Genomic DNA, 222,670 nt, shown 5'->3' on the forward strand with positions numbered 1-222,670 from the left:
CCTCGATCGGCGTGTCCGGGTCGACGCGGTGCTGGTAGTACAGGTCGATGTGGTCGACGCCGAGCCGGCGCAGCGACTCGTCACAGCTCTGCTTCACGTAGGAAGCGTCGCCGCGGGCGCCCATCGCACCGTCGGTCCACACGATGCCGAACTTCGTCGCGAGCACGACCTCGTCGCGGCGGCCGGCGATCGCGCGGCCGACGAGCTCCTCGTTGACGCCGCCGCCGTAGACGTTCGCGGTGTCGAGCAGCGTGACGCCGAGGTCGAGGGCCCGGTGGATCGTCGCGATCGACTCGTCGTCGTTGTCGCGGACGCCGTAGGCCTGGCTCATCCCCATGCAGCCGAGCCCCTGAGCGCTGACCTCCAGACCGCCGAGCTTCCTGGTCTTCACGCGGAAATCTCCTCCATGCCGGGTTCGATGCCGAGCACCTTCTGCTCGACCCGTTCGTAGTTCTCGATCTTGTAGTCCAGGACGTCGAGGCAGCCCTGCAGCTCGGCGATCCGTTCGGCGACCGACCGCCGCTGCTCCACCAGCAGGGCCTTGCGGCGGCCCGCGCTCGCGACGCCGTGACGACGCAGCGACGCGTACTCGCGCATGCTCTTGATGGGCATCCCCGTGGTCCGCAGCTTGGTCAGGAACCCGAGCCAGTTGAGGTCGTCGTCGGAGTACGCCCGGCGGCCCGCGGTGTCCCGCGCGGGCGGGTCGAGCAGTTTGATGCGCTCGTAGTACCGGAGAGTGTCGATCGACAGTCCGCTACGTCGCGCGGCTTCCGCTATCGAGTAGCTCATGAGCTCGACACTACGACCTGGAGTGCACTCCAGGTCAACTCTTCGGTCTGGCTAAACATAACACTGTTGCACTACGCTGAGTAGATGGCTCGACCACGCACGCACGACGAAGCGCTCCGGCTGAAGCTCCTCGACCGCGCCGGAGAGCTCATCGCCGCCGACGGGCCGAAGGCACTCTCCCTGCGGAAGCTGGCCGCCGACGCCGGGACGTCGACCACCGCCGTGTACTCCCTCTTCGGCAGCAAGCCCGATCTGGTGAACGCCCTCTACACCGAAGGCTTCCGCCGCTTCGGCGCCCGCATGGCCGGCACCGTGCTGACCGGCGACCCGGTCGGCGACCTCGTCGCGCTCGGCAGCGCATACCGCGCGAGCGCGCTGGCCGACCCGAACCTCTACGGGATCATGTTCACCAGGTCGGTGCCCGGGTTCGAGCCCAACGAAGACGCCGAAAAGCTGGCGAGGAAGACGCTGGAGCCCCTGGAGGCGGTCATCCGCCGCGCCATCGCCGACGGCGTCTTCCTCGACGTCCCGCCGGAGACGGTCGCGGTCGGCTGCTGGGCCTTCGTGCACGGGCTCGTCTCCCTCGAGCTGACCGGCAACCTGCCGGAGGAGTTCGACGTCACGGGCTCGTACGAGACGGCCCTGCGCGCGAACGCCTCCGGCTGGCTGCGGCCTCAGAGCGGCCACAACGACCCGTCGTAGCCGACTACTTGGTCCCGTCCTGAGGGAACCGCGCGTCGGCCAGGTCGAGTTCCGCGTGCTCGCCGCCGTCGAAGTCCGCGCCCCCTTCGAAATGCGTGTGGGCACACTGGAAGAGGCCACCCGAGCGGATCCGGGTGAAGCGGACGTCGCGGGCGAAGTGCGCCCAGGAGAAGAACGCGCCCTCCTCGAAGACCGACCGGTCGAAGTTCGCGATGTCGGTGAACTGCGTGCCGTAGAACCCGGCCCGGCGGGTGAAGGTCGTGCCGCGGATGTGGACCGCGCCGACGAAGCGGGCCCGGCTGAAGTCCGCGGCGGCCAGGGTGCAGCCGCTCAACCGGAAGTCGACCAGCACCGCCCGTTGCAGATCGACCGACATCCCCGGCCAGTAGCCCGGTTCGTCGTGGCTCAGGTGCGTCTTGAGCAGCTCCTGCGCGGCCAGCCGGACCAGCAGCTCGGGATCCGTCTGGTCGCCGAGTTCCGCGCCGGTCCGGCCGCGCAGGCCCGTTTCCGGTGCCTCGAACGGCATCCGCAGGTACGCGCACAGCACGTTCACGATCGTCTGGCGCTGCTTCGGGTTGTCCTGCCCGAGCCGTTCCAGGGCGTAGAACCCACCGAGCCGCACCGGCGCCTTGTCGCTGCCGAGCTGCTCGACGGCCTTCGTGTACAGCTCGGTGACGCGGCGCTCTTCGAGGTCCCGCTCGGTCACGCCCGCGACGCGGGTCGTCTCGGCGAGCTGCAGCTCCATCGTGCGCTGGCGGCGTGTCGCCAGCCACAGCGCGAAGACGCCACCCGCGCCGGCGCCGACGCCGAACGCCGTCTTGACCGCGTCGATGCGCACGGGCGCGTCCGGTTCCCCGGACCAGGCCAGGAACAGCCAGAGCAGGCCGCCGGTGACGACCGCGACCGCGACGGCGGTCACGGCGATCCACCGCCACTTCAGGACCGGCAAGGCTTAGACGGCGCCGTACTGGCGGTCACCGGCGTCGCCGAGGCCCGGGACGATGAAGCCCGAGTCGTTGAGGCGCTCGTCGATGCTCGCGGTGACGACGCGGACCGGCAGGCCGGTCTTCTCCAGGTGCGCCAGGCCTTCCGGCGCGGCCAGGGCGCAGATGGCCGTGACGTCGTCGGCGCCGCGGTCGGTGAGCAGCCGGATCGTGTACTCCATCGAGCCGCCGGTGGCGAGCATCGGGTCGAGCACCAGCACCGGCCGTGCGGTCAGCGACTCCGGCAGCGATTCGAGGTACGGCGTCGGCTTCAGCGTCTCCTCGTCGCGCGCGAGGCCGACGAAGCCCATCTGCGCGTCCGGGATCAGCTTGTGCGCCTGGTCGGCCATGCCCAGCCCGGCGCGCAGCACCGGGACCAGCAGCGGCGGGCTGGCCAGCTTGTAGCCCTCGGTGCGCGCGACCGGCGTGTGGATCCGCTCGGTCTTCACCGGCACGTCGCGGGTGGCTTCGTAGACCAGCATGACGGTCAGCTCGTGCAGCGCGGCCCGGAACGCGGCGCTGTCGGTACGCGCGTCGCGCATCGTGGAGAGCCGGGCCTTCGCGAGGGGGTGGTCGACGACGTGCACATCCATGCGGGTCAACTTAGCCGGTGGAGCTGTTCGGCGTCCCGCCCCAGTTCGTAGTGGTTGACGGCCTCGAAGAAGTGCCCGACGACCGGGGCCAGCTTCTCGCCCGGCCACTCGGGCACGCCGAGGGCGTACTCGCCGGGCTCGATCGCGACGGTCAGCTTCCAGTTCGCGTACGCTCCGCTGAGCGTCCAGGTCTGGCGCATGCGCTTCCTCCTCCTGAGCATGCCCAACCCTGGTTTCTTGCCACGGCGGCACGCAACCAACCGAGTGGGTGAGCGACCTTCCTTGCCCCGGTGGCAAGCCGCGAGGGTGTCCGCATGGCCAAGAACAAGCGGGTGTCGGTGCGGCAGCGGAGGGTCTCCGCCGAGCTGCGGACCCTGCGCGTCGCGGCGGGCCTGACGTGCCTGGATGTGGCGAAGGCGCTCGACTGCTCGGAGAGCAAGATCAGCCGGATGGAGACCGGGGACCGCGGTCTCTTCGCGGACGACGTGTCGGCGATCCTGGGCTTCCTCCGCGCGCCGGCCGCGTTGAGGAGCGAGCTGCTGGCGCTGGTCAGGGAGGGCGAGGAACGCAACTGGCACGAGATCCACGGCAAGCTGCCACCGAACTGGAAGGACTTGATTCGCTTCGAAACCGAGGCGACAGCCATCCGGAATTACGAACCGACGCTCTTCCCCGGATTGGCGCAGGTCGCCGACTACTCCCGCGCGATCATCAACGGCGCGAACCCCAAGCTGACCAGCAGCGAGATTGATACTCTGGTCGCCACCCGCATGACACGGCAGGTGATCTTCAGCCGCCATCCCGCACCACTCATCCACCTGATCGTGGACGAGACCGTGCTGACCAGGCCCGCGTGCTCGCCCGAGATCATGCGCGCGCAACTGCGGCACCTGCTCAATCTCACCGAGCGCAGCAACGTGACCATCCAGGTGGTGCCGTTTCGTACGAGAGCACATCCCGGCCTGACCGGCCCGTTCGTGCTGCTCGACTTCGACTCCGACCCGTCGGTCGCGTACATGGACAGCTGCGGAACGAGCAGTTTCCTCGAGGAGGATCAGCAGATCGACCGTGTTAAGCTTGCGTGGCAAGGCATTCGCGCCGTCGCGCTGTCACCTGAAGAGTCGATGAGGCTCGTTGCCAGCGCTCTCGGCGAGCTGACCCGCCAGGAGGAAGTTCCATGATCGCCCAGGGCGCCTGGCGCAAGAGCAGCTACAGCAGCGACCAAGCCAACTGCGTCGAGGTCACCGCCTGGCGCAAGAGCAGCTACAGCACCAACGATTCCAACTGCGTCGAGGTGGCCGCCATCTCCGCCGCCGTGAGCATCCGCGACACGAAGGACCGCGAAGGCGGCCACCTCACCGTCCCCGCTCCCGCGTGGGCCGCGTTCGTCAGCTCTGCTTCGCGAACCAGCTGACCCAGCGCCGCTGCCAGGGCGTTTCGACCGCCCGTTCGTTGTAGTGCTCGCGGACCCAGGCCACCGCCTCGTCCGCGGGGACGCCGGACAAAGTCGCCAGGCAGGCCATCACCGTGCCGGTCCGCCCGGCGCCGCCGTAGCAGGCGACCTCGACGGTCTCGGTCTTCGCGCGTTCGTGCAGAGCCATGATCTGGCGCCGCGCGATCAGGGGTTGCGTCGGCAGCAGGAAGTCCGGCCAGGTGACCCATTCGTGCGGCCAGGTGATGCCCCCGCCGTGCTTGCGCCGCAGCCGGCTCGTCCCCAGGTAGAGCCCGAAGTCCGGCTCGGGTTCGTCGGGCCGTGGACGCCCCAGCCCACGGCCTCGGACCTGGACCCCGTCAGGGAATTCGACCATCAGCCCAGTGTCCTCCGGAAGAGGGACACGCAGGGTGGTTTTCGCCGCTAAGCTCCGCCGGGTGAGCGAACTGACGCCCGACCAGATGCGGGCTTCCGACGCGGACCGCGAGCGCGTCGCGCAGGTGCTGCACAACGCCCTCTCGGAAGGGCGGATCACGGTGAACGAGCTGGAAGAGCGGCTCTCGACCGTGTATGCGGCGAAGACGCTGGGCGAGCTCAAGCCGGTGACGGCGGACCTGCCGTCCTCGTCGGCGATGGTCGAACCGGCGGCCACGCGCGCCCTCGGCTTCCCCGACCAGCGCATCGGCGGCCACCCGGGCAGCCCGGTGTCGATCGGCGTGCTGTCGGGAGCGGTCCGCAAGGGCAGCTGGGTGCTGCCCCCGCAGCACAACAGCTTCGCGTTCTGGGGCGGCGCGGAGATCGACCTGCGCCAGGCCCGTTTCGCGGACAAGAACTGCACGATCACCGCGGTCGCCATCATGGGCGGCATCCAGATCACCGTCCCGGACGACATCAACGTCGACGTGACGGGCATCGGCTTGATGGGCGGCTTCGTGCTGGAGGACAAGTCCGGCGCGCCCCCGGCCCCGGCGACGGCCCCGACGGTGAAGATCAACGGGCTGGCGTTCTGGGGCGGCGTCGTCGTCTACCGGAAGCCGGCTCGACGGACCGAGCCGCCGCAGATCGAAGGCGCCTGACCTCGGCGTTGTGACGTGTCACGCACGCAGCGTCACACCTGATGGGGGCTCGCACTGTCGGACCCGCCGCCTAGACTCAGGCCCATGACAGCCACGACCAGCACACCAGCGGCGCCGGCCACCCCGGCACCGCTGGTGGACGCGACTCGCGACGACGCGAGCCTGCGCCGCTTCCTGCTCGGGCTGCCCGGTGTCGACCAGGTCGGCGTCGAGCAGCGCGCGGCGGGCCTCGGCACGCGCAGCATCAAGAAGGACGCCAAGCGGTGGGCGATCGACACCGCCATCTCCATGGTCGACCTGACCACGCTGGAGGGCGCCGACACCCGCGGCAAGGTCCGGGCGCTCGCCGCGAAGGCCGTCCGACCCGATCCCGAACGGCAGGACACCCCGCGCGTCGCCGCCGTCTGCGTGTACCCGGACATGGTCGCCACCGCCGTCGAGGCGCTCAAGGGCAGCGGGGTGCACGTCGCGAGCGTCGCCACCGGCTTCCCCGCGGGCCGCACTTCGCGGGAGATCAAGCTGGCCGACACCAGGATCGCCGTCGACGCGGGCGCGCACGAAGTCGACATGGTGATCGACCGCGGCGCCTTCCTCGAGGGCCGCTACATGGCCGTCTTCGAGGAGATCCAGGCGATCAAGGCCGCCTGCGGCGACGCCCACCTCAAGGTCATCCTCGAGACCGGCGAGCTGGCGACCTACGACAACGTGCGGCGCGCGTCGTGGCTGGCGCTGCTGGCCGGCGGCGACTTCATCAAGACGTCCACCGGCAAGGTCTCCCCCGCTGCGACGCTGCCGGTCACCCACATCATGCTGCAGGCCGTCCACGACTGGCACGCGCAGACCGGCGAGCTGCGCGGCGTCAAGCCCGCGGGCGGCATCCGGACCACGAAGGACGCGATCAAGTACCTGGTCGCCGTGCACGAGGTCGCCGGCGAGCAGTGGCTGGTCCCGGACCTGTTCCGCTTCGGCGCGTCCAGCCTGCTCAACGACCTGCTGCTGCAGCGCCGCACCCAGGTGGACGGCCACTACAGCGGCCCCGACTACGTGACGGTGGACTGATGCCTGTTTTCGAGTACGCACCGGCGCCCGAGTCACGCGCCATCGCGAACCTCAAGGACCACTACAAGCCGTTCGTCAACGGCGAGTTCGTCGACGGCTCGGGTGAGCCGCTCAAGACGATCAACCCGGCCACCGAAGAGGTCCTGGCCGAGGTCGGCACGGCGTCGAAGTCCGATGTGGACACCGCGGTCAAGGCCGCGCGCAAGGCGTACGGCTCCGTGTGGTCGAAGATGCCGGGCACCGAGCGCGCGAAGTACCTCTTCCGCATCGCGCGGCTGATCCAGGAGCGTTCGCGCGAGCTGGCGGTGCTGGAGAGCCTCGACAACGGCAAGCCGATCAAGGAGTCGCGCGACTCCGACGTCCCGACGGCGGCGGCGCACTTCTTCTACCACGCCGGCTGGGCCGACAAACTGGAGTACGCGGGGTACGGCCCGAACCCGCGGCCGCTGGGCGTCGCGGGCCAGATCATCCCGTGGAACTTCCCGCTGCTGATGCTGGCCTGGAAGATCGCGCCCGCGCTGGCGACCGGCAACACGGTGGTGCTGAAGCCGGCCGAGACGACGCCGTTGACCGCGCTGGTGTTCGCCGAGATCTGCCAGCAGGCGGAGTTGCCGCCGGGCGTGGTGAACATCCTGCCGGGCGCCGGCGACATCGGCGCGTCCCTTGTGGAGCACGGCGACATCGACAAGATCGCCTTCACCGGTTCGACCGAGGTCGGCAAGGCGATCCAGCGCCAGGTCGCGGGCACGCCGAAGAAACTCACGCTGGAACTGGGCGGCAAGGCGGCGAACATCGTGTTCGACGACGCGCCGCTCGACCAGGCCATCGAAGGCATCGTCAACGGCATCTTCTTCAACCAGGGCCACGTCTGCTGCGCAGGCTCGCGGCTGCTGGTGCAGGAGTCCATCGCCGAAGAGGTGCTCGAGAAGCTGCGCTACCGCGTCTCGACGCTGCGGATCGGCGATCCGCTGGACAAGAACACCGACATCGGCGCGATCAACTCGGCCGAGCAGCTGGCGAAGATCCGCGGGCTCGTCGAGTCGGGTGACGCCGAGGGCGCGCAGCGCTGGACCAGCCCGTGCCCGGTGCCGGACCGCGGCTTCTTCTTCGCCCCGACGGTGTTCGCGAACGTCCACCAGTCGATGCGGATCGCGCGCGAGGAGATCTTCGGGCCGGTGCTGTCGGTGCTGACGTTCCGCACGCCGGACGAAGCTGTCGCGAAGGCCAACAACACGCCGTACGGGCTTTCGGCCGGTATCTGGACCGAAAAGGGCTCCCGGATCCTGTGGATGGCGAACCAGCTGCGCGCGGGCGTGGTCTGGGCCAACACGTTCAACCGCTTCGACCCCGCCGCACCGTTCGGCGGCTACCAGGAATCCGGCTTCGGGCGCGAAGGCGGCCGCACCGGGCTGGAGGGTTACCTGAATGTCTGACCGAATCTCCGTCGCGAAGACGTACAAGCTCTACGTCGGCGGCAAGTTCCCGCGCTCGGAGTCCGGCCGGGTGTACCCGGTGACGGACGCGAAGGGCAAGTTCCTGGCGAACGCGGCACACGCGTCCCGCAAGGACGTCCGTGACGCGGTGGTGGCGGCCCGCAAGGCGTTCCCGGGCTGGTCGGCGGCGACGGCGTACAACCGTGGCCAGGTGCTGTACCGGGTGGCCGAGGTCCTGGAAGGCCGTCGCGACCAGTTCGTCGCGGAAGTGTCCTCTTCGGAGGGTCTGGCCGCGAAGAAGGCCGAGTCCATTGTGGATGCGGCGATCGACCGCTGGGTCTGGTACGCGGGCTGGACGGACAAGATCGCGTCGGTCCTGGGTTCGGCAAACCCCGTGGCGGGGCCGTACTTCTCGTTCACGGTCCCGGAGCCGACGGGCGTGGTGGGCGTTCTGGCGCCGCAGGCGTCGTCGTTGCTGGGCCTGGTCGAGGTGCTGGCTCCGGTCCTGGCCACGGGCTCGACGGCGGTGGTGGTCTCGAGCGCGGAGCGTCCCCTCCCGGCGATCACGCTGTCGGAAGTGCTGGCGACGTCCGACGTCCCGGGCGGAGTGGCGAACATCCTGACGGGCCGCGCCTCGGAGCTGGGCCCGTGGCTGGCCTCGCACGGCGACGTCAACGCGCTGGACCCCACGGGAGCGGCTCCATCGGATCGTCCGGAGCTGGCACGTGAAGCGGCGAACACGGTGAAGCGGGTCCTGACGGTCCCGGAGGCGGAGCCGGACTGGACTGCGGCGCCGGACTTGACCCGGCTGCGGCGGTACCTGGAGGCGAAGACGGTCTGGCACCCGCTGGGCGTCTGAGTTCTCCATGAGGGGCACCTTCATGGCTCTCGAGGCCAGGAAGGTGCCCCTCATGGCAGTCAGCTCATCGTCACCGAGAAGTCCGTCAGCGTGAACCTCGCCTTGCCCCCACCGGTCGAACAGAACTCGATGCCGTAGCCGATCTGGTTCACCGTGGGGTTCGGGGGGATCAGGCCCTTGCCGATCGCCCAGGCGATCATCGCCTTCAGGTCCAGGCTGCCCGAGTACTGCGTCGACCGCGAAACGAACGCCAGGTACCCGTCGTTGTCCGCCCAGACGTCGTAACTCTGGCCCGCCGCCGTGTACGTCGCCAGCTTGTCGCCCGAGGGCTGCTGCTTCAGGTTCTCCGTCCACACCATCAGCTCGCTGACGCCCTTGCCGTCGCCGACTCCGTTGAGCCACAGGTCGTACGCCACGTCGTAGACGCCCACGCCCGGGCCGCGGCCGGCGAACGTCGTCTTGATCACCGAATAGTCGTTGAACGGTTTCCCATTCTGGTCATTGATGTCCTTGTGCACATTCGGATAGGTTTTCACCGACGTCGAGTCGGGTTGGGTGGATTCGACGTACCAGTTGTCGTACGCGCACGCTTTGAGCGTTTCCGGACCCGCTTCGGCGGAGTTCCACATGTTGTTGTGGACGTAGTAGCCGCCGTCCGACCAGCCGCCGTCGGCGTCGGACGTCGAGAACTCCGGGCTGCGGCAGCCGCGCACCGGTGTCGTCGACGGTGGCGTCGGAGTCGGTACCACAGCACGGGAAGACGGTGTCGGCGACACCGAAGTCGAAGGCTCCGCGGACACGCTCGGCGCCGTCGTCGTCGCGGCCACCGGGGCGGGCGCCGCGACGCCGCCGACCGGGCCGTCACCGCAGGCGGCGACCGCCAGGAAGGGAATCGTCAACACCACGGCCAGCATTCTTCGTCGCATTTTCCCGCCCGCAACCCGAATTCGGCAGAACGAAGCGGAACACTAACACGGAAACCAAAGAATCAGCTGTGGTCTTCGGCGGGGTCCAGATCGTGCGACGTGATCGGGCGACCGGGAAGCTCGGTGCCCGGGAGCGCGCTGAGCCCGTCGATCATGATCCCGACGCAGCGGCGCGCCGCCATCTCGGCCACCTCCGGCGCCTTCGCCCGCACCTGCCGCAGCAGCGTCGCGAACAGGATCGCGATGTCACCCGCGCCGACGTCCCGGCGGAGTTTGCCCTCGGCCTGCGCGCCACGGACGAAGCCGTCCAGGACCTCGAGGATCTCGTCGCGCAGGCGGCGGACCTCCGGGTCGCCCTTCAGGATCACCAGTGCCCGGTGCGACACCATCGCCAGCTGGACGACCAGTTGCAGCTCGACCGACTGCCGCAGCAGCCGCTCGAGCGCGCGCCACGGCGACGTCTCCTCCGCGGCGATCGCGCGGGCGTCGATCAGCACGCGCTCGAAGTTGTCCATCGCGACCGCGCGGACCAGCGCGTCCCGGTCCGGGAACCGGCGGTAGAGCGTGCCGACGCCGACGCCGGCCGCGCGGGCGATCTCCTCCATCGGCACTTCGGGACCGGAGACGGCGAAAATGGCCTTCGCGGCGGCCAGGATCTGGTCGCGGTTGCGGCGTGCGTCCGCCCGCAGGGTGGTCTCGGGGTCTGCCGTCATGCCGTTCGCCTCTCGCTGGATCGCGCGGGGTGATTCTCGCATGGTCAGGCGGCCACACACTCGGACTGCACCGCGTCACCCGTTAGCTAGTGGACGACTTCCTTCCGCTTCGGTACGTTGGATCGCAGAACCGGAATGTAATCCTCCGCATACGTTACGTCTGTTTTAGGGGGTCCCCAATGACCGAAGTCGCCGAACCCGCCACGCAGGGCGAGGTGTTCCCGCTGGCGCGGAGCTGCCCGTTCGCGCCGCCGCCGGCCTACGAAAAGCTCCGCGAAGCAGGCCCGGTCCAGCGGGTCGGCCTGCCCGACGGCTCGGAAGCCTGGGCCATCACGCGGCTGGAAGAAGTCCGGCAGGTGCTGACCGACCCGCGGTTCAGCTCCAACCGGTTCAACCCGGGCTTCCCGGTGCTGACGAAGGCGGGGCGTCCGCAGCGCCGCCGCTTCACCGCGTCGCTGATCAACATGGATCCCCCGGAGCACGGCGCCGCCCGCCGCGAGGTCGTCGGCGAGTTCACCGTCAAGCGCATGAAGGCGCTGCAGCCGCGGATCCAGCAGATCGTCGACGAGCACATCGACGCGATCCTGGCCGGCCCGAAGCCCGCCGACCTGGTCTCGGCGCTCTCGCTGCCGGTGCCGTCGCTGGTCATCTGCGAGCAGCTCGGTGTCCCGTACGCCGACCACGACTTCTTCCAATCGCGCAGCTCCACCCTGCTGAACCGGGAGGTGACGCAGGAGGCGCGGATGCAGGCCGTCGAAGAGATGCAGGGCTACCTCGACGAGCTGGTCGCCGCCAAGGAGGCCGACCCCACCGACGACCTCCTCGGCCGCCAGATCCTCAAGCAGCGCGAGGAACACGGCGACGTCGACCACGACTCGCTGGTCTCGCTGGCGTTCCTCCTGCTCCTCGCCGGGCACGAGACGACGGCGAACATGATCTCGCTCGGCACCGTCGCACTCCTGGAGAACCCGGACCAGCTCGCGATCATCAAGAACGACCCCGGCAAGACGCTCGACGCCGTCGAGGAGCTGCTCCGGTACTTCACGATCGCGGAGTTCGCGACCTCGCGCGTCGCCACCGAGGACGTCGAGATCGGCGGCCAGCTGATCCGCGAAGGCGAGGGCGTCCTCGGCCTCAGCTACTCCGGCAACCGCGACGAGGCCGCGTTCGAGAACGCCGACGAGCTCGACCTGGAGCGCGGCGCGCGCCACCACGTCGCGTTCGGCTTCGGCCCGCACCAGTGCCTGGGGCAGAACCTGGCCCGGATGGAGCTGCAGATCGTCTTCGACACGCTCTTCCGCCGCATCCCGGAGCTGAAGCTGGCCGCGCCGGTCGACCAACTGCCGTTCAAGCACGACGCGTCGATCTTCGGCCTGTACTGCCTGCCCGTGACCTGGTGAAGGGGGAAGTCATGACCACCGTCGAACAGCACCAGTTCCCGATGACCCGCACGTGCCCGTTCGCGCCGCCGCCGGCGTACGAGGAGATCCGCGAAGAGGATCCGGTGTCGAAGGTGGGGCTGCCCGACGGCGGCTGGGCCTGGGTGGTCAGCAGGCACGAGGACGTCCGGACCGTGCTGAACGACCGGCGGTTCAGCGCCGACCGGCAGCACGCGGACTTCCCGCAGCTGGTCAAGGGCGGGTTCCGCCGGCAGGGCGACGAGCGCACCATGATCACCATGGACGCGCCCGAGCACGGGCCGGCCCGCAAGGCCGTGCTCGGCGAGTTCACTGTGCGCCGGATGGAGGCACTGCGGCCGCGGATCCAGGAGATCGTGGACGGGCAGATCGACGCGCTGCTGGCCGGGCCGAAGCCCGGTGACCTGGTCGAGGCGCTGTCGCTGCCGGTGCCGTCGCTGGTGATCTGCGAGATGCTCGGCGTCCCGTACGCCGACCACGGCTTCTTCCAGACCCACACGGCGAAGCTGATCAAGCGCTCGACCACGCCGGAGGAGCGGCGGGCGGCGTTCGACACCGTCCGCGGGTACATGGCCGACCTCATCGCGGAGAAGGAGGCGAGCCCGCCGGACGACCTGCTCGGGCGGCAGATCGTCAAGCTCCGCGAGGACGGCACCTACCGGCGCGAGTCGCTGGCCGCGACCGGGTTCCTGCTGCTGGTGGCCGGGCACGAGACGACGGCGAACATGATCTCGCTGTCCACCGTGGCGTTCCTGCAGAACCCGGAGCAGCTCGCGGCGATCAAGGCCGACCCGGGCAAGACGCTCGACGCCGTCGAGGAGATGCTGCGCTACTGGACGATCGTCGACGCGGCCACCGCGCGGCTGTGCGTCGAGGACGTCGAGGTCGGCGGGCAGCTGATCAAGGCCGGGGAAGGCGTGCTGGCGCTGGGCTACGCGGCGAACCGCGACCCGCGGGCGTTCGAGAACGCCGACGAGCTGGACATCGAGCGCGGCGCCCGCCACCACGTCGCGTTCGGCTTCGGGCCGCACCAGTGCCTCGGCCAGAACCTGGCCCGGATGGAGCTGCAGATCGTGTTCGACACGCTGTTCCGCCGCATTCCGACGCTGCAGCTGGCCGCCGACGTCGACGATCTGCCGTTCAAGGACGACGCGAACATCTACGGCCTGTACCGGCTGCCGGTGACCTGGTAGAGATCGACCGGACGGCCCTCCCACCACAGGAGAGAAGAACCATGAAGATCATCGCGGACACCGGCAAGTGCGTCGGCGCCGGGCAGTGCGTGCTGACCGAGCCGGCGCTGTTCGACCAGAGCGAAGACGACGGCACGGTCATCGTCCTCGACGACCAGCCGGAGGGCGAGCTGGTCGAGAAGGCTCGCGAAGCGGTGCACGTCTGCCCCAGCCAGGCCCTTTCGCTGCAGGAGTGAGTCTGCCGCAGCTGGTCGTGAGTGAGAAACAGGGTTAGAACACTGTTTCTCACTCACGACCGGTCTGGGCCTACGCGAGCCGCAGGGTGGTCTCCGGGTGGAAGGCGTGGGTTTCGCCTTCGCCGCGCAGGCCGACCCGGACGTTGTCGCCCATCCGGGGCGGCGTGCGGCCGTCGACGCGGACGACGAAGCGGTCGTCGCCCACCTTGCCGTGCAGGTACGCGTCCGCGCCCAGCTCCTCGACCAGCTCTACCACCAGCTCGAAGCCGCCCTCGGAAACCAACTGAAGCGACTCCGGGCGCACGCCGAAGACCACCTCGCGCAGGTCCCCGGCCGAGGTCAGCACCGACCGCGGCAACGGCAGCACGACGTCGCCCAGCTTGACGCCGCCTTCGGTCAGCGGCAGCGTCGCCAGGTTCATCGCCGGAGAGCCGATGAAGCCCGCCACGAACGAGTTCTTCGGGTTCTCGTACAGCTCCCGCGGCGTCGCGCACTGCTGCAGGACGCCGTCCTTGAGGACCGCCACCCGGTCGCCCATCGTCATCGCCTCGACCTGGTCGTGCGTGACGTAGATGGTCGTCGTGCCCAGGCGCTGCTGCAGCTGCGCGATGTTCGCGCGGGTCTCCACGCGCAGCTTCGCGTCCAGGTTGGACAGTGGCTCGTCCATCAGGAACACGCTCGGCTCGCGCACGATCGCCCGGCCCATCGCGACGCGCTGCCGCTGGCCGCCGGACAGTGCCTTCGGCTTGCGCTCCAGGAAGCGAGTCAGGTCCAGCATCTTCGCCGCTTCGGCCACCTTGGCGTCGATGTCCGCTTTGGACAGTCCGCGCAGCTTCAGCGCGAAGCCCATGTTCTCGGCGACGGTCATGTGCGGGTAGAGCGCGTAGGACTGGAACACCATCGCGATGTCCCGGTCCTTCGGCGGCAGGTGCGTGACGTCGCGGTCGCCGATGCGGATCGCGCCCTCGTCGACGTCCTCCAGGCCGGCGAGCATCCGCAGGGCCGTCGACTTGCCGGACCCGGACGGCCCGACCAGCACCAGGAACTCGCCGTCCGGCACCGCGAGGTCGAGCTTGTCGACCGCACGCACCTCGTTCGCGCCCGGGTAGATCCGCGACGCCTGTTCGTAGCTGACAGCTGCCATGACTACTTCACCGCTCCCATCGAGAGGCCCCGGACGAGGTGGTTCTGCGCGATCCAGCCGACGATCATCACCGGCAGCGAGGCCAGCAGCGCGGCGGCGGAAAGCTGGGCCCAGTACAGGCCCTCACTGGTGATGAACCCGACGAGGAACACCGGCACGGTGCCGGCCCGCGCCGCCGTCAGGTTGACCGCGTAGAAGAACTCGGTCCAGGAGAAGATGACGCAGATCAGCGCGGTCGCCGCGATCCCGGGCGCGACCACCGGCATGATGATCTTGCGCAGCAGGGTCGGCAGGTTCGCGCCGTCGATCCGGCCCGCCTCGATCATCTCGTGCGGCACTTCCAGGAAGAACGACCGCATCATCCAGATGGCCAGCGGCAGGTTCATCGACGTGTAGAGGATGACCAGCGCCCACACCGTGTCCAGCAGCTCGGTGTTCTGGGAGATGATGTACAGCGGGATGATCGCCGCGACGATCGGCAGCATCTTCGTCGAGAGGAAGAAGCCGAGCGCGTTCGACGTGCCCTTCACCGGCGCCAGCGACAGCGCGTACGCCGCCGGGACGCCGAAGAGCAGCACCAGGATCGTCGAGAGGATCGTGACGAACGCCGAGTTCGACACGTAGGGCAGAAACCCGCCGTTCAGGACGTTCGCGATCTGGTCGAACGTCGGGGTGAACAGCAGCTTCGGCGGGTCGGTGTAGGCGTCGGCCTCCTGCTTGAACGCCGTGAGGATCATCCACAGCAGCGGGAAGACGAACAGGATCGCCAGGACCCAGGTCGCCAGGGTCAGCGAGCCCTTGCCGTACTGCTTCTTGCGAGGGGCAACGGTAGTCACTTCACGCCTCCGCTCACGGAGAAGGTGCGGAACATCAGGCGCAGCGCGAAGGTCGCGACGATCATCGTCAGGATCACCACGATCACGCCCATCGCCGACGACTGGCCGACGTCGAAGCCCTCGAACGCGCGCTGGTAGATGTAGTACGGCAGGTTCGTGCTGGCCGTGCCCGGGCCGCCCTGCGTCATCAGGAAGATCGCGTCGAAGCTGTTCACGATGTAGATCGCGCCCAGCAGCGTCGCCAGCTGCAGGAACCGGGACAGGTGCGGCAGCGTGATGGAGACGAACGTCCGCCACCGGCTGGCACCGTCCACAGAGGCCGCTTCGAGGATCTCCTTGGACTGGCTCTGCAGCCCGGCCAGGATGAGCAGCATCATGAACGGCGTCCACTGCCACACGATCTGCGCCATCACCGAGGCCAGCGGGAACTTCGAAAGCCAGTCGACGTCGGTGCCGAAGACGAAGTGCAGCAGCCCGTAGGTCGGGTCGAACATCGTCGTCTTCCACAGCAGCGCGCCGGCCGCCGGGAGGATGAGGAACGGCGTGATCAGCAGCGTCCGGACGACGCCGCGGCCGAAGAACTTCCGGTCGAGCAGGATCGCCAGGCCGAGGCCGAGCAGCAGCGCGACCAGCACGCAGACCACGGTCAGCACGACGGTGTTGAGCAGCGCGACCAGGAACGTCGTGTCGCTGAAGACGTCGATGTAGTTGTTCAGGCCGACGAAGTGCCGCGAGCCCGGCCGGACCAGGTTCCACGACTGGAACGAGTAGAACACGGTGAGCAGGAACGGCAGCTGCGTCACCGCGATGACGAAGATGAGCGCCGGCAGCAGCGGCAGCCGCCGCTTCGCCGCGGTGCTCAGGCCGGGTTTCTCCTCGACCTTCGCGTGCGAGGTGGACGTGGGAGTGGATACGGAGAGCGTGGACATCACTGCACCGCCTTGTAGGAGTCGCCCACCGTCTGGGCGTAGTCCTGGGATTGCTTCAGGGCGTCGTCGACCGACTCGCGGCCGGCGATCGCCGCCGACAGCTGCTGGCTCACCCGGGTGCCCAGGTCCTGGAACTCGGGGATGCCGACGAACTGGATGCCGGGGTAGGGCACCGGGTTCGCCATGGCCTTCTGCTGGTTGGCGTCCGCGATGCCGTCCAACGTGGGCTTCGCGTAGGCCGCCGCGGCCTTGGCGTAGTCGGGAATGTCGTAAGTGGACTGACGCACGCCCGGCGGAACGCGGTTCCAACCGTAGGTCTGGCCGACCTTCTGCACATACGCCTTGTCGGTCATCCAGGCCATGAACTTCCAGGCCGCGTCCTTGTCCTTGGCGACCTTCGGGATGCCGAGCGCCCAGGTGTAGAGCCAGCCGCTGGCCTGCGTCTTGACGACCGGCGCGGGCGCGTAACCCGACTTGCCGACGATCTTGCTGCTCGACGGGTCCTCGTTGGTGCCCGCCATGACCGTCGCGTCGTACCACATCGCCGCGTTGCCCTGCGTGTAGCGCGTGCCGCACTCGGAGAACCCGGCACTGGAGGCGCCGACCTCGCCGTGGTCGCGAATCAGGTTGACGTAGAAGTTCGCGGCCGCGGTGAACTCCGGCGACGTCAGCTTGGCGTTCCAGTCCTTGTCGAACCACTGGGCGCCGAAGGTGTTGGCCACGGTCGTGAACGGCGCGAGGCTCTCGCCCCAGCCGGGCTTGCCGCGCAGGCAGATACCGCTGACGCCGGCCGCCTTGTCGTCGAGCTTCGCGGCGAAGTCGGCGATCTGCTGCCACGTCGGCTTGGCCGGCATGGTGATCCCGGCCTTCTCGAAGAGGTCCTTGCGGTAGGCCAGGAACGACGACTCGCCGTAGAACGGCACCGCGTACATCTGGTTCTGGTACGACAGCGACTGCTTGATGCTGGGGATGAAGTCGCCTTCGTCGTAGCCCGGCGTGGCCGCCATGTGCGGTTCGAGGTTCTCGAGCCAGCCGTTGGCCGCCCACTGCGGGGCCTCGTAGTTGCTGATCATGACGACGTCGAACTCGCCGCCCTCGGTGGCGGTCGACGCGGTGATCTTCGCGCGGGCCTGGTTCTCCGGCAGCGAGACGAACTTCAGGTTGATGCCCGTCGCCTTCTCGAACTCGGGCGCGAGGGAGATCGCGTCCTTCATCTGCGGGTTGGACACGATCGCGATGACGAGCGTCGAGTTACCGGTACCGATCGAGCCGGCGCCCGCGCAGCCGGTGGCCAGCAGGGACGTCGCGGCGAGGAGGGTGAGGAGCTTACGCACGGCTGCCTCCGGGAAGGACCTGGACCTTGAGGCCCGAGCCGCTGCGCATCTTGGCCAGCGCGTCGGGGTACTGCTCCAGCGGCAAGGTGTCCGTGAGCAGTGAATCGGTGTCGATCGCACCGCTCGCGACGAGGTCGAGCGCGGTACCGAAACTGTGCAGCACGGCCATCGAGCCGACGATGGTGATCTCGTCGTTGTAGATGCGGAACGGCGAAAGCGCGACGCGGGCTTCGGCCGGTGCGACGCCGAAGACGAGCAGCCGGCCGCCGCGGCGGATCGAGTCGAAGGCGGCTTCGATGGCGGGGGCGGCGCCGGTGGCGTCGACGGCGACGTCGAACTTCTCGCCGTTCAGGTCGCTGACTTCCTTTGCGGTGGCGACGGCACCGAGACTGGCTGCTCGCGGCAGCCGGGCTTCGTTGCGGTCGACCACCGTGACCTGCGCGCCGGAGCGCTGCAGCAGCTGCTGCATGATCAGGCCCATGGTGCCGGCACCGACGACGAGGAAGCGCTCACCGGCTTCGACGCCGACGCGGCGCACGCCGTGCACCGCGCAGGAGACGGGCTCGACCAGCGCGCCCTGCTCCCAGGTCATCGAGTCCGGCATGCGGTAGCAGTTGGCGGACGGCGTGGCGACGTACTCGGCGAAGGCGCCGTTGACGGTGTCGCCGGTGGCGCCCCAGTTCGCGCAGAGGTTGCCGTGGCCGGCGCGGCACGGGCCGCAGTAGCCGCAGAACAGCGACGGGTCGACGGCCACGCGGTCGCCGACCTTCCATTCGCCCGGCACGTCCGCGCCGAGCTCGACGATTTCCCCGGCGAACTCGTGCCCGGGGACGATGGGATACGGCGTGGGCGGGAAGTGCCCGTCGGCGATGTGCAGGTCGGTCCCGCAGATCCCGCACGCTCCGACCTTGACGACGACCTGGCGTTCTCCGGGTTTCGGATCGGGCACCTCGCCGACCCTGATCTCACCGGGCCGGTCGACGATGGCGGCACGCATGCCTTGCCCCTTCCTCGCGCTCATATGAGCGGCGTTGACCTATGGCGTCGAGAACATGTGAAGGCATTACAGGTCTGACGTCGGTGTTACGTCAACCTTTCGTGAAGATTTCGCGCTATAGTGCTCATATGAGCGCGTCCAAGAAGTCGCCGTCGCTGACCGAGGCGGTCCTGCTGGCCACCCTCGCCCGGCGCTTCTACGTGCAGGGACGGTCCAAGCTGGAGATCGCCGACGAGTTCGGCATCAGCCGGTTCAAGGTGGCTCGCATGCTCGACACGGCCATGGAGTCCGGCCTGGTCAGGGTCGAGTTCGCGCTGCCGGCGCCGGTGGACCTGGCGCTGTCGGACGAGGTCCGCTCGGCGTACGGCCTGAAACAGGCACTCGTGCTCGAACGCTCAACCGAGCGCGAGCCGCGGGAGGTGGTCCGGGCCAAGATCGGGACGCTTTCGGCGCGGCTGCTGGAGGAGATCGCGACCCCGTCGGACGTCATCGGGCTGTCGTGGGCGCGCTCGGTGAACGCGATGACCGAGGCGATCCGGTCGCTGCCGCGGTGCCCGATCGTCCAGCTGTGCGGGGTGCAGGCGGGGATGGACATGCGTGGCCGTTCGGTGGAGACGGTCAGCCGCGTGACCTCGGTGTCCGGCGGCGACGCGTACCCGATCTTCGGCCCGCTGGTGCTGCCGGACCGCCGGACGACGGAGACGCTGCGGCGCCAGCCGGGCATCGCGGAGACGTTCGGCCAGTTCCGCCACCTCACGAAGGCGGTGGTCAGCATCGGCGCGTGGCAGCCGGGCGAGTCGACGGTGTACGACGCGTTGGACGAAGCCGAGCGGGCGGCGATCGCGGCCCGCGGCGCGACGGCGGAGGTGGCGGCGCGGCTGTTCGACGCGTCCGGCCACGCCCTCTCGACCGGCTTGGCTCACCACGTCCTGGCGATCAGCCACGAGGAGCTGATGGCGGTCCCGGAGGTGATCGCGTTGGGCTACAGCCGCCCCAAAGCTTCCGCGGTGGACGCGGTCCTGCGCTCAGGAATGGTCTCGACGCTGGTCACCGACGCCGCGGCCGCGGTCCCGCTGTTGGCCTTGGCCGCCAAGAACCCACCCCACTAACCCGCGAGATGCCCCTCCAATCACGCGAGATGCGCCTCCAATCACGCGAGATGCCCCTCCAATCACGCGAGATGCCCCTCCAATCACGCGAGATGCCCCTCCAATCACGCGAGATGCGCCTCCAATCACGCGAGTTACGCGCTCGATCACGCGAGTTCGTCCCGGCGTTGTCGCTGGTCACGCTGGTCGTGCTCGGGTCTGAGCGGCGACGACGTCGTCGCCGTGCTCCGCGGCCCACCGCCCGAAGCCCTCGATCGGCTCCAGGAAGCTTGAACCCAACGCCGTGAGCGCGTACGCGCCTTCGCGTCGCTCGACGAGACCGTCGGACTCCAGGCGCCGCACGGTTTCCGTGAGCACCTTCGCGCTGATCCCGCCGATCGCGCGCCGCAGGTCGACGTGCCGGCGCGGGCCGTCGCGCAACGCCCAGAGCACCACCGGGTTCCACGTGTTGGCGACCAGGTCGAACGCGAGCCGCGTCCGGCAGTCGGCGAGGAAATCCATGGTTACCGTTCGGTTCCTTCCCGGGTTCCTACCGTCGTGCTGGTACAGCCAAGCACAAGGAGGCGGCATGCGGATCGGGATCTTCGGCACGGGCGGGATGGCGGACGCGCTGGGCACGCAGTGGGCGCGCGCCGGCCACGAACTGAGGGTGGCCGGCCGCTCCCCCGGCGAGCTCGCGAAACGGCTCGGCGCGCGCACCGGAACCTGGCGCGAGGTGGCTGCTTTCGCCGACGTGCTCCTCCTGGCCGTCCCCGCGGCGGCCATCGGCGAGGTGCTCGCGCAGGCGGGCCCGCTGCCCGGGAAGGTCCTGGTGGACTGCACCAACGACCCGGCTCTGACCGGCGCGCCGGTGGCTTCGCGGATCGTCACGGAGGCTCACGTGGTCAAGGCGTTCAACCTGGCCCACGTCGACGTCTGGCGGATGACTCCGCCGGTGTTCGGCGGCCGCCCGCTGTCGGTCCCCCTGTGCGGCGACGACCCGGCGGCGCTGGAAGCGGTGAGCACGCTCGTCCGCGACATCGGTGCCAAGCCGGTGCTCGCGGGTGGCTTGGACCGCGCGGCCCTGCTGGAAGCCACGGCGGCGTTCGTCATCGGGTTGTGGTTCGCGGGCGAAGACGCCCAGGCGATCCTGACCCCGGCGGGGTGAGAATGGCCCGATGGTTCGGCACGACCCGGATCTCCTCCTCCCCGGTTCGGTCGTCGCCCAAGCTAGCCGTGCCGGGACGGGCCGGGGACGCTTTGCCCGGATTCGCTTCCGGTCACGGCCGCCACGTTCCCCGCGGCCAGGTCCAGCGCGTGGGCGCGCAATGGCGCGCCGCCTCGCGGCACCAATGTCACCTCGCCCGCGTCGAGGTCCGTCACCAGCGTGCTCAGCGTCATCAGGTCGTCGCCGTCGGCAGCGTTGCGGTGGACGCCGGTCGTCAGCGCCGAAACCAGCCATCGGGCGTCCGGCGACGTCGCCGTCAGGTGCGCGCACACCTCGGCCCTCGCCAAGCTCTCCTCGGACGCCGTGTCCAAAGTGGGCGGCAGCTGGCGGAAGTGGTTGGTGTGCCAGGACAGTCCACTCGCGACAGTCAGCACGGCCGTTTCGTGGCCTGCCTTCTCCACCACCGTCACGGCCGGCGAGCCGACCTGGCCCATCGTGTACGCGAACCCGCCCGCGGACGAAAACCGCCGCAACACCGACACCGCCTCGGCAAGGCTAGACGCGCGCTGGGCCGTCCGCGCCACGAAATGGCGGCCCGCGCACGGCGAAGGCGTCACCACGCTCACGCTGTCGATCCCCCACACCAGACCGTGCGTGGTCAGCGTGAACGTGTTCGACGGCAGGAACCCCGGGTACCACCAGACGCACACGCCCGGCTCGCCGTCGATCAGCAGCGTCAGCAGGCGGCCGATCCCGTCGAACGCCGGAGCGCCGTCCTCGTTGTGGCCGAGCAGCGAAGGCGCGCCGGCCCACGCGAGGTCCGTGCAGCCGGTGCCGTCGTCCGCGCCGAGGTCGCCGCGCAGGTTGGCCAGCAGGAGGTCGTCGAACGGCACGCCCGCCCCCGCGGCCAGCGCCGTCAGCTCGGCGTACGCGTCCGGGTGCTCGACCTGGGACGCCGACTCGATCGCCCGGAACAGCACCGGCGACCGGCCGGCGCGGGCGGACACCGGCCACGACGGCAGTCCCGCCAGGACAGTCCGGATGTCGGCAGCGGCGTACGAGCCCAGCGCCCGGAAAGCGGCTTCCCGGGGCCCGCGGACGACTGTCCAGCGCACGTCGCCGATCCGGTGCTCCCGCACTGTCGCCACCATGTGATCACGATGACTGAGCAGTCAGGAAAAGGCAACGGCTAGTGCGCGCCCACCTCGGTCACCCGCACGACGGCCATCCCGGCCTCGTCGGACGCCGCCAGGTCGACCTCCGCGCTGATGCCCCAGTCGTGGTCGCCGGCGGGGTCGTCGAAGATCTGGCGGACCTTCCAGACGTCCGGCTGCTGCTCGATCATGATCAGCGCCGGGCCGCGCGCGTCCGCGCCGGTGCCGAGTGTCTCGTACTCCTCGAAGTAGTCGGCGATCGCGTCTTCCCACGCCTCGGCGTCCCAGCCGGACGCCGCGTCCAGCTCGCCCAGCACGTTCCACGCCCGCCGCCCGAACAGCTCGACCCGGCGGAACAGCTCGTTGCGCACCAGGACGCGGAACGCGCGCTCGTTGCGCGTGACGCCCGGCGGCAGCTCCGGCGGCCGGTGCGACACCGGCCCTTCCTCCGCAGGGTGGCGCAGGGCCTCCCACTCGTCCAGGAGGCTGGAGTCGACCTGCCGGACCAGCTCGCCGAGCCACTCGATGAGGTCCTGCAGCGGCTCGGTCTTCGCCTCGTCCGGCACCGTGTGGCGCAGTGAGTCGTAGACGTCCGTGAGGTAGCGCAGCACCAGCCCTTCCGACCGGGCGAGCTGGTAGAAGCCGATGTACTCGACGAAGTTCATCGCGCGCTCGTACATGTCGCGCACGACGGACTTGGGCGACAGCTCGTAGTCGTCGACCCACGGGTGGCCCTGCCGGTAGCTGTGGAACGCGCCCTGCAGCAGCTCCTCCAGCGGCTTCGGGTACGTGATGTTCTCGAGCAGCTCCATCCGCTCGTCGTACTCGATGCCTTCGGCCTTCATCGCGTTCACGGCCTCGCCGCGCGCCTTGAACTGCTGCTGCGACAGCACCGGCCGCGGGTTGTCCACAGTGGATTCCACAGTGGACACGACGTCGAGCGGGTAGCTCGGCGACTCCAGGTCGAACAGGTCGATCGCGGCCAGCGCGAACGGTGAAAGCGGCTGGTTGAGCGCGAAGTCGAACTGCAGGTCGACGGTGAGCCGGATGATCCGGCCCTGTTCGTCCGGTTCGGCCAGTCGCTCGACGACGCCGGCGGCGAGCAGCGCGCGGTAGATCGCGATGGCGCGCAGGATGAGCTTGCGCTGCGACGCCCGATCTTCGTGGTTGTCCTCCAGGAGGTGCCTCATCGACTCGAACGCGTTGCCGGGCCGAGAAATCACGTTCAGCAGCATCGAGTGCGTGACCTTGAAGCTGGACGTCAGCGGCTCGGGCTCGGCCGCGATCAGTCGGTCGAACGTGCTCTCGGTCCAGTTGACGAAGCCCTCCGGCGCCTTCTTCCGGACGATCTTCTTTTTCTTCTTCGGGTCGTCGCCCGCCTTCTCGAGCGCCTTGGCGTTCTCGACGACGTGGTCGGGCGCCTGCACGACGACGTAGCCGTCGGTGTCGTAGCCCGCGCGCCCGGCGCGGCCGGCGATCTGGTGGAACTCGCGCGCCTTGAGGTGGCGCTGGCGGACGCCGTCGTACTTCGTCAGCGCGGAGAAGACCACTGTCCGAATTGGTACGTTGATGCCAACGCCGAGGGTGTCGGTCCCGCAGATCACCTTGAGCAGCCCGGACTGGGCCAAGGTCTCGACCAGTCGGCGGTACTTCGGCAGCATGCCGGCGTGGTGGACGCCGATGCCGTGGCGGACCAGCCGCGAGAGCGTCTTGCCGAACCCGGCGGCGAACCGGAAGTCGCCGATCAGCTCGGCGATGGCCTCCTTCTCCGCCTTGGTCGTGACGTTGATGCTCATCAGCGTCTGCGCGCGCTCGATGGCCGCGGCCTGCGAGAAGTGCACGACGTAGACCGGCGCCTGGCCGCCGTTGAGCAGCTCGGACATCGTCTCGTGCAGCGGCGTGAGCGCGTACCGGAAGGTCAGCGGCACCGGGCGCTGCGCCGACGTGACGACGGCGGTCGGCCTGCCGGTGCGGCGGGTGAGGTCCTTTTCGAAGAAGGACACGTCGCCCAAGGTCGCCGACATCAGGACGAACTGGGCCTTCGGCAGCTCCAGCAGCGGCACCTGCCACGCCCAGCCGCGGTCGGGCTCGGAGTAGAAGTGGAACTCGTCGGCGACGACCTGGCCGACCGGCGCGTCCGCCCCGAACCGTAACGCGATGTTCGCCAGGATTTCGGCCGTGCAGCAGATGATCGGCGCGTCCGGGTTGACGCTGGAGTCGCCGGTCATCATCCCGACGCTGTCGGCGCCGAAGATCTCGATGAGCTGGAAGAACTTCTCCGACACCAGCGCCTTGATGGGCGCGGTGTAGTAGCTGCGGCGGCCCTGGGCCAGCGCGGTGAAGTGCGCGCCGACGGCGACGAGGCTCTTCCCGGAGCCGGTCGGCGTCGAGAGGATGACGTTCGATCCGGAGACGACCTCCATCACCGCCTCCTCCTGCGCCGGGTACAGCTCGATGCCCCGTTCGGCCGTCCAGGTCGTGAACGCTTCGAAGAGGGCGTCGGGGTCGGGATCCGCAGGCAGGAGGTCTGTGAGTGTCATCAGGCGTCCATCGTGCCATCCGCTCGCCGCAAAGTCGGCAGGGGCGATCGCATCGCGCGTGGTAAACCCGTAGGCTTCGCGTTACCGCGCACCGACCGGGGGATACATTCGGTCTCGCGCGCACACGGGCGGTACTCCGGAGGGCTTAGGAATGGCACAGGACATCATCCCGATCGAACTCGGGCTGCCGCAGGGCGACGTCGTCACCCTGTGGGCCCCGCGCTGGCGGGAGGACGGCGAGGAGTGGGAAGCGTTCCTCGGCGACGAGGACGACCTGTACGCCTTCCCGGACGCCGCCCACCTGGCCGCCTTCGTCCGCACGTCCGAGCGGCACGACCTGATCGACCACCCGGCCTGGGACGCGGTGCCGTCGCTGAACGTGCCGGAGCTGATCCCGGACGAGGACCACACCTACGACCTCGTCGGCGTGCCGGAGCTCGTCGCCGAGGAGCCGGACATCTGGCACATCGCGGAGCTGGCCGAGATCGTCGGCATCGTGCGGTCGCTCGCCGACGTCTGCGACCTCGAAGAGGTGCACGAGATCCTCGACTCGACCGAGGGCTTCTCGCTGCTCGACCAGGGCACCCTCCCGTTCACCGGGAGCGTCGGCGTGCAGGTCTGGAACGACCTGTCCGAGACCGTGTCGCAGAAGTGGGACACCGTGCTGGACGCGATCGACGGCCTGGTGACGGTGCCGGACGTCGACGAGAAGGTGCTGGAGCAGACGGCCGAGGAGCTGGCCGCGTTCCACGAGGAGTCCGCGGAGGCCGAGGCCGGCGCCGACGGCGAAGAGGACCTCGAAGCGCTCTCCTCGGAAGACGACGACGAAGAAGAAGAGGACGAGGGTCCGGTCGGCTTCTGGGCCGAGGTCGGCATCGACCCGATCAAGATCATCACGTCCGGCGCGGAGTACTACACGCTGCGCTGCTACCTCGACGACGCGCCGGTGTTCCTCGGCAGCGAGGGCGAGATAGACGTGTTCACGTCGGAGAAGGCCCTGGCCCGCGCGCTGGCCGACGGCAAGGACCTGGCCGACACGGACCTCGCCGAGGTGTCCACGTGGGACGAGGTACTGGCGAAGGCGACGGCGGGCGAGCTCGAGGTCGAGGTCGACCCGGAGAACACGTACGTGCTGACGGGCCTCGACGCGGACATCGCGGAGGGCCCGGAGGCGATCGACCCGACGCAGCTGGAGCTGGCGGTCGAGCTGATCACGGACGCGGCGGACTGGGCGGGCGACGACTCCGCCGAGACGGCCCTGGCGGGCAACGAAAGCCTGGGCTGGCTGGTGTCGTTCGTCCTGCGCCCCGACCCGACGCGCCTGGAGCCGTCAGCGCCGTTCGACGCCGAGCAGAGCGCTTGGCGCAAGCTCGTCGAGGGTTTCGAGAACCGCCTGACGGTGGCTTGATCTCTGGTTTCGCCGAAGGCCGCTTCCCGTGGTTGGGAGGCGGCCTTCGGCGTGTCCGGGGCGGGTGCGTCGGGGTCGGTCCACAGCGCCGGCCGGATGTGGACAACTCGGTCCGCCGGCTCCGCGACGCCCGTTTTCCGTCAGAGGCGGCCGATACGCTGGAGACGGGGGGCGCCCCCGCGCGGGCAGCGGGATCGACCGCACCGGCAGGCGGTTCACGTACCCGGCAAGTCGGCTCGCGGACCTGCACGGTCGGCTCGCGCGCCTGGACGGTCGGCTGGCGTAATCGGGCGGGCATCTCGCGTGCCTGGGCAGGCATCTCATGTGACTGGGCAGGCATCTCACGTGATCAGGCGGGCACCTCGCGTGATCAGGCGCGTAACTCGCGGGACTTAGCAGGCGTCTCGCGTGATCGAACCCGGAACTGGCGTGATCAGGCGCGTAACTGGCGTGATCAGGCGGGCATCTCGCGTGACTGGGCGGGCATCTCGCGTGACTGGGCGGGCATCTCGCGTGATTGGAAGGGCATCACGGGTGATCGGGAGGTCGGCTCGCGTGATTGTGGCGTCGACACGGGGTCAGTCGTGGGGTTCGGCGCGGGTCGGGACCACCAGGACCGCCAGCGCCGGGAACACCGCCGCCACGCAGAACGCCAGGGCGTACCGGCTGTCGCCGATCACCAGGCCCAGCAGGGGTGGGGTCAGCGAGGCCGCGATGTTCTGGCCCGTGTTCTGGGTGCCCATCGCGCGGCCCGACCACGCCAGGCCCGCCAGCTCCGCCGAGGCCGTGAAGCCCAGGCCGTTGTCGGCCACCGTGATCACCCCCGCCAACGCCAGGGCCAGCAGCACCAGCCATGGCCACGAAGCGTCGCCCAAGGCCACCAGCAGCATGACCAGGCAGCTCAACACAGCCAGCTGACGCATCGGGCGCAGCCGGCTGCCGACCCGGTCGGACCACCAGCCCGACCCCAGGCGGCCCGCGGCGCCCAGCACCTGGACCACCGCCAGGTACCAGCCCGCCGCCAGGGGGCTCCAGTGCTGCACCGCGACCAGGTACACCGGCGCGAACGCCGACACCGCGAACTGCGGCACCACCAGCAGCGCGCTCGCGCCGTGGACCCGCCACAGCGTCGCGTGCCGGTACGGCGAGGGTGGCTTCTCCCCGGAAGGCGGCCGCGGCGGGCGGGGTGGGTCCGTCACCAGCCACGCCACCAGCAGCGCGACGACGATCGCCAGCCCGGCCGGCAGCAGGACCGCCGCGCGGAACCCGAACTGCGCGGCCAGCGGCGGCAGCCCGAGCGCCGCGACGCCGACGCCGAGCGGCTGGGCCGTCTGGCGGATCCCCATCGCGACGCCGCGCTCGGACTTCGCGAACCAGCCCATCACGACGCGGCCGCTCGCCGCGTTCACCGAAGCCGTACACGCTCCGGCCGCTAGGAACACACCAAAGAGAAGCCCGACCGGGTGAGTTCCTACCCCGGCGTACACCAGGAGTAACCCCGAGGCACCCAGTCCGAGGGCCATGATCAGGCGCTCTCCGTAACGGTCCGCAGCCGCGCCCCACACGATCAGGGTGAATAGCAGCCCGATGCTCGGCGCCGCGACGACCGTGCCGGCCTGGGCCAGCGTCAGACCCAGGGTGTCCCGCATGGCCGGGACCAGGAACGGGATGCCGTAAAGGAAGGAGCAGCTCGCGGTCTGCGCGGCGAGGCCGAGCGCGAGGATGAGCCACCGCCGTGAACTCGCCTGCAGCTGCTCGACCGAACCGTTCGCGACCTGCGCCATCGTCGTCACCGTCTCAAAATCTGAGAACAACTTCCTATATGGTGAACGATAGTTGGCATGGCTAAGGACCGCAACCGCCCAGCAAGCGTCAGCTCAGCGCGGCGTACCCGGGCTTGATGACGTCGTCGATCAGCGCGAGCCGGGCGTCGAAATCGATGAACGCGGATTTCATCGCGTTGATCGTGAACCAGCGGAAGTCGTCGAGGCCATACCCGAAGGTCTCGTGCAGCGCGGCGAATTCGCTGGTCATCGTGCAGCCGCTCATCAGCCGGTTGTCCGTGTTCACGGTCACCCGGAAGCGCAGCCGCTTGAGCAGCGCGAGCGGGTGCTCGGCGATCGAGCGCACGGTGCCTGTTTGGACGTTCGACGTCGGGCAGATCTCCAGGGGGATCCGGCGGTCGCGGACGTACGCGGCCAACCGTCCAAGGTGGACCGTCCCCCCCGCGTCCGTCTTGATGTCCTCGACGATCCGCACGCCGTGGCCGAGCCGCTCGGCCCCGCAGTGCTGAATCGCCTCCCAAATGGACGGCAAACCGAACGCTTCTCCCGCGTGAATGGTGAAATGCGCATTGTTCTGGCGCAAATACTCGAAAGCGTCGAGATTGCGGGTCGGCGGGAATCCGTCCTCCGGTCCGGCGATGTCGAACCCGGCGACGCCGGCGTCGCGGTAGCGGACGGCGAGGTTCGCGATCTCGAGGGCACGGGCGTGCTGGCGCATCGCGCAGAGCAACGTCCCGATGCGGATGCTGCCGCCGTTCGCGGCCACTCGGCGGGTGCCCTCCGTGAACCCCGCCTGGACGGCCTCGACCACCGCATCGAGTGACAGTCCGCGTTCGACGAACAACTCCGGTGCGTAGCGCACCTCGGCGTAGGCGACGCCGTCGGCGGCCAGGTCCTCCACCGCTTCCGCGGCGACTCTGACCAGCGATTCCTCCGTTTGCATCACGCCGCACGTGTGCGCGAAGGTCTCGAGGTAGGACACGAGTGAGCCGGAATCGGCCGCTCGGCGGAACCAGGTGCCCAGCTCGGCCGGGTCGGTGGTGGGCAGACCGGCATAGCCGGTGGCTTCGGCGAGCTCGGCGACGGTCGCCGGGCGGAGGCCGCCGTCGAGGTGGTCGTGCAGGAGGACCTTCGGCGCGCGGCGGAGTGTCTCGCTGGTCAGAACAGGGCTTTCGTCAGGCATCCCCCAACGGTAACCTCGTTGTCATTCCCCTACATGGCGGTAAGTCTCAGGCTCGGGCTAACCCTCAGCGTTGAGGATCATGTACCGAATCGGCCATCCGGGGGCGGCCTCCGCAATAGGCACTTCACGGGGGCCATACGGACAGCAATTTTTGCAATCGATAAGCTTCGTGGCACGTCCCTCCATTTCCCCGCCGACGAAGGACACACAGCAGTGACCACTGACAACCAGATTGCCGCCCCGTCCTTCGACCGGATGCGCAACATGCTGGTGCGCGCGGCCGAAGTGCGTGAGAGCGAGCAGCAGCAGATCTTCGACGCGCTCGACGACATCTACGCCCGCCTCGCGCCGGTGGACTCGCTGGGCGCGGTCCGCAAGCGGCTGTCCGAGATGCCCGACCGCACCGAGGTCAGCGTCCTCGCCGAGCGCCTCGACGAGACGATGTCCCGCCTCGAGGCCCAGGACAACGCGATCGCCGCGCTGACCCGCGCCGTCGAGAGCATCGTCGACAAGCTCGCCAAGCCCTTCGCGCAGCTCGACGGCCGGCTCGACGGCATGGCCGCCCGCTTCGAGGGCGTCGCGGGCCGGATGGACGGGCTCGAGGACAAGCTCCAGAACATCCACCGCCGGATCGACGAGGTCGGCAGCCACCTCGACAAGCAGGACGCGAAGCTCGACTCGATCCCGCAGTCGGTGCATGCCCCGGTCCGCGAGCGGATCGAGCAGGCCGAGGCGTCGCTGCGCGACCGCGTCGACCACGCCGACCACGAGCTGCGCGGCAAGGTCGACGAGCTGAGCCGCGTGACGCAGGAGCGCATCGGCGAGCTGGACCGCGTCACCGGCGAGCGGATCGGCGCGAACACCGAGGCGCTCAAGACGGCGCTGACCGAGACCGGCGAGATGATCGACGCCTCGGACCGCCTGGAGAACCTGGGCAGCCGCCTCGAGAAGGTCACCACCCGCCTCGACGACCTGGCCGGCCGCCTCGACAAGGTGGAGGACGGCTTCCTCTCCGGCATCGGCGACCTCGACGGCGCGCTCAAGGCCGGGCTGTCCAAGGTCGAGGGCACGCTGTCCAAGCAGCCGGACACCGACTCGGTGGACTCGCTGGTCCGCAAGAGCAACGACGAGAGCGTCCGCCGCATCGGCGGCCAGCTCGACGAGGCGATGGCGACGTTCGCGGAGCTGATGCTCGGCGGCGGCCCGGCCGTCCAGCAGATCGCCCCGCCGCCCCCGGCCCCGCGTCAGCCGCGGCGCAGCTCGCGCAACGGCCGTGCCCCGAAGCCGGCCGACGCGAAGGCCAAGCCGGGCGAAGGCTCGGAAGAAGCCACGGAGTAACCCAGCCCCACGAAGAGGCCCCCGCCGGGATCCGGCGGGGGCCTGCTCACGTGATCGGTGCCGTAACCCGCGTGATCGGGGCCGTAACTCGCGTGATCAGAGACGGAACTCGCGTGATCGGGGCCGTTACGGCCCTGATCACGCGAGTTCCGGGCTCAGTCACGCGAGATCCGTCCTCGGGGGTCACTCAGTCGGGTGATCATCTTCGCGATGATCATCACACGGTTCCGCGGATCGTCTCCCGGACGATCGGGGCCGGGGCCGGGGCTGACGAGCCGATCGAGAAGCCGCCTTCCAACGCGGCCAAGGCCGCGGCCACCGCGTCCGGCGTGTCCGTGTGCAGCTCCAGCAGCGGCTCACCCTCGGTCACGGCGTCACCGGGCTTGGCCAGGCAGAGGATGCCCGCCGCGGCCTGGACCGGGTCCTCCTTGCGGGCCCGGCCCGCGCCCAGCCGCCACGCCGCGACGCCCACCGCGTACGCGTCCAGCGAGGCGAGCACGCCCGAAGCCGGCGCGACCACCGTGTGGACGTGCGACGGCGTCGGCAGCGGCGCCGACGGGTCGCCGCCCTGGGCGGAGATCATCCGGCACCACGTCTCGTACGCCTCACCCGAAGCCAGCACGGCCGCCGGGTCGACGTCGAGACCGGCCAGCGCCAGCATCTCCCTGGCCAAGGCGACCGTCAGCGAAACCACGTCCGCGGGGCCGCCGCCCTGGAGCACCTCGACGGATTCCGCGACCTCCACCGCGTTCCCGACCGCCCGGCCCAGCGGGACGTTCATGTCGGTCAGCAGCGCCGTCGTCGGGACGCCGTGGTCGACGCCGATCGACGTCAACGTCGCCGCCAGCGAACGCGCCTGGTCAAGCGTCTTCATGAACGCGCCGGAGCCGAACTTGACGTCCAGGACCAGCCCGGACGCGCCCTCGGCGATCTTCTTGCTCATGATCGAGCTGGCGATCAGCGGGATCGACTCCACAGTGGACGTCACGTCCCGCAGCGCGTACAGCTTCTTGTCCGCCGGGGCCAGCCCGGACGTCGCCGCGCAGACCACCGCGCCGACGTCCTCGAGCTGCCGGGCGATCTCGGCCGTGGACAGCGAAGCGCGCCAGCCCGGGATCGACTCCAGCTTGTCGAGCGTCCCGCCGGTGTGCCCGAGCCCGCGCCCGGACAGCTGCGGCACCGCCGCACCGCACGCGGCCACCAGCGGCGCCAGCGGCAGCGTGATCTTGTCGCCGACCCCGCCCGTCGAATGCTTGTCGACCGTCGGGCGCGACACGTCCAGCGACAGCCGCTCCCCCGACGCGATCATCGCGCGCGTCCACCGGGAGATCTCGGCCGCGGACATCCCGTTCAGGAAGATCGCCATGGCCAGCGCCGACATCTGCTCTTCCGCGACGTCACCGCGGGTGTACGCGTCGACGACCCAGTCGATCTGCTCGTCGGAAAGCGTGCCGCCGTCCCGTTTGGTCCGGATGACGTCGACCGCCGCGAAGGCGCTCACGGCAGGTCGTCCGGGCCGAAGGCGTCCGGCAGGACGTCGGACATCGGCAGGATGCCGCTGGGCGTGTCCACCAGGCAAGCGGATCCGCCCAGCTCGAACAGGATCTGGCGGCAGCGCCCGCACGGCATCAGCAGGTCACCGGCGCCGCTGCGGCACGCCACGGCCACGAGCCGCCCGCCGCCGGACAGCCGCAGCTGCCCGGCCATCGTGCACTCGGCGCAGAGCCCGAGCCCGTAGGACGCGTTCTCGACGTTGCACCCGGTGACCACGCGGCCGTCGTCGACGATCCCGGCGACCCCGACGTGCAGCCCCGAATAAGGCGCGTACGCATGGGAAGCGGCTTCGATCGCCTGGGAACGCAACGCGTCCCAGTCCAAAGTAGACACTCAGTCCTCACCTCGCCGGTACGGCTGCCCGTCGGCTTTCGGCGGCCGCAGCCGCTGCGAAGCCACGGCCAGCACGATCAGCGTCACGAAGTGCGCGGTGTACGGGATCAGGTCGGACGGCAGCGTGTCGTTCGCCCAGTAGATCGCGTACAGCACGCCCGCGCCGACGACGCCGAGCCCGGCCGCGATCCAGTGCCGCCGGAACAGCTGGACGACGACGATGACGCCGATCAGGATCACCGCGCCGTACAGCAGCGCGAGCACCGCTTCGCCGCCACCGGCGAGCTGCAGGCCGTCCGCGTAGCCGAACAGCGCCGCGCCGCCGAGCAGGCCGCCCGGGCGCCAGTTGCCGAAGATCATCGCCGCGAGGCCGATGTACCCGCGGCCGTTCGTCTGGTTCTCCAGGTAGTCCGCGCCACCACGCAGCAGCACCAGCGACGCGCCACCCATGCCGGCGAACGCGCCGGAGATCACGACGGCGACGTACTTGTGCAGGTACACGTTGACGCCGAGCGACTCGGCCGCCACCGGGTTCTCGCCGCAGGAGCGCAGCCGCAGGCCGAACCGGGTCTTCCAGAGCACCCAGAAGCTCACCGGGACCAGGAGGATCGCGATCATCGTCAGCGGCGCCACCTCGGTGACCAGGCCGCGCAGGATGCCCGCCACGTCGGAGATGCCGACGCGCTGCTGCTTCTCCAGGTCACCGAGCCAGTCCGAGAGGAACGTCGCCGAGTACGTGTCGAACTTCGGCACCACCGGCGACTGCCGCGGGTTGCCGGAGATCGGCGCGAAGACCAGGTTCGCCAGGTACTTCGTGACACCCAGGCCGAGCAGGTTGATCGCGACACCGGAGACGATGTGGTTGACGTTGAACGTCACCGTCGCCACCGCGTGCAGCAGGCCGCCGAGCGCGCCGAACGCGAGCGCGGCGAGCAGGCCGGACCACACGCCGCCGTAGTACGAACCCCAGGCGGCGCCCCAGGTCCCGAGGATCATCATGCCCTCGAGACCGATGTTGACCACGCCCGCGCGTTCGGCCCAGAGGCCGCCGAGCGCGCACAGCAGGATCGGCAGCGCCAGGCGCAACGCCGTCGACGCGGTGTTCGACGACGTCAGCGCGGCGACGCCGGTGGAGTAGGACGCCGTCGAGACGACGGCGATGGCGATCACGGCCCAGATCACGCCGCGCAGCCAGCCCGGGATCCGGTATCGCTTGCGCCGCACCGGCGTCGAGCCGGGGCTGCCCGCGTCGGACCGGGAGAGGTCGGTGACGGCCATCAGACCGCACCCCCTTCGGCGACCGAAGCGCCCTTGCGGCCGTTGCCGCCCAGCGCCCGGCCGACTCTGCGTTGTTCGGCAGCCAGGTCGGCCCGGCGCACGACCTCGTAGGCCACGACGACCGACAGCACGATGATGCCCTGCATGATCGTCGCGATCTCCTTGGACACGTTGATCTGCTCCAGCGACACCGCGGAGGTGTCGAGGAACGCCCACAGCAGCGCGCCGAGCGCGATGCCGCCGGGGTGGTTGCGGCCGAGCAGCGCGACCGCGATGCCGGTGAACCCGTACATCTGCGTCGCGGTGATGCCGTAGGTGTAGTCGCGGCCGAGCAGCTCCGGCATCGCGACCAGGCCGGCCACGCCGCCGGAGAGCAGCATCGCGATGAGCGTCATCTTCTTGGCGTTGACCCCGCCGGCCGCGGCCGCGGTGGTGGACTCGCCGGACGCCTTGAGCTCGAAGCCGAACCGCGTGCGGTTGAGCATGAACCAGTAGGCGCCGCCGACGATCGCGGCGATGAACACGAACCCGAACAGCGTGCCCGAGCCGAGCGGGATGCCGGGGATCCGGCCCGACGGCTCGATCACGCGGGTGCCGATGTTGTTGCCCCGCTGCACGCCGAACTGGTCGGCGTTGATGAGGAACGCGATGATCCCGGCGACGATCGCGTTGAGCATGATCGTCGAGATGACCTCGCTGACCCCGCGGGTGACCTTGAGGATCGCCGGGACCGCCGCGTAGGCCATGCCCGCCACGATCGCGACCACCAGGATCGCGACCACGTGGATGACCGGCGGCAGCTTCATCGCGCCGCCCGCGATGGCGGCGACGACGGCGGCGAACCGGTACTGGCCCTCGACCCCGATGTTGAAGAGGTTCATCTGGAAGCCGATGGCGACGGCGAGCCCGGACAGGTAGTACACGGTCGCGAGGTTCACGGTGTCGACCGCGGTCGAGCCCTTGAACATCTGGCCGATCATCGTGCCGTACGCCTGCAGCGGGTCGGCCCCGGAGATGATCAGCGCGATCGCCGACAGCAGCACCGCGAAGACGATCGCGAGCAGCGGCGGCAGCAGTTTCGTGCGCCAGGAAGTCATTCGTCGTCACCCTCTCCCGCGCCGGTCATCGCCGAGCCCAGTTCCTGCGGCGTCACGGTGGCGGGGTCGGCCTCGGTGACGAGCCGCCCGCGCAGCATGACGCGGATCGTGTCCGACAGGCCGATCAGCTCGTCGAGGTCGGCGGAGATGAGCAGCACGGCGAGGCCGGCGGCCCGGGCCTGGCGGAGGTTCTCCCAGATCAGCGCCTGCGCGCCGACGTCGACGCCGCGCGTCGGGTGCGACGCGATGAGCAGCACCGGGGCGCCCGACAGCTCGCGCCCGACGATCAGCTTCTGCTGGTTGCCACCCGAGAGCGCCGCGGCCGGGACGTCGATGCCGGGCGTGCGGACGTCGTAGTCGCGCACGATCCGCTCGGTGTCGGCGCGGGCGCCCGCGATGTCGAGCAACTGTCCTTTCGAGACCGGTTCGCGGGTCTGGTAGCCGAGGATCCGGTTGACCCACAACGGTTGCGTGAGCAGCAGGCTGTGCCGGGTGCGGTCCTCGGCGATGTAGCCGATGCCGGCCTCGCGCCGCGCCAGCGTCCCCGCCTTGGTGATGTCCCGGGCCTTGCCGTCGGCGTCCACCAACTCGATGGTGCCGCCCGAAGGCTTGCGCATGCCCATGATGGTCTCGACGAGCTCGGTCTGCCCGTTGCCCTCGACCCCGGCGACGCCGAGCACCTCGCCCGCGTGCACGGTGAAGGAAACGTCGTCGAGCGCGTTGCGGTCCGAGCCCTCGGCGCCCAGCGTCAGCCCGGTCAGCCGCAGCACGGCCCGGTCGGTGACCGTGGATTCGCGGGTCTCCGGGCTCGGCAGCTCGGAGCCGACCATCATCTCCGCGAGCTCGTGGGAGGTGATGGTCTTCGGGTCGGCGGTGCCGACGGTGGTGCCGCGCCGGATGACCGTGACGGTGTCGGCGATCGCGCGGACCTCGTCGAGCTTGTGCGAAATGAAGAGGAAGGTGTAGCCGTCGGCCTTCATCTCCCGGACGGTCGCGAACAGCGCGTCGACCTCCTGCGGCACGAGCACGGCGGTCGGCTCGTCCAGGATGATGATCTTCGCCCCGCGGTAGAGCACCTTGACGATCTCGACGCGCTGGCGGTCGGCGACGCCGAGCTCCTCCAGCAGCGTGTCCGGCTTGGCGTGCAGGCCGGTCCGCTCGGCGAGCTCGGCCAGCCGCGCGCGGGCGGCCCGGCCGATGCCGTGCAGCCCCTCGGCGCCGAGGAACACGTTCTCGCCGACGGTGAGGTTGTCGGCCAGCATGAAGTGCTGGTGCACCATGCCGATGCCGGCGCGGATGGCGTCCTGCGGGTTGCGCAGCTTCACCTCTTCGCCGTTGATCGCGATCGTGCCCTCGTCCGGCGGCTGCATGCCGTAGAGGATCTTCATCAGGGTGGACTTGCCGGCGCCGTTCTCGCCACAGATGGCGTGCACCTCGCCGGCGGCGACGGTGAGGTTGACGTCGGAGTTGGCCACCACGCCGGGAAAGCGCTTGGTGATCCCGGTCAGCTGGACGGCGGGCGCGCCCCGGTCGGGGACGGCCTCGGCCGGGGCCTCGGCTGTGCTCATGGGCGGGAGAATTCCATCTCTGTCAAAACACGTGAGGGCTCGGAGGGGACATCCCCTCCGAGCCCTGTCCGCGTTGTCAGCTACTTCTGCGGCTTGTCCGAAACGGTGATCGCGCCCGAGATGATCTGGGCCTTGTAGCCCTCCAGGACGTCCTTGATGTCGTCGACCTTGCCACCGGAGGTGGCGTAGCCGACGCCGTCGACCTTGAGGTCGAACCGCTTCGGCAGGACCGTCAGGTCACCCTTGGCGACGGCCTGGATGTAGTCGAACACCGCGACGTCGACGCGCTTGAGCATGGACGTGATGATGACGTCCTTGTCGGCGGCGACGGTCTTCTGGTTGTACTGGTCGGAGTCGACCCCGATGGCCAGCGCGTTGCCCGCCTTGGCGGCGTCGAAGACGCCCTTGCCCGAGGCGCCGGCGGCGTGGTAGATCACGTCCGCGCCCTTGGCGATCTCGGCCGCGGCCTTGGCGTTGCCCTTCGGCGGGTCCTGGAACCCGGAGAAGTCACCGGCCGGCGTGAGGTACTCGTCCTCGATCTTGACCTTGCTCGAGACGGTCTTCGCGCCCTGCAGGAAGCCGGCCTCGAACTTCTGGATCAGCGGGGTGTTGACACCGCCGACGAAGCCGATGTGGCAGCTCTTGCTCTTGTACGCGGCGGCGACGCCGGCCAGGAACGAGCCCTGCTCCTCGGCGAAGACGAGCGGCGTCACGTTCGGCAGCGTGATCGAATCGTCGTCCACGATCGCGAACTTCGTGTTCGGGTACTTCGTGGCGACGGCCTTGACCGCGTCCGCGTAGGCGAAGCCGACCGCGACGATCGGGTTCATGCCCGAGGCGGCCATCTGGTCGAGGCGCTGCTGCTTGGCCGACTCGGCCTCGCTGGCGCTGGCGGTGCTCTCGTTGACCGTCGTGACGCCCAGGTCGCTCTTCGCCTTGTCGGTGCCCGCGGCGGCGGCGTCGTTGAACGACGCGTCACCCCGGCCGCCGACGTCGAAGGCCAGGCCGATCTTCAGCTTGCTGCCGTCGACCTTGCCACTGGCGGCGGTGCTGCTCGACGCGGCGGCGGGCGCGGCGGGCGGCTTCTGCGCGGTAACGCAGTCGGAGCCGCCCGACGAAGGCGCGGCGCTGTTGTTGCTGCTGCCACCGCTCGAGTCCTTGGCGCACCCGGCCAGGGCGAGCACCCCGGCCATGGCCGCGGCGGCCAGCGCGGTTCCACGCATGCGACGCAACGTGTGTCTCCCTCCCCGCTGATCCAGCGGATGGTCAAGAGCACGACCCGGCCCACTGCCGGGTCGACCGCCAGACCGTACCCAACGGACAGGAATGCGCCATAGGAACGGCACGCTACGTAACACAAACGTTTACTCAGCAGCCCCTCGCGCGACGAACTGGATACCGCCCGTGATCATCCGAACGGCCCAGAGCTTGGCGCGAAAAGGTGGCGGCGAACGCCGCTACCACGGCATTCAGTGCCCTGGTAGCGGCTTACGTCGGCCATTCGGGGTGCTCAGGCACACCCGGTCGCGCCCGGCGGGGCCGGGCAAAGACGGGCGGTGAATCCGCCGTTCGCGGCCACCGGGACGGTGAGCACACTGTCGGCCGTCACGCGCTGTGTCGTGACCTGGAGCTGCCCGTCGGCGCCGTCGCCGTAGACCTCGGCCAGCCAGTCACCCGGCGGGAGGAAGCCCAGTGCTGCGTCGAGCCGCGTGGCCGGACCCGCGTGCAGCGCTCCGACGTACCACTGCGTGCCGCTGCGGCGGGCCAGCACCGCGAGCTTCCCCGGGTCGCCGGCCAGCAGTTTCGTGTCGTCCCACGCCGTCGGGATGCCCTTGAGCAGCCGCTCGGCGGCGGGGTGGGCGTCGTAGCTCGCGACGCTGTCGGCGAAGTGCTGGACGCCGGACTCGAACAGCACGGAGAGAGCCAGCTCGCCGCCGTCGCTGGTCGGGCGGACGCCGGTGAAGGTGACCGGCGTGAAGTCCATCGAGCCGGACAGGTTCCGCGTGAACGGCAGCGTCAGGTAGTGCTCGATCGGGAACGGCTCGCGCCCGGGCTTCGGCTTCGTGCCCTCGGCGCCCTTCACCGCTTCGACGCTCATCACGTTCGGCCAGGTCCGCTGGATGCCGCGCGGGATCGGCGCGCCGTGGAAGTTCACCATCAGGTGGTACTTCGCGGCGGCGGCGAGCACGGCGTCGTACCAGCGCGTGCGGTCCTGGCGTTCGGACTCGACGAAGTCGATCTTCAGCCCGGCGACGCCCCAGTCGGCGTACTGCTTGAAGTTCTTCTCGCGCTCGCTGTCGGTGTCGGTGATCTTCGCGTCCGCCCAGAGCCAGATGCCGACGTGGCGCGCTTTCGCGTACGCGACCAGATCGGGCACCCACGCGGCGTTCCAGCCGGCGTCGACCAGGTTGTACGCCCAGCCCTCCTTCGCCGCCAGGTCGACGTACTTCTCCTGCAGCGCCAGGTCGCCGGTGCCTTCCGACCACCACGACCACGCGCCCGCGCCCGGCTTGATCCACGACGTGTCGGCGATCTTCGCCGGGCTCGCGAGGTCGGTGCTGAGGTCGGACTGCGTCACCGTCGCCAGGTCGCCGACGATCATCGCGCGCCACGGCGTGGACAGGGGTCCTTTCGCGACTTCCGCCGGGTCGCCGAGGGTCAGCTGGAAGCGGTGCTGCGGGGTGAGCGTCAGCCGGGAGCCCGCGTAGCTGCCGTTCAGGTCGGACTCGAGCACGGACAGCCAGGTGTCGCCGACGTGGAACAGCGCCGGGTAGCCGTACTCGACCGGGTCCTGCTGCGCGACCGGCTGGTGGACGTGGATGCTCTCGTAGTCGCTGCGGCCGTTGTCGAACGGCAGCAGGAAGGAGTCGGCGGTCTGCGGGACGGCGTACTCCGACGCCTCGCGCACGATCGTCACCCACTTCGGGGTGTCGAAGACGTACCGGTAGGCGACGCCGTCGCGCGACACCCGGAAGACGACGTCGAAGGTGCCGCCGGGGCCCTTGACGGTCAGCGTGGTCTCGGCGGCGTCGTAGGTGTGCCGCAGGCGTTTGCCGGTGGTGGTCGTGTACTCCTCGTGGACGGGCCGCTGGCTGAAGCCGGTGACCTTCAGGCCGCGGGTCAGGTCGCCGTTCTCCGTCTCGACGCCGAGCGCGGACGGCTCCAGCACCGTCGTCGCGCCGCGGGTGACCGCCAGCGTGAGCTTTCCCTGATCCAGTGCGACGTGCGCTTCCGGCGTGGGCGCGAGGGACGCGCCCGGCGCGGTGAGCGTCCAGGAGGTCACGGGCGCGGGCTGCCCGGCGGCCGGCAGCCCGACCAGCGCCACCCCGACGGCCAAGGCGGCCGCGGTCGAGAGCGTTTTCATGCGAAGTCCCTTCAGGCGCAGGTGAGCCGGGCGCCGGCCCAGTCGCTGCGGTCGTAGGAGTTGCCGTCGCCGCCGTCGGTGATCGCCAGGCGCAGGTACTGGGCGCCGTGCAGGTCGGCGGTCAGCGGGAGCGCCGGGTCCTGCCACGTCCGGACGCCGGTGGCGGCGACGCGGGTGCCGTCCGCGTAGATCTCGAACGTCGCCGAGCCCTGCTTGTTCGTCGCCTCGCGTTCGTCGTCGACGCCGACGTCCGCGGTGAACGCCGTGCAGCGGCCGCCGAGGTAGAAGACGACTTCGCTGGGTGCGTGGGCCCCGAGTCCCTTCGGGTAGACGACGCCGTTGATGGTCAGCGGCTTGCCGTCGCCCGCCGGGATGCCGCCGTTGGACATGTCGCGCTCGACCGGGCCGTAGCCGTTCTTCTCCGCCGCCCAGCGCAGGTCGCTGGCCCAGGCCGGCGCCGTCGGCGGGGCGGCGGGCACGGTCAGCCGCTGCGCACCGGTCCAGCTCACCTGGCCGAACCCGAGCGTGCGGTAGGTGACGCCGCCGCTCAGGACCGCCGTGGTGCCTTCGGTTCCCGGCGGCGGAGTGACCCGCCAGCGTCCTACCGCCACGTCGCCGGTTCCGAGCACGAACGCGCGCGGCCGGGCCACCTGCTCGACGCGCCAGCCCGCGGGCGCGGTCAGCGTGACGCGCGGGTCGAAGACCGGGACGCGCGCTTCGTCGGTCGCGGACACCGTGACCTCGAACGGCTTCCCGGCCGGGGTGATCTCCCCGGGCACGCCCGGCACCGGCGCGGCCAGCTCGACGCCGGTGCTCACCAGCGGCGCGTCCTTCAGCCAGGCGCCGCCCGTGTGAACCCGGTAGACGACCGTCGCGTGGGGCGGGACGACCGCGGAGACGCGGCCGGCGGTCTGGAGATCGCGGTGGGTCCAGAGGTCGCGGGCGGAGTACCCGGCGGCCTTCGGCAGGCCCACGGCGGCCGCGGTGGTGCCGATGTCCGCGCTCGAGGTCGTCTCGTTGAAGAGCGCGACCGCGACGTCGCCGTTCGCGAGCGGCTTGGCGAAAACCCAGTGACCGTCCTGGTTGGACAGCACGCGCGCCTGGACGCCGCGGCGGTCCTGGTCGAGCGCGATGACCTCGGCGTTGCGCAGCACGTCGAAGTTCTCCGGCGAGACCTTCCGGAGGTCGGCGCCGATGAGCAGCGGCGCGGCCATCATGGCCCACAGCGAGAAGTGCGACCGGTACTCCTCGGTCGTCATGCCGCCGTTGCCGACCTCCAGCATGTCGGGGTCGTTCCAGTGGCCCGGCCCGGCGTACGGCGCGAGCGGCGCGTTCGCCTTCAGGATCTGGACCATCTTCGCCCAGTTGTCCTTGATGTCGCCGGTCGTGCGCCACAGGTGCCCGACGTCGGCACCCCACTCCCACGGCTTGTTCTCGCCCCATTCGCACAGCGAGTACACGATCGGGCGACCCGTCTTCGCCAGCGCGTCGCGCATCTTCGGGTAGCGCTCGAGCGCGGGGCGGCCGTCGTTGTTGCAGTTGTCGTACTTGAGGTAGTCGACACCCCAGTCCGCGAACGTCTGCGCGTCGACGTCTTCGTGGTCGAGCGCGCCCGGCTGGGTCTTCGCGCAGGTCAGCGTGCCCGCGCTGGTGTAGATGCCGAACTTGAGGCCCTTGGCGTGGACGTAGTCGGCGAGTGCCTTCATCCCGCTCGGGAAGCGCGCCTTGTTCGCCTGCATCCGGCCGTCGGCGTCGCGGACCGGCTCGGCCCAGCAGTCGTCGACGTTGACGTACTGGTAGCCGGCGGCTTTCAGGCCCTGGGCGACGAAGATGTCGGCGGTGTCGCGGATGATCCGCTCGTCGACCGCGCAGCCGGTGGTGTTCCAGTTGTTGAAGCCCATCGGCGGCGTGAGAGCCAGTCCGTCGGGCAGTGCCTGTGCGGGCGTGACCACCGCCACGGGAAGCAGGGCCGCGACGGCCATCACCAAGCCGAGTCGTCTCACCAGAACGTCACCCCATCGTGAGAGATCCGATGTATGCGTGAGCGACAGTAGGAATGGCCGGGCGGTTGGTCAACAACAAACCGTCTGTACCAGTCTTTCGGCCTAGTGCATCAGATATCAGATGTCGCAGAGGTCGGACCTCAGGGGATCGTCGTCGACAGCGCGACCGCACGGCCGAGTGCGCTGCGCCACACCGCCGGGTGGCGGCGCGGGAGTACCGGTGTCTGGTCCATCACAGAGGGGAACCCGGAGGTGAGCCGCGTGCCGGGTGCGGGTCTAGCATCCGATTCATCCAGGCTCGATGACGTTGATCTCGGCACTGCCGCCGTCCCACGGCGACTGCGGACCTCACGGCCACCGGGCACATAGTCAGACGTTGGAGGCCGTTCACCGATGTCCACCACGGCGAGCACTGCCCCTGCGGCAGGGGCGAGCGATCGGGCGGGTGCCTCACGCCGGCAGGGGACCTTCTACCGGGGTGACCCCGGCATGTGGTCCTGGGTGCTGCACCGCATCACCGGCGTGCTCACATTCTTCTTCCTGTTCGTGCACGTGCTCGACACCGCGCTGGTGCGCGTGTCGCCGAACACCTACGACCAGGTCATCGAGACCTACAAGACCCCGATCGTCAACCTCCTCGAGGTCGGCCTGGTCGGTGCGGTCCTGTTCCACGCGCTCAACGGCATCCGCGTCATGCTGGTCGACTTCTGGTCGAAGGGCCCGAAGGTCCAGAAGGCGATGCTGTGGGTCATCGGCGTCGTCTGGGTGGTCGTGATGGTCCCCGGTGCGTTCTTCATGCTGAAGCGCACCGTCGAAACGCTCTTCGGGGGTAACTGACATGGCCGACCTCGCCCTCGCGAACCCCCGCGCGCCGAAGCGTCCCGCCGCCCGCCGGAGCAACTTCGAGCTCTACAGCTGGCTGTTCATGCGGATCTCCGGTCTCGCGCTGATCATCCTGGTGCTCGGCCACCTGCTGATCATGAACATCCTCGACGGCGGTGTGCACCGGATCAACTGGGGCTTCGTCGCCGGCCGCTGGGCCTCGCCGTTCTGGCAGTTCTGGGACCTCGCCATGCTCTGGCTGGCCGAGATCCACGGCGGCAACGGGCTGCGCACCATCATCGACGACTACGCGCGCAAGGACAGCACGCGGTTCTGGCTGAAGATCCTGCTGTACACGTCCATGGCGCTGATCCTGGCCGTCGGCACGATGGTGATCTTCACGTTCGACCCGAACATGCCCGCGAACTGACCCCGGAGACTTCCCACCATGCAGGTCCACAAGTACGACGTGGTGATCGTCGGCGCCGGCGGCGCCGGGATGCGCGCGGCCATCGAGTCCGGCCAGCGCGCCCGCACCGCGGTCCTCACCAAGCTCTACCCGACCCGGTCCCACACCGGCGCGGCCCAGGGCGGCATGTGCGCCGCGCTGGCGAACGTCGAAGAGGACAACTGGGAGTGGCACACCTTCGACACGATCAAGGGCGGCGACTACCTCGTCGACCAGGACGCGGCCGAGATCATGGCGAAGGAGGCCATCGACGCGGTCCTCGACCTCGAGAAGATGGGCCTGCCGTTCAACCGCACGCCCGAGGGCAAGATCGACCAGCGCCGCTTCGGCGGGCACACCCGTGACCACGGCAAGGCCGCGGTCCGCCGCGCCTGCTACGCCGCGGACCGCACCGGCCACATGATCCTCCAGACGCTGTACCAAAACTGCGTCAAGTACGGCACGGAGTTCTTCAACGAGTTCTACGTGCTCGACCTCGTCACCACCCCGGACGAGGACGGCAACCCGGTCGCGTCCGGCGTCGTCGCCTACGAGCTGGCCACCGGCGAGCTGCACGTCTTCCAGGCGAAGTCGATCGTGTTCGCCACCGGCGGCGCCGGCAAGATCTTCAAGACGACGTCGAACGCGCACACCCTGACCGGTGACGGCCTCGGCATCATCTTCCGCAAGGGCCTCCCGCTGGAGGACATGGAGTTCTTCCAGTTCCACCCGACCGGCCTCGCGGGCCTGGGGATCCTGATTTCCGAGGCCGTCCGCGGCGAGGGCGGGATCCTGCGCAACGCGTCCGGCGAGCGGTTCATGGAGCGCTACGCCCCCACCATCAAGGACCTCGCCCCGCGCGACATCGTGGCGCGGTCGATGGTGCAGGAAGTGCTGCAGGGCCGGGGGTGCGGGCCGAACAAGGACTACGTCGTCCTGGACGTCACGCACATCCCCGAGGAAACGCTGAACGCGAAGCTCCCGGACATCATGGAGTTCTCCCGGACCTACCTGGGCGTCGACCCGGTGAAGGAGCCGGTGCCGGTGTTCCCGACCTGCCACTACGTGATGGGCGGCATCCCGACCAACATCCACGGCGAAGCGCTGCGGGACAACGAGAACGTCATCCCCGGCCTGTACGCCGCGGGCGAGGTCGCGTGCGTGTCGGTGCACGGCTCGAACCGCCTGGGCACGAACTCGCTGCTGGACATCAACGTGTTCGGCCGCCGCGCCGGCATCGCCGCCGCGGAGTACGCGCTGGCGCACGAGCACGTCGAGCTGCCGGAGAACCCGACCACGCTGGTCGAGGAGCAGCTGGCGGGCCTCCTGTCGGAGCACGGCGACGAGCGCGTCGCCGACATCCGCAAGGAAATGCAGCAGACGATGGACTCGCACGCGTCGGTGTACCGGACCGAGGACACGCTGAAGCAGGCGCTGACCGACGTCCAGGCGCTGAAGGCGCGTTACCAGCGGATCACCGTGGCGGACAAGGGCAAGCGGTACAACACCGACCTCCTGGAAGCCGTCGAGCTGGGCTTCCTGCTGGAGCTGGCCGAGGTGCTCGTGGTGGGCGCGCTGGCGCGCAAGGAGTCCCGCGGCGGCCACGCCCGCGAGGACTACCCGAACCGCGACGACACGAACTTCATGCGGCACACCATGGCCTACAAGCAGGGCTCCGGTTTGTCGTCCGACATCCGGCTGGACTACAAGCCGGTCACCTTCACCCGCTACGAGCCGATGGAGCGGAAGTACTGATGACTGCGGCAACCACTGAAGACGCTCCGGCCGCTTCGGACGAACACACCCCGATCACGGTCACCCTGAAGATCCTCCGGTTCAACCCGGAGGTGGATTCGGAGCCGCACTGGGAGTCCTACGACGTCCCGGCCCAGCGCACCGACCGGCTGCTGAACCTGCTGTTCTACGTCAAGGACTACATCGACGGCACGTTCTCGTTCCGCCGGTCGTGCGCCCACGGCGTGTGCGGGTCCGACGCGATGCAGATCAACGGCATCAACCGGCTGGCGTGCAAGGTGCTGATGAAGGACCTGCTGGAAAAGAACGGCAAGCCGACGGTGATCACGATCGCGCCGATCAAGGGCCTGACGACGTTGAAGGACCTGTACGTCGACATGGACCCGTTCTTCGAGGCGTACCGCGCGATCAAGCCGTACCTGATCACGTACGGCAACGAGCCGACGCGCGAGCGGATCCAGTCCCAGGCGGACCGCGACCGCTTCGACGACACGACGAAGTGCATCCTCTGCGCCTGCTGCACATCTTCGTGCCCGGTGTACTGGAACGACGGCTCGTACTTCGGCCCGGCGGCGATCGTGAACGCCCACCGGTTCATCTTCGACTCCCGCGACGAGGGAGCCGAGGAGCGCCTGGACATCCTCAACGACGGCGAGGGCGTCTGGCGCTGCCGGACGACGTTCAACTGCACGGACGCCTGCCCGCGCGGGATCCAGGTGACCAAGGCGATCCAGGAAGTGAAGCGCGCCCTGCTCTTCAAGCGCGTCTGAGTTTTCCGCAACACCGAAGGGCCCTCCGGCGACTATCCCGGAGGGCCCTTTGCCGTTCTTTTGTCCTGGGCAACGATCTGGGGCTCGGCTAACCTGAAGGGTCGACGCCGATTACAGGATGCGAGCGCATGGGTGCAGGTTCGGATATCCGCAGGATTGTTTCCCGCAGACTGACACCCCTCGTCGCAGAACTCGAAGAACACGTCTTCCGCTATGGCTATTTCCGGTCTCTCACCGGGGCACTCGCCTCACTCGGCACCGTCGGCCTGCTCGGCCAGGTCCTCGGCCTGACCTGGCTGCGCGTCACGTTCGCGACACTGGCCGCCGGCATGTTCGTGCTGGTGAGCGCCCTTTCCTTCGCGGGCACCCAACGCCTTCGCGGCAAAGTCGACCACATCGAACAACTCCTCCACACCTACGCCGACCACATGCGGTCCAGCTCTCCGCTGTCGGTGCGCGAATGGCGGCAGGAAGTCGTCATCGAAGAAAACGGCGACGCACACTGCCGCCGGGACCTGGTGCTCGACGCCGCGTCCAACGGGACGCTCAGGTACGTGTCGGTCAACCTGGTCTACTACGGCACCACTCGCCTGACCAACCGCGACCGGCGCAAGGTCCGGTGCCGCGCCTACCACGCCGGTGAAGACAACGCCGACGAGCGGACCCGGGCCAACGCCACGTCGGTCTGGACGTTCAGCCAAGGCGGGAAGCCGAAGCTGGAGATCTACATCCACCTGGGCACGGTGGTCCAGGCCGGTGACCTGATCACCGTCGAATGGGACTGGCCCGGCTATTCGGCCGACCTGATGAACGGCACCGCCCCGGAAGGCTTCGACGTGCTGTTCAACAAGGAGATCGGCAAGTTCGAGCACCGGGTGGTCTTCCGGAACATCCGGGTGCCCGCCGCCTTCAAGGTGCGCAACCAGAACGCGCAGAACCTGCAACGCCACCGGATCGGGCAGGACATCGTGGTCGAGTTCTCGGCGGAAACACCCGAGATGGACACCAGGATGGGATTCATCGCCGACTACTCGCAGAGCTGAGAAAAAAACGCCCGGACCCCCTGTGGCGGTCCGGGCGAAGGGCTGGCCTGATCGAAGGGATCAGTTGCCGCCCGTCTCGGAGCCGCCTGACATGGAAATCCATTCCTGAACCACTGCGGGGACAATGACTCATTGCTCGGGCCGTTGGTCCGGTCAGGTTACACCGACTCCGGGGTGAAGTCTTCTTCGATGTACACCCGGTCAAGTGATCCTTACCGAAGGTACGCCAACCCAGTGAAAAGCCTCCCCGCTCGGCTGGGCGGGGAGGCTTTTCCGATGTGCTTACCGGACCGCGTCCAGTGCGTCGACCAGGCCGTGGCCGTAATACGTGTTGTCGCGCTTCGGCCCCGTGCACTCCGTGTCGCCGACCGGGCACGCCACCGCGTCGGCCTCACCGGTCAGCAGCCGCGCCAGCAGCCAAGGCGGTGTCCCCCGGAACCGCGAAGCCAGCAAAGCCGCCACCCCAGCCGCGTGCGGGGACGCCATCGACGTTCCGCACTTCGAGCCGTACAGCCCACCGAACACCGTCGACGACAGCGGGCAGGCCGGGCCGGAGCCGTCAGGCGGGGTCTGCGCGAAGTCCCCGCCTGGCGCCGTGACGTCGATCGACCCGTAGTTGCTGAACGACGACTTCGTGCCCGCGTAGCCCACCGATGACACCGTCACGACCCCGTCGATCGCCTTCGGGAGGATGCCGCACGACGCGTCCACCGGGTGGGGCCGGTTCGGGTCCGTCGTCTGCGTGCGTGTGTCGAAGCCCGAGTTGCCCGCCGCCGAGATGTTCAGGACTCCGTGGCGCGTCGAGAACTCGATCGCGCGACGCACTGCCTCGAAAGCCGCCGCGTCGCCCGGCTCGTGCGAGCAGAAGAACATGCCCGGGTCGATGTAGTAGCTGTTGTTCGTCACCGGGAAGCCGTGCTCAGCGGCCCAGACGAAGCCGCAGACCGCCGACTCCGGGAAGATGTAGCCGTCGTCGTTCACGACCTTCACCGAGGCCAGGCGCACGCCCGGCGCGATGCCCGTGAAGCCGGCCGCCGGGTCCTTGCCCGCGATCGTGCCCGCCACGTGCGTTCCGTGGTCGGACGTCGTCGGGGCCCACGAGGCCGGCGTGCGGTCCGGAGCACCCGTCACGCACCCCGCCGAAGCGGCAGGCGAGACGGCCGCGCGCAGGGCCGGGTGCGTCGCGTCGATGCCCGAGTCGAGCACACCGACGGTCACCGAAGAGCTGCCTTGGTACTTCTTGTTCGCCTCGGGCGCGTGGATCGCCTTCATGTCCCACTGCTGCGCCGACAGGTCACCCGCGGCGGCCGTGGTCCGCGTGTCCTCCAAGGTCCGCACCGCGCCCAGGGAGCGAGCCGCGGCACCCGAAGAAGAGGCCACGTCCTTGCCGCCCGAATACGCCCGGTAGACGCCGATCTTCTGCTGGAAGTCCGCGTTGCGCGAGCTGGCGATCGCGACGCCGATCTCGCCGTAGTACGCCACCTTCGTGCCGCACTTGGCCGCCAGCTCCTTGTCGACGGCCGAAGCGCGCGTGCCCGGCTGGTAGGTCACCACGTACGTGTACGGCGTGCTCGTCGTGTCACACGCGGCCGGTGCGGCCTCGGCGGCCGGTGCCGCGGCGAACAGGCCGCCCGCGACGACCAGCACGAGCGGGGCTGCCATTCGGCGTAAACGGGACATTCCACCTCCAGAGTCGGTGTCAACCTAAACCGGCCCCGGAGACCGCGCCACCGACCAAAGTCAGGAGGAGGCCCGCGACGAAGCACGCACCCCGCGCCAGCCCAGCACGCCGATGATCGTGCCGAGCACGAACGACACGACCGTCAGCACCGCGTGCACCACGAAGTACGCCGTGGGCGAATGGTCAGGGGTCCAGGACTGGTCGCTGGCCCACAGGTTCTTGGCGAACGTGATCCAGATGATCCAGGACCACACGCCGAAGGCCAGCAGGAACAATGAGGTGCCTCGCGAAATGCGCATGCCCCTGAGTATGCGACCCGCGCCTCGGCGCTAGATTGCGTGGGTGCACTCCGCTGTCTCCCGGTCGCTCAAGGTCCTCACGACGACGCTCGCCGCCGCCCTCCTGGCCCTGAGCACCCCGGCCTTCGCGGCCCCGGCGCCGCAGCAGGGCCAGTGCGCGAACCGCCAGGCCCCGCCGGCCCCGGTCGACACGTCCGAGAAGCCCGCGCCCGGCAAGCCGGTCCCGCCCCCGCTGGCCGTGCCCGCCGTCCCGGTCGGCGGCCCGCGGATGGCCGAGTGCGGCCTGGTCACCCCGGAGGGCGCGCTCAATCCGCCGGACGGCAACACCGCGGCGTCGTGGGTGGTGCAGGACCTCGACACCGGCGCGGTCGTCGCGGCGAAGGACCCGCACGCCCGCGAACGGCCCGCGTCGCTGATCAAGACGCTGTTCGCGCTCGTCGTCGTCACCCAGCTGAACCCGCAGCAGGTGCTCGTCGCGACGAAGGAAGACGCCGAGCAGGAGTGCACGTGCGTCGGCCTGGTCGCCGGCGGCCAGTACACGGTCGACCAGCTGCTGCACGGCCTGCTGATGCACTCGGGCAACGACGTCGCGCACGCGTTCGCCACGGCGCTCGGCGGGGTCGACTCCGCGGTCGCCAAGATGAACGCGCTGGCGGCCCGCATCGGCGCGCAAGACACGCGCACCGCGACGCCGTCGGGGCTCGACGGGCCGGGCATGTCGACCTCGGCCTACGACCTGAGCCTGATCTTCCACTACGCGATGAAGCAGCCGGAGTTCGCGAAGGTCGTCTCGACGAAGAACTTCGAGATCCCGGCGACCGGCGGCAAGCCGGCCATCCCGATCTTCAACGACAACAAGCTGCTCGGCGTCTACCCCGGCTTCCTCGGCGGCAAGACCGGCTTCACCGACGACGCCCGCCACACCTACGTCGGCGCGGCGCAGCAGAAGGGCAAGCGGCTCGCGGTCGTCATGATGCGCGCCGAGCAGAAGCCGACGAAGGTGGTCGACCAGGCCGCGAAGCTGCTCGACTACGGCTTCGCGCTGGAGGCCGACCGCGCCGTGCCGGTCGGCCAGATCAGCTACCAGGCCCCGGTGACGACGCCGGCGAGCGGCGACTCGTCCGTGCTCGCCGACGGCGGGACCGGCAACAGCGGGACGTCCTCGGCCGCGGCCGCCGCCAAGGAGGACCCGTTCGGCACCACCGGCTGGATCATCACGCTGGTGGTGTTCCTGATCATCGTCGGCGGGTTCGTGGTCGGGCACCAGCGCAGGAAGGCCGCCGGCTAGCGGAAGCCGGGGCCGGCCTCGGGGGTTACCCGGTCCGTGGTGATCGCGCCGCCGCAGTGTCCACAAGCGACATACGTTTCGGCGACCTCGCCACAGTCCTTGTGCCGCAACAGGATCGGCGGTCCCTCCGGACCGGCCAGGTGCTTGTCGCCCCACTGCATGAGCGTGACGACGGCGCCGAAGAGGTCCCGCCCGGCCCGCGTCAGCTGGTACTCGGGCCGGTCGGGGGCCACTTCGACGCGGTCGAGCACGCCCGCGTCGACGAGGGTCTTGAGCCGGGCGGACAACGTCGGGCGCGGGATCGAGAGGTTGCGCGCGAACTCGCCGTAGCGGCGCACACCGAAGAACGTCTCGCGCAGGATGAGCAGGCTCCACCGCTCGCCGACCAGGTCGAGGGCCCGTCCGACCGAGTCCGCCGTGAACCGGTGGCCGAGGTCGTTCACAGCTGCTCCGTGCGGGCCGGGACGCCGAGCAGCAGCTTGCCGGACAGCTCGTAGCTGGCCGGGTTGACCTGGAAGTGGGCGGTCGCCGTGTGGGCGTCGCGGAAGCGGCGCTGCAACGGCGAAGTCTCGTAGATCGCCGCGCCGCCGCCCAGGTCGTACATGGTTTCCGCGACCTTCGCGGCGGTGCGCGTGACGTGCGTGGCGGCCAGCCGCAGGCCCAGCTTGAGCGCGTCCGGCACCGGTTCGGTGCCCCGCGCGGCCTGCCAGGCGTCGTCGATACTGGTGTAGAACAACAGCCGCGCCGCGCGCAGGGCGGCTTCGGCCTCCGCGACGGCGGCCTGGGTCTGTGACCGCTCGGCCAGCGACCGGCTGGAGCCGAGGGGCTTGCGCGTCGAGGCGAGCTCGACGAGGTCGTCGATCGCCCCGCGCGCGTTGCCGAGTGCGGCCGCCGCGACCGACAGCGCGAAGAAGCCGAAGAGCGGGAAGCGGTGGAGCGCGACAGCGCCCGCGGGCGGCCCGCCCATGACCGAGAAGACGCGGTGCCCGGGCACGAAGAGCGCGTCGGCCACGCAGTCGTGACTGCCGGTGCCGCGCAGGCCGTTCGTGTGCCAGGTGTCGAGCACCTCGATCTCGGCCTTCGGCAACGCGGCGACGTACAAGGCGCTCTCGTGCACGAAGCCGGCGAAGAGCCAGTCGCAGTGCGGGATGCCGCTGCAGAACGCCCAGCGGCCGGAGACGACGTAACCGCCGTCGACCTTCTCGCCGATGCCGCGCGGCGCCCAGACGCCCGCGGCGACCGTGCGCGGGTCGCCGAAGACCTCCTCGGCGCACTTCGGCGGGGCGTAGGCCGAGAGCAGGCTGCTCGTCACGGCGATCGAGACGCACCAGCCGGCCGAGGCGTCGCCGCGCGCGACCGTCTCCGCTGTCTCGAGGCTGAGGGCGGGTGGCGCTTCGGGGCCGCCCAGGTAGCCGGGGACGCCGCTGCGCAGGAGCTGGGCGTCGGTCAGCTTGGCGACCAGTTCGGCAGGCAGCGCCCGCTGCCGTTCGGTCACGGGCGCGAGCGACCGAGCGAGAGCGGCGCACTCGCGGGCGGCGTCCAGCATGAAACCTCCGGTTCAGATTTCTTACCGGTTCAGTTTCTTTACCGTGCAGCCCGCTGTCAAGACTTGCGCCGGCCCCCGAGCCACGCGAGCAGCGCTCCGGCGCTGAACGCCCCCGCGACGGCGCCGAGGCCGGGCCCGCGCTGCACGGTGACGCTCTGCTCGAGCCGCACCGGCGGCGGAGGTGCGACGACCGTGCGCTGGTTCTCCTTGGCCGTCGCGGTCCAGGCCGTGATGAGCAGCAGGAAGCGCGAGACGAGGTTCGCGAACACGAGCAGGCCGATGACCGGCCCGAACAGCGCCGCCGACGGCGACTTCGTGACGCTGGCCAGGTAGATCGAGCCGACCTGCTGCAGGATGACGAACCCGATGGCGGCGACCACGGCGCCCTTGACGGCACTGCGCAGCGCGACCTGCTCCCGCGGCAGCCGCGCGATCACCCACAGGAAGACGAGGGTGTTGGCGAGCAGGCCTAGCACGATCGTCGCCACGCGGAGCAGGAAGTTCGCCCAGGCGGCCTGGTCGAGCCCGACCAGCTTGAGCAGGAAGTGCCCCACGCCGCCCCCGACCGCGGTGAGCGCGAACGACACGATGAGCGCGACGCCGAGGCCGATGAGCGCGACGAGGTCCTTGAGCGTCTGCTTGACGACCGGCTGCGGCTGCTTCTCCTGGCCCCACTGCGCGGTGAGCGCGTCGCGGAGGTTCGACATCCAGCCGATGCCGGAGTAGAGGGCGATGAGCAGGCCGAAGATCCCGATCCCGCTGCCGGAGTCGAGCGCCCCGTTGACGATGCTCTCGACGAGCTTCTGCAGGCCTGCCGGCACGGAGTTGTTGATCCCGTTGGTGATCTTGTCGATGATCGTCTTGTCGTGGTTGACGACCAGCCCGACCACGGCGAAGGCGACCATGAACAGCGGGAAGACGGACAGCACGCTGAAGTAGGTGATGGCGGCGGCGTAGTGGTTGCCGTACCGCTCGCCGAAGGCCTCGTTCGCCCGGATCAGGTGATCGAGCCACGGGTACTTCCGCCGCAGCCGCGGCAGGAGCTTTTCCTTCGTTTCTTCGTTCGCCACTGTGAAACGCTAACCACGCCCGGTGACTCCCGCAACGCGAGCGGCTCACGTGAGGGAGGCGAGGAAGGCCTGGTAAGTGGTCTCCCCGCCGAGAATCGACGCCCGTGGCCGCGTCGACGCGTACTCGACCACGCGCTCGTAAGCCGCCGCGAGGGCTTCCTCGGTGAGCGGCTCGACCGTCTCGATCTCCGACGAACGCCGTCCCGCGAACCGTCGGCGAGTCTCTTCGAGTCCCGGCAGCAGCACGATCTCGTGGAAGCTCGCCCCGGTCTCGCCGGCCAGCGCTTCGAGCCGCTCGGCGAACCCCGGCCGGGCCAGCAGCTGCGGCACCACGACGTCGTGCCCCGCCGACAGGTGCGTACGCGCCGCCGCGAGCGTGATCTCTCGCGCCAGCAGCCCCGCCTCGCCCGGCGATGATCGCCAGCCGCCGATCATCGCTCGGACCCGGTCCACGTCCAGGGCCAGCGCCGGCGGGTGGTCGCCGGCGTAGCGGCGGGCCACGGTCGACTTGCCGCTGCCCGGCGGGCCGTTCAGCAGGATCAGCTTCACCGCACCGGCGGCAGGAAACCGATCCGCTGGTACGTCTTGGCCAGCGTCTTCGAGGCCACGTCGCGAGCCCGCTCCGCACCGGCGGCGAGGACCTTGTCCAGCTCCGCGACATCGTCCAAATAGGACTTCGCGCGCTCCTGGATCGGGGTCACCCACTCGACGAAGACCTCGCCGAGGTCCTTCTTCAGGTCGCCGTAGCCCTTGCCGTCGTAGGCCGCTTCGAGGTCGGCGATCGTCCGGTCGGTCAGGGCCGAGTAGATGGTCAGCAGGTTGGAGACGCCCGCTTTGTGCTCGGTGTCGAACTTGACCTCGCGGCCGGTGTCCGTGACGGCCGAGCGGATCTTCTTCGCCGAGCGCTTCGGGTCTTCGAGCAGCTCGATGAGGCCGTTGGCGCTGGAGGCCGACTTGCTCATCTTGGCCGTCGGGTCCTGGAGGTCGTAGATCTTCGCCGTGTCCTTGATGATGTACGGCTCCGGCACGACGAACGTCTTGCCCAGCCGGTTGTTGAAGCGCTGCGCGAGGTCGCGCGTGAGCTCCAGGTGCTGGCGCTGGTCCTCGCCAACCGGGACGGCGTCCGCGCGGTAGAGCAGGATGTCCGCGGCCTGCAGGACCGGGTAGGTGAAGAGGCCGACGCTGGAGCGGTCGGAGCCCTGCTTCGCGGACTTGTCCTTGAACTGCGTCATCCGGCCGGCCTCGCCGAAGCCGGTCTGGCATTCGAGGACCCAGCTCAGCTGGGCGTGCTCCGGGACGTGGCTCTGCACGAAGAGCGCGGTGCGCTGCGGGTCGATGCCGATGGCCAGCAGCTGGGCGGCCGAGACGCGGGTGCGCTGCCGCAGCACCTTCGGCTCCTGCTCGACGGTGATCGCGTGCAGGTCGACCACGCTGTAGAAGCACTCGTGCGTGTCCTGCAGCCGCACCCACTGGCGCAGCGCGCCGAGGTAGTTGCCGAGGTGGAACGAGTCGGCGGTGGGCTGGATCCCCGACAGGACCCGCGGACGGCGTTCAGCGGCGACGGTCTGCTCTTCGGACACGGGAGGATTCTTCCAGGCCGGGCGGCGCGGCGGGCGCGGAGGGGGCGCAAGCTGGGAATTCTCCCAAGCCGCGACGCGCGCATGCGCCGACTCGCATGATCAGGAAGTCGACACCAGTGCTTGGAGGGTCGACACGCGTGATTGGAAGGTCGACACGCGTGGCTCAAGGGTCGACACGCGTGGCTCAAGGAGTCGGCGCGCGTGGCTCAAGGAGTCGGCGCGGCGCTGACCCAGGCCCAGCGCGGACCCCCAGCCTGGCGCGGCGAAGCGGCAGGCGCCGAGAGGTCAGGCGTGCGGGCGCTGGGTGAGGAACGGGCGGGTCGGCGTGGCGTCGGGCTCGCCGAGGACGGCTTCGGCCATGGCCGTGACAGGGCCGGGTGGTTCGGGGACGGCCGGGGCGGCCTCGGCGACCCGGGTCTTGCGGCGCTGACGCAGCACCCCCAGCGTCATGCCGACGATGCCGAGCGCAACCGCGACCAGCCCGACCGGGCCGAGCACGCCGAAGCTCTCCGCGTTGGCGTCGGCCTGCGCGGTCGTGACGTCGGCGAACGCGGTCCCGCCGCCGGCCAGCACCACCGCCGCCGGGACGAGCGCGAGCACCGCGCCCGCGCGGAATCCGCGCAGCGTGGACCGCATCAGGAGTTGACCTGGGTTGCGCACCGGAGTGCCTCCCGCGAGTGACGAGCGCTGTGACTCACCTAAGTGCTCACCCATTCGAGTGAGACGCTGCGTGCTACTGGTCAAAAAACTACCGAGCGTGTCAAGACCTGTCGGTAGTGATCGACTCGGGGGCCGAGAGTAGCGCCCAACCAGGACTACGGTCCGGGCGCCCCCAGGGTTCACTCCGATCGCCCAAGCGGGTGTTGCGGAGGACGGAACGCTCATACTCCGAGTAGAGCCTGGCCGATCCCTGTCCGGCCAGCCTTCACCCGTTCGTCGTAAAAACGCTTCACGCTGTGCCATTCGCCGCAGTGAGGACTGCTCCGATCGCGGCGTCTTACTCGGAAAACTTTTCACTCGATAGTGATTGGTCTATACCTCTTGGAGTAGCCCATTCGGCTCGGTCGGACCGCGCACGACCGGCGTGATCAAGAGGAGTTCCGAATGTCGATTACCCGGTTCCTGAAGCGCGCCGGAGTGGCGGTGAGCGCGCTCGCCGCGGCGAGCGCCGCCGTCGTACTGCCGGCCACCACCGCGTCCGCCGCGCCGGACGCCTCCTTCGTCGTCAGCGAGGCCCAGTTCAACCAGATCTTCCCCAACCGCAACAGCTTCTACACCTACAGCGGCCTCACCGACGCGCTGTCGGCCTACCCCGGCTTCGCCACCACCGGCGACGCCACCGTGCAGAAGCAGGAAGCGGCCGCGTTCCTGGCGAACGTCGACCACGAAACCGGCGGCCTCGTCTACATCGTCGAACAGAACACCGCCAACTACCCGCACTACTGCGACACCAGCCAGCCCTACGGCTGCCCCGCAGGCCAAGCCGCCTACTACGGCCGCGGCCCGATCCAGCTCAGCTGGAACTTCAACTACAAAGCCGCCGGCGACGCCCTCGGCATCGACCTGCTCGACAACCCCTACCAAGTCGAACAAAACGCCGCCGTCGCCTGGAAGACCGGCCTCTGGTACTGGAACACCCAGACCGGCCCAGGCACGATGACCCCGCACAACGCGATGGTCAACGGCAGCGGCTTCGGCGAAACGATCCGCAGCATCAACGGGTCCATCGAGTGCAACGGCGGCAACCCGGCGCAGGTGCAGAGCCGGATCGACAAGTACACGCAGATCACCGGGATCCTCGGGGTCCCGACGGGGGACAACCTCTCCTGCTGAGCCGGGCGCGGCGAAAGGGTCTTCCCGGCACACCGCCGGGGAGGCCCTTTTCGGTGTCAGGACTGGGGATCGAGGTGGTCCAGGAGCTTGCGCAGGACGTCGTCGAGCAGGCTTAAGTCCTTTCCGGACAGTCCGGACAGGAGTTCGGAGACGTTCGCGGTGTGCTCGGTCATCGCGGCGTCGACGGCGTCGAAACCCTGGTCCGTCAAGCGGATGCGGAAGCTGCGGCGGTCGTTCGGGTCCAGCGCGCGCTCGACGAACCCGGCCTTCTCCAGCCGGTCGAGGCGGCTCGTCATGCCGGCGCGGGACATCATCAGCGTCGCGGACAGCTCGGACGGGATCAGCGTGTAGGGCGGCCCGGACCGGCGCAGCGCCGCCAGGACGTCGAACTCGCCGCGCTGCAGGCCGAACTTGCCGAACACGCGCTCCTGCGCCGGGCCGAGCACGAGCGCCAGCCTGCCCATCCGGCCGGCCACGCCGATGGCGGTCAGGTCGAGGTCGGGGCGTTCGCGGTGCCAGGCCGACACGACGGCGTCGACGGCGTCTTCGTCACTCACGCCGACCACTCTATTCGACGTCAGCACTATTCGTCGCCTGATAGTTTGACAGCAAACTATCAGGCGTGGAACCATCCTGGGCATGACGACATTGCTGGTACGCCACGACGAAGCCGAGCAGCTCGGCTCGACCCCCGACACGATGACCCTGCTCGCGGACGTCTCCCAGACCGGCGGGCACCTGAGCACCAACCGCGCGTCCCTGGGCCGCGGGCGCGATGGCGCGACACCGCACTTCCACACCTCGTCGGCCGAGATGTTCTTCATGCTGGACGGGGAGCTGGAGGTCCTGAACGGCGAAGACGTCGTGACGATCCGGACCGGCGACCTGCTGTTCGTGCCGCCGCACACGAACCACGCGTTCGGCGCGACGTCGCGCTCGGGCGCGGACGTGCTGATCGTGTTCACGCCCGGCGTCGAGCGCTTCGAGTACTTCCGGATGATCGACCGGATCCGGCGGGGCGAGGCGTCGCCGGCGGAGATCCTGGCGTCGCAGGACCGATTCGACAACCACTTCGTGGACAGCGCGACCTGGCGCGCGGCCCGCGCGGCCTAGATGTCGTAGGTGGCGGTGACCGGCGCGTGATCCGACCAGCGCTGGTCGTAGGCGGTGGCGCGCTCGACGACGACGTCGACGACCTTCTCGGCGAGGCCGGGCGTCGCGAGCTGGCAGTCGATGCGCCAGCCGGAGTCGTTGTCGAAGGCCTGGCCGCGGTAGGACCACCACGTGTACGGGCCGGGGCCTTCGGGGTCGAGGCGGCGCTGGACGTCGGTGAAGCCGGCCTCGGTGTAGACGCGGCCGAGCCACTCGCGCTCTTCGGGCAGGAAGCCGGAGTTCTTGCGGTTGCCGCGCCAGTTCTTGAGGTCGACGGTGTCGTAGGCGATGTTCCAGTCCCCCACGACGACGACCTCGCGCCCGGCCGCGGCGGCCTTGGCGCGGAGTTCGACGAGGTAGGGCAGAAACGCGGCCATGAAGCGTTCCTTTTCGTCCTGGCGCTCGGTGCCGACGTCCCCGCTGGGGAGGTAGAGGCTCGCGACCACGACGTTCGGCAGGTGCACTTCGAGGTAGCGCCCGCTGTCTTCGAATTCGGGTTCCCCGAAGCCGATCCGGACCTCTTCGGGCTCGAAGCGGCTGTAGACGGCGACGCCGTTGCGCCCCTTGACGGCGGAGGGAGCGTGGACCGAGAACCACCCTTCGGGCTCGACGACGTCCGCGGGAAGCTGCTCCGCCGTGGCGCGCACCTCCTGGCAGCACACGACGTCCGCCTTCGTGGCGGCGAGCCACTCGACGAAGCCCTTCTTGGCGGCGGCGCGGAGGCCGTTGACGTTCACGGTGGAGACGGTCAGCACGAACAGCACGCTACCGGCCGGCGGCTCTGCCAGACTGCCGGGCATGGGCGACAGTCGGCTGACGGTGCTGGGGAGTTGCGGGGCGTGGCCGGAGCCCGGGCGGGCGTGTGCCGGATTCCTGCTGGTGCACAACGGGTTCCGCGTCGTGCTCGACCTCGGGTACGGCGCGGCCTCGCGGCTGTTCACGCACTGCGGCGACGGGCTGCCCGATGCGGTCGTGGTGACGCACGAGCACCCCGACCACTGCGCCGACGTGAGCGCGCTCGGACGGGCCTGGCACTACACGGTTCAGGAGCCGCACGGGTCCTCGGCGCGGTTGCCGCTGTACTGCACACCCGGCACGCTTCGCCGGCTCGAGGCGATGGAGCCGCGGCCGCACCCGACGGAGCTGTTCGAGGTGCACGACCTCGACGCGCCGGCCGACGTGGGCCCCTTTCGCCTCACGGCTTTCCCGCTGCCGCACCACGTGCCGAACTTCGGCGTGCGCCTCACGGCGCCCGGGCTCACCGTGGCGTACACCGGGGACACGGGACCGTCGCCCGTGCTGGCGGACCTCGGGCGAGACGCGGACCTGGTCATCTGCGACGCCACCCACCGCACTCCGCCCGACGGACCCCGGTACTTGCTGACGGCGACGGAGGCGGGCCACTGGGCAGCCGAGGCGGGAGCGCGCCGCCTCTTGCTGACCCACTTCTGGCCCGGCACCGACCGCGCGACAGCCGCCGCCGAGGCCCGCACCGAGTTCGGCGGCGAGGTGCTGGTCGCGGAAGAGAACCTGACAGTCACGTTGTGAAACCCGGCCCACTGTGAAGGCCGACCCAAGCTGAACCCGACCCACCCGCCCTCGAGATCGTCGACGAGTCCGGCCCGGACGCGCTGACCCTCGGCAAGTCGCCGAACGCGCCGGAGTCGCCGCACCTCGCTTTACAAGCACGTCAGGAACCACGCCGACCTGCGCAGGCCGACCTGGCGGGCCTCTGAAGCTCAGCAGGCGGAACCGGCGACCGGTGCGGTGAACGCGGCGGCCACCCACTTGTCGTCGGCCACCTTCCGGAAGCCGTTCTGCACGCCGGGCAGCGCGTCGAACTGGGCGTCGCGCAGGTACTTGCCGACGATCTTGGCGTTGCCGTCCGCGGTCTCGCGGGCGTTGAGGACGTCCGCCGTCACCGTCACCTTGCAGCCGGTGGCCGACGCTCCCGACGCCTGCTTGCCCGTGTTGACCACGTAGACGACGATGACCAGGACGATGGCGCCCAAGATGATCAGAGTCTTCTTCGACATGCCTTCCTCCAACCGCGAGCCCCGTCCTCTGCCAAGGGTAGGCAATCCTTTACCCACACCGACAGCGCCGGACGCAGCAACCACCCGGAGGCGCCAGTCCGCCTCCCCCGCCGGTGACGCGCTGTGCACGAAGAGAAGCCCTCGTCCCGGCAAACCGGGACGAGGGCTCTTCAGAAAACCGGCTCAGCCCTGGGCGATCTTCTTCGCCAGGTTGTCGTCCAGCGTGGCGAGGAACTCCTCGGTCGTCTGGAACGGCTGGTCCTTGCTGATCAGCAGCGCCAGGTCCTTCGTCATCTGACCGCTCTCGACGGTCTCGACGACGACCTCTTCGAGCTTGTTCGCGAAGCCGATCAGCTCCTGGTTGCCGTCCAGCTTGCCGCGGTGCTCGAGGCCGCGGGTCCAGGCGTAGATCGACGCGATCGGGTTCGTCGAGGTCGGCTTGCCCTGCTGGTGCTGGCGGTAGTGCCGGGTGACCGTGCCGTGCGCGGCCTCGGCCTCGACGGTCTTGCCGTCCGGCGTGCGCAGCACCGACGTCATCAGGCCGAGCGAGCCGAAGCCCTGCGCGACGGTGTCGGACTGGACGTCACCGTCGTAGTTCTTGCACGCCCAGACGTAGCCGCCCTCCCACTTCATCGCCGCGGCGACCATGTCGTCGATCAGGCGGTGCTCGTAGGAGATGCCCTTGGCTTCGAAGTCGGCCTTGAACTCGTTCTGGAAGATCTCCTCGAACACGTCCTTGAACTGGCCGTCGTAGGCCTTGAGGATGGTGTTCTTGGTGGAGAGGTAGACCGGCAGGCCGCGGTCGAGGCCGTACTGCAGCGAGGCGCGCGCGAAGTCCTCGATGGACTTCTTGAAGTTGTACATCCCCATCGCGACGCCGCCGCCCTCGGGGAACTTCGCGACCTCGAACTCCATCGGCTCGGAGCCGTCGTCCGGGGTGTAGCTGATGGTCAGCGTGCCCGGGCCGGGGACCTTGAAGTTGGTCGCCTTGTACTGGTCGCCGTGGGCGTGACGGCCGATGATGATCGGCTTCGTCCAGGTCGGCACCAGGCGCGGGATGTTCTGGATGACGATCGGCTCGCGGAAGATCACGCCGCCGAGGATGTTGCGGATCGTCCCGTTCGGGGACAGCCACATCTTCTTGAGGCCGAACTCCTCGACGCGCGCCTCGTCCGGGGTGATCGTGGCGCACTTGACGCCGACGCCGTGCTTCTTGATCGCGTTCGCCGAGTCGACCGTGACCTGGTCGTCGGTGCGGTCCCGCTCCTCGATGCCCAGGTCGTAGTAGTCCAGGTTCACGTCCAGGTACGGGTGGATCAGCTTGTCCTTGATGAACTGCCAGATGATGCGGGTCATCTCATCGCCGTCGAGTTCGACGACGGTGCCCTGGACCTTGATCTTGGCCATGAGCAGCGGTGCTCCTTCCGCGGATCTTCGCGTTCTTCGATAAGTCTCGCCGGTAGCGGTACAAGCGTACTGCTTGACGGAGCTGGATGGTTCAAGTAGTGGTCGGTATCAAGTCTCCCCCCGCCGATTGTGCCCGGGATCACGGGGCACGACCTGCCGGTCACCTGATCCGACCGCTCGCCGAGCGAGCGTCGCGCCGACGGGTGAACCAAGGCACGATGCCATCCGTGAACTCATCACGCGGGAGGTGACGGCCATGTCGACCCATCGGTACGCCGAGTACGAAGACGAGTACGAAGACTACGAAGACACCACTGACGTGCTCGACGAGCGGCCGCGCCGTGGCGTCGCCCACCTGGTCAGCGCGCTGGGCGGGCTCCTGCTCACGCCGGTCGCGCTCGGCCTGCTGAGCTGGGGCGGGCTGCGCCAGCAGCAGCTGATCCAGGCGACGCTGAGCACCAACCGCGACCCGCTGGGCATCGCGCTGCTGGCCGGCGGGGCGATCCTGCTGCTCGTCGTCGCGTCGCTCGGCGCGCTGTCGGCGGTCGGCCCGATCCTCGGCGGCCTGATCTACGGCGTGCTGCCCGGCGTCGCCGCGATGGCCGTGCCCCAATGGGGCTTCAAGCTGGTGAACCTGATGCCGAAGAGCGACATCGCGTACGGCGTCATGGACTTCCTCTTCATCGGCGGCCTGCTCGGCGTGGGCTTCCTGCTGGTCGGCAGCGGACTGGCCAACGCGCTGGTGCGGCGGCGCCGGGAGGCCTGAACCGCGCCGGTGGGATCATCGGCCGATGGGGTTGTTCACCATCGCGGAGGCCCGCGGCGAACTGGCGCGGCTGCGGCCGGTCCTCGACGAACTGGTGCGCGTCCGGGCCGACGCCGCCGAGCTGGCGGCGTCGCTGCGCCCGGGTGGGCGGGCCACCGAGCTGGGCGGCCTGCCCGAATGGAAGGCCGCGCAGGCCCGGCTCGACGACCTGATGACGACGGTCCAGCGCTCCGGCGCCGAGCTGAAGGGGTTCGCGCCACTGCTGATCGACTTCCCGGCCGAGCTCGACGGCACCGACGTGCTGCTGTGCTGGCTCGAGGGTGATCCCGAGCTGGGCTGGTACCACCGCACCGACCTGGGGTTCGCGGGCCGTCGTCCGCTGAAAACCGCTGGTCGCCCCGGCTAGGTTGGGTCCGTGAACCAGGAATCGAGAGCGGCCTTCTTCGACGGCACGGCCGAGCACTACGACGAAGACACCTTTCACGCCCAGGTGGCGGACGCGCTGGTCGCTCCGCTGCCGCCCGAGCCGGGGCTGGTGCTGGACGTCGCCACCGGAACGGGCTTCGCGGCGTACGCGGCGCTGCGGCTGAAGCCGGCGCGCGTGCTGGCCGTCGACTTGTCACCCGCGATGCTCGCCCGGGCTTCGGCGAAAGCTGCTTCGCTGGACCCGACCGGCGTGATCACCTGGCAGGTCGGGCCGGCGGTGCCGATGCCGTCGCCGGACGGGACGGCCGACGTGGTGCTGTGCGCGTCCTCGCTGCACTTCCTGGGCGCGGTGGCGTTCGCCGACTGGCTCCGAGTGCTCCGGCCGGGTGGACGGCTGGCGTTTTCGGTGGTGTCGGGGGCGCGGTTCAAGCCGTCGGGGCCGTTCGCGGACTTCGTGCCGGCGGACCTGACGTTTCCGCTCGACGAGGCCGGCGCCGCCGCGCTGGCGAAGGACTTCGTGGACGTTTCGGCACAGACGTTCACCGTCGACGACGGCGAGCGCGTCCGAAGCGTCTTCGTGGTGCACGCGACGGCCCCGTGAACCTGGACCGGTTCGCGGACGGCCACCTGACGTCCGTAGCCGCGGACGGAAGCCGGGTGGTCCTGCGGCTCAAGGCGTATGCCGAGTACCGGCGGGTCACCGCCGGGCTGCCGCAGTGCTGGACGAACGTCACGTCCGCACCGGTCGCGTCGCCACCGCACGTCTAACGGTGCAGGGAAGCACCTTTGAGGATCTTGTCCACCGCGTTCTTCGGGCCGTGCACCGCCAGCCCGGCCAGTGCCAGCTTCTCCCCCGGCACCGCGCGGACCGCCGCCCGGTTGTCGATGTCGTTGCCCGTGTGGAACAGCTCGTCGGTGAAGATCGAAATGCGCAGGCCGCGGGTCAGCGCTCGGGTGTGGGCCGCCGTCAGGACGTCCGCCGTGCCCGAAAAGACCATGACCGGCTGGCCGAACATCGGCAGGTACTCCGTGTCGTCGGCGTCGAAGTACGGCGCGCCCATCAGCTCCGGGGTCACGTGGGCGATTCCGCTCACCAGGAACGCGGTGACGTTGAGCCGCTGCCAGGACGCCAGGTCGTCGCGGAGCAGGACGGCGATCTTCGTGTCGAAGGAACTCATGCGGCCAGACTCGCCCGCCGGCCACCCGCGCGTCTTGTACGTTCTTGACATGGCGCACGTCGAAGCTTGGCGGCCGGCGGTCCCGGGGATCGCCGAGGTCTTCCACGCGCGCTTCACCACCCACGCCTACCCGCTCCACACGCACGACACGTGGACGCTGCTGATCGTCGACGACGGCGTCATCCGCTACGACCTCGACCGCCACCACCACGGCGCGCTTGGCCCGGCCGTGACGCTCCTGCCGCCGAACGTCGCGCACGACGGGCGCGCCGCGACCAGCCACGGCTTCCGCAAGCGCGTGCTCTACCTGGAGACGTCGGTGCTGGGCGAGGACCTCGTCGGCGCGGCCGTCGACCGGCCGAGCGTCGCCGACGGGCTGCTGCGCACCCGGATCCACCAGCTGCACGCGTCCCTGGCCGAGCCGGGCGACGCGCTCGAGGCCGAAAGCCGGCTCGCGCTCGTCGCCGAACGGCTGCAGACCCACCTCGGCCGGACGGCGGCCCACGAACCGAAGCGCGGCCTGGCGGACGACCTGCGGGACCTGCTCGACGCGAAGCTGCCCGAAGCGCTGACGCTCGCCGAAGCAGGCGAGACGCTCGGCGCGCATCCTGCCTACCTCGTCCGCTGTTTCGGGGCGCGGTTCGGCCTGCCGCCACACCGCTACCTGACGGGCCGCCGCGTCGACCGCGCGCGCCGGCTGCTGCTCGACGGCTCCCCGGCCGCGGAGGTCGCCGCGGCCGCCGGGTTCACCGACCAGGCCCACCTGACGCGGCACTTCAAGCGGTACCTGGGGACGACGCCGTCGCGGTACCCGAAAACCCGGTGACAGCGCCGTTACGATCCGTGCATGGGGTTTCTCGCCAGGATCGGCGGCCTGCGGTTCGCGGTCACCGTCCTCACTGCCATGACCGCGCTCCAGATGACGCTCATCGCGCTCGGCAACATCACCGACTTCGGCACGAACCAGGCGTTCGTCCAGCACGTGCTCGCGATGGACACGACGTTCCGCTCGCCGAACATGATGTGGCGCGCGATCACCAGCCCCGGCCTGCAGGACACGGCCTACGTCGTGATCATCGCGTGGGAGGTGCTGACCGCGCTGGTGCTGGTCGCGGCGTTGGTGGCGTGGCTGCGCGGCCGCACCGACACGGGCCGCCGGCTCTCCACGCTCGGCTGGGTGATGTGGGTGCTGCTGTTCGGCGCCGGGTTCATCGCCATCGGGGGCGAGTGGTTCCAGATGTGGCAGTCGGGCAAGTGGAACGGCCTGCAGCCCGCCCTGCAGAACTTCCTGATCGCGACGGTGGCGCTGGTCGTCGCCCACCTGCCGGGGCGGGAAGGTGTGTCAAGATGACCGCATGCTGCGCGAACTGCACCTGACCGGCGATCCGGCCGCCGACAAGCTGCTCAACGACGACCCGTTCGCCCTGCTCGTCGGCATGCTGCTCGACCAGCAGTACCCGATGGAGCACGCGTTCGCCGGCCCGCGGAAGATCGCCGACCGGATGGACGGCTTCTCCCTGGCGAAGATCGCCGCGACCGACGTCGAGAAGTTCGTCGAGATGTGCGTGGTCCCGCCGGCCATCCACCGCTACGGCGGTTCGATGGCCCGCCGCGTCCACGCGCTCGCGCAGCACATCATCGAGAACTACGACGGCCGGACCGAGGGCATCTGGCTCGACGGCCGCCCCAAGCCCGACGGCCCGGAAGTCCTGAAGCGGCTGCGGGCGCTGCCGGGGTTCGGCGAGCAGAAGGCCAAGATCTTCCTGGCGCTGCTGGGCAAGCAGCGCGGCGTCCAGCCGAAGGGCTGGCGCGAAGCGGCCGGCGCGTACGGGGACCGCGGCTCGCGCCGGTCGATCGCCGACGTCACGAGCGCCGAGACGCTCGCCCAGGTCCGGGCGTTCAAGAAGGCCGCCAAGGCCGCAGCCGCGTCGAGCTAGTCGGGTGACCAGAAAGGTTCACCGGGTCCCGGCGCTGGTTCCGCGCGAACCACAGCACGTCCGGCTCACCTCTGGGAACCTCGACCGCCACCTCGCGCACCGAAGCGAAGTGCGCACGCAGCCGCGAAGCGAACGCCGGGGCCGCGCCCGCACTCCACACCGCGAGCACCCCTCCCGAGTTCAGCAGCGAGGCCAGCCGCGTCAGGCCGGCGTCCGAATACAGCTGGGCATTGCCTTCCGTGACCGTCCACTCGGGACCGTTGTCGATGTCGAGGCAGAGTGCGTCGAAGCGGTCGGACGTCGTCTCGAGCCACGACACGAGGTCCGCCGGTACCACCCGCACGCGCGGATCGGCGAGCGCGTCGCCGTGCACTGTCCGAAGTGGACCTGAGCGGTTCCAGACGATCACCGCCGGCTCGCGTTCCACCACGACGACCGACGACGCGCCCGCGTCGAGCGCCGCGCGGAGCGAAAACCCGACGCCGAGGCCGCCGATCAGGACAGCGGCTCCCGGCGTCAGCGCGCCGGTCACCAGGAGGCGCTCGGACTCGCCGTTGCGGGTGTCCATCAGGAACACGCCGTTCTCGATCACTTCGTACGCTTCGCCGTCGCGCCGCAGGACCAGCTCGCCGCCCCGGCCCGGGACCGTCTCCACCACCTCGACCACCGTTCGACCTTCTCACAGCAGGCCAGCGAGTTTGTACAGGACCAGGCTCCCCGCCACCGCGACGTTGAGGCTCGCGCCGGTGCCCACCATCGGGATTTCGACGACGGTGTCGAGAAAGTCGAGCGCGTCCGGCGGGATCCCGGTCTGCTCGTGGCCGAGCACGGCGATCGTGCGGCCACGGGCGGCGGGCAGGTCCGCCAGCCGCACCGCGCCCTCGGCCAGCTCGACGCCGACCACGCGCGTGCCGGCCGTCCGTTCGCGGGCCAGCCAGCCCGGCGGGTCGTGCACCCAGTGGACGCATGCCGGGCGTCGCAACGTGTTCCCACGCCGCAGCGCCTCGGGCACCCAGGGGAACCGCGGCACCGCGAGGCACGCGCCGACCGCGTCGCAGGTCCGCAGGAGCGTGCCCAGGTTCGCGCCGTGCAACGGCCAGAGCGGGGCGGCCACCAGGTGGCCCCAACAGGGATGCGCCTTGCTCCGCCGGGACTTCCGCAGCTCATGGGGCGTGCGGACCCGGACCGCGGGGCTCACCGGCGCCGAGGCGCGGCGCCTCCGATTTCGCTGATCATGCCCGGATTCTAACCCGTTCGCCGGGACCGCGGGACGGTGCGCGCTCCTACTCTGGACACGGAGGTGAAGGCCATGCACGCAGGAGTAGGAGACGAAATCCAGGTACACGGCCGTACCGTCGGGTCGGCCGAGCAGCGCGGCGAGATCCTCGAAGTCCGGGGGCCCGACGGCGCCCCGCCCTACCTGGTGCGGTTCGCCGACGGGCACGAGGGACTCGTCTATCCCGGCCCGGACTGCGAAGTCCAGGCCCACGAGGCCTAACCGACGGCGACCTCTTCCCGCGGGGCGCGGACCCGGCCCCACGCGGTGCCGACGAGCACCAGCGCCGCCAGGGTCAGCGCCGCCGCGACCTCGGGCAGCACCAGCGGCCCGCCGGACGTCAGCACCGCGCCCCCGACCACGCCGGACAGGCCGACGCCGAGGTAGATCGCCGACGCGTTGAGCGAGAGCACCAGGCCGGCGTGGCCCGGGGCCAGCTCGATCAGCCGGTGCTGCACCGGCGGGCTGAACGACCACGTCGCCATGCCCCACACGAACAGCGCGACGCCGGCCGCGATCGGCGTCGCCGTCGCGATCGGCAGCAGCGCCATGACGACGGTGATCGTGGCCGTCACGACGAGCAGCGGCGCGCGCGAACCCCAGCGGTCGGCCGCCCGGCCGCCGGCGAAGTTGCCGACCGCGCCGCCGACGCCGTAGCAGAAGAGCAGCACCGTGACCGCCGTGCCGTGGACGCCCGCGGTCGCGGCCAGCAGCGGGGACACGAACGTGTAGACCATGAACGCGGCGAGGCACCCGAGGACCGTCACGGCCAGCATGACGAGCACGCGCGGGTCGCGGCCGGCGGCGAACCGTTCGGCCAGGGTGACCCGCGGCGGCGCGGCGACCAACGGCAGCGCCATCCGCACGGCCAGCGCGCTCGCCAGCGAGAACGCGGCGACCAGCGCGAACGCCGTCCGGTAGCCGAGGTGCTGCGAAATGAGGCTGCCCAGCGGCACGCCGAAGATGAGCGCGACGGTCAGGCCACCGAACACGAGCGCGATCGCGCGGCCCCGGCGTTCCGGGCTGGTCAGCTGGGCCGCGACGGCGCTCGCCGCGGGGGTGAACACCGCGGCGCCGACCGCGGTCACCACCCGGGCCAGCAGGAGCGTGCCGTAGCCGGGCGCGAGCGCGGCGAACAGGTTGCCGGCCGCGGTGACGGCGAGCGCGGCGACCAGCAGCGTCCGGCGCTCCCACGTGCCCGTGACGGCGGCGAAGAGCGGCGAGCCGACCGCGTACGCGATGGCGAAGGCCGTGACGAGCTGCGCGGCCGCAGTGGCCGAGACGTGCAGCTCGCCGGTCAGCGCCGGCAGCAGCCCGGCGACGATGTAGCCGCTGGTCCCGACGCCGAACGCGCCGAAGGCCAGCACCGAGAGCCTCGAGGACGAGGGTGTGGACATGGGTGGGTCCCCCAAGCGGAGCGAGCGATTGGTTCGATGAACGTCGTAGTTCGACCATCACCGTACTACGCGGCTCCGACAATTTCGATCCACGTCGTACGATGGACCCATGGCCAAGACCGTCGCGCTGCCGCCGCTCGTCTACCCCGAGCGGGACGAGATCACCGTCGAAGGGGTGCTCCGCGCCCTCGCCGACCCGGTGCGCCTGGCGATCGTCCGGCAACTGGCCGCCGCCGACCACGAACTCTCGTGCGGCGCGCTGACCGTGTCGGTGACCAAGTCCACAATCACCCACCACCTGAGCATCCTGCGCCAGGCGGGCGTCGTCGCCGGCCGCCAGGAGGGGACGACCCGGTTCAACTCGTTGCGCCGCAACGACCTCGACGCCCTGTTCCCGGGCCTGCTCGACGGCGTGCTGGCCGCTCGGCGCTGAGCACGGCGTTACGGTGTGGATCGTCACCCGATATCGGGATGACAACGACCCCCCTCGCTTGTTGGACTGGGCGTAGGCAGCTCACGGCGCTGGGGCCGATTGGCTGCCTTTATTTCTGCCCCCGGACTGAACCGATCCAGTAACGGGGCGGGGATTGACCAAGTAATCGTTTACCCACCCTGGAAGGAGTGCCGTGCCCGTCGCGCTGCTCGCGCTCGCCATCGGAGCCTTCGGCATCGGGACCACCGAGTTCGTCATGATGGGCGTGCTGCCCCAGGCGGCCGCCGACTTCGGCGTCGACATCCCGACCGCCGGCTACCTCATCTCCGCATACGCCCTGGGCGTCGTCGTCGGCGCCCCGCTGCTCACCGCGGTCGCCGTCCGGCTGCCGCGCAAGACCATGCTGCTGGCCATGATGGGCCTGTTCACGCTGGGCAACGGCCTGTTCGCGCTGTCCCCCAACCAGGGGTTCGGCGTCGCGTTCCGGTTCCTCGCCGGCCTGCCCCACGGCGCGTTCTTCGGGGCCGGCGCCGTCGTCGCGTCCAGCCTCGTCGGCCCGGGCGAGCGCGCCAAGGCCGTGTCCCTGATGTTCCTCGGCCTGACCCTGGCGAACGTCATCGGCGTGCCGCTGGGCACGCTGCTGGGCCAGCAGGTCGGCTGGCGCGCCACCTTCGGCGTCGTCGCCGTGATCGGCTTGGTCGCCGCCGCGGCCATCGCGAAGCTGGTGCCGAACCAGGGCCGTCCCGCCGAGGCGTCGCTGCGGACCGAGCTCGGCGCGTTCAAGCGGCCGCAGGTGCACCTGGCGCTGGCGATCGTCACGTTCGGACTCGGCGGCGTGTTCGCCTGCCTGTCCTACATCACGCCGATGCTGACCGACGTCGCCGGCTACTCGCCGTCGAACGTCACCCTGCTGCTGTCGCTGGCCGGGGTCGGCATGACGATCGGCAACCTGCTCGGCGGCCGGCTGGCCGACCGCGCGCTGATGCCGGGCCTGTACGCCGCGCTGCTGTCGCTGGCCTGCGTGCTGGGCATCTTCACGATCACCGCCGAGGGCAAGGTCGGCGCCGCGATCACGATCTTCTTCGTCGGCGTCGCCGGGTTCATGATCGGCCCCATGATGCAGGCGCGGATCATGGAGAAGGCGGGCGGCACTCCGTCCCTGGTGTCGGCCGCCGTCCAGTCCGCGTTCAACATCGCGAACTCGATCGGCGCCTACCTCGGCGGCCTGGTGATCGCGGGCGGGCTCGGGCTGGTCGCCCCCAACTGGGTCGGCGCACTCCTGGCCGTCTTCGGCCTGTCGCTGGCGATCGTCTCCGGCACCCTGGACCGCCGCGAAGCCCGCGCCGAACGACGCGAACTCGCCATGGCGTCCTGACCCTGCCGCAGCTGGTCGTGAGTGAGAAACCGCGTTAGAACACTGTTTCTCACTCACGACCCTCAGGACGAGGCGAACGGGCCGCCGGTGATCGTCAGGGCGACGTAGAGGACCGCCGCCGCCAGCCCGGCGTAGGTCACGATGTCGACGACCTTGCCGCGGATCGCCAGCAGCCCGGCCCTGGCGGCCGGCAGCACCGCCCGCAGCACCCCGGCGAGGAGGAGCGCGGCGCCGATCAGCGCCGCGCCCTCCCGCCAGTGGTACTGGAAGATCCGCAGCGCGGCCACGGCCACCACCAGCAGCACCACCGCGAACGGGAGCTGCGTGAACCGCGACGGCCGGTTCCGGCGGTCCGACAGGTCCCGCCGGTCTTCGGTCATCGTCATCGGCCCTGGACCGAGCGTTCCGCCGCTTCGACGACGTTGCTCACCAGCATCGCCCGGGTCATCGGCCCGACGCCGCCGGGGTTCGGCGAGATCCAGCCGGCCACCTCGGCCACGTCCGGGTGAACATCGCCGGTGAGCTTGCCGTCCACGTGGGACACGCCGACGTCGAGCACCGCGGCGCCCGGGGCGACCATGTCCGGCGTGATGATCCCGGGCACGCCGGCCGCGGCGACCACGATGTCCGCCCGGCGGACCTCGGCGGCGAGGTCGCGGGTGCCGGTGTGGCACAGCGTCACGGTGGCGTTCTCGCTGCGGCGGGTCAGCAGCAGGCCCAGTGTCCGGCCAACCGTGATGCCGCGGCCGACCACGGTCACGCGGGCGCCGTTCAGCTCGACGCCGTGGCGCTTGAGCAGCTCGATGATCCCGTACGGCGTGCAGGGCAGCGCCCCCTGCTGGCCCAGCACGAGCCGCCCGAGGCTCACCGGGGCGAGGCCGTCGGCGTCCTTCTCCGGGTCGATGCGCTCGAGCACGCGGTTCGCGTCGAGGTGCTTCGGCAGCGGCAGCTGGACGATGTAGCCGTGGCACGCCGGGTCGGCGTTCAGCTCGTCGATGACGGCTTCGAGCTTCTCCTGGGTGATGTCGGCCGGCAGGTCGCGCCGGATCGAGTTGACGCCGATCTTGCCGCTGTCGGCGTGCTTCATCCGCACGTACGAGTGCGACCCCGGGTCGTCGCCGACCAGGACGGTGCCCAGGCCCGGCGTCACCCCCTTCGCGGCCAGCGCCGCGACACGCGGCTCGAGCTCCGCGAAAATGGCGTTCTTGGTGGCCTTGCCGTCGAGAATCTTCGCCGTCACGAGGCCCATTCTGGCAAAGCGACCCCCGCGCGTCGCTTCCAGGCGCGGGTGGTGGCAGCCCGTACAGTGATCGTCACCCCCACACGGTCCACTCGCGACAGGCCCGCGATGAAGCTGTGATCTACCGCACGTCGCATCACCCGAGGTCAGACGGTGTGCCACCGGGTCGCCGAGCGGCAAAACCCACATGCGGGGTGCACTCGCGCGCGCGAACAGTCAAAATGTCCCCGTGGCACAACCGACGACGCAGCTGAACGCGACCGAGCAGGACACCCTGGTCAAGCAGATCGGACTTGCCCTGCTCCGTGCCGCCCCGCGCGACTGGCGCAAGGTCACCGCGGAGTACCGAGCCGTCGGGAGGTACCACGAGCTGACCGGCGAGATCGTCACCGAGGACGGCACGGTGCACGAGTGGCTCGCCACCCACGACATCGCGACCCTCTTCGGCAGGCTGCGCGGCGGCATGTACCGGGACGGCCGCGGAACGTGGTTCAACGCGCGCTACCAGCTCGACCACCCGTCCAGCTACAACCTCGAGTACAACCGCGACGAGCCGGTGTGGAACCTCGCGCCGCCACCACAGGCCTATTCGGACGAGCTGCGGATGTTCCCGCGCACCGAGGAGAACGTCCCCGAGTGGCTGATCCGGCGGATGTCCGGGCTCGGCCCGGAGCAGCCGGGGCCGCACTTCCGGATCGCCCGGATCTTCGACACGATCGGCCCTGCCGGTCGCCCGGTGATCAACCGCCCCGACCTCGAGGTCGAGGAGCAGGACCGGCTGCTGGAGTACCTCGACCACGCGCCGCTGGTCGTCACCGAGCGCGGCTACGACATCGACCGGCTGGCCGCGACGCCCGAGGCCACCGTCCCGGTCGCCTTCCACAGCGACGGCCAGTGGATCTGGCCCGCCGCCGTCAACTTCTACCTGCGCAAGTACGGCGTTTCGCCGGAGCCGGACCTGGTCGAGCACGTCCGCGCGGTCGGCTTCGCGCTGCCGCCGGTCGACGAGCCGACGCTGCAGGCCGCCGGCGCGTACCTGACCCGGGGCAACCAGCCGCCGCAGCAACGCCCGGCCGGGCCGCCGCCCCAGGGCCCCCCGCCGGGTCCGCCACAGGGTCCGCCGCCCCAGCAGCAACCGCCCGCCGGCCCGCCGCCGACCATGGTCGCGCCGGCGCCGCCCGTCGTGCCGCCGCAGCAGCACCAGGAGTCGCCCGCGCCGGCTGAACCGGCCGCGGCCCCGGCTGACGAGCACGACTACCCCGCCGAGGCGGAGTTCGCCGAAGAGGGCTACGACGACCAGGAGTTCGACGACCGCTTCGCCGAAGAGGACGCGTACGGCGAGGAGGAGTACGAGCACCCCGAGCACGCCGCGGGCTCGAACGGCACGTCGCCGGAGCCGGGCCGGGTGCCCGACCTCGAGGAGACCGCGGAGTACGTCCCCGACCAGCCGATCGGGCACGAGGACGAGCCGCGCGACGGCCGGCCGGTGCACGCGGACGAGAGCGGGTTCGCCGAGGAGCAGGCGCCGGAGCCGGTCACCCACCACGAGGACGACGAGCACCCCGCGTTCGACCCCGGTCCCCGGCACGACGACGAGCCGGCGCACGCGGCCTTCCAGCCGGATCAGCAGCCGGCCGACGAGCCTGCCCACGCGGCGTTCCAGCCGGCCGAGCCCGCGCACGCGGCGTTCCAGCCGGGCCAGGACGAGCACGCCGCGTTCCAGCAGGAGCCCGCGGCCTTCGCGCCGGGTCACGACGAGCCGTTCCCGCCGCGGCGCGAGGAGCGGCCGGCGTTCGACCCCGGTCCGCCGACCATGATCACCCAGCCCGAGGTGCCCGGCGTGCTGCCGGTGCCGGAGCCGCCGGCGCCCGAGCCCGCGGAACCGCCCGCCGCGCCCCGCTCGGGACGTCGCGCGCTGCGCCGGGAGACCCCGGACCACCCGGTGCTGGCCGGCCTGCAGACCAAGCTGGACGAGCTCGAGGTCCCCGAGAGCGGCTACAAGCTGGGCGAACCCGCCGAGCACGGCTGGAGCGTCGAGCAGGTCGACGACGGCTGGCGCGTCGGGTGGTACGACGGCAAGCTCAGCAACCCCGCGGTGTTCGGCGACGCCGAGGACGCGGCCGCGTTCATGCTCGGCAAGCTGCTGCTCAACCCGGAGGGCCACGTGCCCGAGCCGGAACCCGAGCCCGAACCGGAACCCGAGCCGGAGCCGGAGCCGGCACCGCAGCGGGTCGTCGCGACGCTGTCGCCGGAGGTCGCGACCGGGTCGTACCCGGTCCGCAAGCCGGAGCCGGTGCCCGCCCAGGAGCAGACGGCGTTCACGAGCGCCGAGGAGCTGTTCGGCGACCTCGGGGACGACGAGCCGCCGGCCCCGCCGCGCCAGCCCGCCCCGCCCGCGCCGGTCCCGGCCGGGCCGCCGCCCGCGGCCCCCGCGCCGCTCCGGCGTGAGCCGCCGCCGGCCCCGACCGTCCTGGCGGCGCCGGTGCCGCCGCAGGGTGCCCCGATGATCCCGCCGGGCACCTCGCCCGCGCCGCAGCGCCGTGAGGAGCCGGCCCGCCCGGCCGTCAACGGTGGTGGCGGCGGTGGCCAGCAGCAGTGGCCGATCGGGCCGATGGCGGGTGAGCCGCCGCTGACGCTGTTCCGCGGCAAGGAGCTGCGCGAGCTGCCCGCGGGCAGTGAGCTGGACCGCTTCGGCGGCCCGAACGGCAACCTGACGTACGCGGCGGGCACGCCGTTCGCCGAGCGGTCGCTGGTGCCCGAGTGGGTGAACCGGCCGTACCACGTCTACCGCGTCCAGCGGCCGCTGGAGGCGCTGGCCGGCGTCGCGATCCCGTGGTTCAACCAGCCGGGCGGCGGGTCGGCGTACCTGCTCCCGGCGTCGATCGAAGAGCTGGTCGCCGAGGGCGACCTGATCGAGCTCGACCCGGGCGAACCCCCGATCGACTGAGTTCCGCGAAGGCCCCGGCAGCGCGCTGCCGGGGCCTTCGTCGTTTCAGCGGACGACGAGCCCGTGAGCGGCGGCGAAGGCGATGGCCGTCTCGACGTCGACCTCGGCGCCCCGCAGATCGGCCTGGACCAGGGCGTTCGCGTCGAGGCGCGCGCCCCGCAGGTCGGCGCCGTCGAGCTTCGCGGCCTGCAGGCGGGCGCCGGTCAAGTCGCTGCCGCGCAGGTCGGCGCCGGCGAGGTCGGCCTCGGTCAGGTTGGCTTCACGCAGCCGGAGCCCGGACAGACCGAGCTTGCGCAGCCGCGCCTTCGCGAGCGACGCCATCGAGAGGTCGCACTCGGTCACGGCGATGCCGCCGAACCCGCACTCGGCGAACGACGAGCCGAGCAGCGAGCACGACGTCCACCGGCTTTCGACGAGCACCGAGCGGTCGAAGGTGCACGAGCGGAACGCCGAGGCGTCGTGACGCGAGCGGGAGAGGTCGGCCCGGCTGAACACGCAGTCGTCGAAGGTGCACCCGCGCGTCCGCAGCCCGCTCAGGTCCGCCCCGGTGAAGTCGCACCCGGTGAACCGGCGCTTTTCCCACCACTGCCCGGACAACACCGCTTCGCGGTAGTCCTCCCCGGTCTCCAGCACGGCCCCAGGGTGCCACACCGGCGCCGGCCACCCGCAACAGTCCACTGTGGACGGCCATTGACCAGGGGCGCCGCGCGCCGTCCGTGCATACTGGGCGCATGGGAGTTCCGCTGCGGCCACTGGCGATCGCCGGGGCGCGGTCGGTGTACCGCGAAGTCCCGCCGCCGCCCGGGCTCGTGGACGTGCTGGCCTGCGGCTGGCACGGGCGCACCGGCTGGGCGCGGCCGCTGCGTGTCCTCCCCGACGGCTGCGCCGACCTCGTCTGGGACGGCGAGGCACTGACCGTCGTCGTCACCGTCGGCGCTCCGCTGCGGCTGTGGGTGCCCGCCGATGCGTCACGCGTCGGCGTGCGGCTGCGGTGCGGGGCCGCGGCCGCCGTGCTCGGGACGGCCATGCCGGAGCTGCCCGCGGGCGCGACCCCGCTGAGTGACCTCTGGGGCGCGGCCGCCCGCCGCGCCGAAGAAATCCTTGACGGTACGACTGATCCCGAGGTCCAGCGCGGAATCCTTGAAACGCTCGTCGCTCGCCGGAGTGCGACGCCGGACCGGCGGGTGCTGGCGGCCGTTCAGGCCCTCGGCGGGATCACGCGGACGTCCGATGTCGCGGTGGGAATCAGCGAACGCGCGCTGCGGCGGCACTTCGTCCATGCCGTCGGCGCCGGGCCGAAGCAGCTGCACCGCGTCCAGCGGTTCCATCGGTTCCTGCGCCTCCTGGAACCCCTCGTCGCCGGGCGGACGTCGCTGGCCGGCGTCGCCGCCGGGCTCGGGTACGCCGACCAGTCCCACCTCGGCCGCGAATGCCGCCGCCTGTCCGGCTCCTCCCCCGCCGCGCTCGTGCGGGTGGCCGAAAAGTTCCAGACGGCGGCCCCGTCCGCGCGCCACGATCTTCCCCATGTTCCGAGTCACCATCGCGGTGCGCGCTGACGACCTCGACGTCAACGGCCACGTCCGCGGCCCGGCCTACCTCGCCTACGCCGACCACGCCCGCTGGGTGTGCGTCCAGGCCGCCGGGATCGACCTGACCGAGCTGGCCGCGCGCCGGATCGGCCCGGTGAACCTGGAGACGACCGTGCGCTTCCACCGGGAACTCGTTCCCGGCAGCGAGGTTTCGGTCGGCTGCGAATTCCACTGGGGCACGGGCAAGACATCCCGGGTGACGCAGGAGTTCCACGCACCGGACGGGACGCTCGTCGCCGACGTCTCGAGCGTCTCCGGCCTGCTGGACCTGGACCGGCGGCGGCTGCTGCCCGACCCCGGCGCGCATTGGCGGGAGCTGGCCGCGCACCCCGAACTGCTCGGCCTGGCACCGAAAATGACGTGATCTTTCCCGGCCCGCTCACTACGGTGACGCCGTGCCCGACCACGACTACGTCGACCCCTACCTCGCCTCGCTGTACGACGCGATGAACCCGCGGGAAAGCAGCGGCGACTTCGCGTTCTACCTGCCGAAGATCATGGCGGCGGAGTCAGTGCTCGACGTCGGCTGCGGCACCGGGTCGCTGCTGCACTGGGCCCGCGAGTCCGGTCACGGAGGACGGCTCGTCGGCCTCGACCCCGCCGAGGGCATGCTCATCCAGGCCCGCCGCCGCGACGACGTCGAGTGGGTGCACGGCGATTTGTCGACCGCCGGCTGGGACGGCGAGTTCGACTTCGCGGTGATGACCGGGCACGCGTTCCAGGTGCTGCTCACCGACGACGAACTGCGGACGGCGTTCTCGGCGGTCCGGCGAGCCCTGAAGCCCGGCGGCCGGTTCGGCTTCGACACCCGCAATCCCGCCGCCCGCGGCTGGGAGCGCTGGACGCCGTCGAACGTCTGGGAAGCCGGCGAAGTGCGGTCGTGGAACGACGCTGGGCCGTTCGAGAACGGGTACGTCAGCTTCACGACGACGTACGAAAGCCCTCAGTGGGACGCGCCGCAGTACAGCGAAAGCACGTTGCGCTTCCTCGACGTTCCGGCGCTGTCGACGTTCATCGAGGAAGCCGGGCTGGTCGTCGACGAGCAGTACGGCTACTGGGACCGCACGCCGGTGACCGACACGAGTCCCGAGATCATCACGATCGTGCGGCGCCCCCTCACCTGAAGTCGCGCGACTTCGCCTTGATCCGCATCGGCAGCGCCTCGACGCGGTCGGCGAGGACGCTGACCACGCCGTCGGCCTTCTCCACCACCCCGCGGATCAGCAGCGCCGGGCTGGCGCGCGCGACGCGGTGGTAGCGCTGCCACAGGCCGAGCGTGCAGATCACGTTGACCATCCCCGTCTCGTCCTCGATGTTGAGGAAGGTGACGCCGCCCGCGGTCGCCGGGCGCTGCCGGTGCGTGACGGCGCCGCCGACCAGCACGCGCGCGCCGTCTTGGAGGTCGGCCAGGCCGTTCGCCGGGACGACGCCGAGCGCGTCGAGGCGGTCGCGGATGAACTCCGTCGGGTAGCTGTCCGGCGAGACGCCGGTGGCCCAGACGTCCGCCGCCGCGAGGTCGAGGCCGTCCATCCCGGGCAGCACCGGCGCCTGCGCGCCGACCAGGCCCGGCAGCTTCTCAGGGCGTTCCCCGGCGACGGCACCCGCGGTCCACAGCGCCTGCCGCCGGTCGCCGCCGAACCCGACGAACGCGCCGGCCGTGGCCAGCGCCTCGATCTGCGGGGTCTTCAGCCGCACGCGGCGCGCGACGTCGGCCATGTCGGTGTAGTCGCCGTTCGTGAGCCGCTCGGCGACGATCCGCTTCGCGACGTCCTCGCCGATCATCCGGACGGTGCTCAACCCGGTGCGCACGTCGTGGAACTTCCCGTCGCCTGGTTCCAGGGTGGCGTGCGGCAGGCTGCGGTTGATGTCCGGTCCGTGCACGGTGACGCCGTGGCGCCGCGCGTCGGCGACCAGCGACTGCGGCGAGTAGAAGCCCATCGGCTGCGCGCGCAGCAGGCCCGCCAGGAACGCGTCCGGGTGGTAGAACTTGAAGTAGGCACTGGAAAACACGAGGTGCGCGAAGCTCAGCGCGTGGCTCTCGGGGAAGCCGAAGTTCGCGAACGCTTTGAGCTTCAAGAAGATCTGCTGCGCCAGCTCGTCTTCGACGCCGTTCGCGGCGGCTCCCTCGAGGAACCGCTCGCGCAGCCGCTCCATCTTCCGGTCCGAGCGCTTCGAGCCCATCGCGTGCCGCAGCTGGTCGGCCTCCGCCGCGGTGAAGTTCGCGACGTCCAGCGCGATCTGCATCATCTGTTCCTGGAACAGCGGCACGCCTTTGGTCTTGTGCAGCGCGTTCTTCAGCAGCGGGTGGTCGTAGTCCCACTGCTCGATCCCCTGCTTGCGGCGGATGTAGGGGTGCACCGAGCCGCCCTGGATCGGGCCGGGCCGGATCAGCGCCACCTCCACCGCGAGGTCGTAGAACTCGGTGGGCCGCAGCCGCGGCAGCGTCGCCAGCTGCGCGCGGCTTTCGACCTGGAACACGCCGATCGCGTCGGCGCGGCAGAGCATGCCGTAGATGTTCTGGTCGGTGAGGTCCAGCTCGGCGAGGTCGATCTGCTCGCCCTTGTACTCCTCGACGAGGTCGAGCATGTAGTGCAGCGCGGAGAGCATCCCGAGGCCGAGCAGGTCGAACTTGACGAGCCCGGCGGCCGCGCAGTCCTCCTTCTCCCACTGGATGACGCTGCGGTTCTCCATCCGCGCCCACTCGACCGGCACGACCTGGCTCACCGGCTCGTGGCACATGACCATCCCGCCGGAGTGGATGCCCAGGTGCCGCGGGAAGTCCTCGAGCGCGAACGCGAGCTGAATGACCTCGTCCGGGATGTCGTGGTCGTGGTCCTTTTCGGTGCTGCGCAGGGAACCCCAGCGGTCGATCTGCTTGCTCCAGGCGTCCTGCTGGCCCGGCGAGTAGCCCAGCGCGCGTGCGGCGTCGCGGACCGCGGACCGGGCCCGGTAGGTGATCACGTTCGCGACCTGCGCGGTGCGCAGGCGGCCGTGTTTCTCGAAGACGTACTGGATGGCTTCTTCGCGGCGGTCGGACTCGATGTCGAGGTCGATGTCCGGGTAGCCGTCGCGGTCCGGGGCGAGGAAACGCTCGAACAGCAGCTTGTTGGCCACCGAGTCGACCTTCGTGATGCCGAGCGCGTAACAGACGGCCGAGTTCGCGGCCGAGCCGCGGCCCTGGCAGAGGATGTTGTGGTCGTTGCAGAACCGCACGATGTCCCAGACGATCAGGAAGTAGCCGGGAAAGCCGAGCTGCTCGATGATCTCCAGTTCGTGCCGGATCTGTTCGTGTGCCTTTTCCTCGTGCGGCTTGCCCTTGAACCGCTCTTCCGCACCTTTCCACGTCAATTCTTGGAGGTAGGCCGCTTCGGTACCGCCACCGGGGACGTCGAAGGGCGGCAGCTTCGGGGCGATCAGCTTGAGCGGGAACGCGCATTCCATGCCGAGCAGGGCGGAGCGGCGGACGGCGCCGGGGTAGCGCCGGAACAGGACGTCCATTTCGGCACCGCTGCGGAGGAACGCCGTCCCGGCCGCGGGCAGCCAGCCCTCCAGCTCGTCGATGCCGCGACGCGCGCGGATCGCGGCGAGCGCGTCGGCGAGCGGGGCGCGTTCCGGCCGGGCGTAGTGCGCGGCGGTGGTGGCGACGGTCGGGAGCTTCAGTTCGTCGGCGAGCTTCGTCAGGACGTCGTTGTGGGTGCTGTCGAGCGGCTGGCGGTGGTCGGTGAGCTCGACGTAGACGTTGTCGTGGCCGAAGCGGTCTCTCAGTTCTTTCAGTTTCTCCGCGGCCGCCGCCGGACCGTGCGTGACGAGGGCGGAGCGCACCGCGCCTTTGCGGCAGCCGGTGAGCACGACGCACTGCCCAGTGACCTCCTCGGCGACCGCGCCGAGGTCGTAGATCGGTTTGCCCTTCTCGGCGTTTTCGTGGATCTGGCCGGCGGTGATGGCGCGGCAGAGGGCCCGGTAGCCCTGATCACCGCGGGCGAGCAGCAGGAGGTGTTCGCCTTCGGGGTCGGCGACGCCGTTCTGCGGGTTCCGGAGGCCGAAGCTGAGTTCGGTACCGAAGACGGTGTTGACGCCCAGTTCCCGGGCGGCCTCGGCGAAGCGGACGACACCGTACATGCCGTCGTGGTCGGTGAGGGCGATGGCGTCGAGCTGCAGCCGCGCGGCTTCCTCGACGAGCTCTTCGGGGTGACTGGCACCGTCGAGGAAGCTGAAGTTGGAGTGGCAGTGCAACTCGGCGTAGGGGACGCGGACGGCCTCGCCGCCGTCGTCGTTGCGCCGCGTGGGGAGGCTTTGCGGCCGTTGGTAGGCCTCCCGCTTGCGGCCCCAGGCGGGGCTGTCGCCGTGGTCGCCGGGAGGCATCCCGCCGGCGAGGGTGCGGGCGAGGTCCTTCCAGCGGACGGGAGGGTTGTTCCAGCCCATCTAGCGGCTCCCGGGCTCGTCAGCTTCGGTGCCGGGTCGCTGCTCCGCGGCTCGGCGGCGGTGCCAGTTGCTGGGGTGATTCCAGCGGCTCCGAGCTTCGGCCTCACTCATGCGGCGCGGCTCCGGCGACTCCTGTGGCGATCCTGACGCGTGATCGGGATGGCTCCGCTGGTCGGAGTCGGCTTCGCTCAGCGGCTGCGGCCGCCCGGCTTCCTCGCGCAGCCGCCCCGAGGGGTGATTCCGGCGGCTCCGCGCTTCGGCTTCGCTCATACGGCAACCGTTCTCCCGCGACCAGCGCGGGACCGGCAGCACGATCACCGGGCACACCCACTCGTCGTCGGCGTCCGGCTGCTCGGCAGGCAACTGTCCCCTCACCGTCCAGCGTTCCGGCTCCGGCTGGGGTGCCGAGGTCGCGGGCCGATCGTCGGCCGCCCGTCCGCCGTCGGCCGGGGATGGTACTTCGCGTAGCCACTCGCGTTCCTCCGCCGCGCGGCGGGGTGTTGCCTCCGGTTCGGCGCGCAGCCAGGCCCGCAGCTTCCTTGCGTAGTCCTCGTCCATGCTCAGTCGTACACTCCCTCGAGCGTCCACAGTGGATTTTCCGTGCCCGCGCAGTGCACCAGCACCGCCTCGGGCGGGTCGTCCGGCTCGCCCGCGAGCAGCAGCTGCAACCGCGCCCGGCGCGGGCCCGGTCTTCGGCGGTCGCCCGCCAGCGGCCACGGCCCCGCCCAGCCCACCACCTCCCGCGGTGGGCCGCCGGTGATGCTCAGCCCGTGCGGGACCGCCGTTAGCTGCTCGCGCGGCGTGATGCCCACCGGCCTGCCCTCGGCGTCGAAGACCTGGGCCGGCACCGGGCGGTCGAGGACGGTCGCCGGGGACGGCGCCGGCAGCCGTCCGGGCCAGGTCGCGTCCGACGGCGTCGTCCCCTCGCGCGGGTCGCCCCACGGCACCAGCCGGACGCGCGCCGCCGGGTCACGGCCGCCGTCGAGCAGCGGTGTCACCACACCCTCCGGCCCGAGCACGCCCTGGACCCGCACGAACGCCCGCGCCGCGCGTTCGTCGTCCTCGTCGGAACGGCCGTTCTGCCACAGGTCGAGCTGCAGCGACCGCCCTTCGACGACCTCCTCGGGTTCGAGCCGCAGCCGCACGACGCCGGACGTCGGACGCCGGCCCGGCGCCGCGCGCAGCCAGCCTTCGAACTGCCAGCGCACGCGGTCGGCGACGCCGGCGGGCGTCAGCGGTTCCGCGCACCGCCACGCGCGGCCGAGATGTTCGCCCTCCTCGGTGACCGCGTAGATGCCGAGCCGGGTGCAGGCCAGGCCGTGCCCGGCCAGGCCCGCGCAGAACCGCGTTGCGAGGCCCTTGGCGAGGAACGCCGCGACGTCGACCCGCTCGACGACCGGGTCGAACTCCTCGGCCAGCGTCAGCTCGGGCGGCGGGCGTCGCCGCAGCGGCGGGCGTTCGGACCGGCCCCGCGCGAGCCGGTGCGCGAGCACGCCGGCGGCGCCGAACCGGTTGACGACGTCGCGCTCCGGGAGTTCCGCGAACGCGCCGAGCGTCCGCAACCCGAGCCGCCGCAACAGGTCCACGAGCTCCGCGCGCTCGGCGCCGGGCTGGTCGAGCTCGGTGACGGGCAGCGGCGCGAGGAACTCGGCGACGCGCCCGGGTTCGACGAACTCCCCGCACCGGGCGGCGAGCGTCGCGGCGAACAGCCCTTCGGCCACGCCGACCTGGCATTCCACGCCGGCCGCGGCGGACACTTCGTCGACGAGCCGCTCGACGAGGGCGTGCTCGCCGCCGAAGTACCCGGCGGCCCCGTCGACGGGAACGGCGACGAGCCCGGGCCGCACGACCTCGACCCCGACGACAAGGCCCTCGACCGTCCGCGCGACGGCTTCGAAGAGCCGCGCGTCCCGGCCGTCGTCGGCCGCGAAGACGGCCAGGTCCGGACAGTTCGACTGCGCCTCCCGCCGCCGCATCCCCCGCTTGACGCCGTTGCGCCGCGCGACGGCGTTGCTGGCGACAACCCGGTTCGCACTGAAGACGGCGGCGGGCGAGGTGACGGCCACCCCACCCACGGCCGCAGCGGCAACGACGGGCCAGTCCGGGCACCAGAGGACGAGCATCCGGGTGGGAAGGCCAGAAGACCGCCGTTGCGCGGGGACGGTCATGCGACCTCCCCCCGCAGGCCGCGAACGGCAGCTGAGCTGACGTGACGGAGGGGCCGCCAGGCGTGATCGAGCGGCCGACACGGGTGACGGGACGGTCGGCTCACGCGCTCGGAGAGTCGACTCGCGTGCTTGAAGAGTCGGCTCGCGCACCCGGAGAGTCGACTCGCGTACCTGGACGGTCGGCTCGCGTGCTTGAAGAGTCGGCTCGCGCACCCGGAGAGTCGACTCGCGTACCTGGACGGTCGGCTCGCGTGCTTGAAGAGTCGGCTCGCGCACCCGGAGAGTCGACTCGCGTACCTGGACGGTCGGCTCGCGTGCTTGAAGAGTCGGCTCGCGCACCCGGAGAGTCGACTCGCGTACCTGGACGGTCGGCTCGCGTGCTTGAAGGGTCGGCTCGCGTGAGTAGAGGGTCGACATGCGCACCCAGCTAGACGACGCGTGGACTCAGGTGGACGACACGCGTACCTGGGTGGATGGCACGTGGGCCTGGGTGGACGGCACGTTGGGTGGGGTGGGGCCGCGGCCGCGGCTGGGCGATGTGTCCACTGTGGACGGGTGGCCGTCATGCGGTGGCCTCGCGAGGGGGAACGCCACCGGTGGGGGCAGCTTCCGAATGGAGGGGAAGTGGCGCGCCGGCAGGACCGGGGAGCTGGAGGGTCGCCGAGAGCGGGCGGGCCGCCGCGCCGCGGCCGTGGACTCGCACCTGAGCCTGCCGCGCAGTCAGGTGACCGTAGCCATCCGACAGGCCGGTCCACGCCGAGAACCGGCACGACAGCTCGACGTCGGCCCCCGGCCACGCGCCGAACGCCAGCAGCACTGCCCCGCGGTGCCGGGCCCGGGCCGACAGCCGCCGCGCCACGGCTGCCTGGACCGGGTCCGCGTGGACCGCCACCACGTCCACGCCGTCGAGCAGGGCCGCGACCACCGCCGGGAGCTCCACTCCCGGACGCGGGACCAGCGCCACCCGGGCGAGGTCCACGCCGCACTCGGCCGCCGCCGCCAGCCCCAGCGACGGCATGCCGACCACGGCCGCCCACGACCCGGCGGCGGTGGCCTCGGCGAGCAGCGCGAGCAGCAGCGACGTGCCCCCGTGGACCGCCACCGTGCTCCCCCGCCGGAGCCCGGCGGACGGCAGCAGCCCGGCGAGCGCCGGGACGACCGGGAGCACCCTTCCCGCCGCCCGCGCGCGCTCGGCCTGGGCCGCCACCCGGCTCGCCGTGCTGACCCCGGGCAGGGCCGCCAGCCGGGCCACCGGCGGCTCCACCACAGCGGTCACCGCACGCACCTCCCCACCACGGACTGGGCCTGCGGTCGGGCCTCTCCCAAAACCCGACCGTCGGCACTGGTTCGCCGCGGGGAAGGCGGCGGTTCACGTCGAACACTTGTTCGACGTGAACAAGTCAACCGCGAACCACCCGACGTGTCAAGTCACCCACAGGTGGGACGCGAACCCCGGCGTGACAGCGGTAATGCGGTTGCCCGCGCCGAGCCCCGATCGCTAGACAGATCCGCGTGGAGCTCACCGAAGCCGGGCCCGAAGACTGCCCGGAACTGCTCGTCCTGCAACGCTGCTGCTGGGTCCAGGAGGCCGTCCTCAACGACACCCTCGACATCCCCGCGCTGCACGAAACCCTCGAAGACGTCCGCGACTGGACGAAGACCTGGGCGGTGTGGGTCCTGCGCGACGGGCACCGGCTGGTCGGCGCGGTGCGCGCCCGGCTCGAGGGCGACCGCTGGGAGCTGGGCAGGCTGATGGTCGCGCCGGATCTGGCCGGCCGCGGGCTCGGCCGGCGGCTGCTCGAACACGCCGAAGCGCACGCACCCGCCGAGGCGCGCCGGTTCGCCCTGTTCACCGGCGCGCGCAGCACCCGCAACATCACGCTCTACGAGCGGGCCGGCTACCGGCTCACCGACGCGCCGGTTGCCGCCGGCCACATCGACGACGCAGTGTACCTCGAGAAAGCCGTCACACAGCGCGAAAGTCCCGGTCCGCCCGCCTGACGCTGCGGCGTCGGCTAGATTCCCCGGTGGACTTCTGGGGGTGGGCGATGACCAAACGGCCGGTTCTGTGGATCGCCGGAGCGCTGGTCGCCGCGGGTGCGGTGGTGGCCGTCGTGGTCACCGCGGGCGGCGGGGTGCCCGGCGCCAAGGCCGCGGCGCCCGGGCCGACGACGATGGGCGCGGAGTGGCGCTCGTTCCGCGCCGACGTCACCGGGATCCGCCCGGGCCCGGACGACGTCAGCCTGTTCGTCCAGGTCGCGCTGCCCGGCAAGGACCCGGGCTGCGTGCGTGAGCCGCGCGTCGAGCAGGTCGTGGAGAGCAAGACCGACGTCCGCGCCGACGTCGTCTACTCGACGCGGCCCGCGTCGGGTGGCTGCCAGGACAAGGTGCCCGCGGAGCTGCGGCTGAGCACGAACGCGCCGGTCGCGGACCGCACGGTGATCCTCAACGGCGACAACGGCAACTCCTGGCACAAGCTCGGCGCCGGCTGGGGCCACTGCGCGCCCCAGGGCACCTGCGCCCCGCCCGCCGACCACTGCGACCCGGCGTGGATCGGCGCCGCGGTGTCCGCGACGGGCGCCGAAAGCGCGGGCACCACCCGCGTCTGCGACCCGGACTGGCTGGTCCTCGACCTGCTGGTGCGCCAGACCGACCCGCCGGCCCGCTCCGTCTTCCGCTGGGGTGGTACCGGCTGGACGTCGTTCGCGCAGGTCAAGTCGGCAGGCTGCCAGGAGATCCGGGCGGCCGAGCCGAAGTTCCCGGTCACCCTCTGCAAGACACTGCCCGCACCCGCCTAGCGGAGCTTCTTGACGATCTCGGGGCCGACCGCCTTCACCGCGTCGTCGGACTCCTGTTGCGGCATCGGCGAGTTCGAGAAGAAGCCCTTGTCCCAGCCGGACACCTCGACGATGACGACCGTCGTGCCCTTCAGGACGTGCAGTTCCGCACCGCTGAACGCGCTGTTCGTGGCCAGCCGGACCAGTATCGCTTTGTCGCCGATGCCCTTGACGTCGGTGGGCGGGACCGCCGGCGCGATCGGCCGGTAGAGGTGGTTCGCCGAATCCCGCGCGTTCTCCCCGGAGTACGCCGTGAGCCGGACGGTCAGGGTCGCGTCACGGACGTTCTCGTCGGGGCCGGGCTTCCAGCTGCAGTTGACCTGCTTCAGGCCGGGCACGTCCGCGGTGCCCGGGCCGCCCAGCGCGAAGCTCGGGAAGCCCGCCTTCGCCAGCGTCGGGGCCGGGACCTGGCACTCGGCGGGCACCGGCGACGACGACGGTGCCGCGCCGGTGCTCGCGAAGTAGTCCTTCGCGAAGATCCCGAGCGGGATGCCCGCACCGAGCACCACGACGACGCAGCCGATGCCGATGATCAGCCCGGTCCGCTTCTTCTTCGGCGGCGGCAACGGCGCGCCGTAACCCGGCGGTGCGTACCCGGGCGGCGGAGAGCCCGGCTGCGGCGGGTATCCGGGCGGTGGGTAGCCGGGCTGCTGGGGATATCCAGGCGGCCCTGGCTGGCCCTGTCCGTACGGCGGCGGTTGCTGCATCGAGCCCTCCCTCTCGAAGCGAAGCCAGGATCAGTGCGCGAAGTGACGCGTCCCCGTCAGGTACATCGTGACGCCCGCCTTCTCCGCGGCCGCGATCACCTCGGCGTCGCGAACGGAGCCGCCCGGCTGGACGATCGCGCGCACGCCCGCCTCGACCAGCACCTCCAGGCCGTCCGGGAACGGGAAGAACGCGTCGGACGCACCCACCGAGCCTTTGGCCCGGTCGCCCGCCCGCGAAACCGCGAGCCGCGACGAGTCGACGCGGTTGACCTGGCCCATGCCGACACCGACGGTCGCGCCGTCCGCGGCGAGCAGGATCGCGTTCGACTTGACCGCGCGCAGCGAGCGCCACGCGAACTCGAGGTCGCGCAGGGTCTGATCGTCGGCGGGGGTGCCGGTGGCCAGCGTCCACGACGCCGGGTCGTCGCCCGGTGCGTCGATCGCGTCGACGGTCTGCACGAGCACGCCGCCGGAGATCTGCCGGAACTCGATCGGCGCCGGGTGCGCGATCTCCGGGAGCTTGAGCAGCCGGATGTTCTTCTTGCGCTGCAGGATCTCCAGCGCTTCGGCGTCGAAGTCCGGCGCCAGCACGACCTCGGTGAAGACCTCGGCGATCTGCTCCGCGGCCTCGCGGCTCACCGGCCGGTTCGTCGCGATGACGCCGCCGTAGGCCGAAACCGGGTCGCACGCGTGGGCCTTGCGGTGGGCCTCGGCGATGTCGGTGCCGACCGCGATGCCGCACGGGTTGGCGTGTTTGATGATCGCGACGGCGGGCTCGGCGAAGTCGAACGCGGCACGGCGGGCCGCGTCGGTGTCGACGTAGTTGTTGTAGGACATGGCCTTGCCGTGCAGCTGCTCGGCGTGCGCCAGCCCGGCCCGGTGTCCCTTGTACAGCGCGGCCTTCTGGTGCGGGTTCTCGCCGTAGCGCAGCACCTCGCCGCGTTCCCAGCTGATGCCGGAGAACTCCGGGAAGCCGGAGTCGTCCGCGGGCGCGTAGACGTTGGCGAACCACGAAGCGACCGCGATGTCGTACGCCGCCGTGTGCGCGTACGCCTGGGCCGCGAGGCGCTTGCGGTCTTCGAGGTCGAAGCCGCCGTTGGCGACGCGCTCCAGGACCCAGCCGTAACGGGCCGGGTCGACGACGACCGCGACGCTGCCGTGGTTCTTCGCCGCGCCGCGGACCATGGCCGGGCCGCCGATGTCGATGTTCTCGACGCACTCCTCGGGGCTCGCGCCGGAGGCGACGGTCTGCTCGAACGGGTACAGGTTCACGACCAGCAGGTCGAACGCCGCGATGTCCAGCTTGCGCAGCTGCTCGACGTGGTCGGGGTTGCCCTGGTCGGCCAGCAGGCCGGCGTGCACACGCGGGTGCAGCGTCTTGACGCGGCCGTCGAGCGACTCGGGGAAGCCGGTGACCTCTTCGACCGGCGTGACCGGGACCCCCGCGGCGGCGATGACCTTCGCGGTGCCGCCGGTGGACACGATCTCGACACCGGCCGCGTGCAGGCCGGTGGCGAGGTCCAGCAGGCCCGCCTTGTCCGAGACGCCGATCAGCGCCCGGCGGACCGGGCGCCGTCCCAGGTCAGTGCTCACGAAATGTCACCTTTCGTCCGTCCACGGCGCAGCCGCCGCGGCCGAGTCGCTCGATCGTTTCCACCAGCAGCCTGCGCTCGACGGCCTTGATCCGTTCGTGCAGGACGTCTTCCGTGTCGTCGTGCTCCACGACGACCGCCTCCTGGGCGATGATCGGCCCGGTGTCGACCCCGGCGTCCGCGAAGTGCACGGTCGAACCGGTGACCTTGACGCCGGCCTCGAGCGCGTCGCGGATCGCGTGCATCCCCGGGAACGACGGCAGCAGCGCCGGGTGCGTGTTGACCACGGTGAACCGGCTGAGGAACTGCTCGCCGAGGATCTTCATGAAGCCGGCGGAGACGACGAGGTCGGGCTGGTACGCCGCGACCGCCTCGGTCAGCGCCTTGTCCCAGGCCGCGCGGTCGGGGTGGTCGGCGACGCGGACCGTGAACGACGGGACGCTCACGCGCTCGGCGCGGGTCAGGGCCTCGATGCCGGCGCGGTCGGCGCCGACGGCCACGACCTTGGCCGGGAAGCCGGACCGGCCGGTGGCGTCCAGCACCGCCTGCAGGAGGGTGCCGGAGCCCGACGCGAGCACGACGAGCTTCACCGGAGTGGGCAGGTCCAACCGTTGAGACAGAGCGGGCTCCTTGCCGCGGGCGGTGCGCAGCCGGGCGCACGGCGCTTCACCAGGTCACGTCAACCCTAACGGTCGGTCTCGGCCGGCTCGACGTCGCCGCAGGTCTCGGTGCCCCCGGTCACAGCCTCGGCGTCCTCGGGGACGTCGTCGGCCGGTTCTTCGACGCCCAGTTCGGCGTCGGCCTCGGCTTCGAACTCCGCGTCCGCGTCGAGTTCTGCTTCGGGCTCTTCGGGCTCTTCCGGCTCGTCGGTGTCTTCGGTTTCTTCGTCCTCTTCGGACTCTTCAAGTTCCTGGACGGCTTCGGCGGCTTCGGCGACGTCGACCTCTTCGGCGTCTTCGAAGGCCTGGTTGTCTTCGAGTGCTTCGGGGGGTGCCGGCGGCTCGTGCTCGCCGGCGAAGAACGCGACGAACGAGCCCGGGATGACGATCCAGCAGAACGCGACCACCGACGCGACGCCGACCGGCACGCTCACCGGGTCGAACGGGCCGTCGCCGAGCCGTCCGCCGGAGAGCGAGCCCAGCAGGACGCAGCCGAGCGCGACCACCGCGCCGGCCACCGCGACCGTCCGGATGCGCTGCGCCGGGTCCGCGTCGACCTTGCGCAGCGACCAGCCGACGAGCACGCCGGTCGCCGCGGGCAGCGCCAGCAGCGCCGGCCACCACGCCGCGTGGTGCTCGGGCAGGCCGCCGAGCAGCGGGACGCCGGGGACGGCACCGCCGCGGTAGCCGAACATCCCGACGGTCAGGTCGCCGACCGAGAACCCGGGCCCGGTGACGAACGACAGCGCGGCCGTCACGGCGTTCGGCAGGTACAGCACGGAAAGCAGGAACAGCCCGAAGCTGCTGCCGAACGCGGGCTCGTACATGTCGGCGACCGTCCGCCAGGACAGCGCGGTCGCGACCGTGAACACGGCCGCGCCGCAGGCCACCAGCACCGCGAGGCCCAGCGCGCCGGCCCGGACCCCGCGCAGGGCCAGCGGATCGAGGCGCTCGGCGACGACGTCCGGCAGCCCACAGCACCGGACGATGCCCGCGGCCGAGGCCGCCGCGGCGAGCAGCCCGGGCACGGCGAAGGCGACCAGCGGGTTCGCCGTCACCGGCGAGCCCTGCGCGCAGAACGCGATGACCAGGCCGAACAGCGCGTGCGCGCCGGTGATCGTCGCGAACACCGACAGCGCTTCCCGAGGTGACCGGCAGCCGAGGCGCGCGGCGGCGCCGGACGCCGTCCGCGCGGCCAGGGCGAGCGCACCCAGCGTCGGCAGCAGCGGCAGCACGCCGAGCGGGTGACCGCCGAGGCCGAGCCGCACCTGGTGCGCGGCGAGCCAGCCGGGCCCGGCGGCCAGCAGCACGCCGGTGCCGGAGAAGACGGTGCGCTCGGCGGTGAGCGTCACCAGCGTCAGCACGGTCGCGACGGCGGCGTAGCCGGTGACCAGCGGGCCGAAGGCGGCGGCGAGCAACACCCGCACCCGCGCCGCCCGGGACAGTTCGACGTCGGGTTCGAGGTCACTCACCGGCTCCTCGCGGGAGTCGGTGAGCAGGTCCATGATCGGCACCCTGACATCCGGGCTGGTCCATCCGGGTGAGCCACGCCGCCGCCGGCGGGCGCGGGAAGGCTAACCCACCCGGTCGGGTCACCCCGGAACGCGGAACACCCGCTGTGACACGCGGTGTCACAGCGAGTGTTCCCGAGGGCTACGTCAGTTCGACTTGCCGAAGCCACCGGGCGGCGTGCCCGGGTTGTCCGACGGCGGCGGCTGCTGCTGCTGGAAGAACGAGCCCTGCTGCGGGGCGTACGTCGTGGCCTGCTGCCCCGGTGGCGGCGTGGTCGAGGGCGGGTTCGGCGAGCCGTACTGGCCCGGCTGGAACGGCGCCGACGGCTCCCCGGCCTGCGAACCCGGTCCCGGCCCGTGGCCCGACTGCTGCTGGCCGTACTGCTGCCCGGGCTGGCCGTACTGCTGCTGGCCGGGCTGGCCGTACTGGCCGCCGTAGGACGGCGCGGCGGGCTTCGGCGCCGGCGCCTTGACGATGCCCTGCTCGACGAGCAGCGCGACGACCGCGGCGGCCATCTGCAGGATCCCCAGGATCAGGATGACCGTGACGATGCCGGGCGAAGTCTGCATCCCGATCAGCGTGTCCAGGACGTAGAGCGCGCCCAGGACGCTGAACAGCGCCGCGAACGGCAGCGTCTTCGGCACCTTCGGCAGCGCGGTCATCGCGGCGAGCAGGCCGCCACCCAGCAGGAACACGCCGCCGAGGCCGACGTCGCCGGTGTCGGAGAAGCCGAGGAAGTACTGGACGAGCCCGAGGACCGCGACGCCCAGCGCGAGCATCAGCGGCAAGTTCTGCGTCAGGCCCGCGGCGCCCGAGGGCGCCTGCTGCTGCTGCTGCTGCTGCGCCGGGAAGCCGCTGGACGGCGGTCCGGGCGGTTGCTGGCCGGGGGGCTGCTGGCCGCCACCCTGCTGGGGGTAGCCGGGCCCACCGCTGGGGAAGGTCATCGGATGCACTCCTGTCGGTTCGACCGGCACTCCGGGGTACGAGGACACCCGGGGGAAGACGAGGCGGCTTGCGTGCGCAGAACGCTAGCGCACTCCAAGGCCACCAGCCCATCAGACGCGTGAATACCTCGGGAGGTTTCGTCCCGAAACGCGGAAAGGCCGGGCACCCTGTGGATGCCCGGCCCTACCAGGAGTGATGCGGCAACCTCAGCCGAGGTTGTTGTACAGCTCACGCGCGAGGACGGCGGTCTCGCTCGGGGTCTTGCCGACCTTGACGCCGGCGGCCTCGAGGGCCTCCTTCTTCGCGGCGGCCGTGCCGGAGGAGCCCGACACGATGGCGCCCGCGTGGCCCATGGTCTTGCCCTCGGGCGCGGTGAAGCCCGCGACGTAGCCGACGACCGGCTTCGTCACGTTCTCCTTGATGTAGGCCGCGGCACGCTCTTCGGCGTCGCCACCGATCTCGCCGATCATCACGATGACCTTGGTCTCGGGGTCCGCCTCGAACGCCTCGAGGGCGTCGATGTGCGTGGTGCCGATGATCGGGTCACCGCCGATGCCGACCGCGGTGGAGAAGCCGATGTCCCGCAGCTCGTACATCATCTGGTAGGTCAGCGTGCCGGACTTCGACACGAGGCCGATCCCGCCCGGGCCGGTGATGTCGGCCGGGATGATGCCCGCGTTGGACTTCGACGGGCTGATCACGCCGGGGCAGTTCGGCCCGATGATGCGGGTCTTGTTGCCCTTGGCGACCGCGTGCGCCCAGAAGTAGGCCGAGTCGTGCACCGGGATGCCCTCGGTGATCACCACGGCGAGGCCGATCTCGGCGTCGATCGCCTCGAGGACCGCGTCCTTGGCGAACTTCGGCGGCACGAAGATGACCGACACGTCGGCGCCGGTCTCCTTGATCGCCTCTTCGACGGTGCCGAAGACCTTGAGGTCCTTGCCCTCGATGGTGACGGTCTGGCCGGCCTTGCGGGCGTTGACGCCGCCCACGATGTTCGTGCCGGACTTCAGCATCTTGGTCGCGTGCTTCATGCCCTCGGAGCCGGTGAGCCCCTGCACGATGACCTTGCTGTGCTCGTTCAGGAAGATCGACATCTCACGCACCTGCCGCGGCGAGCTCGGCAGCCTTGTCGGCCGCGTTGTCCATTGTGTCCACCACGGTGACCAGCGGGTGGTTCGCGTCGGCCAGGATCTGGCGACCCTCGACGACGTTGTTGCCGTCCAGGCGGACGACCAGCGGCTTGGCGGCCTCGTCGCCCAGGATCTTCAGGGCCTCGACGATGCCGTTCGCCACCGCGTCGCAGGCGGTGATGCCGCCGAAGACGTTGACGAAGACGCTCTTCACGTCGGTGTCGTTGAGGATGACGTCCAGCCCGGCCGCCATCACCTCGGCCGACGCGCCGCCGCCGATGTCGAGGAAGTTCGCCGGCTTCACGCCGCCGTGCTTCTCGCCCGCGTACGCCACGACGTCCAAAGTGGACATGACGAGGCCGGCGCCGTTGCCGATGATGCCGACCTGGCCGTCGAGCTTGACGTAGTTGAGGTTCTTGGCCTTGGCCTTCGCCTCGAGCGGGTTCTCCGCGTCCTTGTCCACCAGGGCCTCGTGGCCCGGCTGGCGGAAGTCCGCGTTCTCGTCGAGGGTGACCTTGCCGTCGAGGGCGATGATCTTGTCCTGCGGGTCGCGGACCAGCGGGTTGACCTCGACGAGGGTGGCGTCCTCGGAGACGAAGGTCTCCCAGAGCTTCACGACGACGTCGGCGGCCTCGTCGATGATGTCGGCCGGGAAGTTGCCGGCCTTCAGGATCTCGAGCGCCTTCGCCTTGTCCACGCCGGCGATCGCGTCGACCGGGATCTTCGCGAGCGCGTCGGGACGCTCGACCGCGAGCTGCTCGATCTCCATGCCGCCCTCGGAGGACGCCATCGCCAGGAACGTGCGGTTCGCGCGGTCCAGCAGGAAGGAGAAGTAGTACTCGGACGCGATGTCCGAAGCTTCGGCCACGAGCACGCGACGCGTGATGTGGCCCTTGATGTCGAGGCCGAGGATGGCTTCCGCCTTCTCCTTCGCCTCGTCGGGGGTCTGGGCCAGCTTGACGCCGCCCGCCTTCCCACGGCCGCCGACCTTCACCTGCGCCTTGACGACGACCTGGTTGCCGATCTGCTCCGCGGCGGCCTTGGCTTCTTCGGGGGTGCTTGCCACCGAGCCCGGCAGAACCGGTACTCCGTGGGCGGCGAAGAGATCCCTCGCCTGGTACTCGTAGAGGTCCACTACTCCAGTCTCCTGACGACACGCCACTGTGGTGGTCCGTTGCCGGACCGCGCTGTCGGACCAGTCGAGGTTAGCGACCTGCGCAGACGGCGGGGACTCCGCATCTGGTGAAGTCGGTCACCGTGCGCGGTCAGACGGTGTTCCCGCGGTGTGAGACCGCCCACCGCGCAACCATTCGACCGTCTTCCCGGGGTCGCCTGCCGGGAAGACGCGAACGCCGTTCAACGCTTCCGCGAGCCCGGGCGGCGGTGCCTCGCCGAGCACGCCGACGGCGTCCGGGTCCTCCTGCTCGGCGGTGCGGAGGATCTGCTCGACGGTGTCCAGCGGGCCGGCGTGGACGACCTCCATGCCTTCGTCGCGCAGCACGCGGCCCAGTGCGACGGCGGCCGGGTCGGGCTTCTCGAACTCGACGAGGAGCACCCGGAGGCGGTCACGGCTCACGACGTCCACCGGCGGCCGCCATGCCCGCCGCGACGAGCAGCGCGGCCGCGGCGGCGAGAGCGACCCAGAAGCCGGTCGACGGGCTCGCGTCGCCGAGGCCGCCGCCGACGAGCGGCAGCTCCGCGGCGTGCAGCGCGACGAGCACGGCGGCGCCGGCCAGCAGAGCCGCCGCGGGCCGGGGCCGCGACCGCAGCGCCAGCGCGGCGGCGCCGACGACGACCACGGCGGCGATCAGCAGGCCCCACGAAGGGGTGTCGAAGTTCGACCACAACCCGGGCGCGACGTAGCCGGGCACGCTGAAGACGGGCAGCCCGAACGCGGCGACGGCCAGCACCGCACCGGCGACCACGGGCGTGAGCAGGTTCGCGCCCGCCTCGGCGCCGTCGCCGGCATCCTCCCGTTCGACGACACCGGTCCCGACGGCGGCGAGCGCGACCAGGACCGCGAGCACGAGCGCGGCGAACGTCCAGGCGGCGCCGGCGCCGAGGTCGTAGGTGAAGACGGGGGTGGCGCCGGACGTGCCGCCGAGGTCCGCGCCCCCGAACCCGGCGAGGTTACCGGCCTGGGTGGCGGTCAGCGCGGTGTTCAGGACGGCGGTGCCGGCCAGCACGATCCCGGCCCAGGCGAGCCCGAGCACCGGCCGCGCCAGTTGCGCGGTCCGCGGAAACAGCGTGCCAAGGGCGAGAACGCCGACGACGAGCGCGGCGGTGAGCAGGAACCACCGCGCGGGACTTTCGGCGGCGGCGCTGACCGGAGCGGTGGCCCCGGGGTTGAGCGCGGTGACGGCGACCTGCGACGCGAAGGTCCCAATCACGGCGGCGGCCGCGGTGGCGAGGCCGAGCACCCCGGTCGTCAGGCGCCACCAGAAGATGCCGGGGACCTGGACGTCGCGCTCGGTGTCTCTCGGCGTTTCGCTGAGCCGGGTGAAGGCGAGGCCGGCGATGACGGCGGTCGCCGCGAGCACGAGGACGGGCCCCCAGGTGACGTGGAGGTCGTCCCGGAGGAGCCCGGCCAGCACGGGCGGCCCGGCGACCCCGAAGGCGGCGGCGGTGAGGCCGAGCACCATGCCCCTGGCGATGCTTTCGGAAGGAGCGGCGAGCGCGAGCGCGGCGGCCAGCGGCAGCGCGGCGGCGAGCAGCAGGTACCCGCCGAGGGCGGGCCACGGCCCTTCGAAGGCGGCGCGGGCGAGCAGGAAGCCGTTGTCCGAGCCGACGGGCGCGGTGAGCAGCCCGACCGAAGCGGTCACGGCGAGCAGCGGGACGAGCAGCCGCCACCGTCGCCGTTCGGGTTCGCCGTCGCTGTCCCGGTTCGCCCGCCAGGCGGCGACCCCGGCAGCCCCGGTGAGCAGGTGCGCGGCGATGAGCAGCCAGAACCCCGCGCCGACGGCGGAGCCGCTGACGAAGCGATCGGGGAGGTAGAGCTCGGGACGGATGGTGAGAGGCCCGTTGACGGCGAACTGCAGGTCGAGGACGAGCCGGCCGGGGGCAAGGGCGGCGAGACCGAGGACGAGCCCCTTGGCGAGCCCGGGCTTTCGGGCAGCGGCGGCCCAGACAGCGGCGACGGCGGGAGCCAGCGCGAGAACGGCAAGCCACGGCCAGCTGGTGAAACCGGGGGCCGCGGCTGGGGAGACGTGGATGAGGGCCGCGGCGGTGAGGGAGACGGCGCCGAGACCGGTGAGACCGAGGGCGATGGTCAGGGGGCGTGAGGGGCTGGTGTCCTCGGCCCAGGGGGGTGTGGTGTCGGCAGGTTCGATGCGGGTGGTGGTTGTAGGTCCGGGTGCGGCACCGGGCTTCGTCGCTGGGGCGCTCGCCGGTGCATCCCCGGACTTCGACCGATCGTTGGTTTCGAGCCTGAGGGCCGCCGCCGGGCGGGCGCTCGCAGGTCCGGGTGCGGCACCAGGCTTCGCCGCTGGGGCGCTCGCAGGTGCGGCCTCGGACTTCGCCGGATCGTTGGTTTCGGCTTGGGGAGCCGCCGGGCGGGCGGGTGCCGGCTCGGCGCCTGGGTTCGCCGGAGCGGTGGCGGGATCGGTGGCCGCGGGCTCGGCGTCTGGCGGGCCGGTCCTGGGGTCCGCCGGGTTGGTGGTTTCGGCGGACGGGTGGGGGGAAGTCCGTGCGCGAGGAGGCTTCCGCTTGCCGGTGGGACGGGTGGCCGCGGGGTCCTGCGGGAAGTCCGGGGAGCCGGGGGTGCTCCCGGTCGGGGGCTCTGAGCGTGGGGGCATCGGCAGCGACGCTAGCAAGCCCGGCCGGTGCGGGAGGTCCCCGCGGGCCGCGAGTCGCCGAGTGGGTGGGTTGTCGGGCTCGTGTCGTGGGCCGGGCCTGGGGAGCTGCGCGTGCAGCTCGGGCAGGGGCTGGCCGCCTCGGCTTGGTCGAAGGCCTCGCTCCACCCGCGAGCGCGGGGGAAGTCGGACAAATCCGGCGGTCGAGCGCCGGATTCAAACGCGAGTCGGTGAGCGGTGCACGTGCGTCGATAAGCGGTCGGCTCTGCTCGCCGCCGCGCCCCCGCCGACAGAGCCCCAGCTGCGCCGCCAAGGTTCGGCGAGGCGGGCTCGGGCGTCGAAAAGACGTAAACATCCCCTGGCAAACCCTTATTCCGGGCCTTCGAGCCCTACGGCCGATCTGTAGGTCCATGGCTGTCCGCAAGGCCTGTAAGGCAAGTCACAACCAATGCAGTAAACCCTCTCTAACTTTGGGTAATTGACACAGGTGGACGCCAGATCCGCGCCACCCGATCGGCCGACCACGGGGGCAGATCTTGCCTACAGCGGTGCCCCTTCGTTATCGTCCCCCGGTCCCCATTACAGTCAGGTCACGAAGTAGGACGACGAGCGAACCACCCCCGAGGTTGGCTCACCGGGTCCCCCCGCCCACAGTCCTCGACCCGGCTCCCCGACGATGGAAGGCCCTGTCTTGGCTTCACACCGCTCCCCCGGCGGCCAAGCTCCTTCCCCGGCACTGAAGGACGCACTCGAAGGTGCGGTCGTTCGTGTCCGGGGTGCGCACCGCATCGCCCCGCCCTCCTCGGCCCTTCGCGGCCGTGTCGTGGTCGCCGCCGTCGCGGCCGGCGCGTTCGCTGCCGCCGCCGCGGGCTCGACGCTCAAGACAGTCACCGACTCCGACGCCGGCGTGACGCCCCTGGCCAACAGCCAGGACGCCAGCGCCTCCTTCACCTCGGGAGGTGCGGGCTCCGGGGGCGCCCTCGAGCTCCTGCCGACCGGCCACGCCGTCGACGCCTCCGCCGAGGCCGCGAAGCTCTCCGACAGCGCCTCCGTCACCCAGGCCCGTGAACAGCGCGAAGCCGACGCCGCCAAGAAGGCCGCCGAAGAAGCCTCGCGCCCCAAGACCTGCCTGCCGGCCCACGGCACCTTCACCTCGGGCTTCGGCGCCCGGTGGGGCACGAGCCACCTCGGCATCGACATCGCCAACGCGATCGGCACCCCGATCTACTCCGCCTCCGACGGCACCGTGATCGAGGCCGGCCCTGCCAGCGGCTTCGGCCTCTGGGTCCGGATCCAGCTCGACGACGGCACGATCCAGGTCTACGGCCACATGAACAGCTTCTCCGTCAAGGAGGGCCAGAAGGTCAAGTGCGGCGAGCAGATCGCCGAGATCGGCAACCGCGGCCAGACCACCGGCCCGCACCTGCACTTCGAGGTGTGGCAGAACGGCACCAAGAAGATCGACCCCCGCCCGTGGCTGGCCGCGCGCGGCGTCATCGTCTGATCGGCTCGCTCCACACCGGCTGCTCACCAGGACGGCCATCGCACCGGAACCCCCGCTGCAGAGGCGTTCGTCGCCGAGGGCGGACGAAGCCAAACGTCCGCGCCAGCCGACACCGCACGACGGCTCGTTACCCACGAGGGTGGCCGCCGCACCGGGAAACCCCGCCGTAGAGCCATGATCCGCCACTGAGGGCCGACGACGCCCCTCAGGCGAGTGGACATCCGCTCCGGCCGGGACATCGCGGCAGTCCGAGGCCGCAAGCACACGGACCCCCGGCACATCGCGACGAACCCGACTCGCGAGAGCAGCGACTGCCCTGGCCCACACCCGGCACCTCGAGCCCGGGCGCACAGTCCACAAGCGACGGATCCCCGCCCCGGCGCGCGCAACCGGCCACGGACGCACGCGAGCCGGAAGCCCTCCAGGCCGCTCCACGGCTCTCAGGGCACCCGGAGACCACCTTCGACCCCGCCAAGGCCGCCAAAAAGCGCCTCAGGGCCCGCAACCGGCTATCGCTGCCCGCCCGGCAACCGGCGGATGAAGTACGCCAGCGCGACCTGCCACACCGTGCACAGCTCCGCGGAGCGCCGCACCGGCAGCCAGCCCCAGGCCACCCGCTCTCCTGCGCCCCCCGCGGAGCGGACACGCGCGGCACGACGCGTCGTCCAGCGGCGTCCCCGGCCGCAGGTGACACATCGGCCGTCCGCTCCGAGCTCGTGCTGCCTGAGCAGCGCTCGCCAGGCGGCGGCCAGCCGGCACGCCTCCGCTCCCGCACGCGAAGGAATTCCTGAAGCCCCCGAAGGGCCCGGACCCCGATCCGGAACCGCCGACCCCAGGACTCCTCGCAGGTATTTCTGTACCCCTTCGGCCAGCAGGCCAAACAGCACCGCGTCCACACCGGGCTCCCCCTCCGTCGAACTCGTGTTCGATGACGGGGTCAGTTCTACCGGCGGGGTACGACGATTTCGGCGGCGATCTCCGGGATCGCCGCCGGGTTCACTCGGACGGGTGTTACAGCTTCACCATCGGGACGCTGCCGATCAGCATCAGGCGGACCTTGCCCGCCGCGCCGAAGTCGATCGTCGCGGTGGCGCGGGGGCCCACGCCGTCGCACGAGATCACCGTGCCCAGGCCGTACTTGTCGTGGCTGACGCGGTCGCCGACGTCCAGCTTCAACGCCACCGTGTCTTTCCACCCCTTGCCGAACGACGGCGTGCCCGACGAAGTCGACGACGCGGACCGCCTGCCGCCCCACGTGGTCGCCGCCCGCGGAGTACCGCGGGAACCGCCGCCGAAGGAGCCGAACCCACCGCTCGACGGCTCCAGCCGCCGCCAGTCGACGAGGTCGCCCGGCAGCTCGTCGAGGAACCGCGACGCCGGGTTCATCGACGGCTGGCCCCAAGCCGACCGCGTGATCGCGCGCGAGACGTACAGCCGCTGCCGCGCCCGCGTGATCGCGACGTACGCCAGCCGCCGCTCCTCCGCCAGCTCGGTCGGGTCGCCCAGCGCGCGCATGTGCGGGAAGACGCCGTCCTCCCAGCCGGTGCAGAACACCACCGGGTACTCCAGGCCCTTCGCGGTGTGCACGGTCATCAGCGTGACCACGCCCGCGCCGCCGTCGCCTTCCTCGCCGCCGTCGGGCGACGGCACCGAGTCGGCGTCCGCCACCAGCGACACGCGCTCGAGGAACGCGGGCAGCGAGCCCGGCGCCGGCACCCCGGGCTCGACGACCAGCTCGGCGTTCTCGTCCGCGACGACCTCGGCGGTGATCTCGGTGAACTCGCGCGCGACGGTGATGAGCTCGTCCAGGTTCTCCACGCGCGTGTGGTCCTGCGGGTCGTCCGACTCCTCGAGCTCGACGCGGTAGCCGGTCTTCTCCAGCACGGCTTCGAGGACGTCGTGCACCTCGGCGCCGTCGGTGATCAGCACGCCCAGCTCGTCGAGCATCGCCACGAACCCGCCGATCGCCTTGACCGAGCGCGGGTTCAGCAGCGCCACCTTGCCGTCAGCGGCGTCCCGCAGCGCCTGCGCGAACGAGATCCGCTCGCGCTCGGCGTGCGTCGCCACGACGGCTTCGGCGCGGTCGCCGATGCCGCGCTTGGGCACGTTCAGCACGCGCCGCAGGCTGACCGTGTCGTCCGCGTTCGCCAGCACGCGCAGGTACGCGATCATGTCGCGGACTTCGCGCCGCTCGTAGAACCGCACACCGCCGACGACCTTGTACGGCAGGCCGAGCCGGATGAAGATCTCTTCGAAGACGCGGGACTGGTTGTTGGTGCGGTAGAAGACGGCGACGTCGGAGTAGTCGGCTTCGCCCTTCTCCGCCAGCGAGTCGATTTCTCCCGCGACGAACGCGGCTTCGTCGTGGTCGTTGTCCGCGACGTAGCCGACGATCTTCTCGCCGTCGCCCGAATCCGTCCACAGCCGCTTCGCGCGGCGGTTCGGGTTCCGCTCGATGACGGCGTTCGCCGCGGACAGGATCGTCTGCGTGGAGCGGTAGTTCTGCTCCAGCAGGATCGTGTGCGCGTTCGGGAAGTCCCGCTCGAACTCCTCGATGTTGCGGATCGTCGCGCCGCGGAAGGCGTAGATCGACTGGTCCGCGTCACCGACGACGACCAGCTCGGCCGGCTCGACGCCCGACTCGTTCGGCGCGGTCCCGGCCAGCTCGCGGACCAGGGTGTACTGCGCGTGGTTCGTGTCCTGGTACTCGTCGACCAGCACGTGGCGGAACCGCCGCCGGTAGTACTCGGCGACGTCCGGGAACGCCTGCAGCAGCGAGACCGTGCGCATGATGAGGTCGTCGAAGTCGAAGGCGTTGGCCTGGTTCAGCCGCCGCTGGTACTCGACGTAGACCTCGGCGACGCGGCGCTCGAGGTCGTTGGCCGCGTTCGCCGCCGCGGTGTCCGGGTCGGTCAGCTCGTTCTTCAGGTTCGAGATGTGCACGGCGAGCGTGCGCGCGGCGTAGCGCTTGGGGTCGATGTCGAGGTCCCGCGCCACGAGCGTGATGAGCCGCTTCGTGTCGTCGGAGTCGTAGATGGAGAAGTTCGACGACATCTCGAGCGTCTTGGCCTCGCGGCGCAGGATCCGCACGCACATCGAGTGGAACGTCGACACCCACATGGCGTTCGCGCGCCTGCCGACGAGCGCGGCGACGCGCTCGCGCATCTCCGCGGCCGCCTTGTTGGTGAACGTGATCGCCATGACTTCGCCGGGGTGCACGCGGCGTTGCCCGAGCAGGTAGGCGATCCGGCGGGTCAGCACCCGGGTCTTGCCCGATCCGGCGCCCGCCACCACCAGCAGCGGGCCACCGGTGTGGGTGACGGCTTCGCGCTGGGCCGGGTTGAGGTCGTCGAGCAGATCGGCCTGCCCGCCGGAAGCGGGCTTGCGCGCGGGGGTCTCGGCGGGGAGATCGAAGAGGGTGTCCATCGTCTGTCCACGCTACCCCGGGCGGGTGGGCTACCGCGGCAGGCGTAGCGGGAGATGTCGCCTGACGTCCGACGCGCGGCGGGCCGGCCGCGCGGAGCATCGGTTGGCATGGAAGACAACCGCACCACCCGCATCCGGGCCGCCGACGCCGACCGCGAACGCGTCGCCACCGCCGTCCAGACCGCCGGCTCCGAAGGCCGGCTCACCCTCGAAGAGGTCGAAGAGCGCCTCGCCGACGTCTACCGAGCGCGATTCACCGACGAGCTGACCGAGCTCACCGCCGACCTGCCGCGGCCCGCGCCGCCCCGGCCCGGCTTCCCGCTCAGCCGGGCCGCGCTGCGGCGGCACCCGGCGCTGCGCCTGCACTTCGCCGTCGTGGTGGCGATCGCGGTGGTGGCGATCGTCCGCTGGGTGGTGCTGGGCGCCGGGTTCTTCTGGCCCGCGGTCCCGATGTTCTGGCTCGCGGTGAGCCTCTTCGTTCATGCGAGGGTGCGCTCGGTCCGGGAACGCTCCGGCTCCGTTGTGCCATACTGAAGCCATGCGGCACCACGCAGAGCGATTTTTCTACGGGACCCGGACTCCGGCTCCCGTGATCGCGTAGTGCCCGAACCGCCATCACGCCAGCCCCGGAGTCCACGGACCCGGGGCTGTCGCCGTCCCAGGGGCCGGGTCCGGGCACCGAGGGAGAGGTCCCGATGAACGCACAAGCGACGAACGCCGACGGCCAGCCCGCCGAGCACACCCCCGCCGGGGACGACATCGCGTCGCTCCGGCAGGAGATCGACTGGCTGGACAAGGAAATCCTGCGGCTGGTGAAACGCCGGGTCGAGGTGTCCAAGACGATCGGGGCCGCGCGGATGGCCGCCGGCGGCACGCGGATCGTCTACAACCGCGAGATGGACGTGCTCGCGCGCTACCGCGAGCTCGGCCCGGAAGGCCGCCAGCTGGCGATGGCGCTGCTGAACCTCGGCCGGGGCAGGCTCGGCCGGTAACGGTTGCCCGAATTCCGGGTCTTCCCGGAGGCACCGGCGACCCGGCTGCGGGCAGACTGGGGTCATGGACTGGCTCGTGAACCTCATCGCCGTCATCGTCGCGCTCGCGAGCGTGCTGGCCGCGCTGGGCCATGTGGGGTACCTGGCAATGCTGAACAACGCGGCGGGTAAGCGGGCCGGCGGCGCGCCGGTCGCGCAGTACGTGCGCAGCCGATGGGCCGTTGCCGGCGGTACCACCGCCGCGTCGCTGTTCGCCTGGTTGCTCACGGCCGGCGGACCGACGCTCGACGTCGTGGCGATTCTCGTCGCGGCGGGTAGCGGTGTGGTGGCGACGAAGGCGCTTCAGTCCACTCGCGACCGTTACCGCACCGGGGGCTGAAATCTCCTGAGCTGGAGCGATGGCGCTGCGTGAGAATTCGCTGCGTCACCTTCCCCCTTTCGGTCGCGCCCGACCGAGTGAAACCTGTGCAACTTGCAGGTTTGGGGGCGACTTTCTACGCCGGATGCTCCTAGGGTTGACGCCGTGAGGACCCTTGCGTCTGGGTCGGGCGGAGCCCGGAGGACGCGCGGGGGCACCGGCCCCGCGCGCCCAGTCTCGCATGCGCGTGCATCTGCGCAGGATTCCGAACGCGAACCCGCTCGTGAGGATGCTCCGATCGGGTCCTCCTGCCGCCGGACGGCGTCAGGAGCGGACCGCCGGGTGGTCGAGCTCACATGACCCACGGCACGGAGTTCCACGGACGCGGCAGCGCGCCCGCGCATCCCGGGCGGCACCGGCTCGGCGGCACGGGCGGCTGGACGCCCCCGCTGCCCCAGAACCGCGCCGAACGGCGCCACGCGGCCCCGGTCGACCCACCCGTGTCCGGGTCCCTCCCGCTCCCCCAGCCGTCGCTGCCCCAGCCCCGCGACCGGCGGCCCGCGCCGCCGCTGTTCCCCGCGGCGCACGGCAGCCTCCCGCTGGACGACGACGTCGAGCCGATCGCACCCCCCGAGTCCCGCACCGACCAGGCCGCCCGGCGCACCCGCGTCTCGCTGGCCAGCCCGCAGCCGCGCGGCACGGACCCGGAGGACGACGACGTCCGCATCTACGCGGCGCCCCCGATCGACGGGCTCGGCGGCTTCACCATCGGGTCGGTGCCCGCGTCGGTGACCCCGCCCAAGACGTGGAAGAAGGCGGCCTGGTTCGCCACCGGCGCGTCCGGCGCGGTGGTCGTCGGGCTGCTCTTCGCCGGGTCGTACCTGGTCGGGAAGCCGACGACGGACCAGGCCGTGCAGGGCGCGTGGCCGGGCTACCAGGGCGCGCCGACCGTCATCGACCCGACCGGCGGCGAGGAGCCGCCGTCCCGGCAGGGCGGTTCCGCGTCGGGCCCGGACGACAGCACGCCCTCGCGGGACGTCCCGGCCGGGCGGACCGGCGGCGGTGGCGCCGGGCCCGTCGACGGCGTCGCCCCGCCGCCGGCCGTCGGCAGCACCGCCGGGCCCGAAACGTCCGGCACGGCCACGCCCAGCGGGCGGCCGCAGAAGCCCCCGGTGACGCCCGCCGAGCGCGAGACCCCGGTCAAGCCCCCGTGGTGGTACTCCTTCCCGCCCGACGCCCAGACCATGGGCGACAACTCGGAGAAGTTCTTCAACACCGTCACCACCGACCCCGCCGCGGCGTCGGCGGTGACCACCGGCGACCTGCACGACCAGGGCCCGCAGGCCCTCGCCGAGCGGTACGCCGGCATCGCCTACTTCGAGGTCCGGAAGATCAGCATCGACCAGCAGCGCGGCGTCACGGTGAACACCGTCGAGATCACCCACACCGACGGGTCCAAGACGATCGAGGAGCGCACGCTGACGTTCGGGGACGGCGACAAGATCACGGCTGACGGCCAGTAACGAACCCTGCACGTGCGGTTCGCCCGTTCCGATGCACGTGCGGTGCGCCGAGCGGTTACCCCTGGTCCGGGTGGGTGACATACGATGCCGCTCGTCGTATCGCGACGGCATTCCGGCGACAGAGCCTGGTGATGCCCGTCCGCACAGGGTTACCTGACGACAGCGGGTCCGGAACCGGCCACGAGCCGACCATCCGGACCAACGGGAGCCCGGCCGAACGGCCGAGCGACCGTCCCCGGAACCCCAGAGCGAGGACTTTCGTGCTTGATCGGCAGCGCACACGGCGTGAGGTACCCAACGCCGTCCGCGTCGAGGACGTGATCCCGGCCGAGATTCTCGACGGCGTCGGCGACGCCGATCGCGACCATCTCGAGCAGGTCTTCCGCGACCCGCAGAAGTTCCTGCCGCCACGCCCGGAACCCGCCGCCGAGCCGGCGCAGGACGACGACGGCGGCGACCCGGAGAGCCGCTTCTCCCGCCGGGCCAAGCTGGCCGGACTCGTGGCCGCCGGGGCGCTCGTCGCCGGCGCGGTGGTCGCCGCGCCGATGCTGACCAGCGCGCACCGCGCGGCGTCCGACGGCGGCCAGTCCACGCCCGCCGGCTTCAGCGGCGCCGCGGAGCTCGGCGGCCTGGCCGTCCCGCAGCACCAGGCCGGGGGCGGCGCGCCCGAGCAGCCCCCCGCGCCCGAGCCGGGCACCCACTCCGGTGGCGCGCCGTCGGCCGAGGAGTCGACCGGCGGCAGCCCGCGGAGCCAGGTCAACCAGCCCACCGCGCAAGCCGTGCCGGACGCGGCCGCCGACGCGCGCAGCGCGAGCCGGAAGATCCAGGCCGTCAAGGACTTCTACGCCGCCATCGCGCGGAACTCGGCGGGCGCGCTGGCGCTGCTGAGCCCTTCGCTGGCCGACGGCGCGGCGGGCGAACTGGTCCGCACCTGGAGCTCGATGGACGCCATCGACGTCCAGGAGGCCGACACGCAGATCAAGCCGGACGGCTCGATCCTCGCGGTCGCGACGCTCCACCGGCCGGACGGCGCCCTGGTGCGCGTGACCCAGCTGTTCCGGGTCGCCGACACGGGCGGGTTGATCACCGAAGCCGAGCTCGTCTCGGCCCAGTACATGTAGCCCTCGGCGATCACCCCTTCACCCGCGGTTCAAGTGCCTGTACCGGATTCGTGTGCGCAGAGTGAGCGCCTAGCCTTGTCACGGGCCGATCTCGGGAGAGTCGGCACACAGCCCACGACATGTGCATACGCTCCAGCGAAGCGGCGTGCGCGTGGCCGCGTCACCAGGCACCGATCCTCACGCCCTGGTGAAGTCGGAGCCCAAAGGGAGGTCGCGTGAGCGACGAGGGTCGCCTGGTCGCCGATCGATACCGCATCGTCGGCCGGATCGGCACGGGCGCGATGGGGGCCGTCTGGCAGGCGCACGACGAAGTCCTGGGCCGCACGGTGGCCATCAAGCAGCTCCTGCTCCAGCCGCACCTGGACGAGCACGACGCCGAGGACGCCCGGCAGCGCACCATGCGCGAGGGCCGGATCGCCGCCCGGCTGCACCACCCGAACGCGATCTCCGTCTTCGACGTCGTCACCGACGACAACGGGCAGCCGTGCCTGATCATGGAGTACCTCAACTCCACCAGCCTGGCCGCGGTGCTGCAGGAACGCCGCACGCTGCCGCCGACCGAGGTGGCGCGCATCGGCGCCCAGGTCGCCGCGGCGCTGCGCGAGGCGCACGCGGTCGGCATCGTCCACCGCGACATCAAGCCGGGCAACATCCTGCTCGGCGGCAACGGCGTCGTGAAGATCACCGACTTCGGCATCTCCCGTGCCAAGGACGACGTGACGGTCACCAAGACCGGGATGATCGCCGGCACCCCCGCCTACCTGGCCCCCGAGGTCGCCATCGGCGGCGAGCCCGGGCCGGAGTCCGACGTCTTCTCCCTCGGCTCGACGCTGTACGCGGCGTGCGAGGGGCAGCCGCCGTTCGGGCTGTCGGAGAACACGCTCAGCCTGCTGCACGCGGTCGCGGCCGGGCAGATCAACCCGCCGCGCCAGTCCGGCCCGCTGGCCAGCGTGCTGGCCGTGCTGCTGCACCCGGACATCGAGCACCGGCCGACCGCCGAAGAGTGCGAAGAGCTGCTGGCGGCCGTCGCCCGGGGCGAGCTGCCGCTCGGCGGCCCGGCCGACGAGACGATGCTGGCGCCGTCCGCGGGCGTGCTCGGCGCGGCCGCCGTCGCGGACCCGAACGCGACCCAGATGTTCGACGAGGTCCCGGCCGGCCACTCCGGCAGCCTGCTCGACGGTGGCCAGGCCCCGACCCAGGCCGTGCCGTACTACGACGAGGACGACTACCCGGAGGGCACCGGCTACCCGGAAGACGACTACGACGGGTACGACCGCTACCCGGACGAGCGTCGGCAGTACGCCGGCGGCGTCCCTCCCGGCCTCGCCGCGACCCGCGCGGTGCCGGTGCCCCCGCACGAACAGGGCCCGTACGCGGACGACTCGTACGACGACTACGACGACGAGCCGGCCCCGCCGCCCCCGCCGCGACCGCGTCCGCAGACCGCCCCGGAGGACGACGACGACCGGCCCGGCGCGTGGAAGCGCCCGGCGATCATCGGCGGTGTCGTGGTCGTCGGCCTGGTCGCGCTGGCCGTCTGGCTGCTGAGCCCGAACAACCCGCAGGCGCCTGCCGCGCCGGTGTCGAGCAGCAAGCCCGCGCCCGTCGCGACGTCGGAGTCGCTGCCGTCGACGACGGACCAGCCGACCACCACGGTGGATCTGACGACCCCCTCGGAGACGCCGTCAACGGCGAAGCGGACCACGTCGCGGGCCACCGAGCCGGAGAAGACCACGACGCCGAAGACGACACCGAAGTCGAGCGCGCCGGATACGAGCAGCGACACCCCGCCGACGACATCTATTCCGGTGACGACGACGACCCCGTCACAGCAGACCGGATGATCGAGGAATTCGCTTGAGTTCTGAAGGAACCATCGTCGGCGGCCGGTTCCGGCTGGACCAGCCGATCGGCCGTGGCCGCGCGGGCATCGTGTGGCTGGCGTTCGACACGCGGCTGTTCCGCACGGTCGCCATGAAGCGGATGTACCTCCCCGTCGGCGCCGGCGACCGCGCCGAGCAGGCGCGCGCCGCCGCCATGCAGGAGGGCAAGGACGCCGCCCGCATCGAGCACCCGTCCGCCATCAAGGTGTTCGACGTGCTGCCCGACGGCCAGGACGTCTGGCTGGTGATGGAGTACATCCCGTCGCGCAGCATGGCGACGTTCCTCGCCGAGCACGGCAGGCTCACCCCCGACCAGGCGGCGCACCTGGGGATCCAGCTCGGCAACGCCCTGACGGCGATCCACGCGGCCGGGTTCGTGCACCGCACGCTCGAGCCGGGCACGGTCCTGCTGGCCGACGACGGCGGCGTGAAGCTCACCGACATCGGCATCAGCGGCGGCGGGCCCCACGCGGCGTACGTGGCACCTGAGGTCGCGCGCGGGCTGCCGCCGACGCCGGCCGCCGACGTCTTCTCCCTCGGCGCGACGCTGTACACGTCCGTCGAGGGTGTACCGCCGTTCGGGGACGACGGGCAGTCGTCCGAGCGGGCCGCGCAGAACGCGGGCGTGCTGACCGCCGCGCTCCGCAAGATGCTGCGCTCGGACCCGACGACCCGGCCGACGATGGCGGACACCGTCCGTTCGCTGAGCGCGATCACCGAAGGCCGCGAGACGGCGTTCATCCCGCCGACCGCGCCCGGGCTCCCGCCGCGGCCGGCACCGCCCTTCAACCCGGGGCTGGCGCCCGCGGGACCGCCGATGCCGCCGTCGGGACCGCAGTTCCAGCAGCAGATCCCGGTCGCCCCGCCTGGCTACTCCCCGGCCGAGGAGACCCAGCGGATGCAGCCCGTCCCGCAGGCGACGCAGTACGCGCCGCCGCCCGCACCGGGGCCGCGGTCCCCGGCGCAGCAGCAGGCGTGGAACCTGCCGGTGTCGAAGAAGACGCTTATCACGGTGGCCGCGATCCTCGCGGCGGTGCTGGTCGGCATCCTCGTTTCGGAGCTGTTCTTCGTCTAGGCCACCTTGGCGGTCGCCGCGCGCATGGCTTCGAGCAGCGTGCGGACGGCCGGGTGGCCCCACGCCCGGGACGCGACCGCGGCGTGGATCGCGCGGAACGGCTCGGGGTTGCGGATCTTGCGGACGACGACGCCGGGGTGCTGCGCGCCGAGCCCCAGCTCCGGGATGAGTCCGACGCCGATGCCGGCGGCGACGAACCCTTGCGCCGTCTGGTAGTCCTCGGATTCGACCACGACGTTCGGCGCGAACCCGGCGGACGCGCAGGCGCTGTCGAGGATGTCGCGGCAGACGCCCGGCAGGCCGTCGACGCCGACCCACGGCTCCTCGGCGAACTCCGTCAGGTCGAGGACGCGCTTGCGGGCGAGCGGGTGGGTCTTCGGCAGCACGGCCCGGTACGGGTCGTCGAGCAGGTGGACGAGCTCGACGCCCTTGCCGGGCGGCCTCGTGCGCGGGAAGACGGTGATCGCGACGTCGGCGTTGCCCGCTTCGACGTCCATCATCGGGTCGTCGGGCTCGACCAGCTTGAGGTCCAGGCGGACGCCGGGGTGCTCGCGGCGGACCGCGGCGATGGCGGGCGGAACCAGGGACGCGCCGGCCGTCGCGAAGTAGCGGATGGCGACGCGGCCGATGCGGCCCTCCTTGAGCTCGGTGAGCGCGGCCTCAGCCTTCGCGAGCTCGGCGCTCAGCGTCTCGGCGTGCTCGGACAGCAGTGCGCCCGCCGGGGTCGGCCGGACGCCGCGGCCGACGCGTTCGAGCAGTTCGGTGCCGGCTTCGCGTTCCAGCGCCGAGAGCTGCTGGCTGATCGCGGACGGCGTGTAGCCGAGGTTGCGGGCCGCGGCGGTGATCGACCCGCTGGTGATCACGGCGCGGAGTACCTGCATGCGGCGGACGTCGAGCATGCCCCGATCGTACAGCTGAGCTTAACGGTTCCTGCAGTTAATTTCGCTTGTCCTTACGTCTTTCCCGGGCGAAGCTGGCGCATGATCGGCGAAGGAGGACTGGGGTGGGCGAGTCGAAGACCCTGCTGAGGATCGGCGCACTGGCGTTGATGTGGGGGTCCAGTTTCTTCTGGATCAAGCTGGGACTGGGGATGTTCTCGCCGGTGCAGCTGGTGCTGGCACGGCTCGTGCTCGGCGCGGCCATGCTCTTGGTGCTGTGCAAGCTGCAGGGCGCCCGCCTGCCCCGCGACCGGCGGACGTGGGGCCACCTCGCCGTCGCGGCGTTCTTCCACAACGCGCTGCCGTTCCTGCTGTTCGCGATCGGCGAGACGACGGTCGACTCCGGGATCACCGGGGTCCTGAACTCGACGACCCCGCTGTGGGTCCTGCTGGCGGCGCCGCTGATGGGGACGTCGTCCCGGATGACCGGCACCCGGCTGGCCGGGCTTCTGGTGGGCCTCGGCGGGATCCTGCTGATCTTCGCGCCGTGGCAGGCGTCGGGCCTGCTGAGCTGGGGCGCGCTGGCCTGCCTCGCAGCGGCGGCGAGCTACGGCTTCGCGTTCGTCTACGAGGGCAAGTACCTGTCGTCCCCGACGTCTTCGCCGTACGCGATCTCGGCCGGCCAGATGCTGCTGGCCAGCGGGATGCTGGTCCTCGTGCTGCCGGCGGGCGGGCTCACGCCGGTGCACGTGTCGACCGGGCCGCTGCTGGCCGTCCTGGTGCTGGGCATCGGTTCGACGGGCATCGCGTTCGCGCTGAACTACCAGCTCCTGGCGAGCGAGGGCGCGGTCGCGGCGTCGGTGGTCGGGTACCTGCTGCCGGTGGTCTCGGTGCTGCTGGGCGCGGTGTTCCTGGGCGAGCAGCTGAACCTGCGGGTGATCGCGGGCATGGTGGTCGTCCTCGGCGGGGTCGCGCTGACCCGCCTCCATAAGCCGGAGCGAGGGGCCCTGGAGGAGCCCGGTGACCAAGCGGATGGGCTTGGTGACGACACCGCCGGGCGGACGCCCCGGCCTCTCGCTCCTCTGGCGGACTGAAGCCGTCAGACGAGACGGCGGTCGGAAGCCCAGCGGGAAAGCTCGTAGCGGTTCGAGAGCTGGGTCTTCCGCAGGACGCTCGACACGTGCGTCTCGACGGTCTTCACCGAGATGAACAGCTCCGACGCGATCTCCTTGTACGCGTACCCGCGCGCCAGCAACCGCAGGACGTCGCGCTCGCGCGGGGTCAGCAGGTCCAGCTCCGGGTCGTTGATCGGCGCCGAGCCCGGCCGGTCGGCGAACGCGTCCAGCACGAACCCCGCCAGCCGCGGCGAGAACACCGCGTCGCCGTCCGAGACGCGGACCACCGCGCGGACCAGCTCCTTCGACGAGATCGTCTTCGTGACGTACCCGCGGGCGCCCGCGCGGATGACCGCGATGACGTCCTCCGCCGCGTCGGACACCGACAGGGCCAGGAACACCACGTCCGGCAGCTCGGGGCGGACGCGGCGCAGCACCTCGGCGCCGCCGCCGTCGGGCATGTGGACGTCGAGCAGCACCACCTGGGGCTTCGTCCGGGCGATCCCGGCCACCGCTTCGGCGACCGAACCGGCTTCGCCGACCACCCGGACCTCGTCGGTGATCGAATCGAGTTCGGTGCGGACCCCGGCGCGGAACAGCGCGTGGTCGTCGACGAGGAACACCTTCACCGGTTCGCGCTGGGTGTCAGTCACGTCGTCGAGCATAGCCGCCTCACGCTGCCCCCTTGCCCGCTTTCACCGGCATGGCGAGCTGCACCTCGGTGCCCTCCCCCGGCGCGGTGCGCACCTTGCACGTGCCGCCGTGCCGGGTCATCCGGCCGCGGATGGAGTCGGCGAGCCCGTGGCGGTCGTCCGGGACGAGGTCGGGGTCGAAGCCCTTGCCGCGGTCGCGGACGAACACCGTCACCGACGTCGGCTCGACTTCGGCGAAGACGCTGACCTCCTCGACGCCCGCGTGCTTGGCGGCGTTGACGATCGCCTCGCGCGCGGCTTGGACCAGCGCGACCAGTGAGTCGTCCAGCTCGGCGTCGCCGACGACGACCTGGCCGACGGAGATCGCGAACGTGTCCTCGACCTCGCCGCACGCCGTCGCGAGCGCTTCGGACAGCTGGCCCGTCGCTTCTTCGGGGCTCTCGACGGGCTTGCCGTAGCCGTTCGGGCCGTAGAGCCAGCCGCGCAGCTCGCGTTCCTGGCTGCGGGCCAGCCGCGCGACCTCGCGGGGCTGTTCGCTCTGCTTCTGGATCAGCGCGAGCGTCTGCAGGACGGAGTCGTGCAGGTGCGCGGCGATCTCGGCGCGTTCGTCGGTGCGGATGCGGGCCTTGCGCTCGTCGGACAGGTCCCGGACCAGCCGCAGCCAGAACGGCACGGTCAGCACGGCGACCCCGATGAGGGTCGCGACGACGGCGATCAGGGCGAACTGGACCTGGTCGAGCGTGCCGCTGCGCAGCACGACGACGGTGATCCCGGTGATCACCAGCGCGACGCCGGCGACGATCCGGATCGCGGCCGACCAGCCGCCCCCGCCGAGGAACGCCCCGGCGAAGCCGTCCTTCGCACCGACACGCCAGCGGCGGCGCTGCGACTCGTCGGCCTCGCGCCAGACGACGGCGAGACCGATCATCGCGACGGCGAGCGGCACGGCGACCCAGCCGCTGATGAACCCGGTGAGCGTCCCGCTGGCGATGGCGAGGCCCACCCCGAGCGCGATCAGGCCGAACGCCTGCTGGCGCTCCTTCGACGTGGGCGCTTTCGCGGTTTCTTCGGTCTGCTGCTGGACGAAGACCCAGAGGAGCCCGTAGGCGAGCAGGCCCGCGCCGTTCAGGGCGGCGAGCAGCGCGAAGGCCGTCCGCACCCAGACGACGGGCACCCCGAGGTGGTCGGCGAGCCCCCCGGCGACCCCGGCGATCGCCCGACCGGACCGGCGCCGGAACATCTTGGGCTTCTCCGGGACGGTCACCTGGTCGGGCGTTACGTGGTCGAGGGCTTCCTGCACGGGGTCCATGGTCACACGCGGTCGTGCGTGGGTGCATCGGGGAAAATCCCGGAACGCCCGATCAGGGCCGGGGAACCGGCCGGAACCCGCCTCCGGGAAACCTCAGGGACCATCCCGGATGTCCGCCGATCTGCCGTGCCGCATGCTCTTCGGTATGAGTGGTGCGAGTGAGACACGGGCACCGAAGCCGAGTCCGTTGAACGGCTTCGAGGAGACCGTGAAGGACTTCTGGGTGAGCCGGCCGAGGCGGCCGCACGCCGGGCGGAAGGTGGCCGGCGTGGCCGCCGCCATCGGGTACCGGTACGGGATCGATCCGGTCGTCGTGCGGGTGGCCCTCGTGGTCGCGACGATCTTCGGCGGCTTCGGCGTCCCCTTCTACCTGCTGGGGTGGCTGTTCCTGCCCGGCGAGAGCGACGAGGTCTCCGGCTTCGAGTCGCTGATCGGACGCGGCCGGTCGTCCGTGTCGCCCGCGTTCGCCGTCGTGCTCTGCGTCCTCACCGTCGTCAGCGTCGGGGGCAGCTTCAGCGGCTCCTGGTTCGACGGCGGGGCCCTCATCAGCTTCGCGCTCATCGCCATCGCGCTCTACCTGCTGCACCGCAGCCGCGGCCAGGAGAACCGGCCCGCGCCGGTCACGCCGCGGACTCAGGCCTTCACCGGAAACGGAGCCTTCACCATGACCGAGACCGCGACCGCCGACGCGGAGGCGAAGCCGGGGTGGGACCCGCTCGCCGCCGACCCGGCGGGCTGGGACCTGCCCGAGGCGCCGTCCTCGCCGCCGCCTCCGCCCACGCCGCCGACGTACCAGCGGCCCGCGCCGCGCCGGCGGTCGAAGGTGGGCTCGGCGACCTTCGCGCTCGCCGTGGTCACCGCGGGTGGTGGCGTGCTGGCGAACCTCAACGGCGCCCCGTGGTTCTCCGCGCAGCACATCATCGGCCTGGTGCTCGGCGTGGTCGGGATCGGCCTGGTCACCGGCGCGTTCGTCCGCGGCGGGCGCGGCCTGATCGGGCTCGCCGTGCCGCTCGCGATCGCCGGGATGGTCCTGACGACCGTGCCGTTCCAGAACTTCGACTTCCGCGGCGGCGCGGGCGACCTCACGGTGACGCCGCACGCGGTGACCGACCTCAAGCCGCTCTACCAGCACGCGGCGGGCAACATCGACCTCGACCTCACGCAGCTGCCGGCCGGCGCACCGATCACCACCGACGTGGTCAACGGCGCCGGCGACACCACGGTCACCGTGCCGGACACGGCGGACGTCACCTACGACTGCCACACCGGCGCCGGCACGACGTCGTGCTTCGACCGCTCCGCCGACGGCATCAGCCAGGACGCGCTGACCGGGACGGACTACGGCACCGACGGTCCCGGCGGCCAGAAGATCACCCTGCACGTCAAGAACAGCGTGGGCAACGTGGCGGTGCGCCGTGGCTGACCAGAACCCCTACGCCTACGACAACCCGGCCGAGGCCCCGCCCGCGAAGCGCGGCGTGGACGTCTTCACCCTGATCGTCGGCGTCGCGACGCTGCTCGTGTCCGCCTACGTCCTTTCGGACGGCGCGAGCTGGCTGCCGCAGTTCGACTTCCGCTGGGTGATCGCCGGCGGCGCGGTGTTCGTGGGGCTGCTGCTCCTCGGCGCGTCGTTCGGCAAGCGCCGCCGATAGCCGCAACGCCACCACTCTCTCGAGGCCCCGGATCCCACGCCGGGGCCTCGAGACCTGTCTACAGTGGACTCATTCCCACTCGATGGTGCCCGGCGGCTTGGACGTCACGTCCAGCACCACCCGGTTGACCTCCGCGACCTCGTTGGTGATGCGCGTGGAGATCCGCTCCAGGACGTCGTAGGGCAGGCGCGTCCAGTCCGCGGTCATCGCGTCCTCCGACGACACCGGCCGCAGCACCACCGGGTGGCCGTAGGTCCGGCCGTCACCCTGGACGCCGACGCTGCGGACGTCCGCGAGCAGCACCACCGGGCACTGCCAGATGCTGCGGTCCAGCCCGGCGGCCGTCAGCTCCTCGCGGGCGATCAGGTCGGCCGCGCGCAGGGTTTCCAGGCGCTCGGCGTCGACCGCGCCGATGATGCGGATGCCCAGGCCGGGGCCGGGGAACGGCTGGCGCTGGACGATCGTCTCGGGCAGGCCCAGCTCGGTGCCGACCTTGCGGACCTCGTCCTTGAACAGCAGCCGCAGCGGCTCGACCAGCTCGAACTGCAGGTCGTCCGGCAGGCCGCCGACGTTGTGGTGGCTCTTGATGTTGGCCGTGCCCTCGCCGCCGCCGGACTCGACGACGTCCGGGTACAGCGTGCCCTGGACCAGGAACTCGTAGTCGCCCTGGGCCTTCAGGTCGCGCTCGGCCTGCTCGAACACGCGGATGAACTCGCGGCCGATGATCTTGCGCTTCTGCTCGGGGTCGGTGACGCCGGCCAGCGCGTCGAGGAAGCGTTCCCGCGCGTCGATGGTCACGAGGTTGACCCCGGTGGCGGAGACGAAGTCCTGCTCGACCTGGGTCCGCTCGCCCGCGCGCAGCAGGCCGTGGTCGACGAACACACAGGTCAGCCGGTCGCCGATGGCACGCTGGACCAAGGCGGCCGCGACCGCGGAGTCGACGCCGCCGGAGAGGCCGCAGATCGCGCGGCCGTCGCCGATCTGGTCGCTGATCCGCTGGATCTGCTCCTCGACGATCGACGACGTCGTCCACTGCGGCTCGATGCCCGCGATGTCGCGCAGGAACCGGCGCAGCACCTCCTGGCCGTGCGGCGAGTGCGCGACCTCCGGGTGGTACTGGACGCCGGCGAAGCGGCGCTCGACGTCTTCGAAGCCCGCGACCTCGGCGCCGTCCGACGACGCCGTGACGACCGAGCCCTCAGGGGCCTTGGTGACGCTGTCGTTGTGGCTCATCCAGGCGGGCTGGTGCGCGGGCAGGCCGGCGTGCAGGACACCGCCGTCGCCGGTCACGCGGACCTCGGTGCGGCCGAACTCGCGGACGCCGGTCGGCTCGACGACGCCGCCGAGCGCGCTGGCGAGCAGCTGGTGGCCGTAGCAGATGCCGAACATCGGGACGCCGGCTTCGGTGAGCTTCGGGTCCATGCCCGGCGCGCCTTCGGCGTACACGCTCGAGGGGCCGCCGGAGAGGATGATCGCCGCGGGGTTCTTCGCGAGGATCTCTTCGACGGACGCGCTGTGCGGCACGACCTCGGAGTAGATCTGCGCCTCGCGGACGCGCCGGGCGATCAGCTGCGCGTACTGCGCCCCGAAGTCCACGACGAGAACCGGACCGGTGGGGTTGGGCACCTGACGACCTCCTGGCAGCGGCGGGATTGGCCTCCATCGTCCCAGGTGGGCTGGGTCACCCGGGATTCAGGGCCGCTCCTGTCCGCGATCGGGCCTAGCGTGCCCGGCATGGCTGTGAACTGGACGAAGGAACTGACCGACCAGCTCGACTTCCACTGGACCGTGCACACGCGACCGAGGCTCGAAGGCCTCACCGACGACGAGTACCTCTGGGAGCCGGTCGCGGGCTGCTGGACCGTCCGGCCGCGGAAGTCCGACGACGAACCCGGGACGGGCGAGTTCACCATCGACTTCGCCTTCCCGGAGCCGACGCCCCCGCCGGTCACGACGATCGCGTGGCGGCTCAACCACATCCTCGTCGGCGTCCTCGGCATGCGGACGGCGTCGCACTTCGGCGGCCCGCCGATGACCTACGACGACTACCCGTACCCGGGCACGGCCGCCGAGGCGATGTCGCTGCTCGACGAGTACTACGCCCGGTGGATCGCCGGGGTGCAGGCCCTCGACGACGGCGCCCTCGCGCGGCCGTGCGGCCCGGCGGAAGGCCCGTACGCGGAGTACCCGATGGCGACGCTGGTCCTGCACATCCACCGCGAGATGATCCACCACTGCGCCGAAGTCCTCCTGCTGCGCGACCTTCACCGCAGCCGGCCCCTGTAACGCCGAGTCACCACCGGGCCGACTCAACGGGTATCGAGGGCGGCCTCCGACCGGGGCCGGCCACCGCCGAGGGGAACCCGCGCATGCTCTACCGACTCCGCCCACCGGCCCGCCTGACCTGGTGCGATGTGCCCGGTTACCCGGTCTACCAGGTCGACGACCAGCCGCCGCCCGACTGGGAGCGGCTGTCGTGGCTGCCCGCCGGACCACGGGCGTTCAGCAACGACCTCCTGCGCATCGCCGTCCGTTACGGCGTGCGGTCGGGCGGCGGGATCGTCGTCGACGCCCGGCACGCCACGGACCTCGGGCGAGCCGACGAGCTGCGGTGCGACCGGATCGCCGCCGCCGAGGCCCGAACCGAAGCACGCAGCGGCGCGGGCGGACAGCGGGTCGAGGTGCTCGGCTCGGAAGACCGGGAGTGGGACAGCACCGAGGAAGCCGCTCGGGCGGCCGAAGCGGACCTCGCCGAACTCCTCGCGGTACCCGTGCGCATCGACCTGGTCGCGCACTGGCAGCGGCTCGGCGGCCGCTACCCGGACTGAGAGACGGACGGACCGGAGCCACCCCCACCGGGACTCCGGGCCGTCCGCGGTCAGTGGGCCCGTGGCAGCAGCAGGAACCCGAGGGCGCTGCCCAGCAGGCAAGGGAGGCCGTGGTTGTCGTGCACCAGCGTGTCGGCCACGGCCAGCACCGGCGCCGCGAACGCCAGGACGCGGAACTGCACCGGCAGCACCACGCCGTAGCGGCGCGAAGCCACCATGACCACCGCGGCCAGGCCGCCGATCAGGCCGACGACGCACATCGAGTTGCCCGCGCCGACCGGGTTGAGCCAGGCGTAGCTCATGAACTGGCCGAAGAGCCCGCAGCCGAAGTACAGGACGAGCCAGCGAACGCGGCCGAACACGCGCTCGGCGAGCGTGCCGAACACCGCCAGCCAGAGCAGGTTCGAGACCAGGCCGAACGCCCAGCCGTCCTGGAAGAACATCCCGGTGACCAGGCGGTACCACTGGCCGTCATCGATCCGGGCGGCGTCGCGGACGACCGCGTCGTACAGCGGCGGGTGCACCAGCTGGGCGATGCCGCACGCCAGCGTCACCGCGAACACCCCGGCGGTGAGGTACGGGCGGCGCGCCCCGGTGGCGAGGGCCCCGAACGGGCTGCGGGATGCGGCGCGGGTGGTCATGGACGAAAATCTAGGCGCGCCGGAGCCGCCGCACCCCCGCCGTTTGTCACGATCCGCCACGGGAAAGGCCCTTGCATGCGAGCGACAGTCATCTACGGTGCCGGCGACGTCCGGGTGGAAACCGTCCCCGACCCGAAGCTGGTGGAACCGACCGACGTCGTCCTGCGGGTCGTCCGGTCCTGCATCTGCGGCAGCGACCTATGGCCGTACGCCGACATGCCCCCGCGCGAGCACGGCCGCCGGATCGGGCACGAGTTCCTCGGCGTCGTCGAGGAGACCGGCGCGGACGTCCGAGGCGTCAAGAAGGGCGACCTCGCCGTCGCGCCGTTCGTCTGGTCCGACAACACCTGCGAGTTCTGCCGCGAAGGCCTTCAGACGTCCTGCCTGCACGGCGGCGGCTGGGGCGCGAAGGGCGTCGACGGCGGTCAGGGCGAGGCCGTGCGCGTCCCGCAGGCCGACGGCACGCTGGTCAAGCTCCCGCACACCGAGGACGACGACCTGCTCGCGTCCCTGCTGACCCTGTCGGACGTCTTCTCGACCGGGCACCACGCGGCGGTGAAGGCACGCGTGAGCGAGGGCCAGAACGTCACCGTGATCGGCGACGGCGCGGTCGGGCTCTCCGCTGTCCTCGCGGCGAAGCGCCTCGGCGCCGACCGCGTCGTCCTGATGGGCCGCCACCAGGCCCGCACCGACCTCGGGCGCGAGTTCGGCGCGACCGACGTCGTCGCCGAGCGCGGTGAGGAGGGCGTCGAGAAGGTGCGCGAGCTGACGAACGGCCGTGGCACGCACGCCGTCCTCGAGTGCGTCGGCACGAAGGGCGCCTTCGAGATGGGCGTCCGGGTGGTGCGCGCGGGCGGCGCGGTCAGCCGCGTCGGCCTGCCGCAGTACGAAGAAGGCCCGATCGGCGTGGGCGTGTTCCGCCGCAACGTCACGGTCACCGGCGGCGTCGCGCCGGCGCGGCACTACATCCCGGAACTGCTGCCGGACGTCCTCGACGGCAAGTACCAGCCCGGTCGCGTTTTCGACCGTACGATCGGCATCGAGGGCGTGCCGGACGGCTACCGCGCCATGGCCGACCGCGAGGCGCTGAAGGTGCTCATCAAGCCGTGACCCGTCCGGGTGGGCCTCCACCGGCCGGACGCCCACCCGGATTACGTTGGTACACATGGACATGATCACCCCCGAGCCGCGCCCCGCCTGGATCGCCGGCCGCCCGGAGCCGGGCGCCACCACCCTCGTCGTGCACCACCCGTACGACGGCAGCGAGGTCGCCACGGTCGGCGTGCCGGGGCCGGAGCAGGTCGAGCGCGCGGTCACCGCCGCCGTGTCGGTCGCCAAGGAGCTGCGCAGCACTCCCGCGCACGTCCGCGCCGGCGCGCTGGAGCACGTCTCGCGCGTGCTCGCCGCGCGTGCCGAAGAGATCGCCGAGGTGATCACGGCGGAGAACGGCAAGCCGCTCAAGTGGGCCGAAGCCGAGGTCAAGCGCGCGGTGTCGGTGTTCCGCATCGCGGCCGAGGAGGCCCGTCGGTTCACCGGCGACGTCCAGCGCCTCGACACCGACCCGGCGGGCGAGGCGCGGCTGGCGCTGACCCGCCGCGTCCCGCGCGGGCCGGTGCTCGGCATCGCGCCGTTCAACTTCCCGCTGAACCTGGTGGCGCACAAGGTGGCGCCGTCGCTGGCGATCGGCGCGCCGATCATCGTCAAGCCCGCGCCGCGGACGCCGTTGTCGGCGCTGATCCTCGGTGAGATCCTGGCCGAGACCGACCTGCCGGAAGGCGCGTTTTCCGTGCTGCCGCTGGGAAACGAACAGACGCAGGCACTCGTCGCCGACCCGCGGCTGCCGGTGGTGTCGTTCACCGGCTCGGGCCCGGTCGGCTGGTCCCTGAAGGACGCCGCGCCGCGCAAGCACGTCGTGCTCGAACTCGGCGGCAACGCGGCGGCCGTCGTCCTGCGCGACTGGCCCGACCCCGAAGGCGCCGCGCACCGCATTGCCACCTTCGGCAACTACCAGGCCGGGCAGTCCTGCATCGCCGTGCAGCGGGTGATCGTCGACGCCGCCGTGGCCGAGGAGTTCGTCCCGGCGCTGCTGGAGGCCGTCGAAGCGCAGCGGACGGGCGACCCGTACGACCGCGCCACCGACGTCGGCCCGGTCGTCGACGAGGCCGCCGCCGAACGGATCGTCGCGTGGGTCGACGAAGCCGTCGCCGCGGGCGCGAAGCTGCTCACCGGCGGCACCCGCGACGGCGCGACCGTCGCTCCGACGCTGCTCACCGACGTCCCGCCGGACACCAGGGCCTGGGCCGAAGAGATCTTCGGGCCGGTGCTCGCGGTGTCCGTTGTGGACGGTGTGGACGAGGCCTTCCGCTTGGTCAACGAATCCGCGTACGGCCTGCAGGCCGGCGTCTTCACCACCGACGTCCAGCTGGCGTTCCACGCGTCGGCCGAGCTGGAGGTCGGCGGCGTGATCGTCGGCGACGTGCCGTCCTACCGCGCCGACCAGATGCCCTACGGCGGCGTCAAGGGCTCCGGCGTCGGCCGCGAAGGCGTGCTCGCGGCCATGCACGACCTGACCGAGGAGCGCGTCACGGTCTTCACCGGCATCGACCTCTAAGCGACGACGCTCTGCCCGAACCGGAAGACGTTGTAGGGGTCGTACTTCTTCGCGACGTCCTGCAGTCGCTTGGCGTTGTCGCCGTAGTAGGCGGCCTTCCAGTCGGGCAGGGCCGGGTCGATGTAGTTGACGTACCCGCCGCCCGCGCCGGCCGCCGCGAGGCCCGCGACGACGTCGCCCACCGACTGCGTCACCCCTGACCGGGTCTTCGTGGTCGCGGGCGCGTAGATCTGGACGCTCGCCAGCGCGTCGCGGTGCCAGAACGCCGTCGCGTCCTTGGCCGGCTCGCCGACCTTCCCGCCGAGGCCGTCGATGAGCAGGTCCATCCCCGTCCGGCCGTCGGCGAGCGCGACCATCTTCGCCGGGTCGACCGGGCTCGTGATGATCCGCGACGACGCGACGAACGACTGCCGGGCCGAGCTGCCGGAGAAGTAGTTCATGGCGCCGAGGTAGTCGAGGGCCTTCACGGTGCGCTGCGTCGGCCGCGCGCCGGCGTTGGCGGTGAGGTTGTTGAGCAGGGTGTTGAGCCCGGAGGGGGCGCCGACGTAGCAGCCGCCGACGCGGCACTGGACCGGCGAGCCGCCCGAGATCACGATGTTCGCCCACAGCTCCGGCGGCATCGCGGCGATCCACTCCTGCCACGCGCCGAGCACGCCGGCCGCGGAGCCGGCCGGGAAGTGCAGCGAGAACACCGTCAGGTTCGGCGCGGGATCGGTGTCGAAGGTGAACTCGGTGACGATCCCGAAGTTGCCGCCGCCCCCGCCGCGCAGCGCCCAGAACAGGTCCGGTTCGGAGCTCGCCGACGCCGTGACGAGCTTGCCGTCGGCCGTGACGACCTGGGCGGAGCTGAGGTGGTCGCAGGTCAGGCCGTACTTGCGGGCGAGCACGCCGATGCCGCCGCCGAGGGTCAGCCCGGCGATCCCGACGGTCGGGCAGGAGCCCGCGGGCAGCGCGCGCCCGGCCGCCGCCAGTCCGGCGTAGACGTCCTTCAGCTTCGCGCCGGCGCCGATCACGGCCTGCGTGCCCTGGACGTCCACCTGGTTCATCGCGGCCACGTCGACGACGAGCCCGCTCTCGGGGACGGAGTAGCCGGCGTAGCAGTGACCGCCGCTGCGCGCGGCGAGCGTCACGCGCCCGGCGGCGGCCTGGACGCAGGTCTGCACGTCCTGGGCGCTTTTCGCGCTCGCCACGGCGACCGGGTTGTTGCTGTCGAAGAGCGGGTTGAAGGCGCGCTTGGCGGTGTCGTAGCCGTCGCCGCCCGGGCGCAGCAGGCCGCCGGCCAGTTGGCTGCGCAGCTCGTCCCAGTTCGGCGGCCCAGTAGGCGGCCGGCTCGAGGGTGGCACGGACGTCTCCGGGGGCGCCACGCCCGTCGACGCGATGGGCGACGTGGGACTGCCCGACCCGCACGCGGCGGCGACGGCACCGGCCGCTGACACGCCCGCGACCCGGAGGAACGCCCTTCTGTCCATGTGGTCGAAGACGTGCGGCCGTCCGGCGGGTTGCCCGGTCATCGGGCCGGCCTGCTCACGCTGTCCACATCGGACTCCTCGCTGCCGGGGACGCCCAGTTTAGGGCCGGACCCGGGTCTCCGCGCCCCTGATCGGTACACGGAGAACGGTCGCGGTCAGTTCACGACCAGGCGGGCAGCCGCGGGACGTCGCCGTCGAGGGCCCCGCCGTCCGAGCGCCCGCTCAGCCAGGCGAGCAGCTGCCCGCTCGTGCCGGTGACGGTGGCGCCCGGCGTGGCACCCATCGGCCACTCCCCGGTGCCCTCGGCGACCAGGCGGAGCGCGGGCAGGTGCGCGCTCCGGGTGGTGACCGCGTGCTCGACGACGTCCTCGGCGAGCGGGCCGAGCAGGCCCAGCACTCGATCGAGGTCGTAACCGCGGTCGAGGTCGGCGAGGTGGATGGTCAGCTCGGACAGCCGCATCCGCGCGACGACCGTTCCGCTGACGGGCGCGCCCTGGCGATTGCGCGCTTCCCGCGCCCAGGCGTCGTCGGCCAGCCCGGCGGCGTACTCCTCGAACCGCGCCGCGGACGCGACGAAGTCCGCGAGGATGTCGGCGGCCCCGCGCCGGACCCCGGCCTCGATGTCGGCTTCCCTGGCCTCGGCACTGGCGTACATCGGCGTCTCGACCCCGGTGTCCGCCCAGGTCAGCAGGTTCTTGAGGCCGTCGGCGTTCCGGGCGACGTGGGTCAGGACGTGCGCCCGCGACCAGCCCGGCAGCGCACTGGGGGCGCGCAGCTCGGGCTCGCCGAGGCTGCCGATGGCCCGCGCCCATTCGTCGTCGAGCTTGCGTACCCCGTCGAGCAGCGCGTGCGCCTTCTCGGATGCCGTCGTCACGGCCCCGATCCTAGGACCGCCGCAGGGCCGCCGGGGCGTCGGCGGGGACGGCCGGGTTCTTCGGTGCCACCGCCTCCAGCCGGACGTACGCCGCGTCCTGCGAAGGCCGCTGGTCCGCCTCGCCCTTGTTCGGCCAGAACGAGAACGCCCGCTCGGCCTGGGCGGTGATCGTCAGGGACGGGTTGACGCCCAGGTTGGCCGTGATCGCCGCGCCGTCGACCACCGACAGGCCCGGGTAGCCGAACACGCGGTGGTACGGGTCGATGACGCCGTCCTCAGCGGACGCGCCGATCGGGACGCCGCCGATGAAGTGCGCCGTCAGCGGGATGTCGAAGATCTCGCCCCACGTGCCGCCCGCGATGCCGCCGATGCGGTCCGCCGTGCGCTCGTTGGCCTCGTGGCCCGCCGGGATGAAGCTCGGGTTCGGCTCGCCGTGGCCCTGCTTCGACGTGTACTTGCGGCGGCCGAACAGGCCTCGCTTCGTGTACGTCGTGATCGAGTTGTCCAGGCTCTGCATCACCAGCAGGATCACCGTGCGCTCGCTCCAGCGGTAGCCGTTGAGCAGCTTCGCCGTCTGGACCGGGTGCTTGACCATGAAGCTCACCGCCTGCCGCCAGCGCGGCACCGGCGACGCGCCGTCGGTCGCGATCGTCTGCAGCAGGCTCATCGCGTTGCTGCCCTTGCCGTAGCGGACCGGCTCGATGTGGGTGTTCTCGTCCGGGTGGATCGACGACGTGATCGCGACCCCGCGGCTGAAGTTCCGGCTCTCGTCGACCTCGGTGCGCGCCGCGCCGATGATCGCCTCGGAGTTCGTGCGGGTCAGCTCGCCGAGCCGCCGCGAAAGCTTCGGCAGCGTGCCGGTGTCCTTCAGCTTGTGCAGCAGGTTCTGCGTGCCCCAGGTGCCCGCGGCGAAGACGACCTGCTCGGCCGTGATCGTCGTCCGGAAGCGCTTGGACGTCGTCCCCGTCTTCTTCAGGTCGACCTGGTAACCGCCTTCGACCGGCCGCACGGACGTCACCGTCGTCAGCGGGATGACGTGCGCGCCGTCCTGCTCGGCGAGGTAGAGGTAGTTCTTGACCAGCGTGTTCTTCGCACCGACGCGGCAGCCGGTCATGCACGAGCCGCATTCGGTGCAACCGACGCGCTCGGGGCCGGCACCGCCGAAGTACGGGTCCGCCGCCTTGGCGCCGGGCTTGCCGAAGTAGACGCCGACGGGCGTCGGGTGGAAGGAATCGGCGACGCCCATGTCCTTCGCGACGTCGCGCATCACGACGTCCGATGGCGTGATCGTCGGGTTCGTGACCACGCCGAGCATGCGGCTCGCCTGGTCGTAGTGCGGCGCGAGCTCGGACTCCCAGTCCGTGATGTGCGACCACTGCTTGTCGGCGTAGAACGGCTTGAGCGGCCGGTACAGCGTGTTCGCGTAGACGAGCGACCCGCCGCCGACGCCCGCGCCCGCCAGCACCATGACGTCGTTGAGCATGTGGATGCGCTGGATGCCGTAGCAGCCGACCTGCGGCGCCCAGAGGTAGCGCTTGAGGTCCCACGACGTCTTCGCGAACTCGTCGTCGGCGAACCTGCGCCCGGCCTCGACGACGGCTACGCGGTAGCCCTTCTCGGTGAGCCGCAGCGCCGCGACGCTGCCGCCGAACCCCGACCCCACCACGACGACGTCGTAGTCGGGGCCACCCGCACTGGTGGTGGTGTTACTGGCAGTCACACCTTGAGCGTAACCCGGGGTTCGCGTCCTGACCAGAGGTAAGTTACTGGCCAGTCACCCTTCTGGAGGCTTTCAAGAGCGTCATTGTGGGTAACCATCAAAGTGCTCGATGTCCACGTCGGCGATTCACCGCTGAGCGGGACACGATTTCCGGGAGGGACCACCATGGACCCCCAGCAGCTCACCGGTTGGCACAAGTCGAGCCACAGCCACTTCGAAGAGAACGCCTGCGTCGAGGTCGGCACCGGTCCGGGCGTGGTCGGCGTGCGGGACACCAAGCAGGCGGCCCTCGCCGCCCGCCCGGTGCTCGTCTACTCCGCCGGCGCCTTCGCCGCGTTCCTCGCGCACCTCACCGGCGGACGGTGAGCCCCACGCGCTGGAACTCCTTGAGGTCCGAGTAGCCCGTCTTCGCCATTGCCCGGCGCAGCGCCCCGAACAGGTTCACGACGCCTTCCGCGTCGGACGACGGCCCGAACAGCAGGGTCTTCAGGTCGACCGCGTAGTCCGGCCCGGCCGCCACGCGCGAGCGCGGCAGTGACGGGTGGGCGGCCGCGGCCGTCCAGTACAGGCCCTGACCGGGTGCGTCCTGCGCGGCGGCCAGCGGGGAGCCCAGCATGACGGCGTCCGCGCCGCACGCGATGGCCTTCGCGATGTCGCCCGACACCGTCATGCCGCCGTCGGCGAGCACGTGCACGTAGCGGCCGCCGGTCTCGTCGAGGTAGTCGCGGCGGGCGGCCGCGGCGTCGATGATGGCCGTGGCCATCGGGACGCCGATGCCGAGGACGCGGTCGGTGCTCGTGACGCCCGGGGTGTAGCCGTGCCCGACGATGACGCCCGCGGCGCCGGTACGCATCAGGTGCATCGCCGTGCGGTAGTCGCTGACGCCGCCGGCGATCACCGGCACGTCGAGCCGGCCGATGAACTCCTTGAGGTTCAACGGTTCGGCGTCGCGTTGCACGTGCTCGGCGGAGATGATCGTGCCCTGCACGACGAGGATCTCGACGCCGGCCGCGATCAGGTCCGGGGTCAGCTCGGCGGCGTGCTGCGGGCTGACGCGCGCGGCGACCGTGACGCCGGACTCGCGGACGGTCTTGATCGCCTCGGTCAGCAGGTCCAGCCGGATCGGCGCGGCGTGCAGCTCCTGCAGCACGCGGCCGACCGCGGTCGGGTCCTCGAGGTCCTCGGCCGCGCGGACCAGCTGGAAGATGGCGTCCTCGACGTTCGCATGCCGCGCCCAGAGACCCTCGGCGTTGAGCACGCCCAGGCCGCCCAGCTCACCGACGGCGACCGCGGTGCCGGGGGAGACGATCGCGTCGGTCGGGTGCGTGACGAGCGGCAGGTCGAAGCGGTAGGCATCGATCTGCCAGGAGGTGGACACCACCGACGACGACCGGGTCCGCCGCGACGGCACGATCTCGACGTCATCGAGGTCATAAGCTCGCCGCGCGGTGCGGCCCATCCCGATCTCGACCAGGTCCCGCACGTGAAGCCTCCTCCGACGACGACAATCTGCCGTGCCCCATTGTCGCTAGTCCGCGTGGGTGACCCGCGCACGGGGGTCTAGACCCGCACGAACACCACGACCGGGGCCAGCAAGGCTCCCAGGGCCAGGGCCAGCCAGGTCGCCACCGGCGGGTAGACGTTCAGCCGGACCGCGCCGAAGTACATCGCGCCCAGGGCGACCAGGGCCGCGCAGATCAGCAGCACCGGCCGCACCACGCCCGGCCGCAGGTCGACCACGCCGCCACCGGCGCGCAGGTAGGCGATGCTGCCGTCCGCCGTCGAGACGTCGAGCACCACCGGCTGCCCGGCCGGCAGGTCGAGGCCGGGGTCGACGGCGGTGACGCGGTAGAGCCGGTTCCCGGCGTCGACGGCGATGGTGTGGCTGACCGCTTCGTCGTCCCCGCCGACCGGGAGCGCGCCCTGCTCGTGGGACACGACGTGCCCCTCGACGCGGTAGGTGGGCGCGTCCCGGCCGGCCAGCACCTGGCACATCAGGCAGACGATCCCGCCGAGGAACAGGGACACGAGCGCGACGGCCGTGAAGAACACCTTGCGCAGCACGCGCGTGAAGCGGCTGACCGTCATGCCGTTCAGTGCACACCAAAGTGGCCACGCAAGGCGATAGGCCGATTACCGTAAGCACGCTAGGTTACGGAAACTCAGAAGGAGACCTTCTCCACCGAGTCCGAACGCAGTACCGACTCCTGCTGGAACTGCTTTTCGTAGTCGGCGCGCAGGCCTTCGATCTCCCGCTCGGCGTCCCGGTCGGTGAACGGGTAGAGCAGCACCACCAGATGGGTGTGTTCCCGCACGATCACGCCGGACGCGCCGCGCCACTGACCGTTGCCGTCGAGGCGGGTGAAGCCGTCCGGGAAGGCCGGGGTGATCTCGCGGTCGGAGAAGGCGGCGAACTCCTTGTCGGTCACCTCGGTGCCGTCCGGCTTGCCGGTGCCGAAGAACAGCTCGGTGCGCTTCCACAGCTCGCCGGGCGACTGCACCTGGGCCTGCGGGGCGGGAGTGCCGGCCGCCGACGCCGCCGCCCCGCCGCCGAGTCCCAGCAGCGCCGCGGCGACTGCTGTAGTGGCCGCCACCATGGCTTTTCGGGGGCTCCGGGTGGCGGAGCCCCCGGCTCGGGGCGGAGCCCCGGATGTCGCAGTCCGTCGTGAGATCGCAATCCTGGTCATGGGCCGAGTCTCACGGCCCATGACCAGGCGGGGAACGACCGAACGGGCGGACTAGCGGGTGGTGTAGTTGGGAGCCTCGACGGTCATCGTGATGTCGTGCGGGTGGCTCTCCTTGAGCCCGGCCGCCGTGATCCGGACCAGCTGGGCCTCCTGCAGCTCGGCGATCGTGTTCGCGCCCGCGTAGCCCATGCCCGAGCGCAGGCCGCCGACGAGCTGGTGCACGACGTTGGCCAGCGGCCCGCGGAACGGGATCCGGCCTTCGATGCCCTCGGGGACCAGCTTGTCCTCGCTCAGCACGTCGTCCTGGGCGTAGCGGTCCTTCGAGTACGACTTCGCCTGGCCCCGCGACTGCATCGCGCCGAGCGAGCCCATCCCGCGGTAGACCTTGAACTGCTTGCCGTTGACCAGGATCAGGTCACCGGGCGACTCGGCGGTGCCGGCCAGCAGGCTGCCCAGCATCACCGTGGACGCGCCGGACGCGATCGCCTTCGCGATGTCGCCGGAGTACTGGATGCCGCCGTCGCCGATCACCGGCACGCCCGCCGGGCGGCACGCCTGGTCGGCCTCGTAGATCGCGGAGATCTGCGGGACGCCGACGCCCGCGACGATCCGGGTGGTGCAGATCGAGCCCGGGCCGACGCCGACCTTGACGCCGTCCGCGCCCGCGTCGACCAGCGCCTGCGCGCCCGCCCGCGTCGCGACGTTGCCGCCGACGATGTCGACCGAGTCGCCCAGCTCCTTCTTCAGCAGCGAGACCGTGTCGACGACCGCGCGGGAGTGGCCGTGCGCGGTGTCGACCATCAGGACGTCGACGCCCGCGTCGGCCAGCGCCATCGCGCGCTTGTGGCCGTCCGGGCCGACGCCGACCGCGGCGCCGACGATCAGGCGGCCGTCCGGGTCCTTCGTCGCCTTCGGGTACTGCTCGGTCTTCACGAAGTCCTTGACCGTGATCAGGCCGCGCAGCTTGCCCGCGCCGTCGACGATCGGGAGCTTCTCGATCTTGTGGCGGCGCAGCAGGCCGAGCGCGGCGTCCGCGGAGACGCCGACCTGGGCGGTGACCAGCGGCGCCTTCGTCATCACCTCGGACACCGGGCGGCTGTGGTCGACCTCGAACCGCATGTCGCGGTTGGTGATGATGCCCACCAGCGCGCCGGACGCGTCGGTCACCGGCACGCCGGAGATGCGGAACTTCGCGCACAGCGCGTCGACCTCGGCGAGCGTGGCGTCCGGCGCGCAGGTGACCGGGTCGGTGACCATGCCGGCCTCCGAGCGCTTGACGACCTCGACCGCGGCGGCCTGCTCGTCGATCGGCAGGTTGCGCTGGAGGACGCCGATGCCGCCCTGCCGGGCCATGGCGATCGCCATCCGCGCTTCGGTGACGGTGTCCATCGCGGCCGAGACCAGCGGGATGCCGAGGGTGATGTTCCGGGTCAGCCGGGAGCTGGTGTCGACCGCGCTGGGCACGACGTCCGATTCGGCGGGCAGCAGCAGCACGTCGTCGAAGGTCAGGCCGAGCATGGCGAACTTGGCCGGAACGGGGGCGGTGTTGCCGTCGCTGGTCATAGCGGGTGAAGGGCCTTCCTGGCGCGGGATGAGCGTGTCGCTGTGGCGACTCGGAGCCTTCCCCTCATGATATCCACCGCGCGGCCCCGCCCCGGGCGGTGGGCGAGGCGCCGGGACCGCCCGGTACCGTGCAGGCCGTGGCGCATGATGTATTGCCTCCAGACCCGTTCGCGGACGACCCGGACGACCCCGCCCGGGCGTTCGGAGACCACGAGGACCGGCTGGACGAGCCGATCAGCGACCAGGAACGCACCGAGCTGCTGGCCGATCTCTCGGATCTGGCCGTCTACCAGGCACTCCTCGAGCCCCGCGGGGTCCGCGGGATCGTCGTCGACTGCGGTGAGTGCGACGAACCGCACTACCACGACTGGCACCTGCTGCGGGCCAGCCTGGAGCAGCTGCTGGCCGACGGGCGGATGCGTCCGCACGAGCCGGCCTACGACCCGAACCCCGGTGACTACGTGAGCTGGGACTACTGCCGCGGCTTCGCCGACGGCGTGACGGCCAACGAAAGCGCCTACTGATCCCACGAAAAAGCCCTGGTGACGTTGCTCACCAGGGCTTTTCGTTGTCCGGAAGTCCTACTGGCCGCCGCTGACGCCCTGACCGCCGACGGTGGACTCGCTGCGTCCGGTGTTCGTGCCGGGGTCGTTGCCGCTCGCGGCCGTGGTGGACGGCGGCACCTCGGTGGTCGGCGGCGGCGGGGTGGTGGTCGGCGGCGGGGGCGTCGGGGTCGGCGTGCCGGTGCCCGGCAGGCTGGTGGTGCCGCTGCCGCTGCCCGGGATCGACGTCGCCGAGCCGGCCGGCGGCACCTGCGACGACGAAGCGCCGCCGGGCGGCACCCGCGGCGAAGTGGTCTGGATCGGGCCCTGGACCGGCGCTTCCGGGTTCTGCAGCTGCGCGGCGAGCTGCCGGTGCTGCTCCATCAGCTGGTCGCGGTTGTCCTCGGCGCTGACCTGCGACAGCGCGGCCTGCGCGGCGTCGAGGGCTTGGCGGGCGGCGTCGAGGTTGCCGCCGGCGATGGCCACGTTGGCCTTCTCGAGGTCGAGCTTCGCGTTCGCGGCCGCCTCGACCGAGCGGGTGTGATCGGAGTACAGGACCTTGGCGAGGCCCCACAGGGTGTCGCCGGGTTGGGCGGAGCGCGCGGCCAGCCCGGTGCCGGTGAACGCGATCGCCAGCACGGCGGCGGCGACGGCGACCGGGACGAGCAGCCTGCGGCGGCGTCCGCTGGAAGCGTGTTCCTTCGCGAGATTGGCGGTGGCGACGGTCCGCACGGCGGTGTCGACGTCGACCAGCTCGGCCAGCGGCTCACTGTCGATGTCTCTTCGCCACGCCACCAGCAACGCGTTGAGCTCCTGGTCGCCGAGACCGTCGGCGAGCGCCGGGTCGGACCCGCCGAGAGCGTCGAGCAGCGCGTCGTCCGCTTGGACGGCCGACAGGTCGGCGGCGAACTCCGCCTCCGATGCCGACAACCCGCTGCCGAAGACGTCTTCGGGCTCGTAACCCTTCTCGTGACCGGTCACTCAGATCACCTCCTCCGCGGCCAGGACCTTTCTCAGCCTCGCGAGGGCGCGGTGCTGGGCGACGCGGACGGCTCCGGGGGTGGACCCCACGGCGTCCGCGGTCTCCTCCGCCGACAGGCCGACGACCACGCGCAGCACCACGATCTCCCGCTGCTTGTCCGGCAGCACCTGCAACAACTGGGACATCCGCTCGTTCAGCTCACCTTGCAGCGCCCGCTGCTCGGGGCCGACCCCGACTTCGACCTCGTCGGGGATCTCGGCCACCGGTTCGGCACGGTTGCGCGCCGCCGCGCGGTGCGCGTCGGCCACCTTGTGCTGGGCGATCCCGTAGACGAAGGCCAGGAACGGGCGGCCTTGATCGCGGTACGAGGGCAATGCCGTTAGCACCGCGAGACACACCTCCTGCGCAACGTCGTCCGCCGAAGCGAACGATCGCTCCTGCCTGCCAACCCGGGCGCGGCAATACCGCACTACCAGTGGACGGATAGCAGCCAGCAGCCGCTCCACTGCCTGGGGATCTCCCTCGACAGCAGCGGCGACCGGCTCATCCAGTCCATCCCCCACATTGGCCATCGCAGACAACAGTCCCAGTGTTACGTGTAGGTGTGCAAAGAACCCGGCCCGTGGTCGCCTCCACCCCGAACCGGTGACCGCTACCGTACCTGCGGCCCCTTTCGGACCGGCGCGCGCGGTGCTCCCCGGCGCGCCGCACCGCCTGGCGGCGCGGAAATACGGATTATCGTGCAGACCCGCGGTCGGTACCGTCGATTCAACGAACGAACGACGTCACGGGTACGAGATCCGTCGGAGGGACGGGTGCCCGGGCGGGGATCCGCGCCGGGGGCTGCCCAGAAGGGCGCCGGAGTGTGATGGGGACCACACAGGTACGGGCCAGGGCGGTGCGCCCTGGCCCGTCGTCACCTGTATTCCGGCCGTGTCAGGATCGGGGAGAGCGGCAGGTCAGCTGACCAGGCCGCGGCGGAAGCCGTGCGCGACGGCCTGCGCGCGGTCGCGCACGCCGAGCTTGCGGAACAGCCGCCGGGCATGGGTCTTCACCGTGTCCTCGGACAGGTAGAGCTCGCGGCCGATCTGGCCGTTGCTCTTGCCCTGGCTCATCCCGCGGAGCACCTGAAGCTCGCGCTCGGTCAGCTGGACGCCCGGGTCGGACGGCTGACGGGGCGCGGGCACCGAGGTGCTCGCCAGGGTGTGGGCCAGCGCGGCGACCAGCTCCGGCCGGGACGCGTCCCAGCGGAGGTAGCCGCGGGCACCGCCGGCGATCGCGGCGGCGATGCTGCCCGCGTCGTCGGGGGCGCCGAAGACGATGACGTTCGCCTGGGGGTTCGCGGAGACGAGCCGCCGGGTGGCTTCGACACCTGTCGGGACCGCGCGTTGCGTCCCGACCAGCACGACGTCGACGGGCTGACGGGAGTACCGGGCCAGCAGCTCGTCACCGTGCGCTACGCAGTCGATGCGACTGACCCCAGGGACCGCGGACATCACTCGGGTGAGCCCTTCGCGGACACTGCGTCGGTCGTCGCAGATCAAGACCGTCGTCACGGGGTTTCCTTCCTGCAGCCGGGTGACATTCCACTTCCCCTATCGGACGCTTTAGCCCGAACCTTGACACGATCCGGTGGCTTTTTTTGAAGTTTCTTAGCCCGGATGCCGGAACACCCCATTCCGACGGCTCAACCACCCGGGGCGGGGACCCATGGCGATTCCCCCGCGATCCTCCTCCCGCAAGGATCTGCGCTTCGTAACACTGCGTGCAACACCTCTGCCGTTCTGAATCGATACTCCTCGGCGTGTCCTGGGCGCAGATCGGCCATCACGAGGGCAGCCGGCCACAAAAGTGAAAGGAGTTCGCATTCCTCGGCGGTCGCCATCGCATTTCCGACAAGCCCGTCCGAAATCTCCCGGTGATCGGGAGCCCCGGCAGCCCGCAGGGCCACAGCCAGCACAATCCCGGATTTCACGGCGTGCCGCCGCGCACCCCGGGCTCGCGCGGTTTCGAAAGCGCGCTCGGCATGGGGCACGGCGGCGGCGCCCTGACCTGCGGCGAGCTCGATCTCGGCACCGACCCACCCGCCGCGGACGGTCGCCCGCCACCCGGAGTCCTCCTCGGCGGCTCTCGCGGCCAGCCTCCGGGCGGCGGCGAGGCCGCCGAGGGCGAGGTTGTCGGCGGCCAGGCCGAGGAGGGCATCGGCGCGTGCACCGGCCGCGTCGAGGCCGTCCGGGTCGCGGACGGGTGAGGTCGTGTCGTCCGGGCCGCGGACGGGTGATGTGGCGCCGTCCGGGGCGCCGACAGGTGACGTGACGCCCCCCGAGCCGGGGACGGGCGAGGTGACGCAGTCCAGGGCGCGGACGGGTGACGTAGCGCCGTCCGGGCCGCGGACGGGTGAGGTCGTGCCGTCCGGGGCGCGGACGGGTGACATGACGCCGCCCGAGCCGGGCGCGGGCGAGGTGACGCCGTCCGGGACGCCGACCGGTGACGTGACGCCGCCCGGACCGGAGGCAGGTGACGTGACGCCGCCCAAGCCGCGGACGGGTGACCTGCTGCCATCAGGGTCGCGGACGGGTGCGGTGGCGCGGCCCGGGCCGGGGCTGGACTGGGCAGGACCGGCCGGGCGGAGGTCCTGAGCCGAGCCGCCCGCGAGCCCGGCCGCTGTGGCGTACGCCTCGCCGTCGAGCGCGCGGGCCTGGCGGTGGCCGCCCAGCTGCCTCCGGTGGGCAGCGAGCGTGCTGGCGGCCAGCGAAGCCATCAAGGGGTCGCTCCCCCGCCGGAGCGCGTCGAGGAGGGCCGCGGCGGCGGCGTACCGCCCCTGGGCGCCGAGCACGATGGCGGCGAGCAGCCGTTCCCGCGGGCTCCCGGCGCCGCGCGTGACGGCGGGATCGGGCAGCGGATCGCTCCCGAACGCGGCAGCCCTCAGGGCGGGTTCGTGCACCCGTCCTTTCTAGCGGTTACCACCGACAAAAACATGATCGAAATGCCGCCGCCCGCCCGGACCGCATGCCCCACCCGTCCCTGGGGGCTGACCCCGGTCCAGTCTATCGGCGAGGTGCGACAAACCCGGCGCGTCGGCGCTCGGCAGCCGAAGTTGTCCACAACGCGGCCGACCTGTGGACAACGCAGACAAAGGGCGGGGAACGAGGCCGCTACCGGCGCGCGCCCACCAGGACGTGCTCGATCCGGTCCGCCGCGCTCGGCAGGTCCAGCAGCAGCTCGACCTTGTCCGGCAGCCCCGCCGGATCCCAACCCGGTCCGCACGCGAACAACCGGCTTCGCTGCCGGCCTCGCGACACCCGGGCGAACAACCGCGTGTCCGCGACCCCGCGCCGGTGCGCCCACAGGACCACCGCCGCCGGGGCACTTCGCCGGACCGCCACCGCCAGGACCTCCGCCGGCAACGGCACCCCGAACAGCTGCGCCCCGATGCGCCGGCCCGCCAGCGAGGCCGCCAGTGCGTACATCGGCATCGAGTCGCGCTCCTCCGGGACGCAGCCCAGCAGCACCGGGCGCGTGTTGCGGGGCTCGTCCAGCACCGGCGTCGCGCGGACCAGGGCCGCGAACACGCACTCCGCCAGCAGGTACTCGACCTCCGCGCCCGCGCTCGCGCCGCGCCAGCGTGCGCCCAGTGCCGACAGCACCGGCTCGATCACGCCCGCCCACGCCGGGAGCACTCCCAGCTCCGCGATCGTGTCCGCGAGCATGCGCTGGACCGCGCCCATGTCCATCGCGAGCGCCGCCGTGCTCAGGCGGCGGGCCAGGCGGGAACGGACCTCGAGGCCGCCGTCGGCGGCGCCCTCCCCCGGAGGTTCCTCGGGTTCCTCCGGCTGGGGCGGGCCGGTGCGCGGCATCTGCTCGAGGGCGTAGCGCGCGGCCTCGGCCGTCGACGCGCCGCTCAGCAACGCCCGCTGCATCAGTTCGAGGCGGCCGATGTCGGAGCTGCCGTAGCGGCGGTGACGGCCGTCGGTGTGCCTGCTCGGACCGAGCCCGTAGCGGCGGTCCCAGGTTCGGAGGGTGGACGGGGCGACCCCGAGCCGGCGAGCGACCGAGGCCACCGGCAGGGTGGGTTCTTCGGTACCCGACCCAGCTCCCACGAGCCTCAATATCCAGGCACACAACGCAGTCGGCAACCGGAGGCGAAACCCCTGCTCACACATCCGGGGGATGCCTAACGGCTGAATCGACCCGAATCGCTTGAACAACTATTGGCGCGCTTCTAACGTTACCGCCGTTGCACCGAATGGAGTATCGGCACCACAGCAGAGCAGCTAGCGGCATCGACCGATTGACGGAGGCGGTCAGGATGGCAGACACGCGCAGGCTCCCAGGACCCAACGCCGACATGTGGGACTGGCAGCTCGAAGGGTCGTGCCGGGGGATGGACAGCGCGTCCTTCTTTCACCCGGACGGCGAGCGCGGCCCGGCGCGGGCACGGCGGGAGGCCAGGGCTAAGGCGGTCTGCCTGAGCTGCCCCGTCCTGGAGATGTGCCGCAGCCACGCGCTGGCCGTGCACGAGCCCTACGGCATCTGGGGCGGGCTTTCGGAGTCCGAACGAGAGCACCTCATCAAGTCCGACAAACGCGCGCTCAGCATGTCCGGCGGCTGAGCGCCCCACAGACAACGGAGGGCGGCACCGGGTGGGGTGCCGCCCTCCGTGCTTTCCGGACGCGGAACGGGGCGGCACCCCAGCAGGAGTGCCGCCCCGTTCTCCGTGGAAATCAGTGCGAGTGGCCGTGGCCCGCCGCGGCGGACTCTTCCTCGGCCGGCTTCTCGACGATCGACGACTCCGTCGTCAGCACGAGACGCGCGATCGAGGCGGCGTTCGCCACCGCGGACCGGGTCACCTTGACCGGGTCGACGATGCCGGCGGCCAGTAGGTCGGTCAGCTCGCCGGTGGCGGCGTTGAAGCCCTGCCCCCAGCTCTGCTCGCGCACCTTGTTGACGATGACCGCGCCCTCGTGGCCCGCGTTGGTCGCGATCCAGAACAGCGGGGCGGACAGCGCGTCGCGCACGATCTTGACGCCGGTCGCTTCGTCGCCCTCGAGGCCGAGGAAGCCGTCGAGCTCCTTGACCGCGTGCACCAGCGCCGAACCGCCGCCGGGCAGGATGCCCTCCTCGACGGCCGCCTTGGTCGAAGCCACGGCGTCCTCGATGCGGTGCTTGCGCTCGTTCAGCTCGGTCTCGGTGGCCGCGCCGACCTTGATGACGGCGACGCCGCCGCCGAGCTTCGCGAGCCGCTCCTGCAGCTTCTCGCGGTCCCAGTCGGAGTCGGTCGTCTCGATCTCCTTGCGGATCTGCGCGACCCGCCCGGCGATGGCGTCCTTGGTGCCGGCACCGTCGACGATCGTGGTGTCGTCCTTGGTGACGACGATCCGGCGGGCCTTGCCCAGCGCGCCGAGGTCGACGTCGGACAGCTTGCGGCCGATCTCCGCGGAGATGACCTCGCCGCCGGTGACGACCGCGAGGTCGTCCAGGAACGCCTTGCGGCGGTCGCCGAAGAACGGCGCCTTGACCGCGACGGCGGTGATCGTCTTGCGCAGCGAGTTCACCACGAGGGTGGACAGCGCTTCGCCGTCGACGTCCTCGGCGATGATGAGCAGCGGCTTCTTGGCCTCGACGACCTTCTCGAGCACCGGCAGCAGCTCGGCCAGCGACGAGACCTTCTCGCGGACGAGCAGGATGTAGGCGTCCTCGAGGATCGCCTTCTGCTCCTCCGGGTTGGTCGCGAAGTGCGCCGAGAGGAAGCCCTTGTCGAACTGGACGCCCTCGGTGATCACCAGCTCGGTCGCCAGGGTCGACGACTCCTCGATGGTGATGACGCCGTCCTCGCCGACCTTCTCGACGGCTTCGCCGAGCAGGGCGCCGATGTTGGCGTCGCGGGAGGTCACGGTGCCGACCTGGGCGATGTTCTCGCGGCCCTTGACCGGGGTGGCCTTGGCCTTGAGGACCTCGATGACCTTCTCCGCGGCGGCTTCGATGCCGCGGCCGATCGAGGTCGGGTTGGCGCCGGCCGCGACGTTGCGCAGGCCGACCTTCACCAGCGACTGGGCGAGCACGGTCGCGGTCGTGGTGCCGTCGCCGGCGACGTCGTTGGTCTTGGTGGCGACGCTCTTGGCGAGCTGCGCGCCGAGGTTCTCGAACGGGTCGTCGAGCTCGATCTCACGGGCGACGGTCACGCCGTCGAGGGTGATGGTCGGGCCGCCGAACTTCTTGTCGAGCACGACGTGACGACCGCGCGGGCCGAGGGTGACCTTGACCGCGTCGGCGAGCTTGTTCACCCCGCGCTCCAGCGCGCGACGAGCGTCCTCGTCGAAACTGATCTGCTTGGGCATAGCGGTTTCCGCTTACCTTTCGGTGGGTCTGGAACGCAAGAACGCCCCGCTCCCCGGCGTTGTGCGGGGCCCGGGGCGTCATGCGCTGCGAGCGGACGTCAGTTGATGACGGCCAGCACGTCGCGGGCGGACAGGATGAGGTAGTCCTCACCGTTGTACTTGACCTCGGTGCCGCCGTACTTCGAGTAGATGACGACGTCACCGACGTTCACGTCCAGCGGGACGCGGTTGCCCTTGTCGTCGATCCGGCCCGGGCCCACGGCCAGAACCTTGCCCTCCTGGGGCTTCTCCTTGGCGGTGTCGGGGATGACGAGGCCGGAAGCGGTCGTCTCCTCGGCCTCACTCGTCTGGACAACGATCTTGTCCTCGAGCGGCTTGATGTTCACGCTCACCGGGTTGACCTCCACGGTCGTCGAAAGCGTCGGCAGGATGTATTACGGCTCCTACCACCCCCGCCGTCGCGGGTGCCGGGGCTGTCGGGCCGTGCGATTAGCACTCTAGCCACGTGAGTGCCAGCCGTGCAACCAGGGTCCACCCGAAGGTTCACGCCCCTCGCACTTCAGCAGGTCGGACGCGGCTCTTACCCCCGGCGTGAGTTTCTGGTTAGGTTCTCACGTCTGGCACCTGAACCCTGGGGGTTTATGCCCATGTCCGCACATTCCCTCTCCAGAGCGGCGGTCCTCGCCGCCGCTGTTTCGCTTGCAGCCGGGCTGGCCGCCGCGCCCGCTCAAGCGGCCACCGAACAGCGGCAGCGGGACTTCGCCGCGGCCGCCGCCGAGTTCGGTGTCCCGGAGAACGTCCTGCTCGGCGTCTCCTACCTCGAGTCGCGGTGGGACACCAACGCCGGGACGCCCAGCACCGCCGCCGGCTACGGGCCGATGCACCTCACCGACGTGCGGGAAGCCGGGGTGGCGACCAGCCACCACGACGAAGGCACCGAGGACCCGCGTGGCGACGACGCCCGGCCCCCGCTGCACCCGGAGGCCGGGCCCGTCGCGCCACCGCAAGGGCTGCAGACCGTCGACGAGGCCGCGCAGCTCACCGGCCAGAAAGCCGAGACCCTGCGCAGCGACCCCACCCAGAACATCCGCGGCGGCGCCGCCCTGCTCGCGAAGTACCACGCCGGGCAGAACGGCTGGTACGACGCCGTCGCGCGGTACAGCGGGTCCACCGGAGACGCCGCCCAGACCTTCGCCGACGAGGTCTTCGACACCATCAAGACCGGTGTCGCCCGGACCACCGACGACGGCCAGCAGGTCACCCTGGCCGCCACTCCGGACACGACAGTGCCGCAGCACGCCGGGAACCCGGCGGACGTCGAGTGCCCGCGGACCGTCGCCTGCGAGTCCGTCCCCGCTCCCTACCAGGAGCTGCCGAACAACGACTACGGCAACCACGACCTCGCGAACCGGCCGGTCAGCCAGAAGATCGACCACATCGTCATCCACGACACCGAGGGCTACTGGGACAACGTCCTCAAGCTCGCGCAGGACCCGACCTACGTGAGCTGGCACTACACCGTCCGCTCGGCCGACGGCTTGATCGCGCAGCACGTGCCGACCAAGGACGTCGCCTGGCACGCCGGGAACTGGTACGTCAACGCGAAGTCCATCGGCGTCGAGCACGAGGGCTTCGCCGCGAAGGGCACCTGGTACACCGAAGCGATGTACCGCTCGAGCGCGAAGCTCGTCGGCTACCTCGCGCGCAAGTACGGCATCCCGCTGGACCGGGCGCACATCATCGGCCACGACAACGTGCCCGGCACGGTCCCGTCGACCATCGCCGGCATGCACTGGGACCCGGGCCCCTACTGGGACTGGTCGCACTACTTCGACCTGCTGGGCGCGCCGCTCGGCGGGTTCGGGCTGCCCGGCTCGTCGCTGGTCACCATCGACCCGGACTTCGCGACGAACCAGCCCGTGTTCACCGGCTGCGACACGGCCGGAACCCCTTGCCCGGCCAGGGGTTCCGAGGCCGTCGTGCTGCACTCGGAGCCGAATGACGCTTCGCCGCTGCTGAAGGACGTCGGCCTGCACCCGAACGGCACACCGTCCACCATGGGCGTCGCCGACGTCGGCAGCCGCGTCGCCACCGGGCAGCAGTACGCCGTCGCCGACGTCAGCGGCGACTGGACGGCGATCTGGTACCTCGGCCAGAAGGGCTGGTTCCACAACCCGCGTGGCGCCCGCGTCGCGAAGCCCGCGATCGGCTGGGTCGTGACGCCGAAGCCCGGCCTGGCGACGGTGCCCGTCTACGGCCGTGCCTATCCCGAGCCCGAGGCCTACCCGGCGAACGTGCCGGTGCAGGCGATCACGCCGCTGCCGTACACGCTGGCGGCCGGGCAGAAGTACTCCTCGGCCGGGACGGTCGGCTCGGAGTACTACTACGCGGTGACGTTCGACCAGGCCGACCACGTGGTCGTGAAGGGCAAGCTGAAGTACGTCCAGATCCAGTTCGGGCACCGGATCGCGTTCGTCAAGGCGGACGACGTCCGGATCCTCCCGGCCTTCTGATCGAGCGCGGAGGTCGCGCTCACGCGTCGAGCGCGACCTTCGCCCCGGCCGCCGGTTCGGTGTTGCGGCGGGTCTTCGCCCAGCCGTTGCGGCCGCGGATCAGCCGGAACAACGCGCGCCAGGACGTCACGTAGAACGTGTAGATGTAGGCCGCGTACGCGAAGCCAAGGCCGATGCCGCGCAGCACATTGCGGCTGCGCAGGCACTTCAGCTGGTAGATCGGCCCCCAGACGAGGAACGGCAGCAGCCCGAACGAGCCGTAGATGGCGAAGAGGATCCAGGCGCCGCCGGTGAACCACGTCCACATCTGCGCCGGGTCGCCCGCGGTGCTCACCACCAGCAGGACGAACGGGATCGGGTACAGCAGCGAGCCGAGCAGCTGCAGCCACGGCTGGGCCAGGTAGTACATCATCTCCGCCGCGCCGAGCGTGCTGACGTGCGGCGAGTCCCAGATCCGCCGCAGGTACCGCGCGCACTGCATGGTGCCCTGGCCCCACCGCGTGCGCTGCACCAGGAACCGCCGCAGGCTGTACAGACCTTCCTGCGCCACATGGGAGTCCGGCGTGAACCCGGTGCGCCAGCCCTCGGTCAGCAGGTGGACGCCCAGCTCGAAGTCCTCCAGCAGCGAGCCGCGCCACGGCTGTTCGTCCGGGCCCGCGATGGAGTCGAGCGCGGTGAGCCGGGTGAACTGGCCGTTGCCGCCCATGGAGATCGTGCCGGTGAAGCCGCGGGACGTCTGGATCGCCGCGATCGCCGTGCGGAACTCCAGGTCCTGCAGCTGCGCGAGCTTGAGCCCGAACCAGCGCCCCACGGGGTTGCGCGACGGCGGCGGCGTCTCGACGTTGCTCATCCGGACGTCCAGCTGGACCGCGCCGGTCTCCGGGTCGCCGAAGAGGTGGTCCGCCGCGCAGACCTCCAGGCAGTTCGGCGCCGGGCGGCCGTCGGCGTCGACGACCACCACGACGACGTCGTCGCGGCGCGCGTCCGGGCCCATCCAGTCGTTCAGCGCCCGGTAGGCGGCGTTGAGGGCGTCGCCCTTGCCGGTCCGGGCTTCGGGCCGCACGCGCGGCACCAGGTGCAGGTACGGGTCGTAGCCGCCGTGGCGCCGCCACAGCATCCGGACGACGCGGGCGGTGCGGTCCTCGGAGTCGTCGTCGACGACCCAGACGTGCGCCTTGCGGAACGTCGTGCGCAGGTAGCGGATCGTCTCGCGGATGACCGTCTGCTCGTCGCGGCACGGCACGAAGAAGTGCCACGTGAAGTCCGCCGGATCGCCGACCGGGCCGGGCCTGCGGCGCAGGTACGGCACGACGATGACGACGACGTACACCAGGAACGCCACGCTCATCGTGAGTGCGAACGCCTGCGTGATCGCCAGCAGGACCTTGCCGCTCATGCCTGCTTCTTCCGCGTCGACAGCCAGACGAACAGGACGAGCGAGACCGCGCCGCCGAACACGCTGACCATCGAGCCGAGCAGCGTGTGGCCCCAGTAGTAGCCCTCGTCGGTGCCGAAACCGTGGACGAGCCCGACGATCGTCAGAATGCGCAGCTGGTTGACCAGCACGACGACGAGCGCGGAAATGCCGAGGGAAAAGAACAGGCGCCGGGCATTGCCGGGCCGGAAGTACAGCATGATCATCGTCACAACGAGCAGCGGCAGCAAAAGGAACGCCGAAGAACATTCCGGCGTCATTCTCAACCCGAATGGACTAGCACCGCTCAACCCAAAGTAAACGGACTCGCGATCGGGCGCGACATAAACACCCGATGTAGTGACGACGTCGAGGATCGCGCCGGCGAGGCGCACTTCCAGTTCGCGGTAGAACCGCTCTCCCAGCACCACCGCGGCTCCCGCGGCGGCCAGCGCGCCGAGCGCGATGACCAGCGGAAACCTTGCCATGCCTGAGTTCGGAGCGCTCGCTACGGCCACGACGGTCCTCTCGGTGTCGATTCTTCGATCAAGCTGCGGACCCCGAGCGAGCGTAAGTCATGAACGCCCGCGGTTCCACCCGGAGGTGTGGTTTGGCCGGCCATTCGGCAGAATCCGCGGCGAACTTGCTAGGCCGACCGGGTGATGTCGTGACGACCAGCCAAAACAACGTCGGGGAATACCCGATCCGGTGATTCGGAAAATTTCGTGTGCTATTCCGGCCGCTCTTCGCGATAGTCGATTCGCGTGCCGACTCGAGGCAAGCCGGTTCGATCCGCGCCGCCGTCACGCGAACTCCAGGGAAACCCAGCGAATTCGGAGGACCAGTTGATGAAGAGCTCCCTCGTGCGCCGCGGCGGCCTGCTCGCCGCGGTCGTGGCGAGCGTCGTGCTCGCCGGCGCGGCGCCCGCTTCGGCCGCGCCCGGCGACGGGTCCGCGTACGGCGTGCACGTCGACGTGACCCTGCTCGGCCAGCCGGCCGTCAAGGCGGGTCCGCTCGCCGCCGCGAACACCGCGGGCCCGACGAGCAGCAGCCTGGCGAAGGTGAACCTGCCGGGGATCCTGACCACCGGCGTGATCAACACCGAGGCCAAGCGCGACGACGACTCCGGGGCGGTGACGGCGAAGGCGAGCACCGCCGACGTCGGCCTGCCGGTGCTCAAGGCCCTCGGGAACGTCGGGGTCAAGGCCGTCGAGGCGGTTTGCACGGCGACCCAGGAAGGCGTCAAGGGCAGCACCACGCTGGTCGGCGCGGACCTCGGGAGCGTCGGCGCGGTCGACGCCAACCCCGCGCCGAACACCCAGGTCAAGGTCGGGCTCGCCGGCGTCACCATCGCGACGGTCATCCTCAACGAGCAGATCAAGAACAAGGACGGCAGCCTCACGGTCAACGCCCTGCACCTGAAGCTGCTCGGCGGGGTGGTCGGCGGGCTCGGCTCGGGTGACGTCATCGTGTCGTCGGCGACCTGCGGCCCGGCCGCGCCGCCGATGCCGCTGGCGTCCGGGGCCGGGCTGTGGATCGGGCTCGGCCTGCTCGGCGCCGTCGCGGTGCCGGTCGGGACGCGCATCTACCGCCGTCGCTCCGCGCAGGCCTGAGCGAGGCCGGGATGTACAAGATGCCGGGTGCGGGCGTCGGCGTGGCCGGTGGCGGGGTGGGCACCCTCGCCGCCACCGGGGCCGACGTCGGGTGGTGGCTGGCCGTCGGCGTGCTCCTGGTCCTGCTCGGGACCGTCGCGCTGATCGCCATCCACCGCCGCAACCGCCGCCTCTCCCGGGCGCGGGATTGAGAGGAGGGCCGCCGGCGTGTGCCCCTCGCACGCCGGCGGCCCGATGCCGGAGATTTCCTGGACACTGGACCATGTGGAGAAGGAGCACCGCGGCGTGGATGTGATGTTGCTGGCCGGGACCCGGCCGGAAGCGCTGAAGCTCGCGCCGCTCGCGCTGGCACTGGACGCGCACCCGGCCCTGCGGCCGATCCTGGTCCACAGCGGGCAGCACGCGGGCATGGTCGAGCAGGCACTGGCGCCGTTCGGCCTGGTCGGGGACGTGTGGCTGGACGTGCCGCCGCGCGTCACCGGCGGTCAGGCGGAGCTCGTCGCGGGCCTGCTGCCCGCGCTCGACGACGTGCTGCGCCGCTTCGCCCCGGCCGCGCTCGTCGTCCAGGGCGACACCACGACGACGCTCGCCGGCGCGCTGGCCGCGTTCTGGCTGGGCATCCCGGTGGTGCACCTCGAAGCCGGGCTGCGCACGCACGACCTCGCCGCGCCGTTCCCGGAGGAGGGCGCGCGGCAGATGGTGTCCCGGCTGGCGGCGCTGCACCTGGCGCCGACCCTCGGCGCGGCGGCCGAGCTGCGCTCGGAAGGCGTGGCGCGGCAACGGATCGCGGTCACGGGCAACACGATCGTCGACGCCGTGCTGGAGATCGCGGCGCGCGACCTCCCGGCCCGCGACACGGCACTGGCGTTGCTCGAGATGGAGATCGCGGAGGCGGGCGAGCGGCTGGTGCTCGTGACGTCGCACCGGCGCGAGTCGTGGGGCGAGCCGCTGGAGCGGACGCTGGCCGCGGTGCAGCTGATCGTCGCCGAGCACCCGGACGTGCAGGTGCTGTTCCCGGCGCACCCGAACCCCCAGCTCCGCGACCAGGTCGAGGCGGCGCTCGGCGGGCTGCCGCGCGTGACCGTGACGGACCCGCTGGAGTACCCGGACCTGGTCCGCGCGCTGCGGCTGGCGTCGCTGGTGCTGACGGATTCGGGCGGCATCCAGGAGGAGGCGCCGACGTTCGGCACGCCGGTCCTGGTGCTGCGCGACGTCACCGAGCGGGTCGAGGTCGTGGAGGCGGGCTGTGCGTGGCTGGTGGGCACGGACACGTCACGGATCGCCGACACCGCGGCCCGCCTGCTGGGCGGCGAGCTGCGCCCAGCCCAGGTGGGAAACCCTTACGGCGAAGGCAATGCGGCCGTGCTGGCGGTGGCCGCGATCGAGGAACTGCTCGGCGTCGGGTCCCCGGCTCGCCGGCACGCCGCGGCTTCCTAGGCCAAGACTGGTCGTGAGTGAGAAACAGGGTTAGAACACTGTGCCGCAGCTCAGGACATCGCCGACAGTTGATGTCTCAGGACATCGCGGACACTGATCGGCCTGTCGGCGTAGTGACCAGGGCTTTTGTGGTGATCATGCGGCGATGGGCAGAACAGGGTTTTCGATGGATCCTGAGTTCGTCGCCGCGGTCGCGCAGGCCGCTCACGGCGAGAAGATCAACGTGGCGCGGTTCTGCCACGAGCACGGCGTGTCCCGGGACACCTTCTACAAGTATGTAACCCGGTTCCGCACGGAGGGAGCCAGCGGGTTCACCCGCCGCAGCACTGCCCCGCACCACCGCCCCAGCACCCTCAGCGCGGCGGTGGCCGAGGCGGTGCTGCGGGCCCGCAAGGAACTGGCCGAGGCAGGCCTCGACAACGGCCCGATCTCCATCCGCTGGCGGCTGAAGGACGCCGGGGTCACCCCGGTCCCGTCGCGGGCCTCGATCCACCGGATCCTGTGCGCCCACGGCCAGATCGTCCCGCAGCCGCGCAAGAAACCCCGGACCCGGCGCCGGTTCACCTACGCCGACCCCAACGGCTGCTGGCAGATCGACGGCATGGAGCACCACCTCGCCGACGGCACCAAGGTCTGCATCCTCCAGATCCTCGACGACCACTCCCGCCTCGACGTCGGCTCCTACGCCGCCCCCGGCGAAACCACCGCCGACACCTGGACCGCGCTACAACACGCCTTCGCCGGCTACGGCGTACCTGTAAAACTCCTGTCCGACAACGGGCTCGCCTTCACCGGCCGCCACCGCGGCTGGATGGTCGAACTGGAACGCCACCTCGCCGAACTCGGGGTCACCAGCATCGCCTCCACCCCGCACCACCCGCAGACCTGCGGCAAAAACGAACGCCTCCACCAGACCTTGCAGAAATGGCTCGCCGCCCGACCACCCGCCAAGAACCTTGCTGCCCTGCAACAGCTTCTCGACGAATACCGACAGGAGTACAACAACCGCCGCCACCAAAGCCTCGACGGTCAGACACCCCAGCAACGCTACGACGCCCGCCCCAAAGCCACCCCCGCCACCGGGCCCCGCCGGCCCAGCGGCGTCACCACCCGCCCCGTCTCCGCCACCGGCGTGATCGCCTTCTCCGGCTGCTCCATCGTCCTGGGACGCACCTGGGCCGGGCACGCCGCCACCGTCTACTGGCAAGGCGACCGCGTCACCGTCATGGTCGACGACACGGTCGCCCGCCAACTCACGCTAGACCGCTCGGTACGCTACCAACGCCTCACCAACCAGAAACTGTCCGGAAAGTCCTGAGACATATCTGTCCGATATGTCCTGAGACAGCGCACAGCGTTAGAACACTGTTTCTCACTCACGACCGGTACTAGAGCGAGACCACGTTCACCGGGAGCGCCGGGTTCGCGCTGAAGTCGAGCGCCGCCGTCGGGCGCTTGGCCGCCACCACGTGGGCGCCCAGTGCCGCGATCATCGCGCCGTTGTCCGTGCACAGGCGCGGCCGTGGCACCCGCAGCTCGATCCCCGCCGCTTCGCAGCGTTCGGCCGCCAGCGACGACAGCCGCGAGTTCGCCGCCACCCCACCGGAAATCACGATGGTGCCGATCCCCTGCTCCTTGGCCGCGCGGATCGCCTTCATCGTCAGCACGTCCGCGACCGCCTCCTGGAACGACGCCGCGACGTCGTCCACCGGGATCTGCTCGCCGCGCCGCTCGGCGCTTTCCACCCACCGCGCCACCGACGTCTTCAAGCCGGAGAAGGAAAAGTCGTGCTTCGCGTCGCGCGGGCCCGTCATGCCGCGCGGGAATGCGATCGCCGCCGGGTCGCCGTTCTTCGCCGCCTTGTCGATCGGCGGGCCGCCCGGGTACGGCAGGCCGAGCACGCGCGCGACCTTGTCGTACGCCTCGCCGGCCGCGTCGTCCACAGTGGACCCCAGCTCGGTGATCGAGGACGCGATGTCGTCGACGCGCAGCAGCTGCGTGTGCCCGCCCGATACCAGCAGCGCCAGGCACGGCGTGGGCAACGGCCCGTGCTGCAGCGTGTCGACCGCGATGTGCCCGGCCAGGTGGTTGACGCCGTAGAGCGGCACGTCCAGCGCCGTCGCGTACGCCTTCGCCGCGGAGACGCCGACGAGCAGCGCTCCCGCCAGGCCCGGCCCGGCCGTCACCGCGATGGCGTCCACATCGGACAGTGCGAGCCCGGCCTTCTCGAAGGCGCGCGACGTCGTCGGGACCATCGCCTCCAGGTGCGCGCGGCTCGCGACCTCGGGCACCACGCCGCCGAAGCGGGCGTGCTGCTCGACGCTGGAGGCGACCTCGTCGGCGAGCAGCTCGACCGTGCCGTCGTCGTGCAGGCGGACCAGGCCGACGCCGGTCTCGTCGCACGAGCTCTCGATGCCCATGATGATGCGTGACATCAGCCCGCCACCTCGTCTCGCGTCCGCGCGGGGCGGACCATCGTGTACGCGTCGGCGCCGGAGGGCTGGTAGTAGCGCTTCCGGATGCCGAGCCGTTCGAAGCCGTGGCTCTCGTACAGCGCGAGAGCCGAGTCGTTGTCCGTGCGGACCTCGAGGAACACCGGCGCCTCGAACTCGTCGGCCCGCTCGAGCAGCGCCCGCAGCAGCGCCTTGCCGATGCCCTGACGCTGGTGCTCGGGCGCGACGCCGATGGTGTGCACGGTCGCCTCGTACTCGCCGCGGCGCCGGCCGACGACGGCCAGCCCGGCGTACCCGAGCAGCTCGTCGCCCTCGTCCGGGCGCGCGGCGAGGTAGAAGTTGCCCGCGTCCAGCTCCGAGTGGAAGGCGCGGGAGCTCCACGGGTCGTCGCCGGGGAAGAGGATCCGCTCGATCTCGACGCACCGGGCGATGTCCCGGCGGCGCAGGGGCTCGAGTCTCACGGCGTGGTCACCCGTTTCGGCGCCGTCGGCTCGGCGGCGTCGGGACGGCGGAGGTACAACGGCGTCAGCGGCGCGGGTGTTTCCTTCGCCAGCAACGCGCTGCGAGCGGCCTTCGCCAGCCCGGCGGGCGAGGGGAAGCGCGGCTCGATCGGCCGGACGTCGAGCGCGGCGGCGTACAGCACCGCGCCGTCGCCGGCCGCGACCTTGACGTCGGTCTCCAGGTCGGCCGGGCGCTGGACGTGCGGGCCGTCGGTGCGGTGGCCGGTGGCGTCGTAGGCGGCCCAGTAGACCTCGCGGCGGCGGGCGTCGGTGAGGACGAGGAACGCGCTGTCGCCCGAGGCGACGTCGGCGGCGAGCGCGTCGAGGCTGCAGACCGGGTACACCGGGATGCCGAGGGCGTACCCGAACGCGGCGGCCGTCGCCATCCCGGCGCGCAGGCCGGTGAAGGGGCCGGGGCCGACGCCGACGACGATCGCGTCTAGGTCCTTGAGGGTCACCCCGGCGGCTTCGGCGGACGCCAGCGCGTGCGGCGTGATCAGCTCGCCGTGGGCGCGGGGATCGACCGTGATCCGGTCGCCGCGCGTCTCGACGCCGTCGTCGTCCACCGCGACGACGCCCGCGGTCACCGCCGGGGTCGAGGTATCGATCGCCAGTACCAACACGGTGTCCCAGCCTACGACCAGGGCCTTCGGCCGCTTGCTGCAGGGGACGGATCCGCACGGTAACGTGCGGAGCGAGTTTGATACTGGGAGGTCCCCGCGGTGCCCGACCCGATGTTCCCCACCCTCACGTCAGCTTCGGGCAAGGAAGCCCTCCGGTTCGGCGATCAGGCCCTGACCTACGAAGAGCTCGCGGCGGTCGCCGGTGGTCTCGCGGCCGGGCTCCCCCGCGGCCGCGTCGCCGTCTGGGCGACCCCGACGATCTACACCGGCGTCGCCGTCGTCGCCGCGCTGCTCGCCGGCGTCCCGGCCGTGCCGCTCAACCCGAAGATCGGCGAGCGCGAGCTGGCGCACATCCTCGCCGACAGCGAACCCCGGCTGGTGCTGGCCGAACCCGGCGTCGAGCTGCCGCCCGGCTTGGCCGCCCTCCCCCGCCTGGACATCCCCCTGACCGGCGGGAAAGCGCTCCTCGCGGACGAACCGGACGCCGAGACACCCGCCCTGATCGTCTACACCTCGGGCACCACCGGACCGCCGAAGGGCGTCGTCCTCCCTCGCCGGTCGATCGCGACCACACTGGACGCCCTCGAAGACGCCTGGGGCTGGACTGACGAGGACACACTGGTGCACGCGCTCCCGCTGTTCCACGTGCACGGCCTGATCCTCGGCATCCTCGGCCCGCTGCGCCGCGGCGGCTCGGTGCGCCACCTCGGCCGGTTCTCGACCGAGGGCGTCGCGCACGAGCTGGCGTCCGGCGCGACCATGCTCTTCGGCGTGCCGACGATGTACCACCGGATCGCCGCCGAGGTCGGGACGGACACCGCGCTGGCGGAGGCGCTGAAGAGCGCGCGGCTGCTCGTCTCCGGGTCGGCCGCGCTGCCGGTGCACGACCACCAGCGGATCACCGAAGCGACCGGCCAGCAGGTCGTCGAGCGCTACGGCATGACCGAGACGCTGATGAACACCAGCGTCCGCGCGGACGGCGAGCGCAAGCCCGGCACGGTCGGCGTCCCGTTGCGCGGTGTGGAATTCAGGCTGGTCGGCGAAGGCGGCGAAACGATCGACGACGTCGAGAGCGTCGGTGAGATCCAGGTGCGCGGGCCCAACCTGTTCACCGAATACCTCAACCGCCCGGACGCGACCGCGGCCGTGTTCGACGACGGCTGGTTCCGCACCGGCGACATGGCCACACGTGACACCGACGGGTACGTCAAGATCGTCGGGCGCAAGGCGACCGACCTGATCAAGAGCGGCGGCTACAAGATCGGCGCGGGCGAGATCGAGAACGCACTGCTCGAACACCCCGGCGTCGCGGAAGCGGCCGTCACCGGCGAGCCGGACGACGACCTCGGCGAGCGGATCGTCGCGTGGATCGTGCCGTCCGGTGAGCCGCCGGCGGCCGAGGAGCTGGCCGACCACGTCGCCAAGCTGCTCGCGCCGCACAAGCGTCCACGAGTCGTACGGTACCTGGATGCCTTGCCGCGCAACGACATGGGCAAGGTCATGAAGCGGGCCCTCGGTGGCTAGGCAGCCGGCGCGCGAGGTCGTCGGCGCGATCGCGAACGGCTTCGCGGAGTTCCCCACGCCGTTGCGCGACGAGCCGGCCGACGGGCCGATCGGCTGGCCCGGCTACCGCGAAGCCCGCGCGAGCGCGGAAGAGCGCACCGGCGAGAAAGAGTCCGTCGTCTGCGGGACGGCGAAGATCGGCGACGTCGAAGCCGTGCTGATCGCGTTCGAGTTCGGGTTCCTCGGCGGGTCGCTCGGGCAGCGGACCGGCGACCGGATCGAGGCGGCGTTCGCGCACGCCCGTGCCGCGCGGCTGCCGGTGGTGTCGCTGGTTTCCACCGGCGGCAGCCGCATGCAGCAAGGGATGCGGGCGCTGATGCAGCTCCAGCGGGTGGCGCGGGCGTCGGCCCGCACGCGGTCCGAGGGCATCCCACAGCTCTCGGTGCTGCGCGACCCGACGACCGGCGGCGGCTGGGCGACGCTCGGCGCGGGTGCCGACGTCATCCTCGCGCTGCCGGAAGCGCAGGTCGGGTTCGCCGGTTCGCGGGTGCGGCCGGCCGGCTCCCCGGAGGCGTACACGGCCGAGGCGAAGTACGAGTGGGGGCAGGTCGACGCGATCGTCTCCCCCGACGAACTCGGCCCGGTCCTGGAACGGTGGCTGCGGCTGCTGACGGCCCATTCGTCGGCGGCGGCTCCGCCACCTTCGGCCTTGCGGCCGGCCGCGTTGCCGGAAACCGGCTGGGAAGCGGTCCAGGCGGCCCGTTCGCCGCGGCGGGCTCGGGCGCGGGAGTACCTCGACGCGTACTTCGAGTGGCGAGAAGACGTCAGCGGCGACCGCAGCGGCGGCGTCGACCCCGGAGTTTCGTGCGGCTTCGGCTGGCGTGACGGCCGGACGATCGCGTACGCGGCACAGTGCGGCACGCCGACCCTCCCGTCGGGCTTCCGGACGGCCGCGCGACTGGTGCGGCTCGCGTCCCGGCTGGGAATCCCGGTGCTGACCCTCGTCGACACCCCGGGCGCGGCCAACGACGCGGCGGCGGAGCAGGCCGGCGCGGGCGGCGCCATCGCGGAGATGTTCGAGGCCGTCGCGACGGCCTCGGTCCCGGTGACGACGCTGGTGATCGGCGAAGGCGGCTCCGGCGGAGCGCTGGCGTTCGCGGCACCCGAGTCGACGTGGGTGGCGCCGGACGCGTATTTCTCGGTGACGTCCCCCGAAGCCGCGGCGGCGATCCTGAAGCGCCCGGCTTCGGAGGTGCCGGCCATCGCCAACCAACTGCACCTGCGGCCCCAGGACCTGGTGGACCTGGGCGTGGCCCGGGCGGTCGTCAGCCCTGGCGGGCCGGGTTGAGCAGCTCCGCGGTCCGGTCCGCCCAGGTGCCGTGCGGCTCCAGGGTGACCTCGCGAACGTCGTCCTCGCGGCGGTCCAGCCGGACCACCAGGTAGTCGTCCGACAGGCGCTCCGCCGATCCCTCGCCCCACTCGACCACGATCGCCGAGCGCTCCAGGTCCGTGTCCAGGTCGAGGTCGTCCAGCTGGGACAGGTCGCCGCCCAGGCGGTACGCGTCCACGTGCACCAGCGGCACCCCCGCCGGACCCGCCGGGTGGACGCGGGCCAGGACGAACGTCGGAGAGCTGACGCGGCCGCCGACGCCGAGGCCGTCCGCGATGCCGCGGGTCAGCGTCGTCTTGCCCGCGCCGAGTGGCCCGGCCAGGAGCACCAGGTCACCGGCGCGCAGGACGCGGCCAAGCGCCCGCCCGAACGCCATCGTCTCTTCGGGCGTGGGAAAAACCATGCTCAACGCTGCCACCACCAGTTTCGCCGGGACGAAGATTCGCCGTCCACACCGGAACAGCGTTGCAGGAGATCGATCAGATGGCTGTTCACCAGCTCGGGCTGCTCGAGCAGGACCATGTGCCCGGCGCCGCGGACGCGCACCAGCTCCGCGTCGGGCAGCTCGGCCGCGATCCGCTCGGCGTGCGAGAACGGCGTGAACCGGTCCGAGTCGCCGCCGATGACCAGCACTTCCGCGTGCTTCAGCCCGGCCAGCGCGGCGTACCGGTTGTGGCTGCCGAGCGTGTCGACGAAGTTGACGAGCCCGCGGACCGGCGTCACCTCGAGCATTTCGAGCATGAAGTCGACGAGCCGCGGCGCGACGTCGCGGCTGCCGAAAGCCAGGCGCCGCACGGCCTGCCGGGTCAGCTGCCCGCCCGCGGCACGCACGAATTCCACCAGCCCCGGCTGCCAGCCGGCGAGACCGCCCGCGGCGCGCGTCAGCGGGTTGTACTTCGAGAGCAGCGAGCGCGGCAGCCCGCGTGCGCCCACTTCGCCCGCCGCGGTCGCGATGAAGGCGACACCGCACACGCGATCCTCGAACAGCTCGGGGAACTCCGCGGCCAGCTCCATGATCACCATGCCGCCCATCGAGTGCCCCATCAGCACGATGGGCCCCTCCGGCACCACCGACCGGAGCACGCAGTCCAGGTCGCGCGCGAGCTGCTCGATCGTCGAGTTCTCCGCCGAAGCCGCGCCGGACAGGCCGTGGCCGCGGTGGTCGTAGTACACCTGGCGCACGCGAGGCAGCCGTAGCTTCGCCAGGTCGCGGCGCTGGAAGTGCCAGCAGCGCCGCGAAAGCGCGAAGCCGTGCACCCCCACGACAGTCAGTTCCGGCTTGCCGCCGTCTTCCGGGTCGATCTCCTCGACCGAAAGCGGCGTGCCGTCCTCGGCCGCGACCGTGGAGGCACGGTCCGGCTTCAGCTCCCCCAGCGGCTCGTCCACGTACGGATCCTCACTGTGCCGCCGCTGCTGCGCGGCGACGATAGCGGCGGCGGCGGTCCCGGTGGCGATGGCCCCGACCCCGCCGGCGATGGCCAGCAGTCGACGTGAAGGTGTCATGAGCGCTCCCCCAGATACCGGCGCCGGACCCGCGGGCGGTACATCGAGGTGACGATCTCGTAGTCGATGGTGCCCAGCTTGTCGGCCCATTCCCGGGCCGTCGGCTCGCCGTGCGTCCCCTGGCCGAACAGGACGACCTCGTCGCCGACGGCGGGCTCGTGGTCGCCGCAGTCGACGACCAGCTGGTCCATGCAGACGCGCCCGGCCACCGGCCGTCGCTGTCCGCCGAGCCACACGTCCATCCGCCCGGACAGCGACCGCGGGACGCCGTCGGCGTACCCGGCCGGGACCAGCGCGAGGTTCGTGTCGCGCTCGGCCGTCCAGGTGTGCCCGTACGACACCGACTCCCCGGCATCGATGCGCTTGACCAGCGCGACGGCGGACCGGAACGTCATGGCCGGGCGCAGGTCTTCGGATTGCGGCACCGGGTTGAGCCCGTACATCGCGATGCCGGGCCGGACGATGTCGAAGTGCAGGTCCGGCCGGGTGAGCAGGGCCGCGGAGTTCGCCAGGTGCCGCTTCGGATCGAGCCCGGCCGCCCGAGCGACGTCGTAGGCCTCGGCGAACCGCTTGGCCTGGAGGTCGGTCGCCGGGTGGTCCGGCTCGTCCGCGCACGCGAGGTGGGACCAGATCGCGACGACCTCGACCCGCGGTTCGGCGGCCGCCGCTGCCACCAGCTCGGCCCAGCGGGCGGGCGGGCAGCCGTTGCGCGAGAGCCCGGTGTCGATCTTGAGGTGCACACGGGCCCGGGTACCCGGTTTCGCGGCGGCCGCGATGCGGCGTAGCTCACCCAGGGAGCTGGCCGCGAGGTCGACGTCCGCCTCGATGCCCGGCGCGAAGTCGACGTCCGGGGTGTCCAGCCAGCTGAACAGGCGGGTCGTGATTCCGGCTTCGCGCAAGGCGAGGGCTTCGCCGAGCGAGCAGGTGCCGAGCCAGCCGGCCCCGGCCTCGACCGCGGCGCGCGCCACCGGCAGCGCGCCGTGGCCGTAGGCGTCGGCTTTGACCACGGCCATCACTTCGGCGCCGGGCGCGCGGACGCCCAGCAGGGTGAGGTTGTGGCGGATCGCGTCGAGGTCGATGTCGACCTGGGCGCGAAGGAGACTGGAGGTCATGGCGACCTCCAGTCTCCCATGACGCGAGGTCAGGGCAGGCGCAGCCCGGCACCCGTGGCGGAGAACACGTGCAGCGCGTCCGGCCGGATGCGCAGGCGGATGGTGTCGCCCATCGCCGGCGGGGTGCGCGGGTCGACGCGGGCCACGATGTTCGGCTGGGTGTCTTCGGCGTCGGTCTCGGCGAGCTTGCCGTAGACGTACGCGTCCGAGCCCAGCTCCTCGACCAGCTCCACCTTGATCGGCAGGGTGCCGTCCTCGCTGGTCGTCACCTCGAGGGCTTCCGGGCGGAAGCCGAGCTTCACGGTGTCGCCGTCGGCGGCCGCGAGCGTCTCGCGGGTCAGCGGCACGCGCGCGCCACCGAGCTCGGCGCCGTCCGTGGTGACCTTCGCCGTCACGAGGTTCATCGCCGGCGAGCCGATGAAGCCGGCGACGAAAGCGTTTGCGGGCCGGTCGTAGAGCGCCCGCGGGGTGTCGCACTGCTGCAGCAGGCCGTCCGAGAGCACCGCCACGCGGTCGCCCATCGTCATGGCCTCGACCTGGTCGTGCGTGACGTACACGGTCGTGACACCGAGGCGGCGCTGAAGCGCGGCGATCTGCGTACGCGTCGAGACACGCAGCTTCGCGTCGAGGTTCGACAGCGGCTCGTCCATGAGGAAGACCTGCGGCTCGCGCACGATCGCGCGGCCCATCGCGACGCGCTGGCGCTGACCACCGGAGAGCGCCTTCGGCTTGCGGTCGAGGTAGTCCACGATGTCGAGCAGCTTCGCGGCCTCCAGGACCTTCTGCTTGATCTCGGACGCGGGGCGGCCGGCGATCTTCAGCGCGAAGCCCATGTTCTGCGCGACCGTCATGTGCGGGTACAGCGCGTAGTTCTGGAACACCATCGCGATGTCGCGCGACCGCGGGGGCAGCTGCGTGACGTCGCGGTCGCCGATCCAGACGCTGCCGTCGTCGATGTCCTCGAGGCCGGCGAGCATGCGCAGGCTGGTCGACTTGCCGCAGCCGGACGGGCCGACCAGCACCAGGAACTCGCCGTCGGCGATCTCCAGGTCCAGCGCGTCGACCGCGGGCGTGTCCGAACCGGGGTAGCGCCGGGTCGCCTTGTCGTAGGTGATGGAAGCCATCGGTCAGTCCTCTCCGAGATTCCGCCGGACCCCGTACGCCGCTTCGCGGGCTTCGAGGTGGCGCTGCTGGATCCGGTGGCCCTCGGCGCGCTGCGCCTCGGTCGGCTCGTCCAGCTCGAGCCTGGTCTTCTGGGGGTTGTTGCTCTGCCCTTTTTCCTGCCAGGACGGGGGTTCCGCACTGGAAGCCAGGGCCCACGCCGCCTGCCGCGCCGCGCCGATGGCGACGTACTCGGCGACTTCGGGCAACTGCACGGGCACGCCGAACACGAGCGGCGCGACCGCGCGAACGGCGGCCGACTGCGCGCCCCCGCCGATCAGCAGCACGCGGTGGACGTCGATCCCGTGCGCGCGCACGGCGTCGAGCCCGGCGGCCAAGCCGCAGAGCATGCCTTCGACGGCACTGCGCGCGAGGTTCTCCGGGGTCATGTTCGACCTGGTCAGGCCGCTGAGCGAGCCGGTGGCGCCGGGCAGGTTCGGGGTGCGCTCGCCGTCGAGGTAGGGCAGGAAGGTCAGGCCACCGGCACCGGGCCCGGCCCGCAGCGCGAGCCGGTCGAACTCGCTGAGCGTCGCGCCGAGCATGCCGGCCGTCGCGGTGAGGACGCGCGCGGCGTTGAGCGTGCAGGCGAGCGGGAGGAACCGGCCGGTGGCGTCGGCGAACCCGGCGACCTCGCCGGACGCGTCGGCCGCGCCGCTTTCGGCGACGCCGAACACGGTGCCGCTGGTGCCGAGCGAGACGACGACGTCGCCGGCCTGGAGTTCGAGCCCGAGCGCGGCGGCCATGTTGTCGCCCGTGCCCGCCGAGACGAGCACGCCGTCCGGGGTGTGCCCGGCGACGTCGGCCGGGCCGAGCACGGTCGGCAGCTCCGGCGTCCGGCCGCCGAAGGCGTGGCTCAGGACGTCGAGGCGGTAGGCGTTGTCGGACGGCGAGAAGTAGCCGGTGCCGGACGCGTCGCCGCGGTCGGTGACCGGGTCGCCGCCGGTGAGCTTCCAGGTCAGCCAGTCGTGCGGGAGCAACACGCGCGCGACGCGGTCGGCCAGCTCGGGCTCGTGGTCGGCCAGCCAGCGCAGCTTCGTGACGGTGAAGCTGGCGACCGGCACCGAACCGACGGACTTGGCCCAGACGGACGGGCCGCCGAGCTCGTCGATGAGGTCGAGCGCCGACTGCGCGGAGCGGGTGTCGTTCCACAGCAGTGCGGGCCGGACGACGTCGTCGTTCTCGTCGAGGGTGACCATGCCGTGCTGCTGCCCGCCGACGCCGATGGCCTTGACGTCGTCGAGCAGCCCTTTCGTGGCGTCTCGGAAGGCGTCCCACCAGGCGGCGGGGTCGACCTCGGTGCCCTCGGGGTGCGGCGCGCGGCCGGTGCGGACGATCTCACCGGTGCGCGCGTCGCACACGACGACCTTGGTCGACTGCGTGGACGAGTCGATCCCGGCGACCAGCTCAGCTGTCATAGGGCTGCCCCTCTGCGACGTGTTCGACGATCTCGATCGAGGTGCCCGCGTTCAGCGCGGCCTCGATCTCCTCGGTGGGTGTGGCTTGGCCGGTGATCAGCAGGTCGTAGTCGCCGACGTCGCCGTGCGCGTAGGTGGCGGTGCGGCCGAACTTCGAGTGGTCGACGACCAGCACGGTCTGGTTGGCGATCCGGAGGGCCGCCTTCTTCAGCTCGGCGTAGTCGCGGTCGGGGTGGAAGAGCCGCCCGACGGCGACGGCGGTGACCGAGACGAACGAGACGTCCGCGCGGATGGAGTCGAGCAGGTTCAGGACTTCCGGGCCGGCGCAGGAGTCGTACTCGGGGGAGTAGCGGCCGCCCGCCAGTACGACGTCGACCTTCGAGCCGAGCAGCCGGGCGGCGTGCAGCGAGTTCGTCACGACGGTGAGGGCGTCGATCTCGGCCAGGCGCTTGACCAGCGGGAGGAGGGTGGTGGAGTCGTCGACGAAGACGGTCTGCCCGGGCTGGACGTGCTTCGCGGCCGCCTCGCCGAGGGCTTCCTTCTCGCCGTGGTGGAGGGTGTCGCGGAAGCGGGCGGCGGTCTCGATGGTGAGGGCGGGATAGGCCTCGACCTTTCCGCGCAGCTTGCGGAGGAGGCGGCGCTCGGCGAGGTCGTCGAGGTCGCGGTGCATGGTCATGAGGCTGACCCGGAACCTCGTCGTCAGGTCGTCGATGCGGGCTTCGCCCTGCTCGATGACGTGATCGAGGATGTCCTGCCGCCGCTGTTCGACGACGGCATCGGACGGCCGGGTCTTCCGGTCCCCCGAGGATGATCCTACTCCTGTGCCGCCGCTCACACGGCATTCTTACCAGATTTATCGCCCGGAGTTAACAGAGAACTCGATAACTCTTCTCAGGTCGTCAGTGAGCGGATCGCGCGGATGGCCTCCGGGATCGCGTGGACCAGGCCCGATGCCGACGTCGGCGCGTTCTGGGCCGCGATCGCGCCCGCCAGCGAGTGCACGTGGGCCGCCGCCGCGGCGGCCAGCCAGGGGTCCAGGCCCGCGGCCAGCAGCGAGCCGACCAGGCCGGACAGCACGTCGCCCGAGCCCGCCGTCGCCAGCCACGCGCCGCGCGGGGTGTTCACCGCGACGCGGCCGTCCGGGGCCGCCACCACCGTGACGTGCCCCTTCAGCAACACCACCGCCTCGTACTTCTTCGCTGCCTCGCGGGCCGCCGTCACGCGGTCCGCGCCCGGCTTGCGACCCATCAGACGCTCGTACTCGCCCGCGTGCGGGGTCAGCACCAGCGGGGTGTCCGGGTCACGCGCGTCGAGAACGTCGGGAGACTTCGCGATGATCGTCGTCGCGTCGGCGTCCGCGCAGACCGGGACGCCCTGGCCCAGCACGTGCCGCAGCACGTCGCGGCCCTCGGAGCCGGTGCCGATGCCCGGGCCGACCGCCCACGCCTGGACGCGTCCGGCGTCCGCGACCGTGCCGGTCGCGATGATCTCCGGCCACTGCGACCGGACGACGTCGGCCGCGTGGCCCGCGTAGCGCACCATGCCCGCCGTCGCGCGGACCGCCGAGCCCGCCGCCAGCACCGCCGCGCCCGGGTACGTCGCCGAGCCCGCCGCTATGCCGACCACACCCTGGCTGTACTTGTCGTCGTCCGGCCCGGGGATCGGCCAGGCCGCCGCGACGTCCACGAGGTCGAGCCGCAGGAGCGAGGGGTCGGTCAGCTCGAGACCGATGTCGACCAGCACGACCTCGCCGCACCACGACGGCGCCAGCGCGTGGACCGGCTTGAGCGCGCCGAACGTCACCGTGCGGGTCGCCTTCACCGCCGGGCCGTCGACGGCGCCGGTGTCCGGGGCGACGCCGCTGGGCAGGTCGACCGCCACGATCGGCGCCTCGACCAGGTCCACCAGCCGCGCGGCGTCGGGCCGCAGCGATCCGGACGCCGAAATCCCGACGATCCCGTCGACCACGACGTCGGCCCGGGCGATCCACTGTGGACCGTCCTCGGCGGACACCGCGCGGCCCCCGGCTCGCTTCAGCGCCTTGAGACCGGCGGGATGGGCCTTCTCGGGCTTGAGCAGGATCGCCGTGACGGCGACGCCACGTCGCCGGAGAAAGGCTCCCGCCCAGAGCGCGTCGCCGCCGTTGTCGCCGGAACCGACCAGCAGCACTACCCGGCGTCCGGAGACACCGCCGGCGTGGTCTTCGAGCAGGTCGGCGATCTGCACCGACAAGCCGAACGACGCCCGGCGCATCAGCTCGCCTTCGGGCGTGACGGCGAACGCCCGCCCCTCCGCCTCGCGAATCCGTTCCGTGGTCCAGATTCCCTGCACGGCTCGGGCCCCCGCTCTATACGCTGTGTTATTCCACAGTGACGGACTTCGCCAGGTTACGCGGCTTGTCGACGTCGTACCCGCGGGCGCGGGCGATCTCCGCGGCCAGCACCTGCAGCGGCACCGTGGACACCAGCGGCTGCAGCAGCGTCGGCACCGCGGGAACCTCGATGAGCTCGTCCGCGAACGGCCTGACCGTCTCGTCGCCCTCTTCGGCGATCACGATCGTGCGGGCACCGCGCGCCTGGATCTCGCTGATGTTCGACACCAGCTTCGAGTGCAGCACCGCGCGCCCCTTGGGCGACGGCATCACGACGACGACCGGCAGCCCCTCTTCGATCAGCGCGATCGGGCCATGCTTGAGCTCGCCGGCCGCGAAGCCTTCGGCGTGCATGTACGCGAGTTCCTTGAGCTTCAGCGCGCCTTCGAGGGCGACCGGGAACCCGACGTGGCGGCCGAGGAACAGGATTGCCTTCGAGTCGGCGATCCGGCGGCCGAGGTCCCGGACCTGGTCCACTGTGGACAATGCTTTCTGGACGGCCGCGGGCATGGCCTCCAGCTCGGCGAACTCGCGCGCGACCTCGTCCGGGTACTTGGTGCCGCGGGCCTGCGCGAGCGCGAGGCCGACCAGGTAGTTCGCCGCGATCTGGGCGAGGAACGCCTTGGTCGACGCGACGCCGATCTCGGGCCCGGCGTGGGTGTAGAGCACGGCGTCGGACTCGCGCGGGATCTGCGCACCGTTGGTGTTGCAGACGGCCAGGACACGCGCCTTCTGCTCACGCGCGTGCCGGACGGCTTCGAGCGTGTCCGCCGTCTCGCCGGACTGCGACACCGCGACGACGAGCGTGTCGCGGTCGAGGACCGGGTCGCGGTAGCGGAACTCCGACGCCAGCTCGACCTCGACCGGCAGCCGCGTCCAGTGCTCGATGGCGTACTTCGCGACCAGGCCGGAGTGGTAGGCCGACCCGCAGGCGACGACGAAGACCTTGTCGACGTCGCGGAGGTCCTGGTCGGAGATGCGCTGCTCGTCGAGGATGATCCGGCCGGACTCGAAGTGCCCGCGCAGCGTGTTGGCCAGCGCCTCCGGCTGCTCCTCGATCTCCTTGAGCATGAAGTACTCGTGGCCGCCCTTTTCGGCGGCGGACAGGTCCCAGTCGACGGTGAACGGCTTGGCCTGGGCGGCGTCGCCGTGGAAGTCGGTGACCTCGTAGCCCTCGCGGGTGATGACGACGAGCTGGTCCTGGCCCAGTTCGACGGCCTCGCGGGTGTGCTCGATGAACGCGGCGACATCGGAGGCGACGAAGTGCTCGCCCTCCCCCACCCCGACGACCAGCGGCGACGACCGGCGCGCGGCGACGATGGTGTCCGGCTGGTCGGCGTGCGTCACGACCAGGGTGAACGCGCCTTCGAGCCGACGGCAGACAGCGGCGACGCTGGCGGCGAGGTCCCCCTTGGTGTCGCCCTCGGTGTAGGCGCGGGCGACGAGGTGCGCGGCGGTCTCGCTGTCGGTGTCACTGGCCATCTCGACGCCGTCGGCCTCCAGCTCGGCGCGCAGGGTGGCGAAGTTTTCGATGATGCCGTTGTGCACGACGGCGACGCGCTGCGAGGCGTCGCGGTGCGGGTGCGAGTTGCGGTCGATCGGCGCGCCGTGGGTCGCCCAGCGGGTGTGGCCCATGCCGGCGGTACCGGTGATGCTGTCCCGGCCGAGCTTGTCGAGCTCGGCTTCCAGGTTGGCCAGGCGCCCCGCCTTGCGCTCGACGGTCAGCGCCCCGGCGCCGTCGAGGACCGCGACACCGGCCGAGTCGTACCCGCGGTACTCCATCCGCCGGAGCCCGCCGAGGACGACGTCCAGAGCCGGGCGGTGCCCGACATATCCCACGATTCCACACACGCGCACCAGCCTAACGAGGGATGTTCAGCGGGTTGACGGGGTCTGGAAACCGAGCTTGACCTGCGAAGATGCCAACGCCGGTGGTCCGGACCAATGCGGCTTGGGGCGCACGAGGGTGAAAGGGGCGGGTTCGCCCGGCAAGGTCATGCGGCCAGGTGGCCGAACCGACCGTTCAGGTACGCGAGCCGACCCTCCAGGCACGTGAGCCCGACCGGCTGGGCACGCGGGCCGACCGGCGGGGGCACGCGGCGCAACAGCTCCGGCCCCGCCGGGACCACGGCGGACAGCGTGAGTGAAGAGCGGCCATCTCTCGCGCCGCAGTTCACCCAGTGCGACCCCGGCCACCCAGGTCGCCGCCGGGCGCGTCCCCGCGGGTCACCGGAGCGGCGGGCGAGCCACCGTCGCTCCCGCACAGTAGGGTTCCCGCCATGGCCAGCAAGCCCAAGCAGCTGCTCGCGGAGTTGACGCACCCGGGTCCGCACGAGGTCCTGCGGGGCAACCTCGCCCTGGTCGGACTGCCCGGCGTGGTGTTCACGCCGCGCTCCGGTCTCGGGTTGCCCGCCATCGCCTTCGGGCACGGGTGGCTGCAGCCCGCCGATCGGTACCGGCAGCTGCTGCACCACCTCGCCAGCTGGGGCATCGTCGCCGCCGCGCCGGCCACGCAGCGGGGGCCGCTGCCTTCGCACCGGTTGCTCGCCGCCGACCTCCTGACCACCCTCGACGTCGTCACGACCGTGCGGCTCGGGCCGGACGGCATCAGCGTCGACCCGGCCAAGCTCGGCCTCGCCGGGCATTCGACCGGCGGTGGCTCCGCGGTCCTCGCCGCAGCTCAGGACGCGCAGGCTGGGAACCAGCGGATCAAGGCCGTCGCGACCATCGCCGCCGCCCAGACGCTGCCGCCCGCAACCGAGTCGGCGAAGGCCATCACCGTTCCCGGCCTGCACCTCGCCGCCGAAGAGGACCTGGTCGCCCCGAAAGTCGCGCACGCCGAGGCGATCACCGACGCCTGGGGCGGCGAAGACGTCCAGCTGCGCACGCTCGGCAAGTCGACCCACCTGGGCGTCACCGAAGGACGGCACTGGTCGCAGCTGATCATGCACGGCAAGCCGCACCGCAAGACGCAGCAGCTCACGCGCGCCCTGTTCACGGCGTTCTTCCTGACGCACCTGACCGGCACCGACAAGTACCGGCCCCTGCTGGAGGCCGACGTCAAGCGCGCCCCCATCGAGCGCGAGGAAGAACCCGCGCACTGACCGAGGGTCAGACCAGCCAGCTGGTGCTGGAGAAGTCGTCCTCGTCCTCCACCGGACGCGCGTGCCGTCCCCGCTTCGCCGGCTCCGGAGCCGGGGGCGCGGGCGGTTCCGGCGTCGGCTCGGGTCGCGGTGCCGCCGCGGCCGGGATGCCGTAGCTCGGCGTCGGGTACGGCGTGCGCCCGGTGTCCGCTTCCTCGTCCGCGACGCCGAACTCCATCAGCGACTCGCGGCCCTTGTCGGCCAGCGTCTTCTCCGTCGCCCAGCCACCCGCGCTCTGCTTGCGCTTGGTGAGCTCGTCCATGTGCTCGGCGTACTTCTGCGCGGCGGCCAGCTCGTTCTTCAGCCCCTCGCGGGCCTGCGTCTCGGCCTCCGCGACCCGGCGTTCGCGCAACCCGCGCTGCTCGTCCTGCTCCCGCGCCGCGGCGTCCATCGTCGAGATCGCCGCGCGATACCGGTCTTCGGCGCTGCTCATCGGCCCTCCTCAGCCCTCGTCACCGGTCGTACCGGATCGAACGGTCGCCCTCGTCGTCCAGCGAGCCGCTGATCCGGCCCTTGGCGCCGCTGGTTTCGAAGACGCCGCCCTCGATGCGGTACTGGCTGGGCCCGCGCTGCTGGTCGCCGCCGCCACCGCCCCCGCCCGGCGCGCCGCCCATGCCGCCCATCATTCCGCCCATGCCGGACATCCCGCTCATGCTCGACGAGCCGCTCGCCGCGGCCGCGGCGTGCGCGCCCGGGTCGACCGGGGTCGCGCCGAGCCCGCCGCCGTCGGACATCGGCATCGACGCGTCACTGCCCGTGTGCGCACCGGGTTCCAGCGACACGGCGCCGGCGAAGTCCGCCGACCCGCCACCGGTGACGGCGGACCCGAAGTCGCTCGCCCCGGCCGTGGTCGTGGCGTCGCCGCCACCACCACCGGCCACCGCGGTGGCACCGCCGCCGGCCCCCGCGTCGGCCGTGGCCACCGCCGGTTCCGCGCCGACGCTGCCGCCGAGGTCACCGGAGAAGTCCTGGCCGCCCGGCGCGGTGAACCCGCTCGAACCGGCCGCCGCGCCCTGCGTGAAGCCCGGGTCCGGGTTGGCCGGCGCCGGGTCCTTCGTCAGCGGCGGCTCGGCACCCGGGTCGTGCCGGATCGCGGAGCTGCTGCTGTCGGTGGCCGACGCGGGGTCGGCCTTGACGTCGCCGGCCTTCGGGCCGTTCTTCTCGTCGAGCGTGTACGTCGTCGGCTCGCCCTTGCCGTCGTCGACGGTCACGATCGTCGGGCCGCCCGGCCCGTCCGGCCGCTCGGCCGTGATCTTGAGGTTGCCGTCCTGGATGTGGATCTTGCCGTCCGCGCCCGGCTGGTAGCTGCCGTCGGCGGACGGCTGCCCGTCCTTGACCGCGTGCGAGCCCTGCGGGCCGAAGCCGCCGGCGCCGTCCTTGCCGGCTTCGGCCTTCTTGTCGTCGTCACCCCAGTCGAGGTGGTAGTCCTTCTGGTGGCCGTGGCCGTCGTCCACGGAGATGTCCTGCTTGCCCGCCTTGTCGGGCTCGGACATCTCGATCGTGTTGTCGCCCTTCTTGACCGACACCGTCTCGGTCTCGTCGGTGTGCTTGATGGCTTCACCGGTCGTCGGGTCGATCGGGTACGGCTTGCCGGTCGACGGGTCGACCTCGAGGGGCTGGCCGGTGATCGGGTTCTTCCCGTCGTCGTGCTTCGCCGGGTCCTCGGCCTTGGGCGGCTCGGCCGCCGACGGCGTCGTGCTGCCCCCGCCGCCCGTGCTGCCCCCGCCGCCGGTGGATCCGCCGCCGCCGGTCGATCCACCGCCGCCGTTCCCGCCCCCGGTGCCGGTCCCGGTCCCGTTCCCGGTGCCGGTGCCCGTGTCGGCGCCCTTGCCGTCGCTCTTGGCCTCGGTGAGCTGGTTCGTGTACCCGCTCATGTACTGCTCGAGCGCGCCGAACTGCTGGTCGATCGTGTCCTTGGCGGACTTGCACGAGCCGTTGAAGGCGGTGATCAGGCTCTGGTACTCGGTCGTGAACGCGCCGTCGCGCCAGTAGCGGCAGACGTTGCGGCCGTACTCCTTGTTCTCGTCGTTGAAGCCGCAGTCGTCGTTCTGCAGCCGCTCGGCGAGGTTCGTCTGGTTGCCGTTCTTCGCGTTGACCGCGTCGACCCAGCCGGCGACCTTCATGAAGTCGTCGAACTTGTCGGTGTCGCCGTTGGCGATCTTGAGGACGTCCTTGGCCATGTTCAGGTCGGCCTGGGCGATCGTCGTGCGGTGCAGCTGCAGGACCTCGTCGACCTTCTTCTGGACGGCGTTGAAGACGTGCGTCACGGTCTGCGGGATCAGCTTGGCAGCGCCGTCGATCTGCTGCGACAGCTCCTTGGCGTGCGGCTTGATCGCCTCGTCGTACTTGATCTCCGCCGCGTTCGCGCCCTTGCCCTTCCACTCCCCGAAGAGCGTCTTGAGCTCGGTGTCGCTGCTGGTCAGCGTGTCCTCGACGACCTTGTGCGCCTTGGAAAGGTCGTCGGCCTCGGTGAGGAACTTCTGGAACTGGATGCCGCGGTTCTCGTCGAACTTGTCCCTGATGTCCTTCTGCGAGTCGATGTGGCCGGACCCGCCCTTGATCTGGTTCCAGATCTCGTCGGTCCACTGGGCCAGGAAGTCGACCGTGACCTTGCCCTGGTCGAGCAGTTCGTCGGAACTCTTCGCGCCGGCCCCGAGCGTGGGTGTCGCGATTCCGTCGAGGGCCTTCTTCGCCTGGTTCTTGCGGTCGGTCTGGGCCTGTTGTTCCTTGCCCTTCGCCGCCGATTCCTGCTGGGCTTCCTTGAGCGCGTTGTCGACGTCTTCGTCGGATCCGGACGGCGTGAGCGGCGTCGTCAGCCAGTTCCGGTCGGAATACCCGTCGACGTACTCCTTGGCGTACTTCTCTTCTTCGTCGTTGAAGTTCCAGGTGTTCTTGTCGTACGCCTCCATGAGCTTGGACTTCTTGTCCATGGAGACGTTCGGGTCGTCGAGGACCTTCTTGATTTCCGCCCAGTCGGCCATTACTTGCTCCCCGCCGCCTTCGCCTGCGCACCGGCGTTCTGCTCCTGCGTGCTGTACTGGGAGCCGGCCGTCCCGATCCCGGAGCTCAGGTTCATCAGCGCGTTCGAAAGCCCGTTCATGCCCGCGCCGATCTCGTCGATCCCGGACTTGTACTTGCCGTAGCCGTCGCCGTGGACCCGGCCGAAGTCGGCCTGCGCGAGTTCGGTCGGCGCGACCTTCTTGGCCTCGGCGGCCGGGTCGTCCGCGACGTCGTTGAGGCGGACCTGCGCCCGCGTCATCGCCTCAGAACTCGCTTCGTAACCGTCTGGCATGGTCGGCTTGCCCCCTTCGATCCACAGCCCCTGGTGCAGGTGCCGGGACTATGACGTACCCGGACGCTGTTCGGTGCCGTCGCAGATGCACACAGAGTCTAGCGTTCGGCCCAGCGGCCGACCTGGGCTTTGCCCAACCGCGGTCACCCGGTGGGGTGCTGCGCGGCGAGCGCTTCGGAAATGACCTCGGCGACGCCGCGGACGTCCACCAGCCGGTCGAGCTCGTCCAGGTCGACGGAGACGCCGTACCGCACCTCGACCCGGGCGAGCAGCTGGACGCGCTGCCGGGACGTCATGCCGATGTCGTCGAACGGCGTCGTGTCGGTCAGCCGCTCGAGCGGGAGCTGCAGCGCGGTGCAGACGATCGTCCGGATCTCGTCGGCGTGGGCGGCCGGGTCAGTCATGGCGCCCATTCTCGCCCCACCAGCGGTCGCGGGCCGCGGCGCGGGACACCTTGCCGCTGGAGGTTCGCGGCACCTCGCCCGGCGGGACCAGCCACAGGGCGCGCAGCGGCAGGTCGTGGCCCGCGGACACGGCCCGCCGCACGGCCGTCTCGACGTCGTCGTCCGGGGACGCGCAGCCGGCCACCACCGCGACACCCTCACCGCGCTCGTCCTGGACGGCGAACGCGGCCACGCGCCCGGCCCGGATCCCCGGGTGCGCGGCCTCGACGGTGGCCTCGACGTCCTGCGGGTAGTGGTTGCGGCCGTCGACGATGATCAGGTCCTTCAGCCGCCCCGCGACGTACAACTGTCCTTTGTGGATGAACCCGAGGTCGCCGGTGCGGAGCCAGCCGTCCTCGGTGAAGGTGTCGCCGCGGTCCGGCCGGCCCCAATAGCCGTCGGCGAGGTTGGGGCCGGACACCTGGATCTCTTCGTCGACGATCCGGAGGCGCTGACCGTACGGCCGCCCCACGGACACCAGCGGCTCGCCGCCGTCGAACGTCGTCACGGTGGCACCTTCGTCGCCCGCGCTCGTGACGAACACCGTCGCTTCGGCCAGCCCGTAACACGGCTTGTGCGCCGCGCGCGGCAGCCCGAACGGAGCGAAGGCCCGCTCGAACGCCTCGACGGTGGCCGCGCGGACCGGCTCGCTGCCGTTGAGCACCGAGTTGACGTGCGAGAGGTCGACGTCTTCCAGCTCCCCCGCGGCCGCCGCGGCCAGGTCGAACGCGAAGTTCGGCGCCGCCGTGACCGCGCCCGGGAAGTCCGCGAGCAGCCGGATCCAGCGCAGCGGGTCGCGGACGAACGCCATCGGCGTGAAGAACACCGAGCGCGCGCCGAGGAACACGGGCGTGCCGATGAGCAGCACCAGCCCCATGTCGTGGAAGAACGGCACCCAGCCGGCGAGGTGGGTCGACGCGCTCCCGTGGTAGCACCGCGTGGTCTGCCAGCAGGCGGCGACCAGCGCGCGGTGCGAGATCACGGCGCCGGCCGGACGGCGCGTCGAACCCGACGTGTACTGCAGGTACGCCGGGTCGGTCATCGCCACCTCGGCGGGCGGCTCGGCGGCGTCGGGCGCGATGTCCTCGATGGCCAGCACGACGTCCGGCGGCGACGGGATCTTCTCCAGGAGGTCCTTCGAGGTCAGGCACACCGCCGGCGTGGCGTCCGCGAAGGCCGCCTCCAGCCGGGCGCGGTTCGTGCGGCCGGTCGGGACGGACAGCGGCATCGCGACGAGCCCCGCGTAGAGCGTGCCGAGGAAGGCGACGACGTACCCGAGGTCCTGCCGCGCGGCGATCGCCACCCGGTCGCCCGGCCGCGTGTGGCGCCGCAGCTCGCGCGCGACCCCGCGGACGCGCGCGAGCACTTCGGGCCAGGTCAGCGTGTGGTCGGCGGGTCCGGGGAAGGTGCGGCACGTGAACGCGGGCCGGTCGACGGCGGCGTTGCGGAGCAGGTAGTCCGTGAACGGCGTGGTCAGGACCTCGTCCGGGACGTCTGCGGGCGGCACGGCCCCATCCTGCCCTACCGTGGGCAGGCGATGGACGAGTTCGAACGGCACGGGATCGGCGTGGTCTCCGGTCGCGACGCGTGCGCGCACGCCCTGCGTTCCCCCGGCTTGACGTCCGATCCCGGTGGTGGCTCGCCCAGCGTGCTGCTTCGCGACGGCGAAGGCCACGCTCGGGTGCGCGGAGTATTGCGGGAGATCATCGCGGACCTGGAGCCGCTGCCGGCCCCGGTGCTCGCGGCGATCGAAGTCGTGGTGAGCGGCCTGGGGTCGTCGTTCGACCTCGTGCGCGACTTCGCGCGGCCGGTGGCGGGTGCGGTGACGTCGGCGGTGCTGGGCCTGCCCCTCGACGACGTCTTCCTGGACCACTTGGAGAAGACGACCGCGAACCTCGACGTCTTCGGCGGCACCGACCGGGCGGGGCAGGCGTCGGCGTTCCGGCTCGCCGTGCAGCTGAGCCGGGCTCCGGCGGGACCGGGCGGCCTGACGGCGATGCGGGCGGCCCACGCGGCCGGCCGGCTCGACGACGACGAGCTGATGCTCAACCCGGTCGTGCTGGCGCACGCCGCCTACGAGAACTCGCTGAACTTCCTGGCCTGCGCGGGGCTGGAGCTGGCGTCCTCGGCTTCTCCGGTACGGGTCCGCGAGCTGGTGACGTCGATCTGCCCGGCCCGGTACGTCCTGCGCTTCGGGGCCGACGGCCCGGTGGCGGTGTCCCTGACCGACGGGCTCCCGTTCGGCCTGGGCCGCCACGCGTGCCCGGGCTCGGGAGTCGCGCTGGCCGAGGGCGAGATCGCGCTCACGGCGTTGGCGAAGGTCCTCGACGGCGGCTGCGAAGTCGGCGAGGTGGTGTGGAAGACCCACCCGGTGTTCCACGGCCTGGCGAAGGCCGTGGTCACCCGGTCAGGAAACCGCTGAGACGACGCCGGCCAGGCGGTCGGCCGCGGCCTGGGCCGTCGACTGGGCCGGGGCCTCCACCATCACGCGGACCAGTTGCTCGGTGCCGGACGGGCGCAGCAGCACCCGGCCCTCCTCGCCCAGCTCGGCTTCGACCTCGCCGACGGCGTCGCGGACCTCGCTGGAGTCCGCCACCGCCGCCTTGTCGGCGACCGGGACGTTCACCAGGACCTGCGGCAGCCGGTTCATCACGGCGGCCAGGTCCTCCAGGGACTTGCCGGTCTGGGCCATGCGGCTCATCAGGCGCAACGCCGTGAGCAGGCCGTCACCGGTGGTGGCGTGCGCCGGGAGCACGACGTGGCCGGACTGCTCGCCGCCGAGGGCGAAGCCGCTCGCGCGCAGCTCCTCGAGGACGTACCGGTCGCCGACCGCCGTCGTGACGACGGCGATGCCGTGGGCCTTCATCGCCAGGTGCAGGCCGAGGTTGCTCATCACGGTCGCGACCAGCGTGTCCTTCACCAGCTCGCCGGACTCGGAGAACGCCAGCGCCAGCACCGCCATGATCTGGTCGCCGTCCACCAGGTCGCCAGCGGAGTCGACCGCCACGCAGCGGTCGGCGTCGCCGTCGTGGGCGATGCCCAGGTCGGCGCCGTGCGCGACGACCGCCTCGCGCAGCTTGTCGGGGTGGTTCGAGCCGCAGTGCTCGTTGATGTTGACGCCGTCCGGCTCCGCGTACAGCGCGACGACCTCGGCGCCGGCCCGGCGGTAGACCTCGGGCGCGGCGGCCGACGACGCGCCGTTCGCGCAGTCGACGACGACCTTCAGCCCGGCGAGCGAGTGCGGCGTGGCGCTCAGCAGGTGCGTGACGTAGCGGTCCAGGGCGTCTTCGACGTCGTGGACGCGGCCGACGCCGGCGCCGGTCGGGCGGACCTTGCCGGCCGCGAGGCCGGCTTCGATCTCGTCCTCGATGCCGTCGGGGAGCTTGTGCCCACCCGCGGCGAAGAGCTTGATGCCGTTGTCCGGCATCGGGTTGTGCGACGCGGAGATCATCACGCCGAGGTCGGCCTCGAGCGAGCCGACCAGGTAGGCGACGGCCGGGGTCGGGAGGACGCCGACGCGCAGGACGTCGGCCCCGGCGGAGGTCAGGCCCGCCACGACGGCGGCCTCGAGCATCTCGCCACTGGCACGCGGGTCGCGGCCGACGACCGCGACCGGCCGGTGCGAGCGGTCGTGCGCGGCGAGCACGCGAGCGGCGCTGGCGGCCAGCGCCAGCGCCAGCTCCGGCGTCAGCTCGGCGTTGGCCAGGCCACGGACCCCGTCGGTCCCGAACAGGCGTGCCATCGATCGACCTCCTCAGTGCGGCTGCGACAGCGCAACCGGCCACGACAACCTAGCGACCCTCCCGGACCGCACTCCCCTACCCCCGAGTGTCGCTCCAAACCCCGGAAACGACACAGTGCTCGTTCGTCACCAATCCGACCACAGTCACGGCCGGACCGGCCCGTGGCTACGGTTGCGTGCCGCTCGGGGGCCGGCCTGCTGGTGGCCGGATTGGCAACCCCGGTGAAAACGCCGGAGCGCCCATCCGATGGACGGATGGGCGCTCCGGTGGGTTGCGCCAGAGGCGCGATCAGCGCTTGCTGTACTGCGGGGCCTTGCGGGCCTTCTTGAGGCCGTACTTCTTCCGCTCCGTGGCGCGCGCGTCACGGGTCAGGAAGCCGGCCTTCTTGAGGGCCGGGCGGTCGTCGGCGTCGACCTCGATGAGCGCACGGGCGATCGCCAGGCGCAGCGCGCCCGCCTGACCCGAAACGCCGCCACCGTGCAGGTTGGCGAAGATGTCGAACGAGTCCGGCTTCTCGACCAGGACCAGCGGCTCACGGATGAGCTGCTGGTGCACCTTGTTCGGGAAGTACTCCTCGAGGGTGCGGCCGTTGAGCTTGAACTCACCGGTGCCGGGGACGACCCGCACGCGGACGACGGCCTCCTTGCGGCGGCCGACGGTCTGCGCGTTGCCGCCGGCGGCGCGCGACGGGCGCGGCGCGGCAGCGGACTCGCTGGTGGCCGTGATCTCGGCGGGGGTCTCGCTGGTCGCGACGGCGCCGGTCTCGGTCGCCTCGGTCGTGACCTCGGCGGTCTCGGTCTCGGTGCTGGTCACAGACTGTTCCTCACTCACTGCGCGACCTGCGCGATCTTGGTGATCTCGCGCACCTGCGGCTGCTGCGCGGTGTGCGGGTGCTGCGGGCCGGCGTAGACCTTCAGCTTCTTCGCCTGGGCGCGGCCGAGCTTGTTCTTCGGCAGCATGCCCTTGACGACCTTCTCGAGAAGGTGCTCGGGCTTGGTGTCGAGCAGCTCGCCGAACGAGCGCTTCCGCAGGCCGCCCGGGTAACCGCTGTGCCGGTACGCGAACTTCTGCTCGCGCTTGTTTCCGGTGAGCGCGACCTTCTCGGCGTTGACGATGATGACGAAGTCACCGGTGTCCACGTGCGGGGCGTAGGTCGGCTTGTGCTTGCCGCGCAGCAGCGTGGCGACCTCGGTCGCGAGCCGGCCGAGCACGACATCCTCGGCGTCGATCACGTGCCAGGCACGAGTGACGTCGCCGGGCTTGGGGCTGTACGTGGGCAAGGGTCTACCTCGTCGTCAACATTGCGTGTGGGTTCTGTGCGGGCCTAGCGCTGATGCGCCGCAACGCACAACGACATATGAAGATACCCCCACGTCCACCGCCGCTGTGCATCGGGGTGGCTTCGAACGCCCATCGTAGGCTCCGACCGCCCCGGGCGCAGCCGGACTCTACCCGGTTTTCCCGCCGAAGTGCCTGCACGCGCCACCCCGACACGCGAGGATGAGACGATCCGGGCGGCACCATCCGAGCAGGGGACGCGCATGAGCAGACGACCGACGGCGACCTTCGTCCTGGGCGCCATCCTGGCCCTGGTCAGCGCCTGCGGCACGGCGAAGGCCGGCACCGCCCTGCCGAAGGGCGACGACGCGGCGGACTACGTCGGCGGCAAGTTCGAGCAGGTCATCGGCAAGCTCGGGGACGCCATCACCGACACGCGCGACGTCACCAACTCCCTCGACGCCTACTTCAAGTTCGACGACAAGTGGATCCACAGCACCGTGACGTCGGCCCGCACCGGCAACCCGGAGAGCCGCGCGGTGCGGCACCGCTCGCAGAAGAACCCCGACGAGATCATCGACACCTACACACCGGCCGAAGGCCCGGTCGAGTACACCTACCTCGGCCCGATGTACGTCCAGAAGGGCGTCTCGCCGACGGCGTGGGTGTCGATGCCGAAGCCGGAGGCCGGCCTGGTCCAGCCGTGCGTCTGGGGCGGCGTGCTGACGCCGTGCCGGATGGCGGACTCGACCCTGGACGCCTACAAGGCCGACAAGCGCGCGGTCCGCGGCGCCAAGAGCCTCGGCGACGGGAAGACGGCGCTGACGGTCGACGTCCCGTTCGAGATCTTCGTCAAGAACAGGGTCGAGATCCTGCCGCCCAGCATCACCGACCAGGTCGGGCCGGAGCTGAAGAAGGCCATGGTGCCGACCACGATCACGCTGAACCCCGACGGCAGCCTGGTCTCGTTCGTGATGGACGCCAAGTTCTCCGGCGACGGCCACCACCTGGAGCTCAAGTACGACTTCCGGTTCACCGGCAAGGCGAGCCTGCAGGACATGCCGAAGCTGCCGGACGCGTCGCAGATCACGGTACTGCCCGACCGGGCGGCGATGAACGCGTTCTACCAGCGGCTCGGCGAAGCGCAGGGCCAGTGACCACCGCCACGACCCGAGGTGAGCACCGATGACCCAGCCGCCCGACCCGCAGCAGCAGCCGCCGTGGTGGCAGCCGACGGCCAACCCCCAGGGCGCCCCCGCCGGGTCGCGACCGGAGCAGCAGGCGACCGGCCCGCACGCCGGGCAGTGGCAGCCGAACGCGGAACCGGCCAGTGGTTCCTACACCGGCCAGTGGAACCCGGCGCAGCAGCCCGGCGCGAGCGGGTCGTTCTCGGGACCTTGGCAACCGGGACAGCCCCAGCCCGGCCCGTGGCAGCCGGCGTCCCAGCAGCCGGGTACGCCCAGCGGCGGCCGGCCGACGCAGAACCCCCAGCCCCAGCAGTACGGCGGCGGGTTCCAGCCGACGCAGTACGGCGGTCTCGGCGCGTTCGCTCCCACGCCGGAAAAGAAGCCGAAGTCGAAGAAGCCGGTGCTGATCGCCGGAGTCGCGGTCCTCGTGCTCGCCGTCGGCGGCGGTGCCGCGTGGCTGCTGGGCGCGTTCCGCGGGAACACGCTCGAGCAACAGTCCCTTGAGGACGGTGTGGTCAAGGTCCTCAACGAGAACTACGGCGAGCCGGACGTGAAGAACGCGCAGTGCCCGGCGAACGAAGCCGCCGAGAACGGCACGACGTTCGACTGCACGGTGAAGATCGGCGGTCAGGACAAGAAGGTGACCGTGCGGGTGCTCAACGACCGGCCCGAGTACGAGGTCGGCGCACCGCACTGATTTTCCTTGCCTTGCACGAAAACTCCTGCACAAACAGAAAACGGCGGGCCCCGCACCGAAGTGCGGGCCCGCCGTGGTTTCCGGGACTACCGGCTCAGAACAGGCCTTCGACGGCGCTGTCGGTCTGCTGGTAACCGTCGGCGATCTGCGGCAGCGCGGCGGCGATCTGCGCCAGAACCTGCCTCAGGTCGTCGAACTTCTGGTCCCAGGTGCGCTGGGCCTGGTCGTACTGCTCCTTGGCGGAACCGGTCCAGGTGGTGATCAGCGGCTTGAGGTCGTCCTTGAGGCGGTCGAACGCCTGCTGCAGTTCGCCACCCGTCTGCTGGCAGTCGTCCGCGGCCGCGCGGATGGTGGCGTAATTGACCTTGATGCCGGCACCATCAGACATGATGTGCTCCTTCTGTACTGAAAAAGTTTGTGCGTGGAAAGGAAAAGTTCAGGACGAGGATCAGCCGAGCGCGTCGAAGCCGCGGTTGACGGCGCCGAGGATCTCCTGCTGCTGCTGCTCGGACTTCTCGTACTTCGAGCCCGCCTCGCGGAGCAGTTCCGCGATCTTCTGCAGCGCCTGGTTCATCTGGCGGGCGTCGTCGTCGAAGCGGGCCATGACGTGGTCGAACGCCTTCTGCGCGTCGCCCTGCCAGCCGGAGCGGGTGGCCTCGATGCGGTCGCGCAGCGTGGAGAGGTTGCTGTCCATGCCGGCGCGGACCTCGGTCACGCGGCCTTCGGCCTCGGTGAACTGCTGAACTGTCCCTGTAAATCCGGCTCCACCAGACATGCTGGGAGACCCCCTTCTGAAGAGTGGTTGTCGTCCGTACCAAGCTCGTCCGTTTGTACGGCGCTCGTTCGTTGTACGGCCTTACGACGCAGACATTGCCATGCCCGGTTCCCTCTTGTCGTGGTTTGCCCGCAAGTAGTTGCTTGCGTGAACGCTCGCGCCGGGAACCGATCGCCGCGAGTATTCCGCGAGTGCCACGAACCGGCGAAGCGTCACTCGCAAAAGGGTTCTCCACCAGCGGAGTTAGCACACGCACAGCGATCTCCGGTGATCGTCACCGATCGCGTCCCATGATTCGCATCTGGGAAAAGTCTTCGTCCTCGTCACCCGTTCGAGGGGCACGAGCGGCGGATTGCGAACGCGAAGGAACCGAATCGGCCGGATCCGGAACCGCCGCAACCTCCGGGACCGACAGCCCGCGCGCGCGGCGGAACCGTTCGGCGGCCGCGCGCAACGTGCCGGGAGTCGGGTCGCCGGACTTCGCGCCGCGACCGGCGCGCTTCAGCAGTTCGACGTTTTTGCTGCGGTGGCGCAGGCTGCGCGCCTTCGCATTCCCTGAGACGCGCCGGGCGTGCGTCACGGCGTCTTCGCCGGCGCGCCGGAAGGCCGCCGCGGCGCTTTCGAACTCTTCGGACGGCACCGCGTGCCCTGCTCTCTCAGTTGAGGATTTCGACCGTGCGCACGGCCTGCGTGCAGGCGGCGGCGACTCGATCACGCAGTTGCGCGGTGGCGTACTGGCAGCCGATGTGGACCCGGATCCGGCCCTTCGCCACGACGTACCAGTCCACCTGGAGATCCGGCCGGTTCGGCTTGCTCTCGTGGTAGCCGATCACGGTCTTGCCCGCGTACGCCAGGCTCGGGTTGAACGCGCTGTACCGGTCGGGTTCGGCGTCCACGCCGCTCTTGAGGTAGTCCGCCAGCTTCCGCGGGTCCGCCGTCGCGTCGTAGTCCATCACGAACTCCTGGGCGACCAGGAGGTCGTTGCCATCCCGGGACTCCTGCGGGTGGATGACGACCTGCCGGTCGGCGACCCGGTCGTCGGTCTGGACCCAGTCCTCGGGCGCGACGAACTTGAAGTCGTACTGCGAAAGCGTCCGGCCGGTCTCGGCCTGGCCGCCGGAGCCGCGGAACACGAAGACCCCGGTGACGGCGAGCGCGGCCACGACGACCACGGCGACGGCGACGATCCCCCAGAGCTTCCGGCGGCTCTGCTTCTCGGGCGCCGCGGTGGCCCCGCCCGGGCGGTTGCCCGGCGGGCCACCCGGAGCGGCCTGGCCGGCGGGCGGCGTCCACGGCGGCCGGGCCACCGGCTGCCCATGGGGTGGTGACGGCGGCGGGGCCGCGCGGTTCGGGAACCCGTTGGCGGCGGGCGGCCCGGCGGTGCGCGGCGGCGCCGGGCGCTGGCCGGCGTCGCGCGGGGCGACGTCGCCGGGGCGGACGACCTCCGTGCGCTGCGCCGCCGGGTTGAGGGCACCGCCCGGCACCGCGCCCAGCCGGGCCATCGCCTCGCCGGGCAGCGCACCCGTGCGGTCCGGGTCCACCAGCACCGCGCGGAGCGCGCCGCGTGCGACCACCGTCTCGGGCTGGTCGAGGCTCGTCGGGACGACGCCGGTGCGTTCGTGCACCAGCCGGGAGATCATCGGGATCCGGCTCGACCCGCCGACCAGGAAGATCGCGGTGAGCTGCTTCGGCCGCAGGCCCGCGTCGCCGATCGCCGCGACCGTCAGCTCCACCGCGCGGCCCAGCGGCGCCGTGATCAGCCGTTCCAGGTCTTCGCGCGTCACGTGCGCGTCGGCGAACGGCGGTGGCATCGGCACGTCGGTGTAGGCGTGGCGCGAAAGCGTTTCCTTGGCTCCCCGCACGTCCTGGCGCAGCACGCGGCGGCGGCGCCGGTCGACCATCTCGCGCCCCTCGACGAGCTGGCGCCAGGCGTCCTGGTCCGCCCCGGCCACGAGCGAGCCGACGTGCTCCAGCAGCGCCTGGTCGATGTCGGCCCCGCCGAAGGCCGGGTCGCCGCGGGTGGCGAGCACCTGGAAGCCGCCGCGCTGCGAACGGCCGGCGCGGTCGCGCGCGGCGTCCGGCGGCAGCCGCCGGACCACGCTGACGTCGACCGTGCCGCCGCCGAGGTCGAGCACCGCGAGCGCGTCGCCGGGGCGGCCGCTGAACTCGACGGTGCGGTCGTTCGTCACGTCCTGCGGTGCGAACGTCGCGGCGTGGTAGACCGCCGCCGCGACCGGCTCGGGCACCAGCGCGACCTCGCGCGCCAGCCCGCCCGCGGCCTGCCGCAGCAGCCGGGTGCGGATGGCGCCCCAGTCCGCGGGGTGGGTCAGCACCAGCAGGTCGACCTCGGCTTCGCCGGCCAGGCGACGCGCTTCGGCGACCGCACGGCCCAGAACCGCGTGGACGACGTCGGTGACGCGCAGGACGCTGTCGCCGAGCAGCAGCTCGCCTTCGTCGATCCGGCGCTTCGGGTTCGGCTCGTACCGCGACGGGTCGACGGCCGCCTGCCGCTCGGCCTCCTGGCCGACGAACAGCGTGCCGTCCGCGGCCGCGAACACCGCCGAGGACATCAGCGGCTGGCCGTCGATCACCACGACCTGCGGATCACGCCCGTTCACCGAGGCGACGACGCAGGTGCTCGACGTCCCGAAGTCCACCGCAACCCGGACCGTCACCAGCAGCTCCCGAAAACCACACCGTGTTCGTTCCCCACGCCCGGCCGGCGGGGCGCGCCCTCGGGAAGGAACCTACCCTTCACCGCCGCGCGCCCCGCCGCCGTGCTCAGTCCGGCTGGATCCACGAGACCTGGATGAGCTGCTTGCCGGACTTGCGGGTCAGCAGGTTGCCCCGGCCCGGCGGCATCGCGCTCGGCTTGATGTTGCCGACCAGCGCGCCTTCGTCCCGCGAGCCGTTCATGACCATGCCCGGCGCCGCGATCTCCTTGAGCTTGCCGATGATCGGGTCGTACATCGCCTTGCTCGCGCCACCGGTGCGGCGGACCACGACCAGGTGCAGGCCGACGTCCTTGGCCTGGGGCAGGAAATCGGAGATCTTCCGCAGCGGGTTGTTCGTCGAGGTGGCCACCAGGTCGTAGTCGTCGACCAGGATGAACAGCTCCGGGCCCTTCCACCACGACCGCGTCTTCAGCTGCTCCTGCGTGACGTCCGGGCCCGGCAGCCGCCGCGTCATCGAGTTGAACACGTCGCCGACCATGCTCTCCAGCTGCGCCGCCGACACCGCGTACCCGAGCAGCGAGTCGCCCTGGACGAACCCGAGCATCGTGCGCCGGTAGTCGACCAGCAGGATCAGCGCCTCCTTGGCGGTGAACCGCTCGGAGATGCCCCGGGCGATCTGCCGCAGCAGGTTCGTCTTCCCCGACTCCCCGTCGGCGAACGCGTAGAAGTGCGGCTCGGCGTTGAAGTCCAGGTAGATCGGCTGCAGGTCCTCCTCGTTGACCCCGATCGGGATCAGCTTCGAGTCCCGCGCGCTGTCGAGCTTGAGCACCTCGTCGTAGGTGATCATGTCCGGCAGCAGCCGGACCTGCGGCGCGACCCGGCCCCGCCACGAACCCTTGATCTTCGCCACCGCGTCGGCCACGCCGGCCGCGATCGTCTCCGGGTCGCTGGAGCCGTCGATCCGCGGCAGGCCGCCCAGCATGTGCAGCTTCTCCCGGGTCAGGCCCCGGCCCGGGCGCCCGGTCGGGATGTTGACCGCGACGCGGCGGTCGATGTCCGACTCGGTCGGGTCACCGAGGCGCAGCTCGAACCGGGTGCCGATCATGTCCTTGATGGCCGGGCGGATGTCGGCCCACCGGTTGGCGGCGATGACCACGTGCACCCCGTAGGACAGACCCTGGGTGGCCAGCCGGGTGATCGTGGTTTCCAGCTCTTCGAAGTCGTCCCGCAGCGCACGCCAGTTGTCCACGATCAGGAACGCGTCGCCGAACGGGTCCTGGTCCGCCCGGATCTCCCCGCGGCGCTTGCGGTTGCGGAACTCGGTCATCGAGTCGATGCCCATCGCCCCGAACCGGCCTTCCCGCTCGGTGAGCAGGGTGGTCAGCTCGGCCACGATCCGCCGCGCCTTGTCCGGCTCGCGCCGCGCCACCGCCACGCCACCGACGTGCGGCAGGTCGGCCAGGCCGGCCAGGGTGCCACCACCGAGGTCGAGGCAGTAGAACTGCGCCTCTTCCGGGGTGTGGGTCAGCGCCATCGACATGATCAGCGTCCGCAGCATCGTCGACTTGCCCGACTGCGGACCGCCGACGATCACGCCGTGCCCGGCCGCACCGGAGAAGTCCGCCCACAGCGGGTCGCGCCGCTGCTCGTACGGCCGGTCGATGATGCCCAGCGGCACCTGCAGCCGCCCGTTGCCGAAGAAGCCGACCGGGGACAGGCCGCGGTCGTCGGTCGGGTTCAGGTTCGGCAGCAACGTGTCCAGCGAGTTCGGGTCCTTCAGCGGCGGCAGCCACACCTCGTGCGCCGGCGGGCCCTGCCCGATCAGCCGCGAGACGATGACGTCCAGCTCGGACGGCTCGACCGCCTCCTCCGACTGCGGCGCCGCCGCCACCGGGGCCTCGATCTGCTGCGGCTCCGGCTCCTTGGGCAGCTCGACGAAGTCCGGGACGAACAGCTGCGGCCGCTTGTCCGCCCGCACCACCGTCGCCGCCGGGCCCGCCGCCTGGATGCCGGCCGGCCGGTACGGGCCCGAGACGTAGGCCGCCTTGAACCGCACCAGCGTCGAGGTGTCGAACTTGAGGTAGCCGCCACCGGGCACCGACGGCAGCTCGAACGCGTCCGGCACACCGATCGCCGCGCGGGACTCCGCCGCGGAGAACGTCTTCAGGCCGATCCGGTACGACAGGTGCGAGTCCAGCCCGCGCAGCTTGCCCTCTTCCAGGCGCTGGGAGGCGAGCAGCATGTGCATCTGCAGCGACCGGCCCAGCCGGCCGATCGCGACGAACAGGTCGATGAAGTCCGGCTTCGCCGCCAGCAGCTCGGAAAACTCGTCACAGACGATGAACAGCGCCGGCAGCGGATCGAGGTCGGCGCCGTTCTCACGCGCTTTCTCGTATTCCCAGACGTTCTTGAAGTTGCCGCCGTTCTTCAGCGCCTCCTGACGCCGGTTCATCTCCCCGGCCAGCGCGTCCTTCATCCGGTCGACCAGCGTCACCTCGTCCGCGAGGTTGGTGATGACCGCCGACACGTGCGGCGCCTTGTCCAGCCCCAGGAACGTCGCGCCACCCTTGAAGTCGACCAGCACGAAGTTCAGCGTCGACGACGAATGCGTCGCCAACATCCCCAGCACCAGCGTGCGCAGGAACTCCGACTTGCCGGAACCGGTCGCGCCGATGCACAACCCGTGCGGACCCATCCCCTCGGCCGCGGCCTCCTTGATGTCCAGCTCCACCGGCTGGCCGTACTCACCGACACCGAACGGCACCCGGTAACGGTCGCGGATCGGCCGCGGCCGCCACGCCTGCTGCACGTCGAACGTCATCGGGTCACCCGGGATGCCCAGCAGCTCCAGCAGCGACGGGTTCGACAGCAGCGGCTCTTCGTCACCGACGTCCTGCCCCGCCGCGCCACCGACCCGGTACGGCGAGATCAGCCGGGCCAGCGACTCGGTCTCGACCAGGCTCAGCGTGTCCGGCCGGCCGAACCACTCCACACCGCCGGCACTGCGCGCGCCCAGCCTGTCCGCCTCCACGACCAGCCGCAGGCCACGGCGAGCGGCGAGATTGCCGAGAGAGTCCGACAAGTCGACCAGCGTGACCCCGACCAGCCCCTCCTCGAGGACGATCTGCTCCTCGCGGGTGACCTCGGCGTCGTCGATGATGATCACGACGTGCGGCTGGTCGGGCGCGGGCGTGGCGTTGCGGGAGAACCGCTGGCGGTCACGCAACTCCTCGTCCAGCCAGTCCTCGATCTGGGCCAGCGAACCGGCCATCATGCGGAGCTGGCCGATGCCGTCCGACAGCGTCGGGTGCTGGGCGTGCGGCAGCCACTTCGCCCACTCCCACTCCTCCTTCGCCCGGCCCGCGGTCGCGACCGCGACCAGCACGTCGTCGGGGCTGTGGAAGGTGACCATCTGCGCGAGCATCGCGCGGGTCAGGCCGCGGGTCAGCGCCCGGTCGCCCTGCATGCTCACCGCCGCGAACCCGCGCAGAGTGATCTGGGTGGGCAGGTCCGGCACGATCGAGTGCGCGCGCACGAACCGGCGCAGCGCGAGGGTGGCGATCGGCTCCAGCTCGTCGACCGGCCCGGTCTGCGGCGGGACCAGCCGCGTCGCGAGGCGGTGCGAGCTGCGCCCGACGCGCAGGTGCAGGAAGTCCTGGTCGTTCTGGCGGCGTTCCCACATGCGGCGGCTGGCGGCCAGCGACCACAGGGACTGCGGGTCGGGGTGCACCCACTCGAGCGCGGCGCGCTGGTCGACCATCGCCTCGCGGGCGCGGTCGCGCATCTGGCCCAGGTAACGCAGGTAGTCCTTGCGGTCCTCGTCCATCTCGGCGCGCTTGGCGCCGCCGCCCTTGCCGCCACCGCCGGCCATCATCCCGAGCGTCCCGACGACCATCATGCCGCCCATGGCCATCATCATCGGGTTCCGGTTGCTGGCCTGGAACATGAAGACCATCATCCCGAGCGACGCGACGATCATGACGACCGGAAGCGCCTTCATGACGATGTTCCCGGGGATGACGCGCGGCACCTCGGGCGGCGGCTCGAGGTGCACCTCACCACCCGGCGGGCGCGGTGCCGCCAGCCGCGGCGACTTCTTGAACTGCAGCGTGCTCATCGAAGGACCCCTCATTCAAACTCGACGATGGCGGCCACCGCAAGGTGTGCGAACAACCTATCGAACGCCCTGGCGGAATTCCGGCGGATGCCGGAAGACCCCGTGAGCGCTGCCCCACCCTCGCCCGGCGAGTGTACGGCCCACCACCGACAGTAATCTCACCTTCCGGCCGCCGACCTGCGGATGACGGTGAATTTCGGACGTTCGATGATGTCGGCACCGGGGTTCGGTATAAGTTCCCCCGGGAGCAGTCTCGACCGAGCGGGGGCAGTGCAGTGGCTACGGGCACGACAGTTTTCAGCAGGGTGACGGTCGTCGCGCCCTCGACGCGGATCGACGTGGCCCTGCCCGCCGACGTCGCGGTCGCCGATCTGCTGCCGATGCTGCTGGACATGGCCAAGGAGTCGTCGCCGGACGGCGGGGCCCGGCACGGCGGCTGGGCGCTCGCGAAGCTCGGGGACGCCCCGCTCGACCCCAGCCGCACGCTCGCCTCGCTCGGCGTCGTCGACGGTGAGCTCCTGCAGCTGCGCAAGCGCAACGAGAACCCGCCACCGCCGCTGTACGACGACGTCGTCGACGCCATCGCCGAGTCCTCCCCCGACAGCTTCCGCCCCTGGACCAAGGAAACGGCGAACCGCTTCGGGCACGTCGCGGGCGGACTGGCGCTGGTCGCCGCTGCGATCGCGCTGTTCATGAGCGGTTCGCTCTACGGCGGCAACGCGCTCGGCGCGGCCATCGCCGGCGGCATCGGCGCGATCGCGTGCGTCGCGGTCGGCGCCACGCTCGCCAAGGCCTACCAGGCGGAGGCGACCGGCGTCCTGATCGCGGCGGCCGGCGGCCTGCCGCTCGCGTTCGTCAGCGGCTTCTACATCGTGCCCGGCCTGTCGATGCGGGCGAACCTGCTGCTCGGCGCGGTCCTCGTGATCATCGTCGCGTCCGTCTGCATCATGGTCATCGGCGCGGGCATCACGACGTTCATCGCCGCGGCCACCGCGGGCACCTTCGGCGCGCTGGCCTTCCTGTTCGGCACGCTCGTCGCGCACCCGGCGGCCGGGATCGCGGCCGGCACCGTCGCGATCGCCCTCGCCTGCATCTCGATCCTGCCGCGCGCCACGATCTGGCTCGCGAAGCTGCCGCTGCCGCACGTCCCGAGCAACGCCGAAGAGCTGAAGGAAGACTCCGGCTTCCCCGACTACCGGGCCATCGAGCGCCGCACCGCGGTCGCGCACAACTACATGACCGGCCTGATGATCGGCTGCGGCGCCACGGTCGCGGTGTCCGCCGTCATCGCCGCAACCGCGCCCGGCGCGTTCGGGATCATCCTGGGCGTCGTCGCGAGCCTCGTCCTCCTGCTCCGCGCCCGCGCGTACGCGAACGGCAGCCAGGCGATTGCCCTGCTCACCACGGGCCTGGTCTCGGCGACCGGCATCGCGGCGGGCTGGCTGATCTCGGCGAGCGCGCAGAACCGCCTGCTCTACGTCTTCGGCGCGCTGGTCCTGCTGGCCGCCGGCGCGCTCGTGGTCGGCGTGATCTTCCCGAACCAGCGCTTCTCGCCGCCGCTGCGGCGCACGGTGGAGATCATCGAGGCGATCTGCATCGCCTCCGTGCTCCCGCTCGCCCTCGGGGTGATGGACCTGTACACCACCTTGCGGCACCTGAACTTCAAGTGACCGGATCGGGTGAATCTCGGATGGCAGTAGGACGGCGTTTCGGTCCCGCCCGCCGGACCACGACCGCGGTACTGGCCGGCACGATCGGCCTACTGGCCCCGCTGGCCGTCGCCCTGCCGAGCTGGGCGCAGCAGGCCCCGGCCGACGGCTACTACGCGACCCCGCCGCCGGTGGACATGGGCAAGCTGATCGCGGACTCCGGCCAGCCGGACAAGAAGTACAAGCCGAGCAAGGCGTGCGTCCAGCGCAGCACCCTCGGCCAGAACATCGTCCTGAAGACCCGGCCGTGGGGCCAGGACTACCTGCAGATCGACAAGGCACAGGAAATCGTCAAGGCGGCCACGGGCAGCGTCGGCGGCGGCGTCAAGGTGGCCGTGGTCGACACCGGCGTGACGCGCCACCCGTGGCTGCACAACCTCCAGAGCGGCGGCGAATACGTCGCCACGCCGTCGAAGGGCCAGCCGGGCGGTCTCGAAGACTGCGACGGTCACGGCACCGAGGTCGCCGGGATCATCGCGGCGAAGCCGGACGACCCGGAGGTCGGGTTCGTCGGCGTCGCCCCGGACGCGACGATCGTGTCCTACCGCCAGCTGAGCGAGAACTACGAGCCCGACACCTCGACGTCGACACCGCCGGCGAGCAACACCGGCGGCGGCACGCCGTCGAGCAACACCCCGCCGTCGGGATCGGGGTCCTCGTTGCCGCCGACCTCCGGCGGTGGCGGTGGCGCCGGCTCCGGTGACGACGACCAGACGTCGCCCGGGCAGTCGAACGGCGGCCGCCAGCTGGAGAAGGCCGGAACGGCGGGCACGCTGAAGACGCTGGCCGAGATCATCCGCGGCATCGCCGACCGCAAGGACGCCGACGTCATCAACATGTCGGTCGACAACTGCCGGACGGCGAACGGCAGCATCACCGAAGGCGAGCAGCAGGTCCAAGCGGCCGTGCACTACGCGGCGGCCGCGGGCATCGTGATCGTCGCCGCCGCGGGCAACGCGACGGACACCTGCCCGCAGAACGACCAGCCGGACGCGCGGAAGCCGAAGACGATCGTGACGCCGCCGTGGTTCGCCGACGACGTGCTGTCGGTCGGGGCGATCGACCAGACCGGCAGCGTGGCGCAGTTCAGCGTGCACGGCCCGTGGGTCGGCGTCGCGGCACCGGGGACGCAGATCATCTCGCTCGACCCGGCGGAAGGCTCCACCGGCCTGGCGAACCTGACGTTCGAAAGCGGCGACAAGGCCAGCGAAATCCAGGGAACGAGCTTCGCCGCGCCTTACGTGGCCGGCCTCGCGGCCCTGGTCAAGGCCAAGTACAAGAACCTCGACGCCAAGGGCATCATCAACCGCATCAAGGAAACCGCCCAGCACCCGGCGGCTCCGGGCGGCCGCGACAACTTCGTCGGCTACGGCGTGATCGACCCGGTGGCCGCGCTGACGCAGAGCCTGCCGTCGGAAATCGGGAACCAGGCACCGATCCCGGCCCCGCAGCTGGCTCAGCTCCCGCCGTCGAACGACCGCAGCTCGACCCCGATGATCGTGGCGCTGGCCGGCACCGGTGGCGGCTTGGTGGCGCTGCTGATCACGCTGTTCGTGATGCGCACGATCCGCCGCAACCGGCCGGCCGAAACCGGCGACGCGCGCCGCTGACGGAAGCCCGGCCCGCGGTCGCCGCGGGCCGGGTCACTTCGCCGGGGGCTTCTTCGGCTTCGGCGCGTTCTCGTCTTCGCCGATCACCGGCGGCGCCACCAAACCCGGCTCCCCCAGCAGCTCCGCCGACGTCACGATCGGCCGGTTCTTCGACGGGCGGCGGCCGCCACCACCGCCGCCGCCGAACGCGCCGAAGCCCATCATCGGCATCATCGGGACCCCGCCCGACGTGCTGTGGTCGTCCTGCGCGGGCGCCGCCTGCTGCGGCACCGCGTCGGCGGGCGGTGCGGCGTCCGGCGTGTCCGCGCCGGTGTGCTTCGGCTCCGCCGGGTCGCCGCTCGCGGACGACGGCGTCATCACCTCGCCGGAACCGGCCGACGCCGCGGCCGTGCCTTCGCCGTCCGCGGCGGGGGCGCCGGATTCCCTTTCGTGCAGCCGGAACCGGTCCTCGGGGTACCGGTGCGCGATCTCGATGCTGCGGGTGGTCGCGTCGGGGTCGTCGACGCCGTCGCACAGCCGGTCGAACGCCTCGAGGACGTCCCGCGCGGTCTCGTACAGCGCCTTCGCCGAATCCTGCGTCTCCCGCAGCTGCGTACGCGCCCGCTTGGTGCCGCCGCTCGGCAGCGTCATCGTCTCGGAGATCAGGTCCGCCGCGTCGACGAGCACCTCGGCGAGGTCGACGACGACGTGGCGCAGGGTGGTCACCAGCTCGTCGAGCGCGCCGGCGAGGACGGTCAACGCCTCCTGGAGGTCACCGCCCGCCGCACCGATTTCCCGCATGTACGCGACGAACGCGTCGGCGTCACGGCCTTCCCAGCCGCCGTCGAGCTTGCCGAGGCCGTCGTCGAGCCGCGCGGACACCTCGGCCGCCGCGGTGGCGGCCTGGCGCAGCCGCCCGGCTTCGGCGCCGAGGTCGCCCCAGCGGCCGATCAGCGGGCGGAAGTACGTCTCGACGGGGTCGATCAGCCCGAGCTGGTACGCGACGTCGGTCAGGTACGCCAGGTACGGCTCGGCCGTGGCGGCGATCTGGTCGCCTTCCGCGTCCGGGGCGAAGGCGACCGCGGGCGCCGGGGCGGCCTGCTTGGCCAGCGGGTGCGGGATGGAGTCCGTGGCCTCCGGTTCGGCGAACATCATTCGCTCCGCCCGGCGCGCGTGATCAGCTCCGCGGCTTCCGCGTCCTGCCCGCTGTGGCGGACCGTGACGTGCCGCAGTGCCTCCGCCGCCGACTTCAGCGCCTCGGCGCCGTCGACCAGCTGCCGCCGCAGCGCGCCGGCCGCGCGGCCGTACGACTCACCGAGCCCGATCTGCGCCCCCAGCGGGCCGTACGACTCACCGGAGACGCCCTCGCCGCCCACGTCGGCCGCCGCCGCGTGCAGGTCGTCAGCGGCCTCCTCGGCGGTCCGGGCGTACTCGCCGACGACCACGCCGTCCATCCTCAAGCCGGCCATGGCACCTCTCCGCTCACCGGAAGATCCTTCGAGCGTGGGACGTCCGCCGCCGCCCGACGGTTCCGCTCAGCCGCCGGCCTGTGCGGTCTGCGTCGGGAACGAGCCGGCGTTCGGGTCGATCGGCACCGAGTCGAACTGCTTGAGCACGTCCTGGGTGTTCAGCGACGCCCCGGTCGGCAGCAGGCCGATGATCGACTCGGGCGCGGGCTGCCGGTTGGTCAGGCCGATCGCGTCCGCGGTCGCGGCGTCCGGGACGCTGTAGCGGATGCCGCGGTCGGAGATCAGCTGGATCGCGCCCTTGCCGAAGCTGGCCTTGCCGGTGGCGGACTGCACCACCGCGCCGAAGCCGGGCTGGAGGTAGAAGCCGTTGATCGGCACGCGGTTCGGGCCCGGCGTGGTGACCTTCGTCGTGCTGAACTTGGGGCCACGGCTGTTCTGGCCCGGCAGCTGGGTTTCGATGTAGACCGACGTGTGGCCGTCGCGGTTGTCGCCGTCGCCGACCACGGACCAGCCGAGGCAGGCGACCGCCGAGTTCTTCGTCGCGTCGAGGATCGTCGGGACCGAGCGCGGGAAGTCGTCGACCTTGATGTAGCCGGGATCGCCGGACCGCAGCACGCTGACGCCGGACAGCTTGTCGAGGCCGAGCGTCTGCAGCTTGCTCGCGCTGCCGTGCTTCGCGACGCGCATGACGTCGGCGACCGCCTGGGACACCTGCTGGATGCCGCTCGTGGTGATGGCCCAGTACTGCGGCTGCTCACCCGTGGGCTGCGTGGCGAAGACGTCGCCCGCGGTCAGCCCGTCGAAGTCGGCCGGAGCCGCGCCGTCGGCGATCTGCGGCGGGGTCAGGCGCGGGACCTCGGGGATCGCGTTCAGCAGGCCCTGGGAGATCTTCCGCGGCTTCTGGTTCAGCAGCTGCAGGGCCGTCGAGACCGCGTTGTGCGAGTCGCTGGTGTCGATCTCGGCGCGGACGGTGTTGGCGTTCGGGCGGTTCTGCGTGCTCGGCAGGCGGTAGATCAGGTAGGTCTTGCCGTTGTCCGCGGCCGCCAGCAACGCTTCCTTCTCCCCCAGCTCGGTGCCGAGGGCGCTCGGGGCGACACCACCGAAGACGTAGGTGTTGGTCACGTTCGCGCTGTCGGGCACCGGCTGCGTCGGATCGAGCTGAACCTGGTCGCACACCGCCCAATTGGGGGAAATCCGCTGGGAATCCGTCGGGATCAGCTGCGGGCCGTCCGGAATGCCGGTCAGCTTTCCGCGGGGAATGTCCTTCAGCTGGTCGTCGGAAACGACCGTGGGATTCTTCACAGTCGCGGAGCTCGACGACGCCGCGGCCGCTGCAGGAGCCGCCGTCGCACCGCCGGCGCTGCCCGCGCTCGACTGCTTCTGCTGGGCCAGGAGCAGGAGCCGCGCCGACGCGAGGTTGAACGTCGGGACGAGCATCTTCGGGTTCCCCATCACCACGTAGACCGTGCCGGACTGCTCGCCGATCACGATGTTCCCGGCTTCGGGGACCGACGGGGCCGGGCTGAGCAGCCCCCAGACGACGAAGACGATCATGCCGAGAGCGCCGAGCACGACCCCCACGATCGTGGCCCTCGTGTGGGTGCGCATCGGGTCGTGCAACATCACGGCGTCCCGCCGGACCAGCGCCGACTGCATCCGGCGCAGGACGAACTGGTACGCCTGGACCTGAGACTTAGTCGTGGGTGTTGATGGCATTCTCGACCTACAGCTCTCCCCGTCGCGGTACGGTTCCGCAGGATAGCCGTACGGGGACCGTCTGGTGTGGGGTTTCTACCAACTCCGGCTAGGGTCGGGCTCCCCGGGACCCGGCTTCCGGGGTACGCAGCAAGCACGAGGGGAAGAGAAAGCGCGGATGTCCGTCACCACTCCTCCACGTCCGCCTGGCCCGCCAGGGCCCCCGCCTCCCGGCCGCCCGCCAGGCCCCCCGCCACGGCCGGGGAGACCCGGTGGTCCCGGCGTGCCGGGTGGCCCCGGTGGCGTTCCCGGCGGACCCGGTGGCGGCCCGGGTGGTCCTGGTGGTCCCGGCATGCCCCCGCGTGGTCCCGGTGGACCCGGCCCTGGCGGTCCCGGTGGACGTCCCGGCGGCCCGGGTGGCCCTGGTGGCCCCGGTCCTGGCGGTCCCGGTGGACCCGGTGGTGGCGGTCCCGGTGGCCCGGGTGGTCCCGGCGGCGGTGGCCCCGGCGGTCCCCCGGGTCCGGACGACAGCGGCCCCTCGACCCCGCCCAGCCCTGTGCGGATGGCGCCCCCCGCGCGGCGCCGCTCGTCGGGAGTGAACCTGGGCCCGCTGCCCGTGGCGAACCTCGTCGTGCTCGAGGTCGGCTTCGCGGTCGGGCTCGTCCTGCTCGCGATCGCCATGTCGCTGAAGTACGTCGCGATCGGCATCGTCGGCTTCGCCCTCATCGTCGCGCTGCTGCGCTGGCGCGGCCGCTGGTTCACCCAGTGGATCGGGCTGACGCTGCGCTATTCCTTCCGCTCCCACGACCGCGTCGCCGAACCGCTGCCGCCGAGCACCGTCGAGGAGCTGGCCGCCGAAGAGACCACGGTGACCGGCCCGGACGACGCCCGCGTCAACCTGCTCCGCATCGCCGTGCCGGACCTCGTCGTCGCGCACGGCGTCGACCACGAACGCCAGCAGGTCGGGCTCGCCTGGAACGACGGCACCTGGACGGCGGTGCTGCTCGTCGAGCCGACGCCGGCGCTGATCACCCAGGCCGGTGGCGCGCCGAGCATGCCGCTGTCGGCGCTCGCGCCGTGCCTCGAAGACCGCGGCGTGGTCCTCGACTCGATCCAGATGATCTGGCACTGCTACCCGGGCAGCGCGGCGCTGCCCGCGGATTCGCCGGCGCTGAGCTCCTACATGGAGGTGCTCGGCCCGCTGCCCGCGGCGGCGCGGCGGACGACGTGGGTCGCGATCCGGCTGGACCCGAAGCGGTGCCCGGCGGCGATCCGGGAGCGTGGCGGCGGCGTCGTCGGCGCCCACCGCGCGTTGATCGGCGCGCTGTCCCGCGTGCGCAACGCACTGGAGTCGCAGGGCGTGCCGACGCGGCCGCTCGACCCGGACGAGCTGCTGCGCGCGAGCATTTCGGCCGCGGAACTCACGTCCGTCGCCGGTTCGCCGACCAAGGTGACGTTGCAGGAGCGCTGGTCCGGCGTCACCGCGGCCGGCATCGGCCACGCGAGCTACGCGATCACCGGCTGGCCGAAGGGCAAGATCTCCGGCAGCCTCAACGCGCTGACGAGCGTCCGCGCGCTGTCGTCGACGCTCGCGATGTCGATTTCCCCCGCGTCCGACGAAGGCAAGATCGGGCTGCGCGGCGTGGTCCGGCTGAGCGCGCGCAACCCGCGTGAGCTCGACGCCGCCGACCAGCGGCTGCAGGGGCTGGCCGAGCGCTTGGACGTCGACCTGACGCCGCTGCGCGGGCTGCAGGTCTCCGCGTTCGCCGCGACGCTGCCGATCGGAGGAACAGCGTGAGGGAGCTTGCGACCGAACCATTCACCACTGCGCCTTCGGTGAAGGCCGCGTCGAGCGTCAGCGAGGTGAGCGCATGAGCGCCCGGATGCGCGACGCCGGCCAGAACATCGGGGTGGCGCCGGAGTTCACCGTGGATCCCGCGATGCTCGACGCGGTGAGCCCCTCGGGCGACCGCGGCGGCATCGTGCTGGGCTCGGGCCTGAAGGGCGAGCCGCTGACGATCTCGGCGCTGCGCTCGACGCCGACCCGCATCGTGCTGGTGGGCGGGCTGTACCTGGCCCGTCAGGTGGCGCTGCGCGCGATGGCGGTCGGCGCGTGGGTCGTGGTGGCGACCGGGCGCCCGACGGAGTGGCAGGTGCTGTCCCGCGCGGCGGGCACCCGCGACGGCCGGCCGTCCCCGCTGGTCCAGATCCGCCGGCTGTCGCCGGTCGAGCTGCCACGCCCGTCGGAGGACGCCCCGCTGCTGGTGGTGACCGACGGCGGCCCCACCCCGCAGGACCTGTTCCCGCCGAGGTCGCCGTGGCAGACGACGGTGTACGTGCTGCCGTACCTGCACCCCCAGGCGGGCGTGACGGCGAACGCGGCGGACCTGGTGCTGATGCAGCGCCTCCCGGCCGGCCAGGCCGAGCTGGCGGGCCGCATCTGGAACCTGCCGCCGCAGATGATGCGCCAGCTGACGATGCTGAAGGACGACCAGGTGGTGGCCCTGGGCCGCAACCTCTGGCGGCCGCTGAGGCTGGTGACGACGGGCAAGGAGCAGCAGCTGCTGGGCCCCGTCCGCCGCGGCGACTGAGCTTTGCCGGAAAGAGCGGGTGGCTCCCGAGGCGAGGGGTCACCCGCTTTTCGTCCGCCTCAGAGGAAAGTGCGGACGTTTCGCGTCTGCTCGGCCCGCGCCGCCAACTCCTCGTCCGGCGGGTAGTCCACCGCCGTCAGGGTGAGGCCGTGCGCGGGTGCGACCGCGCTGTCACGCACTCCGCTCGCCAGCACCTCGGCCGGCCACGAACTCCCCCGGCGGCCGTCGCCCACCAGGAGCAGGGCTCCGACGAGGCTGCGGACCATCGAATGGCAGAACGCGTCGGCCGAGACGGCCACCTCCAGCAGGTGCTCGTCCACCCGCCGCCACTCCAAGCGCTGCAGATCGCGGATCGTCGTGCCCGTGTCGCGCTGTTTGCAGTACGCCGCGAAGTCCTGCAAGCCCAGCAGGGACGCTGCCGCCGCGTTCATCGCGTCCGTCGAGAGTGGACGGTTCCACGCCAGCGTGTCATTGCGGCGCAAGGGGTCCACGCCCCAAGGCGCGTCCGAGACGCGGTAGCGGTAGTGCCGGCGGATCGCCGAGAAGCGGGCGTCGAAACCGGCGGGCGCCACCTGGGCGCCCAGGACCCGGACGTCACCTGGCAGGAGGCGGTTCCAGCGGCCCGCCATCCGGGTCAGGTCCGGGATGCCTTCCGGGGAGACCGGGATGCGGCCCCCGGCGGAAGGCAGCATCGGCACGACGTCGACGTGCACCACCTGTCCCGTCGCGTGCACCCCGGCGTCCGTGCGGCCCGCGACCACCACGGACTTGGGCACCGAAGCCCCCGGCGGCTGCCGGTGCAACGCCTCTTCCAGCACGTCCTGAACCGTGCGACGGCCCGGCTGGCGGGCCCAGCCCGAGAAGTCCGTGCCGTCGTAGGAGACGTCCAGGCGCAGACGAACGAGCCCGCCCTCCCCAGGGGGAGTGGCGGGCTCGTTCGGTGTCGAATCGGCCGTCAGGACGTCAGTCCTTCTTGGCGTCCGCGTCCGCGTCGTCCGAAGCCGGAGCTTCGGTCTCGGCGGCGGTGTCCTCGGCCTTGGCCTCGTCGGCAGCCGGAGCCTCTTCGGCGGCGGGCGCCTCGGTGGTCTCTTCCGCGACCGGAGCGGCGGCCTTCTCGTCCTTGGCGAACTTCGTCTTGCGAGCGCGCTCGGCTTCCGAAGTCACCGTCTTCTCGGCCACCAGCTCGATGACTGCCATCTTGGCGTTGTCACCCTTGCGCGGCATCGTCTTGGTGATGCGCGTGTAGCCACCGTCGCGCTCCGCGAAGTGCGGACCGATCTCGGCGAACAGCTTGTGGACGACGTCCTTGTCCCGGACGACGCGCTGAACCTGACGACGGTTGTGCAGGTCGCCCCGCTTCGCCTTCGTGATCAGCTTCTCGGCCAGCGGACGGACCCGCTTCGCCTTCGCCTCGGTCGTCGTGATCTTGCCGTGCTCGAACAGCTGCGTGGCCAAGTTGGCCAGGATCAGCCGCTCGTGCGCGGACGACCCGCCGAGCCGGGCTCCCTTGGTAGGGGTGGGCATTGGTTCTCCTAGTTCAGCTCACAGCGTCCAGGCACACGGCCTCAGAGCTGCTCGGTCTCTGCGTAGTCCTGGCCATCGTCGTGGCCGTCCGAAATCCCGTCGGTGATGCCACCGACACCCTCCGACCAGCCTTCACCGTCGTAGCTGGCGGCCGCCGCGGTCGGGTCGAACCCGGGCGGGCTGTCCTTCAGCGCGAGGCCGAGGCCGACGAGCTTGAGCTTGACCTCGTCGATCGACTTGGCGCCGAAGTTGCGGATGTCGAGCAGGTCCGCCTCGCTGCGCGAGACCAGCTCGCCCACCGTGTGGATGCCCTCGCGCTTGAGGCAGTTGTACGACCGGACGGTGAGGTCCAGGTCCTCGATCGGCATCGCGTAGGCGGCGATGGTGTCCGCCTCCTGCGGCGACGGGCCGATCTCGATGCCCTCGGCGTCGACGTTCAGCTCGCGGGCGAGACCGAACAGCTCCACCAGCGTCTTGCCAGCCGACGCGACCGCGTCGCGCGGCGTGATCGACGGCTTGGTCTCGACGTCCAGGATCAGCTTGTCGAAGTCGGTGCGCTGCTCGACACGGGTGGCCTCGACCTTGTACGTCACCTTCAGCACCGGCGAGTAGATCGAGTCGACCGGGATCCGGCCGATCTCCGCGCCCGCCTGCTTGTTCTGCAGGGCCGGAACGTAACCGCGGCCGCGCTCGACGACGAGCTCGATCTCGAGCTTGCCCTTGCCGTTCAGCGACGCGATGTGCAGGTCCGGGTTGTGCACGGTGACACCCGCCGGCGGCACGATGTCGGCCGCCGTGACCTCACCGGGGCCCTGCTTGCGCAGGTACATGGTGACCGGCTCGTCCTCTTCCGAGGACACCACGAGCTCCTTGAGGTTCAGGATGATGTCGGTGACGTCTTCCTTCACCCCGGGAACGGTGGTGAACTCGTGCAGCACGCCGTCGATGCGGATGCTCGTCACGGCCGCGCCCGGGATGGACGACAGCAGCGTACGACGCAGCGAGTTGCCGAGCGTGTAGCCGAAGCCGGGCTCCAGCGGTTCGATGGTGAACCGGGAGCGGGTCTCGTTGACCGTCTCTTCGCCGAGAGCCGGCCGCTGGGAAATCAGCATTCCTTGTTTTCCTTTCCAGACGACGCCCGCCATATGACGTCGAAGGGATGGCGCGGCGGCGGCGCACCTGTTGCGCCGCCGCCCGTACTCCAGCCGGGGCCGGACTACTACTTCGAGTAAAGCTCGACGATCAGCTGTTCCTGCACCGGAACGTCGATCTGCGCACGCTCCGGCAGCTGGTGGACCAGCACGCGGAGGTTGGACTGGACGACCTGCAGCCACGCCGGGATCGGGCGGTCGCCGAAGGACTCCTTGGCCACGACGAAGGGCAGCATCGAGAACGACTTCGGCCGCACGTCGATGATGTCCCACTTCGAGACCTGGTACGACGGGACGTTGACCTTGACGCCGTTGACCAGGAAGTGGCCGTGGCTCACCAGCTGACGCGCCTGACGGCGGGTGCGGGCGATGCCGGCGCGGTAGATCACGTTGTCCAGGCGGGACTCGAGGATCTGCAGCAGGTTCTCACCGGTCTTGCCCGGACGCCGGACGGCCTCCTTGTAGTACCGGACGAACTGACGCTCGAGAACGCCGTAGGTGTAGCGAGCCTTCTGCTTCTCCTGCGACTGCAGGAGGTACTCGGACTCCTTGATGCGCCCGCGGCCGTGCTGGCCCGGCGGGTAGGGGCGACGCTCGAAAGCCTGGTCGCCGCCGATGAGGTCAACCTTGAGGCGACGCGAAATACGCGTCGCGGGGCCGGTGTAACGAGCCATTTCTTCTTACTCCTCCCCGTTCCTCAGACCCGGCGCCGCTTGGGCGGGCGGCAGCCGTTGTGAGGCTGCGGGGTCACGTCCTGGATGGTGCCGACCTCGAGGCCGGCCGCCTGCAGCGAGCGGATCGCCGTCTCGCGGCCCGAACCCGGGCCCTTCACGAAGACGTCGACCTTCTTCATGCCGTGCTCGGCGGCCTTGCGGGCAGCGTTCTCGGCGGCCATCTGCGCGGCGAACGGGGTGGACTTGCGGGAGCCCTTGAAGCCCACGTGTCCACTCGACGCCCACGCGATCACGGCACCGGTCGGGTCCGTGATCGAGACGATGGTGTTGTTGAAGGTGCTCTTGATGTGCGCGTGACCGTGCGCAACATTCTTCTTTTCCTTGCGGCGGACCTTCTTGGCCCCGGCCGCAGTACGAGACTTCGGTGGCATGTTGTGAGGGATCTCCTGTTAGCGCGCGTTCTCTTGGTGAGCGGCGACCGCTTCGGCCTGGCCGCGCCGGATGATCGAACCGGCGTCGGTGTACAGGTTGCGGAGCGCCATCGGGCGGGCGTAGAGCGCCTTGGGCGAGACACAAGCCGAGCCGCGACGCTGGGCGCCGCCCATCTGCACGACCTTCTTGCCCTGGACGCTCACTTCTTGCCAGCCTTCTTCTTGCCGGCGACCGTCTTCTTCGGACCCTTGCGGGTACGGGCGTTGGTCTTCGTGCGCTGACCGCGGACGGGCAGTCCGCGACGCCAGCGAAGGCCCTCGTAGCACCCGATCTCGATCTTCCGACGGATGTCGGCGTTCACCTCGCGGCGAAGGTCACCCTCGACCTTGAAGTTCTCTTCGATGTACACACGCAGCTTCGCGAGGTCGTCATCGCTGAGGTCTTTGACGCGGGTGTCCGCGTTGAGCTCGGCAGCCTTGATGAGCTGCTTCGAGCGGGTACGGCCGATGCCGTAGATGTACGTAAGCGCGATCTCCAACCGCTTTTCGCGGGGGAGGTCTACGCCAGCGAGTCGTGCCATTGGCGCTGATGCTCCTTCGTAGGTTTCCTCTTCAGGTCTGCTCCCCGTCCGGTTCCGGGACCGACTCGCCTGTCGTGCCCTCGGCTTGCGCTTCGGGTGTCCCGGCCCCGGCCTGAAGTCCGGGGGTGAACCGGGCCACTCACGTGGCCCGGCAGGTGCGGGGAGGGTGTGTAGCCGTCAATCCACTCTGGTCGAGTGCTTGGAGATCAGCCCTGCCGCTGCTTGTGCCGCAGGTTCTCGCAGATCACCATGATCCGGCCGTGCCGGCGGATCACCTTGCACTTGTCGCAGATCTTCTTGACGCTCGGCTGGACCTTCACGTCTTCTGCTCTCCTGTTAGCTGCTCTTCGTGATCACTTGTAGCGGTAGACGATGCGACCACGAGAGAGGTCGTAGGGCGAGAGCTCCACGACAACCCTGTCCTCGGGCAGGATGCGGATGTAGTGCTGCCGCATCTTGCCGCTGATGTGTGCCAGGACCTTGTGACCGTTCTCCAACTCGACGCGGAACATCGCGTTGGGGAGCGGCTCGACTACGCGGCCTTCGACCTCGATGGCCCCGTCTTTCTTCGCCATGTCCTCCGCATTTCCTTAGTCGGCACTGCCTGTCGCTACACCTTGTGATCAACTCGAGCACTAGTGCTGGGTCGGGTGTTGCGTGGCACACTGGTGCCCGAGTCCCAGTACCGTGAATTCACGAGCGCGCAGGATCCGGGCGCGATAAGTGCGCCGACTTGACAGTGTACGCAACCCGTGTCGCGACCCCCAAACCGGGGGTAATCATGCTAGGCGAACGTGCAGGTGGACGTGATCGCGATCACCACTGGTGAGTGAATGCGCAGGTCAGTGCCATCCGGGGCTTCGCCCCGAGCCGGGGGCTCCGCCACCCGGACCCCCGAAAGATGTCAGGAGTCTTCGGGAGCCGTGAGCACCCACGGGCCGTCTTCGGTGATCGCCACCGTGTGCTCCCAGTGGGCCGCGCGGGAGCCGTCGGCCGTGACCACGGTCCAGCCGTCGTCCAGCTCGCGGGTCTCCCCGCCGCCGCCGGTCAGCATCGGCTCGATCGCCAGTGCCATGCCGGGCTTCAGCCGCGGGCCCTTGCCCGGCTTGCCGAGGTTCGGCAGGAACGGGTCCATGTGCATCTCGCGGCCGATGCCGTGGCCGCCGTACTCGACGATCATCCCGTACTCGACGCCGTCGTCGCGGCCCGCGCGTTCGGCGGCCGACTGGACGGCGTAGGAGATGTCGGTCAACCGGCCGCCGGCGATGACCGCCTCGATGCCGGCCCACATCGCCGCTTCGGTCGCCGCGGACAGCGCCAGGTCGGCGTCCGAGACGGCCCCGATGGCCAGCGTCACGGCGGAGTCGCCGTGCCAGCCGTCGAGGATCGCCCCGCAGTCGACGGAGATGATGTCGCCGTCGGCCAGCACCTGGGTCTTGGCCGGGATGCCGTGGACGATCTGCTCGTTCACCGACGCGCAGATCGACGCCGGGAAGCCGTGGTAGCCCTTGAACGACGGCACCGCACCGGCGTCCCGGATCGTCTGCTCGGCCAGCTCGTCGAGCTCGGCGGTGCTGACGCCCGGTTTCGCGGCGGCGCGGACGGCCGCCAGCGTGCGGGCGACGACGAGCCCCGCGGCCCGCATCGCCTGCAGCTCGTCCGGGGTCTTGACCTCGATCATGCGCCCACGGCGGAGCACTTGCAGAACACGCAACCCTCCGAGATTCACGTGCGGTCGCGCAGCGCTTCCAGCACCCGGCCGGAGATCTCCTCGACAGTGCCGACGCCGTCGACGGTCACGAGGATGTCGGCGTAGTACTCCAGCAGCGGCGCGGTGTCCGACACGTAGATCTGCTGACGGCGGCGGATGACCTCTTCGGTGTCGTCCGCGCGGCCACGCGACATGAGCCGTTCGACGACGACGTCCTCCGGCACCTGCAGCTGGATCACGGCGTCGAGCGAGACGTCGGCGTCGCCGAGGATCTCGCCGAGGACCTCGGCCTGCTTGGTGTTGCGGGGGAAGCCGTCGAGCAGGAAGCCGACCTTGGCGTCCGGCTCCGCGAGCCGCTCGCGGACCATTTCGTTGGTGACCGAGTCGGGCACGAGCTCGCCCGAGTCCAGGTAGCGCTTGGCTTCCTGGCCCAGCGGGGTCTCCTGGCCGACGTGCGCGCGGAACAGCTCACCCGTGGAGATGTGCGGGATGCGCAGCTGCTCCGACAGGGCCTCCGCCTGCGTACCTTTGCCCGCGCCGGGCGGACCCACGAGAACCAGCCGCGTCACTTCAAGAACCCTTCGTAGTTGCGCTGCATCAGCTGGCTTTCGATCTGCTTCACGGTGTCGAGGCCGACACCGACCATGATCAGCACAGCCGTGCCACCGAACGGGAAGTTCTGGTTGTTCCCGCTCCCGGTCAACGACAGGAAGAAGTTCGGAAGGATCGCGATGATGCCCAGGTACAGCGAACCCGGCAGGGTGATCCGGCCCAGCACGAAGCTCAGGTACTCCGCCGTCGGGCGACCCGGGCGGATGCCCGGGATGAACCCGCCGAACTTCTTCATCTCGTCCGCACGCTCGTCCACGTTGAACGTGATCGTGATGTAGAAGTACGTGAAGAAGATGATCAGGCCGAAGTACAGCGCGATGTGCACCCAGCTGGACTGGTTCACGATGTAGTTCTTGATGAAGACCTGCCAGCCGGAGTTGCTGTTCTGGTCGCCGACGAGGCGGCTGATCAGATCCGGCAGGTACAGCAGGGACGACGCGAAGATGACCGGGATGACGCCGGCCTGGTTCACCTTGATCGGCAGGTAGGTCGACGTGCCGCCGTACATCCGGCGGCCGATCATGCGCTTGGCGTACTGCACCGGGATCCGGCGCTGCCCCTGCTCGACGAAGATGACGCTGGCGATGATCACCAGGCCGAAGACGCAGATCATCGTCAGCGCGATGCCACCGCCGTTGGACAGGATGTTGCCGCCCTCGACGGGGATGCGCGCCGCGATGTTCAGGAAGATCAGGACGGACATGCCGTTGCCGACGCCGCGTTCGGTGATCAGCTCGCCCAGCCACATCATGACGGCGGTGCCCGCGGTCATGGTGATGACGATGATCGCCAGCGAGTAGACGCTGTTGTCCGGGATGATCGGCGACTGGCAGTCCGGGAAGAGCTGCTTGCGGTCCGCGAGCGCGACCACGCCGGTGGCCTGCAGGATCGCCAGCGCGACCGTCAGGTACCGGGTGTACTGGGTCAGCTTGCCCTGGCCGGACTGGCCTTCCTTCTTCAGCTCCTCGAACCGCGGGATGACCACGGTCAGCAGCTGGATGATGATGCTCGCCGTGATGTACGGCATGATGCCGGTCGAGAAGAGCGACAGCTGCAGCAGCGCACCACCGCTGAACAGGTTCAGCAGCTGGTAGACGCCTTCCTGCTGCGCCTGGGAGCTACAGGCCTGTACGGCCCCGTAGGAGATCCCTGGTGCCGGGATGGTCGCACCGATTCGGTAGACCGCGACGATGGCTAGCGTGAACAGGATCTTCTTGCGTAGATCCGGCGTCGCGAGAGCCGAGCGGAAGGCGCTGAACACGCGGGGGACCTCCTCGGCGTCGTCGGCCGTCCTCAACCGACGATCGGCTTGGCCGGCACGGTGGCCGGCGGGAACACACAGCACTACTGGCACGCAAGCCAGGAACGCTTCGGGGCACACTCGTCCCGAAGCGTGTCGCCGACTCTAACAGCTTCACCGGGCGTGTCCGCAGTCCGTGTGCGTTTTCCGTACCAAGGTTGCTCCGGCGGGTTGATCCACATCGCCGTCTCGGCCGGATTCCTTGACAGATCGGGGATCAGGCGGTCGTCGTCGCGAGCACGCCGGCCAGCCCGACGAGGACCACGCCGGTCCCCCGGTCCACGTTTCGGCGGGTCCGCCGGGTCAGCTCGATCGACTTCAGGCCGGCACCGACCGCGACGTAGACCGAGCCGGCCAGGAACTCGGCCAGCAGGTAGCCGGCGCCCAGCAGCGCGATCTGGGCCGGAAAGGGCCCGTGACCTGCGTCGATGAACTGCGGGACGAACGCGGTGAAGATGAGGATCGCCTTGGGGTTGGTGATCGCGACGCCGAACTCCTTGCGCGTCACCCGCCAGGCGGACGCGGGCCGGGTGTCCGGTTCGGGGACGTCCGTTTTGCCCCGGAACGTGGACCACAGCAGGCGCAGGCCCAGGTAGAGCAGGTAGGCGGCGCCGGCCCACTTGATGATCGTCAGCGCGGTCTCGGAGGCGGCCAGCAGCTGCCCCAGCCCGGCCGCGACGCCGGCGATCAACAGCGTGAACGCGGCCAGCCTGCCGCCCAGCCCGGCGAGGCCGCGGCGAACACCGTGCGTCATCCCGTGGTGCAGGCCGAGCAGGTTGTTCGCCCCTGGCGTAAGCGCGATGAGCACGGACGCCCCGAAGAAGACCAGCAGCCACGACATGGTTTCACGGTAGCGGCGGGCGTCAATCGGATTGTCCGGGCAGCTCCGGCTCCGGCGGCAGGACGGTGATGGCGACGCCGCTGGGCGGGGTCGGGGTGTCGGCGTAGGCGAGCGACGGGTCCGCCCATCCGTCGTTCGTCGGGAGGTGGGCGAGCACGGCCGCGACGCCGGCCAGCGCGGTGGCCACGATCAGCAGCCACATCCCGCTCGCGACGACGACTTCGAGGTCCACGCCGTCCGCCATGGCCGACCACCCGAGCCCGCTCATGCCCACGGTGGTGACGACGCCGGCGGTGAAGAACGCCCCGGCGGTGACCAGCCACCGCCCCCGCTCCGGCCGTGAGAAGGCGACGAAGGCGGCGGCGACCAGCAGGACGACGGCGAGGATCAGCGGCACCCCGACGGGCGAGGCGGCCTGGTCGGTGGCGGCTTGCCCGGGAATCTCGATGCGGCTCCCCCAGGCGGTCTCGGTGACGGTGAGCTGGGCTTCGAAGAACCCCTGCCGGACGCTGAGGTGCTGCTGGAGCCGGAAGAGCGGCAGGAAGCAGCCCCCGACGGCCAGGAGCGCGGCCAGCGCGGTGAGGGCCGGTGGGAGGAAGCGCCGGAGCCCGGTTCCGGCGGGTGCCGTGGGCGGTGAGGCCGGTTCGGCTGCGGGAGCGGCTGGGCCTGGTTGCGCTGGTTGCGCTGGTTGCGCTGGTGGTCCGGATAGTCCCGGTAGCTCGGCGACCGGGTACGGCAGCTGCTCGGCCGGTGGGGGTGCTTGCGTGGGGAAAGCGAGCGGGTCTGCGGGCGCCGCCGCGCTCAGGTGCGCGGGTGCGGATGGGAAGTCGAGCGGATCCGCGGCCGACTGCGCGGTTTCCGCTGGAAAAGCCAGCGGGTTCCCCGTCGGCAGCGCGCTTCCGGCCGGACCAGCGGACGGCGCCTCAGCCGGGAATGCGGGTCGGCGGTCAGGTGCGGCGTCCGCCGGAGCAGCCTCGGCCGGGAAGGCGAGCGGGTCCGTGGCCTCCGCCGGGGAGGCGAGCGGCGCCCCCGTGCCCGGCTCCACTCCCGTGAGCTTCGGGGCCTCGACCGGGAAGCTCAGCGGCGATCTCCCGGCCTCGGACGGCGGATCGGGCGGCTCCTGCGACGGTCTGTCCACCCTGCGATCCTCCGTCCGGATCCGCGCCGCGGCAAGGAGCCTGTCCGGTCAGTCGTCCTGCGGGGGCAGGACCGTGATCGCGACGCCCGACTGCGGCGTCGCCGTGTCCGCGAACGCCGCCGCCGGGTCGGCCCACTCCGGACGCGCCTCGGCCGGCCCGCGGTGGCTCAGCGCCGCCGCCAGCGCGGCGGCCAGCACCGCGGCCACCAGTACCCACACGCCGGCCAGGACGGTCGTCTCCCCGTGCGGCGGCCGGTCGTCGAAGAGACTGCGGGCGCCGTCCATGACGATCGTGCAGACCGCGCCCGCGAGGAAGGCCGCTCCCCCGGTCGCCGTGCGGCTCGCGGCGACGCCCGGCCGGCGGGCCGCCGCCTGGCGGATCGTGAGGACCAGCGCGACCAGGAGGATCGCGCTCGCCAGCACCAGCGGCAGGCCGAGCGGCGCGGCCGGCGAGCTGAGCTCCGCCTCGCCCGGGAACGCGAAGTCGACCCGCCAGGCACGCAGGGTCGAGCGCGCGACGCCGTCGGCGTCGCTGCTCACCGGCTGCTCGGTGCGGAAGAACGGCAGGAACGTCCCGGCGACCGTCAGCGCGAGGGCGAGCGCCACGAACACCGGTGCCCGGAACGCCCGGCCACGACGGCTGAAGTCCACCCCGCCGATCCTTCCGCCGGGCCGCGGTGACCACAAGCGCGCCCGGGAACGCCGAAGGCCCGCCTGGCGAACCAGACGGGCCTTCGGACGAGCTACAGCTCAGTTGGTGGTGGCGGAGCCACCGGCCGCTTCGAGCTTCTCCTTGGCGGAGCCGGAGAAGCCGTCGGCGGTCACGTCGAGCTTGACGCCGTTGACGTCACCGTTGCCGAGCACCTTGACGAGCTTGCCCTTGCGGACGAGGCCCGCGGCGGCGAGCTCTTCGGCACCGATGGTGCCACCGTCCGGGAAGACGCGGGCGATGTCGCCCACGTTCACCGGCTGGTACTCGGTGCGGAAGCGGTTCTTGAAGCCACGCAGCTTCGGCAGCCGCATGTGGATGGGCATCTGCCCACCCTCGAACCCGGCGGGCACGTTCTTCCGGGCCTTGGTGCCCTTCGTACCGCGACCGGCCGTCTTGCCCTTCGAACCCTCACCACGACCGACGCGCATCTTCTCGCGCTTCGAGCCCGGAGCCGGGCGCAGGTGGTGGATCTTGATGGCCGTCATGCCTGGACCTCCTCGACCTCCACCAGGTGGCGGACGGTGTGGATCAGGCCGCGCACCTGGGGGGTGTCTTCACGCACGACGCTCTGGCGGATCTTGCGCAGCCCGAGGGTGCGCAGCGACTCGCGGTGAGCGTGCTTCGTGCCGATCTTGCTCTTGACCTGGGTGACCTTGAGCTGAGTCATCGTCAGACCCCCTGGCCCGCACGCTGGCGCAGCATCCGGGCCGGCGCGACGTCCTCGAGCGGGAGACCGCGGCGGGCCGCGACCTCTTCGGGACGCTGCAGGCCCTTCAGGGCCGCCACGGTCGCGTGCACGATGTTGATCGCGTTGTCGGAGCCGAGCGACTTCGACAGCACGTCGTGGACACCCGCGCACTCCAGCACCGCGCGCACCGGGCCACCGGCGATGACGCCGGTACCGGCGGACGCCGGACGGAGCAGCACGACACCGGCGGCCTCCTCACCCTGGATCGGGTGCGGGATGGTGCCGCCGACGCGGGGAACGCGGAAGAAGTTCTTCTTCGCTTCCTCGACGCCCTTGGCGATGGCCGCGGGAACTTCCTTGGCCTTGCCGTAGCCGACGCCGACCTGACCGTCGCCGTCACCGACGACCACCAGGGCGGTGAAGCTGAAGCGACGACCACCCTTGACGACCTTGGCGACGCGGTTGATCGTCACGACCTTCTCGAGGTGCGGGGTCTTGTCCTGGGCCGCCCCGCCACGGCCGCTGTCGCGCCGGTCCCGGCGGTCGCGACGGTCACCGCGGTCGTTGCCGCCCTGCCCGCCGGGTCCACCCTGGCCGCCGCCGAATTGCCGTGTACGTCCCGGCATCAGGCTTTCCTTCCATTAACGAGCATCTGCATCAGAACTCCAACCCCGCCTCACGGGCGGCGTCGGCGAGCGCGGCGATGCGGCCGTGGTAGGCGTTGCCCCCACGGTCGAACACCACAGCCGAGATCCCGGCGTTCTTCGCGCGCTCGGCGACGAGCTGCCCGACCTTGGCGGCCTTGGCCTTCTTGTCGCCGTCGAACGTCCGGAGGTCCGCCTCGAGGGTGGACGCCGAGACCAGCGTGTGGCCGACCAGGTCGTCGATGACCTGCACGGCGATGTGCCGCGAGGACCGCTTGACGACCAGGCGCGGACGCTGGTCCGTGCCCGAGACCTTCTTGCGGAGGCGGAAGTGCCGACGGGCCTTCGCGACGCGGCGGCGGGTCGAGATGTCCTTGCCCACCGGCTTGCGCTTCGTAGTCGTGTCGCTCATGATCACTTACCCGTCTTTCCGACCTTGCGGCGGATCTTCTCACCCTCGTACCGCAGGCCCTTGCCCTTGTACGGGTCCGGGCGCCGCAGCCGGCGGATGACCGCCGAGATCTGGCCGACCTTCTGCTTGTCGATGCCGGAGACCGAGAACCGCGTCGGGCTCTCCACCTTGAAGGTGATGCCGTCCGGCGCCTCGATCTTCACCGGGTGGCTGTAGCCGAGGGCGAACTCGAGGTCCGAGCCCTTGGCCTGCACGCGGTAACCGACACCGTGGATCTCGAGCTTCTTCTCGTAGCCCGCGGTCACACCCACGACCAGGTTGTTCACCAGGGTGCGGGTGAGGCCGTGCAGAGCCTTGCTGGTGCGCTCGTCGTCCGGGCGCTTGACCAGCAGGGTGCCGTCGTCGTCGCGCTCGACCGTGATCGGCTCGGCGACGGTGTGCTCGAGGGTCCCCTTGGGGCCCTTGACGCTGATGTGCTGACCGTTGATGGTCACCTCGACCCCGGAGGGGACGGCGACCGGCAGCTTTCCGATGCGTGACATGTCTGTGCCCCCTTCCTTACCAGACGTAGGCGAGGACTTCGCCGCCCACGCTGTTGCGCTTGGCCTGCCGGTCGGTCTGGAGGCCACCGGACGTCGAGATGATCGCGATGCCCAGGCCGCCGAGAACGGACGGCAGTTCGGTCGATTTTGCGTAGACCCGCAGACCGGGCTTGGAGACGCGCCGGAGGCCGGCGATGCTCCGCTCGCGGTTGGGGCCGTACTTGAGCTCGACGACGAGATTCTTGTGCTTCTCGCCCGGCTCGTCGTGGTAGCCCGCGATGTAGCCCTCGCGCTTGAGGATCTCGGCGATGTTCGCCTTGAGCTTCGAGTGCGGGAGCTTGACCTCGTCGTGGTACGCCGAGTTCGCGTTGCGCAGACGCGTCAAGAAGTCTGCGATGGGGTCGGTCATCGTCATGGTGACCTGTCAACCTTTCTCGCCTGGTTCCCCGCCCGCCGGAGCGGGCGGGGCCTGTGGCGAAGTGGGAGTTAAAAAGAAGCTCTTACCAGCTGGACTTGCGGACACCGGGCAGCTCGCCCGCGTGTGCCATCTCGCGAAGGCAGATCCGGCAGAGCCCGAACTTGCGGAACACGGCGTGCGGGCGGCCGCACCGCTGGCAGCGGGTGTAGGCGCGCACGGCGAACTTCGGCTTCTTCGCGGCCTTGTGGACCAGTGCTTTCTTGGCCATCGGCTCAGTTCTCCTTGAACGGGAAGCCGAGCTTGCGCAGCAGCGCCCGGCCCTCGTCGTCGTTCGTGGCGGTCGTGACGACGGTGACGTCCATGCCGCGGGGGCGGTCGATGGCGTCGGGGTCGATCTCGTGGAACATCGACTGCTCGTTGAGACCGAACGTGTAGTTGCCGTGGCCGTCGAACTGCTTGGGCGAAAGCCCGCGGAAGTCGCGGATACGTGGCAGCGCGATGGTCAGCAGCCGGTCGAGGAACTCCCACATCCGGTCGCCGCGCAGCGTGACGCGCGCGCCGATCGGCTGACCCTCGCGCAGCTTGAACTGCGCGATGGACTTGCGAGCCTTCCGGACCTCGGGCTTCTGGCCGGTGATCAGGGCGAGGTCCTTGACCGCACCCTCGATCAGCTTGCTGTCGCGGGCGGCGTCACCGACGCCCATGTTCACGACGACCTTCGTCACGCCCGGGATCTGGTGGACGTTGGCGAAGGAGAACTCCGCCTGCAGCTGGCCCTTGATCTCTTCGCGGTAGCGCACCTTGAGGCGCGGCGCGACCTTCTCTGCGGTGGTCATCAGATGTCCTTACCGTTCCGGCGCGAGATCCGGACCTTCTTGCCGTCCTCGCCGATGCGGTAACCCACCCGGGACGGCTTGCCGTCCGAGTCGACGACCATCACGTTCGAGACGTGGATGGGCGCCTCCTGCGTGACGATGCCACCGGACTGCGCACCGCGCTGGGTCTGGGTGATCCGCGTGTGCTTCTTGATCCGGTTCACGCCCTCGACCAGCACGCGGTCGCGCTCCGGGTAGGCCTGGATGACCTTGCCCTTGGCGCCCTTGTCCTTGCCGGCGATGACGACGACCGTGTCGCCCTTCTTCACCTTCATGGCTTACAACACCTCCGGCGCGAGCGAAATGATCTTCATGAACTTTCGGTCGCGCAGCTCGCGGCCCACCGGGCCGAAGATGCGGGTGCCCCGGGGCTCGTTGTCGTTCTTGATGAGCACGGCGGCGTTCTCGTCGAACCGGATGTAGGAACCGTCCGGACGACGACGCTCCTTGACCGTGCGGACGATGACAGCCTTGACGACGTCGCCCTTCTTCACCCCGGCAGCCGGGATGGCGTCCTTCACGGTGGCGACGATGATGTCACCGATGCCGGCGTAGCGCCGCCCGGAACCACCGAGAACGCGGATGCAGAGGATTTCCTTCGCACCCGTGTTGTCGGCTACCCGAAGCCGCGACTCCTGCTGGATCACGTCAACTCCTGTATGTCGCGCCGGTTCTCGCCCGCTTGTGAGGGTTCACGGTTTGTGAGGTTCACAGTGGCGAGCCTTGCGGAACTAAAGACTCCGAAGAGCCCTGCTTACTTGGCCTTCTCCACGATCTGCACCAGGCGCCACCGCTTCGTCGCCGACAGCGGGCGGGTCTCCATCAGGGTGACCCGGTCGCCCACGCCCGCCTCGTTGTTCTCGTCGTGCACCTTGACCTTGGTGGTGCTCCGGAGAACCTTCGAGTAGCGGGGGTGCTTCTTGCGGTCCTCGAGCTCGACCACGATCGTCTTGTTCATCTTGTCCGAGACGACGTAGCCCTCGCGGACCTTGCGGTCGTTCCGGGCCGGCGTCTCGGTGGTGGGCTCGCTCATGCGGCACCTTCACTCTCGGCGTCGGGGGCAACGGACAGGCCGAGTTCGCGCTCGCGCATGACCGTGTAGATCCGCGCGATGTCCGTGCGGACGGTGCGCAGACGGCGGTTGTTGTCGAGCTGCCCGGTCGCCATCTGGAAGCGGAGGTTGAAGAGCTCCTCCTTGTATTCCTTCAGACGCAGGACGAGCTCTTCCGCGGTGAGCTCACGCAGCTCCGATGCCTGGGCAGCACCTGCCTTCGCCATCAGAACTCACCACCTTCACGGGTCACGATGCGGCACTTCATGGGCAGCTTGTGGATCGCGCGGCGGAGCGCCTCGCGGGCCGTCTCCTCGTTCGGGAACGAGATCTCGAACATCACGCGGCCCGGCTTCACGTTGGCGATCCACCACTCGGGCGAACCCTTACCGGAACCCATCCGGGTCTCGGCCGGCTTCTTGGTCAGCGGGCGGTCCGGGTAGATGGTCGTCCACACCTTGCCACCACGCTTGATGTGACGGGTCATGGCGATACGAGCGGACTCGATCTGCCGGTTCGTCACGTAGCTGTGCTCAAGCGCCTGGATGCCGTACTCGCCGAAGCTGACCTTCGTGCCACCCTTGGCGGCGCCGTGGCGCTTCGGGGAGTGCTGCTTCCGGTGCTTGACCCTGCGCGGGATGAGCACGTCTCAGCCCTCCGTCTTTTCTGCGGTCTCGGTGGCCGGAGCCGCCGGGGCCTCGGTCGTGGCCGCAGCGGCGGCGCGACCGGCTTCGGTCGAGGTGGCGGTCGTGCCCGAGGCGCCGGAACGACGCGGACGGGCCGGCCGGTCGCTGCGGTCACGGTCGCGACCACCGCGCGGCGCGCGCTCGGCGGCGTCGCGGGCTTCGCGGGCCTTCAGGCCACCGACGAGCTCACCCTTGTAGATCCACACCTTGACGCCGATGCGACCGAACGTCGTCTTGGCCTCGAAGAAGCCGTAGTCGATGTCGGCGCGCAGCGTGTGCAGCGGGACCCGGCCATCGCGGTAGTGCTCGGAGCGGGACATCTCGGCACCGCCGAGACGACCGCCGCACTGCACGCGGATGCCCTTGACCTGCGGCGAGCGCATGGAGGTCTGGATCGCCTTCCGCATCGCGCGGCGGAACGCCACGCGGTTGGAAAGCTGCTCCGCGACCGCCTGGGCGACCAGCTGGGCGTCGGCCTCGGGGTTCTTGACCTCGAGGATGTTCAGCTGGACCTGCTTCTTGGTCAGCTTCTCCAGCGCGCCGCGGATCCGGTCGGCCTCCGCGCCGCGGCGGCCGATGACGATGCCCGGCCGGGCGGTGTGGATGTCGACGCGGACGCGGTCACGGGTGCGCTCGATCTCGACCTTGGAGATGCCGGCGCGCTCCATGCCCGTCGCCAGCAGCTTGCGGATCTTGACGTCCTCGGCCACGTACTCGGCGTACTGCTTGTCGGCGTACCAGCGCGACTTCCAGTCCGTGGTGATACCCAGGCGGAAACCGTGCGGGTTGATCTTCTGGCCCACTACCGGCCACCTGCCTTCTTCTTGCTCTGAGCCTTCTGCGCGACGGCGGGACGCGACTCCACCTCGACGGTGATGTGGCTGGTCCGCTTGCGGATCCGGTACGCGCGGCCCTGGGCCCGCGGGCGGATCCGCTTGAGGGTCGGGCCCTCGTCGGCGTACGCGTTCTTGACCCAGAGCGTGTCCGGGTCCAGCTGAAGGTTGTTCTCGGCGTTGGCCACGGCGCTGGCGAGCACCTTCGCGACCGGCTCGCTGGCCGCCTGCGGGGCGAACCGGAGCACGGCCAAGGCGTCGGCGGCGCTACGTCCCTTGATGAGCTCGATCACCCGGCGCACCTTGGTCGGCGAGTCCCGGACGAAGCGAGCCCGCGCGTACGCCGTAGGCAGTTCAGCCTCGGTCGTCACGTCGTTCTGGGCGTTCATCGCTACTTCCTGTCTGGTTTCGTGCCCGCTCAGCGGCGGCGCGACTTGCGGTCGTCCTTGATGTGACCCTTGAAGGTCCGCGTCGGGGCGAACTCGCCCAGCTTGTGACCCACCATGGCCTCGGTGACGAACACCGGGACGTGCTTGCGGCCGTCGTGCACGGCGATCGTGTGACCCAGGAAGTCCGGGATGATCGTCGAGCGGCGCGACCAGGTCTTGATCACGGTCTTCTTGCCCGATTCGTTCAGCGCGTCCACCTTCTTGAGCAGGTGGTCGTCCACGAACGGGCCCTTCTTGAGGCTACGTGGCATGTTGTTCTACCTCCCTGCTCAGCGCTTGTTCTTGCCGGTACGCCGGCGGCGGACGATGAGGGCGTCGCTCGGCTTGCGCCGGCGCGTGCGCCCCTCGGGCTTGCCGTTCGGGTTGACGGGGTGACGACCACCGGACGTCTTGCCCTCGCCACCACCGTGCGGGTGGTCGACCGGGTTCATGACGACACCACGGACCGTGGGGCGCTTGCCGCGCCAGCGGTTGCGGCCGGCCTTGCCCCAGTTGATGTTGGCGTGCTCGGAGTTGCCGACCTCGCCGACCGTGGCGCGGTTGCGCACGTCCACGTTGCGGATCTCGCCCGAGGGGAGACGCAGCTGGGCGTACGGACCGTCCTTGGCGACGAGCTGCACCTTCGCGCCCGCGGACCGCGCCATCTTCGCGCCGCCGCCGGGGCGGAGCTCGATCGCGTGGATCACGGTGCCGACCGGGATGTTGCGCAGCGGCAGGTTGTTGCCCGGCTTGATGTCGGCCCGGGGGCCGTTCTCGACGGTGTCGCCCTGCTTCAGCTTCTCCGGCGCGATGATGTAGCGCTTCTCGCCGTCGGCGTAGTGCAGCAGCGCGATGCGAGCGGACCGGTTGGGGTCGTACTCGATGTGCGCGACCTTGGCGGGGATGCCGTCCTTGTCGTTGCGACGGAAGTCGATGACGCGGTAAGCGCGCTTGTGGCCGCCACCCTTGTGCCGGGTGGTGATCTTGCCGGACGAGTTGCGACCGCCCGAACCGCTCAGCGGACGAAGCAGCGACTTCTCCGGGGTGGAGCGGGTGATCTCGGCGAAGTCCGAGACGCTCGAACCGCGACGACCCGGGGTCGTCGGCTTGTACTTGCGGATGCCCATTGTCAGCTCAGTCCTTTACGCGGTGGGTCCGCCGAAGATCTCGATCGCCTTGCTCTCAGGCGAAAGAGTCACGATGGCGCGCTTGGTGTCCTTGCGCTTGCCGAAGCCCGCGCGAGTCCGCTTCCGCTTGCCCTGGCGGTTGGCCGTGTTGACACTGACCACCTTGACGCCGAACACCTTCTCGACCGCGATCTTGATCTGGGTCTTGTTGGCGTCCGGGCGGACGATGAACGTGTACTTGTGGTCCTCGAGCAGCCCGTAGGACTTCTCGGAGATGACCGGCGCGAGCAGGATGTCGCGGGGGTCCGGAATGGCGACCGAACTCACTTCTCGTCACTCCCTTCCGTGACCTCGCCCGACCGCGCGGAAGCCTTGACGCTCTTACCGCGGACGGGGCCGGCGACGAACGCGTCGTACGCGGCCTTGGTGAACACGACGTCGTCGTTGACCAGCACGTCGTAGGTGTTGAGCTGGTCGGCCCAGAGGATGTGCACCTCGGGCAGGTTCCGCAGGGAGACCCAGCTCAGCTCGTCGTCCCGGTGCAGCACCACGAGCACGCGCTTCGCGGCCGTGACGGCGGCGAGGGCGGTCTTGGCGGCCTTGGTCGACGGCTTCTCGCCGGTCACCAGCTCGGTGACGACGTGCAGCTGGCCGGCGCGGGCCCGGTCGGAGAGGGCGCCACGCAGGGCGGCGGCCTTCATCTTCTTCGGGGTGCGCTGCGAGTAGTCACGCGGCGTGGGGCCGTGGACGACGCCACCGCCGACGAACTGCGGCGCGCGGGTCGAACCCTGGCGGGCACGGCCGGTGCCCTTCTGCCGGTACGGCTTCTTGCCGCCACCGGAGACCTCACCACGGGTCTTCGTGTCGTGCGTGCCCTGGCGCGCGGCGGCCTGCTGGGCCACCACCACCTGGTGCATCAGCGCGACATTGGCCTGCACGTCGAAGATCTCCTCGGGGAGGTCCACGGTGCCGTCGGCTTTACCGGCCGGGGTCTTCAGCTCGACGCTTGTCATTCGGAGTTACCACCCTTCGCGGCGCTGCGCACGAACAGCAGGCCGCCCTTGGGACCGGGCACGGCGCCCTTGATCAGCAGCAGGCCGTCCTCGGCACGCACGGCGTGCACGGTCAGGTTCTGCGTGGTGACCCGGTCGTTGCCCATCCGGCCCGCCATGCGCAGGCCCTTGAAGACGCGGCCGGGGGTGGCGCAGCCACCGATGGAGCCCGGCTTGCGGTGCACGGCCTGGGCACCGTGGCTCGCGCCCTGGCCCTTGAAGCCGTGGCGCTTCATGACACCCGCGTAGCCCTTGCCCTTGCTCGTACCGGTGACGTCGACCTCGACGCCGGCGGCGAACACCTCGGCGGTGATCTCCTGGCCGACTTCGTAGGTCTCGGCGTCGGTGGTACGCAGCTCGGCAAGGTAGCGGCGCGGAGTCACGCCCGCCTTGTCGTAGTGGCCGGTGCGCGGCTTGTTCACCTTGCGCGGGTCGATCGCGCCGAACGCCAGCTGCACGGCCGTGTAGCCGTCCTTGTCCTGGGTCCGAACCTGGGTCACCACGTTCGGTCCGGCCTTCACGACGGTGACCGGGACAACCCGGTTCTGCTCGTCGAAGACCTGGGTCATGCCGAGCTTGGTGCCCAGGATGCCCTTCATCTGCCTGTCAGACATGAGTCTCTTACTCTCCGCCGCTCGCCAGCCGCTACTGGATGTTGACGTCGACGCTCGCCGGCAGGTCGATGCGCATGAGCGCGTCGACCGTCTTCGGCGTCGGGTCGAGGATGTCGATCAGACGCTTGTGCGTGCGCATCTCGAAGTGCTCGCGCGAGTCCTTGTACTTGTGCGGCGAGCGGATGACGCAGTAAACGTTCTTCTCGGTGGGCAGCGGCACCGGCCCGACGACCCGGGCGCCGGTGCGCGTGACCGTCTCCACGATCTTGCGCGCCGAGGTGTCGATCGCCTCGTGGTCGTAGGCCTTGAGCCGGATGCGGATCTTCTGTCCCGCCATGGTGGCTGCTCGTTCCTTGTCGTCTCGTGCCGCTATCTCACAAACCCGGCCCGGTGTTGCCACCTGGCGCTGGGTTTCCGCAGTTCAACGGCCCTGTCCCCGGTCCACGCGGTCGGGCGTGTCGCGCCCGACGCACAGACGGATCCCGCGGGATCGTCGTCTTGCCTGGTCTTCCTCAACGTGAGGAGGCTATGAGCCGGCACGCTCTTGCGAGCACTGTCGTCTCACCGCCTTTGCCCGCTCGCCTGCAACCCGAAGGAAGAGCTCGGCGGACCGTGGCCACTCGCACCGAGGCGGCCGGACCCCCGCAGGAATCGGCCGCCCCAGGACGAGCAACCTGAATAGTGTCGCACACGTGATTTGACGCCCCTGACCCGGGGGTGTATTGCCCCCGGGAGGGGCGTCTAAATCACTTGTTGATCTTGGTGACCTGGCCCGCGCCGACGGTCCGGCCACCCTCGCGGATGGCGAAGCGCAGACCCTCGTCCATGGCGACCGGCTGGATCAGCACGACGCTGATGTCCGTGTTGTCGCCCGGCATGACCATCTCGGTGCCCTCGGGGAGGGTCACGACGCCGGTCACGTCCGTGGTGCGGAAGTAGAACTGCGGGCGGTAGTTGTTGAAGAACGGCGTGTGCCGGCCGCCCTCGTCCTTGGACAGGATGTAGACCCGGCCCTCGAACTCGGTGTGCGGGGTGGTGGTGCCCGGCTTCACGACGACCTGGCCGCGCTCGACGTCCTCGCGCTTGATGCCGCGCAGCAGGAGGCCGACGTTGTCGCCCGCCTGGCCCGAGTCGAGCAGCTTGCGGAACATCTCGACACCGGTGACAGTCGTCTTCTGCGACTTCTCCTTGATGCCGACGATCTCGACCTCTTCGTTGACGTTCACGACGCCACGCTCCACACGACCGGTCACGACGGTGCCGCGGCCGGTGATGGTGAAGACGTCTTCGATCGGCATCAGGAACGGCTTGTCGAGCTCACGCACCGGGTCCGGCACGTTGTCGTCGACGGCCGCCATCAGCTCGAGAACGGCTTCGCCCCACTTGGCGTCGCCCTCGAGGGCCTTCAGGCCCGAGACGCGCACGACCGGAGCGTCGTCGCCCGGGAACTCCTGCGAGGACAGCAGCTCGCGGACCTCGAGCTCGACGAGCTCGAGGATCTCCTCGTCGTCGACCATGTCGGCCTTGTTCAGCGCGACCACGATGTAGGGCACGCCGACCTGGCGGGCGAGCAGCACGTGCTCACGGGTCTGCGGCATCGGGCCGTCGGTCGCCGCGACCACGAGGATCGCGCCGTCCATCTGAGCGGCACCGGTGATCATGTTCTTGATGTAGTCCGCGTGACCGGGGGCGTCGACGTGCGCGTAGTGACGCTTCTCGGTCTGGTACTCGACGTGCGAGATGTTGATCGTGATGCCGCGCTGCTTCTCTTCCGGCGCGTTGTCGATCTGGTCGAACGCCCGGGACTCGTTGAGCTCCGGGTACTTGTCGTGCAGAACCTTGGTGATCGCCGCGGTCAGCGTGGTCTTGCCGTGGTCGACGTGACCGATGGTCCCGATGTTGACGTGCGGCTTGCTCCGCTCGAACTTCGCCTTCGCCACTGGAATGTCCTCCTGGACTGATTTCGCTTTGTGCTCGGAGGGCAGCGTGGCTGCTGCCCTCCGAATGTTCCTTCGTCGGTGCTAGCGGACGTTCAGGAGAGTCCCTTAATGCCCGCGCGCGGTGAGGGGTTTTACTCCCCCGTCGCCTTCGCGATGATTTCCTTCGCGACGTTCGCGGGAACCTCGGCGTAGGAGTCGAACACCATGGAGTAGTTCGCCCGGCCCTGGGTGCGGGACCGCAGGTCGCCGACGTAGCCGAACATCTCCGACAGCGGGACCAGCGCCTTCACGACGCGGGTGCCCGCACGCTCCTCCATGGCCTGGATCTGACCACGGCGGGAGTTGAGGTCACCGATGACGTCACCCATGTAGTCCTCGGGCGTGGTCACCTCGACCGCCATCATCGGCTCCAGGATCACCGGGCCGGCCTTCTTCGCGGCTTCCTTCATCGCCATGGAACCGGCGATCTTGAACGCCATCTCCGAAGAGTCGACCTCGTGGTAAGCACCGTCCAACAGGGTGAACTTCAACCCGACGAGCGGGTAGCCGGCCAGGACGCCGTACTGCATCGCGTCCTGCGCGCCCGCGTCGACCGACGGGATGTACTCCCGCGGCACGCGACCACCGGTCACCTTGTTGTCGAACTCGTAGAGCGCGCCGTCGGTGCGCTCGAGCGGCTCCAGCTTCACGATGACCTTCGCGAACTGGCCGGAACCACCGGTCTGCTTCTTGTGGACGTAGTCGAGCTTGTCCACCGTCCTCTTGATCGTCTCGCGGTAGGCGACCTGCGGCTTGCCGATGTTCGCCTCGACCTTGTAGTCGGACTTCATCCGGTTCACCAGCACCTCGAGGTGCAGCTCGCCCATGCCCGCGATGATCGTCTGGCCGGTGTCCTCGTCCAGCTTGACCTGGAACGTCGGGTCCTCTTCGGCCAGCTTCTGGATCGCCAGGGACAGCTTCTCCTGGTCGGCCTTCGTCTTCGGCTCGATCGCGACCCGGATGACCGGCTCGGGGAACGTCATCGACTCCAGCACGATCGGGTTCTGCGGGTCCGCCAGGGTGTCACCCGTGGTGGTGTCCTTCAGCCCGATGACCGCGTAGATGTGGCCGACCTGGGCGTCGTCGACCGGGTTCTCCTTGTTGGAGTGCATCTGGAAGATCTTCCCGATGCGCTCCTTGCGCTCCTTGGTCGCGTTGATGACCTGCGCGCCGGCGGCGACCTTGCCCGAGTACACCCGGATGTAGGTCAGCTTGCCGAAGAACGGGTGCGCGGCGATCTTGAACGCGAGCGCGGCGAACGGCTCGTCCACCGACGCCTTGCGAGACGCCACGGTCTCGCCGTCGGGCAGCAGGCCCTCGACGGCCGGGACGTCCAGCGGGGTCGGCAGGTAGTCGATGACCGCGTCGAGCATGGGCTGCACGCCCTTGTTCTTGAACGCGGAACCGGCCAGCACCGGGAAGACCTGGCTGGTGATGGTGAGCTTGCGGATGCCGGCCTTGATCTCGGCCTCCGTCAGCTCCTCACCCTCGAGGAACTTCTCCATCAGCGCGTCGTCCGCCTCGGCGACGGTCTCGACGAGCTTCTCGCGGTACTCCGCGGCCTTCTCGGCCAGGTCGGCCGGGATGTCCTCGACGGAGTAGTCCTCGCCCTTCTGGACCTCGCCGCGCCAGGTCAGCGCCTTCATGCGGACCAGGTCGACGACGCCTTCGAAGTCGTTCTCGGCGCCGATCGGCAGCTGGATGACCAACGGGCGGACGCCGAGGCGGTCCACGATGGTCTGCACGGTGTAGTAGAAGTCCGCGCCCAGCTTGTCCATCTTGTTGACGAAGCAGATGCGCGGGACGTCGTACTTGTCCGCCTGCCGCCAGACCTGCTCGGACTGCGGCTCGACGCCTTCCTTGCCGTCGAAGACGGCGACCGCACCGTCGAGCACCCGCAGGTTCCGCTCCACCTCGACGGTGAAGTCGACGTGCCCGGGGGTGTCGATGATGTTGATCTGGTGGTCGTCCCAGAAGGTGGTGGTCGCAGCCGAGGTGATGGTGATACCCCGCTTCTGCTCCTCCTCCATCCAGTCCATGGTGGCGGCGCCGTCGTGGACTTCACCGATCTTGTAGTTGACCCCGGTGTAGAACAGGATCCGCTCGGTGGTGGTGGTCTTGCCGGCGTCGATGTGGGCCATGATGCCGATATTGCGGACCTTGTTCAGGTCGGTCAGCACTTCACGTGCCACGAGAGTGTTCCCCTGTTCTCAAGCTTGGGGCCCGGCATGGCTTGGTCGACAGCCGGGCGGTCATCACCAGCGGTAGTGCGCGAAGGCCCGGTTGGACTCGGCCATCTTGTGCGTGTCCTCGCGACGCTTCACGGAGGCACCGAGGCCGTTGGAAGCGTCCAGGAGCTCGTTCTGCAGGCGCTCGATCATCGTCTTCTCGCGGCGAGCCTGCGAGAAGGAGACCAGCCAGCGCAGGGCCAGCGTCGTGGAGCGGCCCGGCTTGACCTCGATCGGCACCTGGTAGGTGGCGCCACCGACGCGGCGGCTCTTCACCTCGATGGTGGGCTTCACGTTGTCGAGGGCGCGCTTCAGCGTGACGACCGGGTCGGTGCCCGTCTTCTCGCGAGCGCCTTCGAGCGCGCCGTACACGATGCGCTCGGCCAGGGACCGCTTCCCGTCCTTCAGCACCTTGTTCACCAGCTGGGTGACCAGCGGGGAGGCGTAGACGGGGTCGGAGATCAGCGGCCGCTTCGGGGCCGGACCCTTGCGGGGCATTAGCTCTTCTCCTTCTTCGCGCCGTACCGGCTGCGCGCCTGCTTGCGGTTCTTGACACCCTGCGTGTCGAGCGAACCGCGGATGATCTTGTAACGGACACCCGGAAGGTCCTTCACACGACCACCACGCACGAGCACCATCGAGTGCTCCTGCAGGTTGTGGCCCTCACCGGGGATGTAGGCGGTGACCTCGATGCCGCTGGTCAGCTTCACACGCGCGACCTTGCGCAGCGCCGAGTTCGGCTTCTTGGGGGTCGTGGTGTACACGCGAGTGCACACGCCACGCCGCTGCGGGCTCCCCTTGAGGGCCGCGGTCTTCTGCTTGGCAGCCTTGTCCTGGCGGCCCTTGCGGACCAGCTGCTGGATCGTGGGCAATGGACCAGCTTCCTGTCGTGATCTGCTTCTTCGTGTCTTCACCGGCCCCCGCGGTCGGGCGTGTCGGCCCGCGTCACGGTCTCGCGACCGGTAACTTCCCGGAGGGATTTTCCGTCGGAACCCCGACCTGCCGAAGCCGGTGACCGGGTGCCTGAGCACCCCGCCCATGCGCACGGCACGCGGAGCGGCCCGACGCATGCCGGGCACGGTCTCCAAAGATACCCGCCCGGATCCGGACGGAGCGCAGCGGGGGGTCTGAAGGTCGGCGAACCTCCAGCCTACCTCCGAACACCACCGGACGGCGGGATGTTCCGCAGTCCGGTCACGCCGGTGCTCCCGGCGTCTCGGCTCCACCGGCCGCAGTGGTAATAACGCTCCCGGCCTGGGAAATGTTCCGGACGGCTCGCGTACCCGGGCGCTCGGCTCACCGGCTCCGGGTACGCGGTCGCGTCAGTCCTCGTCCGGCTTGGCGTGGTCCGGCTTGCCCGGGTTCGGGTCGCGCGAGAGGTCGATGAGCGGGTGCACGCCCGCCCCCTCGGGCGCCGCGTGACTGCCGGTCGACTTCGGCTCTTCGTCGGGCCGCTCGGCCCCTTCGCTGCTGCTCATCACGCACTCCTAGCGCTCGTCCCCTGCTTCCCCTTGCGGCCGGAAACCTACCCATTACCCGGTCGGGTGACGCAGTGGGATCGGACGCGGCGTTCCGTTCGTCACACTGCCCGCGGGGCCTCAGCGGCGCCGCGTCGTCCAGTGGGTGAGGCCCGCCGACAGCGCGAACACCAAACCCAAGCCGACGACGTAGGGGCCCGCCAGCAGGGCGAACCCCGCGCCGATGTTGGCGTCGGGCTGGTCGGACGTCTTCTCGAAGCCGAGCGCGCCCACCGACAGCAAGATCGCGCCCACCGTGATCAGCAGGACGGCCACCACCGTCAGGCGCTTCGTCACAGTCGTCATCCGCCCATGGTGCCCGGGGCCCGGCGAATTCGCTGGACAGCGAGCCCAGGATGAGGAGGTGAACTGGAAGATCACCCAGATCGACGTCGATCACCCGGACGCCGTCGCGATCATGCGCGAGTACATGGACGAAGTCGCTTCGCGCTACTACGGGCGTCCGATCACCGAAGCGGAGCTCACGCAGTACGTGGCCGAAACGCCCGGTACCGACCTGGTCGCGCCCACCGGGGCCTTCCTCGTCGGACGTCGCGACGGCGAGGTCGCGGGCTGCGCCGGGACGCGTGTCGTCGCGCCCGGGGTCAGCGAGCTGACGAAGGTGTTCGTCAAGCCGGCCCACCGCGGCTCCGGGATCGCGCCCCTGCTGGTCGCGGCCGCCGAGGACGCGGCCCGCCGCCTCGGGTCGAGCCTCATGCGGCTCGACACCCGCCACGACCTCGTCGAGGCCCGCGCGCTCTACGCGAAGATCGGCTACGCCGAGGTCGAGCCCTTCAACGACGGGCAGTTCGCCGAGCACTGGTTCGCGAAGGCCCTCAGCTGACGGCCCCGCACCAGGCCTGCCAGGAACTTCGGTCAGAGCTTGGCGCCGCAGTCCGAGCAGAACATCGCCCCGGCTTTGTTGCTCTCGCTCCCGCAGCCGCCGCAGCCGACCTTGAGCGCCAGTGAGGTGCCACAGGACGAGCAGAACTTCCCGCCCTCGGCCTTCAGGCCGCAACCCGGGCAGGTGACCTTCGCGCGGGTGTCGAGGTCGAGGTCGGACGTCCAGTCCTTCTCCCGGGCCTTGTCCCAGATCTGGTCGCGCTGCGCGGACGCCTGCGCGCGCGAGATCTCTTCGGCGACGCTCGGCGAGCAGCGCAGGCACTGGCCGATCTCCTCGTTCCAGCACTGGTCCTGGCACATCCAGTCGCCGCAGCCGCGGCACTGCCGGAAGCTCGGGGTGATCTCCTTGACCGCCGCCGCCAGCGCGCGGTCCTTCGCGGGCGAGTTCGTCGCGCGGTCGTAGCGCCACTGGTCGGCCGAGTTGCTCAGGTCCCGCAGTGTCCCGCCGAAGAACGAGCCGACGGTGCGAAGCACGCTTCGCCCGGTTTCCATGGTGTCGCGCTGGAAGGCGGAACGGAAACCGTTGCCGCAGCGCTCACAGCGGAACTCGAACTGGTACCCCTGCGTGTTGGAGAGGTCCGAGATGTTGTCCGTGAAGGGCACAGAATCAGCCACGGCCCATCTTCCCCAGCGCACCGGGACCCCGGTGACGACAGATTTGCCGACAACGACCCGGCTACCGGCCGTCACGAGGCACCAGGAGCACCAGCGGGAGCAGCGCCAGCACCCCGCCGACGACCGCGACGAGCGCGTACCCGCCGCCGGCGAACAGCTGCCCGGAGCTCAGCCCGGCCAGCGCGGACGCCGACCACACGACCGCGTCGACGGTGCCCTGCACCCGGCTGCGCGTCTCCGGCGCGAGGTCGCGGCTGAGCTGCGCGCTGCCGCCGACGAACACCAGGTTCCAGCCGTAGCCCAGCAGGAACAACGCCACCGGCAGCCCGGACGTGTGCGCCGTCGGCGCGGCGAGCGCGGTCGCCGTCGACAGCGCCAGTACGCCGAGGCCCGCGTTGATCGTGACGCGCGGGCCCCAGCGGTCGGCGATCCGGCCCGACAGCGGTGCCAGCGCGAACATGCCGATGAGGTGCGCGCTCAAGACCCACGCGACGACGTCGAGGCCGTGCCCGTGGTCCTGCAGCTGCAACGGCGTCATCGTCATCACCGCGACCATCGTCAGCTGCGCGGCGACCATCGCGACCAGCGGCCGCACGACCGCGCCCGACCACACCGGGCGGCGCGCTCCGGCGGCGGCGGACGGCACCGGGACCTGCCGCGGCAGGAACACCGCCGCCAGCGCCGCCAACGCCGTGGCCAGCACCGCGACCGCGACCGGCCCGGACAGCGACGGCCAGCCGAAGCCGGACACGACGTGCGCCGCCGGCGCCATGAGCGCGGGTCCGGCGAGCGCGCCGACGGTCCCCGCCCAGACGACGTTCGCGAGCGCGCGGCCCCGGCGCTCCTCGGGGTAGAGGTCCGCGGCCAGGTACCGCGAGAGCTGCGCACCGCCGTTGCCGATGCCGACCAGCAGCATGCCCAGCAGCAGCGGCACCACCGAAGTCGTCAACGCGCCCGCGAGGGCGGCCAGCGCGCCGGCTGCCGCGACGCAGTAGCCGAAGGCCAGCACGCGACGGCGGCCGTGCCCCGGCAGCAGCACGCCCGTGCCGAAGGCCCCGGCCGCGGTTCCGAGCACGTTCGCCACGCTCGGCAGACCGCTCCAGCCCGGTCCGCTGCCCGCGGCCACGATCAGCGTGGCCGCGGTGCTCAGGCCGACGGTGGCCGTGTTGAGCAACGCGACGCCGGCGAACAACGCCCCCATCGACCGGGTCCGGCCGGCCACCGCAGAAGTCCCCATGACCAGCAACTTTAGGGATTTCCGGCTAGGTGCCGAAGGGCCATCGAACGGCAAATCCGTCGCCGGGACGGTGCTTCGGAAGGAAGATGGGGCCCATGACCTTTCGTTCGGAAAAGGCGCTGGACGACGTCGACTGGCGGCTGCTCGAGCTGCTGCAGGCCGACGGGCGGCTGTCGTTCAAGGAGCTCGGCCGCCGGATCAACCTGTCCGCCCCGGCCGTGGCCGAGCGGGTGCGGCGGCTGGAGGAGACCGGGGTGATCACCGGCTACCGCGCGCAGGTCGACGCGCGGCGGGCCGGGCAGCCGCTGCAGGCGTTCGTCGAGATGCGCTGCGCGTTGAGCAGCTGCCTGCTGAAGACGTCGAAGTCCGAGGACTACCCCGAGGTGGTCGAGATCCACCGCCTCAGCGGCGACCACTGCACGATGCTGAAGATCCGGGCGGCTTCGCTCGAACACTTCGAGGGCCTGCTGGAACGGCTGGGCAAGCACGGCGAGTTGCGGTCGTCCGTGGTGCTGTCGACGCAGTACGAGGGACGGCCGGTGCAGCCGCCGTCGGACGACTTCCTCCGGGCGTCGACAGCCGAAGGCTGGTCGTGATGCCCGGTCGGCGGCCGTTCCCGGACACCTGCTTCGACTTCCCGGTGTCCCGCCGCGGCGTCCGCTGAACGCGAAGGCGCCCCCGGTCCACTGTGGACCAAGGGCGCCTTTTCGTTTCGTCAGGCCGAACGCCGGCGCCGCCGGGTGCCGACCAGCAGGCCGCCGCCGAGACCGAGAGCCACCAGCGCGAGCGCGCCGAGGCTGATCGCGTCGACCCCGGTGCTGGCCAGGCCGCCGCCACCGCCGCTCTCCCCGCCACCACCGGAACCGCTGCCACTGCCGGGTGCCGGAGTGGCGGTGCAGTCGGCCGGGTTCGTCGGCACGGCCGGCGCCTGGGCGTCACCGGGCTCGACGTCGAACCCCAGCCTGGCCGGGTTTTCCTCCGGGCCGTAGACGTTGACGCCGGTCGGGTTGTCGTACTTGACCTGCCACCCCTGCGGCGGCACGAGGTACAGCTTGTAGTCGAGCCCCGGCACCAGGCCGTGGAACTCGAAGTGCCCCTGGTCATCGGTCGTCTGCTCGCCGATGACCGGGCAGTGCCGGTCGGCGGTCAGCACGAGCTTGACGCCGGCCACTCCCTGGCGCGCACCCCCGTCCGTGACGTGCGTGACGTCCCCGACGATCGCGGCCTTGGCGCCCGGCACCGCGGCCTGGTCGCCGGCCTGCGCGTGGTTGTCGATGTCGACCTCGAAGTACCCGAAGTCGCAGTAGGCCGCCACGTAGCCGCGGTTGTACGCGGCGTCCGGCACGGTGTCGGTGACGTCGAACGTGCGCGTCTCGCCCGCTCCGATCGTCACCCCGCGGTTCCAGGCCAGGTCGCCCCAGCCGGGTCCGTCGCCCGCCAGGATGTAGGGGTCACCGATCCGGTTGCACTCGGCCACGATGCCGGTGAGCGGGATCGGGCCGGAGTTGGCCAGCGTCACGGTGAGGTGCGCGGTGTCGCCGACCTGGTAGCTGTCCTGGGTGAACGCGATCGACGCCTTGAGCGCGCCGTTCAGCGGCGGGACGCCGCGGACGAGCATGTCGTCGCTGTCCGGTCCGATGTGGACGGTCCGGAACGGGAACAGCCAGCCGTCGACCACGTCACCGCCGAGGTAGTAGTCCCCGGCCGGGACGTCGAAGCTGAACTTGCCGTCGGCGTCGCTGGTAGCCGTGTACGCCTGACCGGTGCTGCTTTGGACGTACCGCAGGGTGAGCTTGGTGCCGGCCAGCTGCTCGCCGCCGTCGAGCTCGCCGTTGCCGTTCTTGTCGCCGTACACCGTGCCCACCGCGCGGCCGGCCACCTTGGTCACCGGGGTGCTGAAGCTGAACGTCTGGCTGGCACTGGCGCCGGACGCGTCGAAGAGGGCGCCGCGCACGACCGCGGTGGCCTGCTCGACGTCCCGGACCTTCCCGGACACCTTGAGGTCGAAGGTTTCGTCCGGCTGGAGCGTCACACCGGGCCAGCCCTTGAGGTCACCCCAGCCGGCGTAGGGCACGACGAGGTCGGTCGGGTCGGAGCTCATCTGGTACATGGTGAGACCGGTCGCGGTGGTCCCGCCGGTGTTCTTCAGCTTCAGCGTGAAGGTCACGTCTTCGCCGGTCCCGTACGACGGCTTGTCGAAGTCGAGCGACACGTCGACCTGCGCCCGCGCCGCCGCCTTCGCGGCCGGCGGCTTCCCGGCCGGGGACTTCGAAGCCTCGGTGGAGCCCGGAGCGCTGGACGGCGCTTCCGCGGAGCTGCTCGGCGGCGTTTCCGAACCGGCCGTGGTGGACGGCGCCGAGGATGTCGGCGTGGCGTCCGGCTCCTCCTGGGCGCCCGCCGGTGCGGCGAACGCTCCGGTCAACGCCGAAGCGGTGGCGAGGGTGGCGAGGTAGATCGCCGCTCTGCGCACGATGGATCTGGATCTGTTCACGAACAGTCACCCCTGATTACCCGATGAAACGCGCAAAGCCCCCGAACCGCGTGAACCGGCTCACTGTAGCGGTATCCGGACCGGGTGAACAGGTGGTGAAACGACCATGGAAACGGGAAAGGCCCCCGCCGGAAACCCGGCAGGGGCCTTTCTCGTGACTCAGCTTCAGCGGAAGTCGCGGCCGAAGTCGTAGTCGTCCAGCGGAACAGCGGCACCGGTACCCGTACCGAACACGTCCGGGGTGTAGTAGCCGTCGTCGTAGGACGGGATCGCGTACGCCGCGACCCGGGCCTCTTCCGTCGGCTGCACCTGGATGTTGCGGTACTTGTTGATGCCCGTACCGGCCGGGATCAGCTTACCGATGATCACGTTCTCCTTGAGGCCCACGAGCCGGTCCGAGCGGCCGTTGATGGCCGCGTCGGTCAGGACGCGCGTGGTCTCCTGGAACGACGCCGCCGACAGCCACGAGTCCGTGGTGAGCGACGCCTTCGTGATGCCCATCAGCACCGGACGGCCCGAAGCCGGCTCGCCGCCCTCGGCGACCGCGGCCCGGTTCGTCGCCTCGAACTTGGTCCGCTCGGGCAGCTCGCCCGGCAGGAAGTCCGTGGCACCGGAGTCGATGATCGTCACGCGGCGCAGCATCTGCCGGACGATGACCTCGATGTGCTTGTCGTGGATCGACACACCTTGCGCCCGGTACACCTTCTGGACCTCGTCCGTCAGGTGCATCTGCGCCTCGCGCGGCCCCATGACCCGCAGGACCTCGTGCGGGTCCGGCGTGCCCTCGAGCAGCTGCTGGCCGACGTTGACGTGGTCGCCGTCGCCCAGCGGGCCGTTCGGGGTGTTCGCGAGCCGCTGACGCTTGGACAGCTTGTCGAAGACGATCTCTTCGCCGCCGTCGTCCGGGATCAGCGTGATCTTCCAGAACCGCTCGCTTTCCTCGATGCGCACGCGGCCATCGACGTCGGCGATCGGCGCCTTGCCCTTCGGCACCCGGGCCTCGAAGAGCTCCTGGACACGGGGCAGACCGGTCGTGATGTCGTCACCGGCGACACCACCCTGGTGGAACGTACGCATCGTCAGCTGCGTGCCCGGCTCACCGATCGACTGGGCCGCGACGATACCCACGGCCTCGCCGACGTCGACGAGCTGACCGGTCGCCATCGAGCGGCCGTAGCAGGTCGCGCAGATGCCGACGGCCGACTCGCAGGTCAGCACCGAGCGGACCTTGACCTTCGAGATGCCGCTGGAGAGCAGCTTGTCGATGGCCGGGTCGCCGATGTCGTCGCCCGCGTTCAGCACGACGTTGCCCTTGGCGTCCACCGCGTCCGTCGCGAGGTTCCGCGCGTACACGGAGGTCTCGACGTGCTGGTCGCGCAGCACCTTGCCGTCGCCGATGTCCTCGCCGATCGGCATCATGATGCCGCGGGTGGTGCCGCAGTCGACCTCGCGGACGATGACGTCCTGCGAGACGTCCACCAGACGCCGGGTCAGGTAACCCGAGTCGGCGGTCCGCAGCGCCGTGTCCGCCAGGCCCTTCCGGGCACCGTGCGTCGCGATGAAGTACTCCGCCACCGACAGGCCCTCACGGAAGTTGGCCTTGATCGGACGCGGGATGTACTCACCCTTCGGGTTCGACACCAGGCCACGCATGCCGGCCAGCGACCGGACCTGCGTCATGTTGCCCGCCGCGCCCGACTTCACGATCATGGCGATCGGGTTGTCGTCCGGCAGCGCCGTCTCCATGATCTTGTGGACCTCTTCGGTGGCCTGCGTCCACACCTTGACGAGCTCGTTGTTGCGCTCGGTGTGCGACAGCTGACCACGCTGGTAGCGCTTCTCCACCTGGGAGGCCTTGCCCTCGTACTCGTCGAGGATCGCGGCCTTGCCCACCGGGGTGAGCACGTCCGAGATGGCGACGGTGACGCCCGAGCGGGTCGCCCAGTAGAACCCGGCGTCCTTCAGGCGGTCCAGGGTCTGCGCGACCTGCGTCATCGAGTACCGCTCGGCGAGGTCGTTCACGATCGCGGCCTGCCGCTTCTTCGGCATCGGCTCGTTGATGAACGGGTAGTCCGCCGGCAGCAGCTCGTTGAACAGCACGCGGCCCAGGGTCGTCTCGGCCAGCCACGCCTTGCCCGGCTCCCAGCCCTTCTCCGCGAGCGCCGCTTCGTCGGCCTTCGCCGGCTGACGGTCGGTGACGCGGATCTTGATCGGGGCGTGCAGGCCCAGCGCCTTGCGGTCGAAGGCCATGATGGCCTCGGCCGGCGACGAGTACGCGTTGCCCGCGCCCTCGGCCTTCTCGTTGAGGCGGGTCAGGTGGAACAGACCCGTCACCATGTCCAGCCGCGGCATGGCGAGCGGACGGCCCGACGCCGGCGACAGGATGTTGTTCGCCGACAGCATCAGGATCCGGGCCTCGGCCTGCGCCTCGGCCGACAGCGGCAGGTGCACCGCCATCTGGTCACCGTCGAAGTCCGCGTTGAACGCCTCGCAGACCAGCGGGTGCAGCTGGATGGCCTTGCCCTCGACCAGCTGCGGCTCGAAGGCCTGGATGCCGAGGCGGTGCAGCGTCGGCGCGCGGTTCAGCATCACCGGGTGGCCGGTGATGACCTCTTCCAGCACGTCCCACACCTGCGGCCGCGAGCGCTCCACCATCCGCTTGGCGGACTTGATGTTCTGCGCGTGGTTCAGGTCGACCAGCCGCTTCATGACGAACGGCTTGAACAGCTCGAGCGCCATGTCCTTCGGCAGGCCGCACTGGTGCAGCTTCAGCTGCGGGCCGACGATGATGACCGAACGGCCCGAGTAGTCGACGCGCTTGCCGAGCAGGTTCTGGCGGAACCGGCCCTGCTTGCCCTTGAGGAGGTCGGACAGCGACTTCAGCGGCCGGTTGCCCGGGCCGGTGACCGGACGCCCGCGGCGGCCGTTGTCGAACAGCGCGTCGACGGCCTCCTGCAGCATCCGCTTCTCGTTGTTGACGATGATCTCGGGCGCGCCGAGGTCGATCAGCCGCTTGAGGCGGTTGTTCCGGTTGATCACCCGGCGGTACAGGTCGTTCAGGTCGGAGGTCGCGAAGCGGCCACCGTCCAGCTGCACCATCGGGCGCAGGTCCGGCGGGATGACCGGGACGGCGTCGAGCACCATGCCGCGCGGGTCGTTGCCGGTGGCCTGGAACGCCGCGACGACCTTGAGCCGCTTCAGCGCGCGGAGCTTCTTCTGCCCCTTGCCGTTGCGGATCGTGTCGCGCAGGTTGTCGGCCTCGGCGGCGACGTCGAACTCGGTGGCCAGCTTCTGGATGGCCTCCGCGCCCATGCCGCCGGTGAAGTACTCGCCGTAGCGGTCGACCAGCTCGCGGTAGAGCAGCTCGTCGGCGATCAGCTGACGGGTGTCGAGCTTCGTGAAGGTCGTCCAGACCTCCTCGAGGCGGTCCAGCTCGCGACCGGCACGGTCACGCAGCTGGCGCATCTCGCGCTCGCCGCCCTCCTTGACCTTGCGGCGGACGTCGGACTTGGCGCCCTCCGCCTCCAGCTCGGCCAGGTCGGCTTCCAGCTTCTGCGCGCGAGCCTCGATGTCCGCGTCACGCTTGGTCTCGAGGTTCTTGCGCTCGACGCCGATCTCGTTCTCGAGGGTCGGCAGGTCGTTGTGGCGCAGCTCCGTGTTCACGCCCGTGATGACGTAAGCAGCGAAGTAGATGATCTTCTCGAGGTCCTTCGGCGCCAGGTCCAGCAGGTAGCCGAGGCGGGAGGGAACACCCTTGAAGTACCAGATGTGGGTGACCGGGGCGGCCAGCTCGATGTGGCCCATCCGCTCACGGCGCACCTTCGCGCGGGTCACCTCGACGCCGCAGCGCTCACAGATGATGCCCTTGAAGCGAACGCGCTTGTACTTGCCGCAGTAGCACTCCCAGTCCCGGGTCGGACCGAAGATCTTCTCGCAGAAGAGGCCGTCCTTCTCGGGCTTGAGCGTCCGGTAGTTGATGGTCTCCGGCTTCTTGACCTCGCCGTACGACCACTGACGGATGTCGTCGGCCGTGGCGAGACCAATGCGGAGCTCATCGAAGAAGTTGACGTCCAGCACGTCTAGATCCCCTTGGGGTTGTTTCGGCTAGAGAGGGGGTGGCGGGCGAGTGTCGGGGGTCTGCGGGAGGCCGGCCCCCGACACTCAGCTCGCGATCAGTGCACGACGTCGTCCACCGAGGGCGACTCGTTGCGGGACAGGTTGATGCCGAGGTTGGCCGCGGCGCGCTCGAGGTCCTCGTCGTCGGAGTCGCGCATCTCGATCGCCGCACCGTCGCTGGAGAGCACCTCGACGTTGAGGCACAGCGACTGGAGCTCCTTCAGGAGCACCTTGAACGACTCCGGGATGCCCGGCTCGGGGATGTTCTCCCCCTTGACGATGGCCTCGTACACCTTGACGCGGCCGACCACGTCGTCCGACTTGATCGTCAGCAGCTCCTGCAGCGTGTAGGCAGCGCCGTACGCCTGCATCGCCCAGCACTCCATCTCACCGAAGCGCTGGCCACCGAACTGCGCCTTACCACCCAGCGGCTGCTGCGTGATCATCGAGTACGGACCGGTGGAGCGGGCGTGGATCTTGTCGTCGACCAGGTGGTGCAGCTTCAGGATGTACATGTAGCCGACGGCGACCGGGTACGGGTACGGCTCGCCGGAGCGGCCGTCGAGCAGCGTGGCCTTGCCGTTCTCCTTGACCATGCGCTCGCCGTCCCGGTTGGGCTTGGTCGCCCCGAGCAGCCCGGTGAGCTCCTCTTCCTTCGCGCCGTCGAACACCGGGGTCGCGGTGTTCGTGCCGGGCGCGACGTCGTAGAGCTCCTCGTTGAGGTTCTTCGCCCAGTCCGGGTTGCCCTCGATCGTCCAGCCCTGCGAGGCCAGCCAGCCCAGGTGCAGCTCGAGGATCTGGCCGATGTTCATCCGTCGCGGCACACCGTGCGTGTTCAGGATGATGTCGACCGGGGTGCCGTCCTCCATGAACGGCATGTCCTCGACCGGCAGGATCTTGCCGATGACACCCTTGTTGCCGTGCCGGCCGGCGAGCTTGTCGCCCGGCTGGATCTTGCGCTTCTGGGCCACGTAGACGCGGACCAGCTCGTTGACGCCCGGGGGCAGCTCGTCGTCGTCCTCGCGCGAGAACACGCGGATGCCGATGACCTTGCCGGTCTCGCCGTGCGGCACCTTCAGCGAGGTGTCGCGGACTTCGCGGGCCTTCTCGCCGAAGATCGCGCGGAGCAGGCGCTCTTCCGGCGTCAGCTCGGTCTCGCCCTTCGGCGTGACCTTGCCGACCAGGATGTCGCCGTCGCGGACCTCGGCACCGATCCGGATGATGCCGCGTTCGTCGAGGTCGGCCAGTACCTCCTCGGAGACGTTCGGGATGTCCCGGGTGATCTCCTCGGCGCCCAGCTTGGTGTCGCGGGCGTCGATCTCGTGCTCCTCGATGTGGATCGACGTCAAGACGTCGTCCTGCACCAGGCGCTCGGAGAGGATGATCGCGTCCTCGTAGTTGTGGCCCTCCCACGGCATGACCGCGACGAGCAGGTTCTTGCCGAGCGCCATCTCACCGTTCTCGGTGGACGGGCCGTCGGCGATGACCTGACCCTGCTCGACCCGGTCGCCCTCGTTGACGATCGGGCGGTGGTTGAAGCAGGTGCCGTGGTTCGAGCGGCGGAACTTGTACAGTCCGTAGCTCTTCCGCGTGCCGTCGTCGTGCATGATCGTGATCAGGTCCGCCGAGAGCTCCTCGACGATGCCGGCCTGCTCGGCGACGAGCACGTCACCGGCGTCGACCGCGGCGCGCAGCTCCACACCCGTGCCCACGTACGGGGCCTGGTTGCGCAGCAGCGGCACGGCCTGGCGCTGCATGTTCGCACCCATCAGGGCGCGGTTGGCGTCGTCGTGCTCGAGGAACGGGATCATC

The 222,670-nt window shown here is 70.8% G+C and carries 229 protein-coding genes (2 of these 229 cut by a window edge); 77 read left to right on the top strand and 152 right to left on the bottom strand.

Annotated elements, in window-relative coordinates:
- Both OG738_RS06810 and OG738_RS06815 read right to left on the bottom strand, forming a co-directional pair.
- Positions 1–337 carry the start of an aldo/keto reductase gene (locus OG738_RS06810; RefSeq protein WP_329056593.1) on the bottom strand. The gene continues 587 nt to the left of window position 1, outside the view, so 337 of the gene's 924 nt are visible here — the first part of the coding sequence; the start codon lies at positions 335–337; its stop codon lies beyond the left edge, outside the window.
- Between the two features lie 50 nt (positions 338–387).
- The gene (locus OG738_RS06815) at positions 388–789 is read right to left on the bottom strand and encodes a MerR family transcriptional regulator (RefSeq protein WP_329052159.1); all 402 of its coding nucleotides are present in this window, start codon (positions 787–789) and stop codon (positions 388–390) included.
- Between the two features lie 84 nt (positions 790–873).
- Here OG738_RS06815 and OG738_RS06820 point away from each other — a divergent pair, with 84 nt between their 5' ends.
- Positions 874–1,491 (top strand): TetR/AcrR family transcriptional regulator, encoded by a 618-nt coding sequence (locus OG738_RS06820; RefSeq protein ID WP_329052160.1) that lies wholly within the window; start codon positions 874–876, stop codon positions 1,489–1,491.
- A 4-nt stretch (positions 1,492–1,495) separates the two neighbouring features.
- On the opposite strand, the gene OG738_RS06825 is transcribed toward OG738_RS06820, so the two are convergent.
- Genes OG738_RS06825 through OG738_RS06835 form a run of 3 tightly spaced genes read right to left on the bottom strand, consistent with a single transcriptional unit; the run spans position 1,496 to position 3,267 of the window.
- Positions 1,496–2,410: a pentapeptide repeat-containing protein gene (locus OG738_RS06825; protein ID WP_329052162.1), complete on the bottom strand. Its 915-nt coding sequence runs from the start codon at positions 2,408–2,410 to the stop codon at positions 1,496–1,498.
- 33 nt (positions 2,411–2,443) lie between these two features.
- Positions 2,444–3,067: a uracil phosphoribosyltransferase gene (gene upp / locus OG738_RS06830; RefSeq protein ID WP_329052163.1), complete on the bottom strand. Its 624-nt coding sequence runs from the start codon at positions 3,065–3,067 to the stop codon at positions 2,444–2,446.
- Positions 3,068–3,072: 5 nt separating this feature from the next.
- Positions 3,073–3,267: a hypothetical protein gene (locus OG738_RS06835; protein WP_329052165.1), complete on the bottom strand. Its 195-nt coding sequence runs from the start codon at positions 3,265–3,267 to the stop codon at positions 3,073–3,075.
- A 114-nt stretch (positions 3,268–3,381) separates the two neighbouring features.
- Between OG738_RS06835 and OG738_RS06840 the strand changes: the two genes are divergently transcribed.
- Both OG738_RS06840 and OG738_RS06845 read left to right on the top strand, forming a co-directional pair.
- Positions 3,382–4,248, top strand: a complete 867-nt coding sequence (locus OG738_RS06840) for a helix-turn-helix domain-containing protein (RefSeq protein WP_329052167.1) — start codon at positions 3,382–3,384, stop codon at positions 4,246–4,248.
- Positions 4,245–4,481 (top strand): DUF397 domain-containing protein, encoded by a 237-nt coding sequence (locus OG738_RS06845; RefSeq protein ID WP_329052168.1) that lies wholly within the window; start codon positions 4,245–4,247, stop codon positions 4,479–4,481. The genes OG738_RS06840 and OG738_RS06845 overlap by 4 nt, the downstream gene beginning before the upstream one ends.
- On the opposite strand, the gene OG738_RS06850 is transcribed toward OG738_RS06845, so the two are convergent.
- Positions 4,456–4,875 (bottom strand): protein-tyrosine phosphatase family protein, encoded by a 420-nt coding sequence (locus OG738_RS06850; RefSeq protein WP_329052171.1) that lies wholly within the window; start codon positions 4,873–4,875, stop codon positions 4,456–4,458. The two genes, OG738_RS06845 and OG738_RS06850, sit on opposite strands and share 26 nt — an antisense overlap.
- A gap of 85 nt (positions 4,876–4,960) precedes the next feature.
- Here OG738_RS06850 and OG738_RS06855 point away from each other — a divergent pair, with 85 nt between their 5' ends.
- The 4 genes from OG738_RS06855 to OG738_RS06870 all read left to right on the top strand — a co-directional run bounded on the left by OG738_RS06855 (position 4,961) and on the right by OG738_RS06870 (position 8,926).
- The gene (locus tag OG738_RS06855) at positions 4,961–5,575 is read left to right on the top strand and encodes a DUF1707 SHOCT-like domain-containing protein (protein ID WP_329056594.1); all 615 of its coding nucleotides are present in this window, start codon (positions 4,961–4,963) and stop codon (positions 5,573–5,575) included.
- An 84-nt stretch (positions 5,576–5,659) separates the two neighbouring features.
- On the top strand, positions 5,660–6,634 hold the full coding sequence (gene deoC / locus OG738_RS06860; protein ID WP_329052172.1) for a deoxyribose-phosphate aldolase: 975 nt from the start codon (positions 5,660–5,662) through the stop codon (positions 6,632–6,634).
- Positions 6,634–8,067: an aldehyde dehydrogenase family protein gene (locus tag OG738_RS06865; protein WP_329052174.1), complete on the top strand. Its 1,434-nt coding sequence runs from the start codon at positions 6,634–6,636 to the stop codon at positions 8,065–8,067. Before deoC ends, OG738_RS06865 begins: the two co-directional genes overlap by 1 nt.
- A complete protein-coding gene (locus OG738_RS06870) occupies positions 8,060–8,926 on the top strand; it encodes an aldehyde dehydrogenase family protein (RefSeq protein WP_329052175.1) in 867 nt (288 codons plus the stop codon). Before OG738_RS06865 ends, OG738_RS06870 begins: the two co-directional genes overlap by 8 nt.
- Positions 8,927–8,985: 59 nt before the next feature.
- On the opposite strand, the gene OG738_RS06875 is transcribed toward OG738_RS06870, so the two are convergent.
- Positions 8,986–9,840 (bottom strand): GH12 family glycosyl hydrolase domain-containing protein, encoded by an 855-nt coding sequence (locus tag OG738_RS06875; RefSeq protein WP_329052177.1) that lies wholly within the window; start codon positions 9,838–9,840, stop codon positions 8,986–8,988.
- Positions 9,841–9,914: 74 nt separating this feature from the next.
- On the bottom strand, positions 9,915–10,565 hold the full coding sequence (locus OG738_RS06880) for a TetR/AcrR family transcriptional regulator (RefSeq protein ID WP_329052180.1): 651 nt from the start codon (positions 10,563–10,565) through the stop codon (positions 9,915–9,917).
- A 179-nt stretch (positions 10,566–10,744) separates the two neighbouring features.
- Between OG738_RS06880 and OG738_RS06885 the strand changes: the two genes are divergently transcribed.
- Genes OG738_RS06885 through OG738_RS06895 form a run of 3 tightly spaced genes read left to right on the top strand, consistent with a single transcriptional unit; the run spans position 10,745 to position 13,412 of the window.
- On the top strand, positions 10,745–11,965 hold the full coding sequence (locus tag OG738_RS06885) for a cytochrome P450 (RefSeq protein WP_329052183.1): 1,221 nt from the start codon (positions 10,745–10,747) through the stop codon (positions 11,963–11,965).
- 11 nt (positions 11,966–11,976) lie between these two features.
- Positions 11,977–13,176 (top strand): cytochrome P450, encoded by a 1,200-nt coding sequence (locus tag OG738_RS06890; RefSeq protein ID WP_329052185.1) that lies wholly within the window; start codon positions 11,977–11,979, stop codon positions 13,174–13,176.
- A gap of 41 nt (positions 13,177–13,217) precedes the next feature.
- The gene (locus OG738_RS06895) at positions 13,218–13,412 is read left to right on the top strand and encodes a ferredoxin (RefSeq protein ID WP_103353029.1); all 195 of its coding nucleotides are present in this window, start codon (positions 13,218–13,220) and stop codon (positions 13,410–13,412) included.
- Between the two features lie 70 nt (positions 13,413–13,482).
- Here the strand turns inward: OG738_RS06895 and OG738_RS06900 are convergent, their stop codons facing one another.
- The 5 genes from OG738_RS06900 to OG738_RS06920 are packed head-to-tail and all read right to left on the bottom strand — an operon-like array spanning position 13,483 to position 18,652.
- On the bottom strand, positions 13,483–14,556 hold the full coding sequence (locus tag OG738_RS06900; RefSeq protein ID WP_329052188.1) for an ABC transporter ATP-binding protein: 1,074 nt from the start codon (positions 14,554–14,556) through the stop codon (positions 13,483–13,485).
- Positions 14,557–14,558: 2 nt separating this feature from the next.
- Positions 14,559–15,392: a carbohydrate ABC transporter permease gene (locus OG738_RS06905; protein ID WP_329052189.1), complete on the bottom strand. Its 834-nt coding sequence runs from the start codon at positions 15,390–15,392 to the stop codon at positions 14,559–14,561.
- Positions 15,389–16,321, bottom strand: a complete 933-nt coding sequence (locus OG738_RS06910; protein ID WP_329052190.1) for a carbohydrate ABC transporter permease — start codon at positions 16,319–16,321, stop codon at positions 15,389–15,391. Before OG738_RS06910 ends, OG738_RS06905 begins: the two co-directional genes overlap by 4 nt.
- Positions 16,321–17,655 carry an ABC transporter substrate-binding protein gene (locus tag OG738_RS06915; protein WP_329052192.1) on the bottom strand — a complete coding sequence of 445 codons (1,335 nt, stop codon included), beginning with the start codon at positions 17,653–17,655 and terminating at the stop codon, positions 16,321–16,323. The genes OG738_RS06910 and OG738_RS06915 overlap by 1 nt, the downstream gene beginning before the upstream one ends.
- Complete coding sequence (locus OG738_RS06920) at positions 17,648–18,652, bottom strand: zinc-dependent alcohol dehydrogenase family protein (protein WP_329052194.1); 1,005 nt, start codon at positions 18,650–18,652, stop codon at positions 17,648–17,650. Before OG738_RS06920 ends, OG738_RS06915 begins: the two co-directional genes overlap by 8 nt.
- A gap of 128 nt (positions 18,653–18,780) precedes the next feature.
- Here OG738_RS06920 and OG738_RS06925 point away from each other — a divergent pair, with 128 nt between their 5' ends.
- Positions 18,781–19,761: a sugar-binding transcriptional regulator gene (locus OG738_RS06925; protein ID WP_329052195.1), complete on the top strand. Its 981-nt coding sequence runs from the start codon at positions 18,781–18,783 to the stop codon at positions 19,759–19,761.
- A gap of 177 nt (positions 19,762–19,938) precedes the next feature.
- On the opposite strand, the gene OG738_RS06930 is transcribed toward OG738_RS06925, so the two are convergent.
- Positions 19,939–20,262, bottom strand: coding sequence for a winged helix-turn-helix transcriptional regulator (locus OG738_RS06930; RefSeq protein WP_329052196.1), 324 nt, complete (start codon positions 20,260–20,262; stop codon positions 19,939–19,941).
- A 67-nt stretch (positions 20,263–20,329) separates the two neighbouring features.
- On the opposite strand from OG738_RS06930, the gene OG738_RS06935 reads away from it, so the two are divergent.
- A complete protein-coding gene (locus OG738_RS06935; RefSeq protein ID WP_329052197.1) occupies positions 20,330–20,908 on the top strand; it encodes an NADPH-dependent F420 reductase in 579 nt (192 codons plus the stop codon).
- A 62-nt stretch (positions 20,909–20,970) separates the two neighbouring features.
- Here OG738_RS06935 and OG738_RS06940 read toward each other — a convergent pair whose 3' ends face one another.
- Together OG738_RS06940 and OG738_RS06945 are read right to left on the bottom strand one after the other, a co-directional pair.
- Positions 20,971–22,059 (bottom strand): C45 family peptidase, encoded by a 1,089-nt coding sequence (locus OG738_RS06940; RefSeq protein WP_329052199.1) that lies wholly within the window; start codon positions 22,057–22,059, stop codon positions 20,971–20,973.
- Between the two features lie 38 nt (positions 22,060–22,097).
- The gene (locus OG738_RS06945; RefSeq protein ID WP_329052200.1) at positions 22,098–24,602 is read right to left on the bottom strand and encodes a DEAD/DEAH box helicase; all 2,505 of its coding nucleotides are present in this window, start codon (positions 24,600–24,602) and stop codon (positions 22,098–22,100) included.
- A 151-nt stretch (positions 24,603–24,753) separates the two neighbouring features.
- Here OG738_RS06945 and OG738_RS06950 point away from each other — a divergent pair, with 151 nt between their 5' ends.
- Complete coding sequence (locus OG738_RS06950; RefSeq protein WP_329052201.1) at positions 24,754–26,010, top strand: primosomal protein; 1,257 nt, start codon at positions 24,754–24,756, stop codon at positions 26,008–26,010.
- Positions 26,011–26,588: 578 nt separating this feature from the next.
- On the opposite strand, the gene OG738_RS06955 is transcribed toward OG738_RS06950, so the two are convergent.
- Both OG738_RS06955 and OG738_RS06960 read right to left on the bottom strand, forming a co-directional pair.
- Complete coding sequence (locus tag OG738_RS06955; protein WP_329052203.1) at positions 26,589–27,794, bottom strand: MFS transporter; 1,206 nt, start codon at positions 27,792–27,794, stop codon at positions 26,589–26,591.
- Between the two features lie 88 nt (positions 27,795–27,882).
- On the bottom strand, positions 27,883–28,977 hold the full coding sequence (locus OG738_RS06960; protein WP_329052205.1) for an adenosine deaminase: 1,095 nt from the start codon (positions 28,975–28,977) through the stop codon (positions 27,883–27,885).
- Between the two features lie 213 nt (positions 28,978–29,190).
- Between OG738_RS06960 and OG738_RS06965 the strand changes: the two genes are divergently transcribed.
- Positions 29,191–30,315 carry a PA containing protein gene (locus tag OG738_RS06965; RefSeq protein WP_329052207.1) on the top strand — a complete coding sequence of 375 codons (1,125 nt, stop codon included), beginning with the start codon at positions 29,191–29,193 and terminating at the stop codon, positions 30,313–30,315.
- A 217-nt stretch (positions 30,316–30,532) separates the two neighbouring features.
- Here the strand turns inward: OG738_RS06965 and OG738_RS06970 are convergent, their stop codons facing one another.
- The 8 genes from OG738_RS06970 to OG738_RS07005 all read right to left on the bottom strand — a co-directional run bounded on the left by OG738_RS06970 (position 30,533) and on the right by OG738_RS07005 (position 41,491).
- A complete protein-coding gene (locus tag OG738_RS06970) occupies positions 30,533–31,816 on the bottom strand; it encodes a thymidine phosphorylase (protein WP_329052208.1) in 1,284 nt (427 codons plus the stop codon).
- The gene (locus tag OG738_RS06975; RefSeq protein WP_329052209.1) at positions 31,813–32,202 is read right to left on the bottom strand and encodes a cytidine deaminase; all 390 of its coding nucleotides are present in this window, start codon (positions 32,200–32,202) and stop codon (positions 31,813–31,815) included. The genes OG738_RS06970 and OG738_RS06975 overlap by 4 nt, the downstream gene beginning before the upstream one ends.
- Positions 32,203–33,480 (bottom strand): ABC transporter permease, encoded by a 1,278-nt coding sequence (locus tag OG738_RS06980; protein ID WP_329052211.1) that lies wholly within the window; start codon positions 33,478–33,480, stop codon positions 32,203–32,205. It abuts the gene before it with no gap.
- On the bottom strand, positions 33,480–34,577 hold the full coding sequence (locus OG738_RS06985) for an ABC transporter permease (protein ID WP_329052213.1): 1,098 nt from the start codon (positions 34,575–34,577) through the stop codon (positions 33,480–33,482). The genes OG738_RS06980 and OG738_RS06985 overlap by 1 nt, the downstream gene beginning before the upstream one ends.
- Positions 34,574–36,145, bottom strand: a complete 1,572-nt coding sequence (locus OG738_RS06990) for an ABC transporter ATP-binding protein (protein ID WP_329052215.1) — start codon at positions 36,143–36,145, stop codon at positions 34,574–34,576. Before OG738_RS06990 ends, OG738_RS06985 begins: the two co-directional genes overlap by 4 nt.
- 80 nt (positions 36,146–36,225) lie before the next feature.
- Entirely contained in the window at positions 36,226–37,368 is a 1,143-nt protein-coding gene (locus OG738_RS06995) for a BMP family lipoprotein (protein ID WP_329052217.1), read from the bottom strand.
- A gap of 287 nt (positions 37,369–37,655) precedes the next feature.
- Complete coding sequence (locus OG738_RS07000; RefSeq protein WP_329052219.1) at positions 37,656–39,509, bottom strand: glycoside hydrolase family 97 protein; 1,854 nt, start codon at positions 39,507–39,509, stop codon at positions 37,656–37,658.
- An 11-nt stretch (positions 39,510–39,520) separates the two neighbouring features.
- On the bottom strand, positions 39,521–41,491 hold the full coding sequence (locus OG738_RS07005; RefSeq protein WP_329056596.1) for an NPCBM/NEW2 domain-containing protein: 1,971 nt from the start codon (positions 41,489–41,491) through the stop codon (positions 39,521–39,523).
- A gap of 414 nt (positions 41,492–41,905) precedes the next feature.
- Here OG738_RS07005 and sdhC point away from each other — a divergent pair, with 414 nt between their 5' ends.
- From sdhC to OG738_RS07030, 5 genes are all read left to right on the top strand, one after another.
- Positions 41,906–42,349 (top strand): succinate dehydrogenase, cytochrome b556 subunit, encoded by a 444-nt coding sequence (gene sdhC / locus OG738_RS07010; protein ID WP_329052221.1) that lies wholly within the window; start codon positions 41,906–41,908, stop codon positions 42,347–42,349.
- A 1-nt stretch (position 42,350) separates the two neighbouring features.
- Positions 42,351–42,764 carry a succinate dehydrogenase hydrophobic membrane anchor subunit gene (locus tag OG738_RS07015; protein WP_329052223.1) on the top strand — a complete coding sequence of 138 codons (414 nt, stop codon included), beginning with the start codon at positions 42,351–42,353 and terminating at the stop codon, positions 42,762–42,764.
- A gap of 18 nt (positions 42,765–42,782) precedes the next feature.
- Complete coding sequence (gene sdhA / locus OG738_RS07020; RefSeq protein ID WP_329052225.1) at positions 42,783–44,537, top strand: succinate dehydrogenase flavoprotein subunit; 1,755 nt, start codon at positions 42,783–42,785, stop codon at positions 44,535–44,537.
- Positions 44,537–45,307: a succinate dehydrogenase iron-sulfur subunit gene (locus tag OG738_RS07025; RefSeq protein ID WP_329052227.1), complete on the top strand. Its 771-nt coding sequence runs from the start codon at positions 44,537–44,539 to the stop codon at positions 45,305–45,307. The genes sdhA and OG738_RS07025 overlap by 1 nt, the downstream gene beginning before the upstream one ends.
- A 128-nt stretch (positions 45,308–45,435) precedes the next feature.
- A complete protein-coding gene (locus OG738_RS07030; RefSeq protein ID WP_329052229.1) occupies positions 45,436–46,350 on the top strand; it encodes a hypothetical protein in 915 nt (304 codons plus the stop codon).
- Between the two features lie 282 nt (positions 46,351–46,632).
- Here OG738_RS07030 and OG738_RS07035 read toward each other — a convergent pair whose 3' ends face one another.
- Complete coding sequence (locus tag OG738_RS07035) at positions 46,633–48,030, bottom strand: S8 family peptidase (RefSeq protein WP_442875867.1); 1,398 nt, start codon at positions 48,028–48,030, stop codon at positions 46,633–46,635.
- A 60-nt stretch (positions 48,031–48,090) separates the two neighbouring features.
- Positions 48,091–48,330 (bottom strand): SCO4848 family membrane protein, encoded by a 240-nt coding sequence (locus tag OG738_RS07040; protein ID WP_329052233.1) that lies wholly within the window; start codon positions 48,328–48,330, stop codon positions 48,091–48,093.
- 43 nt (positions 48,331–48,373) lie between these two features.
- Between OG738_RS07040 and OG738_RS07045 the strand changes: the two genes are divergently transcribed.
- Complete coding sequence (locus tag OG738_RS07045; protein ID WP_329052236.1) at positions 48,374–49,618, top strand: D-alanyl-D-alanine carboxypeptidase family protein; 1,245 nt, start codon at positions 48,374–48,376, stop codon at positions 49,616–49,618.
- On the opposite strand, the gene OG738_RS07050 is transcribed toward OG738_RS07045, so the two are convergent.
- The 6 genes from OG738_RS07050 to OG738_RS07075 form a co-directional block, all read right to left on the bottom strand.
- Complete coding sequence (locus tag OG738_RS07050; protein WP_329052237.1) at positions 49,615–50,061, bottom strand: winged helix-turn-helix transcriptional regulator; 447 nt, start codon at positions 50,059–50,061, stop codon at positions 49,615–49,617. The genes OG738_RS07045 and OG738_RS07050 overlap by 4 nt on opposite strands.
- Positions 50,058–51,164 carry an acyl-CoA dehydrogenase family protein gene (locus tag OG738_RS07055; RefSeq protein ID WP_329052239.1) on the bottom strand — a complete coding sequence of 369 codons (1,107 nt, stop codon included), beginning with the start codon at positions 51,162–51,164 and terminating at the stop codon, positions 50,058–50,060. The genes OG738_RS07050 and OG738_RS07055 overlap by 4 nt, the downstream gene beginning before the upstream one ends.
- Before the next feature lie 56 nt (positions 51,165–51,220).
- The gene (yhjD, locus tag OG738_RS07060; RefSeq protein ID WP_329052241.1) at positions 51,221–52,234 is read right to left on the bottom strand and encodes an inner membrane protein YhjD; all 1,014 of its coding nucleotides are present in this window, start codon (positions 52,232–52,234) and stop codon (positions 51,221–51,223) included.
- Positions 52,235–52,279: 45 nt separating this feature from the next.
- Complete coding sequence (locus OG738_RS07065) at positions 52,280–52,783, bottom strand: ATP-binding protein (protein WP_329052243.1); 504 nt, start codon at positions 52,781–52,783, stop codon at positions 52,280–52,282.
- Positions 52,780–53,814 (bottom strand): tryptophan--tRNA ligase, encoded by a 1,035-nt coding sequence (gene trpS, locus OG738_RS07070; RefSeq protein WP_329052244.1) that lies wholly within the window; start codon positions 53,812–53,814, stop codon positions 52,780–52,782. The genes OG738_RS07065 and trpS overlap by 4 nt, the downstream gene beginning before the upstream one ends.
- A 285-nt stretch (positions 53,815–54,099) precedes the next feature.
- Entirely contained in the window at positions 54,100–54,450 is a 351-nt protein-coding gene (locus tag OG738_RS07075) for a hypothetical protein (protein ID WP_329052246.1), read from the bottom strand.
- 468 nt (positions 54,451–54,918) lie between these two features.
- On the opposite strand from OG738_RS07075, the gene OG738_RS07080 reads away from it, so the two are divergent.
- Positions 54,919–55,647 carry a chitinase gene (locus OG738_RS07080; RefSeq protein ID WP_329052247.1) on the top strand — a complete coding sequence of 243 codons (729 nt, stop codon included), beginning with the start codon at positions 54,919–54,921 and terminating at the stop codon, positions 55,645–55,647.
- A 56-nt stretch (positions 55,648–55,703) separates the two neighbouring features.
- On the opposite strand, the gene OG738_RS07085 is transcribed toward OG738_RS07080, so the two are convergent.
- Positions 55,704–56,204, bottom strand: coding sequence for a MarR family winged helix-turn-helix transcriptional regulator (locus tag OG738_RS07085; protein WP_329052249.1), 501 nt, complete (start codon positions 56,202–56,204; stop codon positions 55,704–55,706).
- Between the two features lie 82 nt (positions 56,205–56,286).
- Between OG738_RS07085 and OG738_RS07090 the strand changes: the two genes are divergently transcribed.
- Positions 56,287–56,760: a cupin domain-containing protein gene (locus tag OG738_RS07090; protein WP_329052250.1), complete on the top strand. Its 474-nt coding sequence runs from the start codon at positions 56,287–56,289 to the stop codon at positions 56,758–56,760.
- Here OG738_RS07090 and OG738_RS07095 read toward each other — a convergent pair.
- The gene (locus OG738_RS07095) at positions 56,757–57,599 is read right to left on the bottom strand and encodes an exodeoxyribonuclease III (protein ID WP_442875868.1); all 843 of its coding nucleotides are present in this window, start codon (positions 57,597–57,599) and stop codon (positions 56,757–56,759) included. The two genes, OG738_RS07090 and OG738_RS07095, sit on opposite strands and share 4 nt — an antisense overlap.
- Here OG738_RS07095 and OG738_RS07100 point away from each other — a divergent pair.
- Complete coding sequence (locus tag OG738_RS07100; protein ID WP_329052251.1) at positions 57,598–58,347, top strand: MBL fold metallo-hydrolase; 750 nt, start codon at positions 57,598–57,600, stop codon at positions 58,345–58,347. The genes OG738_RS07095 and OG738_RS07100 overlap by 2 nt on opposite strands.
- 191 nt (positions 58,348–58,538) lie before the next feature.
- On the opposite strand, the gene OG738_RS07105 is transcribed toward OG738_RS07100, so the two are convergent.
- Both OG738_RS07105 and OG738_RS07110 read right to left on the bottom strand, forming a co-directional pair.
- Positions 58,539–58,835 (bottom strand): SH3 domain-containing protein, encoded by a 297-nt coding sequence (locus tag OG738_RS07105; protein WP_329052253.1) that lies wholly within the window; start codon positions 58,833–58,835, stop codon positions 58,539–58,541.
- A gap of 183 nt (positions 58,836–59,018) precedes the next feature.
- Positions 59,019–60,242 (bottom strand): NADP-dependent isocitrate dehydrogenase, encoded by a 1,224-nt coding sequence (locus tag OG738_RS07110; protein WP_329052254.1) that lies wholly within the window; start codon positions 60,240–60,242, stop codon positions 59,019–59,021.
- 256 nt (positions 60,243–60,498) lie between these two features.
- On the opposite strand from OG738_RS07110, the gene OG738_RS07115 reads away from it, so the two are divergent.
- Genes OG738_RS07115 through OG738_RS07130 form a run of 4 tightly spaced genes read left to right on the top strand, consistent with a single transcriptional unit; the run spans position 60,499 to position 62,202 of the window.
- Entirely contained in the window at positions 60,499–61,008 is a 510-nt protein-coding gene (locus tag OG738_RS07115; RefSeq protein WP_329052255.1) for a hypothetical protein, read from the top strand.
- A 25-nt stretch (positions 61,009–61,033) separates the two neighbouring features.
- Positions 61,034–61,414, top strand: a complete 381-nt coding sequence (locus OG738_RS07120; protein WP_329052256.1) for a DUF2203 domain-containing protein — start codon at positions 61,034–61,036, stop codon at positions 61,412–61,414.
- Between the two features lie 9 nt (positions 61,415–61,423).
- Positions 61,424–62,035 carry a class I SAM-dependent methyltransferase gene (locus tag OG738_RS07125; RefSeq protein WP_329052258.1) on the top strand — a complete coding sequence of 204 codons (612 nt, stop codon included), beginning with the start codon at positions 61,424–61,426 and terminating at the stop codon, positions 62,033–62,035.
- The gene (locus tag OG738_RS07130) at positions 62,032–62,202 is read left to right on the top strand and encodes a hypothetical protein (protein ID WP_329052260.1); all 171 of its coding nucleotides are present in this window, start codon (positions 62,032–62,034) and stop codon (positions 62,200–62,202) included. The genes OG738_RS07125 and OG738_RS07130 overlap by 4 nt, the downstream gene beginning before the upstream one ends.
- On the opposite strand, the gene OG738_RS07135 is transcribed toward OG738_RS07130, so the two are convergent.
- Entirely contained in the window at positions 62,199–62,612 is a 414-nt protein-coding gene (locus tag OG738_RS07135; RefSeq protein WP_329052262.1) for a DUF2000 domain-containing protein, read from the bottom strand. The two genes, OG738_RS07130 and OG738_RS07135, sit on opposite strands and share 4 nt — an antisense overlap.
- Before the next feature lie 49 nt (positions 62,613–62,661).
- On the opposite strand from OG738_RS07135, the gene OG738_RS07140 reads away from it, so the two are divergent.
- Genes OG738_RS07140 through OG738_RS07150 form a run of 3 tightly spaced genes read left to right on the top strand, consistent with a single transcriptional unit; the run spans position 62,662 to position 64,549 of the window.
- On the top strand, positions 62,662–63,438 hold the full coding sequence (locus OG738_RS07140) for a helix-turn-helix domain-containing protein (RefSeq protein ID WP_329052263.1): 777 nt from the start codon (positions 62,662–62,664) through the stop codon (positions 63,436–63,438).
- Between the two features lie 21 nt (positions 63,439–63,459).
- Positions 63,460–63,963 (top strand): DUF2165 domain-containing protein, encoded by a 504-nt coding sequence (locus OG738_RS07145; protein WP_329052264.1) that lies wholly within the window; start codon positions 63,460–63,462, stop codon positions 63,961–63,963.
- A gap of 4 nt (positions 63,964–63,967) precedes the next feature.
- On the top strand, positions 63,968–64,549 hold the full coding sequence (locus OG738_RS07150; RefSeq protein ID WP_329052265.1) for an HhH-GPD-type base excision DNA repair protein: 582 nt from the start codon (positions 63,968–63,970) through the stop codon (positions 64,547–64,549).
- Here the strand turns inward: OG738_RS07150 and OG738_RS07155 are convergent.
- Together OG738_RS07155 and OG738_RS07160 are read right to left on the bottom strand one after the other, a co-directional pair.
- Positions 64,512–65,216, bottom strand: coding sequence for a spermidine synthase (locus OG738_RS07155; RefSeq protein WP_329052266.1), 705 nt, complete (start codon positions 65,214–65,216; stop codon positions 64,512–64,514). The two genes, OG738_RS07150 and OG738_RS07155, sit on opposite strands and share 38 nt — an antisense overlap.
- A 12-nt stretch (positions 65,217–65,228) precedes the next feature.
- The gene (locus tag OG738_RS07160) at positions 65,229–65,663 is read right to left on the bottom strand and encodes a TrmH family RNA methyltransferase (RefSeq protein WP_329052268.1); all 435 of its coding nucleotides are present in this window, start codon (positions 65,661–65,663) and stop codon (positions 65,229–65,231) included.
- Positions 65,664–65,858: 195 nt separating this feature from the next.
- Between OG738_RS07160 and OG738_RS07165 the strand changes: the two genes are divergently transcribed.
- A complete protein-coding gene (locus OG738_RS07165; protein ID WP_329052270.1) occupies positions 65,859–66,047 on the top strand; it encodes a DUF1918 domain-containing protein in 189 nt (62 codons plus the stop codon).
- On the opposite strand, the gene OG738_RS07170 is transcribed toward OG738_RS07165, so the two are convergent.
- Entirely contained in the window at positions 66,044–67,222 is a 1,179-nt protein-coding gene (locus OG738_RS07170; protein WP_329052271.1) for an MFS transporter, read from the bottom strand. The two genes, OG738_RS07165 and OG738_RS07170, sit on opposite strands and share 4 nt — an antisense overlap.
- 109 nt (positions 67,223–67,331) lie before the next feature.
- Here OG738_RS07170 and OG738_RS07175 point away from each other — a divergent pair, with 109 nt between their 5' ends.
- A complete protein-coding gene (locus OG738_RS07175; protein ID WP_329052272.1) occupies positions 67,332–67,655 on the top strand; it encodes an ArsR/SmtB family transcription factor in 324 nt (107 codons plus the stop codon).
- Between the two features lie 193 nt (positions 67,656–67,848).
- Positions 67,849–69,030, top strand: a complete 1,182-nt coding sequence (locus OG738_RS07180) for an MFS transporter (protein WP_329052273.1) — start codon at positions 67,849–67,851, stop codon at positions 69,028–69,030.
- Between the two features lie 62 nt (positions 69,031–69,092).
- Here OG738_RS07180 and OG738_RS07185 read toward each other — a convergent pair whose 3' ends face one another.
- Positions 69,093–69,416, bottom strand: a complete 324-nt coding sequence (locus tag OG738_RS07185) for a DUF3017 domain-containing protein (protein ID WP_329052275.1) — start codon at positions 69,414–69,416, stop codon at positions 69,093–69,095.
- Positions 69,413–70,270: a bifunctional methylenetetrahydrofolate dehydrogenase/methenyltetrahydrofolate cyclohydrolase gene (locus OG738_RS07190; protein WP_329052277.1), complete on the bottom strand. Its 858-nt coding sequence runs from the start codon at positions 70,268–70,270 to the stop codon at positions 69,413–69,415. Before OG738_RS07190 ends, OG738_RS07185 begins: the two co-directional genes overlap by 4 nt.
- A gap of 187 nt (positions 70,271–70,457) precedes the next feature.
- Between OG738_RS07190 and OG738_RS07195 the strand changes: the two genes are divergently transcribed.
- A complete protein-coding gene (locus OG738_RS07195) occupies positions 70,458–73,217 on the top strand; it encodes a TNT domain-containing protein (protein ID WP_329052279.1) in 2,760 nt (919 codons plus the stop codon).
- A gap of 45 nt (positions 73,218–73,262) precedes the next feature.
- On the opposite strand, the gene OG738_RS07200 is transcribed toward OG738_RS07195, so the two are convergent.
- A complete protein-coding gene (locus OG738_RS07200) occupies positions 73,263–73,850 on the bottom strand; it encodes a pentapeptide repeat-containing protein (protein ID WP_329052280.1) in 588 nt (195 codons plus the stop codon).
- A 98-nt stretch (positions 73,851–73,948) separates the two neighbouring features.
- Between OG738_RS07200 and OG738_RS07205 the strand changes: the two genes are divergently transcribed.
- The 3 genes from OG738_RS07205 to OG738_RS07215 are packed head-to-tail and all read left to right on the top strand — an operon-like array spanning position 73,949 to position 75,930.
- Complete coding sequence (locus OG738_RS07205; RefSeq protein ID WP_329052282.1) at positions 73,949–74,773, top strand: helix-turn-helix domain-containing protein; 825 nt, start codon at positions 73,949–73,951, stop codon at positions 74,771–74,773.
- Positions 74,742–75,170, top strand: a complete 429-nt coding sequence (locus OG738_RS07210; RefSeq protein WP_329052283.1) for an acyl-CoA thioesterase — start codon at positions 74,742–74,744, stop codon at positions 75,168–75,170. The genes OG738_RS07205 and OG738_RS07210 overlap by 32 nt, the downstream gene beginning before the upstream one ends.
- Positions 75,171–75,201: 31 nt before the next feature.
- Complete coding sequence (locus tag OG738_RS07215; RefSeq protein ID WP_329052285.1) at positions 75,202–75,930, top strand: class I SAM-dependent methyltransferase; 729 nt, start codon at positions 75,202–75,204, stop codon at positions 75,928–75,930.
- On the opposite strand, the gene OG738_RS07220 is transcribed toward OG738_RS07215, so the two are convergent.
- From OG738_RS07220 to OG738_RS07230, 3 genes are all read right to left on the bottom strand, one after another.
- On the bottom strand, positions 75,923–79,228 hold the full coding sequence (locus OG738_RS07220) for an error-prone DNA polymerase (RefSeq protein ID WP_329052286.1): 3,306 nt from the start codon (positions 79,226–79,228) through the stop codon (positions 75,923–75,925). The two genes, OG738_RS07215 and OG738_RS07220, sit on opposite strands and share 8 nt — an antisense overlap.
- Before the next feature lie 560 nt (positions 79,229–79,788).
- Positions 79,789–81,396 (bottom strand): DNA polymerase Y family protein, encoded by a 1,608-nt coding sequence (locus OG738_RS07225; RefSeq protein WP_442875869.1) that lies wholly within the window; start codon positions 81,394–81,396, stop codon positions 79,789–79,791.
- Positions 81,397–81,958: 562 nt separating this feature from the next.
- On the bottom strand, positions 81,959–82,672 hold the full coding sequence (locus OG738_RS07230; protein WP_329052287.1) for a hypothetical protein: 714 nt from the start codon (positions 82,670–82,672) through the stop codon (positions 81,959–81,961).
- 236 nt (positions 82,673–82,908) lie between these two features.
- Between OG738_RS07230 and OG738_RS07235 the strand changes: the two genes are divergently transcribed.
- Together OG738_RS07235 and OG738_RS07240 are read left to right on the top strand one after the other, a co-directional pair.
- Positions 82,909–83,397, top strand: a complete 489-nt coding sequence (locus tag OG738_RS07235) for a GNAT family N-acetyltransferase (protein WP_329052288.1) — start codon at positions 82,909–82,911, stop codon at positions 83,395–83,397.
- 47 nt (positions 83,398–83,444) lie between these two features.
- Positions 83,445–84,194, top strand: coding sequence for a hypothetical protein (locus tag OG738_RS07240; protein ID WP_329052290.1), 750 nt, complete (start codon positions 83,445–83,447; stop codon positions 84,192–84,194).
- On the opposite strand, the gene OG738_RS07245 is transcribed toward OG738_RS07240, so the two are convergent.
- From OG738_RS07245 to OG738_RS07285, 9 genes are all read right to left on the bottom strand, one after another.
- Positions 84,191–84,940, bottom strand: a complete 750-nt coding sequence (locus OG738_RS07245; RefSeq protein WP_329052292.1) for a hypothetical protein — start codon at positions 84,938–84,940, stop codon at positions 84,191–84,193. The two genes, OG738_RS07240 and OG738_RS07245, sit on opposite strands and share 4 nt — an antisense overlap.
- Before the next feature lie 30 nt (positions 84,941–84,970).
- Entirely contained in the window at positions 84,971–86,533 is a 1,563-nt protein-coding gene (purH, locus tag OG738_RS07250) for a bifunctional phosphoribosylaminoimidazolecarboxamide formyltransferase/IMP cyclohydrolase (protein WP_329052293.1), read from the bottom strand.
- The gene (gene purN, locus OG738_RS07255; protein WP_329052295.1) at positions 86,523–87,140 is read right to left on the bottom strand and encodes a phosphoribosylglycinamide formyltransferase; all 618 of its coding nucleotides are present in this window, start codon (positions 87,138–87,140) and stop codon (positions 86,523–86,525) included. Before purN ends, purH begins: the two co-directional genes overlap by 11 nt.
- A gap of 77 nt (positions 87,141–87,217) precedes the next feature.
- A complete protein-coding gene (locus OG738_RS07260) occupies positions 87,218–88,705 on the bottom strand; it encodes a cell division protein PerM (RefSeq protein WP_442875870.1) in 1,488 nt (495 codons plus the stop codon).
- A gap of 144 nt (positions 88,706–88,849) precedes the next feature.
- Entirely contained in the window at positions 88,850–89,647 is a 798-nt protein-coding gene (locus OG738_RS07265; RefSeq protein WP_329052298.1) for a DUF5336 domain-containing protein, read from the bottom strand.
- Between the two features lie 207 nt (positions 89,648–89,854).
- Positions 89,855–90,745, bottom strand: a complete 891-nt coding sequence (gene sucD / locus OG738_RS07270; protein WP_329052300.1) for a succinate--CoA ligase subunit alpha — start codon at positions 90,743–90,745, stop codon at positions 89,855–89,857.
- 1 nt (position 90,746) lies between these two features.
- A complete protein-coding gene (sucC, locus tag OG738_RS07275) occupies positions 90,747–91,916 on the bottom strand; it encodes an ADP-forming succinate--CoA ligase subunit beta (protein WP_329052302.1) in 1,170 nt (389 codons plus the stop codon).
- A gap of 117 nt (positions 91,917–92,033) precedes the next feature.
- On the bottom strand, positions 92,034–92,357 hold the full coding sequence (locus OG738_RS07280) for a hypothetical protein (protein ID WP_329052304.1): 324 nt from the start codon (positions 92,355–92,357) through the stop codon (positions 92,034–92,036).
- A complete protein-coding gene (locus OG738_RS07285; RefSeq protein WP_329052307.1) occupies positions 92,347–94,575 on the bottom strand; it encodes a hypothetical protein in 2,229 nt (742 codons plus the stop codon). The genes OG738_RS07280 and OG738_RS07285 overlap by 11 nt, the downstream gene beginning before the upstream one ends.
- A gap of 820 nt (positions 94,576–95,395) precedes the next feature.
- On the opposite strand from OG738_RS07285, the gene OG738_RS07290 reads away from it, so the two are divergent.
- Positions 95,396–96,076 (top strand): M23 family metallopeptidase, encoded by a 681-nt coding sequence (locus OG738_RS07290; RefSeq protein ID WP_329052309.1) that lies wholly within the window; start codon positions 95,396–95,398, stop codon positions 96,074–96,076.
- 1,011 nt (positions 96,077–97,087) lie between these two features.
- Here OG738_RS07290 and pcrA read toward each other — a convergent pair.
- The gene (gene pcrA / locus OG738_RS07295; RefSeq protein WP_329052311.1) at positions 97,088–99,502 is read right to left on the bottom strand and encodes a DNA helicase PcrA; all 2,415 of its coding nucleotides are present in this window, start codon (positions 99,500–99,502) and stop codon (positions 97,088–97,090) included.
- Between the two features lie 108 nt (positions 99,503–99,610).
- On the opposite strand from pcrA, the gene OG738_RS07300 reads away from it, so the two are divergent.
- The 7 genes from OG738_RS07300 to OG738_RS07330 all read left to right on the top strand — a co-directional run bounded on the left by OG738_RS07300 (position 99,611) and on the right by OG738_RS07330 (position 106,454).
- Positions 99,611–100,036 (top strand): DUF1707 SHOCT-like domain-containing protein, encoded by a 426-nt coding sequence (locus OG738_RS07300; protein ID WP_329052312.1) that lies wholly within the window; start codon positions 99,611–99,613, stop codon positions 100,034–100,036.
- A 161-nt stretch (positions 100,037–100,197) separates the two neighbouring features.
- Positions 100,198–100,494, top strand: a complete 297-nt coding sequence (locus OG738_RS07305; RefSeq protein WP_328445366.1) for a chorismate mutase — start codon at positions 100,198–100,200, stop codon at positions 100,492–100,494.
- Between the two features lie 64 nt (positions 100,495–100,558).
- Entirely contained in the window at positions 100,559–100,873 is a 315-nt protein-coding gene (locus OG738_RS07310; protein ID WP_329052315.1) for a hypothetical protein, read from the top strand.
- Positions 100,874–101,208: 335 nt separating this feature from the next.
- Positions 101,209–102,375, top strand: a complete 1,167-nt coding sequence (locus OG738_RS07315; protein WP_329052317.1) for a hypothetical protein — start codon at positions 101,209–101,211, stop codon at positions 102,373–102,375.
- Positions 102,376–102,635: 260 nt separating this feature from the next.
- The gene (locus OG738_RS07320; RefSeq protein ID WP_329052320.1) at positions 102,636–103,496 is read left to right on the top strand and encodes a hypothetical protein; all 861 of its coding nucleotides are present in this window, start codon (positions 102,636–102,638) and stop codon (positions 103,494–103,496) included.
- A 215-nt stretch (positions 103,497–103,711) separates the two neighbouring features.
- A complete protein-coding gene (locus OG738_RS07325) occupies positions 103,712–105,340 on the top strand; it encodes a serine/threonine-protein kinase (RefSeq protein WP_329052322.1) in 1,629 nt (542 codons plus the stop codon).
- A gap of 13 nt (positions 105,341–105,353) precedes the next feature.
- Positions 105,354–106,454: a serine/threonine-protein kinase gene (locus OG738_RS07330; RefSeq protein ID WP_329052324.1), complete on the top strand. Its 1,101-nt coding sequence runs from the start codon at positions 105,354–105,356 to the stop codon at positions 106,452–106,454.
- On the opposite strand, the gene OG738_RS07335 is transcribed toward OG738_RS07330, so the two are convergent.
- Positions 106,451–107,353, bottom strand: a complete 903-nt coding sequence (locus OG738_RS07335; protein WP_329052327.1) for a LysR family transcriptional regulator — start codon at positions 107,351–107,353, stop codon at positions 106,451–106,453. The genes OG738_RS07330 and OG738_RS07335 overlap by 4 nt on opposite strands.
- Positions 107,354–107,457: 104 nt before the next feature.
- On the opposite strand from OG738_RS07335, the gene OG738_RS07340 reads away from it, so the two are divergent.
- Complete coding sequence (locus OG738_RS07340; RefSeq protein WP_329052329.1) at positions 107,458–108,426, top strand: DMT family transporter; 969 nt, start codon at positions 107,458–107,460, stop codon at positions 108,424–108,426.
- A 5-nt stretch (positions 108,427–108,431) separates the two neighbouring features.
- On the opposite strand, the gene OG738_RS07345 is transcribed toward OG738_RS07340, so the two are convergent.
- Both OG738_RS07345 and OG738_RS07350 read right to left on the bottom strand, forming a co-directional pair.
- A complete protein-coding gene (locus tag OG738_RS07345) occupies positions 108,432–109,112 on the bottom strand; it encodes a response regulator (RefSeq protein WP_086672798.1) in 681 nt (226 codons plus the stop codon).
- Between the two features lie 7 nt (positions 109,113–109,119).
- Positions 109,120–110,415 carry a PspC domain-containing protein gene (locus tag OG738_RS07350; protein WP_442875871.1) on the bottom strand — a complete coding sequence of 432 codons (1,296 nt, stop codon included), beginning with the start codon at positions 110,413–110,415 and terminating at the stop codon, positions 109,120–109,122.
- A 139-nt stretch (positions 110,416–110,554) separates the two neighbouring features.
- Between OG738_RS07350 and OG738_RS07355 the strand changes: the two genes are divergently transcribed.
- Both OG738_RS07355 and OG738_RS07360 read left to right on the top strand, forming a co-directional pair.
- Complete coding sequence (locus OG738_RS07355; protein ID WP_329052334.1) at positions 110,555–111,832, top strand: PspC domain-containing protein; 1,278 nt, start codon at positions 110,555–110,557, stop codon at positions 111,830–111,832.
- Entirely contained in the window at positions 111,825–112,061 is a 237-nt protein-coding gene (locus OG738_RS07360; protein ID WP_329052335.1) for a hypothetical protein, read from the top strand. The genes OG738_RS07355 and OG738_RS07360 overlap by 8 nt, the downstream gene beginning before the upstream one ends.
- Before the next feature lie 69 nt (positions 112,062–112,130).
- On the opposite strand, the gene guaA is transcribed toward OG738_RS07360, so the two are convergent.
- Positions 112,131–113,687 carry a glutamine-hydrolyzing GMP synthase gene (guaA, locus tag OG738_RS07365; RefSeq protein WP_329052336.1) on the bottom strand — a complete coding sequence of 519 codons (1,557 nt, stop codon included), beginning with the start codon at positions 113,685–113,687 and terminating at the stop codon, positions 112,131–112,133.
- A 108-nt stretch (positions 113,688–113,795) separates the two neighbouring features.
- On the opposite strand from guaA, the gene OG738_RS07370 reads away from it, so the two are divergent.
- Together OG738_RS07370 and OG738_RS07375 are read left to right on the top strand one after the other, a co-directional pair.
- Positions 113,796–114,347 (top strand): DinB family protein, encoded by a 552-nt coding sequence (locus OG738_RS07370; RefSeq protein WP_329052338.1) that lies wholly within the window; start codon positions 113,796–113,798, stop codon positions 114,345–114,347.
- A gap of 83 nt (positions 114,348–114,430) precedes the next feature.
- Positions 114,431–114,889 carry a hypothetical protein gene (locus tag OG738_RS07375; RefSeq protein ID WP_329052341.1) on the top strand — a complete coding sequence of 153 codons (459 nt, stop codon included), beginning with the start codon at positions 114,431–114,433 and terminating at the stop codon, positions 114,887–114,889.
- A gap of 50 nt (positions 114,890–114,939) precedes the next feature.
- On the opposite strand, the gene OG738_RS07380 is transcribed toward OG738_RS07375, so the two are convergent.
- Positions 114,940–115,530 carry a rhomboid family intramembrane serine protease gene (locus OG738_RS07380; RefSeq protein WP_329052343.1) on the bottom strand — a complete coding sequence of 197 codons (591 nt, stop codon included), beginning with the start codon at positions 115,528–115,530 and terminating at the stop codon, positions 114,940–114,942.
- 75 nt (positions 115,531–115,605) lie between these two features.
- On the opposite strand from OG738_RS07380, the gene OG738_RS07385 reads away from it, so the two are divergent.
- Both OG738_RS07385 and OG738_RS07390 read left to right on the top strand, forming a co-directional pair.
- Entirely contained in the window at positions 115,606–116,640 is a 1,035-nt protein-coding gene (locus tag OG738_RS07385) for a zinc-dependent alcohol dehydrogenase family protein (RefSeq protein ID WP_329052346.1), read from the top strand.
- 55 nt (positions 116,641–116,695) lie between these two features.
- On the top strand, positions 116,696–118,141 hold the full coding sequence (locus OG738_RS07390) for an aldehyde dehydrogenase family protein (RefSeq protein ID WP_329052348.1): 1,446 nt from the start codon (positions 116,696–116,698) through the stop codon (positions 118,139–118,141).
- On the opposite strand, the gene OG738_RS07395 is transcribed toward OG738_RS07390, so the two are convergent.
- The 3 genes from OG738_RS07395 to OG738_RS07405 form a co-directional block, all read right to left on the bottom strand.
- On the bottom strand, positions 118,138–119,652 hold the full coding sequence (locus tag OG738_RS07395) for an FAD-binding oxidoreductase (protein WP_329052350.1): 1,515 nt from the start codon (positions 119,650–119,652) through the stop codon (positions 118,138–118,140). The genes OG738_RS07390 and OG738_RS07395 overlap by 4 nt on opposite strands.
- Positions 119,653–119,770: 118 nt before the next feature.
- Positions 119,771–120,484, bottom strand: coding sequence for a maleylpyruvate isomerase N-terminal domain-containing protein (locus OG738_RS07400; RefSeq protein ID WP_329052352.1), 714 nt, complete (start codon positions 120,482–120,484; stop codon positions 119,771–119,773).
- 10 nt (positions 120,485–120,494) lie between these two features.
- Positions 120,495–122,204, bottom strand: a complete 1,710-nt coding sequence (locus OG738_RS07405) for a GMC family oxidoreductase (RefSeq protein WP_329052354.1) — start codon at positions 122,202–122,204, stop codon at positions 120,495–120,497.
- Between the two features lie 165 nt (positions 122,205–122,369).
- Here OG738_RS07405 and OG738_RS07410 point away from each other — a divergent pair, with 165 nt between their 5' ends.
- Positions 122,370–122,570, top strand: a complete 201-nt coding sequence (locus tag OG738_RS07410) for a DUF397 domain-containing protein (protein ID WP_329052356.1) — start codon at positions 122,370–122,372, stop codon at positions 122,568–122,570.
- Here OG738_RS07410 and OG738_RS07415 read toward each other — a convergent pair.
- From OG738_RS07415 to guaB, 4 genes are all read right to left on the bottom strand, one after another.
- Positions 122,554–123,687: a GuaB3 family IMP dehydrogenase-related protein gene (locus OG738_RS07415; RefSeq protein WP_329052357.1), complete on the bottom strand. Its 1,134-nt coding sequence runs from the start codon at positions 123,685–123,687 to the stop codon at positions 122,554–122,556. The genes OG738_RS07410 and OG738_RS07415 overlap by 17 nt on opposite strands.
- A 77-nt stretch (positions 123,688–123,764) precedes the next feature.
- Positions 123,765–124,292 (bottom strand): hypothetical protein, encoded by a 528-nt coding sequence (locus OG738_RS07420; RefSeq protein WP_329052358.1) that lies wholly within the window; start codon positions 124,290–124,292, stop codon positions 123,765–123,767.
- Positions 124,293–124,366: 74 nt separating this feature from the next.
- Positions 124,367–124,801: a DUF3574 domain-containing protein gene (locus tag OG738_RS07425; protein WP_329052359.1), complete on the bottom strand. Its 435-nt coding sequence runs from the start codon at positions 124,799–124,801 to the stop codon at positions 124,367–124,369.
- 141 nt (positions 124,802–124,942) lie between these two features.
- The gene (gene guaB / locus OG738_RS07430) at positions 124,943–126,454 is read right to left on the bottom strand and encodes an IMP dehydrogenase (RefSeq protein ID WP_329052360.1); all 1,512 of its coding nucleotides are present in this window, start codon (positions 126,452–126,454) and stop codon (positions 124,943–124,945) included.
- 128 nt (positions 126,455–126,582) lie between these two features.
- On the opposite strand from guaB, the gene OG738_RS07435 reads away from it, so the two are divergent.
- Positions 126,583–126,978, top strand: coding sequence for a DUF5319 domain-containing protein (locus OG738_RS07435; RefSeq protein ID WP_329052361.1), 396 nt, complete (start codon positions 126,583–126,585; stop codon positions 126,976–126,978).
- A 57-nt stretch (positions 126,979–127,035) separates the two neighbouring features.
- On the opposite strand, the gene OG738_RS07440 is transcribed toward OG738_RS07435, so the two are convergent.
- The 3 genes from OG738_RS07440 to OG738_RS07450 form a co-directional block, all read right to left on the bottom strand.
- Positions 127,036–127,977, bottom strand: a complete 942-nt coding sequence (locus OG738_RS07440; protein WP_329052362.1) for an anti-sigma-D factor RsdA — start codon at positions 127,975–127,977, stop codon at positions 127,036–127,038.
- Complete coding sequence (locus tag OG738_RS07445) at positions 127,978–128,550, bottom strand: sigma-70 family RNA polymerase sigma factor (protein ID WP_043786628.1); 573 nt, start codon at positions 128,548–128,550, stop codon at positions 127,978–127,980.
- A 387-nt stretch (positions 128,551–128,937) separates the two neighbouring features.
- Positions 128,938–129,534, bottom strand: a complete 597-nt coding sequence (locus tag OG738_RS07450; protein ID WP_003073605.1) for a response regulator transcription factor — start codon at positions 129,532–129,534, stop codon at positions 128,938–128,940.
- A gap of 362 nt (positions 129,535–129,896) precedes the next feature.
- Between OG738_RS07450 and OG738_RS07455 the strand changes: the two genes are divergently transcribed.
- Both OG738_RS07455 and OG738_RS07460 read left to right on the top strand, forming a co-directional pair.
- The gene (locus OG738_RS07455; protein WP_329057097.1) at positions 129,897–130,229 is read left to right on the top strand and encodes a hypothetical protein; all 333 of its coding nucleotides are present in this window, start codon (positions 129,897–129,899) and stop codon (positions 130,227–130,229) included.
- Positions 130,230–130,290: 61 nt separating this feature from the next.
- Positions 130,291–130,617, top strand: coding sequence for a hypothetical protein (locus OG738_RS07460; RefSeq protein ID WP_329057098.1), 327 nt, complete (start codon positions 130,291–130,293; stop codon positions 130,615–130,617).
- Between the two features lie 516 nt (positions 130,618–131,133).
- On the opposite strand, the gene OG738_RS07470 is transcribed toward OG738_RS07460, so the two are convergent.
- Complete coding sequence (locus OG738_RS07470) at positions 131,134–132,078, bottom strand: MerR family transcriptional regulator (RefSeq protein ID WP_329052364.1); 945 nt, start codon at positions 132,076–132,078, stop codon at positions 131,134–131,136.
- A 209-nt stretch (positions 132,079–132,287) separates the two neighbouring features.
- Between OG738_RS07470 and OG738_RS07475 the strand changes: the two genes are divergently transcribed.
- A complete protein-coding gene (locus tag OG738_RS07475; RefSeq protein ID WP_043792619.1) occupies positions 132,288–132,590 on the top strand; it encodes a WhiB family transcriptional regulator in 303 nt (100 codons plus the stop codon).
- Between the two features lie 112 nt (positions 132,591–132,702).
- Here the strand turns inward: OG738_RS07475 and groL are convergent, their stop codons facing one another.
- Both groL and groES read right to left on the bottom strand, forming a co-directional pair.
- The gene (groL, locus tag OG738_RS07480; RefSeq protein WP_329052366.1) at positions 132,703–134,316 is read right to left on the bottom strand and encodes a chaperonin GroEL; all 1,614 of its coding nucleotides are present in this window, start codon (positions 134,314–134,316) and stop codon (positions 132,703–132,705) included.
- 98 nt (positions 134,317–134,414) lie between these two features.
- Positions 134,415–134,708 (bottom strand): co-chaperone GroES, encoded by a 294-nt coding sequence (groES, locus tag OG738_RS07485; protein ID WP_004559922.1) that lies wholly within the window; start codon positions 134,706–134,708, stop codon positions 134,415–134,417.
- Between the two features lie 255 nt (positions 134,709–134,963).
- Here groES and OG738_RS07490 point away from each other — a divergent pair, with 255 nt between their 5' ends.
- Positions 134,964–136,829: an N-acetylmuramoyl-L-alanine amidase gene (locus tag OG738_RS07490; RefSeq protein ID WP_329052370.1), complete on the top strand. Its 1,866-nt coding sequence runs from the start codon at positions 134,964–134,966 to the stop codon at positions 136,827–136,829.
- Between the two features lie 19 nt (positions 136,830–136,848).
- On the opposite strand, the gene OG738_RS07495 is transcribed toward OG738_RS07490, so the two are convergent.
- Positions 136,849–138,225 carry a glycosyltransferase family 2 protein gene (locus OG738_RS07495; protein ID WP_329052371.1) on the bottom strand — a complete coding sequence of 459 codons (1,377 nt, stop codon included), beginning with the start codon at positions 138,223–138,225 and terminating at the stop codon, positions 136,849–136,851.
- Positions 138,222–138,731, bottom strand: a complete 510-nt coding sequence (xrtP, locus tag OG738_RS07500; protein WP_329056600.1) for an exosortase P — start codon at positions 138,729–138,731, stop codon at positions 138,222–138,224. The genes OG738_RS07495 and xrtP overlap by 4 nt, the downstream gene beginning before the upstream one ends.
- Before the next feature lie 360 nt (positions 138,732–139,091).
- Between xrtP and OG738_RS07505 the strand changes: the two genes are divergently transcribed.
- The 4 genes from OG738_RS07505 to OG738_RS07520 all read left to right on the top strand — a co-directional run bounded on the left by OG738_RS07505 (position 139,092) and on the right by OG738_RS07520 (position 142,611).
- The gene (locus tag OG738_RS07505) at positions 139,092–139,856 is read left to right on the top strand and encodes a choice-of-anchor P family protein (RefSeq protein ID WP_329052372.1); all 765 of its coding nucleotides are present in this window, start codon (positions 139,092–139,094) and stop codon (positions 139,854–139,856) included.
- An 11-nt stretch (positions 139,857–139,867) separates the two neighbouring features.
- On the top strand, positions 139,868–140,047 hold the full coding sequence (locus tag OG738_RS07510; RefSeq protein ID WP_329052374.1) for an LPXTG cell wall anchor domain-containing protein: 180 nt from the start codon (positions 139,868–139,870) through the stop codon (positions 140,045–140,047).
- A gap of 94 nt (positions 140,048–140,141) precedes the next feature.
- Positions 140,142–141,293 carry a non-hydrolyzing UDP-N-acetylglucosamine 2-epimerase gene (gene wecB, locus OG738_RS07515; protein WP_329056601.1) on the top strand — a complete coding sequence of 384 codons (1,152 nt, stop codon included), beginning with the start codon at positions 140,142–140,144 and terminating at the stop codon, positions 141,291–141,293.
- 166 nt (positions 141,294–141,459) lie between these two features.
- Entirely contained in the window at positions 141,460–142,611 is a 1,152-nt protein-coding gene (locus tag OG738_RS07520; RefSeq protein ID WP_329045404.1) for an IS481 family transposase, read from the top strand.
- Positions 142,612–142,681: 70 nt separating this feature from the next.
- Here OG738_RS07520 and tsaD read toward each other — a convergent pair whose 3' ends face one another.
- From tsaD to tsaB, 3 genes are read right to left on the bottom strand one after another with little or no spacing between them, the layout of a single operon-like run.
- Positions 142,682–143,728, bottom strand: a complete 1,047-nt coding sequence (gene tsaD, locus OG738_RS07525; RefSeq protein WP_329052375.1) for a tRNA (adenosine(37)-N6)-threonylcarbamoyltransferase complex transferase subunit TsaD — start codon at positions 143,726–143,728, stop codon at positions 142,682–142,684.
- Positions 143,728–144,207, bottom strand: coding sequence for a ribosomal protein S18-alanine N-acetyltransferase (gene rimI, locus OG738_RS07530; RefSeq protein WP_329052377.1), 480 nt, complete (start codon positions 144,205–144,207; stop codon positions 143,728–143,730). Before rimI ends, tsaD begins: the two co-directional genes overlap by 1 nt.
- Positions 144,204–144,869: a tRNA (adenosine(37)-N6)-threonylcarbamoyltransferase complex dimerization subunit type 1 TsaB gene (gene tsaB, locus OG738_RS07535; protein ID WP_329052378.1), complete on the bottom strand. Its 666-nt coding sequence runs from the start codon at positions 144,867–144,869 to the stop codon at positions 144,204–144,206. The genes rimI and tsaB overlap by 4 nt, the downstream gene beginning before the upstream one ends.
- Positions 144,870–144,968: 99 nt before the next feature.
- Between tsaB and OG738_RS07540 the strand changes: the two genes are divergently transcribed.
- On the top strand, positions 144,969–146,393 hold the full coding sequence (locus OG738_RS07540; protein ID WP_329052379.1) for an acyl-CoA synthetase: 1,425 nt from the start codon (positions 144,969–144,971) through the stop codon (positions 146,391–146,393).
- The gene (locus tag OG738_RS07545) at positions 146,386–147,720 is read left to right on the top strand and encodes a carboxyl transferase domain-containing protein (protein WP_329052380.1); all 1,335 of its coding nucleotides are present in this window, start codon (positions 146,386–146,388) and stop codon (positions 147,718–147,720) included. Before OG738_RS07540 ends, OG738_RS07545 begins: the two co-directional genes overlap by 8 nt.
- On the opposite strand, the gene tsaE is transcribed toward OG738_RS07545, so the two are convergent.
- From tsaE to glmS, 8 genes are read right to left on the bottom strand one after another with little or no spacing between them, the layout of a single operon-like run.
- The gene (gene tsaE, locus OG738_RS07550) at positions 147,698–148,171 is read right to left on the bottom strand and encodes a tRNA (adenosine(37)-N6)-threonylcarbamoyltransferase complex ATPase subunit type 1 TsaE (RefSeq protein WP_329052381.1); all 474 of its coding nucleotides are present in this window, start codon (positions 148,169–148,171) and stop codon (positions 147,698–147,700) included. The two genes, OG738_RS07545 and tsaE, sit on opposite strands and share 23 nt — an antisense overlap.
- A complete protein-coding gene (locus tag OG738_RS07555) occupies positions 148,168–149,265 on the bottom strand; it encodes an alpha/beta fold hydrolase (protein ID WP_329052382.1) in 1,098 nt (365 codons plus the stop codon). The genes tsaE and OG738_RS07555 overlap by 4 nt, the downstream gene beginning before the upstream one ends.
- The gene (gene alr / locus OG738_RS07560) at positions 149,262–150,377 is read right to left on the bottom strand and encodes an alanine racemase (RefSeq protein ID WP_329052383.1); all 1,116 of its coding nucleotides are present in this window, start codon (positions 150,375–150,377) and stop codon (positions 149,262–149,264) included. Before alr ends, OG738_RS07555 begins: the two co-directional genes overlap by 4 nt.
- 29 nt (positions 150,378–150,406) lie before the next feature.
- Positions 150,407–151,501 carry an ABC transporter ATP-binding protein gene (locus tag OG738_RS07565; protein WP_329052384.1) on the bottom strand — a complete coding sequence of 365 codons (1,095 nt, stop codon included), beginning with the start codon at positions 151,499–151,501 and terminating at the stop codon, positions 150,407–150,409.
- A 3-nt stretch (positions 151,502–151,504) separates the two neighbouring features.
- Positions 151,505–152,953 (bottom strand): xylulokinase, encoded by a 1,449-nt coding sequence (gene xylB / locus OG738_RS07570; protein WP_329052385.1) that lies wholly within the window; start codon positions 152,951–152,953, stop codon positions 151,505–151,507.
- Positions 152,943–153,788, bottom strand: coding sequence for a DeoR/GlpR family DNA-binding transcription regulator (locus OG738_RS07575; protein ID WP_329052386.1), 846 nt, complete (start codon positions 153,786–153,788; stop codon positions 152,943–152,945). Before OG738_RS07575 ends, xylB begins: the two co-directional genes overlap by 11 nt.
- 56 nt (positions 153,789–153,844) lie before the next feature.
- Positions 153,845–155,284: an NAD(P)H-hydrate dehydratase gene (locus OG738_RS07580; RefSeq protein WP_329052387.1), complete on the bottom strand. Its 1,440-nt coding sequence runs from the start codon at positions 155,282–155,284 to the stop codon at positions 153,845–153,847.
- A 28-nt stretch (positions 155,285–155,312) separates the two neighbouring features.
- Complete coding sequence (gene glmS / locus OG738_RS07585; protein WP_329052388.1) at positions 155,313–157,175, bottom strand: glutamine--fructose-6-phosphate transaminase (isomerizing); 1,863 nt, start codon at positions 157,173–157,175, stop codon at positions 155,313–155,315.
- A 428-nt stretch (positions 157,176–157,603) separates the two neighbouring features.
- Here glmS and OG738_RS07590 point away from each other — a divergent pair, with 428 nt between their 5' ends.
- Complete coding sequence (locus tag OG738_RS07590; RefSeq protein WP_329052389.1) at positions 157,604–158,428, top strand: dienelactone hydrolase family protein; 825 nt, start codon at positions 157,604–157,606, stop codon at positions 158,426–158,428.
- 7 nt (positions 158,429–158,435) lie between these two features.
- Here the strand turns inward: OG738_RS07590 and OG738_RS07595 are convergent, their stop codons facing one another.
- The 5 genes from OG738_RS07595 to OG738_RS07615 all read right to left on the bottom strand — a co-directional run bounded on the left by OG738_RS07595 (position 158,436) and on the right by OG738_RS07615 (position 163,709).
- Complete coding sequence (locus OG738_RS07595; RefSeq protein ID WP_329052391.1) at positions 158,436–158,900, bottom strand: hypothetical protein; 465 nt, start codon at positions 158,898–158,900, stop codon at positions 158,436–158,438.
- 19 nt (positions 158,901–158,919) lie between these two features.
- The gene (locus OG738_RS07600; RefSeq protein WP_329052393.1) at positions 158,920–161,448 is read right to left on the bottom strand and encodes a WXG100 family type VII secretion target; all 2,529 of its coding nucleotides are present in this window, start codon (positions 161,446–161,448) and stop codon (positions 158,920–158,922) included.
- Positions 161,448–161,726: a hypothetical protein gene (locus OG738_RS07605; protein WP_329052394.1), complete on the bottom strand. Its 279-nt coding sequence runs from the start codon at positions 161,724–161,726 to the stop codon at positions 161,448–161,450. The genes OG738_RS07600 and OG738_RS07605 overlap by 1 nt, the downstream gene beginning before the upstream one ends.
- Before the next feature lie 176 nt (positions 161,727–161,902).
- Positions 161,903–162,163 (bottom strand): acyl carrier protein, encoded by a 261-nt coding sequence (locus OG738_RS07610; RefSeq protein WP_329052395.1) that lies wholly within the window; start codon positions 162,161–162,163, stop codon positions 161,903–161,905.
- Positions 162,156–163,709, bottom strand: a complete 1,554-nt coding sequence (locus tag OG738_RS07615; RefSeq protein ID WP_329052397.1) for a fatty acyl-AMP ligase — start codon at positions 163,707–163,709, stop codon at positions 162,156–162,158. Before OG738_RS07615 ends, OG738_RS07610 begins: the two co-directional genes overlap by 8 nt.
- A 30-nt stretch (positions 163,710–163,739) precedes the next feature.
- Here OG738_RS07615 and OG738_RS07620 point away from each other — a divergent pair, with 30 nt between their 5' ends.
- On the top strand, positions 163,740–164,624 hold the full coding sequence (locus OG738_RS07620; protein WP_329052398.1) for a cytochrome P450: 885 nt from the start codon (positions 163,740–163,742) through the stop codon (positions 164,622–164,624).
- On the opposite strand, the gene glmM is transcribed toward OG738_RS07620, so the two are convergent.
- From glmM to rplM, 3 genes are all read right to left on the bottom strand, one after another.
- Positions 164,610–165,944, bottom strand: a complete 1,335-nt coding sequence (gene glmM / locus OG738_RS07625) for a phosphoglucosamine mutase (RefSeq protein ID WP_329052400.1) — start codon at positions 165,942–165,944, stop codon at positions 164,610–164,612. The two genes, OG738_RS07620 and glmM, sit on opposite strands and share 15 nt — an antisense overlap.
- A 289-nt stretch (positions 165,945–166,233) precedes the next feature.
- A complete protein-coding gene (gene rpsI, locus OG738_RS07630) occupies positions 166,234–166,758 on the bottom strand; it encodes a 30S ribosomal protein S9 (protein WP_329052402.1) in 525 nt (174 codons plus the stop codon).
- 14 nt (positions 166,759–166,772) lie between these two features.
- A complete protein-coding gene (rplM, locus tag OG738_RS07635) occupies positions 166,773–167,225 on the bottom strand; it encodes a 50S ribosomal protein L13 (protein ID WP_284745421.1) in 453 nt (150 codons plus the stop codon).
- A 261-nt stretch (positions 167,226–167,486) separates the two neighbouring features.
- On the opposite strand from rplM, the gene OG738_RS07640 reads away from it, so the two are divergent.
- A complete protein-coding gene (locus OG738_RS07640) occupies positions 167,487–168,380 on the top strand; it encodes a hypothetical protein (RefSeq protein WP_329052407.1) in 894 nt (297 codons plus the stop codon).
- A 28-nt stretch (positions 168,381–168,408) separates the two neighbouring features.
- Positions 168,409–169,107 (top strand): DUF4333 domain-containing protein, encoded by a 699-nt coding sequence (locus OG738_RS07645; protein WP_329052409.1) that lies wholly within the window; start codon positions 168,409–168,411, stop codon positions 169,105–169,107.
- A 94-nt stretch (positions 169,108–169,201) separates the two neighbouring features.
- On the opposite strand, the gene OG738_RS07650 is transcribed toward OG738_RS07645, so the two are convergent.
- From OG738_RS07650 to eccCa, 5 genes are all read right to left on the bottom strand, one after another.
- On the bottom strand, positions 169,202–169,495 hold the full coding sequence (locus OG738_RS07650) for a WXG100 family type VII secretion target (RefSeq protein ID WP_329052411.1): 294 nt from the start codon (positions 169,493–169,495) through the stop codon (positions 169,202–169,204).
- Positions 169,496–169,555: 60 nt separating this feature from the next.
- Positions 169,556–169,882, bottom strand: a complete 327-nt coding sequence (locus OG738_RS07655; RefSeq protein ID WP_329052413.1) for a WXG100 family type VII secretion target — start codon at positions 169,880–169,882, stop codon at positions 169,556–169,558.
- 274 nt (positions 169,883–170,156) lie between these two features.
- On the bottom strand, positions 170,157–170,522 hold the full coding sequence (locus tag OG738_RS07660; RefSeq protein ID WP_329052415.1) for a hypothetical protein: 366 nt from the start codon (positions 170,520–170,522) through the stop codon (positions 170,157–170,159).
- 16 nt (positions 170,523–170,538) lie between these two features.
- Positions 170,539–172,557: a type VII secretion-associated protein gene (locus OG738_RS07665; RefSeq protein ID WP_329052418.1), complete on the bottom strand. Its 2,019-nt coding sequence runs from the start codon at positions 172,555–172,557 to the stop codon at positions 170,539–170,541.
- Between the two features lie 106 nt (positions 172,558–172,663).
- A complete protein-coding gene (eccCa, locus tag OG738_RS07670) occupies positions 172,664–176,674 on the bottom strand; it encodes a type VII secretion protein EccCa (RefSeq protein ID WP_329052420.1) in 4,011 nt (1,336 codons plus the stop codon).
- Between the two features lie 305 nt (positions 176,675–176,979).
- On the opposite strand from eccCa, the gene eccD reads away from it, so the two are divergent.
- Positions 176,980–178,344 (top strand): type VII secretion integral membrane protein EccD, encoded by a 1,365-nt coding sequence (gene eccD / locus OG738_RS07675; protein WP_329052422.1) that lies wholly within the window; start codon positions 176,980–176,982, stop codon positions 178,342–178,344.
- Between the two features lie 20 nt (positions 178,345–178,364).
- Positions 178,365–179,993 (top strand): S8 family serine peptidase, encoded by a 1,629-nt coding sequence (locus OG738_RS07680; protein ID WP_329052424.1) that lies wholly within the window; start codon positions 178,365–178,367, stop codon positions 179,991–179,993.
- A gap of 33 nt (positions 179,994–180,026) precedes the next feature.
- Here the strand turns inward: OG738_RS07680 and OG738_RS07685 are convergent, their stop codons facing one another.
- From OG738_RS07685 to eccB, 3 genes are all read right to left on the bottom strand, one after another.
- A complete protein-coding gene (locus OG738_RS07685) occupies positions 180,027–181,124 on the bottom strand; it encodes a WXG100 family type VII secretion target (RefSeq protein ID WP_329052426.1) in 1,098 nt (365 codons plus the stop codon).
- The gene (locus OG738_RS07690) at positions 181,124–181,441 is read right to left on the bottom strand and encodes a hypothetical protein (RefSeq protein ID WP_329052428.1); all 318 of its coding nucleotides are present in this window, start codon (positions 181,439–181,441) and stop codon (positions 181,124–181,126) included. The genes OG738_RS07685 and OG738_RS07690 overlap by 1 nt, the downstream gene beginning before the upstream one ends.
- Before the next feature lie 66 nt (positions 181,442–181,507).
- On the bottom strand, positions 181,508–183,157 hold the full coding sequence (gene eccB, locus OG738_RS07695) for a type VII secretion protein EccB (RefSeq protein ID WP_329052429.1): 1,650 nt from the start codon (positions 183,155–183,157) through the stop codon (positions 181,508–181,510).
- A gap of 251 nt (positions 183,158–183,408) precedes the next feature.
- Between eccB and OG738_RS07700 the strand changes: the two genes are divergently transcribed.
- From OG738_RS07700 to OG738_RS07710, 3 genes are all read left to right on the top strand, one after another.
- Positions 183,409–183,735 carry a hypothetical protein gene (locus OG738_RS07700; RefSeq protein ID WP_329052432.1) on the top strand — a complete coding sequence of 109 codons (327 nt, stop codon included), beginning with the start codon at positions 183,409–183,411 and terminating at the stop codon, positions 183,733–183,735.
- The gene (gene eccE, locus OG738_RS07705) at positions 183,699–184,934 is read left to right on the top strand and encodes a type VII secretion protein EccE (RefSeq protein ID WP_329052434.1); all 1,236 of its coding nucleotides are present in this window, start codon (positions 183,699–183,701) and stop codon (positions 184,932–184,934) included. Before OG738_RS07700 ends, eccE begins: the two co-directional genes overlap by 37 nt.
- A gap of 73 nt (positions 184,935–185,007) precedes the next feature.
- Positions 185,008–185,727, top strand: coding sequence for a hypothetical protein (locus OG738_RS07710; RefSeq protein WP_329052436.1), 720 nt, complete (start codon positions 185,008–185,010; stop codon positions 185,725–185,727).
- 59 nt (positions 185,728–185,786) lie between these two features.
- Here the strand turns inward: OG738_RS07710 and truA are convergent, their stop codons facing one another.
- The 42 genes from truA to OG738_RS07920 all read right to left on the bottom strand — a co-directional run bounded on the left by truA (position 185,787) and on the right by OG738_RS07920 (position 211,802).
- Positions 185,787–186,617, bottom strand: coding sequence for a tRNA pseudouridine(38-40) synthase TruA (truA, locus tag OG738_RS07715; RefSeq protein WP_329056602.1), 831 nt, complete (start codon positions 186,615–186,617; stop codon positions 185,787–185,789).
- 73 nt (positions 186,618–186,690) lie between these two features.
- Positions 186,691–187,251 carry a 50S ribosomal protein L17 gene (gene rplQ, locus OG738_RS07720; protein WP_329052437.1) on the bottom strand — a complete coding sequence of 187 codons (561 nt, stop codon included), beginning with the start codon at positions 187,249–187,251 and terminating at the stop codon, positions 186,691–186,693.
- A gap of 41 nt (positions 187,252–187,292) precedes the next feature.
- Complete coding sequence (locus OG738_RS07725; RefSeq protein ID WP_329052438.1) at positions 187,293–188,363, bottom strand: DNA-directed RNA polymerase subunit alpha; 1,071 nt, start codon at positions 188,361–188,363, stop codon at positions 187,293–187,295.
- Between the two features lie 107 nt (positions 188,364–188,470).
- On the bottom strand, positions 188,471–189,076 hold the full coding sequence (gene rpsD / locus OG738_RS07730) for a 30S ribosomal protein S4 (protein ID WP_329052440.1): 606 nt from the start codon (positions 189,074–189,076) through the stop codon (positions 188,471–188,473).
- A gap of 23 nt (positions 189,077–189,099) precedes the next feature.
- Entirely contained in the window at positions 189,100–189,507 is a 408-nt protein-coding gene (rpsK, locus tag OG738_RS07735) for a 30S ribosomal protein S11 (protein ID WP_004558885.1), read from the bottom strand.
- Positions 189,508–189,525: 18 nt separating this feature from the next.
- Positions 189,526–189,711 (bottom strand): hypothetical protein, encoded by a 186-nt coding sequence (locus OG738_RS07740; protein WP_020643221.1) that lies wholly within the window; start codon positions 189,709–189,711, stop codon positions 189,526–189,528.
- On the bottom strand, positions 189,708–190,088 hold the full coding sequence (rpsM, locus tag OG738_RS07745; protein ID WP_034285908.1) for a 30S ribosomal protein S13: 381 nt from the start codon (positions 190,086–190,088) through the stop codon (positions 189,708–189,710). The genes OG738_RS07740 and rpsM overlap by 4 nt, the downstream gene beginning before the upstream one ends.
- Positions 190,089–190,294: 206 nt before the next feature.
- Positions 190,295–190,408, bottom strand: coding sequence for a 50S ribosomal protein L36 (rpmJ, locus tag OG738_RS07750; RefSeq protein WP_004558882.1), 114 nt, complete (start codon positions 190,406–190,408; stop codon positions 190,295–190,297).
- 33 nt (positions 190,409–190,441) lie between these two features.
- Positions 190,442–190,663, bottom strand: a complete 222-nt coding sequence (infA, locus tag OG738_RS07755) for a translation initiation factor IF-1 (protein WP_004558881.1) — start codon at positions 190,661–190,663, stop codon at positions 190,442–190,444.
- A gap of 329 nt (positions 190,664–190,992) precedes the next feature.
- Complete coding sequence (map, locus tag OG738_RS07760; protein ID WP_329052447.1) at positions 190,993–191,769, bottom strand: type I methionyl aminopeptidase; 777 nt, start codon at positions 191,767–191,769, stop codon at positions 190,993–190,995.
- Positions 191,770–191,813: 44 nt separating this feature from the next.
- Positions 191,814–192,368 (bottom strand): adenylate kinase, encoded by a 555-nt coding sequence (locus tag OG738_RS07765; RefSeq protein WP_329052448.1) that lies wholly within the window; start codon positions 192,366–192,368, stop codon positions 191,814–191,816.
- Positions 192,365–193,672: a preprotein translocase subunit SecY gene (gene secY, locus OG738_RS07770; protein WP_329052450.1), complete on the bottom strand. Its 1,308-nt coding sequence runs from the start codon at positions 193,670–193,672 to the stop codon at positions 192,365–192,367. Before secY ends, OG738_RS07765 begins: the two co-directional genes overlap by 4 nt.
- A 256-nt stretch (positions 193,673–193,928) precedes the next feature.
- Positions 193,929–194,552, bottom strand: a complete 624-nt coding sequence (locus OG738_RS07775) for a LysE family translocator (protein WP_329052451.1) — start codon at positions 194,550–194,552, stop codon at positions 193,929–193,931.
- 22 nt (positions 194,553–194,574) lie between these two features.
- On the bottom strand, positions 194,575–195,690 hold the full coding sequence (locus OG738_RS07780) for a hypothetical protein (RefSeq protein ID WP_329052452.1): 1,116 nt from the start codon (positions 195,688–195,690) through the stop codon (positions 194,575–194,577).
- Positions 195,691–195,738: 48 nt separating this feature from the next.
- Positions 195,739–196,341, bottom strand: a complete 603-nt coding sequence (locus OG738_RS07785) for a hypothetical protein (RefSeq protein ID WP_329052454.1) — start codon at positions 196,339–196,341, stop codon at positions 195,739–195,741.
- A 99-nt stretch (positions 196,342–196,440) separates the two neighbouring features.
- Complete coding sequence (gene rplO / locus OG738_RS07790; protein ID WP_329052456.1) at positions 196,441–196,887, bottom strand: 50S ribosomal protein L15; 447 nt, start codon at positions 196,885–196,887, stop codon at positions 196,441–196,443.
- A complete protein-coding gene (gene rpmD, locus OG738_RS07795; RefSeq protein WP_020643215.1) occupies positions 196,884–197,069 on the bottom strand; it encodes a 50S ribosomal protein L30 in 186 nt (61 codons plus the stop codon). Before rpmD ends, rplO begins: the two co-directional genes overlap by 4 nt.
- Before the next feature lie 2 nt (positions 197,070–197,071).
- On the bottom strand, positions 197,072–197,716 hold the full coding sequence (rpsE, locus tag OG738_RS07800; protein ID WP_004558874.1) for a 30S ribosomal protein S5: 645 nt from the start codon (positions 197,714–197,716) through the stop codon (positions 197,072–197,074).
- 31 nt (positions 197,717–197,747) lie between these two features.
- Positions 197,748–198,146 carry a 50S ribosomal protein L18 gene (rplR, locus tag OG738_RS07805; protein ID WP_329052459.1) on the bottom strand — a complete coding sequence of 133 codons (399 nt, stop codon included), beginning with the start codon at positions 198,144–198,146 and terminating at the stop codon, positions 197,748–197,750.
- Between the two features lie 2 nt (positions 198,147–198,148).
- Complete coding sequence (gene rplF, locus OG738_RS07810) at positions 198,149–198,688, bottom strand: 50S ribosomal protein L6 (RefSeq protein ID WP_329052461.1); 540 nt, start codon at positions 198,686–198,688, stop codon at positions 198,149–198,151.
- A gap of 16 nt (positions 198,689–198,704) precedes the next feature.
- Entirely contained in the window at positions 198,705–199,103 is a 399-nt protein-coding gene (rpsH, locus tag OG738_RS07815; RefSeq protein WP_004558871.1) for a 30S ribosomal protein S8, read from the bottom strand.
- 85 nt (positions 199,104–199,188) lie between these two features.
- On the bottom strand, positions 199,189–199,374 hold the full coding sequence (locus OG738_RS07820) for a type Z 30S ribosomal protein S14 (protein ID WP_004558870.1): 186 nt from the start codon (positions 199,372–199,374) through the stop codon (positions 199,189–199,191).
- A gap of 4 nt (positions 199,375–199,378) precedes the next feature.
- Positions 199,379–199,942, bottom strand: a complete 564-nt coding sequence (gene rplE / locus OG738_RS07825; protein WP_329052463.1) for a 50S ribosomal protein L5 — start codon at positions 199,940–199,942, stop codon at positions 199,379–199,381.
- Positions 199,942–200,256, bottom strand: a complete 315-nt coding sequence (rplX, locus tag OG738_RS07830; RefSeq protein WP_086675498.1) for a 50S ribosomal protein L24 — start codon at positions 200,254–200,256, stop codon at positions 199,942–199,944. The genes rplE and rplX overlap by 1 nt, the downstream gene beginning before the upstream one ends.
- Positions 200,257–200,259: 3 nt before the next feature.
- Entirely contained in the window at positions 200,260–200,628 is a 369-nt protein-coding gene (rplN, locus tag OG738_RS07835) for a 50S ribosomal protein L14 (protein ID WP_004558867.1), read from the bottom strand.
- A gap of 107 nt (positions 200,629–200,735) precedes the next feature.
- Positions 200,736–201,014 carry a 30S ribosomal protein S17 gene (gene rpsQ, locus OG738_RS07840; RefSeq protein WP_086675499.1) on the bottom strand — a complete coding sequence of 93 codons (279 nt, stop codon included), beginning with the start codon at positions 201,012–201,014 and terminating at the stop codon, positions 200,736–200,738.
- Positions 201,011–201,259, bottom strand: coding sequence for a 50S ribosomal protein L29 (rpmC, locus tag OG738_RS07845; protein WP_004558865.1), 249 nt, complete (start codon positions 201,257–201,259; stop codon positions 201,011–201,013). Before rpmC ends, rpsQ begins: the two co-directional genes overlap by 4 nt.
- A complete protein-coding gene (gene rplP, locus OG738_RS07850; RefSeq protein ID WP_004558864.1) occupies positions 201,259–201,678 on the bottom strand; it encodes a 50S ribosomal protein L16 in 420 nt (139 codons plus the stop codon). The genes rpmC and rplP overlap by 1 nt, the downstream gene beginning before the upstream one ends.
- 3 nt (positions 201,679–201,681) lie before the next feature.
- Complete coding sequence (rpsC, locus tag OG738_RS07855; protein ID WP_329052468.1) at positions 201,682–202,521, bottom strand: 30S ribosomal protein S3; 840 nt, start codon at positions 202,519–202,521, stop codon at positions 201,682–201,684.
- Complete coding sequence (gene rplV / locus OG738_RS07860; protein WP_290060366.1) at positions 202,521–202,940, bottom strand: 50S ribosomal protein L22; 420 nt, start codon at positions 202,938–202,940, stop codon at positions 202,521–202,523. Before rplV ends, rpsC begins: the two co-directional genes overlap by 1 nt.
- Positions 202,941–202,969: 29 nt before the next feature.
- Entirely contained in the window at positions 202,970–203,251 is a 282-nt protein-coding gene (rpsS, locus tag OG738_RS07865; RefSeq protein WP_003102083.1) for a 30S ribosomal protein S19, read from the bottom strand.
- Between the two features lie 18 nt (positions 203,252–203,269).
- A complete protein-coding gene (gene rplB, locus OG738_RS07870; protein WP_086675502.1) occupies positions 203,270–204,106 on the bottom strand; it encodes a 50S ribosomal protein L2 in 837 nt (278 codons plus the stop codon).
- Between the two features lie 15 nt (positions 204,107–204,121).
- On the bottom strand, positions 204,122–204,433 hold the full coding sequence (gene rplW / locus OG738_RS07875) for a 50S ribosomal protein L23 (protein WP_003102087.1): 312 nt from the start codon (positions 204,431–204,433) through the stop codon (positions 204,122–204,124).
- Positions 204,430–205,119, bottom strand: a complete 690-nt coding sequence (rplD, locus tag OG738_RS07880; RefSeq protein ID WP_329052473.1) for a 50S ribosomal protein L4 — start codon at positions 205,117–205,119, stop codon at positions 204,430–204,432. Before rplD ends, rplW begins: the two co-directional genes overlap by 4 nt.
- Entirely contained in the window at positions 205,116–205,772 is a 657-nt protein-coding gene (gene rplC, locus OG738_RS07885; protein ID WP_329052475.1) for a 50S ribosomal protein L3, read from the bottom strand. Before rplC ends, rplD begins: the two co-directional genes overlap by 4 nt.
- 31 nt (positions 205,773–205,803) lie before the next feature.
- On the bottom strand, positions 205,804–206,109 hold the full coding sequence (rpsJ, locus tag OG738_RS07890) for a 30S ribosomal protein S10 (protein ID WP_003102098.1): 306 nt from the start codon (positions 206,107–206,109) through the stop codon (positions 205,804–205,806).
- 409 nt (positions 206,110–206,518) lie between these two features.
- A complete protein-coding gene (tuf, locus tag OG738_RS07895; protein ID WP_329052477.1) occupies positions 206,519–207,712 on the bottom strand; it encodes an elongation factor Tu in 1,194 nt (397 codons plus the stop codon).
- 131 nt (positions 207,713–207,843) lie between these two features.
- The gene (gene fusA, locus OG738_RS07900; protein ID WP_329052479.1) at positions 207,844–209,943 is read right to left on the bottom strand and encodes an elongation factor G; all 2,100 of its coding nucleotides are present in this window, start codon (positions 209,941–209,943) and stop codon (positions 207,844–207,846) included.
- Positions 209,944–210,006: 63 nt separating this feature from the next.
- A complete protein-coding gene (rpsG, locus tag OG738_RS07905) occupies positions 210,007–210,477 on the bottom strand; it encodes a 30S ribosomal protein S7 (RefSeq protein ID WP_003102106.1) in 471 nt (156 codons plus the stop codon).
- Complete coding sequence (gene rpsL / locus OG738_RS07910; protein WP_003102113.1) at positions 210,477–210,851, bottom strand: 30S ribosomal protein S12; 375 nt, start codon at positions 210,849–210,851, stop codon at positions 210,477–210,479. Before rpsL ends, rpsG begins: the two co-directional genes overlap by 1 nt.
- A gap of 450 nt (positions 210,852–211,301) precedes the next feature.
- Positions 211,302–211,457 (bottom strand): hypothetical protein, encoded by a 156-nt coding sequence (locus OG738_RS07915; protein WP_286000134.1) that lies wholly within the window; start codon positions 211,455–211,457, stop codon positions 211,302–211,304.
- 120 nt (positions 211,458–211,577) lie between these two features.
- Positions 211,578–211,802 (bottom strand): hypothetical protein, encoded by a 225-nt coding sequence (locus OG738_RS07920; RefSeq protein ID WP_329052481.1) that lies wholly within the window; start codon positions 211,800–211,802, stop codon positions 211,578–211,580.
- A gap of 58 nt (positions 211,803–211,860) precedes the next feature.
- On the opposite strand from OG738_RS07920, the gene OG738_RS07925 reads away from it, so the two are divergent.
- Positions 211,861–212,340, top strand: coding sequence for a GNAT family N-acetyltransferase (locus OG738_RS07925; RefSeq protein ID WP_329052482.1), 480 nt, complete (start codon positions 211,861–211,863; stop codon positions 212,338–212,340).
- A 32-nt stretch (positions 212,341–212,372) separates the two neighbouring features.
- Here the strand turns inward: OG738_RS07925 and OG738_RS07930 are convergent, their stop codons facing one another.
- Together OG738_RS07930 and OG738_RS07935 are read right to left on the bottom strand one after the other, a co-directional pair.
- Positions 212,373–213,014 (bottom strand): zinc ribbon domain-containing protein, encoded by a 642-nt coding sequence (locus OG738_RS07930; protein WP_329052483.1) that lies wholly within the window; start codon positions 213,012–213,014, stop codon positions 212,373–212,375.
- A 61-nt stretch (positions 213,015–213,075) separates the two neighbouring features.
- Positions 213,076–214,251, bottom strand: a complete 1,176-nt coding sequence (locus OG738_RS07935; RefSeq protein ID WP_329052485.1) for an MFS transporter — start codon at positions 214,249–214,251, stop codon at positions 213,076–213,078.
- A 95-nt stretch (positions 214,252–214,346) separates the two neighbouring features.
- On the opposite strand from OG738_RS07935, the gene OG738_RS07940 reads away from it, so the two are divergent.
- Positions 214,347–214,847, top strand: a complete 501-nt coding sequence (locus OG738_RS07940; protein WP_329052487.1) for an Lrp/AsnC family transcriptional regulator — start codon at positions 214,347–214,349, stop codon at positions 214,845–214,847.
- Positions 214,848–214,966: 119 nt separating this feature from the next.
- Here OG738_RS07940 and OG738_RS07945 read toward each other — a convergent pair whose 3' ends face one another.
- The 3 genes from OG738_RS07945 to rpoB all read right to left on the bottom strand — a co-directional run.
- Positions 214,967–216,742 (bottom strand): hypothetical protein, encoded by a 1,776-nt coding sequence (locus OG738_RS07945; RefSeq protein WP_329052488.1) that lies wholly within the window; start codon positions 216,740–216,742, stop codon positions 214,967–214,969.
- Positions 216,743–216,907: 165 nt separating this feature from the next.
- Positions 216,908–220,819: a DNA-directed RNA polymerase subunit beta' gene (locus OG738_RS07950; RefSeq protein WP_329052490.1), complete on the bottom strand. Its 3,912-nt coding sequence runs from the start codon at positions 220,817–220,819 to the stop codon at positions 216,908–216,910.
- Between the two features lie 95 nt (positions 220,820–220,914).
- Positions 220,915–222,670 carry the 3' portion of a DNA-directed RNA polymerase subunit beta gene (gene rpoB, locus OG738_RS07955; protein WP_329052492.1) on the bottom strand. It continues 1,748 nt past the right edge of the window, so the window shows 1,756 of its 3,504 coding nt (coding positions 1,749–3,504); its start codon lies beyond the right edge, outside the window; its stop codon occupies positions 220,915–220,917.

This window comes from Amycolatopsis sp. NBC_01488, assembly GCF_036227105.1.
Taxonomy (GTDB): Bacteria; Actinomycetota; Actinomycetes; order Mycobacteriales; family Pseudonocardiaceae; genus Amycolatopsis.

Bases quoted from the DNA above. Each gene is read 5' to 3' on its own strand.
- rpsH (WP_004558871.1), bottom strand. From the start codon at position 199,103: ATGACGATGACCGACCCCATCGCAGACTTCTTGACGCGTCTGCGCAAC.
- OG738_RS07640 (WP_329052407.1), top strand. From the start codon at position 167,487: ATGAGCAGACGACCGACGGCGACCTTCGTCCTGGGCGCCATCCTGGCC.
- OG738_RS07690 (WP_329052428.1), bottom strand. From the start codon at position 181,441: ATGGCCGGCTTGAGGATGGACGGCGTGGTCGTCGGCGAGTACGCCCGG.
- OG738_RS07565 (WP_329052384.1), bottom strand. From the start codon at position 151,501: ATGGCTTCCATCACCTACGACAAGGCGACCCGGCGCTACCCCGGTTCG.
- OG738_RS07220 (WP_329052286.1), bottom strand. From the start codon at position 79,228: ATGGGCTGGAACAACCCTCCCGTCCGCTGGAAGGACCTCGCCCGCACC.
- OG738_RS06865 (WP_329052174.1), top strand. From the start codon at position 6,634: ATGCCTGTTTTCGAGTACGCACCGGCGCCCGAGTCACGCGCCATCGCG.
- OG738_RS07075 (WP_329052246.1), bottom strand. From the start codon at position 54,450: ATGCGGTCCACGCTGCGCGGATTCCGCGCGGGCGCGGTGCTCGCGCTC.
- rplF (WP_329052461.1), bottom strand. From the start codon at position 198,688: ATGTCACGCATCGGAAAGCTGCCGGTCGCCGTCCCCTCCGGGGTCGAG.
- rplV (WP_290060366.1), bottom strand. From the start codon at position 202,940: ATGAACGCCCAGAACGACGTGACGACCGAGGCTGAACTGCCTACGGCG.
- eccCa (WP_329052420.1), bottom strand. From the start codon at position 176,674: ATGAGCACGCTGCAGTTCAAGAAGTCGCCGCGGCTGGCGGCACCGCGC.
- OG738_RS07650 (WP_329052411.1), bottom strand. From the start codon at position 169,495: ATGTCTGATGGTGCCGGCATCAAGGTCAATTACGCCACCATCCGCGCG.
- OG738_RS06955 (WP_329052203.1), bottom strand. From the start codon at position 27,794: ATGGCGCAGGTCGCGAACGGTTCGGTCGAGCAGCTGCAGGCGAGTTCA.
- OG738_RS06940 (WP_329052199.1), bottom strand. From the start codon at position 22,059: ATGGTGGCGACAGTGCGGGAGCACCGGATCGGCGACGTGCGCTGGACA.
- OG738_RS06870 (WP_329052175.1), top strand. From the start codon at position 8,060: ATGTCTGACCGAATCTCCGTCGCGAAGACGTACAAGCTCTACGTCGGC.
- OG738_RS07210 (WP_329052283.1), top strand. From the start codon at position 74,742: ATGTTCCGAGTCACCATCGCGGTGCGCGCTGACGACCTCGACGTCAAC.
- OG738_RS06845 (WP_329052168.1), top strand. From the start codon at position 4,245: ATGATCGCCCAGGGCGCCTGGCGCAAGAGCAGCTACAGCAGCGACCAA.
- OG738_RS07095 (WP_442875868.1), bottom strand. From the start codon at position 57,599: ATGCCCGGCAGTCTGGCAGAGCCGCCGGCCGGTAGCGTGCTGTTCGTG.
- OG738_RS07390 (WP_329052348.1), top strand. From the start codon at position 116,696: ATGGACATGATCACCCCCGAGCCGCGCCCCGCCTGGATCGCCGGCCGC.
- OG738_RS07655 (WP_329052413.1), bottom strand. From the start codon at position 169,882: ATGTCTGGTGGAGCCGGATTTACAGGGACAGTTCAGCAGTTCACCGAG.
- rpsM (WP_034285908.1), bottom strand. From the start codon at position 190,088: ATGGCACGACTCGCTGGCGTAGACCTCCCCCGCGAAAAGCGGTTGGAG.
- rpsS (WP_003102083.1), bottom strand. From the start codon at position 203,251: ATGCCACGTAGCCTCAAGAAGGGCCCGTTCGTGGACGACCACCTGCTC.
- OG738_RS07175 (WP_329052272.1), top strand. From the start codon at position 67,332: ATGGCCAAGACCGTCGCGCTGCCGCCGCTCGTCTACCCCGAGCGGGAC.
- upp (WP_329052163.1), bottom strand. From the start codon at position 3,067: ATGGATGTGCACGTCGTCGACCACCCCCTCGCGAAGGCCCGGCTCTCC.
- OG738_RS07445 (WP_043786628.1), bottom strand. From the start codon at position 128,550: ATGGCCAATGTGGGGGATGGACTGGATGAGCCGGTCGCCGCTGCTGTC.
- OG738_RS07285 (WP_329052307.1), bottom strand. From the start codon at position 94,575: ATGCCCCCACGCTCAGAGCCCCCGACCGGGAGCACCCCCGGCTCCCCG.
- OG738_RS07490 (WP_329052370.1), top strand. From the start codon at position 134,964: ATGTCCGCACATTCCCTCTCCAGAGCGGCGGTCCTCGCCGCCGCTGTT.
- OG738_RS07080 (WP_329052247.1), top strand. From the start codon at position 54,919: ATGTCGATTACCCGGTTCCTGAAGCGCGCCGGAGTGGCGGTGAGCGCG.
- OG738_RS06815 (WP_329052159.1), bottom strand. From the start codon at position 789: ATGAGCTACTCGATAGCGGAAGCCGCGCGACGTAGCGGACTGTCGATC.
- pcrA (WP_329052311.1), bottom strand. From the start codon at position 99,502: ATGGACACCCTCTTCGATCTCCCCGCCGAGACCCCCGCGCGCAAGCCC.
- rplD (WP_329052473.1), bottom strand. From the start codon at position 205,119: ATGACAAGCGTCGAGCTGAAGACCCCGGCCGGTAAAGCCGACGGCACC.
- OG738_RS07680 (WP_329052424.1), top strand. From the start codon at position 178,365: ATGGCAGTAGGACGGCGTTTCGGTCCCGCCCGCCGGACCACGACCGCG.
- OG738_RS06950 (WP_329052201.1), top strand. From the start codon at position 24,754: ATGGCACAGGACATCATCCCGATCGAACTCGGGCTGCCGCAGGGCGAC.
- OG738_RS07315 (WP_329052317.1), top strand. From the start codon at position 101,209: ATGACCCACGGCACGGAGTTCCACGGACGCGGCAGCGCGCCCGCGCAT.
- rpsG (WP_003102106.1), bottom strand. From the start codon at position 210,477: ATGCCCCGCAAGGGTCCGGCCCCGAAGCGGCCGCTGATCTCCGACCCC.
- OG738_RS07030 (WP_329052229.1), top strand. From the start codon at position 45,436: ATGGGTGCAGGTTCGGATATCCGCAGGATTGTTTCCCGCAGACTGACA.
- OG738_RS07090 (WP_329052250.1), top strand. From the start codon at position 56,287: ATGACGACATTGCTGGTACGCCACGACGAAGCCGAGCAGCTCGGCTCG.
- OG738_RS07385 (WP_329052346.1), top strand. From the start codon at position 115,606: ATGCGAGCGACAGTCATCTACGGTGCCGGCGACGTCCGGGTGGAAACC.
- OG738_RS07185 (WP_329052275.1), bottom strand. From the start codon at position 69,416: ATGACGATGACCGAAGACCGGCGGGACCTGTCGGACCGCCGGAACCGG.
- OG738_RS07510 (WP_329052374.1), top strand. From the start codon at position 139,868: ATGTACAAGATGCCGGGTGCGGGCGTCGGCGTGGCCGGTGGCGGGGTG.
- sdhC (WP_329052221.1), top strand. From the start codon at position 41,906: ATGTCCACCACGGCGAGCACTGCCCCTGCGGCAGGGGCGAGCGATCGG.
- alr (WP_329052383.1), bottom strand. From the start codon at position 150,377: ATGACCTCCAGTCTCCTTCGCGCCCAGGTCGACATCGACCTCGACGCG.
- rpsQ (WP_086675499.1), bottom strand. From the start codon at position 201,014: ATGAGCGAGCCCACCACCGAGACGCCGGCCCGGAACGACCGCAAGGTC.
- OG738_RS07310 (WP_329052315.1), top strand. From the start codon at position 100,559: ATGGACTGGCTCGTGAACCTCATCGCCGTCATCGTCGCGCTCGCGAGC.
- OG738_RS06925 (WP_329052195.1), top strand. From the start codon at position 18,781: ATGAGCGCGTCCAAGAAGTCGCCGTCGCTGACCGAGGCGGTCCTGCTG.
- OG738_RS07645 (WP_329052409.1), top strand. From the start codon at position 168,409: ATGACCCAGCCGCCCGACCCGCAGCAGCAGCCGCCGTGGTGGCAGCCG.
- rplO (WP_329052456.1), bottom strand. From the start codon at position 196,887: ATGACGGCCATCAAGATCCACCACCTGCGCCCGGCTCCGGGCTCGAAG.
- eccB (WP_329052429.1), bottom strand. From the start codon at position 183,157: ATGCCATCAACACCCACGACTAAGTCTCAGGTCCAGGCGTACCAGTTC.
- OG738_RS07610 (WP_329052395.1), bottom strand. From the start codon at position 162,163: ATGACTGACCCGGCCGCCCACGCCGACGAGATCCGGACGATCGTCTGC.
- OG738_RS07000 (WP_329052219.1), bottom strand. From the start codon at position 39,509: ATGAAAACGCTCTCGACCGCGGCCGCCTTGGCCGTCGGGGTGGCGCTG.
- OG738_RS07725 (WP_329052438.1), bottom strand. From the start codon at position 188,363: ATGCTGATTTCCCAGCGGCCGGCTCTCGGCGAAGAGACGGTCAACGAG.
- groL (WP_329052366.1), bottom strand. From the start codon at position 134,316: ATGCCCAAGCAGATCAGTTTCGACGAGGACGCTCGTCGCGCGCTGGAG.
- OG738_RS07425 (WP_329052359.1), bottom strand. From the start codon at position 124,801: ATGGTGGCGGCCACTACAGCAGTCGCCGCGGCGCTGCTGGGACTCGGC.
- OG738_RS06990 (WP_329052215.1), bottom strand. From the start codon at position 36,145: ATGAGCACAGCCGAGGCCCCGGCCGAGGCCGTCCCCGACCGGGGCGCG.
- OG738_RS07375 (WP_329052341.1), top strand. From the start codon at position 114,431: ATGCTCTACCGACTCCGCCCACCGGCCCGCCTGACCTGGTGCGATGTG.
- OG738_RS07025 (WP_329052227.1), top strand. From the start codon at position 44,537: ATGACTGCGGCAACCACTGAAGACGCTCCGGCCGCTTCGGACGAACAC.
- OG738_RS06995 (WP_329052217.1), bottom strand. From the start codon at position 37,368: ATGCGTGGAACCGCGCTGGCCGCCGCGGCCATGGCCGGGGTGCTCGCC.
- rpsJ (WP_003102098.1), bottom strand. From the start codon at position 206,109: ATGGCGGGACAGAAGATCCGCATCCGGCTCAAGGCCTACGACCACGAG.
- OG738_RS07165 (WP_329052270.1), top strand. From the start codon at position 65,859: ATGCACGCAGGAGTAGGAGACGAAATCCAGGTACACGGCCGTACCGTC.
- rplE (WP_329052463.1), bottom strand. From the start codon at position 199,942: ATGACCACCGCAGAGAAGGTCGCGCCGCGCCTCAAGGTGCGCTACCGC.
- OG738_RS07940 (WP_329052487.1), top strand. From the start codon at position 214,347: ATGACCTTTCGTTCGGAAAAGGCGCTGGACGACGTCGACTGGCGGCTG.
- sucD (WP_329052300.1), bottom strand. From the start codon at position 90,745: ATGTCGATCTTCCTGAACGAGCACAGCAAGGTCATCGTGCAGGGGCTC.
- OG738_RS06980 (WP_329052211.1), bottom strand. From the start codon at position 33,480: ATGGCCGTCACCGACCTCTCCCGGTCCGACGCGGGCAGCCCCGGCTCG.
- rplR (WP_329052459.1), bottom strand. From the start codon at position 198,146: ATGAGCGACACGACTACGAAGCGCAAGCCGGTGGGCAAGGACATCTCG.
- rpsK (WP_004558885.1), bottom strand. From the start codon at position 189,507: ATGCCACCGAAGTCTCGTACTGCGGCCGGGGCCAAGAAGGTCCGCCGC.
- OG738_RS06920 (WP_329052194.1), bottom strand. From the start codon at position 18,652: ATGCGTGCCGCCATCGTCGACCGGCCCGGTGAGATCAGGGTCGGCGAG.
- OG738_RS07055 (WP_329052239.1), bottom strand. From the start codon at position 51,164: ATGCTGGACGCCGCCCGCGAGTGCGCCGCTCTCGCTCGGTCGCTCGCG.
- OG738_RS07915 (WP_286000134.1), bottom strand. From the start codon at position 211,457: ATGAGCAGCAGCGAAGGGGCCGAGCGGCCCGACGAAGAGCCGAAGTCG.
- OG738_RS06880 (WP_329052180.1), bottom strand. From the start codon at position 10,565: ATGACGGCAGACCCCGAGACCACCCTGCGGGCGGACGCACGCCGCAAC.
- guaB (WP_329052360.1), bottom strand. From the start codon at position 126,454: ATGACCAGCGACGGCAACACCGCCCCCGTTCCGGCCAAGTTCGCCATG.
- OG738_RS07110 (WP_329052254.1), bottom strand. From the start codon at position 60,242: ATGGCCAAGATCAAGGTCCAGGGCACCGTCGTCGAACTCGACGGCGAT.
- rplB (WP_086675502.1), bottom strand. From the start codon at position 204,106: ATGGGCATCCGCAAGTACAAGCCGACGACCCCGGGTCGTCGCGGTTCG.
- OG738_RS07305 (WP_328445366.1), top strand. From the start codon at position 100,198: ATGAACGCACAAGCGACGAACGCCGACGGCCAGCCCGCCGAGCACACC.
- rplC (WP_329052475.1), bottom strand. From the start codon at position 205,772: ATGTCTGACAGGCAGATGAAGGGCATCCTGGGCACCAAGCTCGGCATG.
- OG738_RS07505 (WP_329052372.1), top strand. From the start codon at position 139,092: ATGAAGAGCTCCCTCGTGCGCCGCGGCGGCCTGCTCGCCGCGGTCGTG.
- OG738_RS07370 (WP_329052338.1), top strand. From the start codon at position 113,796: ATGGCTGTGAACTGGACGAAGGAACTGACCGACCAGCTCGACTTCCAC.
- OG738_RS07380 (WP_329052343.1), bottom strand. From the start codon at position 115,530: ATGACCACCCGCGCCGCATCCCGCAGCCCGTTCGGGGCCCTCGCCACC.
- tsaD (WP_329052375.1), bottom strand. From the start codon at position 143,728: ATGTCACGCATCATCATGGGCATCGAGAGCTCGTGCGACGAGACCGGC.
- OG738_RS07590 (WP_329052389.1), top strand. From the start codon at position 157,604: ATGGCCAGCAAGCCCAAGCAGCTGCTCGCGGAGTTGACGCACCCGGGT.
- map (WP_329052447.1), bottom strand. From the start codon at position 191,769: ATGATCGAGGTCAAGACCCCGGACGAGCTGCAGGCGATGCGGGCCGCG.
- OG738_RS06900 (WP_329052188.1), bottom strand. From the start codon at position 14,556: ATGGCAGCTGTCAGCTACGAACAGGCGTCGCGGATCTACCCGGGCGCG.
- OG738_RS06910 (WP_329052190.1), bottom strand. From the start codon at position 16,321: ATGTCCACGCTCTCCGTATCCACTCCCACGTCCACCTCGCACGCGAAG.
- OG738_RS07355 (WP_329052334.1), top strand. From the start codon at position 110,555: ATGAGTGGTGCGAGTGAGACACGGGCACCGAAGCCGAGTCCGTTGAAC.
- OG738_RS06945 (WP_329052200.1), bottom strand. From the start codon at position 24,602: ATGACACTCACAGACCTCCTGCCTGCGGATCCCGACCCCGACGCCCTC.
- OG738_RS07265 (WP_329052298.1), bottom strand. From the start codon at position 89,647: ATGACCTTCCCCAGCGGTGGGCCCGGCTACCCCCAGCAGGGTGGCGGC.
- OG738_RS07620 (WP_329052398.1), top strand. From the start codon at position 163,740: ATGGACGAGTTCGAACGGCACGGGATCGGCGTGGTCTCCGGTCGCGAC.
- OG738_RS07600 (WP_329052393.1), bottom strand. From the start codon at position 161,448: ATGGCCGACTGGGCGGAAATCAAGAAGGTCCTCGACGACCCGAACGTC.
- rpmD (WP_020643215.1), bottom strand. From the start codon at position 197,069: ATGACTCAGCTCAAGGTCACCCAGGTCAAGAGCAAGATCGGCACGAAG.
- rpsD (WP_329052440.1), bottom strand. From the start codon at position 189,076: ATGGCTCGTTACACCGGCCCCGCGACGCGTATTTCGCGTCGCCTCAAG.
- OG738_RS07115 (WP_329052255.1), top strand. From the start codon at position 60,499: ATGTCGACCCATCGGTACGCCGAGTACGAAGACGAGTACGAAGACTAC.
- OG738_RS07100 (WP_329052251.1), top strand. From the start codon at position 57,598: ATGGGCGACAGTCGGCTGACGGTGCTGGGGAGTTGCGGGGCGTGGCCG.
- OG738_RS07035 (WP_442875867.1), bottom strand. From the start codon at position 48,030: ATGTCCCGTTTACGCCGAATGGCAGCCCCGCTCGTGCTGGTCGTCGCG.
- OG738_RS07410 (WP_329052356.1), top strand. From the start codon at position 122,370: ATGGACCCCCAGCAGCTCACCGGTTGGCACAAGTCGAGCCACAGCCAC.
- OG738_RS07300 (WP_329052312.1), top strand. From the start codon at position 99,611: ATGGAAGACAACCGCACCACCCGCATCCGGGCCGCCGACGCCGACCGC.
- OG738_RS07015 (WP_329052223.1), top strand. From the start codon at position 42,351: ATGGCCGACCTCGCCCTCGCGAACCCCCGCGCGCCGAAGCGTCCCGCC.
- OG738_RS07040 (WP_329052233.1), bottom strand. From the start codon at position 48,330: ATGCGCATTTCGCGAGGCACCTCATTGTTCCTGCTGGCCTTCGGCGTG.
- OG738_RS07225 (WP_442875869.1), bottom strand. From the start codon at position 81,396: ATGACCGTCCCCGCGCAACGGCGGTCTTCTGGCCTTCCCACCCGGATG.
- OG738_RS07335 (WP_329052327.1), bottom strand. From the start codon at position 107,353: ATGCTCGACGTCCGCCGCATGCAGGTACTCCGCGCCGTGATCACCAGC.
- deoC (WP_329052172.1), top strand. From the start codon at position 5,660: ATGACAGCCACGACCAGCACACCAGCGGCGCCGGCCACCCCGGCACCG.
- OG738_RS06935 (WP_329052197.1), top strand. From the start codon at position 20,330: ATGCGGATCGGGATCTTCGGCACGGGCGGGATGGCGGACGCGCTGGGC.
- eccE (WP_329052434.1), top strand. From the start codon at position 183,699: ATGGCGCCCCCCGCGCGGCGCCGCTCGTCGGGAGTGAACCTGGGCCCG.
- OG738_RS06835 (WP_329052165.1), bottom strand. From the start codon at position 3,267: ATGCGCCAGACCTGGACGCTCAGCGGAGCGTACGCGAACTGGAAGCTG.
- glmM (WP_329052400.1), bottom strand. From the start codon at position 165,944: ATGGCACGCCTGTTCGGGACCGACGGGGTCCGTGGCCTGGCCAACGCC.
- OG738_RS06820 (WP_329052160.1), top strand. From the start codon at position 874: ATGGCTCGACCACGCACGCACGACGAAGCGCTCCGGCTGAAGCTCCTC.
- infA (WP_004558881.1), bottom strand. From the start codon at position 190,663: ATGGCGAAGAAAGACGGGGCCATCGAGGTCGAAGGCCGCGTAGTCGAG.
- OG738_RS06885 (WP_329052183.1), top strand. From the start codon at position 10,745: ATGACCGAAGTCGCCGAACCCGCCACGCAGGGCGAGGTGTTCCCGCTG.
- OG738_RS07135 (WP_329052262.1), bottom strand. From the start codon at position 62,612: ATGAGTTCCTTCGACACGAAGATCGCCGTCCTGCTCCGCGACGACCTG.
- OG738_RS07145 (WP_329052264.1), top strand. From the start codon at position 63,460: ATGGGGTTTCTCGCCAGGATCGGCGGCCTGCGGTTCGCGGTCACCGTC.
- OG738_RS07605 (WP_329052394.1), bottom strand. From the start codon at position 161,726: ATGACGCGGGCGCAGGTCCGCCTCAACGACGTCGCGGACGACCCGGCC.
- OG738_RS07520 (WP_329045404.1), top strand. From the start codon at position 141,460: ATGGATCCTGAGTTCGTCGCCGCGGTCGCGCAGGCCGCTCACGGCGAG.
- OG738_RS07710 (WP_329052436.1), top strand. From the start codon at position 185,008: ATGAGCGCCCGGATGCGCGACGCCGGCCAGAACATCGGGGTGGCGCCG.
- OG738_RS07395 (WP_329052350.1), bottom strand. From the start codon at position 119,652: ATGACCGGGCAACCCGCCGGACGGCCGCACGTCTTCGACCACATGGAC.
- OG738_RS06890 (WP_329052185.1), top strand. From the start codon at position 11,977: ATGACCACCGTCGAACAGCACCAGTTCCCGATGACCCGCACGTGCCCG.
- OG738_RS06930 (WP_329052196.1), bottom strand. From the start codon at position 20,262: ATGGATTTCCTCGCCGACTGCCGGACGCGGCTCGCGTTCGACCTGGTC.
- OG738_RS07170 (WP_329052271.1), bottom strand. From the start codon at position 67,222: ATGTCCACACCCTCGTCCTCGAGGCTCTCGGTGCTGGCCTTCGGCGCG.
- OG738_RS06855 (WP_329056594.1), top strand. From the start codon at position 4,961: ATGCGGGCTTCCGACGCGGACCGCGAGCGCGTCGCGCAGGTGCTGCAC.
- OG738_RS07495 (WP_329052371.1), bottom strand. From the start codon at position 138,225: ATGAGCGGCAAGGTCCTGCTGGCGATCACGCAGGCGTTCGCACTCACG.
- sdhA (WP_329052225.1), top strand. From the start codon at position 42,783: ATGCAGGTCCACAAGTACGACGTGGTGATCGTCGGCGCCGGCGGCGCC.
- OG738_RS07420 (WP_329052358.1), bottom strand. From the start codon at position 124,292: ATGACGGTCAGCCGCTTCACGCGCGTGCTGCGCAAGGTGTTCTTCACG.
- OG738_RS07555 (WP_329052382.1), bottom strand. From the start codon at position 149,265: ATGACACCTTCACGTCGACTGCTGGCCATCGCCGGCGGGGTCGGGGCC.
- OG738_RS07120 (WP_329052256.1), top strand. From the start codon at position 61,034: ATGGGGTTGTTCACCATCGCGGAGGCCCGCGGCGAACTGGCGCGGCTG.
- OG738_RS07920 (WP_329052481.1), bottom strand. From the start codon at position 211,802: ATGACGACTGTGACGAAGCGCCTGACGGTGGTGGCCGTCCTGCTGATC.
- xrtP (WP_329056600.1), bottom strand. From the start codon at position 138,731: ATGGCAAGGTTTCCGCTGGTCATCGCGCTCGGCGCGCTGGCCGCCGCG.
- OG738_RS07240 (WP_329052290.1), top strand. From the start codon at position 83,445: ATGACCAAACGGCCGGTTCTGTGGATCGCCGGAGCGCTGGTCGCCGCG.
- rpsE (WP_004558874.1), bottom strand. From the start codon at position 197,716: ATGCCGGGACGTACACGGCAATTCGGCGGCGGCCAGGGTGGACCCGGC.
- OG738_RS07195 (WP_329052279.1), top strand. From the start codon at position 70,458: ATGCGGGGTGCACTCGCGCGCGCGAACAGTCAAAATGTCCCCGTGGCA.
- OG738_RS07345 (WP_086672798.1), bottom strand. From the start codon at position 109,112: ATGCTCGACGACGTGACTGACACCCAGCGCGAACCGGTGAAGGTGTTC.
- OG738_RS07685 (WP_329052426.1), bottom strand. From the start codon at position 181,124: ATGTTCGCCGAACCGGAGGCCACGGACTCCATCCCGCACCCGCTGGCC.
- OG738_RS07935 (WP_329052485.1), bottom strand. From the start codon at position 214,251: ATGGGGACTTCTGCGGTGGCCGGCCGGACCCGGTCGATGGGGGCGTTG.
- OG738_RS07140 (WP_329052263.1), top strand. From the start codon at position 62,662: ATGGCGCACGTCGAAGCTTGGCGGCCGGCGGTCCCGGGGATCGCCGAG.
- OG738_RS06895 (WP_103353029.1), top strand. From the start codon at position 13,218: ATGAAGATCATCGCGGACACCGGCAAGTGCGTCGGCGCCGGGCAGTGC.
- rplQ (WP_329052437.1), bottom strand. From the start codon at position 187,251: ATGCCCACCCCTACCAAGGGAGCCCGGCTCGGCGGGTCGTCCGCGCAC.
- OG738_RS06850 (WP_329052171.1), bottom strand. From the start codon at position 4,875: ATGGTCGAATTCCCTGACGGGGTCCAGGTCCGAGGCCGTGGGCTGGGG.
- OG738_RS07150 (WP_329052265.1), top strand. From the start codon at position 63,968: ATGCTGCGCGAACTGCACCTGACCGGCGATCCGGCCGCCGACAAGCTG.
- OG738_RS07105 (WP_329052253.1), bottom strand. From the start codon at position 58,835: ATGTCGAAGAAGACTCTGATCATCTTGGGCGCCATCGTCCTGGTCATC.
- OG738_RS06875 (WP_329052177.1), bottom strand. From the start codon at position 9,840: ATGCTGGCCGTGGTGTTGACGATTCCCTTCCTGGCGGTCGCCGCCTGC.
- OG738_RS06960 (WP_329052205.1), bottom strand. From the start codon at position 28,977: ATGCCTGACGAAAGCCCTGTTCTGACCAGCGAGACACTCCGCCGCGCG.
- OG738_RS07205 (WP_329052282.1), top strand. From the start codon at position 73,949: ATGGGAGTTCCGCTGCGGCCACTGGCGATCGCCGGGGCGCGGTCGGTG.
- rpmC (WP_004558865.1), bottom strand. From the start codon at position 201,259: ATGGCGAAGGCAGGTGCTGCCCAGGCATCGGAGCTGCGTGAGCTCACC.
- OG738_RS07775 (WP_329052451.1), bottom strand. From the start codon at position 194,552: ATGTCGTGGCTGCTGGTCTTCTTCGGGGCGTCCGTGCTCATCGCGCTT.
- OG738_RS06840 (WP_329052167.1), top strand. From the start codon at position 3,382: ATGGCCAAGAACAAGCGGGTGTCGGTGCGGCAGCGGAGGGTCTCCGCC.
- OG738_RS06985 (WP_329052213.1), bottom strand. From the start codon at position 34,577: ATGACTTCCTGGCGCACGAAACTGCTGCCGCCGCTGCTCGCGATCGTC.
- xylB (WP_329052385.1), bottom strand. From the start codon at position 152,953: ATGACAGCTGAGCTGGTCGCCGGGATCGACTCGTCCACGCAGTCGACC.
- OG738_RS07475 (WP_043792619.1), top strand. From the start codon at position 132,288: ATGGCAGACACGCGCAGGCTCCCAGGACCCAACGCCGACATGTGGGAC.
- OG738_RS07245 (WP_329052292.1), bottom strand. From the start codon at position 84,940: ATGCAGCAACCGCCGCCGTACGGACAGGGCCAGCCAGGGCCGCCTGGA.
- rplX (WP_086675498.1), bottom strand. From the start codon at position 200,256: ATGAAGGTGAAGAAGGGCGACACGGTCGTCGTCATCGCCGGCAAGGAC.
- OG738_RS07820 (WP_004558870.1), bottom strand. From the start codon at position 199,374: ATGGCCAAGAAAGCACTGGTCCACAAGGCCGCGAAGAAGCCGAAGTTC.
- OG738_RS07005 (WP_329056596.1), bottom strand. From the start codon at position 41,491: ATGGCCGTCGCGGCCCTGCTTCCCGTGGCGGTGGTCACGCCCGCACAG.
- OG738_RS07595 (WP_329052391.1), bottom strand. From the start codon at position 158,900: ATGAGCAGCGCCGAAGACCGGTATCGCGCGGCGATCTCGACGATGGAC.